We start from the raw sequence: 219,256 nt of genomic DNA on the forward strand, positions 1-219,256 counted from the left end.
AACTATTTGGCTCTACACCAACCGCCAGCGGCATTGCCGTTTCAGCGCAAGCCGCGCTCCGAGTCCCAGCCTTCCATTCTGCTGTACGCGTGATCGCTGAGACCAACGCGACTCTTCCGCTTCATCTTTACAAGCGCGTAGGCGATGTGAAGGCGAAAGACACCGGTAACCCGCTTTATCGTTTGCTTCACGATGAACCCAACGCGTGGTCATCTTCATATGACTTGCGCGTGCAGATGGGCATTGATGCCATGCTTCATGGCAATGCCTACGCATACGTGAATCGCATCGACGGTCAGGTTCGGGAAATCGTTCGGTTGCCGCCGACAAACGTCACCGTCAAGATGCCCGATGCAATTGGGCCGCCCACCTACGAAGTAACCGAGTCAGCCGGCGGCAGGCGGCTAGAACCGTTCACGGATGTAATTCACATCCGCGCGCTCTCGAGCGACGGTGTCAACGGCATTTCGCCGGTTCACCTTGGCCGTGAAGCACTGGCACTGGCGCTTGCCCTTGAGCAATCGCACGCCAGCCTACACGCGAACGGGGCACAACCGGGTGGCGTTCTGGCTGTTAAGGGCAAGCTGGATAAGGATGCGCGTGTGCGACTGAAAGAACAGTGGCAGGCATTCCAAGGCGGCACACACAACAAGTTTAAGACCGCCGTCCTGGATGTGGATGCCGAATGGAAGCCGCTGTCTATGACCGGCGTGGATAGTCAGCACCTTGAGACGCGGCGTTTTCAAATTGAAGAAATCAGCCGACTCACTCGCGTGCCGCCCCACCTTCTATCCGAACTCGGCCGCGCGACATGGGGCAATGCCGCTGAAATGGGACAGAGCTTCCTTGATTACTGCCTGTTGCCGTGGATTCGCCAGTGGGAAGGCGCGCTGACTCGCGCATTGCTCACGCCAGACGAACGCAAGACGCACTTCATTGAGTTCGACACGTCCGGTCTTGTTCGCGCCAACCTTCAAGCACGGTCCGAGTCGTATTGGCGTGCGATTGGTGGTCCGTATCTAACGCCCAACGAAGTGCGTGCCATAGAGAACCGACCGCCGATTGATGACGGCAACGTTCTGAACAAACCAACACGTCTTGGCGCTGCCAATGACAATAACGACAGCAGGAACGCCGCAGCGTGAAAGAACAAGGTCAATTCATCGAACTAGACACCAAATCCATCACAGAAGGCGGCGTGTTCTATGGCTACGCGTCCCGTTTCAACGAAATCGATTTAGGAAATGACAACATCCAGCCCGGCGCATTCGCCCAAAGCCTCAAGACGCGGCCCGCCAGCAAGGTCAAAATGCTTCTGGCGCATGACCCGACGACCCCCATTGGCGTTTGGACTTCACTGGTTGAAGACGAACGCGGGTTGAAGGCCACCGGCCAGCTTATCCTTGATACAGCAAAAGGCCGAGAGACCTATGCGTTGCTTCGTGCCGGTGCGCTGGATGGCTTGTCGATTGGGTTCAAAGCCAAGAAAGAGTCCTATGACAGGAACATCAGGTTACTTCACCAGGTAGACCTTTTCGAAATATCCGTGGTGACATTCCCGATGTTACCATCGGCCACAGTTTCGCAAATCAAGCAAGCCAACGAATTCTCGCGGCTTGTTGATGCGATTAACCGCGCCGCCAAGGCGCTGAACTAAACTAAGGATTATCATACTTTGACTAACATTGCTGCCCGCCTCGAACCGAAGGCGGAAAACGATAGTGTTGACTCTGCTTTTGCACCATTTGAAGCCAAGATCGACACGCTCACAGCGAAACTGAACGCGGCGAACGACAATGTGAAGGCGGTCACCGCGCGCGCCGATGCGCTTGAGCTTCGGCTTAATCGCCCCGGCATCGCGGCAAACGACAACGTCGCGCCTAGCCTCGACACGAAAGCGTTCGAACTCTTCGTCCGCAAAGGCAAGGAAGCGCTGAACGTTGATGAAGTTAAGTCGCTGCGCGTGTCTGATGACTCTACCGGTGGCTATATCAACTCGCCCGACGATTTCGTCGAGACTCTTGACCGAAACGTGAAGCTTTTCTCGCCTATTCGTCAGGTGGCGAGCGTGCGTCCCACTGGCTCTGGCGCGGTTGTGTGGCCAAAGCGGACCGGGGGGATGACGGCTTCATGGGTTGGCGAGGGTCCGTCCGCGCGGCCGGAAACAACGGTCACGTTCGGCTCTTCGCGCTATCCCGTGTGCGAGCTCGCGGCTTGGGTTGACGTTTCCAACGCGATGTTGGACGACTCCGCTCTGCCCATTCTTGATCTTCTCGCCTACGAATTCGGTGAAGAGTTCGGCTACCAAGAGGGCAAGGCGTTCGTTAGTGGCGCATCTGTCTTGTCGCCGAGCGGCTTCATGCAGGACGCTAACGTTTTCTACACTCCGGGTACGGATGCGAACCTCATCAAGGGCGACGGCCTGATTGACTTGTACCACGCTGTGAAGACGCCTTACCGGCAAAACGCCGTGTGGCTGATGAACTCGACCACATTAGGTGCGATCCGCAAGCTCAAGGACACGAACGGCAACTACATGGTTGCCATGGCTGGCCTGAACAACACGCCGGTCAGTACGCTTCTCGGCAGGCCAATCATTGAAACTCCCGATATGCCAGATGTGACCGCTAACGCCTATCCGGTCGCGTTTGGTGACTTCTCGCAGGGCTATCGAATCTTCGACCGCGTTTCGTTGAGCATCCTGCGCGATCCTTATTCGCAGGCGACCAACGGCATGACCCGCTTCCACGGTCGCCGCCGCGTTGCCGGTGGTGTGGGCAAGGCGGAAGCCATTCGGAAGCTCAAGATTGCTACGTCCTAACCGATGAAGCGTTGCGGGCCGCAGTACGGATGTATTGCGCTGCGGCCCGCATGCGCTCGAAACTTTTGAAAAATGGGGCTTCGACCGGCGGGTGGCCAACTTTATGCGGGTGCGTCCCGCGTTGAATCAGAAATGTGTGTGAGAATTCCAATGAAACAGGCGAACAGTTCGCCAAAGCATCTTAGCGCGGCATCAGCCGCGTTCTACAAGTCCATCATCAGCGATTACGATTTGGACGAACACCATAGAGTCCTTCTTGTCAAAGCGTGCGAGAGTCTAGACCGCGTCGAAGAGGCGCGCGCGCTGGTCGCCAAGGATGGCTTAACGTATCGCGACCGGTTCGGCGGGTTGAAGCCGAACCCGGCATGCGCAATCGAGCGCGACAACAAGATTATCGTGGCTCGCTTGTTCAGAGAATTGGGGCTTGATCTGGCCGGTGACGGCAAGACCGCGCCGCCATCGCTACCGGCAAATAGGCGGTGACCATGCCAGTACGCAAACGGTCATTGACGCGTCGCCAATCTCTCAGCGCGGAAGCGCAAGCGTGGCTTGATGGGGACCAGCGAGGATGCGGGTTCTTTATGTTCAAGCCGGACGAAGAGCTACAGGCGCTGTGGCACGAGTATGCCGATAAAGACAACATGTGCTGGCACCCAAAGCAAATGCTTCTGCCTCAACCGATAGACAATTAGCCATAAGTGAAACTGACAGATGTTTACTGAACGACATGACTGCCTCTACGCCTTAAAGAGCAACCTGCGCCGCACCGCGCATTGGCGCGAAATGACGCTTGGACCGCGCTTTAATGATCCGCGCAATTCCGAAGCTGCCGTTGTCTGCAAACGGCTCGCCGAGCAAGCCGAATTGACTGACGATGATTGGATGGCGTTGAAGCCCCATTTCAGTTGGACGTCGCAGAAGTGGGCCGACGTGCTTCGAGAAGCAAGCCGAATGGTTGGATTCCGCCCGAGTATCACTGATTTCCCAACCTACGTGCGGTGCGTGCGCGGCTTGCTGGCGGTTTGAATGAGTGAAATTGAAAAGCTGTATCAACAGAACGCATACGATTCGCTCTCCGTCGATGATTGGATTGAACGGCACGGCGGCGACCTTGCCGCAGTTCGCGCATTCGGCCCGATTGCGGAAATGCGCGGCAGGTTTATGCCGTACAAGCGCTCGCACATTTATCAATATCAGTTCGTGCCGGATGCGACGGGCACACAACGCGCCATCGTCATGCCTGTTGTCGAAGACGGCGCGATGGTGGACATTGTGGCGTGGCGCATAAGTCAGGCAAAGCTAGATGTTTGGGGATGTGTCACGCATAAAGGCAGATTTTTGAACCGCGCCGCTATCTTTGACCAGTCGCGTACCGGGCCGCTCGAAATCTGTGAAAGCTGGTGGCACTGGCTGCGCACCGGCTGCAAAGGCGTGATGGCGCTTCGGGTGGAAGCAATTCCCGAACTGCGCAACGCTGGCGACGTGCTGGTAGACAATTCTTCAATCGCGCTTCGCCTCTTATACGAGGCGTACCTGTGGCCATTGAACGTGGACCCCGACAGTGACGCTTGGAAAGCTGCCAAGATCGAAGGCAAGAAGCGCATCTGGATCGATGACGACAGGGCTGCGGCATGAGGAACATGAATGGCGAGACACGGAACGAAAAGTCAAACCATTGGGAGGAATTCACCAAACAATACTATTCGATTGATCCCCTGCCGCTAATTGATCCGCGCGACTGGCATGACCAGCCGGTCCCGGAACGCCAGTGGCTGGTAGAAGGCATCATCCCCCATCGTGCCGTGACACTGTATAGCGGTGATGGCGGAACGGGCAAAACAACCACGGCCATTCAGTTAATCGTTGCGGTGGCCCTTGGCTTGCAATGGTTCGGCAAGGATGTGACGCAGGGCCGCGCGCTGTTGTATACGGCGGAGGATGAGAGCGCCGAACTTCACAGGCGATTTGCGGCGGCTGTGACGAAAACAGGCCGCACGCTGGCCGATCTTGACGACGTTCGCGTGATCCCGATGGCCGGGCTTGATGCTACGCTGGCCGGTCAAAGCGGTGGCAAGGGCAACATCATCACGACCACGGCAGCGTTTGCGAAGCTGACAATCCAAATCGAAGAGTTCAAGCCACGGCTTGTTGTGCTGGACCCCTTGGCGGACTGCTACGGCGGCGACGAAATCAACCGAAGTCAGGTGCGGCAGTTCGTTCAAAAACTTGCTGGCTTGGCATTCAAGTACGATTGCACGGTGATGCTGTTAAGTCATCCATCGCTCACCGGCATGAACTCGGGCACCGGCCTGTCCGGCAGCACGGCGTGGAATGCGAGCGTGCGCGGGCGACTCTACCTCACACATGTCAAGGATGACCCCGACCGGCGAGTTATCAAGGTTGTGAAGACCAATTACGGGAAGGTTGGCGAAGAGATTCCGCTCATGTGGGATGACGGCGGCTTCGTGGTCGATGGCGGTAACGATCCTGCCGCCGCGAACATGGCTAATCGCGCGGCGGATGAAGTCTTCATGGATGTGTTCTGGAAGCTATCGACATTAGGATTTCGACTCAGCCCTAACGTCGGCTCTACGTACGCGCCTAAGAAGATCGCAGAACACCCGGACGCCAAGCGCTACAGCAAGCAAAAGATGGCGCAAGCCATGCAGCGGTTGCTTGAGGCTGGCACGTTGAAGATTGAAACTGTGGGACCACAGTCAAAGCGCCGCGATATTCTGGTGGCGACGGTGAACTGATTCAGCTTAAAAAGGGGCATGTCTATGTCCCCCCAACAATGCCGTGGCGCGCGAGCGTTCCTTGATTGGACTCAAGGGCAGCTTGCCAAGGCCGCCGACGTTGGCGACTCAACAGTGCGAAACTTCGAAGGCGAGTTACGCGAGACAAGTCCCGCAAACGTCGCCAAGATGAAGGCCGCTCTTGAGCGGGCTGGAATTGAATTTATCCCAGCCCGCAACGGTCACGGTGGTGGCGTCCGGTACGCTAAAGCGCGATAGACGCACGGCTTTTTGCCCGTCAACGTTTTTCGTTGACTCCCTTGATCAGACACGAAAGACTCCCATGCCAGATACGTTCGGGCCGCCGACGGCGTCCAATGATAACGAGCGGCTACTGACTCTTGATGAAGCCGCACAGGAATTGGGGATTTGTAAGCGAACGGTAGTTCGTCACGTCATGGCCGGTGAACTTCCCTACATCGTGACCGGCGCTGGCCGTCAGCGATTGCAACGGAAAATCCATCCCACCGATTTGCGGACTTTCATTGATAAGCGCAGGAGATTCGAGTGTCCGTCTATAAGCCAGCCAAGAGTCCTTACTACGCATACGATTTCCAAATCCGTGGCGTTCGGTTCACCGGCTCTACAGGCTGCACTGGCAAGCGAGACGCTGAGAAGTTTGAGAAGACCCGAAAGGAAGAAGGCCGCCTAGAGGTTAAGGCGCTGGCGACGCAAGAAAGCGCGCCGCTGAACTTCGCCACCGCCGCAGCGCGCTACTATCTTCAAATCGGGCAACACCTAAAGGGCGATGGGGCCAAGAACTGCCAGTGGTCGATCAACTGGCTTGAGCGCGAAATAGGCAGCGCTACCCTACTCTCTTCCATCAGTGACGAACTTGTCGCGAAGCTGGTTGGCATCCGGCGCGGTGAGGCGGTCAAGAACGCGACCGTAAATCGCAGCGTCACCGAACCACTGCGCAAGATACTGAACCGGGCACGCGACGTGTGGGGCCAAACGGTCAAGAAGATCGATTGGAAACTGCACATGCTCCAAGAGCCGAAAGAGCGTGTGCGCGAAATGTCGCAGTCGGAAGAATTCGCGCTCTTCGACCAATTGCGCGTCGATTACCATGCCGTGGTTCGATTCGCGCTTCTGTCCGGCTGCCGCCTGTGTGAGATTGTCCCCGGCAAGGAATTTCCCGGCCTGCGTTGGAAAGACGTGGATTGGGCGGGCCAAAAGATCAGCGTCATGGGTAAGGGCCGGGTACTGGCAACCATCCCGATATCGGCAGGTATCCGCGAATTGCTCTTCCCCCTGCAAGCCAACCACGACGAGTTTGTCTTTACTTACGTGGCGCAGCGGAGCAACGGCGGGCGCGTTCGCGGCAAGCACTACCCGATGACGCGTGAAGGACTAAAGAGCGAGTGGCGGCGCTCTAAGCTCGATGCCGGGCTGTTGGACTACCGATTCCATGACAACCGCCACACGGCTGCTACAGGCGTGCTCCGGGCCACCGGGAATCTAAAGGCTGTGCAGAAGCTCTTGCGGCATACGGATATCGCCACAACGGCGAAATACGCTCACGCCATGATCGATGACGTGCGGGATGCGATGGAAGCGAATGAAAAGAACCGGGAGTCCCGGAATAATCCCCGGACTGACACGGCGGCCGGTGCCAAGCCATTGAAGGCTGTAGACTAATCCGGGTTCGCCCCAACGCCTCCCAGACTAGTGCGCTAACCGGGCTGCGCCACGCTCCGATGCCGTTCCATTAGCTGCGATCCGCGCCCGGCGCAAGGCAGGAGAGCGGCCTCATTGCGGCCGGTTGACCGCCAGTTCCGACCGCCCGCTCAGCCGTCCTTCAGCGCGTTATCCAGCAATTGCTTGCAGGCGATCAGGTCCTGCAGCACCCGCTCCAGGCGCTCGCGGTCCGCGTCCGACGGGCCCGGCTTGGCCCTCGCAAACGGCAGCAAAATGCCGTCGTCGTCGGTGTCGACGAAGCGGTAGTCGATTTCCTTCTCTTCGGTCTCGTAGTCCTCATCGTCGGCTGCGACGGTCGGAATCTCGCCCTCATCGGGCTCCTGCAAGCTGAGGCCGATCGCTTCCTCGACTGCACCGAAGGTGACCGCCGAGGTCTGGTCGGCGAGGCCCTGCACCGATTTGATGCCGTGCTCTTTGAGGATGCGCTGCACGCCGCGGATCGTATAGCCCTCGCCGTACAGCAGACGGCGGATGCCCTTCAGCAAGTCGACGTCGTCGGGGCGGTAGTACCGCCGCCCGCCGCTTCGCTTCATCGGCTTGATCTGGGCGAACCGCGTCTCCCAGAACCGCAACACGTGCTGGGGAATGTCGAGCTCTTCAGCGACTTCGCTGATGGTGCGGAACGCATCCGGCGCCTTGTCCAAGTGCCAGCTCCTCTCAACTTATCTCGTTGGTGAAGACGCGGTACTCGCCTTGCTACGCAGCCGTGCTACTCGATCTCGCTAGTCGGTCTTGTTAGTCGGTCTTGCTTTCGCCGTTGCCGGGCGCGTGACCGTTGATCCGCTGCTTCAGAATAGCTGATGGTTTGAACACCATCACGCGACGCGGCGAGATCGGCACTTCAGTACCGGTCTTCGGATTACGTCCGATACGCTGACCCTTCTTGCGCACCATGAAGGAGCCGAACGACGACAGCTTCACTGTCTCGCCCTTCTCCAGGCAATCGGTAATTTCTTTCAGAACGAGTTCGACAAACGCTGAAGATTCCGTCCGTGACAGGCCCACCTTCTGGTAGACCGCCTCGCACAAATCGACACGTGTGACTGTTTTTCCGGTCCCGGTCATCGCCTGCCCCGCACTCTCGGCGAACAAAATTTATTCCCTGAAATTATGAGGTTAGCACGCAATGGTCAACAGCGACCATCATGCAGAAGCATGGAACCGCACTACAATTTTAGACAGTACTTTTGCGCTACGTCTACCAGCGCACCAGCGCGGAACCCCAGGTGAAGCCGCCGCCCATGGCTTCGAACAGCACCAGATCGCCTTTCTTCACCCGCCCGTCCTTGACGGCAACCGCGAGCGCCAGCGGGATCGACGCAGCCGACGTGTTGCCGTGCAAATCGACGGTCAGCACCACCTTCTGCGGCGCAATATGAAGCTTATGCGCCGAAGCATCGATGATTCGCTTGTTGGCCTGATGCGGGATGAACCAGTCGATGTCCTCGGCCGTCGTCCCGGTCGCATTGAAGGCGTCCACAATCACGTCCGTGATCATGCCGACCGCGTGCTTGAACACTTCGCGGCCCTCCATCCGGAGATGGCCGACGGTCTGCGTCGTGGACGGACCACCGTCCACGAACAGCTTCGACTGGTGCCGGCCGTCCGAGCGCAGATGGGTCGTGAGCACGCCGCGATCCGACGGCAAACTCGGCTGATCCTGCGCCTCCAATACGACCGCGCCGGCGCCGTCGCCGAACAGCACGCAGGTGCCGCGGTCGTTCCAGTCGAGAATGCGCGAGAACGTCTCCGCACCGATCACCAGCGCGCGCTTGTAGGCGCCGGAGCGCAGGAAATTGTCGGCGGTGGCGAGCGCAAAGACGAAGCCGGAACACACCGCCTGCAGATCGAAGGCGGCGCCATGAAGGATACCGAGCCCGTTCTGGACTGCAACCGCGGTGGCCGGAAAGGTGTTGTCCGGCGTCGAGGTCGCGAGCACGATCAGATCGATCGCCTGGGCGTCGAGACCGGCATGTTCCAGCGCCGCGCGCGCGGCGTTGATCGCCAGATGCGAGGTGAACTCGCCTTCGGCCGCGATGTGGCGCTCCCGAATGCCGGTACGCTGCACGATCCACTCGTCCGAAGTATCGATTCGGGCCGCCAGTTCGGCATTGGTCAGCACCTTCTGCGGCAGGTAAGAGCCGCAGCCCAGCACCACCGAACGTTTCGCAGTCACGAGACAGCCTCCTGCGCGGTCGGTGCCAGCGCACTGCCGTCGCTATTCATCATCTGATTGATCTTGGTGAGGAGATCGCAGCGGACCATCTCATAGCCAACATCGACTGCGTAGGCAAAGCCTTCGGCGCTGATTCCGCCGTGACTTTTGACGACCACGCCCTTCAAGCCGAGCAAAACACCGCCATTGGATTTATTCGGGTCGAGCTTGTCCCGCAGCGCCTTGAACGCGCTCCGGGCGAATAGGTAGCCGATCCGGGACAGCCAACTGCTCGTCATGGCCTGGCGCAGGAAGTCCGCCATCTGGCGCGCGGTTCCCTCCGCAGCCTTCAACGCGATGTTGCCGCTAAAGCCTTCCGACACGATCACATCGGCCGCGCCCTGGCCGATCCCGTCGCCCTCGACGAAGCCGATATAATTGAGCTGCGACGCGCGCAGCAGCTCGGCCGCCTCGCGGATCTCCTCATGGCCCTTGATCTCCTCGACCCCGATGTTGAGGAGGCCGACAGTCGGCCGTTCCCGGTTCAGCAGCACGCTCGCCATTGCGCTGCCCATCACCGCCAGCGCCACGAGATGGTGCGCGTCGCCGCCGATCGTGGCGCCGAGGTCGAGCACGACGGAATCGCCGCGCGCCGTCGGCCACACGCCGGCAATGGCCGGACGATCGATCCCTTGCATGGTGTGCAGGTGGAAACGCGCCATCGCCATCAGCGCGCCCGTATTGCCCGCGGAGACCGCGACGTCGGCCTCCTTTCTCTTCACCGCGTCGATCGCAAGCCACATCGACGACGTCTTGCGGCCGCGACGCAGCGCCTGGCTCGGCTTGTCATGCATGCTCACGGTGACGTCGGTGTGGATCACGCGCGACGCCTTTTGCAGCGCCGGGTACTTGGCGAGTTGTTCGTCGATCTGCTTGCTGTCGCCGTAGAGCAGGAATTCGCTGTCGGGATGCCGCTTCAAAGAAATTGCAGCGCCGGGAATGACGACCGATGCGCCGACATCGCCACCCATGGCGTCAAGCGCGATGCGAACCTTTTGCGGCATGAACGTCCCGGAAACCTGATCTCTTGCGGCCTTCGTAGAGCCCGGCCGCGCACTGGAATGGCACCGCTACGCGGCGCCTGGCGAAACGCAACCCGCGCCCCCGCCGGGCCGCGACAATAGCGTGTCCCCGCCCCGACACAACCTCTTGACCACGCTCTTTTGGCGAAAGGGAAGCTGTGTGGCCCGAAATCACGGATGGCAGATATTTCTATATAATTCAACACCTTACGGGATATTTTTGGCGTGATTTCAGAATTGCCTCACTCGACGGCAGCTTCGCCGGCCATTTTAACTCCCGCCTACTTGCCCTTGGGCTTCCTGGCCCGCGGCTTTTTCGGCGCTGCCTTCAGCGCCTTGAGCGCCGCGAACGGATGATCCTCGGGATCGGCGGCTTCAACCATCGGCTCGAATACGGCGCCGGGTTTGCGCGGATATCGATCGACCGCGAGATACAATGCATCGGTGGCAACCCTGCCGAGATCGATGATGCCGTTCTCGATCGGCTCGGGCGGATCGGGCGTTTCCTCGTCGCTCTCTTCGGCCTCATCGACCAGCGCGGCCATCTGCGGGATCTGCTCAGGCGGAGCGAACATCAGATCGATCGGCTCGTCGATGTCGTTCTCGATATCTTCCAGCGTCACCACGCAGGTCTGCCCGATCCGCGCCCGCACATGGCCGGCCACATGGAAGCGGCCGCCACTCTTCGGCGTCACGTCGAAGGAAGCCTCCGCCGATAGCACCTCGCGCAAGCCGCCCGTGTCGGCCACGGCTTTGCGGATGGCCTGATCGGCCTCGATATCGCGATGGAGGCCCGTCTCGGGGATCTGCGCCACCGCAACGGGAACACGCCACGGGTCGGGCTTCTCTGTGCCAGTCTTGCTCATTGCTGCGCGCCTGCTTTCTCCGGCGAGGGAAACCTGCCCCGGCCGCTCACCAGCGTCGCCTCGTCGAGGCTGTCGAGGCCCGCCATTGCCGCCTCGGCGTAGGCGGCAAGCAGTCGGGCCTTTTCGATGTTCCCGCCGTTCAGGATATTCTTGCACATCGCCTGCGCCAGTGCCTCTCGGCCCTCGGTCAGCGCAAGATCATAGGCCGCGGTCCGGCCATAGAAGGCTTCGCCGAAGGCCTGCATGCGCTTCGGCACCGTGAGGTCTCCGACCCCCATCTCGCGCAGATTATCGTCCATATCGTTGCAAAAATGGTCGAATAGCCCTTGTGATAGCGTCGTACCGCCCTCCACCGACTTCAGCCGTCGCAGGACCAGCCACAAGTGCAGGAGAAGCAGGTCAAAACGGCCGTTAACCGTGTCCGGAACCCCAAAGTCCCGATAAAACAACGGTTCTCGCGCCTGCGTCACGATCATGCCATAGATGGTCTCGATGGTGCCGCGCAGCGGCGTCCGGGGTTTCCTGAAGTGATTGAACGGCCAAAGCATTGTGGGTTCCGCAAGCGAGCCCTCCCGGGCCGCGCATGTTGCAATCAAGCGTGCTGCCCGGTACGTCAACGCACCGCGCGATGCAAGAGGACGGGCGAATTCCTGAGATGACCGAAATGAGCCACCTGAGCGCCCGCGTGTCCACGCCGCGCCGCCTGACCGCGCGCCGGTGCGGCTTTCGCGCCGCCGCAGCCATTGCACTGGTCTGCGCGGCGCTCGCCGGATGCACCGGCGAGCAGTTCCAGAAGGGCTACATCCTGCCGCCCAACGCGCTTGAGCAGATTCCGATCGGCGCCAGCCAGGACCAGGTGCTGATCGTGATGGGAACGCCATCGACGGTCGCGACCTTGAACGGCGAGGTGTTTTATTACATCTCGCAGCGCTCCGAGCGCAAAGTCGCGTTCATGAATCAGCAGGTCGTGGACCAGCGCGTGATCGCGATCTATTTCGACAAGAACCGCCAGGTGACGCGCCTCGCCAATTACGGATTGCAGGACGGCAAGATCTTCGACTTCATCAGCCGCACCACGCCAACGTCTGGCCAGGAACTCAGCTACCTGACGCCGCTGTTCAAGCTGCTCAGCTTTAACTAGCGCCAATTGGTTCTGATTGAATCAGAACCAAGCTCCGCACTTTGTCTTTGCGTTGTCGCGAACCGCATCCACTTCGCTCGAAAACGTCATGGCGACTTCGCCTGTTCCGCGAGGCGGAAAACCTGTGCCAAGTCGCCGGCTTGCCCTGCATGCGCGCGTTGCCTAGGCTCCCTGCCAATCAATAATGATTCAGCAGGGAGTTAACTTGTGACGATTAAAACTTTTTCTCGCCGCCGTGTGTTGACCGGAGCCGCGGGCATTTCCGCTGCGGCGATCTTGCCGCGCGCGAGTTATGGCACCGACTGGCGCCCGACCGAGACCGTCCGTCTCATTGTGCCAGCGGCAGCCGGCGGCAGCACCGACGTGATGGGACGACTGTTGGCCGCACATCTGCAGACCGCCTGGGGTCAGTCCGCGGTCGTGGAAAACCGCTCCGGCGGCGGCGGCACCATCGGCACCGCCGAAGTCGTGCGGGGCAAGGCGGACGGCCACGTCATCCTGGTCGGTAATCCCGGTCCGAATGCGATTGCCTACAGCATCTTCCGCAACATGACCTACAAGGCCGACCAGTTGCAGCCGGTCAGCAACATGATCCGGATTCCGAATATCGTGTCGGCGCATCCGTCGACCGGCATCAAATCGATCGGCGAATTGATCGCCTACATCAAGGCCAATCCGGACAAGCTCACCTATGCCTCCTCAGGCGTAGGCCAGAGCCCTCACCTCACCGGCGCCTGGTTCCTGCAGCTCACCGGATTGAAGATGGTGCACGTGCCGTTCCGCGGCGCAGGCCCCGCGCTGCAGGCGGCGCTGGCCGGCGATATCCAGATCCTGTTCGACAATCTCTACCCGACGCTGCCGCAGACCCAGGAAGGCAAACTCACCGCGCTCGCCGTCACCACGCCCGAGCGCAGCACACTCGCCCCGAACGTTCCGACCATGCGCGAAAGCGCGCCGGAGCTTTCGAAGTTCGACGTCTCCTCCTGGTTCGGCATCTTCCTGCCGAAGGCCACGCCCGCTCCCGCCGTTGAATCGCTCAACAAGGAGATCAAGGCGATGCTGGCGCGGGAGGACGTCCAGAAGACGATCGGGAAGATGGGCGCGACCGCCGACTGGGGAACGCCACAACAGTTCTCCGATTTCGTGCAGGCCGAGACGGCGAAGTTCGGCGAGATCATCAAGCGCGAAGGCCTGCAGATGGATGTGAATTAAAGTCCTGTCCCGGACGCGGTGCAGCGCGCTTCGCGCTGCTCCGCAGAGCCGGGACCCACGCTTTCTACCACAGCGATGGCCCCCGGATCAGCAGCACTCCGGGAAACCCCGGTTGAGCTATCCGAAAGACAAGAACCCCGCGGCTTTCACCGCGGGATTCTTTCGATCAGCTTGTCGCCGCTCAGTGCGTCAGGATCACTCACGGGACACGCGCATCCATCTCCGGCCGCATCACCACGCTCTCCTGGGCAGTCGCTTCGCTGCGCGATCCCACGAAGACCGACGGCGAGGCAGCGCGATTAACCGCAACGTGCAGGACGCCCGCCGGAATATAGATGTAGTCACCGGGGTGTACCTTTTCGCAGTGCTGAAGCTGGTCGCCGGTCCAGATCTCCAGCTCGTCCCCGCTCATCATGTAGAGCGCCGTCTCATGATGCTCGTGGAAATGGGCTTTGGTGCGTCGGCCGGCCGGCAGCGTAATGATGCCGAGCCAGATCATTTTCGAACCGACAGTCTCCGCACTGATCCCCGGCTGATAGTCGGAGCCCTGCTCGGCGCGGTAGCCTTTGCTCCCCTTCACGACAAAGCCCTTCCCGCCACCGCCCGATTCCACGCCGTGCCGTTCCCGTACGATCATGTTGCTCATTGCCGTCTCTCCGGTTCGGATTGTCTTACCCAACATGCGCAGGATCACTTGTCTGGAGGGCCGGAGTCTCAAAGATTGGTCCGAAAAATTCCAAATTCTTCCAAAGCTCGGTAAGCTCGCCGCATGCCCAGCGAGCCCTTCACCTTTGGCCCGTTCATGCTTGATATGGATCGCGGAATGCTGTCACGGGACGGCCGACCGGTCGTGGTCGGCCACAAGGGCCTCCTGCTGTTGCGCGCGTTCCTGGAGTCGCCCGGCAGAATCTTCGACAAAGCGAGCCTGATGGACGTTGCCTGGCCTGGCGTCGCCGTGGAGGAAAGCAACCTGTCAGTCCAGATCGCGGCGCTACGTAAGCTGCTCGGCACCGCCCATGACGGCTCCGAATGGATCACGACGGTCCCGCGTGTCGGCTACCGGTTTGCTGGGCCGGTCGCTTCTCGGGCGCAGAGCGCCACGCCGCAGCGCGCTGAGAGCAATGCCCAGTCGCGCCCGATTATCGCGGTTCTGCCTTTCGACATCATTGGCGAGGTCGACAAAGAATATCTCGCCGATGGGCTGACCGAAGATATCATCACGGCGCTATCCCGGTTTCGCTGGTTCCGGGGCATCGGGCGCGGTTCTGCCTTTATTTTCAAGGGCAAGCAGATCGATGTGCTGCAAGCCGCTCGCGAGCTTGGCGCGCGTTACGTGTTGCAGGGAAGCGTTCGCCAATCCGCCCTTCGACTGCGCATTACGGCTCAGTTCATCGACGCGAGCGACGGCAGCAATGTATGGGCGGAGCGCTACGATCTGGAGATGGCTGATGTCTTTGCGATCCAGGACGAGATCGCCGAGCGGGTCGCGGGTGCGATCGAGCCCGAGCTTCTCAAGACAGAATCCCATTTTGCAGCGTTGCGTCATACCGGCAATATGACCGCCTGGGACCTCGTGCGTCAGGGAATGTGGCATTTTCACAAGGTCACCCGCGAGGGCCATCTGGCTGCGCGGACGCTATTTCGTCGCGCATGCGCAATCGATCCGGATCTGCCGGAATCGCACATCTGGCTTGGGCGCGTCAGCGCCGGGATAATCGCCTACGGCTGGAGCGACACGCCCGCCGTGGACAGCAAGGAGGGCGTGGATGCCGCGGCGCATGCAATCACCCTCGATCCGAGAGACCCCTACGCGCACTATGCCTTCGCCATCGCGAACGCTTACAACAACGCACCGCTCGTAGCCGTATCGGCAGCCGAGAAGGCGATCGCATTGAGCTCAAGCTTCGCGTTAGGGCATCTGATTCTCGGCCTGGCCCGCTTGTTCGCGGGTCTGGCGCGAGAGGCAATCGAACCGCTTGAACATGGCCTGACGCTAAATCCGAACGATCCCCAGAACCTCGCTTGGTACAATTTGCTTGCCCATGCTCAGCTTCTCGCCGGAGACGCCGAGAGCGCACTTGCGACCGCCAACAAAGCGCTCGCTATTCGCCCGACATTCCGTCCGACGTTTGAAACGCTTACATGCTGCCATATCGCACTTGGCAACCTGGACGACGCACGCCAATGCGCAAGCCGTATGAACGAGTTGAGAGAGCCTCAGAGTCATTTCCTCGCACCGCTAAAGCGCTGCATCCAGAATGGGACAAACGGATATCGCAATTGCTAGATTAGGCTCGGGCATGAAAAAACCCCGCGGCTCGCACCGCGGGGTTTTCGTTTTGATCAGCCTCTCGGCCGGCTCAGTGCGCCAGGATCGCCAGCAGCAACAGCGCCACGATGTTGGTGATCTTGATCATCGGGTTGACCGCGGGACCGGCCGTATCCTTGTAGGGATCGCCGACGGTATCACCGGTCACGGCTGCCTTGTGGGCGTCCGATCCCTTGCCGCCGAAATGGCCGTCCTCAATGTACTTCTTGGCGTTGTCCCAGGCGCCGCCGCCTGAGGTCATCGAGATCGCAACGAACAAGCCGGTCACGATCACGCCGAGCAGCATGGCGCCGACCGCGGAGAACGCCGCCGACTTGCCGGCCGCGCCGCCGCCCGCGATCGCGTAGATCGCGAAGTAGACGAAGATCGGCGACAGCACCGGCAGCAGCGACGGAATGATCATTTCCTTGATCGCCGCCTTGGTCAGCAGGTCGACCGCCTTGCCATAGTCCGGCTTGTCAGTGCCCTGCATGATGCCGGGCTTCTCGCGGAACTGGCGCCGCACTTCCTCGACGATCGCGCCGGCCGCACGGCCGACCGCGGTCATGCCCATTGCGCCGAACAGATACGGCAGCAGACCGCCGAACAGGAGGCCGACCACGACGTAAGGGTTGTTGAGCGAGAAGTCGGGCAGCACACCCTGGAAGTACGGATGCTTCGCAGGATTGGCGATGAAGAACTTGAGGTCTTCATTGTAGGCCGCGAACAGCACCAGCGCGCCGAGACCGGCCGAGCCGATCGCATAGCCCTTGGTGACCGCCTTGGTGGTGTTGCCGACCGCATCGAGCGCGTCGGTCGACTTGCGGACCTCCTTCGGAAGGCCCGCCATTTCGGCAATGCCGCCGGCGTTGTCGGTAACCGGACCGAAAGCGTCGAGCGCGACGATCATGCCGGCCAGCGCCAGCATCGTCGTGGTCGCAATCGCGATGCCGAACAGGCCGGCAAGGCTGTAGGTGATGAGGATGCCGGCGATGATGACGATTGCGGGCATCGCAGTCGCTTCCATCGAGATCGCCAGACCCTGGATCACGTTGGTGCCGTGGCCCGTAACCGAGGACGAGGCGATCGACTTCACCGGGCGAAAATCGGTACCGGTATAGTATTCGGTGATCCAGATGATCAGGCCGGTGACGGCGAGACCGACGACGCCGCATTGGAACAGCGCCATGCCGGTGTACTTCACGCCCGCCAGCTCGCCGAAACCGATCAGCCAGTGGATGACGGCTGCGACGCCGAGCAGCGACAGCACGCCGGTCGCGATCAGGCCCTTGTACAAGGCCCCCATGATCGACTGGCTGGCGCCGAGCTTGACGAAGAAGGTGCCGATGATCGAGGTGATGATGCAGATGCCGCCGATGGCGAGCGGCAGGGTCATCATGTTCACCAGCAGCGGCGAGGTCGCGAAGAAGATCGCGGCGAGCACCATGGTGGCGACCGCGGTCACCGCATAGGTCTCGAACAGGTCGGCCGCCATGCCAGCGCAGTCGCCGACGTTGTCGCCGACGTTGTCGGCGATGGTCGCCGGGTTGCGCGGATCGTCTTCGGGAATACCGGCTTCGACCTTGCCGACGAGGTCGCCGCCGACGTCGGCGCCCTTGGTGAAGATGCCGCCGCCGAGACGGGCGAAGATCGAGATCAGCGACGCGCCGAAGCCGAGCGCTACCAGCGCGTCGACGACGACGCGATCGTTGGCCTTCAGCCCCATTATCTGGGTGAGATACGCGAAGTAGATGGTGACGCCGAGCAGCGCAAGACCGGCCACGAGGAGGCCGGTGATCGCACCCGCCTTGAAGGCCAGTTCGAGGCCGCCGGCCAGCGAAGTAGTCGCCGCCTGCGCGGTGCGCACGTTGGCGCGAACCGAGACGTTCATGCCGATGAAGCCGGCAGCGCCCGACAGCACCGCGCCGATCAGGAAGCCGATCGCAACCAGCATGCCGAGGAAGTAAGCCAGCAGCGCGAAGATCACGACGCCGACCATGGCGATCGTCATGTATTGGCGGCGTAGATAGGCCTGCGCGCCTTCAGCGACAGCCGCCGCGATTTCCTGCATGCGCGGATTGCCGGCGTCCGATTTCAGAACGGAAGACGTGGCCCAGATGGCGTAGACAATCGAAAGCGCTCCGCAGAGCACAATCACCCACAATGCTGTCATTGAATTTGCCTCAGTTTTTTGTTCGTTCCACCCCCGCGCCGTCACCGCGGGTAGCGGCGGACGCATAAAAAGGAGGCCTTCCCTGCCCAGAAGGGCGGCCTCAAATCGGGCGGGACCATGCCAAAATCGCCCCTCCGGCGCAATGTCACGAAGGGCGAAAACCGTCGATTTTTGAAAGGTGTCACCCGGAATACGTCCAGCCAACTGGCGCCCGGGGGCATCGGGTATTCGGCCCGGCCAAAATACAAGAGCCCGCTCAACCCCGGGAGGGATCGAGCGGGCTCACGAGCCATTCCAGTACATCCGTGAAACGACCGTTTCGAGGCCTTAGACCAGCGACAGGTTTTCCGCGCTTACCTTGCCCCGCATCTTGTCAGTCTTGAGTTCGAACTGAACCTTCTGACCTTCGGCCAGCCCGCCAAGGCCGGCGCGCTCGACGGCGGAGATGTGCACGAACACATCCTTGCTGCCATCGCTCGGCTCAATGAAACCGAAACCCTTTTGACCGTTGAACCACTTCACTGTTCCCGTAGCCATTTTCTCTTCTCCAAAGCACATAGGCTTTTCATTCCGCGCGGCGATCGCACGGATTCAAATCCAATCTCGACGATGTCTCTGGAAAGAAGCCCCGTGGGGCGCGTTCAAAAAGGCACGGCGGTAATCGAATGCGCTACAACCTATAGGTTTTCAGCGAAATTGCAATGGCTGGCACGAAATAAAGCCGACGGCATTATACGCCGCCTTCAAAAATGGCTGTAGGACAGCCGTTCCAGCGCGATTTCCTTGCCCTCTTTGTCGACGAACTTTGGAACTGAACTCCCCGCGACGATCGTTCCGATGGAACTAAGCGCAACCCCTGCGCGCTCCGCGGCAGCTTCGAAGGCTTCAACACGCTCTTCCGGAATCGTGCAGAGGATTTCGTAATCGTCGCCACCGGCGATCAATGTCTCCAGTCCGACAATGCCGCGCGACACCAAACCCCGCGCCGCGTCGGACAGCGGCACCTGCTCCAGATCGACCACGGCGGACACGCCGGACACGCCGCAGAGCTTTGTCAGATCGCCTGCCAACCCATCCGAGACATCCATCGAAGCACTGGCGTATTCGCGAACGATTTCGGCCATTGCCACGCGCGGCTGCGGGACGCGATAGCGCCCGACCAGCATCGCCCGCGCGGCCGTATCGGCGGCGGCATGCACCTTCCCCCCGCGGAGGATAGCCAGCCCCAGCCCGGCGTCTCCGATCGTGCCCGTGACCATCACGCGCTCGCCGGGTTTGGCGCCGCTGCGATGGACCATTCCGCCCGGCGGCACGTGGCCGAATGCAGTCACCGAAACCATCAGCGGCCCCGGCGTCGACACCGTATCGCCGCCGAGCAGCGGACATACGAACTGCCTGATGTCCTCGCCCAGCGCCGCCGCGAACGGTTTTAGCCAGGCCTCATCCGCGGTGCGGAGCGCCAACGTCAGCACAAACCCGGCCGGCGTTGCGCCCTTCGCGGCGAGATCGCTGAGGTTCACCCGCAGCGCCTTGCGTGCGACCGCATCGGGCGGATCATCGGGCAGGAAATGCACGCCCTCGACGAGCGCATCCGTCGTCACCACGAGGTCATCGCCGGACGGCTTCAGCGCCGCAGCGTCGTCGTCGAGACCGAAGGCACCGGGATCAGTCGCAAGCGGCCGGAAATAGCGCGCGATCAGCCAGTCTTCGCCGGACACTGGTTTGCCGCTAGCCACGCGTGAACTCGTCGGCGCGGAACTGGCGCGCGATCTGGTCGAGCACGGCATTGACCATGCCGGTCTCGTCCCTTTCGACAAAGGCATGCGCGACGTCGACATATTCGGATACGACCACGCGGCCCGGCACGTCCTTGCGATGCTCGAGCTCGTAGGAGCCGGCCCGCAGCACCGCGCGCAAAATCGCGTCGATCCGCTTCAAGGGCCAGCCCTTCTGCAGCGCGTCGTCGATCAGAGGATCGAGCCTCGCCTGGTCGCGGACCACGCCCGATACGACGTCGCGGAAGAATGCGGCTTCCGCCGGCAGGTATTTCTCGCCCTCGACCTCGTTGCCGAGCCAGTGGCTTTCAAACTCGGCGAAAATGTCGTTGATCCCGGCCCCCGCGATGTCCATCTGGTACAGCGCCTGCACGGCGGCGAGCCGCGCCGCGCCACGGCGGTTGGCTTTCTTGTCGGGAGTTTTGGCGGGCTTCTTCTCTGCCATCGCCTAAGCCTTTGCCAGCCGGCGTTTGATCCGCAGCATCGCCAGCGCCGCGCGCGCGGCGTCGCCGCCCTTGTTCAACTCGCTGGCGCGCGCCCTCGCCCAGGCCTGCGCCTCGGTATTGACGGTAATGATGCCGTTGCCGAGCGGCACCTTTCGCGCGACCGCAAGGTCCATCAGGGCGCGGGAGGATTCGATCGAGACGATCTCGAAATGGATGGTGTCGCCGCGCACCACACAGCCGAGCGCAATCGCCGCATCATACGGCTTGCCGTTCCGGTCGGCGGCATCGAGCGCGATGGCGATGGCAGCCGGAATCTCCAGCGCGCCGGGCACGGTGATGACGTCGTGCGTCACGCCGGCGGCCTTCAGTTCGGCGACGGCGCCTTCCAGCAGCGCGTCCTGGATGTCGTCATAAAACCGCGCCTCCACGATGAGCGCGCGCGCGCCTGTGATGTCGGTCTGGTCTTTCAGCGGTGCGCGCCGTGCGTCTGCCATCAACTATCTTCCGTCTTGCTAGGTCCTCATCCTGAGGAGCGGCCTCTTGGCCGCGTCTCGAAGGATGGGGTTACTTCCGGGCCTCATGGTTCGAGACGGCGCGGGTGCGCCTCCTCACCATGAGGGGTTGGGCCGGCGTTTTAAGCGCCGTATGTTACCCTGTCACTTCATTTCCGACAGCCGCGCCGCGTAGCGGGCCATCAGGTCGACCTCGATATTGACCTCGCTGCCTGCTGCCCAGCCGCCAAGCGTGGTGACGCTGAGCGTGTGCGGGATAATCAACACCGAAAATGTGACATCCTCGACCGTATTCACGGTCAGGGACACGCCATCCAGCGTCACCGAACCTTTGGCGGCGATGAAACGCGCCAGCTCTCGCGTCGTGCGCAGTTCGAACCGGGCCATATCGGGCAGATCGTCGCGCCCGGCGATGGTGGCCACGCCGTCGGCATGGCCTGCAACGATATGACCACCGAGTTCGTCGCCGATCTTCAGCGCACGCTCGAGATTGAGCTTTGTTCCCTTGGCCCAATGCTTGGCCGTGGTCATGCCGAGCGTTTCCGCGGCGGCATCGACGTCGAACCAGGTCTTGCCGCCTTCGACGCCGGAAGCGACTACCGTCAGGCAGACGCCGTTGCAGGCAATCGAGGCCCCGTCGGCGATGGTCGTCTGGTCGTAGCGGCAGGCGATCCGCATGCGATGCAACTGCCCCTGCGCCGTTGGCGTGAGGGCGACGATTTCGCCGATGTCGGTGACAATTCCGGTAAACATTTTTCCACCACGAATTTAGGCAGTGCGCTCGTAAATCGTAAGCGTGTCGTTATCCAGTATTTCGCTAGCACGTGCCTTGAACGCGGGCGACCCGGTGATTGCCGACAGCGGCAATGCGTCCAGCGCGGGAATGCCGTCAGCGCCGACTTTATCAGGACCGCGCAACAGCCAGATTTCATCGACCAAGCCGCTCGCGACGAAGGATGACGCCACCCGCGATCCGCCCTCGACCATCAGTCTTGTGATGCCCTTGTCGGACAGCGCGTGCAGCACCGCCGATAGATCCAGCCACGGCGGCTGCGCGGTAGCCGCAACGCGTATCACCGGCGCGCCTGCCGCACCGAGTTTCACGGCGGCCGGCGCCTCAGCAAAATCTGAGGTCATCACCCAGAGCGGCGTCTGCCGCGCGGATTGAACCAGCTTACTTGTGCCGGGAATGCGCAGCGCGCGATCCAGCACCACCCGTACCGGCGACCGTGCTTCCATGCCGGGCAGGCGGCAGGTCAGCAGCGGATCGTCCGCCAACACAGTGCCGATGCCAACCAGGATGGCGTCGCATTGCGCGCGCAAGAGATGTACCCGCGTTCTCGCAGCCTCGCCCGTAATCGCAACGGGCTTGTAGCCGGCGGCAGCGATCTTGTCGTCGGCGGAGACGGCGAGTTTCAGGATCACATGCGGGCGTTTGTCGCGGACGCGGCGGAAATGCCCGGCGTGATCGCGCGCGGCTTCCTGAGCACCGAGCCCGACATCGACTGATATTCCGGCCGCGCGGAGTTTTGCATGTCCCTGCCCGGCCACCTCCGGATTGGGATCCTCGATCGCCGACACCACGCGCACAATGCCGGAGGCGATCACGGCGTCGACGCAAGGCGGCGACTTGCCGAAATGCGAACAGGGCTCCAGCGTCACATACAGCGTCGCCCCCCGCGCCGCCTCGCCGGCACGCCTCAAGGCTTCCGGCTCGGCATGCGGTCGCCCGCCCGGTTGCGTCCAGCCGCGCCCGATGATGACGCCATCCTTTACGACGACTGCCCCGACGGCCGGGTTGGACCAAGTGCGCCCCAGCCCGCGCCGGCCGAGCGACAGCGCAAGCTGCATGAAGCGCTGGTCCGCCGCTTTGGACTCCCTGATCTTCTGCCCGCACTGGTCTTCCAGGATGCGGAAGATCATTTGCGCAACGTGGCGATCCGCGCTTCGTCCTCGCCTGAGAGCTCGCCGAGCACGGTCTCAAAATCCTTGGCCTCGCGGAAATTGCGATAGACGGAGGCGAAGCGCACATAGGCAACGTCGTCGAGCTGGCGCAGATGCTCCATCACGATCTCGCCGATCGCCTCCGAGGAGACCTCCGCCTCGCCGCCGCTCTCGAGTTCGCGCACGATCGCCGAAACCATCTTCTCGACCCGCTCAGGATCAACCGGCCGCTTGCGCAGACTGATCTGCAGCGAGCGGACCAGCTTGTCGCGGTCGAACGGCACCCGGCGCCCGTTGCGCTTGATGACCGTCAGTTCGCGCAACTGCACCCGCTCGAAGGTGGTGAAGCGGAAGTTGCAGGCGATGCATACCCGCCGCCGCCGGATCACGGCCGAGTCCTCGGTCGGACGCGAATCCTTCACCTGCGTATCGAGACTGTTGCAGCTAGGACAACGCATCCAACGGGACCTTCGACTTGCTAGACCTTACTGATAGATCGGGAAGCGGTCGGTGAGCGCCTTCACGCGTTCCTTGATCGCGGCTTCGACCAGCGGCGCCTTGCCGTCCTCCGACTGCGCCAGCGCGTTGAGCACCTCGGCGATCATGCCGCCGACTTGCTTGAACTCGGCGACGCCGAAGCCGCGCGTCGTCGCCGCCGGCGTGCCGAGACGCAGGCCCGAGGTGACGAACGGCTTTTCGGGGTCGAACGGAATGCCGTTCTTGTTGCAGGTGATGGCGGCGCGCACCAGCGCCTTCTCGGACACGTTGCCCTTCAGCCCCTTCGGCCGAAGGTCGACCAGCATCAGATGGTTGTCGGTGCCGCCGGAGACGATGTCGAGGCCATGGCCGCGCAGCGTTTCCGCCAGCGCCTTGGCGTTCTCGACGACGTTCTTCGCGTAGACCTTGAAGTCCGGACGCAGCGCCTCGGCGAACGCCACCGCCTTGGCGGCGATGACATGCATCAGCGGCCCGCCCTGCAGGCCAGGGAAGATCGCCGAATTCAGCTTCTTGGCGAGCGCCTCGTCGTTGCAGAGAATCAGGCCGCCGCGCGGGCCGCGCAGCGATTTGTGCGTCGTCGTCGTGGTGACGTGGGCGTGCGGCACTGGCGAGGCATGGACGCCGCCGGCAACGAGGCCGGCGAAATGCGCCATGTCGACCAGGAGGTAGGCGCCGACGCTATCGGCGATCTCGCGGAAGCGCTTGAAGTCCCAGGCGCGCGAATAGGCCGATCCGCCGGCGATGATCAGCTTCGGCTTCACCTGCTCGGCTTGCTTCGCCACCTCGTCCATGTCGATGATCTGGTCTTCACGCCGCACCGTGTAGTGCGCGGCCTTGAACCACTTGCCGGACATGTTGACCGGCGAGCCGTGGGTGAGATGGCCACCGGCCGCGAGGTCGAGGCCCATAAAGGTGTCGCCGGGCTGCAGCAGCGCCAGAAACGCCGCCTGGTTCATCTGGCTGCCGGAGTTCGGCTGCACGTTGGCAAACTGCGCACCGAACAGCTTTTTGGCGCGCTCGATCGCCAAGGTCTCGGCGACGTCGACCCATTCGCAGCCGCCATAGTAACGCGCGCCCGGATAACCTTCCGCGTATTTGTTGGTCATCACCGAACCCTGCGCTTCCAGCACGGCCCGGCTGACGATGTTTTCCGAGGCGATCAGCTCGATCTCATGCCGCTGGCGGCCGAGTTCGCCCTTGATCGCGGCAGCGATTTCCGGGTCGGCCTCGGCGAGCGTGGCCGTGAAGAACGAGTCGGGCGCGGAGGCGGTCTTGGCGCTGGTGGGCGAGGAGGTCATTGGGCGAAATATCTCCACCGCCGCAGGCCCTTAGGGGCGAAGCGGGCGGGTCTGGTGTGGCGGTCGAAAGAAGCGCCTGGGAGATACCACATCGGCCGGAATTGGCCAAGCACTTGCGGTACAGGGCTGGTATTTATGCAAGATATGGTGGGAATGAAGCCCCATCTGTCGTCGCCCCGGCCTTGAGCCGGGGCCCATAACCACCGGCGGTACCTGGAACAATAGGTGTCTGCCAGGGTGTCCCTTCCCGGGGCCCCGGCGTATGGGTCCCTGCGGTTCGCAGGGACGACATCGGGGCTACTACGTAAACCGGTATGGCCCGCCCTTGGCGACCGAGCGCTGGAACGCCGGACGGGCGTGCATGCGCTCCAGCCAGGCGGCCAGGTTCCGATATGGCCCGAGCTTGTCGAACACTTTTGCCAGCTCGCCGACAAAACTCATCTGGATGTCGGCGCCGGTCAGCGACGCCCCGACGAAGAACTCTCGCCCGTTCAGCGCGCGGTCGACATAGCCGAGGTGGTTCGCCAGTTCGCCGTCGATGCGCGGATGCAGCGGCGCACCGGCCTCCTTCAGCCGGCCGACATAGAGGTTCAGCATCAACGGCAACATCGCCGAGCCTTCGGAATAGTGCAGCCACTCGTTGTAGGCCTCGTAGTCCGCGCTACCGGGCGCCGGCATCATCGCGGGCTTGTCTTTTCCCTGGCCGTAGCGGCGGATGATGTAATCGACAATGGCGCCGGATTCGGCGATGGTCATCTCGCCGTCAGTGATGACGGGCGATTTGCCGAGCGGATGAACCTCTTTCAACTCCGGCGGCGCCAGCCGCGTCTCGGCGTTACGCTGATAACCCTTCAGCTCATAGGGCGTGTCGAGCTCCTCCAGCAGCCACAAAATTCGCTGCGAGCGGGAGTCGTTGAGATGATGGACGGTGAGCATGGGGCTTCCTCTTGTTAGAGCGTGGCGGTTCACTTGAGGCCGTCATTGCGAGCGAAGCGACGCAACTCTCGATCGTCATCCCCGCGAAGGCGGGGATCTACCGTGATGTTCGTCAAGAGGTCGATCATGGGCGAGAGTGCGGCATCGTGCTCGCCGGTCAAGGCGACCGCTGCGCGGCGGCGATGCCGGCCTTGACCGGCTGCGCTCGCTGCCGCGTTGGCTTGCCATGATCGAAGGCTCATGCCGCAGGCCTGGCTGCGTGTCTCCAATCTGATCGGTCACGGATCATGGCGTTGAGCGTCACCAGCATTTTGCGCATGACGGCGGTGAGCGCGACCTTGCCCAGGCGATGATTGTCATCGACCAGATGTCGGTAGAAGGCCTTCATGACCGGATTGTGCTGGATCGCGCTGCGGGCGCCGTTGAAGAGCACTTTGCGCACGCTGGAGCGGCCATGACCAATGGACGCATGCCCGTGCTGCTTGCCGCTGTCGCGCGTGTGCGGGGCAAGGCCGCAAAGGGCCGCGATTTTCTTGCCTGACAGATGTCCGAGTTCCGGCAGGTCCGCGATCAATGTTTCCGCGATGGCGGGGCCGACACCGCAGAAGGTTTGCAGCCGCCGGCTGGTCTCGGCATGCGCGGAGCTTGCGATGCGTTCGGCGATGGCCTTGTCGACCGTAGCGAGTGAACGCTCAAGGGCGGCAATGACCGCCCGCAGGCTCTTGCGCACAATGGCGCTGTCTGCCACGTCGCAGCGGCAGGTCTCGGCATGCAGCAGAGCCTGTAACTGCCGGCGCCGCGATGCGAGTTCACGTAAGACCTCATCGGCCTCTGGAACCGACTCGATGTCGCGGCGAGCGAGCTCCTCGGCGGCAAAGTCGGCCAACAATTTGGCGTCGATGCGGTCCGTCTTGGCCTTGATGCCACGCCGCCTGCGATAGGCGACGACTTCGTTCGGGTGCACCTGCTTGAAGGCGACCTTCGCGCGGCGGAGACACCGTCGCAGAAGCCGCTCATAGCCGCCCGTCGGCTCGAACGCGACCAGGCCGATCGAGCCGGCCCCGATCTGCATAAACCAAGCGTCAATCGCTCGCTCACTGTTCGCGATCCGCTTGACCCGACTGTCACCCGCGATCGCAATGTCGATCCACTCCTTGGCAACGTCCACCCCGATCACCATCTTGTCCATGTGGCTGTTCTCCGACAGAATATGCATCTGGTCGGCACGCCGGATTGCAATGCGGGCTCAGGCCCTCTCTACCGTGCGCGTGTCAGACCGTAACGCCGGCGGTCCTAAGATTCCCACGGTCTTGCAGGACCTGACCAGTACTCGAGGGGCCGCCGGCGCCCCATCCAACAGGATGGCGACGCCATCATGCAATCCAGTACGCTGCGGCCTATCGGTTCAATCATCGCGGTCTCTGGAAACTGGATCGTCCGCCTTCGCCTTCGCGGACGATGACAACTGGATATGTGGCGGCGATCTCGCGACGCATGGCGCCCGAGGCGGATAATTTTTGCGGGACCGGCTGGACACAACATCTAGCTGATTTGCCCCGTCGGGCGGCGCGAGACCTTTGCCGGCCGCTGCCGTGAACCAGATCACATGCCGCCGTTTCGACTGAGCTTATAACCGTCCGGGGCTGACAGATGGATTTCCCGACATGGAAAGCTCACTCCCACCGAAAGAGCGTCAGGCCAATTCGCGACGCTGGCTGATAACGGCCTTCGTGATCTACGGTACGATGGTCGGCGGTCTTCTGGGATTTTTCGTGATTTTCCCGAATGCCGCCTATGAAACAGAGGCCGAAAACGCACGCACTGCAACGGCAACGAAACCGATGCGATACGAAGGCGTGATCGCCAACTGGAACCGCTATCGCACAAAGGACGCGCGGGCGGACGCACGGTAACTCGAATTGGCTCAATCGAGAACCAGGCGGCCGGCGGGCTCAGTGCGTTCGCTTCCGCCTTTGACGACGACGATTTCGCCGCTGGCCGGCGAGACGCCGGTGAGCGCCAGAATGTTCGCGCCGTGCGTCACAATGAGGAGGTTTCCGCGCGACGTCCATTTGGCGATGCGCGCACGGGCGCCCGCCGTTAGCGTCTCTCGTTGATCGCGCAGCACCACGACATTACCGAATGTCGCAACGGTTTCGACCGGCCCCAAGTTCAGCAATTTGGCGGTGTCGATGCATCGGCACCAGGGCGAGCTCAGGATCGTTTCAAACGCAATCCCTTCCCGCTTGAGCCGCGCACCGATCTTCTCGGCGTCCGCTCGCCCCTTGGCGCTCAAGTTGCGCTGGGTGGCACAATCTTCAACGCGGAAACCGGGCGGATCGCCGAATCCCCCCGGCGCATCGGTATGCCGCATCAGCGCGACATGCTCCCCGGCGCGCAACGCCTTCCAGGCATTGGCGGCTTCGTCGGCAGTGGCGATCTCCGCCGAACTGAACAAACCGACGAGGAGTGCGAAGATGGCAAAGCGAATGCAGGACATGGCAAACCGGCCTTGTTAAAAATACGCAATCAGGCGCCCCGCGCAGATGACGCCGAGCCACAGCAGGATCGATAGCAGTGCAGTCACCTTGGCTGCGCCGGACGCCTTGTCGCCCCAGTGTTCAACATGACGCCATGGAACGGCGTGCGCGATCACGATGTTGATCAGGGCCGCACCGATCAGAAGCAGCTTGATCTGGAACGCGGGATTTTTCACGACATGCGAAGCATCGGCGCTGAACAGCAAAAAGCCCATGCTGATCGCGAGTAGAAAGCCTGCACGCGACACCGGCAACAGCAATTGCGCCATCGGTTGGATGGCAAGCGTGCGCCCGAGTCCCAGCAGCCTCAAGTCGAGCGCCAGGATCGATCCGACCAGGATGACGAAACCGATAATGTGCAGAATCTCGACCGTAGGATAAAGCGCCGGCGAAGAGCGCATCGCATGACCAAGCGCACTTTCCTGCAGTGCCAGGAATATAGATGCGGCCGGCTCGTGTTCCACTTGCGGCTTACCGCAACTCGATGCGCTTGCCGTCGAGCACGATATATTCGATCCGCGCCTCGTCCGGCTTGCTGCTGTGCGGATAGCCGAACACGGTGCAGGTCTTGCCGGGCGCGATCAGCTCGCGCGTTGCCCCACGCGCCTGCATGCGCGACGGCGGCGCCAGGACGAAGTGCCAGTGCTTGCCGTCGACCTCCATCTCGATCCCGCAATGCGGGTTCTCGAAGGTCGATTTCAGGATCTTGCCGGTCACGGTGAACGATTTCGACGTATCGTAGCCGCCCCAGCCGTGATGGGCGATGGCGGAAGCCGGCACAAGGCCAGCCGCCAGCGACAGAAACAAACGACGCGTGAGTGAGGTCATGGCGAGCCTCCGTCGATCAGAGACGCAAATCTATGGCGGGGCGCGCGAGGCAGCAAGACTTGCTTCGGAGGCGCCGGGTCTGCGCTCGCGTCAAGCCGCGGCTGCAAGGCGTCTTTTCGTTACAATCCCGTATACCCCGCCTTCACCGGATCGTTGCTGCCATCGAGCTGGCGTAGATAGGTGAGCCCGCACACCGTCAGCCGGTGCGGATCATTCTCGCCCGCCTCGACCAGCGTGGTGAGATAGGCCGTGACCTTGGCGCGGGCCTCGTCGCTGGCAGCGGCGCTGCAGTTCAGAAGCAGGTCATAGGTCTGCATGATCCGTTCGATCGCGGCTTCCATGGATTCTCCTGAGTTGCGTGAGCGGGTGATCGTCAGACCAATGCGCGTGCTTCGAACGTGGCGATCGCCTTGTTGGCGAGCCTGAGCGTGTTGAATTCGCCGCGCCGGAACAGCTTCACGATGATTGCGAGCAATCGCTCGTCGGTGACCAAGGTATCGGCAATGGCACCGCTCTTGCGAAGGTAGTTTGAGGCGATCGCGTAGGCATCGCCCACCACCTCAAAATTCATGACCTGAATTCCGCGCTCGACCAGCATGCCCTCACCTGTCTTGTGGCCGGGCCGATAATTCGCAGGTGCGAAGATGGTTCCACCGCGAGAAGAAGATGGTTCCAATGCGAGAAATCGCAATTTCTCTTTAGGAAACAACGATAGCTGCCCGGAAATGCGGAGGATTTTCCTTCAAAAAAAGCGCACCGGAGCCGGAAGACCGGCGCCGATGCGCGTTGAGCAGGGCTCACTGCCTTGCCAGTTTGTCAGCTTGTTGGCTACCGGTCTTCTAGGCGGCCGGCTTAGGAATTCTCAGAGCCGATACAGGATCTGGTCGGTCCAGAACCGCTCGAGGCGGTGCAGCGACTTGTTCAGCGTCGCGAACTCCTCATTCGAGATGCCGCCGACCTGCTCCACCGTCTTGACGTGCTTCTGGTAGAGCGCATCGACGATCTTGCGGATTTCCTGGCCCTGCGCGGTGAGGCGAATGCGGACCGAGCGACGATCGACGCGAGAGCGCTGATGATCGAGGAAGCCGAGCTCGACGAGCTTCTTGAGGTTATAGGAGACGTTGGAGCCGAGGTAATAACCGCGCGTGCGCAGTTCGCCCGCGGTCAGCTCTTTGTCGCCGATGTTATAGAGCAGCAATGCCTGCACTGAATTGATGTCGGCACGGCCGCGGCGATCGAATTCGTCCTTGATGACGTCGAGCAGCCGGCGATGCAGCCGTTCGACCAAAGTCAACGCTTCCAGATAGAGCGGCTGCACCGGAGTTTGACCGGCAGAGCGTTCAGCGGTTTCCACCGCCGTTGCAACGGCTTTGATCATGACACTTCCCCTGTCGTCGTTTTTCGACTTATTTCGACGAAACTTCTGTCCCGCCTGATAGCCTCAACTTAAGGGGGCGGATTGAAGATCCGCTTAAATAAGACAATAAAGAGATCATGAATTTAACAGAGTGAATTGTGGATTAAGCCCCATGGATCAAGGCTTTTTGCAACATTTCATTGACGCTGGAAGCGCCCTGTTCACGCTTCGTCTGCAAGCCTTGTCGCATTCGGAAACAGGTGCGTCTGAAATCGAAACGCTCGCGTAAGATCCCTTTACGGCCCTTAACGGTGACCAAATCGTTACAGAAAAACTTTTTGAAAATTGTATGGGATCGCGTCGCGGATTCTGCACGCGGATGGATTATGGCGGAAAACTGACAGAGTTGAAGGATGCTGCCACTCTGCTCCCTTTGGGACAGACGTCCTACGGCGGGCGCTCGCGCGCGGCCATCCAGGCGAGGGCGAGATAGGCGCCGAGCATCACAGCCTCCAGCGCCACCACCGTCAGGCTGCCGCCATAGATGCCTGGAAACATCAGCTCGATCACCGCCATCGACACCACCGTGGTGAGCCACACCACCGCGCCCCAAGGCGTCGCGAGCCACAGGCCAACGGCGCCGACGAGTTCGATGACAGCGAAATATACGGTCGCGGTCTGCCAGGCCATCGACTGGTTTTCGAACGCCTCCTCCTCGCCGCCGATGAAACCCGTGACCTGCGCCCAGTGGTACAGGCCCTTCATGATCGACACGACCGCCATGATGCGCAGGAACAGCACCAGCCGACGCGTCCACACATTGTCGTCGGGCTCGATCCGCTCCGACGACATCGCCGCCATGGACATCGCATTGTCCCTGGCATGGTCCCGCCCCTGATCGCGCGCCGAAAGGTCAGACATGGAAGCCGACCCGGAAGCTGATCTGGGGGCTGGCCTCGCAACCGGGTCGCAATGCGTGCTGGAATCTCCTCATGGCCTGATGTCTTGGCCCGGCGAGACGGTAAAATCAATTGCCGATGAGATAGATCAAGGCTCGGTGACGCGGCAGCGGCAAGGTGCTAGAATTGGAACAAATCAAAACCTTCCCGCCGCCTCAAGGAGTACCGTTGACATGGCGATCAAGTTCGGGCGTCCGATCGAAATGCGCGACGCACCGCGGCGGCAGACGGCGCTTGCCTCCACCCCGCTCGACCTGACCATCCGCCCCCGCCGCAACCGCAAGGCGGAATGGGCGCGGCGGCTGGTGCGCGAAAACGTGCTGACCACGGATGATTTGATCTGGCCGATGTTCGTGGCCGACGGCCACAATACGCGCACGCCGGTGGCCTCGATGCCCGGCGTCGACCGCCTCACCGTTGATCAGGCGGTGCGCGACGCCGAGCGCGCGGTAAAACTGAACATCCCCTGCATCGCGCTGTTTCCCTATACTGAGCCGTCGCTCCGCGACGAGCACGGCTCCGAGGCGCTGAACCCGAACAATCTGGTCTGCCAGTCGGTGCGCGCGATCAAGAAGGAATTCCCCGAGATCGGCGTGCTGTGCGACGTCGCGCTCGATCCCTTCACCAGCCACGGCCATGACGGGCTGATCGAGGACGGCAAAATCCTCAACGACGAGACGGTGGCGGTACTGGTGCAACAGGCGCTGGTGCAGGCGGAAGCCGGCTGCGACGTCATCGCGCCGTCCGACATGATGGACGGCCGCGTCGGCGCGATCCGCGAGGCGCTGGACGAGGCAGGTTTTCTCGACGTGCAGATCATGGCCTATGCGGCGAAATACGCCAGCGCCTTCTACGGCCCGTTCCGCGACGCCATCGGCTCCGCCAAAACGCTGACCGGCGAAAAGCGCACCTACCAGATGGACAGCGCCAATTCCGACGAAGCGCTGCGTGAGGTCGAGCTCGACATCGCCGAAGGCGCCGACATGGTGATGGTGAAGCCCGGCATGCCCTATCTCGACGTCGTGTGGCGCGTGAAAGACACGTTTGCGATGCCGACCTTCGTCTACCAGGTATCCGGCGAATACGCGATGATCGCCGGAGCCGCGGCCAATGGCTGGATCGACGGCGACCGCGCGATGATGGAAAGCCTGCTCGGCTTCAAGCGCGCCGGCGCGGACGGGATCTTGACCTATTTTGCGCCGAAGGCCGCGGAGAAGTTGAGAAAGGGCGAGTAGCGAGTAGCGAATGGGTGTTCCTGGTCGCTATTCGCCACTCACTATTCGCCATTCGCCGCTCAATATTGCTCGCTGTTAATGGTCGCAGGCCCTTGGCGAGCGCGCGGCCGGTTCCCATGTCACGGTCTGGAATATCGGCCTGGAGGACGGACTATGTCTTATAGCGGCTCTGGCAATACTGGCGGCAGTCCTCAAAGTGCTGGCGGCGGCTGGCGGAACGACGGAGGAGTGCCGCCGCATGCGTTCGATCCCTATTCGCAGCCGGAACTGTTTCGCGGCGTGCTGACGCGGCGGGTATTTGCGTTCCTGATCGACCTCGTCGTGCTGTCGGTGCCCGTCATCCTCGGCTACATCTTCATCGGCCTGTTCGGCATCATCACGCTCGGGCTCGGCTGGATGCTGTTCTGGCTGGCGTGGCCCGCCACCATCGTGTGGGCGATCGTCTATTACGGTACCTCGATCGGCGGCCCGCATTCGGCGACGCTCGGCATGCGCGCGATGGATCTGGAGCTGCGCACCTGGTACGGCGAGCCGGGCTATTTCGTGCTCGGTGCCTGCCATGCCGTGCTGTACTGGGTCTCGATCTCATTCCTGACGCCGCTGGTGCTGCTGGTCGGCCTGTTCAACAGCCGTCGCCGGCTGCTGCACGACTTCATCCTGGGAACCGTGGTCATCAACAGCTCGGTTCGTACCCAGGTAGTTCCTTCGCCACGCAGCAGCTATTGAGCGAGCAGCAAACTATTTGACCGCCCGCCTTTCGGGCGCGATGTTAGAGCCGGTCGGGCCCCAAGATGAAATCGGGGCCGGGCCGGCGCTTTTTTCGTTCCGATGCGTTTTCTTAACGCGAACCGGTGTCTACTGCGTTGGAAAGCGCTATGGTTGATTTGTTTCGGAGGCGTGACGACCCGACGTGACCCAACACTCGCGTGATACCCCGCAATTCTACCTGACGGCGCCCTCGCCCTGCCCCTATCTGCCGGGCCGGCACGAGCGCAAGGTGTTCACGCATCTGGTCGGCGACAAGGCCGGCGACCTCAACGACCTCCTGACCCATGGCGGTTTCCGCCGCAGCCAATCGATCGCTTACCGCCCGGCCTGCGACCAGTGCCGGGCCTGCGTCTCTGTGCGCGTCATCGCCAACGAATTCCGCCCCTCGCGCAACTTCAAGAAAGTTTTGGCACGCAACGCCGACATTGTCGGCGAGCAGCGCAGCGCGGTGCCGACGTCGGAGCAATACTCCGTGTTCCGCGCCTACCTCGACAGGCGCCACCGCCATGGCGGCATGGCCGACATGACCGTACTCGACTACGCGATGATGGTGGAAGACAGCCATGTCGAGACCCGCATCATCGAATACCGCAAGCGCGGCGTCGACACCGGCATCACCGGCCGCGGCGAGGAACTGGTCGCGGTGGCGCTGACGGATGTGCTCAGCGACGGGCTGTCGATGGTGTACTCGTTCTTCGAGCCGTCGCAGCACAGCCGCTCGCTCGGCACCTTCATGATCCTCGATCACATCACCCGCGCGCGCCGGCTCGGGCTGCCTTACGTCTATCTCGGCTACTGGATCGAGGGCTCCAAGAAGATGGACTACAAGGGCCGCTTCCTGCCGCAGCAGCGGCTGGCGCCGTCAGGCTGGCTGCGGGTGGATGCGACGGGCGAAATGCTGTCCGAGCCGCAGGATTGACCCTCTGCTGTCATCACCCGCGAAAGCCGAAAGCGGGTGATCCAGTATTCCAGAGACATCAGTGATTGAATCGAGAGGCCGCGGCGTACTAGGTCGCTCGGTCCGCACATCGAGCCGGGCGATGACAGCCGCGTGGCGCGGTTAGCCGAAAAACGCCTCGAACAACAGCTTCACGTTCAGCGCCACGATGATTCCGGCGACGATCCACGCCACGACGGCGACTGTGCGCGGGATGACGAACTTGCCCATCTTGCGGCGGTCGGAAACGAACTTCACTAGCGGGATCACCGCGAACGGCAATTGCATCGACAGCACGACCTGGCTGAATACCAATAATTGGCCGGTGCCGCGCTCGCCATAGAGCGCGGTGACGATCACGACCGGAACGATGGCGACGCCGCGGGTCAATAGCCGCCGCGCCCAGTTCGGCAGCCGCAGGTTCAAAAAGCCTTCCATCACGATCTGGCCGGCCAGCGTCGCCGTTACCGTCGAATTGAGGCCGGAGGCGAGCAGCGCCACCGCGAACAGCGTCGAGGCAATGCCTAGACCGAGCAGCGGCGACAGCAATTCATAGGCCTGACCGATCTCGGCGACCTCGGTCCGTCCGCTCGAATAGAAGGTGGAGGCGGCAACGATCAGAATCGCGGCGTTGATGAACAGCGCCAGCATCAAGGCGATGGTCGAATCCGTGGTCGCCCATCTGATCGCCTCGCGGCGGCCCTTGTCGTTGCGCTCATAGGCGCGGGTCTGCACGATCGAGGAATGCAGATAAAGGTTATGCGGCATCACGGTAGCGCCGATGATGCCGATTGCGATGTAGAGCATCTCCGGATTGGTGACGATCTCGGGCGACGGCACAAACCCCTTCAGGACGGCAGCGACCGGCGGCGCCGCAGCCACGATCTGAATCGAAAAGCAGATCGCGATCACAATTAGCAGCGAGATGACGAAGGCTTCGAGGAAGCGAAAACCCCTGTTCATTAGGAGGAGCAGCAGGAAGGCGTCGAGCGCAGTTATCAGCGCGCCCCAGATCAAGGGAATGCCGAACAGCAGGTTGAGAGCGATCGCTGTGCCGATCACCTCGGCAAGATCGCAGGCGATGATTGCCGCTTCGCAGACCACCCAGAGCAGGAAGTTCACCGGCCGCGAGAAGCTGGCGCGGCAGGCCTGCGCCAAATCGCGGTCGGTGACGATGCCAAGCCGCGCGGCGAGCGCCTGCAACAGGATCGCCATCAGGTTCGACAGCAGAATGACCGCGAGCAGCGTGTAGCCGAACTTCGAACCACCCGCGAGGTCAGTGGCCCAATTGCCGGGGTCCATGTAACCGACCGAAACCAGATAGCCGGGGCCGAGGAAGGCCAGCAGCCGGCGCGACCAATGCCCGCCAAAGGGCACCAGGATCGTGGAGTTGACCTCGGGCAGGCTCAGCCGGGCGTCGGCGGCGGCGTCAGCGCGCCAACCGGAGGCGGTCGTATCGGCCATCAGCAAACCCTTGGCTTCCGGGCCCAATTCGGGCGTGCGCGCATCCATTTCAGCAAGATGGCCGATCTTCGTCCTTATTGCAACTCATTTGCAACTGCATCTGGTGATCACGAAAATGATACCACTGATCCGGGCGTTGAAGGCGGAAGCGCGCAACAAGCTCTCTCAGGCGATGGTCGACTACGATCTCACCCTGGCGCGCATCAACATCATCCCGAACGCGCTGGCCGAAGCGGTCAAGCCGATCGAGAAGATTTCCGACATCCGGATCTTCGACACCGGCGGCCTGCTCGGCCGTGGCGGCGGCAATGGCGCGATGAACGGCCATAGCAACGGGCTTGGTCTGGGCGATGGCCTTGCCGCGCAGTTGCTGTCGGTTTCGGCGTTCAAGCCGATCATCGACAAGATCCTCGCCGAAGGCGGCTTCGCCGCTGGTCCGGACGCGCTGACCAGCCTGACCAACGCGCTGGCCGCGCCGCAGCTCGCCAGTCCGGCCGAATTGCCCTCCGCTGTAGATGATGATGAGCTGGCGACGCAGCCGGCGACCATCTCGGGAACGGGCAAGGCGACGCTCGGGCCCAAATCGTAGTCGAACAGAAGCAGCCAAAACGCCGTTCAGATCGAGGCCTGCCGCCCATTCGCGCGGCGGGCCTTTTTCCTGGAGTCGTTCTCTCCTGTCGGTCGTCGGGAAGCACGCGGGCTACGGGCTGTCCGCACTTCCTTATTGCAAATGCCTCTCATTCGTGACACCAATTGCAACTAATTCGCAATTGCAACTGAGGGAGCATCCGGATGCGTCAGTTCAAGCGGACTTGGGAGGCACACCAAGACGGAAACGACGATTTTCACTTCGGCGATTTTCTCGGCCACTTTCATGTGCCGCACCGACCGCACGGCTCGCATGGCCCGGGTGAGCACCAGGGCGGCCCTCACGGTTCGCCGTGCCAGCCGGATCCGCCGCCGGTAAAAATCGAGTACCGCAGCTTCGACGGTTCGCAGAACAATCAATCCGATTCCACCCTCAACGCTGCCGGCACTGAGTTCGGACGTATCGGCGAGGCGCATTTTGCCGACGGCATCTCCGTCCCGCTCGGTGGCAACAATCCGCGCACCATCAGCAATCTTGTGGTCGGCGCCGGCGACCCTGATGTGGCGAACCCGGAAGGTGTATCCGCCTTCATGTACGCCTGGGGCCAATTCATCGATCACGACATGACGCTGACCCGGACGGACGGCGTCAGCGATGTCAGCGTCGTGGTTCCCGCCGGCGATCCTGTGCTCCCCGCCGGCACCATCATTCCGATCACCCGCGCGATCGTCGATCCCACGACCGGCGCGGGCACGTCCAATCCAGCGATGGCGCTCAATTCCAATACCGCCTGGCTGGACGCTTCGATGGTCTATGGGTCCAGCGCCGCGACCGCCGCCAGCCTGCGCACCGCTGACGGCCACATGTTGACGTCGCAGGGCAACAACCTGCCGATCGTCGACGGCATGGTCGTGGCCGGAGACGTCCGCGCCGCAGAGAATCCGGCGCTCACCGCCCTGCACACGCTATTCGTGCGCGAACACAATTATTGGGTCGACAAACTGCACCTCGAGCACCCGAACTGGAGCGGCGACCAACTCTACAATCACGCCCGCGCTATCGTGACGGCGGAAATCGCCAACATCACCTATTCGGAGTTCCTGCCTAACCTCGTCGGCAAGAATGCGCTAACGCCCTACGACGGCTACGACCCCAGCGCCGATCCCCACCTGTCGCTGGAATTCGTCGCCGCGGCGTTCCGCTTCGGACATTCGATCGTGTCGGGCGAAACCGAAGGCCTTGCGGAAAACGGCGAAGTCATCGCCGGCTCCGAGGAAGACCTGAAGGATGTATTCTTCCAGCCGGCCGCAAACTTCAACGACAATGGCGGCGCCGATGGACAATTGCGCCACCTGGCCGCCGATCCATCACAAGCACTCGACGCGCGCATCGTCGACGACCTGCGCAATTTTCTTTTCGATCCACCGGTGTCGATGGATCTCGCCGCGATCAACATCCAGCGCGCGCGTGACCTCGGCCTCGGCACGCTCAACCAGACCCGTGAGGCACTCGGCCTCGAGCCCTACACGGATTTCAGCCAGATCACGAGCGACCCGGAGACGCTGGCCGGACTGAAAGCAGCTTACGGCAATGTCAACAACGTCGGCCTGTGGACCGGCGGCTTGTCTGAAAATCATGTCGCTGGCGCGCTCGCCGGCGAGACCTTCCAGGCCATCATCACGATGCAGTTCGAGGCGTTGCGCGATGGCGACCGGTTCTGGTTCGAAAATCAGGGATTTGATGCCAAGACGTTGGCCGAGATCAAAGGCACGACGCTGGCAGATATCATTCTGCGCAATACCGATACCGAGCATATCCAGGACGACGTCTTCGTCACCTATGCGCGGCATACCGGCCTTGCCGGCGGCGTAGAGTCCGAAGATCCCGAAGCCCGCCAGATCGTCATCGGCTCCGATGGCAGCGACACGCTGATCGGCGGTCCGCAGGGAGATTATCTGTTCGCCGGAACCGGCAAGCAGACGATGACGGGGAATGACGGCGCGGATCGCTTCGTGTTTGATTTCGGATCCACCAAGGCTGAGATCACCGACTTCGATCCGGGCGTCGACATGCTGGTGTTTGAGAATGCCGGCCGTTTGGACTTTCGCGACGTGAGGATCTGGGGCGACCACGGGAATACGGTGGTTCAGGTCGGCGACGACCGGATCGAACTGACCAGCGTGCGGCCGCATGAACTGACAAAGCACGATTTCCTGTTCGACGTTTGACACGAATTCACGAAACAACTTCTGCGGATTGGAGCGATCATTTTTGCCGGGCATCCGCGTTCTGGCAGCCCGGTCATGAAACCTCCACACGTTCGTGTGTGGAGGTTTTTGTTTTTGGAAGAGGTTGTCGGGAAACGGGTGGGTTTGATCGTCCTCGGGCCGGACAATGGATCAAATCGAATCTGTCAGGAAATTTTGCCATGTCACCCGCTCCGACACCGCGCTTGCCCGCGACCTTCAACCGTCTGGCCTGGTCGAACCTCGCCGCGCAATCGGCCGAACAGATTGCGCTGGCCGCAGCGCCCATCGTTGCGGTGCTGCTGCTTGGTGTTGGCGAAGGCCAGACCGGATTGTTGCAGACCGCGCTGACGCTGCCCTTCATCCTGTTTGCGATTCCCGCCGGTCTCCTTGCCGACCGCATCTCGCGGCGCTGGGTGATGGCGGCCTCCGAAGCGCTGCGGGCGGCCGCGCTTGCGGCGACGCTGCTGCTGATCTGGCTTGGCGCAATCACGCTGCCGCTGCTCTCGCTACTCGGCTTCGTCGCTGTCTGCGGCACCGTGGCCTACAGCGTCGCCGCGCCCGCGTTGGTGCCATCGCTGGTCAATTCGGAGCAATTGCCCGCGGCGAACGCACGGATCGAACTGGCGCGCACAGTGGCGTTTGCGAGCGGTCCGGCGCTCGGCGGCGTGCTGGTCGGATGGGTCGGGGCCGCGCCTGCCTTCGGCTTTGCCGCCGCATTGTCGGTGATGGCCGTCGTGTTGCTGTCAGGCATCTACGAACCGGCACGCGCCCCTGCCCCGCGCCGCCATCCTTTGCAGGAGATCAGGGAAGGCGCCGCGTTCGTGTTGCATCACGCGCTGCTGCGGCCCGTGTTCATCACGCAGTTCATCTTCAACACGGCGTCATTCCTGCTGCTTGCGGTGTTCGTGCCGTACGCCGTTCGCCATCTCGGCCTATCGGCCACCGGCGTCGGCGTAACGCTTGCGATGTACGGCGTCGGCATGGTGGCGGGCGCGCTCTCTGCCACGCGGGTGATGCAGCGGCTGGCCTTCGGCACCGTGATCGGGCTCGGCCCGGTGACGGGATTCGTCGCCGCCGCCATCATGGCGCTGACGACGATCGCGCCGGCGCCGTGGCTCGCGGCGCTGAGCTTCTTCCTGCTCGGCGCCGGCCCGATCCTGTGGGTGATCTCGACCACCACACTGCGCCAATCGGTGACCCCGCCGTCGCTGCTCGGGCGCGTATCCGCCATCAACATCATGAGTTACGGCGCCCGTCCGCTCGGCTCGGCGCTGGGCGCCATCGTCGGCGGGCTCTATGGCGCAGAAGCCTGCCTCTACATGGCAGCCGCCATCTTCGCGGCGCAGGCGCTGGTGATCCTGCTATCGCCCGCAGTCTCGCTGGCGCGACAGCCGGAGATGGTGGGCGAGCCGGCGCGGTGCTAGCCGTCTGGTCGAAAACCGTCATTGCGAGGAGCCACCGGGTCCGGCCTTCGGCCGGCCCGATGATAAACTCCGCGACGAAGCAATCCAGCCTCTCTTGCGGCCCTGGATTGCTTCCGCCTTCGCGCTAAAGCGCTGCGGCGAACTGAAGCCCTACGAAGCTTGCGCAGCAAGCATAGAAAGATCGCTTCACTCGCAATGACGGTTTTTAGGGCGTGTTCTCATTAAGCGACTGACTAATGTCCGCTCAAGGCACCGAGGCGTATTGTTTCCTTCAAGAAAGAACCTTGCGGAGGAAAGCAAGCATGACGCTGTTGAATTGCCTCGGCCTTTGCAGCGGCGCGAAATGGCTCACACCAGGCAGGATCTTCAATTCCGCTGTCGCGATACTTCGTGCAAGATATTCGGCATGTTCGGGCTTGATGAACTCGTCGTGCTCGCTCTGCACGATCGCAACAGGCACATGGATGTGGGCGAGCTCGCCTGCAGAATAATTCGGTTCGGTCTTCATCATCTGGCCGACAGCTTCAACCAATGCGTCGAACTGGTCCGGCGTGGCTGATAGCTGGGCATAGTCCTTGGCGTGCCGCCCGAAACACCGGTCGAGAACCGGGCTGGGCTCGATTTCTTTTGTGCCGCTGGGGTCCATGTTACAGCCGAAGAAAAACACGCCCGCAACGTGTTCGGCGGCCTTCATGGCGAGGATCAAAGCGGTACAGGCGCCATCGCTCCATCCGACGACGGCTGCCTTGTCCACTTGCAGCGCATTCATCACGGCCAGAACGTCGGACGCCATCAACTCATACGTGAAAGGCCGCGAATCGCGCGTGCTGTGGCCATGGCCGCGGCTATCGATCAGCACGGCGCGATAACCCGACGCGACCAGCGCCGGAACCTGATAGCCCCAGTTGCCGCTATGCCCAAGGCCGCCATGCAGCAAGATCACGGGAGCTCCCGACCCGTACGTCGCGTACCGGATTCGAGCACCGTCGTGTTCCACAAAGCCTTGATTGATCGCGGTGGGCAGGGGCGCAGCGCCATGCGCCTCGAAACATTTAAGGTCGTCGTCGTATGATTCCATTCGGATTTGACCCAAAGCTTGAGATAGGGAGACCTGCAACCGCCGCTGATATCACCCCGACAAACTGTTGACGGTCGATATAGCACCCCGCGACCTAACTGAATCAAATGTCCGCTTCTAGGCGCTTTCTGCTTACTTCCCATAAACATGATAAGCTCCCAGCATGGGAACGTTGACATACGAAGACCGTACCGTGAAATACCAATGGGCGAGCGATGTCGACTTCGACGGCATTCGCATGGAAGTCCTTTCGGACAGCGGGGATACACTCCTTGATCTCAGTGTGCCCGATGACGGTCCGATCACCGTTAACGCCTTCGGCAAAGAGGTTGCCGCAGCCCTAATCGAAGCAGCAATCGAGGTCGTGCGCCGTTCAAGATAGACATTGGTTGCGGTGCGGACAGGACCACAACGTCCGCTATGGGTTGGTCAAGAACGACCAAGCTCAGGGTGAGCATAATAGGTCCGCTTTCGGGTGCATAGCGTCCGACCCGCTCCTTGGCGGGCCACATTGAGCCGGACTGTCTTGCCGTGAGTCCACGCCCTCACTGCCCGGAGCCCATTGGTGCTTTCCGATGCCGCTTTATATGATATATGTCATCTCATGTAAAAGCGGGAACCCTCATGGTCGACCAGACTGCAGCAATCGACACTGGCCCTCGTTCGGAAGCTTCTTCCACTGTCCTGCAGATCGCGGTGCTGGCAGGCCTCGCCGCCACGGGAACGCTCGCCACCAACATCCTGCTGCCGTCGCTGCCGCAGATGGCGGCGTCGCTCAACGTCACGAGCGCGGCGGTCACCGCAGCGATCACGGTCTTCCTCGCGGTGTTCGCGATCGGCCAGCTCGTGGTCGGGCCGATCTCGGACCGCTATGGCCGCCGTTGGCCGGTCCTGATCGGGTTTACCGTCTTCTTCGCCGGCAGCCTCTGGTGCGGCCTCGCCAATGATTTGCCGAGCCTGCTGATTGGCCGTGTCATCCAGGCGGCCGGCGCCTGCGCCACCTCGGTGCTGTCCCGCGCCATTGCCCGCGACCTGTTTTCCGGCGCGGCACTCGCCCACGCGATGGCGCTGATCATGATCGCGATGGCGGCAGCACCCGGCTTCTCGCCGCTGCTCGGCGGTGCGCTCGACCACATTTTCGGCTGGCGCTCCGAATTCGCATTCCTCGCGGCTTTCGCCGGGCTCGGCGCCCTCGCCTACGGCATGGTGTTTGGCGAGACCCACCTCGCAACACGCACCCCGCTCGATCCGCAGGCGATCGCAAAAACCTACCTCGCCCTGCTCCGCGACCGCCGCTTCGTGGTGCCGGCGGCAACCGTCAGCCTGATCCTGGGCGCTCTGTTCTCGATTTTCTCGGCGGCGCCCCGCGTCCTGATCGAAGCGATGCACTTTACGCATATTCAACTCGGTCTGTTCTTTGCGGGCACGGTGCTGATCGTGTTCGCCGCCGGCATGCTCGCGACCCGGCTGGCGCCACGCTATGGGCTCGATCGTTCGATCCGGCGCGGGCTGTTCGCCGCCGCAGCCGGCAGTCTCGCGATGCTGCTGGTCTCGCTATACACCCCCTCCTTCCTGCCGTTTCTTGCGGCCATGAGCGTATTCCTGCTCGGCATGGGCATCGTCAGCCCGTTAGGCACGGCGCAGGCGCTGTCCCCGTTCGGCGACAAAGCGGGCGCGGCATCAGCGCTCATCGGCTTCTCGCAGATGACGACAGCCGCAATCGGCGTCTGGCTCGCGGCGACGATTTCCCCCGATGCGCTATTCGCGCTTGGCGTAGTTCTGATGGTGTTTTCGCTGGTGGCCGTGGCGCTTTACACACGGCGAGCGAGACCAAATTAGGACACCAGATATCGCTCGTACTTCCCGGCCACCACCTCGTCCGCCGCAATATCCGGATCGAGCGTGTAAAGATCCTGCGCTCGGCCGATGCCGCGCAGTGCGTAGCGGCCGGTGGAGACCAGGTAGTTTCGCCCCGCGGCATCGAGACCTCCGCGGAACGCCGACGACATCAGCAATTCGCGGTCGACCGAGCGGCACATCGAGGCGATGCGGCTGACCTCGTTGACGGCAGGCCCCACCACCGTGAAGTCGAGCCGGTCGTCGCTGCCGATATTGCCGTAAAAGACCTCCCCGACATGCAGGCCAACATGGGCTGATGTGACTGGCCGGTTCTCGGCCGTGCGGCGGGCGTTCAGCGTCCTCATGTTGCGGCGGAAGCGATGTTCGGCGCGCAGCGCGGCGCGGTTTGCCTTTGCTATGTTCTCATGGGTGAACATCGCCAGCACGCCGTCGCCGATCAGCTTCAGCACCTCGCCGCCAGCATCATGGATGGCGTCGATCGAGGCCTGCGCATAATCGTTGAGGAACGGGATGATCTCGCCGGGATCGATGCTCTCGCTGATCGCCGTCGAGCCGCGCAGGTCGGAGAACCACAGCACCGTGTTGATCCGCTCGGTGACGCCGCGCGTGATGCGGCCGCGCAGCACCTGCTCGGCGGTGTCGCGACCGAGATAGACCCGGCCCAGCGTCTTGGTGATGTCAGCCTGCGCCGCAGATTTGATCGCCAGCCCCAGCACCGGCACGAGATCGCGGAGCGCCGCGAGCCCCTGCGCGCCAAACCCCTCGTCGCGCCGTGTCACCCAATAGGAATAGACGCAGTCCATCTGTCCCATGGTGCCGGCCTCGCCGAACTGGTGCACATAGGCGACCAGATGCTTGTGACCTTTCTCGGCGAGTTCGCCCATGAATTTGAAGTTGTAGGAGGTGCGATTGGCGAGGTCGAGCGGCAGCTCTTCATGGCCATTCTGGAGCATGTAGTAGAAGATCGAACTGCGCCAGGCCTCCGCGGCTTCGCCCTCGTTGGTCGAGCCATATTCGAACGCGTCGCTTTCGTTGGTCTCGGCGTCGTTCCAGCGAAAGCCGCGGCCCTCGAAAATCGGGTGCAGCGTGTCGATGAAGACCATGCCGCGCGACAGGCCAAGCCCCTCGGCGCAGCAGCGTTCGCAGAAACCGCGGATCAGGTCGTTTTGAGGCAGGCCGGTGAGGCCCTGGCCGACCAGCCAGTTCATCAGGCGCAGACGGGGGGTGAGCTCCATGGGGCTATTATGCCGTGCAATGGTGACAGACGGAAGGCTCTGGCCGCCTGCGTTCCCCGGGACATCAAGCGCTTACTTCCGCGTCACCGCCTCGCCGTCTTCCTTGACGAAGGATTCGACCGGGTTGTCGAGCAGGTCGAGCACGAGCTCCGACGGCCGGCACAGCCGGACGCCCTTTGGCGTCACAACGATCGGCCGGTTGATCAGGATCGGATGTTTCAGCATGAGATCGATCAGCTCGTCGTCGCTCCATTTCGGGTCGGCCAGGCCAAGCTCGGCATAGGGCGTGCCTTTTTCGCGCAACAGCTCGCGCGGCGAGATGCCCAGCGCCTTGATCAGTTCGACCAACCGGGCGCGGCTCGGAGGCGTCTTCAGGTACTCGATCACCTCGGGCTCTTCGCCGCTCTGCCGGATCATCGCCAGCGTGTTGCGCGAGGTGCCGCAGGCGGGGTTGTGATAGATCGTGACGCTCATGGTTGCGCCTCCTTCAACACTGCGTGCGCCTTGTCGCTTTCACGAAGCAGCCAGCCCATGAAGATCAACGCGATGATGGCGCCGCAGGTTTCCGCCGCGATGAAACCCGGAAGATCTGTGGGGCGAATGCCCGAAAACGTATTGGTCAGCGAGCGCGCAATGGCAACGGCGGGATTGGCGAACGACGTCGACGCCGTGAACCAGTAAGCCGCCGTGATGTAGAGGCCGACCAGCCACGGCACGCCGGCGCGGTTGAACCGGATACCGGCCAGAATGGTCGCAACCAGGCCGAACGCCGCGACGGCTTCGGCGAGCCATTGCGCGCCGCCGGTTCGCATTTTCAGCGAGGCATCGAGCAGCGGCAGCGCGAACATCGCATGCGCCAGCATGGTTCCGGCAATCCCGCCCGCGATTTGCGCAGCGACGTAGAGCAGCGCCTCGCGCGGCGTCAGCTCGCGCCTGAGCGCAAAAACCAGCGATACCGCCGGATTGAAATGGGCCCCGGAAATGGGACCGAGAATGGTGATGAGGACGACCAGGATGGCACCGGTCGGCAGCGTATTGCCGAGCAACGCGAGTGCGACGTCCTTGGTCAAGGTCTCGGCCATGATCCCGGAGCCGACTACGGTAGCGACCAACAATGCGGTCCCGAGCGCTTCGGCAGCGAGCCGGCGCGGCAGATCGAATTCGGACATTAGCTGGCTTTCTCCTGGCCGGACGTCGCGCCGTCGTTGCGGCCGATGTCGCGCAATTTGGTCCCGAGCGACAGGCGGTCGATACTTTGCAGCGGCAGGCTCGTAAAGGCGGCAATTCTGTTTTTGAGATAGCGGAATGCCGCGACGAATGCCGCTTCCTTCTCGATATCGGTGCCCTCGACGGCGGCAGGGTCCTCGATGCCCCAATGTGCCGTCATCGGCTGCCCGGGCCAGATCGGGCAAGATTCGCCGGCGGCGTTGTCGCAGACCGTAAAGACGAAATCCATTACGGGTGCATCGGGCCGCGCGAACTCTTCCCAACTCTTCGAACGCAATTCGTCAGTGGGGTAATCGAGGCGGTTGAGAACCTTGATCGCAAACGGATTGACCGTCCCCTTCGGCTGGCTGCCGGCGGAGAAGGCGCGAAAATTGCGGCGACCGTCCTTGCGCAGGATCGATTCCGCCAGGATCGAACGGGCGGTGTTTCCGGTGCACAGGAAGAGTACATTGTAGATGCGTTCAGACATGCGCTTTCCTCCTCGGCTTCGGGGTGCGGCAAGGCGTGAGGTCTTCGATCAATGGACCGCAGATTTCGGGCCGCCCGTCGCAACAATCCCTGAGCATGAACAGCACGACGGACTGAAAGGCCTTCAGATCGGCGCGGTAGACAATCGAGCGGCTGAAGCGGCGCGCTGTAACCAGCCCCGCACGCGACAAGATCGCCAGATGCGACGACATGGTGTTTTGCGGCACGGCGAGCGCCTTGGCGATGTCACCGGCAGGCAATCCCTCCGGCTCGTGTTTCGCCAATAGCCGAAACACGTCGAGCCTGGTCGGTTGCGCCAGCGCCGCTAGCGCCAAAATGGCTTGTTCGGATTCCATATATCCAGACTTATCGATATATCGGGGCGTGTCAACTTTTACTGTTGCCGCTGTAGGCGTGCCCGCTATTTCGATAATTCTGGAAATACCGTTGACGAGTTGGCGATGTGCATGCCATGATGCCCGCATGAAACTCGATGACGCCGCCGCCCATCTGGAAGCGCTGGGCAATCCGACCCGGCTCAAGATCTATCGTGCGCTGATCCGCGCCGGCGGCGCCGGACTTGCCGTCGGCCGCCTGCAGGAGAAACTGAAAATCGCGCCCTCGACCCTCTCCCACCACATCAAGGCGCTGGTGGTGGTCGGCCTCGTCACCCAGGTGCGCGATGCGACCACGCTGATCTGCCACGCCAACTACGAGGTGATGCGGGAACTGGTGGGTTTCTTGGTCGCCGAATGCTGCACGGAAAGCGCCGAAACCGCCGATGCCAAGATCAAAGCCGAGACCAATGCCAAGACCGCGGCTTAGCGCGTTGCGCTTTTTCGAACTGTATTTTCGATATTTCTAGTTTTATAGGAGAATGCCATGAGTGGAACCAGGACTGTCGCGATCATCGGAGCCGGGCCGGTCGGCCTTGCCGCCGCCGCCCATGTGCTGGAGCGCGGGCTGCAGCCGATCGTGCTGGAAGCCGGCGACAAGGTCGGCCACGCCATGCGGCTATGGGGCCACGTCCAACTGTTCTCACCCTGGGAATACAATGTCGACAAGGCGGCGGCGCGGCTGCTGGCGGCAACCGGATGGAATTCTCCCGAACCGGATCAGTATCCGACCGGCATGGAGATGGTGGAGCGCTATCTCGAACCGCTCGCGACCCACTCGGCGCTCGGGCCCCACATCCGCACATCGAGCCGCGTCACCGCGATCAGCCGGGCCGGCTTCGACAGGATGAAATCGAAAGGCAGAGAAAAGGCGCCGTTCGAAATTCGCTACCAGAACGGACAAGGTCCGAAAGTCGTCAAGGCCGACGCGATCATCGACGCTTCCGGCACCTGGCATTCGCCGAACCCTGCAGGCGCCAACGGCCTTTCCGCCATTGGCGAGGCTGATACCGCCGACAAGATCGCCTATGGGATGCCCGACGTCCTCGGCAAGGAACGCGCGCGCTATGCCGGCAAGACCGTCGCGGTGCTGGGCGCGGGACATTCGGCGATCGGTACGCTGATCGATCTGGCGAAGCTTGCGGACCAGGTGCCGGGCACCCGGCCGATCTGGCTACTGCGCGGCAGCGATCCGGCAAAGGCTTTCGGCGGCGGCGCGAACGACAAACTGTTGGCTCGCGGTGAATTGGGCGCGGCCTTTGCCGCGTTGGTGACGGCAGGCAGCATCAAGGTCGAAAGCGAATTTCGCGTTTCGCATCTCGTAGCCGACGGCCCTCGCCTCGTCGTCGGCGCCCTGTCCGGCTGCCGCGCCCGGCAGGCCGTGGTCGATGAACTGATCGTCGCGACGGGTTTCCGCCCCGATCTCGACTTCGTGCGCGAGTTGCGCATCCGGCTCGATCCTGCGATCGAATGTCCGGTCGCGCTGGCGCCACTGATCGATCCGAACGAGCATAGCTGCGGCACGGTGCGTCCGCACGGCGCCCGCGAGCTGGCGCAGGACGAGCCCGGCTTCTATTTCGCCGGCATGAAAGCTTACGGCCGCGCACCGACCTTCCTGATGCTCGCCGGGTACGAACAGGTGCGCTCGATAGCGGCCGACATCGCCGGCGACCGAGCTGCCGCAGAGCGAGTCGAACTGGTGCTGCCCGAGACCGGCGTCTGCAGCCGCTCGCTCGCGCCAGATACCGGCAATTGCTGTGGCGGCCCCGCAATATCGGATGTTGACGCATGTTGCGTCGCGGATGAAAAAGCAAAGCAACAAGGCAAATCGGGATGTGGTTGCGCGTCCTCGACATGAGGAGTGAATAGAATTTCGCTGGAAGGCCGATCCGTCATCGTTGCGATGTGTGTAGGGCAGCTCGGCAGCCTGCTCCCGCACGTCGTCGTACCTTCCATCCTTGCCGCATTCTTGATTCCCGAATGGCACTTGAGCGGCGCGCAGGCAGGCCTGCTGGCAGGCTCGGGCGCCGCCGGCTATATGCTGACCGTGCCGGTGCTGGCGACGCTGACCGACCGCATCGACGCGCGCAAAATTCTGATCGCCGGCTCGGCGGTGAGCGCACTCGGCACGCTGCTGTTCGGCGCCTTTGCCACCGGCCTGTGGTCGGGCGCCCTCTTCAACGCGATCGCCGGCATCGGCTTCGCCGGCGCTTACATGCCCGGCCTCAAGGCGCTGACGGACCGTCTCGCGTCCGGCGACTCATCCCGCGCCATCACGCTCTATACGTCGAGCTTCTCGTTCGGCGTCGGCCTGTCATTCCTGGTTTCGCAGCTCGTCGCAGAAGCCTGGGGTTGGCGGAGTGCCTTTTTTGTCACCGCTACCGGGCCGCTGATGATGCTCACCGTCTGCTTTCTGCTGCGGCCTATCGAACCGAAACCGACATCGGGCCGGCTTCTGGATTTCGCCCCGGTGTTTCAGAATCGCAAAGCCATGGGCTTCGTGCTCGGCTACGGCGCGCATTGCTTCGAACTCTACGGCATCCGGACGTGGATCGTTGCGTTCTGGACGTTTGTCGCCGCGAGGCATTCGGATGCATCGATCCTGACGCCGGTGGTGGTGAGCGTGGCGTTCTCCCTGCTCGCCATGCCCGCGAGCATTTTGGGCAATGAATTCGCGCTCCGGTTCGGCCGCCACCGGGCCATCACGGCGGTCATGCTCGCTTCCGCTGCCGTGGCGCTTCTGATCGGCGTGCTCGCCGACAAGTCACCCTGGCTGCTGCTGCCCCTGATGCTGGTCTATGCCATCACGGTCCCAGCGGATTCCGGCGCGTTGACCTCGGGCATGTCGATGGCAGCAGACCCGAGCCATCGCGGCGCGACCATGGCGATGCATTCCACCGTCGGCTTCAGCCTGTCCGCCCTCGGCGCCTGGGCGGTGGGCGTCGCGCTGGATGCGACCGGCGGGCCGCAAAATGCATCGGCCTGGATGGCGGCGTTCGCGGTGCTGGCAGCGGGCACCCTGCTCGGGCCGCTGGCGCTGCTGTGGTCTAGAAGAGAAACGGTCCAGTGAACCAGCTTCCCATCATTCTCGCCCTCGGCACGACACAGACCCTGGCCTGGGCTTCGAGCTACTACCTGCCGGCGATCCTCGCTGACCCAATCGCGCGCGATCTCGGCATATCCTCGACCTGGATATTTACCGCTTTCTCCGCCTCGCTGGTGATTTCGGCCCTGATAGGCCCGCGTGTCGGACGGCAGATCGACCTGGTCGGCGGTCGCTCCGTGCTGTCGCTATCCAATCTGGTGCTGGGGGCCGGGCTGGCGCTGCTCGGCTTCACATCATCCATCCCCATGCTCGTCATCGCCTGGCTGCTGCTCGGCGTCGGCATGGGCGCCGGCCTCTATGACGCCGCCTTCGCCGCGCTCGGCCGCATCTACGGCGACGCCGCACGGCGCTCAATCACTGGCATCACGCTGCTCGCCGGCTTTGCCTCGACCGTGGGATGGCCGCTCTCCGCATGGGGGCTGGAGACCATCGGCTGGCGCAACACCTGCTTTGCCTGGGCGGCAGCGCACATCCTGATCGGCCTGCCGCTCAACCTCCTGATGCTGCCGGCTGTAAAGGGCGCGAAGGCGGCGGTGGCGGCAGCCGTCAAGCCGCATATCCCGATCGATCGCACCATGATCGTGCTCGCCTTCGTGTTCGCCGCGGCCTGGACCGTCACCGGCGCGATGGCGGCACATCTGCCGCGCATCATGGAAGCGGCCGGCGCGACCACGGCGCAGGCGGTGTTCGCCGGCGCGCTGATCGGCCCGGCGCAGGTGGCCGCGCGGATCTTCGAGGCGGGCTTTCTCAGCCGCTACCATCCGCTGGTCTCGACCAGGCTTGCCTGCATCACCCACCCGATCGGCGCCGCCATCCTCGGCCTGGCCGGCGGCGGCGCGGCCAGCGTGTTCGCGCTGTTCCACGGCTCCGGCAATGGCATCCTGACCATTGCGCGCGGCACGCTGCCGCTCGCGATTTTCGGCCCGGAGAATTACGGCTATCGCCTCGGCATCATCGGCGCACCGGCACGGATGGCGCAGGCCGCGGCCCCGCTGCTGTTCGGCCTATTGATCGAAGCCATGGGCGCGCGGGTGCTGATCGTATCCTCGGCACTCAGCATCTCGGCACTGCTGGCGCTGTTTCTGCTGCGAAAGGGATCGCCGAAGCTGCCAGTTGAGACGTGAGCCTACGGCTTCCTGATCTCCGACGTCGCGATCCATATCCCCGCAAACACGGCGATCAGCCCGACAATGAGGTTGAGCGTGATCGGCTCGCCGACGAGCTGGGTGGCAAGCAGGCCGGCGGCAACCGGGTTGACCGTCATGGTGTTGGCTACGCGCGTCGGCGACGCCTGCTCCAGCGCCAGCACCCACAGAATGAAGGCGAGCGCCCCGCCGGCGACGCCGAGATAAAGCCCCGCGATCCATTGCGGCGTTCCGAACTGACCGAGCGATGCGACGCTGCCGGTCAACGATCCGACCAGGATCAGGGCCGCCGCGCCGGTGCCCATGCCCACGGTGAGGAAACCGAGCGCGCTGGACCGCTGGATGAACGGCCGGGACCAGACATTGTAGAACGCCATGCACAGCACCGCGCCAGTCATGATCAACTCGCCGCGCCACGCGCCCGCCGGCGCGGCCGACAATCCCGTTGCGAGTGCGGCGGCGACACCCAGCACCGCGATGCAGACCCCGATCGACTTCCGTTTCGTCAGCGGCTCGATGCCGAGCAGAGCACCGACCACCATGGTGTGCAGCGGCAACGTCGCCAGCGCGAGCGAGGCGCGCGCCGCGGTCGTGAACGTCATGGCAATATTGTAGAGAACGAAAAACACGCCGAAGAAGCAGAAGCCGAGGGCGGCGACGGCCGGCCAGTCCGCGCGCTTCGGCCATCGCACCTTCATGAGCAGCGCCGCCGGCAGCACGCAGCAGAAGCCGATCCCCCATCGCAGGATCGCAAGTGTGATCGGATCGGTGTTGCCGGCGAGATAGCGCGTGATCGCCGCGGCGCTGCCGCCGAGGCTGCTCGAGACCAGCGCGATTGCGACCCCGATCCATTCACCCAACGCCGCCCCCTGTCGCCCGCGTCTCTCGCGCGATCATATGGTGCGGAAAATCGCGCACGCGAGGCTCGATGGCATCCGGATCGATCTTTCTGTCTTGGGCCGCGCGATCTGCACGCAAATGGCGGCAAATGTCAGCAGCAAATACCGATCTCTCGTCTTGCGGGCGAGCCATGACGGGCTTAGCCTGCTTGCGGGGGAAATCGCAGCCTCCCCGTCAAATGGCGATTCCATTCAAGCGCTGCTCGCTTTTGCGTGGAGCGGGCACATGGATGGAGCGACACTCGAACTGCCGCTGTTTCTTCTTGCGACCTTCGCCGGCGCGGTTGTCTCCGGTCTCTCCGGCTTCGCCTTCGGCCTCGTCGTCTCGGCGATCTGGCTCTACATCCTCACGCCGCTGCAAACGGCGACGCTGATCATTGCGTTCGGGCTGCTCGTGCAGGGCTATTCGGTCTGGAAGCTGCGCGGCGCGCTTGATTGGCGAAGGCTCTGGCCGTTCGTGGCCGGCGCCGCACTCGGCGTTCCGGTAGGCGTCGGCGTCCTGACCTGGGCGAACCCTGCCCATGTGCGCGCGGGCGTCGGCGCGTTCCTCGTGCTCTACAGCCTCTACGCGCTGCTGCGACCGGCCATCCCTGCGGTGAACGCGGGCGGCGCCGCGGCCGACGCCGCCGTCGGTTTCCTCAACGGCGTGTTTCAGCCGGTGGCCGTTGCGATCTTCGCCATGAGCGCCCTGTGGATCGGAGCCAGGGGCGCGATCACGCCTGACACGATCAAACTGTTTCTGATCGGACTGCCAGCCTTGTTCGCCGGCACCTGGGCCGGGCTCAAGCTGTACGGCCGGCTGGATGAGGCGGCGTTCCGGAAGGTGGTGCTGGTATTGCTGCTGGTCTCGGGTGCGGTGCTGATCATCTGATAGCAGCGGGAAGCGAAAAACGGCTCGATCGCGTCCGGTCAATTGAGCGTGAGTCTGCCGATGTCAGCGCGCGACCGCGTTGACACTCCGCGTCAGTGTGGCTGAATGCGGCCATGGGGGTAGTTGCGATCCCCCCACGAGGCGACATGCCCAAGTATCGCGTCCCGGTTTTCCGGAGGCGCATACGCATGCCCAAAATATTCTCTCATCCATACCCCGACACTCGGCCGCGCTGCATCACGCCTTGCGGGATGCCGCGCGCTATCCGGTCGATGTTTGGGGCTCGCGCAAGAAGGAGAACGCCATGAAACACAGGCTCACATTACTCGCGCTCGGCGCCGCACTGCTGCTGTCGCATGCTGCCCGCGCCGATGCTATCGACTGGAAGAAGGTGGATGCCGCCCTCGGCAAGGCTGCCACAGTGAGCGGTGAAGTGCATCGTTACGCGCTGCCGCGATCAGATCTGCACGTCACGCTGGACGGCGTCGCGATCAAGCCAGCATTGGCGCTCGGAGGCTGGGTCGCCTTCGCTCCCATGCACGGAGAGGCCATGCTGATGGGCGATCTGGTGTTGCTCGAGACCGAGATTACCCCGGTCATGACGAGGCTGCTGGACAGCGGATTGGATATCACTGCCATCCACAATCACGTTCTCCGCGCCTCTCCCGCGACCTTCTACATGCATGTGGCCGGGCACGGCGATCCCGAGAAAATGGCAACCGCGATCCGTACAGCGCTTTCATCGGCAAGCAAGACGCCGTTCGATCCACCGGCCACCACCTCCACCGCTGCGCCTGCGGTTGATCTCGACACGGCAAAGCTCGACGAGGCGATGGGCGCCAAGGGCACGGCGACTGGCGGTGTCTACCAGTACGGCATTCCGAGGCGTGATCCGGCCAAGGAAGGCGGAATGCAGGTCAACACGCCGCTCGGCGGCGCCAACGCCATCAACTTTCAGCCGACCGGTGGCGGCAAGGCCGCCATAACAGGCGACTTCCTCGTAACCGGCAACGAGGTCAATCCGCTGATCCGGGCGCTGCGTGCCGGCGATATCGAGGTCACCGCGATCCATAGCCACATGCTCGCAGAAGAGCCGCGGATGTTCTTCATTCATTTCTGGGCCAACGACGACGCCCTGAAGCTGGCACGCAACGTCCGCGCCGCGCTCGACAAGACAGCCGTCGCGCAGCACTGATCGCGCAGACGTCAAAGTCTTGTTCGGCGGCTTGATGCGGCGGGACGCGAATAAGGGCGGCGCCGCGGTCGGCGCCGGCAGGCGGCATTCGCGACCAATCTGGCTACGGATTAGAGGTGCACCCCGACCAGATCCGCGAATTATCGCTTCAATCCGTTCCTAAATTTCAATCAATTGCGTCGAACCAGCATAGCTTACCGTCAAGAAGTTTTTGTCATGAGAAGCTAACCGGAACCCCGGTTTCCGGTGGTTTCGAGGCTCCGGCAGGTTGGAGCCTGCAGGCTCTGGAAGTGGCTATGAAGGAAGCGATCCGCTTACGTGAATTGGAAGCCGAGTGCCGTCAACGCGCGCTGAGCGAACCCGACAAGAAATGGTATTGGTTGGCGCAAGCCGCCAAATACCAGGTGCAGGCAAGCCAGCAACTCGCCTTTGACTCGGAAGAGAGCAACACCCCCCACACGCCGGAGATCAAGCTGGCGCAATGGTCGCATGTGCGAGACGAGCGGCGCGTGATGGACCCCCTCCCCGACGGACGGCGATCGCCCTGGTAGTCCCGCGAACCGCGTTGACGCGCCGGTCTCCAATCGCGCGAGAACGTGCTAGCTAACGTCCCTGCTCCTCCGGTGGCTTGATATGGCGGAACGAGAACAGCAAAGCGAGGTCGTAGGCGATCTTGAGCGTGCCGCAAACCACCAGCGGCAACCCCGTAAACGACGTCATCAAGAGCGCGCCCGAGATCGCCGGGCTGACGGCAGATGCGAGGCTGCGCGGCACGGCGGTGACGCTGGCGGCCGCGGGCCGTTCGGCCGGCGTCACCACGGCCATGACGTAGGAGGTGCGGGTCGGCACGTCCATTTGAGACAGCGCCGAGCGCAACAGCAGCAGGCCGAGCGCGACGTAAAGGTTCGGCGCAAATGCCGCCAGGATCAGGACGATGCTGGATGGGATATGCGTGAACACCATGGTGTTGACCAGGCCGATGCGCTTCGCGATCCATGCCGCGACCGGATAGGAGAACGCGCTCAGCGTGCTCGACCAGAAGAAAAACAATCCGGCCGCGGACAATGACAGGTCGAAACGCTCGAACAGCCACAGCACCAGCAGCGACTGCGCGACAAAGCCGCCGGCAAAGGAATCGATGCTGAACAGCGCCGCGAGCTTGTAGACGGTGCCGCGCGAAGGCCCGAGTGGCGCCTGTGGCGCCCGCTCTTCGCCGCGCTGATGCGGCATGTAGCGATAAAGCACCGCGCAGGTGACGCCGAGCGCGGCGTAGGCATAGAACATCAGGCGGAACGCAGCGAGTTGCGTGCTGCCGCCGGCGACAAGGAAATCGGGCAGCGAGGCCGCAAGCGAACCCGCAGCGGTACAGAGCGCGCCGACCAGGCTGTAGCGCGCGAACACCTGGGTCCGGCGCTCATCGGTGACACTGTGAGCCAGCACCGCATGCTCAAGCGGCACCAGCACACCGAGATCGCCGCCGGAAGCGTTGATCGTGCCGATGAATGCGACCAGCGCGATCAGCACAAAATGCTCGACGGCGGGAAAGGCGCTGCCGGTTGCGGCCATCAGGCAGGCGCCCGATATCAGCAACGGCCGCAGGTCATGGCGCGGCGCGATCCAGCCGGTGATCAACGTCAGCAGCGCCGTTCCCAACAGCGACGCCGTCGCGACGATACCGACGGCGATAGCGTCGTATCCCAGCGCGGTCAGATAGGCCGGCAGGATGATGACGGCGAAGCCGTCGCCGAAACCGCGCAGGCCGCGTGCGACATAGAGCAGCCGGATCAGCGCGTTGGCGGTGGAGGGTTTTGGTTCGGTCGCGATATCGGTCATCCCAGCATCCGTGCGCCATCCTCGACGTAATCGAGTGTGCGCAGAGCTTGGACGGCGGACCGTCTGACGGGGAGCCTGCTTTGTCCCTGGTAGGGCAAGTTAGGACCGAAACCGGCATGGCGCAAGCGCCTCTCGTAGGATGGGTGGAGCGCAGCGGTACCCATCCTCGGCGGATTGCGGGAATGATTGATGGGTATCGCTTCGCTCCTCCATCCTACGCACCGCTGACAACCATTGACAGCCGAACAGGGCCGCGCTTAATTCCGCGCATGGGGATGTTGCGATCTCCCCACGAGGCGACATGCCCAAGTATCGCGTCCCGTTTCTTTTTGACGAGGGCGCTGCCATGTCATCCTACACCACGATATCTCCCGACAAGCTTTCAAAATTGATCGGCACGGCGAACATGCCGGCCCTGATCGATGTTCGTACTGACGAGGATTTCGCCGCCGACCAGCGGCTGATTCCGGGCGCCGTCAGGCGCAACCACGAGGAAGCTGCCGATTGGGGCGAGGAGTTCTCCGGCCGCTCGGCGATCGTCGTTTGCCTGCGCGGCCAGAAACTGGCACAGGGCACCGCGGCCTGGCTGCGCCATCTCCACGTCTCGGCCGAAGCGCTGGAAGGCGGTTTCGAGGGCTGGAAGGCCGCAAAACTGCCGCTGGTGCCGGCGGCAAAACTCCCGGCGCGCGACGCGCAGGGCCGCACCGTCTGGGTCACCCGCGCGCGGCCGAAGATCGACCGCATCGCCTGCCCGTGGCTGATCCGCAGGTTTGTCGATCCCAACGCGGTATTTCTTTTCGTCACGCCGCCGGAGGTGCTTGCAGTCGGCGAGCGCTTCAACGCCGCCCCCTTCGACGTCGAGAACGTATTCTGGAGTCATCGCGGCGAGCTCTGCACGTTCGACGTCATGATCGAGGAATTCGGTCTCGCGACGCCGCCCTTGCTGCGGCTGGCGGCAATGGTGCGTGGTGCCGACACCGGACGGCTCGACCTGTCGCCCGAAGCGCCCGGCCTGCTCGCGGCTTCGCTCGGGCTGTCGCGCATGTTCGATGATGATCTCGAGCAGCTGGAAGCCGGCATGACGCTGTACGACGCGTTCTACCGATGGTGCCGGGACGCGACTGCCGAGACCCACAACTGGCCAACCAACAAGGCGAAATCGTAATGGACGCGACGATGAACAAGGTGGCCGAAACGGATGCCGTCAGGGAAACTGGTCACGGCATCAGTTTCGGCGAGGCTTTCAGGGTCTGGCTGCGGGTCGCCATATTGAGTTTTGGCGGCCCAGCCGGGCAGATCGCGGTGATGCACCGCATCCTGGTCGAGGAAAAGAACTGGATCTCCGAAGGCCGGTTTTTGCATGCGCTGAACTACTGCATGCTGTTGCCGGGCCCGGAAGCGCAGCAGCTTGCGACTTATATCGGCTGGCTGCTGCACCGAACGGCCGGCGGCATCATGGCGGGCGGGCTGTTCATCCTGCCCGGCATCATCGCCATCATGGGCTTGAGTTACATCTATGCGGCCTATGGCAATGTCGGTTTCATCGAGGCGCTGTTCTTCGGGCTGAAGGCTGCAGTGCTGGCGATCGTGGTCCATGCAGTCGTCCGGGTCGGCAAGCGGTCCCTACGCAATCGCGTGATGATTGCGCTCGCGGCGATCGCATTTGTCGCGATCTTCTTTTTCAACGTTCCCTTCCCGGTCATCATCATCGCGGCCGGCGTGATCGGCTATTTCGGCGCGCGCAGCGGCCGGCCAGAGTTTGCCGCCATCGAACACGGTGGCGGCGGCAAGCAGTCCGCGGCGGTCGACAGCCTGCTCGGCGAGGACCTGCCCGACCATGTCCGCCCCGGCGTGGCGCGCGCGCTGCGCGTAAGCTCGATATGGTTGTTGCTGTGGGTGGTGCCGGTCGCGGCGCTGCTGATCGGGCTTGGACAGACCAATGTGTTCAGCCAGATCGCGCTGTTCTTTTCCAAGATGGCGATGGTGACGTTCGGCGGCGCCTATGCAGTGCTGGCCTACGTCGCCCAGCAGGCGGTCGAGCATTATCACTGGCTACAGCCACGCGAGATGCTGGATGGCCTCGGCATGGCCGAAACCACGCCGGGGCCCTTAATCATGGTGCTGCAGTTCGTCGGCTTCATGGCGGCCTATCGCGATCCCGGCACGTTGTCGCCAATGTGGGCCGCCACGCTCGGCGGATTGCTGGCGACCTGGGTCACCTTCATCCCCTGCTTCCTCTGGATCTTCCTCGGCGCGCCCTACATCGAGACGCTACGCGGCAACAAGGGGCTTGCGGGCGCCCTTTCCGCGATCACCGCCGCCGTGGTCGGCGTGATTCTCAATCTCTCGATCTGGTTCGGATTGCACACACTGTTTCGGCAGACCACGCCGGTCCGCTCGTTCGCCCTGTCGTTCGACATGCCGGTGTGGGGAAGCCTGGATATTGCTGCCTTCGTGCTTGCGGCGGCCGCGGCCACGGCGATCTTCCGTCTTAACGTCGGAATGCTCATCGTTCTTGCTGCTTCATGCATCACGGGCATCCTGCTGCGGTTGGTGGGCGTCATCTAGGGGGAACACTACGGACTAACCGAACTTCACCTGGGGCAGGATATAACCAGGAGAACGAACATGCGCACACGGACGATCTTTCGGGCAACCATCTGGCTGGCGATCGCGGCAGGATTATCACCCGTTTATGCCCTGACACAGGAGGAGCTCATCGCCAAGATTCAGGCGGCTGGCTACTCGCAGGTCAGCGACATCAAGTCGACGGCCGAAGGTACGACCGCGAAGGCGATGAAGAACGGTAAGGAAGTGCGGCTCGTCGTCGACAGCAGCGGCCAGATCAAAGAGCAAAAATGAGGCTTCCCGCAACGTGAACATGTAGAGTTGACGGCAACCTACCCTACGCTCCTTGCTACACCCGCTCCGCCGGCGCCAGCCTGCACGTCTCGCCGCCCGCCTCGATCTGCAGCGTGGAATGGTGGATGTTGAACCGCTGCGAAAGCTCCTCGCACACGCGATGAAGGAAGGCGTCGTCGGTGCCGGCGGGCCGCACCAGATGCGCGGTCAACGCGGTCTCATTGGTGCTCATGGCCCAGACGTGGAGGTCATGCACCTCGGAGACGCCTTCCAGCCTGCCGAGGTAATCCTTCACATCGGAGAGTTCGATGCCGCGCGGCACGCCGTCGAGCGCGAGATTGACGCTGTCGCGAGCCAGACCCCATCCGCTCCAGAACACCACAGCCGCAATCACAAGGCTGATCGCGGGATCAAGCCACAGCCAACCGGTCAGCATGATGATGCCGGCGGCAACCACCACGCCGAGTGAGACGCCGGCATCGGCCGCCATGTGCAGATAAGCGCCGCGAATGTTGAGATCGCCGTGGCGGCCGCGCATGAATAGAAGCGCGGTGCCACCGTTGATGGCGACGCCGAGCGCGGCGACCAGAACGACGGTCCAGCCTGCAACCGGGGCCGGCGCAAACAGCCGGTTGACCGCCTCGACGACGATGCCGCCGACAGCGACCAGCAGCAGGCCGGCATTGAACAGCGCCGCCAGGATCGAGGCGCGGCGATAGCCGTAAGTATGCCGCTGGGTCGGCTGCTTCTGCGCCAGCCACGCGGCGGCCCATGCCAGCAGCAGCGCGATCACGTCGGACAAATTGTGAACAGCGTCAGAGATCAGCGCCAGCGAATTGGCGGCGTAGCCGAAGATCAGTTCGGCAATGACGAACGCTGTATTGAGCGTAGCGCCGATGGCGAACGCCCAGCCAAAATTATCCGGCGCGTGGCTGTGGCCGGCGTGACTGCGTGCGTGAGAATGATCGTGATCGTCGTGATGGTGCGCCATGCCACGGTATATAGCGCGACAAAATCTAAATACTATCACAGTGAGAAGATACGATCGTGGTGAGAAGATACGATCGTGTGGGTTTCTCCGCCGTCGTCCCTGCGAACGCAGGGACCCATACGCCGCGGCTTACCGGTAAGGCGGACGGGGTAGTTACCTTCCGTGCCAACGAGCGACGGTGGTTATGGGTCCCTGCTTTCGCAGGGACGACAGCAATCACCTCACGTCACTCCACGCCGCGCAAAAACTTGTTCGACTTCGGCAGGCCGTGCGCGAGGCGGCCGGCGTCGGCGCGGTTGCCGCGCCAGTCGGACAATTCCTTGGCGCTCATGCTCTGCTCGCGGCCGGCCGAATCCTTCCAGGTCAGTCCGGCCTTGAACTCGAACACCGCGACGTCGGACAGCTTGGCGCTGGAATATTTCTGCAGGCGCACGCCGCGGCCGCGCGCCATCTCGGGCACCTGGTCGAGCGGAAACAGCACCATCTTGTGGTTGGTGCCGATCGCGGCCACGGTATCGCCTTGCACGGTCGCGATCGCGCAGGCCTCGTTCGGCATGGTGACGTTGAGCACCTGCTTGCCCTTGCGGGTATTGCTGACGCAATCCTCTTCCTTGACCACGAAGCCCTGCCCCTCGCTGCTCGCGATCAGGAACTTGCGCTCGCCCTTGTTGACGAACAGCGAGACGATCGCCGCGTCCTGCTCGAGGTCGATGAACATGCGGATCGGCTCGCCATGGCCGCGGCCGCCGGGCAGTTTTGCCACATCGAGCGAATAGAATTTGCCGTTGGTGGCGAAGAGCAGGAGCTTCGACGTGGTCTCGGCGAAGAAGGTGTGGTCGAGTTTGTCGTCGGTCTTGAAGGCAAGGCCCGAGATATCCTCGACATGGCCCTTCAGTGTACGCACCCAGCCCCTCTCGGAGATCACGACCGTCACCGGCTCGCGCTCGACAAAGGCTTCCTCGATCGCGGCGAGATCATGCTCGGGCGCGTCGGCGAATTGCGTGCGGCGCTTGCCTAGCGGCGTCTTCGGCCCAAAGATGTCGCGCACCTTCCGAACCTGTTCGCCGACCTTGGACCATTGCTCGGCTTCGGACCCGAGCAGCGACTTGATGCCCTTCAATTCATTGCGAAGGTTCTTGTCCTCGGTGCGGATTTCGAATTCCTCGAGCTTGCGCAAGGAGCGCAGCCGCATGTTGAGGATCGCATCGGCCTGGACTTCCGTCAGCTTGAACGCCTTGATCAGCGCCGGCTTCGGCTCGTCCTCGGTGCGGATGATCTTGATCACCTTGTCGATGTTCAAATAGGCAATCAGGTAGCCGCCGAGTATTTCGAGCCGGTTCTCGATCTGGGTCTTGCGATAGTTGGAGCGGCGCACCAGCACGTCGCGCAGATGGTCGAGCCATTCGCGCAGGCACTCGGCAAGCCCCACCACCTTGGGGATCTTGCCCTTGATCAGCACATTGAGGTTCAACGAAATCTTGCTCTCGAGCTCGGTGAGCCGGAACAGCGATTCCATCATCAGCGCCGGATCGACCGCGCGGGATTTCGGCTCGATCACGAGGCGAACGTCCTCGGCCGATTCATCCCTGACGTCGCCGACCAGCGGCAGCTTCTTCTCGTTGAGCAGTTCGGCGATCTTCTCGACCAGCCGGGATTTCTGCACCAGCCATGGAATCTCGGTGATGACCACGACCCAGGTGCCGCGCGCGCCCTCTTCCTGGGTCCATTTGGCGCGGGTGCGGAACGAGCCGCGCCCGGTCATGTAGGCTTCGGTAATACTTTCCTTGGAATCGACGATGATGCCGCCGGTCGGGAAGTCCGGGCCCTTGACCCATTTCATCAGCGACTTCGACTTCGCCTCAGGCTTGTCGATCAGGTGCAGCGCCGCGTCGCAGAGCTCGGCGACATTGTGCGGCGGGATCGAGGTGGCCATGCCGACCGCAATGCCCTGCGCGCCGTTGGCGAGCAGGTTCGGGAAGCCACCGGGCAGAACGACCGGTTCCTTGCTCTGGCCGTCGTAATTGGCGCGGAACTCGACGCCGTCCTCGTCGATGCCGTCCAGGAGCAGCCGCGCGACCTCGGTCATGCGCGCTTCGGTGTAGCGGTAGGCGGCCGGGTTATCGCCGTCGATGTTGCCGAAATTGCCCTGGCCGTCGACCAGCGGGTAGCGCGAGGCGAAATCCTGGGCGAGACGCACCATGGCGTCGTAGATCGCCTGGTCGCCATGCGGGTGGAACGAGCCCATCACGTCGCCGACGATTTTTGCCGATTTCTTGAAGGGCGTACCGGGGTCGAGCCTGAGCAGGCGCATGCCGTAGAGGATGCGCCGGTGCACCGGCTTCAGCCCGTCGCGGGCGTCCGGCAAGGCGCGATGCATGATGGTCGAGAGCGCGTAGGCGAGATAGCGCTCTTCCAGCGCATCGCGCAGCATGACCTCGTGGATTTCGGCCGGTTCTTCCGGCGGTAGCTGTCGTTTTCCCATGGGGAGGGGTTAGACTCTGCTGATAAATCCGGCAAGACGTATGCCGAATGCAATTTTCTGACGTCGCCCCTGCGAACGCAGGGGCCCATAACCACAGGTGTTTGTTGGAAAAATGACTCACAGCCCGGCACCAAACAACCGCTGCGGCGTATGGGTCCCTGCGTTCGCAGGGACGACGGGTTACGGCAGCGGGTTCAGGCCGACGAACTGATTCGCGCCCGATGCCGCGTTACCGCATTGATGAACCCATCCCGGGCGTCGGAATGGCCCTGCCCGCGCGGCTCCAGCACATGGCGGAGCAGGAACAGTCCGGTCAGGCGAAAACCGTCCTGCAGGTCCTGGTCCGACCAACTGTTCGCCCCGCCCTCGCCTTCGCGCAGGAAGGCCGGCAACCGCAGCAGGCGATCCCGATAGGGCTCGCCAGCCTCCCGCGAGACGGCGCCGCCGGATTTCGGCGAGACGTAGACCAGGTCGGAGGTCGCGCCGGTCGCGGCACAGTTTTCCAGATCGAGGCCGAAGCCGAGCTCGGCGAGCATCGCGAGCTCGAACCGGATCAGGTGCGCCGCCGCGCCGCCGGCGTCGTCGAAGTCGTCCAGCGTGCGGTCGAGCATCTCGTAAATGTCCTCATGCGGGTCACGTTCCGGCAATAACCGCGCCAGCGCGGCCAGATGGGTAACGCCATAGACCGCATGCGAGGACGCGAGCAGCGTTGCGGCGCGCAGCCGCGTGCCCTCGATGGCGTAGATACCGAGATGTTCGTCGAGCCGCGCCCGCCACACGGCGGTGACGCTGTTACCGGGCTGCAGCAGCGGCCGCATCCGCGAGGAGGCACCGCCGCGCACCAGGCCGAGATGCCGGCCATGGCCGCGCGTCAGCAACTCGACGATGGCGGAGGATTCGCCATGCCGCCGTACGCCCAGCACGATGCCTTCGTCGGTCCATTCCATGGGCGGGAGTTTACAGGATTTGGCTGGGGAGCGCAGCGGTCTCTCCGTTCGTCATTCCGGGATGGTCCGAAGGACCAGACCCGGAATCTCGAGATTCCGGGTTCGCATCTTCGATGCGTCCCGGAATGACCCTGCTAGGCGTTGAACCACCCCACCGCATCGCCGGTGAACGAAAAATACAGTCCGGCCGCAGTCAGTGCGCAGGAGATCACTTCGATGCCGCTGTCGAACTGAATGCCCTTTTCGCCGATCATTTGCGCGAGCGAAATCACCGACAGCACCAGTACCGCCGCCAGCACCCAGCGTGGCCAGTTCTTGCGGTGCTCGGCGGCCAGCCGGACGAGATAGACCAACAGCAGAATCAGGCCGGCCGCCATCAGCGTTCCGGTGCCGATCATCTGCTCCGTCATCTTCGGGGTCGGCGTGCGGTCCTGGAACGCCACCGACACCGCATCCAGCATCAGCGACAGATACAGCAAAACCTCAAACCACAGCACGTTTCTCGGTAGGGTCATCGGGCTCGTTCTTGGTAATTGGTGGGTCATGTTCTCGGCCCGTCATTGCCTGCGACAAACGCGAAGCGTTTGTGCAAGGGAGCAAAGCGACGAAGCAATCCATCTTTCTTGCTGCGGCTGGATGCTTCGCCCGCAAAGACATCCCTCGATCATTCCTTGGGGAATTCCAGCCCCATTTCCCTGTAGCGGTCGGGGTCGTCGCCCCAGTTCTCGCGCACCTTGACGAACAGGAACAGGTGCACGGGCACGCCGACAATTTCGGCGATCTCCTTCCGCGACTCCGCGCCGATCGACTTGATGGTTGCGCCGCCCTTGCCGAGCACGATCTTGCGCTGGCTCTCGCGCTCGACAAAGATCGTCTGTTCGATCCGGACCGACTTGTCCTTGCGCTCGGTCCAGCTATCGGTCTCAACGGTCGATTGGTACGGCAGTTCCTGGTGGAGCTGGCGGTAGATCTTTTCCCGGGTGATTTCCGCCGCCAGATGCCGCAGCGGAGCATCCGACATCTGGTCCTCGGGATAATGAAACGGACCCGGCGGCACACTCTTCGCGAGCGTCTTGCGCAGGTCGGCGACACCGTCGCCCGACAGTGCCGAGATCATGAAGGTGTGCTCGAACTTCATCCGCTCATTGGCGGCCTGCGCAAGCGCCAGTAGCTTCTCGCGCGGGATCAGGTCGATCTTGTTCAGCACCAGGATTTTCGGGTGCGCAACCGTCGCGAGCTTGCTCAGGATCGCATCGGCCTCCTCATCGATTCCGGCCTTGGCGTCGAGCAGCACGCAGACCAGGTCGGCATCGTGGGCCCCGCTCCAGGCGGTCGACACCATGGCCCGGTCCAGCCGCCGCTTCGGCAAGAAGATGCCAGGCGTGTCGACCAGAATGATCTGCGCATTGTCCTCGATCACGATGCCGCGGATCAGCGCGCGCGTCGTCTGCACCTTGCGCGAGACGATGGTGACCTTGGAGCCGACCAGCGCATTGACAAGTGTGGACTTGCCGACATTGGGGGCGCCGATCAGCGCGACAAAACCGCAGCGGGTCTCGCTGGACGAGCCGGGTGCGGGTTCAACTGTCATTGCTGCCGACGCCCTCGCGTTCGATCATCACGGAGGCTGCGACCTTCTCGGCTGCGCGCTTGGAGCCGCCGACGCCTTCGGCGGGCGCCAGTCCCGGCAAGTCGACAGCGACGCGGAATTGCGGGTCGTGGTGCGGCCCGGTGCGCTCGATCTCGCGATAGACCGGCGTCGGCAAGCCCTTGCTCTGGGCCCATTCCTGCAGCACCGTCTTGGGATCGCGCAGCGGCCGGCGCGGTTTGCGCATCCGCTCCAGCCAGTTGCGTTCAACGAATTGCGACGCCGCCGCATAGCCGCCGTCGAGATAGATCGCCCCGATCACCGCCTCGCAGATATCGCCGAGAACGGACTTGCGCAGGCGCGCGCCCGCCCCTGCGCCCACCGCGCCGAGCTTGATGTCGTCGAGCAGCCCCAGCGACTTGGCGACGTCGGCGCAGCTTTCCTTGCGCACGAGGTCAGCGAGACGTTTGGACAATTCGCCTTCGTCCGCCCTCGGATAGGCGCGATACAGCATGTCGGAGATAATCAGCCCGAGCACGTGGTCGCCGAGGAATTCCAGCCGCTGATAGCTGTCGGCGCGATGTCGGGTCGCGGGCTTCAGGGCCGAGACATGGGTAAAGGCGGTCGTCAGCAGCGCCGGATCGGAAAATTTGTAGCCGATGCGCCCCTCGATCGCGGCAGCCGCAGCCTTCGCGCCGGCCTTGCCGCGCTTCTTCTTCGGCGCAGCTTCGCGGGGCGCATCCGCCTGCTGGCCCGTCTCGCCGGAGGCCGATGTGTCAGGAATGATCGCTGTTTCGTCGTTCATCGCACAATTGTGAATAGGCGATTCCAGCGCACCGCAGTCGGCCAGCGCCAGAACATCCAGGCGTGTTCGCCCTCGGCAATGGAGAAGAAGATCATCTGCGCCCGGCCGACGATGTTTTCGAACGGCACGTAGCCCACCGCCGACAGCACGCGGCTATCGGTGGAGTTGTCGCGGTTGTCGCCCATCATGAAGAAATGGCCGGGGGGCACGGTATAGACGTTGGTGTTGTCGTAGAAACCGTTGTCGACGCAATCGAGCGATTCATAGCTGACGCCGTTCGGCAGCGTTTCCTTCCAGCGCTTGACGCGCGCGGTGGCGTCGGAGCCGCAGGGGTCCTCGCCGATGAAGTCGGAAAGCCGCTCGCGCTTGACCGGCTTGTCGTTGATGTGGAGCAGCCCTTCGCGCATCTGGATACGGTCGCCCGGCAAGCCGATCACGCGCTTGATGTAATCGGTAGAGTCGTCCTTCGGCAGGCGGAACACGACGATGTCGCCGCGGTTCGGCTCCGAGCCGAAGATGCGGCCCGAGAACAGTGGCGGCGACAATGGAATGGAATAGTGGCTGTAGCCGTAGGAATATTTCGAGACGAACAGGTAATCGCCGACCAGAAGCGTCGCCTTCATCGATCCCGAGGGGATGTTGAACGGCTGGAACAGGAAGGTGCGGATCACGAGCGCGATCAGGAGAGCATGGATGACGACGCGGATGGTTTCACCCAAGCCGCTTTCAGATTTTGTGCCGGATGTCACGCTCATCGCTTTCCCAATTCCCGCGGGCCCCAGCCCGCGCGGTGGCAGAACGTTTTCCGCACGCGAATCGCCAGATACGTTCGCGTCAGGAAAATGGTCTAGATAACTGATGTTGAGAGCCAATTCCGACGGTAACCGGAATCGGCCCTGGCTCGAACAGGTCGTTGGCGGCGTTTTTAGACGGTTGTTCGTGGGCGCGCAATCAAGCGCCTTGTCAAAACTTCATAATCCATTGATATCTCAATGGTTTTTAGTTTTTCCCGCTTCCCCGGCGCAAACGCCTGCGCGGTTCATGATTTGCCGGGTGTGACCGCCGAAATTATGACGAAGGCCTGCGCCAGCGGCCAGTCGTCGGTGATCGACAGATCGATTCGCGCCTCGAAGCCCTCCGGCGTCAACGCTTCGAGCCGGGCCAGCGCGCCGCCGGTGAGTTTCATGGTCGGCCGTCCCCCCGGCATGTTCACCACCCCCATGTCCCGCCACCAGACGCCACGCCGGATGCCGGTGCCGAGAGCCTTGGAACAGGCCTCCTTGGCCGCGAACCGCTTGGCATAGGTCGCGACCACCATTTTTTCGCTGTTGGCGCGGCGCGCCGCCTTGGCGCGCTCGGTGTCGGTAAAGATGCGGTCGAGGAAGCGGTCGCCATGGCGCTCGATCACCTTGGCAACCCGTGTGATGTCGATCAGGTCGGAACCGATGCCGATGATCATGGCCGGCCCGCGACTTTCTGGCGGCCACGGTCCATTGCGGAGCGCATCTGTCGCACTGTCTCGCCAAGGCCGACGAACAGGGCCTCCCCCATCATGAAATAGCCGATGTTGAGCTCGGCGATCTCAGGTAGCGCTGAAATCGTCTCGGCGGTCTGGTAGTCGAGGCCGTGGCCGGCATGAACCTCCAGCCCCGCCGCGCGCGCCAAGGCGGCGCCCTCGACGATTCGCCGCCATTCCGCCTCGGCCTTGTCAGCGTGGCCGTCGACCACGGCGTCGCACCAGCCGCCGGTGTGGATTTCGATCACGGGTGCGCGCAACTTTGCCGCCATCTCGATCTGCGGCGGGTCGGCGGCGATGAACAGCGACACCCGGATGCCGGCATCGTTGAGCCGCGCGATGAACGGGGCCAGCACGTTGTGCTGTCCGACCACGTCGAGCCCGCCCTCGGTGGTGAGTTCTTCGCGGCGCTCCGGCACCAGGCATACGGCGTGGGGTTTTGTCGCTAGCGAAATCCGCAGCATGTCTTCCGTTGCCGCCATCTCGAAATTCAGCGGCTTTGATATTTCGGCCTTCAGCCGCGCCATGTCGCTGTCGCCGATGTGGCGGCGGTCCTCACGCAGATGCGCGGTGATGCCGTCGGCGCCAGCCTCGATCGCCAATAGCGCGGCGCGCACCGGATCCGGCCGCTCGCCGCGCCGCGCGTTGCGCAAGGTGGCGACGTGGTCGACATTGACGCCGAGGCGGAGCGGGGGAACGGGCATGACCGGACTCACAGGCAAGCTTACGGGCGACTTCGATAGCACAGAACGTCATACGCGGGCGTGACCTGCGCATCCATCTACTTGAGAAGGATGGATTGCCGGGTCGCTTAGTGCAAGAGACGCGCTTCGCGCTTTTGCCCTGCAATGACGATATCGCCTACCCATTGACACGCTCGACCTTGGCGACGACGGCCTTGGCACGCAATTGAGCGATAATTGCACTGAGATGCTTGAGGTCATAGACCTCGAGATCGATGGTCAGCTCGGTGAAATCGGGCGAGCGGCGCGACATGCTGATATTGTCGATATTGCCGTCGTGCTCGGCGATCACGGTGGCGACCTGGGCGAGGCTGCCGGGCTCGTTGACGTTGTGCACCAGGATCCGCGCCGGGAAACGCTGCGGCATGGCTTCATCGATATCCCAGCGCACGTCGAGCCAGCGCTCCGGCTCCTCCTCGAAATCCTTCAGCGCCGGCGACTGGATCGGATAGATCGTGATCCCCTCGCCCGGCGTGACGATGCCGACGATGCGGTCGCCCGGAACCGCACCACCGTTCGGCGCAAACTTCACCGGCAAATCCGAATTGATGCCGCGCACCGGGATTACGGAGGTGCTGCGCGCCGGATGCGGCGGCGACTTCAGCTTCAATTTCACCGCGAGGCTCTTCTTGGCCGCCCCGTACTTCACCAACCGCTCTTCCTTGTAGTCCGGGTACATCGCGCGGGCGACGTCGGAGGCCTTCAGTTCACCACGTCCGACGGAGGCCATCACGTCCTCGATCGAGGCGCGCGCCAGGCGCGGCAATGCACCCTTCAGCTTGTCGTCGGCGTATTCGATCTTGGCGCGGGCAAACAGGCGGTCGACGATGCGGCGGCCAAGTCCCGCATATTGATCGCGCACCGCGGTACGGGTCGCGCGCCGGATCGCCGCGCGCGCCTTGCCGGTGATCGCGAGCGATTCCCAGGCCGAGGGCGGCGCCGACTGCGCCTGCGAGGTCAAAACCTCGACCTCGTCGCCGTTCTGCAATTCGGACGACAGCGGCGCGAATTTGCCGTTGATCTTGCAGCCGACTGCCGAGTTGCCGACATCGGTATGCACCGCATAGGCGAAGTCGATCACATTGGCTTGCCGCGGCAGCGCGATCAGTTTGCCCTTCGGGGTGAAGCAGAACACCTGGTCGTGGAACAATTCGAGCTTGGTGTGCTCCAGAAACTCTTCCGGATTGGCGCTGTCGGAGAGAATTCCGATAGTATGGCGCAGCCAGGCAAAGGCGTTGGATTCGTGCTTGAGCCGCTCGGTCGGCGAGCCCATGCCGTCCTTGTAGAAGGCGTGCGCGGCAATGCCGAACTCGGCGACCCGGTTCATTTCCTCGGTACGGATCTGCAATTCCACGCGCTGGTTGCCGGGGCCGATCACGGTGGTGTGCAGCGAGCGATAGTCGTTCTGCTTCGGTGTCGAAATGTAGTCCTTGAAGCGTCCGGGCACCACCGGCCAGGTGGTATGCACCACGCCGAGCGCGCGGTAGCAAGACTCGGCGTCGCTCAGAATGATGCGGAAACCGTAGATGTCGGACAATTGCTCGAAGCCGACCGACTTGCGCTCCATTTTGGTCCAGATCGAGAACGGTTGCTTGCGGCGGCCATAGACGCGCGCAGTGATCCCGTTCTTCTGCAGGTTCTTGGAGAGCTGGCTTTCGATCTCGCCGATCAGATTGCGGTTGCGGTCGGCAAGCGCGTCGAGCCGCTGCTTCACCACCGCATAGGCTTCGGGATCGAGCACGTGGAAGGACAGATCTTCCAGTTCCTCGCGCATCTCATGCATACCCATGCGACCAGCGAGCGGCGCATAGATGTCGAGCGTCTCCTCGGCAATGCGGCGGCGCGAGGCGTGCGGCACGAATTCCAGCGTGCGCATGTTATGCAGGCGATCGGCCAGCTTGATCAGGAGCACGCGGACGTCGTCGGCGATCGCCAGCAAGAGCTTGCGCAGGTTCTCGGCCTGCTTGGCTTCGCGCGAGACCAGCTCCAGCCGCTTCAGCTTGGTGAGTCCTTCGACCAGCGCGCCGATCTCGTGACCGAAGATATTGTCGATCTCGGCGCGCGTCGCCTCGGTATCCTCGATAGTGTCGTGCAGCAGCGCGGCGACGATGGTGGCGTCGTCGAGCTTGAGGTTGGTCAGGATCGCCGCGACCTCGAGCGGATGCGAGAAATAGGGATCGCCGGACGCGCGCGTCTGCGTGCCATGCGCCTTCATGGCGTAGACATAGGCGCGATTGAGCAGGTCTTCGTTGGTATCCGGATTGTACGAGCGGACGCGCTCGACCAGATCGTATTGCCGCATCATGCGCGAGCGCTTCGGCTTCTCCGCCACAGCCGACCCCGGCGCAACCGCGACCTGGCCGGTCGCGGCCTGCATTTGCCAGGAGCTGCGGCGCCAATACGCCATCACATCACTACCTTCTTCCACCAGACGCGGACGGGTCCCGCCGTTTACGTATCTCGTTTACGCATCTAATGCGTTTTCGAACGGCGATACACGCCGCGCGGGCCGCGATACGGTTCAATTTCGCTTGGGCCTGCGGCCATCCAACGCCCAACCCGATGGCCTGTCGGCCCGGCGAGTCAGCCGTTTTCGGCCGCGCCCGCCAAGGACGCATTGTAACCGCAAAAATGTCAACAAAAGCAAAGGCCCGGACTGGCGTCCGGGCCTTTGGCAGATCGGGAGTTCGGGACGGACCGGAAGGTTCCGGGTTACTCGTCCTCTTCGGGCTGCTCTTCCGGCGGCGCCAGGCCTTCCAGCCCCTTGAGGAGTTCTTCCTCGGTCATGCGCTCGACCGCAACCTCGGTGTCGTCGGCATCGACGCTGGCGCCGGCCGAGCCGATCAAAGGCACGGTATCGGGCTCAGGCTCGTCGACCTCGACGAATTTCTGCAGGGAATGAACCAGTTCCTCGCGGAGGTCTTCCGGGGAAATAGTGGAATCGGCGATTTCCCGCAGCGAAACGACCGGATTTTTGTCGTTATCGCGATCAACCGTGAGTTGCGATCCGGACGAAATCATACGGGCGCGATGCGCCGCCAGCAGCACCAGGTCGAACCGGTTGTCGACCTTGTCGATGCAATCTTCCACGGTGACGCGCGCCATAGACTGTCGCTCCGTTAAATGGGGCCAAATATGTCGGTTATGGGCGCTAGTTATAGTGGCAGGCGGCCTTTCGCAAGACCAAATTTGTGATTTGCCTTCCCAATGGGCTCTGATACGCCAACCCTTGGGGCCAGAAGGGCCGGAGCGTCCAGACGCGGCAGGGTTGCCGTACAGGACAAGTAAATCTCTTCATTGCATGTCAAAAGTATAGGTTTTTCGCCCTCGCCTCACCATAATTGCAGTGGTGACTGTCGTGGGGCACGATTCACCGAACTTTAGGCAACAGAACTGGAAAGTGCGCGCGGTCGTTGGCCGCTGCGCTAGAAAAGCTAACAACAACGTGAGAACCATTTGATGTCACCAGCTTCCAACAAGATTGCGCTCTTCATCGATGGCGCCAACCTCTACGCAACGGCCAAGACGCTCGGCTTCGACATCGATTACAAGCGCCTTCTCAAGGAATTTCAGAGCCGAGGAACGCTGTTGCGTGCGTTTTACTACACGGCAATCATCGAGGATCAGGAATACTCCTCGATCCGTCCATTGATCGACTGGCTCGACTACAACGGCTACACCGTCGTCACCAAGGCAACGAAGGAATTCATCGACGCATCCGGCCGCCGCAAGGTGAAGGGCAACATGGATATCGAACTCGCCGTCGATGCCATGGAACTCGCCGAGCATGTCGATCAGATCGTGTTGTTTTCGGGCGACGGCGATTTCCGCTCGCTGGTTGAAGCGGTGCAGCGCCGCGGCGTTCGCGTTACGGTCGTGTCGACCATTTCGAGCCAGCCGCCGATGATCGCCGACGAACTGCGCCGCCAGGCCGATGTCTTCACCGATCTTGTCGAGCTGCAATCAAAGCTGGGCCGCGATCCCTCCGAGCGCCCTGCCCCGCGCGAGCCGCGTCACCACTCGCCGCAATTCCTGCAGCGCGCGACCACCGTGGCGCCACGCGCCGGCGACGACGATTTCGACGATTGAGCATGAGCCAGTACACTGCTAGAGCCTCGGTTCTGATTGAAAACAGAACCGGGGCTTTTTGTTTTGGCGCGCGCATCTGAGGCGAACCGGTATCGACGCCGGATCAGGTCCGTGACTGGATTTCGCTCGAAAATGCTTTGGACTGATGGCTAATCTCCCCGCCCCTGCGGCCGCCGAACCCGACCGCGACTGCCCGCTCTGCCCGAGACTCGCCGAATTCCGCGCGCAGGCTCGTGCCCGCGAGCCAGGCTGGCACAACTCGCCGGTCGCTTCGTTCGGCGATGCCTCCGCGCAACTGTTGATTGTCGGGCTGGCGCCGGGCCTGCAGGGAGCCAACCGGACCGGACGCCCGTTCACCGGCGACTACGCCGGCGATCTCTTGTATGCGACCCTGCTGGAATACGGCTTTGCGAAGGGCGTCTACCAGGCGCGACCGGACGACGGACTGGAGCTCGTTGACTGCCGGATCAGCAACGCGGTGCGCTGCGTGCCGCCGCAAAACAAGCCGCTGCCGGTCGAGATCAGCACCTGCCGGCAATTTCTGGCGACGACAATTGCGACCATGCCCAAACTGCGCGCGATCGTGCTGCTCGGCCGCATTGCACATGACTCGACCCTGAAGGCGCTCGGCCTGCGCAATGGCGCGGCCCCCTTTGCGCACGGCGCTGTGCACAAGGCGGGCAATATCAAGCTCTACGACAGCTATCACTGCTCACGCTACAACACCAACACGCGGGTGCTGACACCGGAGATGTTTCGCGACGTCTTTGCGAAAGTGCGGAAGGACTTGGACACGTAGAGTCGTAAGGGTGGGCAAAGCGAACAGAACACCTTTACCGCGGATTTTCCCTCAGCCATGCCAGTACGTCGGCGGCGTTCCGGTCGGGCGGGAAAACCGGATAGAACACGTGGGCAATGCGCCCATCGTCCACGATCAGCGCCAGCCGCTTGATCAACGTCAGTCCCGCCACCTCCATCGTCGGCAAATTCAGGGCGCGGGTGAGCTTAAGCTTTTCATCCGACAGAACCGGAAACGGCAAATGCAGCCGTGACGCCATTTCGGTCTGGTAGACGTTGTCCTGGGTCGATAGGCCGAACACCTGCCTGGTGCCGGCCGCTTTCAACTCCGCAAACAGATCGCGGAACGAGCAGGTTTGCGGCGTGCAGCCGCGCGCGCCGGGAATCATGTCCCAGTCGTCGACCAAGCTGATCTTGCCCGGCGACCCGGTGCGGGGATAGGCGAACACCACGGTGCGGCCGGGAAGCGCCGAGAGCGTCACCGAACTATCATCGGTGGCCAGCAGCGTGATCGGCGGAATCGCCATGCCGACGAGATGCGCCGCCGCGCCGTCGTCGACCGGCGGGGGGATCTTGCTCCAGTCGACTTCATGCAGGTTTTTCTGGTTCATTTCAGGCTCCACTTCCGTCGTAGGATGGGTTGAGCGAAGCGATACCCATCAACATAGAGCTCCAATCAACGAGCGCTGTGATGGGTTTCGCTGCGCTCTACCCATCCTACGAACTATTCGCCCTCTATCCTCTCGCCCGCATCAGGCGGCCTTTTTCCCGGCCCCAGTCGCGCTTCTTTTCGCTCTCGCGCTTGTCGTGCAGCTTCTTGCCCTTGGCGATCGCCAGCAACAGCTTGGCGCGGCCGCGCTCGTTGAAATAGAGCTTTAGCGGAATCAGCGTCATGCCTTCGCGATCGACTGCGCCCATCAGCTTGTTGATCTGCTTTCGGTGCAACAGCAATTTGCGCGGCCGTTTCGGCTCGTGGTTGAAGCGGTTGGCCTGCAGATATTCCGGAATATTGGCGTTGATCAGCCAGATCTCGCCGTCCTTGGAATCCGCATAGGACTCCGCAATGGTGGTCTTGCCATTGCGGATCGACTTTACTTCGGTTCCGGTCAGCGCGATGCCAGCCTCGACCGTGTCCTCGATTGCATAATTGAATCGGGCCTTGCGGTTTTCGGCGACGACCTTGATTGGGCGTTCGTTCTTATCAGCCACGGCTAGTGCCCTATTCCGAAGTTCGTACAGTAATTGCGGAGCCCGTTATACGAACTTCGGAAGACAAAGGGCACCAGCAAACTTATGATTGCTAGGGCCGCTTTTCGATTTGAGGTCCCCACGCGGACTCGCGGCAAACACTGTGGTGACCTCAAATCGGCGGCACTAGCCCTTCTTGAGCAGATCGCGGATCTCGATCAGCAGTTCTTCCTGTCGGGTCAGCTTCGGTGGCGCGGGCGCAGCTTCGTCCTTGCGCTTCAGCTTGTTCATCGCGCGAATAACGACGAACAGCACAAAGGCGACGATGAGGAAGTTCAGTGTCAGCGTAAGGAAATTACCCCAAGCCAGTACGGCGCCTTGCTTTTTGGCGTCCGCCAGGTTGCTGGCGTTTACCGCCTTCGACAGTGGCGTGAAATAGTTGGAGAAATCAAGTCCGCCTGTGATCGCGCCGATAACCGGCATGATGACGTCGCCGACCAGCGAGGTCACGATGGCGCCGAAGGCCGCACCGATGATCACGCCAACCGCGAGGTCGACGACGTTACCCTTCATCGCGAATTCGCGGAATTCCTTCAGCATATTGGCTTCCCCTCTTCGTTCTTCAGGCGAAGCGGAACCGACCTAGTTGATCAGGCCGGCATGGACCATGGCGCTGCGCACGGCGAGGCGCGTCGGCTCGGTAACCGGCACCATCGGCAGCCGCAGCTTCTCGTCGATCTTGCCGAGCAGCGAGAGCGCGTATTTCACCGGCGCCGGATTGCTTTCGATGAAGAGGTTGTTGTGCAGCGGCATCAGCTTGTCGTGCAGCTTGAGCGCGGTGGCGTGATCTCCCTTCTGCCATGCCGCGTGGAATTCCGAGCACAGCCGCGGCGCGACGTTGGACGTGACCGAGATGCAGCCATGGCCGCCATGCGCCATGTAGCCGAGGATAGTGGCGTCCTCGCCCGACAATTGGTTGAAGTCTTCGCCCATCGCCGCGCGCTGCTGCGATACCCGCACCATGCTGGCGGTCGCATCCTTGACGCCGGCGATGTTCTTCAGCGCGAATAGCCGCGTCATGGTCTCGACCGACATGTCGATCACGGAACGGCCGGGAATGTTGTAGATGATGATCGGAATGCCAATGGCATCGTTGATTGCCTTGAAGTGCTGGTACATGCCTTCCTGGGTGGGCTTGTTGTAGTACGGCGTCACCACCAGCACCGCATCCGCTCCCGCCTTTTCCGCATGCTCGGCAAGCTCGACCGCTTCCTTGGTCGAGTTCGAGCCCGCGCCGGCAATCACCGGCACCTTGCCCTTCGCCTCGTCGATGCACCATTCGACCACGCGCTTGTGCTCGTCATGGCTCAGCGTCGGACTTTCACCGGTCGTGCCGACCGGGACCAGGCCGTGGGTGCCTTCGGCGATCTGCCAGTTCACCAAGCCGCGGAAAGCGGCCTCGTCGACCGAGCCGTTCTTGAATGGCGTGACCAAGGCGGTGAACGATCCCCGAAATTTTGTCTTGGCTGCCATGGACTTCCTCCAACGCTTAAGAAACGGCACGACTGAAACTGGATTTCAATTCATATCGGGTCTGGCGACCAGACGAAAGGGCCGTGCATCAGGCGCTTAGCGCCTTGTTCCAACACGCTTTCCTGCCGCGGGCCGACATTTGCCTTCCTCGAAGGCCGATAGCCGCGATTTTGCCGCGGTGATGGCGCAAACAGGTCCAGCGCGACGCTTTTAGCATTTTGTCCACATATTCAATCAAAATAGACCAAGGCTGGAGCGATTGAATGATTCGCCGCCGCAGAGGAAAGCCGTGATCCCTTCCGCCCGCGCCGCCGCGTTGCGATCGACCGCACTGGCCACAAGCCTGGCGCTGGCGGTCGGACTGACCTCCTTCCCTCTGGAAAGCTGGGCCAAGTCAAAAGTTCCCGTGCCGAAGCCGCGGCCGATTGCCCGCAACGTCGTTCCCAAGTCCGCGCCGACGGCGAACACCGGCACCCCGGCTGCATCGACTGCGCCGGCGCATGCAGCGCCGGCCCCGCCGCCGCCTGTTCTGGCGCCTGCGACCCGCCAGCATGCTGTCGCGCCGCCTCCGCGCAGACACGCCCCAGCCGCAGTGGCCGCGACCTCCTCGACCTCTCAGGCCGACAAGGACGCGCTGGAGAACGTCATCGAATTGGTGCGCAAGCAGAAGCCCGGCGATGCAACGCAGGTGCAAGCCGCGATCTCGGACCCTGTCGCTCGCAAGCTCGCGGAATGGCTGATCCTGCGCAGCGACAACAACAATGCCTCGGTCGAGCGCTACCGTGCGTTTGTTTCAGCCAATCCGAGTTGGCCGTCGCAGACTTTCATGCGCCGGCGCATCGAGGCCGCGCTGTGGGACGACCGCCGCGACGATTCGACCGTCTGGTCGTGGTTCGAGAACGAATCCCCGATCTCGGCCAAGGGCAAGTTCGCGCTGGCGAAGGCGATGCTCGCGCGCGGCGATCGCGCCAATGCCGAACGGCTGGTCCGCGAGGGCTGGCGTCACGACGGCATGTCGGAAGACACCGAGAACGCCGCGCTCGATATGTTCGGCGCGCTGCTGACGGCGGGCGACCACAAGGCACGGATGGAGTCGCTGCTTTACAGCACCGAGCAGGAAGCCGGCGGCATGCGGGCCGCGAAGCGGCTCGGCTCAGGCCACGTCGCGCTTGCGAAAGCGCGGATCGCGGCCAACAAGAAGTCTTCCAACCTCAGGGCGCTGCTTGAGGCGGTGCCGCACGAATTGCACGGCGAAACCGGCTACATCTTCGCGAAAATCCAGCTCCTACGCCGCGAAGAGAAGTTCAATGAGGCCGTGCAGCTCATGCTGAGCGCGCCGAAAGACCCGAATCGCCTGCACAATCTCAACGAATGGTGGATCGAGCGACGCTTGCTGGCGCGCAAGATGCTCGATGTCGGCGAGCATCGCACCGCGTATCTGATCGCGCGGGATGCGGCGCTGCCGACGCGCGACATCTACAAGACCGAACAGGAATTCACCGCTGGCTGGATTGCGCTGCGGTTCCTGAAAGATCCTGCGGTCGCAGCCCAGCACTTCGCGCGCATCGGCGTCGGCAGCGCAAACCCGACTGCATTGGCGCGCGCCGGCTATTGGCAAGGCCGCGCGGCGGAAGCGGCCGGTCGCGCGCAAGAGGCCCGCGCGGCCTATGGGCGCGCGGCCGAACAATCGACCAGTTATTATGGTCAGCTCGCCCGCGCCAAGCTCGGCCTGCCGCAGCTTCAGTTGAATGGCGTCCCGAGCGCCCGCGGCCGCGGCGTCGAGCGATTCGAGATCGTTCGCGCGGTGCAGTTGCTGTATGACCTCGACGAGCGCGAACTCGCGATCCCGATTTTCGCCGACATGGGTGAGAACGGCGATCCCGAAGCCCTGGTGGGTCTCGGTGAGCTCACCTCGCGCCACCACGACGCCCGCGGCATGCTGCTGCTCGGCAAGGCCGCGCTCAATCGCGGCCTGCCGTTCGACGTCTACGCCTATCCCGTCACCGGCATCCCGTCGTTCAAGCAGATCGGGCCCGAGGTCGAGCCCAGCGTCGTCTATTCGATCGCGCGGCAGGAAAGCGCCTTCAATCCGGCCGTGGTCTCACCGGCCCAGGCCTACGGGCTGATGCAGGTGACGCCGGACGCCGGTCGCTATGTCTGCAAGCGGGCCGGCGTCAGCTTTGACCTTCAGCGGATGAAGACGGACTCGGTCTACAACGCCATGCTCGGCGCGGCCGAGCTCGGCGGGCTGCTCGAGGACTATCGCGGCTCCTACATTCTGACCTTCGCGGGCTACAATGCCGGTCGCGGCAGCGTCAAGAAATGGATCGAGCGTTACGGTGATCCCCGCGATCCCAAGGTCGACGCGGTCGATTGGGTCGAGCAGATCCCGTTCTCCGAGACGCGCAACTATGTGCAGCGGATTATGGAGAACCTGCAGGTATATCGCGCGCGGTTCGGCGGCGGGACCAAGCTTCAAATTGAAGCCGACCTGCACCGCGGCGCCAGCGTCGAATAGCAGCAGTACAGATTTGATGTACGGCGCCAAGGGCGATGCGACTTCTGCCGCATCGCCCCAGGATCAATGTCAGAAGTTACGCTGGGCGCGGAACTGGAGTAGGACCGTGTCCTGATCCTTGAACTCGTAGAGCGCGTTCGGCTTCGGAGGGGTCGCCGTGAACACCGAGGAGCCCGACATCTTCTGGTCGAGATGGAACCACTGGACTTCGCCCGAGAACGTCAGGTTCTTGACCGGGGTCCAACGGGTAACGACGCCGAGCTGCGAGACGTTGAAGTCGGGGTTACAGGTATAGCTGCCCGCAGCATTCCCGACCAACGCCTGACCCGGGTGGCTAACGTTGAAAGCGGCGCAGTAAGCGCCCTTGGCCGTCGAGGTTCCTGCACCGAGCAGATTGTCGTTCGCGCCACCATCGTACCTGACGGCAGAGTAGCTGCCGAACAGGCTGGTCGACCAGTTCGGATTCCAGTTGTGGTTGAACGCGCCACGGACGCCCCAGGCCGTCGTCAAAGCGATACCGCCGGTACCGGCCGCGCCCGGGAAATAGACGCCGTCGGTGGTCGCGCCGAAGCCGACGCTCTGATAGCCGAAGCCGCTATCGCCGAACATCGCGAAGTTCGGCGAGGTGCCGCTGGTGGCGATAACGTACTTGGTGGCGCCCTTGGCGTAGGAAACGTCGAGCTTGATGTCGTCGCCTGCACCGGTCGGAATGTTCTTGATCTGCAACGCCGCCATCACCGCGCCGCCCCACTTGCTCTCGGGGTGGCCGCTGATTTCGGAAAGTGCGGTCGGGACAGCGCCCGCGCCCAGCGTGTTGTACGAACCGTTCACTTCATGCGCGGCTGCCGAAAGCTGGAACAGACCCCAGGCCTGATCCACCCGGATTCTGCCGACGATGTCGGGCGCGTGGACGCCGGCATAGGCGTTGGACGGAATCCCCACCGCGTTGACTGAACTGGTCGGATTGGTCGCGAGTGCAGTTGGAGTGGCAGCAGTGGCTGGGAAGAGCGCCAAATATCCGACACTGGTGCGATCCCACACCGTCGGGTCGTCGAGACCGATCGAGGCCGACACGCCGTTTCCGAACTCGGCGGTGTACTGGATGTTGTTGACGCCGGTATCGGTGTTGTGACCGCCGAGCAAGGAGGAGTTGATATTGCCCGGGAAACCCTGCCACGGCGTGGCATAGGCTGAGGCGGACTTACCGAAGGTGAAGCCGGCGAACTGGATGAAAACGAATTCGACCGCGACATAGCCGTTGCCCGCGGTGTCAAGAAGCTGCGGGTTGTTGCCGAGGTTAGTCGCGAGGGAGTTGGGGTTGAACGTGCTGCCGCCGAGCGTGGTGAACTGAATGTCAGCCTGGCCGAAGGTGCGGACGACGCCGTATTCGGTAGCGGTGCGGGTATCGACCGTCAGCGCCATACGGGAGCGGGCCACGAAGTAATTAGCGTAGCGGTTCTGCTGACCGATATCACCGTTCCAGGCGGGGGCGCCGTGCGCACCGCCGTTGAACGTGACGTCCGCGCGCAGGTAGCCGCCGAGCTTGATGCAGGTGTCGCTGCCCGGGATGTAGAAGAAGCCGGCGCCGTAAAGCGAACAGACCCTGACATATTCGACTGCCTTGGCTTTGACCGGAAGGTCGGCCGCTTGTGCGCCGCTCAGGGCGATCAAGCCTGCCGCCGAGCTTAAAATTAAAGTTCGCGCTGTTTTCATTGTTATATATCTCCTGTTCGCGATGCCCCGCGACTTATGCAAGTTGTGTCCCGCGATGCCCCGCGCTTCATGCAAATGCATGCTGCATACGTAATCCAAAAATTTTTGCGTGGAATGACAACGCCGTGAAGAGTTTCAGTTTAACGCGCCGGTGTGGCTGTTCTGCTACGGAGATTCGACTCACAACAAAAGATGTGGGCTGCAATGAAAAACCCCGGCAGTTGCCTGCCGGGGTTCTCCTAGTGTTTCAAGTCTTTCGGGATCAGAAGTTACGCTGAGCGCGAATGTTCAGGAACACAGTGCTCTGGTCCCGGAACTCGTAGGTGGCAACCGGCTTCGGGCTGGTAGCGCCCGGAGCTTGTGCCGTGATCGCACCCGTCATCTTCTGGTCGAGGAAGAACGCGCCGACTTCAGCCGAGAACGTCAGGTTCCTGACGGGGGTCCAGCGGGTGACCGCACCCACCATCGCAACATTGAAGTCCGGGTTGCAGGTGAAGTCGCCACTGAAAGAGCGACCCGTTACAGGGGCTGCGAAGGCCGCACAGTAGTTCGCGGTCGCTGTACCATTGTAGCGAACCTGGGCGTAGCTACCCCAGAGGCTGGTCGACCAGTAGGGATCCCAGTTGTGGTTGAACGCACCACGGACGCCCCAGGCATCCGTAAGCTCGATCTCGCCACCCGGGACGTATACGCCGTCACTGGTGTAGCCAAAGCCGTAGCTCTGATAGGCTCCCGCACGGCTAGTATCGCCGAACATCGCAAAGTTCGGCGAAGTGCCGCTGGTGGAGATCACTGACTTGGTGGAGCCCTTGGCGTAGGTGGCGTCGATCTTGAAGTCATCGCCCGCACCGGTCGGCAGATTCTTGATCTGCAAGGCCGCCATCACCGCGCCGCCCCACTTCGAGTCGGGGTGACCGGAGATTTCCGACAGAGGCGTCGGCAAGCCCGCCGAGGTCAGCACGTTGTACGAAGGGTTCACGAGATGCGCCAAACCGCCAATCTGGAACAGACCCCAGGCCTGGTCGACGCGGATGTTGCCGACAATATCCGGAGCATGGACGCCACCATAGGCGTTCGGCGCAACTCCGAGCGTCGAGACCGAACTGGACGGATTGGTTGCGAGTGCCGTGGGAGTAGCAGCGGTTGCCGGGAAAGTTGCCAGATATCCGATGGTCGTACGGTTGTACACGGTCGGTTCGTCCAGGCCGATGGTGGCCGACACGCCGTTGCCGAACTGCGCGGTGTACTGGATGTTGTTGACGCCGGTGACGTAGTCCGGACCGCCGATCAGGTTCGAGTTGTTGTTGCCCGGATAGCCGTTCCAGGGCGACGCAAAGGCCGAAACCGACTTACCGAAGGTGAAGCCTGCGAACTGCAGGAAGATCTGGTCGACCGCGACATAGCCGTTGCCTGCGGAGTCAAGCAGGTTCGTGTTGTTGCCGAGGTTGGTCGCCAGCGAGTTCGGATTGAAGGTGGTGTTGCCGAGCGTGCTGAACTGGATGTTGGCCTGACCGAAGGTGCGGACAACGCCGTATTCAGTGGCGGTGCGGGTATCAACCGTCAGCGCCAGACGAGAACGGGCCGCGAAGTAGTTGGCGTAGCGGTTGCCCTGACCGATATCGCCGTTCCATGCCGGCGAGCCGTAGATGCCGCCGTTGAACGTGGTGTCGACGCGCAGATAACCACCCAGCTTGATGCAGGTGTCGGTGCCCGGGATATAGAAGAAACCCGCACCATACAGGGAGCAGATCCTCACGTACTCGACCGCTTTGGCCTTGACGGGAAGATCGGCCGCCTGAGCTCCGCTCATGGCGATCAGACCCGCCGCTGAGCCGAGAATAAGGCTCTTAACCATCTTCATGTTAAACCTCCAAGTTGCTCTGTAGGGAAGGTTCCGGATCCGCTGGGTGAAACACCCTAAGGTTGGTTCCCTTGTCCCCTGAAACCCGCTTAGCCACTTCGCGCCTTCGGACACTCCCGCATGAACGCGAGGGACTTAAGCGAACCACCTAAAACGGGACGACCTCGGGATGCCCCCCTCCGTCGCCCGATCACAATTACCGAGGACTTCTGCACAAGCAACAAAGGAACCGCCTCGAACGGCCCGACTCCGCCCCTTTTCCGAAGGGTGTTGCACAAATAACACGTGTTTGTGATCGAAGTTTTTCTGCAAGGCTTTGTTTCTAATAGATATTTTTGATTAGTTCTATTTGACACGTGAATAGTTGCGTGGGCGGCGCAGCAAGCGGGTTCTGACCTCCGGGTGATCTCAATTGCGTCGAATCGAATGGTGGGATTCGCCGAATCCGCATCGAACAAACGCGCATAGAAAAGGCGACGCGCGGCAGCCGGTTTGGGCGCGAGTCACGACAAGTATTATTAAGACTAAGCCGGCGCCCCCGCCGTCATGGTCAGTTTCGGCCGGCGGCTCCCAGGGAACCAGCTCACGAGGAACTGCCAAAGCCCCGGGATCGAAATGCATTCGCTTCGGGCGAAGATGACGCCTTATATAAGCGCCTGCTCCCAAGCCCTTGGTCGGGGCTACATCCCCGGCGCCGAATCGAATGCGAAGCCTTGAAAAGAAGCGGTGTGAGCTGCTCCGCGGGATACGGGATCGACCGGAAGGAACGCCTGCGGCAGCACCGCCACCAAATAGCCCCGGCGTAACCTGAATCTGCCGCTTGCGGCTCGCCCTCGCGTCGGGCATATCCGCCCTCATGGAGCTGTGGCCGAGTGGCTGAAGGCGGCGGTTTGCTAAACCGTTATAGGGTTGTAAAGCCCTATCGAGGGTTCGAATCCCTCCGGCTCCGCCAACCCGCCTTGTCCAGCCCAAGACGTCGGTAGCAGGTCTTGCCTGACGTCGCGCACACCCCATCACCGCGCCATTTGCGATGATGCTGGATCGTCTCTTGCCGTTGCGAGCGCATCCGATCAGCATCGGCCCAGCACGCAGTGGAGCGCAGCATGAAAAAGGAAGAACTCGAAGCAATCCTCGGCGATGGCGAGAACACGCCTGATCTCGGCCCGATCGAAGACCACCTTCATGCCATCGCAACGGAAGCAGACCTTCCTGATTTCGCCATCGCGGTTTGTACGGCGAGGATCGAAGAAGCCGCGCCGAAATTGCGCGCCGTCCTCGAGAGCGCTGCGGATGGCGAGGCCTTGTCAGATGATGAAAGCCTGCTGCTGTTCCGCGGGCTTCATATCCTGGGCGGAGCTCGTAACCGCGAAGCGTGCCAGCCGCTGCTGCGTCTGCTGCGCCGGCCCTATGAAGATGTCGACTTCCTGCTGGGCGACACCGTCACCGAGAGCCTGGCCAAAATCGTCGCTGGCGTATTCGATGGCGATACCGACGGCTTGTTGGCCTTGATTGCCGACAGCTCGATCGACGGATTCATCCGTGAAGCATTGTTTGGCGCAGCGACCTTCCTGGCATGGGAGCGCCGCATCGAGCGCGATCGGCTAAAGGGATTTCTTGTCCGGTTCCATGAGGAACGGCCGGAAGACGGCGATCAGGCCTGGGTCGGCTGGCTGCGGGCGATCGCCCTGCTCGGCCTGCGCGACCTGGTGCCGCTGGTTGACAAGGCCTTCCACGAAGACCGCATTCCCGAGGAGTGGATCGGTCGCCCTGACTTTGATGAGTATCTTGCCGAAGCCGAACGCGCGCCCGACGACATCGACCGGTTCGCGCAAGCCAATCTCGGTTACATCGAGGATGTGCTCGAATCGCTGGCCTGGGTGCGCAGGTCCGAAGACGACGTGTTCGAAGGAGACGATGAGAAATCGCCCTGGGCCGATTTCGTGTATCCGAACGAGCCGGTCAGAAATCCCTGGCGCCACGTCGGACGTAACGATCCATGTCCCTGCGGGAGCGGCAAGAAAGCAAAGAAATGCTGCCTTGCCAACGGAGAGCCGCCGGCGTGACGCCGGCGACTTTCAATGCGCAGTCATCCACGCACGCGCCTCGCGTTGCGCGGTGGCGATTTCGGCATCTGACATCATGGCGGCCACCTCGCGGCGCATGGAGATTGCATCCGCGCGTCCCTTCAGCGCGGCGAGATTGAACCATTTGTGAGCCGCGACGAGATTAACCACGCCGGAACGGCCGCTCGCCCAGTAAAGGCCGCGCTCGAACAGCACATCCGGAATCGCGGTCGCCTCCACCGGAATTGCGTTGTCGAGATCGATCTGCCCCTGAAACATCTGTAGCCCCTTCTTATCGTTGCCGCCCTCCCCCGAGCGCGGCCCCTGTCCACTGTTGACATCCCCGGCGCGCGATCAGCAAAAGTGGAAACCGGTTTTGCGTCCGATCGCGCAGCCCTTATTTAGAAGAGCGCATGATCTGATCGCCAAACCGCTTACACTTTGGCGGATCATGCGCGTGCCGTTTTTCGGTCTGTTGTTGGGATGATCATGGCTGAACAAATTTGAAGGGCAGTTTAAGGTTCGCGATGAACGGGGTGTAAACGCGCACTTTGCGCCGTCGAACACGCAATCGCAGAAGTATCTGCGGCACAGGGAGAAGTGGCCAATCGTGAAAGTCGGTTTACCCTGCGGCTTCGCGGAACGATAACCATTGCGGCCAATGTCGGTGTCATCATTCACCCCGTCACCCGATCGGGGCGTTGACGGTTCCAGCAGATAACCCGGCGTTGCGCCGCGCTGCGGCCATGCGAGTTCAAGGCGTGCCGGATAACCGAAACGCGCCAGAACCGGAGCGACAGGCGGAACCGAACCGGCGGGGCCAACAAACAATGAAGGGAGTTTGGAAAACTTCAGCGCCGGACGCCTGATGCGCGGGCTGTCGGAGCGCTCCAGCGAAAGCGGGCGTTCCGGGGGCAAGTACGCCCCAGGGGAACGAGGGCGTCGGCGAACACGTCAGGACCAGATTTCAAGCCGGGCTTTTGGCCCCGATGAAATTGCGGGCAGTTAAGGATACCCGCACCGAACGAAGAAAACCTGTTTCTTCTGCCGGACCGGTTTGAAAGAGCAAGCTCTTCCGAAATACGATCCAGCCGTTTGACCTGATGTCTCGCCGACACCCTCTTTCGTCGACCAGAGCCTTCAGCGTTTCGTCTTGGGGCTCGGGTGACGTGCCGGCATCGAACCGCCGGCAATTTTCAAAGAAGCGAACTTACTTCTTCTTCTTGGCGACCTTGCGGGTCTTCTTCGCAGTCTTCTTCACTGCGCTCTTCGCTTTCTTCGCCTTCTTAGCCTTCTTAGCCATGTTGCCCTCCTAATGTAGTGAGATGGCTCGTTAGTCGCTGCGTGCACTCGGGAATCGAGATGCACTACATCCCGAATACACCAACACATTCAAAAAAACAGCGTCCCACTTAAGGAAGTGTTGACGCAGCGATTGGAGCGCGCGCGAAGCACTTCGTTCGATGGCACAACGATCGATGCGCATGTCGATGCAAAAAGTGCCGCAACGACCGACATCGGCGTTTGTCAAGATTGCAAGAAGCGCCTGTGCCGCAGCACTTTCTTGAATTCGCGCAAACCACGTTCGATGCACACTCGATGTCGTCGCGACTCACTGATGCCGCGGAAACGTCATGTGCGCGGACTCTGAGTCGCAAATTTTGGCAATAAAAAAATTTTCGTGGGTACAGGGTTGGCGTCTCATCGCCGCTCGCCAAAACCGAACTTTTTTGCGAATCGCGAAGACCGATTCGCAACTGCGCTATCGGGCGCGCGGGTGAATGTCAGATCGCGATGGACGATCGAAACACGCTCGCGCGCATCAATCAACGACGGAGTCGTCCCGTTACGGGACGCCTCAGATGCCGAGCTTCGTCTTCAGGAGATCGTTGACTGCTTGCGGATTGGCTTTGCCGCCGGACTGCTTCATCACCTGGCCGACGAACCAGCCCGCGAGCTGCGGCTTGGCTTTCGCCTGCGCGACCTTGTCCGGATTGGCGGCGATGATGTCGTCGACGACCTTCTCGATTGCGCCCAAGTCAGTGACCTGCTTCATGCCGCGCGCCTCGACCAGCTCGCGCGGGTCGCCGCCTTCGGTCCAGACGATCTCGAACAGGTCCTTTGCGATCTTGCCGGAGATCGTGCCCTCGCCGATCAGGCCGACGATCGCGGCCAACTGCGCCGCCGACACTGGCGACGCCGTAATGCCATGGCCTTCCTTGTTGAGGCGTCCGAACAGCTCGTTGATCACCCAATTGGCGGCGAGCTTGCCGTCGCGCGCCTTGTCCGCAAGTCCATCCAGCACGGTCTCATAGAAGACCGCGCTCTCACGCTCGGCCACCAGCACGCCGGCATCGTAGGGTGACAGGCCGAGGCTCTCGATGAAGCGCGCCTTCTTCTGGTCCGGCAATTCCGGCAGCTTCGCCTTGAGCTCATCGACATAGCTTTGCGTGAACTCGAGCGGCAGCAGGTCGGGATCGGGGAAATAGCGATAGTCGTGCGCCTCTTCCTTGGAGCGCATCGATCGCGTCTCGCCCTTGTTGGGGTCGAACAGGCGCGTCTCCTGGTCGATCGTGCCGCCATCCTCGATGATCTCGATCTGGCGCCGGGCCTCGTACTCGATCGCCTGGCCGATGAAGTTGATCGAGTTCATGTTCTTGATTTCGCAGCGGGTGCCGAGCGGTCCGCCGGGCTTTCGTACGGAAACGTTCACATCGGCGCGCAACGAGCCCTTCTCCATGTCGCCGTCGCAGGTACCGAGATAGCGCAGGATCGAGCGCAGCTTGGTCACATAGGCCTTGGCCTGCTCGGCGTCGCGGATATCGGGTTTTGACACGATCTCCATCAGCGCCACGCCGCAGCGGTTGAGGTCGACATAGGACATGGCCGGTGCCTGATCGTGCAGCAATTTGCCCGCATCCTGTTCCAGGTGCAGCCGCTCGATCCCGATGGTGGCGGTTCTGCCGCCGTCGAGTTCGACCACGATCTCGCCCTCGCCCACCACGGGCGACTTGTACTGGCTGATCTGGTAGCCCTGCGGCGAGTCCGGATAGAAATAGTTCTTGCGGTCGAACACCGAGCGCAGGTTGATCTTGGCGTTAAGGCCGAGCCCGGTTCGGACAGCCTGCTTGACGCATTCCTCGTTGATGACCGGCAGCATGCCCGGCATCGCGGCATCGACCAGCGACACATGGCTGTTCGGCTCGCCGCCGAATTCGGTCGAAGCGCCCGAGAACAGTTTTGACTTCGAGGTGACCTGGGCGTGCACCTCCATCCCGATCACGACTTCCCAGTCGCCGGTCTGGCCCTTGATCAATTTTCCCGGTTTGACTGACACGGTCATGCTTTTCCACCTCCGAGCAGCGCGGACACGATCCGCTCCCATTCGGCTTCCAGAGAATCCTTCGCCACCGGCTGGCCGGCCTGGCGATACCAATAGCCGGCATTGCCGAGATCGCCTTCGACCCGGTGCAGATAGGCGTGCACCCAGGCGGCGTTCGCATCGCTCTCGTCCTGAACGATCTTGTGCGCCCGGTCCCAGTCGCCCTTGGCAGCCCACCACAACGCGGCCAGCGGCGGCTCGAGGCCCGGCGCGGGCGCTGCATCCGTCAGGCTGGCGCGGAAATCCGGCATGTCACCACCAGCGCGGCGGCGTGAAGCGGCCGGCCGCCTGCTCCACGACTTCGCCGAGCGAGAATAGCGTCTCCTCATCGAACGGACGGCCGATCAACTGCAGTCCAAGCGGCAGTCCCTGCGCATCCTTGCCGGCCGGCACGGCGATGCCCGGCAGCCCCGCCATGTTCACCGTCACCGTAAAAATGTCGTTGAGATACATTTCGACCGGATCGGCGCCGCCTTTTTCGCCGACGCCGAACGCGGCCGAGGGCGTCGCGGGCGTCAGGATCGCGCTGATGCCCTTGGCGAAGCAATCTTCAAAATCCTTCTTGATCAGCGTGCGGACTTTTTGCGCGCGCAGATAATAGGCATCGTAATAGCCGGCCGAGAGCACATAAGTGCCGATCATGACGCGGCGACGCACTTCATCGCCAAATCCTTCCGCGCGGGTGTTCTCGTACAACTCGCCTATGCTGCGGCCCGGCACGCGCAGGCCGTACCGCACGCCATCGTAGCGCGCGAGGTTGGACGAGGCTTCCGCCGGCGCCACAATGTAATAGGCCGGCAGCGCGTATTTGGTGTGCGGCAGCGACACCTCGACCAGTTCGGCGCCGGCCGCTTTCAGCCATGCCGCGCCTTCGCTCCAGAGCTTTTCGATTTCCGCCGGCATGCCGTCGAGGCGATACTCTTTCGGGATACCGATCCTCATCCCTTTCACGGACTTGCCGACGGCGGCTTCGTAGTCGGGCACGCCGATGTCGACCGAGGTCGTGTCCTTTGGGTCGTGGCCGGCCATCGAGCGCATCAGGATCGCGGAATCGCGCACCGTGCGCGCGATCGGACCGGCCTGATCGAGCGAGGACGCGAACGCCACGATGCCCCAACGCGAGCAGCGGCCGTAGGTCGGCTTGACGCCGACGGTTGCGGTGAAGGCGGCGGGCTGGCGGATCGAACCGCCGGTATCGGTCGCAGTCGCGCCCATGCAGAGCAGCGCTGCCACCGCGGATGCTGATCCACCGGACGAGCCGCCCGGCACCAGCGTGGTGTTGGAACCCTCGCGCCGCCACGGATTGACCACCGGGCCGAAGCACGAGGTTTCGTTCGACGAGCCCATCGCGAATTCGTCATTGTTGAGCTTGCCGAGCATCACGGCGCCGTCGCGCCAGAGCTGCGAGGTCACGGTGGATTCATACGGCGGCACGAAGTTGCCGAGGATTTTCGAGCACGCGGTGGTGCGCACATCTTTCGTTGCGAACAGGTCCTTGATGCCGAGCGGAATGCCGGCAAGCGGCCCGCCCTCGCCCTTGGCAATCTTCGCATCGACGGTACGCGCCATGGCACGCGCCTGGTCGGGCGTTTCCAGCACGAAGGCATTGAGCGAACGCGCCGCTTCAATCGCGGCGAGATGCGCGTCCGTCAGTTCAAGCGAGGTGAAAGACTTGCTCGCGAGGCCCTCGCGGGCCTCCGCGATCGTCAGAGATGTCAGGTCGGTCATTTATTGATCGGGCTGCAGAAGAACGGAGAAAGCGTCTTGTCGTTGGCGGGGCTGTTCGATTCCTGGGCGCGCGCCTTGTCGGCTGCCTCGAGCTGATCGAGCACGGCATCCATCGCCTTGTCGGGATCGGCGGCCTTGCCCTGCCGCTCCATCGCGTCGAGATAGTTCATGTAGGCCTGATAGGCCTTTTCATCGTCGCAGAGCAGACACATCGGACTTCCGATCTAAAACAGAGTAGATGTTATTCGACCACCTTTGGCACCAGGAAGAAACGGTTTTGCGTCTCCGGCGCATTCCTGACGATGTCGTCGGGAATCTCGCCGTCATTGACCACATCCTGCCGCTTCTTCATTTCCATCGGGGTCACCGAGGTCATCGGCTCAACGCCGTCGATGTTCACTTCCGAAAGCTGCTCCACGAAGGCCAGCATGGTGTTCAGCTCGCCCTGCAGATGGGGAACCTCGGCCTCGGTGACCGCAATCCGCGCCAGATGCGCGATGCGGCGAACGGTGGCGGCATCAACGGACATAAATATAGGCCTCAAACGGGGAATTCGCACCCGCCGTATAGCAGAGGCTGCTTTTGCGCCGCAACCGCGGGAACAGGCGGCCGCAGGCCCTTTCGGTCGCCCTTGCCCTGATGGACAAGATTTCGTGTGCGAAGCGCAGATTTCTTGCGCAAAAGCGCCCCGACGAAACCATTTTTATCGATTGACGTAGTCATCCTGAAACAGTCGGGGGACGAAAGTCGCGGCCGGAACATCGGGAGGCCGTGTGATGTCGACCATCGAAAATGACCGCGCCGGATTGGAAAGCTGGGATCCGGCCCTCTGGTCCATCGGGACCGTTCTCGGCGTCGCGATCATCTACCTCGCCTGCTTAACCTGACCCAAACGGGAGGAGAGCCATGTCCCAGGCTAAAATCTCCCACGCTGAAATCCTGCGGGAAAAGGCGGAAATGTTCGAACGCCGCGCCGAAAATGCGACCGACCCCATCTCCAGGCAGCACTACAAGGAGATGGCCGCACATTACCGGTCGCTGGCCGCGGAGCATCTGGACGTCAGGCGCGACGAACCGGCGCACTGAGCGGCGAACAGGACTTATCCGCTTAGCGCACCGAACCGCGCCAGCGCAGCGCCTGCGAGCGAGCGGGTCAATTCCGCCGCCGGCATTTCGCGGCCCATCCGCACCGCCTGCCCGGCCCACAGACTGGTGAAATCGACCCTGCCGAGCTTTTCGGCCGCCGCCTTCAGCGGCCCGAGCGCGGTTGCGGCGTGCGGGAACGCCGGCGCGTCCGGCGAGATCGGTCCGACCTCGCGCATGACACGGTTGGCAACGCCACGCGCAGGACGGCCGGTCATGACATTGGTGATGACGGTGGAATCATCATGCGCCCGGGCCAGCGCCGTGCGCGCCGGTCCGATCACCCTGGATTCCGGGCAGCGCAGATAGGCGCTGCCGATCTGCACGCCGGATGCGCCGAGCGCGAACGCCGCCGCAATACCGCGCCCGTCGGCGATGCCGCCGGCCGCGATCACCGGCACTTTCACGGCGTCGGCCACCTGCGGCACCAGCGCAAACGTGCCGGGCTGCTGGGCGATATTGTCGGTCAGGAACATGCCGCGATGGCCGCCGGCTTCCGCGCCTTGCGCGATGATGACGTCGGCGCCGTTCTCCTCCAGCCAGATCGCTTCCTTTACGATGGTTGCCGAGGACATCACGAGGCAGCCCGCCGCCTTGACGCGCTTGACCAGCGCCGGATCCGGCAGGCCGAAGTGGAAGCTGACGATTTCCGGCTTCAGTTCTTCCACCACCGCACACATGGCTTCATCGAACGGCGCGCGGTTGGTGGCGTTGATGGGCGAGGCAGGATCGATACCCAATTCCTTGTAATAAGAGCCAAGCCGCGCCTTCCAACCGGCCTCGCGCGCTGGATCGGCATCGACCGGCTTGTGACAGAAGAAGTTCATGTTGACCGGCGCGGTGACGCGTTGGCGGACGATGTTGACCTGCTCACGCGCTTTCTCGGCCGAGATCATCGCGCAGGGCAGCGAGCCGAGCGCCCCGCCCTGCGCCGCCGCGATCACGAGCTCGGCGTCCACGACGCCGGCCATCGGCGCCACCACGATCGGAAATTCGGTCTTGAAGAGGTCGATGATCCGGCGGTCTGGCCACATGGTTCTGCTCGCTTGAATGTATTGTGTTGCGGGTCAGGCGGCGACGGAATTCCGTCGTCCACCCACTATCTGCTCTGCCTCGGTAACGATCCTGTCAACGATCTCGCTGGCCGGCGGGATATCATGAATCAGCCCGACGGCTTCGCCCGCGATGACGGCAGCGATATCGAAATTGCCCGCCGCTCTCGCCGCCGCATATTCGGCAGCGACCGCTTTGAGGTTCTGCATCAGTTCGACCTCGTGTCCCATCCAGCGCCGCGCATGATCGTTGATCAGGCAGCGGCCGGTAAACGGCGCCGGCCAGACATTGTTGCGCGAGAGATCGAAAATGATGCCGCGGACGCTGTTGCCGCTGGTTGCGGCACAGATGCGCCGCTTGGCTTCGTCCGCTCCATCGCATTCCTGGCTGGCATAAAAGCGGGTGCCGAGCAGCACGCCGGAAGCGCCCAGCATCATCATCGCCGCAAGCCCGCGGCCGTCGCCTATCCCGCCTGCTGCTGCGACTGGCACCCGGCCGGCCGCCAGATCAACAATCGCCGGCACGATGTCGATCGTGCTGCGCGAGGCGCCGTGGCCGCCGGCTTCCGTTCCCTGCGCGATCAGAATGTCGGCGCCTGCATCCAGCGCCTGTCGCGCCATGTCCTCGTCCTGAACCTGGCAGATCAACAACGCGCCCGATGATTTGACGCGCGGTGCGAAAGGTGTGGGATCGCCGAACGAGAGCATGATGGCGCGTGGACCGGCTTCAAACGCGACATCCAGGAGCGCCGGCTGCTTGGCAAGGCTCCAGGTGATGAAGCCGATGCCGAAGGGATCGGATAGATCGGCAAGCTTGGCCGTCTCCTGCTCGAGCCACGCCCGGTCGCCATAACCTCCGCCGAGGATGCCGAACCCTCCGGCAGCACTAACCGCGGATGTGAGACGCGCCCCCGCAATCACATCCATCGGCGCCGACAGGATTGGATGCGGGATGCCCAGACGGGCGGTCAACGGCGTGGAGATCGGCATGTCCATTCCCTGCAAACTGGACAGGCAATCTAGGCCGAACTATCATTCTCTAAAAATGAATACTATAGAACTCTGCCATCTCTAGAACAAAACGGAGCTTGCCATGGAGCTGAGCGATCTCGTCACCTTCTCGGCCGTAGCCCGGCTCGGCGGCATCACCCGCGCCGCCAACGAACTCAACACCGTGCAGTCCAACGTCACCCAGCGCGTGAAGGCGCTGGAAGCCGAGATCGGCACCGCGCTGTTCGAACGGCACAGCCGCGGCATGATGCTGACCGGCGCCGGCCGCCGCCTGCTTCCCTATGCCGACCGGATGGCGGCGCTGTCGCGCGAGGCGGTGCTGGCCGCGCGCGACGATGGCGAGCCGAAGGGGCCGCTGTCGATTGGCTCGATGGAAACGACGGCCGCAGTACGCCTGCCCTCTTTGCTCGCCGAATTCCATCGCCGCTTCCCCGCTGTTCAATTGAGCCTGCGGACCTCGACAACGGCTGACCTCGTGGCCGGCGTGCTCAACGGCAAAATTGATGGCGCATTCGTTGCCGGTCCGATCGAGCATGCCGAACTCGACGCGGCGCTCGCCTTCCGCGAAGAACTGGTGCTGGTCACGGCACGGCGCTGGCAGAGCCTCAGCGCTTTACGCGCAGGCACGCCCGGCTCGGGTCCGACCGCCCTGGTCTTCCGCACCGGCTGCACCTACCGGCAGCGGCTCGAACAGGTATTTTCGGAATTCGGCTGGCCGTCGGCCACGCGCTTTGAGCTCGGCACGCTCGACGGTATGATCGGCTGCGTCGCCGCCGACATGGGCGTGACGCTGCTGCCGCGCGCCGTGGTCGGGCGGAACGACACCGTCAACGTCCACACGCTGAACCCGGCGCAGGCACGCGTCGAGACGCTTTTCATCACCCGCCGCACGGCCCATCAATACAGCGCCCTGCAGGGCTTTGCCGCCTGCCTGGAAAATAACGGCGAGGTCATCGCCGCCTGATATGCCAGCGCCGCAGCGCGACGCCGGCCCAGATCGCTTCGACCAGCCCGAACGGCCAGGCGCCCTGCAGAAATCCGTACACCGAGCCGAGCGCGCATGCGCCTGCAAAGGCAAAGATGAACCACTGGCTGCGATCTTCCAGCGCGTAGGCCACCAGCATCGCGGTTACCGCGAACAAACCAAACAGGCTTAGCGCATCCACTGAACTGCCCCATGCGTTCCGTTGCGCGAAAATTCCGCTGCCTCAATTCTGCAACAAGTAGAATTGCGGCGCAGCACTCGCGGCCTTCCATCGCAACACACGCATCGGCTCGAAAAATTTCTAGCCGCCGCGCACCGCTACGTTAGTATGAGCCGCTAGTTACCAAAAACCATAACGTCAACATCTGGGAGGAACTGCGATGCGCAACGCATTCGTGTTGTGCTGTTCTATTGCCCTGTTGGGTACGGTCGGAACGGCAAGCGCTCAAGACTGGACGAAATCGAAATGGGGACCGAACGACGAGATCGGCGCCGCCAATTACATGAAGCCCGAACTCGTCGTGAAGGCAGCGGGTTTGGTCAAGACCGGCAAGACCTACGCACTCGGTATCCCCGTCGATTCCAAGACCCCCGCCTATCCACCGCGGGCCTTCAAGATCACCGTCGTGCAGCCCGGCCAGGCCGGCATTCCCGGACTTGGTCCCAACAAGACCACCTATAATGACGACATCATCGAAGGCTGGGTCGGCGTCGGCAGCCAACTCGACGGCCTCGGTCATCTCGGCATCGAGCACGTCTACTACAACGGCAACAAGCTCGCCGACTTCGCCGACCCCACCGGGTTGAAAAAGCTCGGCATCGAGAAAGTCCCGCCGATGGTGACACGGGGCGTACTGCTCGACATGGCGGCTCACTACGGCACCGAGGTGGTCAAGGAAGGCACCGCCTTCAACGTCAAGGAGATTGAGGAAGTCGCGAAGAAACAGGGCGTCGAAATCCGCCAGGGTGACGTCGTGATCTTCCACACCGGCTGGCTCAGCCTGATCGGCAAGGATGACAAGCGCTATGGTGCAGGCGAGCCGGGCCTGGGGGTCGAAGGCGCCAAGTATCTCACCGGCAAGGGCGTGGTCGCCGTCGGCGCCGATACCTGGGGACTCGAAGTCCTTCCCTTCGAGTCGAAAAACGTCTTCGAGGTGCATCAGATCCTGCTGGCGATGAACGGCACCTACATTCTCGAAAATCTCGACACGGCAGAACTCGCCAAGGACAAGGCCTATGAGTTCCTGTTCGTGCTCGGCCAGCCGCGCTTCAAGGGCGGCGTGCAGAGCATGATCAACCCGGTCGCGATCCGATAGCACCATATCGACGGTCGGCGTGGCGTTCTCGCATGGATGCCACGCCCTGATCGGCTTTGCCTGTACGGCGTACCGCGTGTTAAGCGGGGCGATGCCCGCCCCCATCCTCCCCTTGATCGATGCCGTGACGCACTGGCCCGAGCGTGGCGCCCTGATCGGCCTCGATCTTGGCACCAAGACTATCGGCGTCGCAGTGTCCGATCCCGATCGCCGGCTGGCGACCGGTGTCGAGACCATCCAGCGCAAGGCCTTCAAGGCCGACGCGGCGCGGCTGCTCGCGATATCGGGCGAGCGCAACGCGGTCGGCTTCGTGCTTGGGCTGCCCATCAACATGGACGGCAGCGAGGGGCCACGCGCGCAATCGACCCGCGCCTTTGCCCGGAATTTTTCCAATCTCACCGGGCTTGCCATTGCCTTGTGGGACGAGCGGCTCTCGACCGCGGCGGTCGAGCGTGAGCTGATCGGAATGGACGTTTCTCGCGCCCGCCGCGCCGAAGTGATCGACGAGCACGCCGCGATCTTCATCCTGCAGGGCGCGCTGGACCGGCTCGCAAAACTGCGCAGGGATCGCTGAAGATGGCGGTCGTCATCGCGGCGCTGCTGCCGGTGTTTTTGCTGATCGTGCTCGGCTTCATCCTGAAGCGGACCCTGATCCGGCCCGAGACGCAATGGCATGGACTGGAACGGCTGACCTATTATGTGCTGTTTCCGGTCCTCTTGGTACAGACGCTGGTCAAGGCCGACCTGAGCAAGGTGCCGGTGGCCGGCGTTGGCGGCGCGCTACTGCTCTCGGTGCTGCTGATGTCGCTGCTCTGTCTGGCGCTACGGCCCTTGCTCGCCCGCCTGTCGGTCGATGGCCCCGCCTTCACCTCGATCTTCCAGGGCGCCACCCGCTGGCAGACCTATGTGGCGCTCGCCGTCTCCGGCAATCTGTTCGGCGACCTCGGGCTGGCGCTGGCTTCCGTTGCGATGATCGCCATCATTCCGCTGGTCAACGTGTTCAGCGTTTCCGTGCTCGCTCACTACGCTTCGCCGGAAAAGCGCTCGGTTGGCACCATCGTCGCGACCGTGGCACTCAATCCGTTTATCTGGGCCTGCGTCATCGGGTTGGCGCTCAACGTCACCCACATCCCGCTTCCCAAACTCTGGCACGAGGTGGCCGACGCGCTCGGACGTTCCTCGCTCGCCATCGGCTTGCTGGTGACCGGCGCCGGTCTGCACCTCGAAGGCATGTTCCGGCCGAGCCTTGCCGCCTCGGTCGCGCTGGTGCTCAAGCTCGTGTTGATGCCCGTCATCGCGGTCACGCTGGCGCTCTGGTTCGGAGTTTCGGGTTCGAACCTTGCCATCGTCACGGCCTGCGCCGCGGTGCCCACCTCTTCCTCGGCCTATGTGCTGGCGCGACAAATGGGCGGCGACGCACCGTTGCTGGCCCAGATCATCACGCTGCAGACCATTTTGGCGGCCATCACGATGCCGATCGCGATCGCGCTGGTGGCCTCGCAATGACGGACGGAAGCATCCTACCCCTGCCCCGCCAGCCAGAACGTCTGAATCGTCGCGGCCAGATTATTGATGCCGTGCAGGACGATCGTCAGCCAGGTCGAGTTGGTGCGGTAGCGTAGATAGCCCAGCAGCAGGCCGATCGAAAACACCTCGCCGAAAAAGAACCAGTCGTATTGCAGATGCAGCGAGGTCCAGGCCAGCGACGACAGGAAGATGGCCCCGGCGACGCCGAGCCGCGACTCCGACCAGCCGCGATAGAGAAACCCGCGCGCGAAGATCTCCTCCCACATCGGCGCGGCGACGGCAAACGCGATCACCAATAGCCACAGCGCGCCGTCGGCTTGCGCTGTTTTGAGAACCTCGCCCATGAAGCCCGGCGTCACCTCGCGCCCGAGCGCCCGCGACAGCAGGTCCCAGCCGCCGACAAGGATGGCCAGCGCCGCGACGCCGACGAAGAAATCGCGCCATGAGATCCAGCGCAGCGCCAGATAATCAGCAAAGGGAATGCGCGTCGGACGGATCGCGACCCACGTCGCCAACAGCACGGCGGGCAATCCCAGGATCACCGAGAGCGAGATGGTCAGGCCGCCGCCGATGACACGGATCGCCTCGGCGATGTCGAACGATCCGCCCTGGCGCAGCACAAAATAGATGATGACCGTAACCTGGCCGAAGAACATCGCGGCGAAGATGAACAGGCCCCACAGCGTCGTGCCCCAGAATTTCCAGGCGCGTGGCGGCCGCTGATCTGGCATCGCGGGCGATACTGCAGTGGGACTTGCGGTGCTGAGGGAGTCCATCAAGTGACTTTCATAGCCGGAGGATTATCTTCGTCATGCCCGGGTTTGCCGCTGAAGCTTCGGCAAAGCCGACAAGCCCAGCCATGACGGCGAGACGCATTCATGGTCACGGCAGCGCGCGCTCCATAAGGCCGCGGACATCGCCACTATCCAGATCGACCGCGCCATACATGCCGACGTGGTTGCCGGCAAGGCGCGTGGCTGCGAACAACTCGGCATGCCGCGGCGAAACGGCATTGAGCGCGGCGGCAGCCGCCAGCAGCGCCAGCTTTTCGACCGCCAGCCGCGCCACGCGCTCGCTGTCCGGCCGGTGGAACGCCTTGCCGATGAACGCGGTTGCTTCACCCGCGCCGGGCAATCCGAGCGTCTCGCCGGTCAGTTCATGCACGATGCCGGAGGCTGCGTCGGGCTCGCGCGACAGGGCGCGCAGCACGTCGAGGCACATCACATTGCCGGAGCCTTCCCAGATCGCATTGACCGGCGACTCCCGAAAATGCCGCGCCAGAATGCCCTCCTCCACGTAGCCGTTGCCGCCGAGGCACTCCATCGCCTCATAGAGAAAGCCAGGGGCGCTCTTGCAGACCCAGTATTTGATGGCGGGCGTCAGCAGCCGCATATAGGCGGCTTCCTTGGCGTCAAGGAGAGCGCGATCGAAGGAACGGCATAGCCGCATCACCAGCGCGACGGTGGCCTCGACATGCAGCGCCATGTCCGACAGCACCGCCTGCATCAGCGGCTGGTCGGCGAGATGTTTCTGGAACACGCTGCGGTGCCGTGCATGATGCAACGCGTGTGCGAGGCCCGATCGCATCAGCCCGGCGGAAGCAATCGCGCAATCCTGCCGCGTCAACTGCACCATCTGGATGATCGTGCGGATGCCCTTGCCCTCGGCGCCGACGCGCTCGGCGTAGGCGCTGTGAAACTCAACTTCCGAGGAGGCGTTCGAGCGGTTGCCGAGCTTGTCTTTCAGCCGCTGGAACCGGATCGCGTTGACCGAGCCGTCCGGGGCAAAGCGCGGCATGAAGAAGCAGGTCAAGCCATCCTTGGCCTGCGCCAGCACCAGAAAGGCGTCGCACATCGGCGCCGACATGAACCATTTGTGTCCGGTGATGCGGTAGACGTCCCCGTCACGCTCCGCCCGTGTCATGTTGGAGCGGACGTCGGTGCCGCCTTGCTTCTCGGTCATGCCCATGCCGAGCGTCATGCCGCGTTTTGTCGGCCACGGTGCAAAGCTCGGGTCATAGGAACGCGTCGCGACGACCGGCATCACCTTCGCCAAGAGGTCAGGCTGTTCCGCAAGCGCCGCCACCGACGCGCGCGTCATGGTGATCGGGCAGAGATGCCCGGTCTCGACCTGTGCTGCCATGTAGAATTTTGCTGCGCGCACCACTTCGGAGGCACCGCCGGCCGGTTTGCCCTCAGCAGTCCAGGTCGAATTATGCACGCCGGCGTGCGCAGAATGCGCCATCAGCTCGTGATAAGCGGGATGAAACTCGACCTCGTCGCGGCGATTGCCCCTGGAATCGAAGGTGCGCAGTTTCGGCGTGTTCTCGTTGGCAACACGGCCGCGCTCCGCCATTGCCGCAGAACCCCAATGCTTGCCGAACTCCGATAACTCGCTCGCGGCCGACGCGCCGCCATTGGCAGCGACAGCATCGACCAGCGGCCGGTCGGCCACGTATAGATCGACATCCTCGAATGGCGGCGACTGGTTGAAGACCTCGTGGGTCGAAAATGTTGCCTGGCTCATGGCTGATCCTGAAACGGCTAAATTACTTCCACGGCGTGATCGGGAAATCATAGGCCCGCCCGCCCGCGCCCGGCAGCGAAAAGTGCCACCACTCCTTCGAATAGTTTACAAATCCTCGCCGCGCCATCACCTGAACCAGCTTCTCGCGCCAGCGGCGTTGCGCCGCGGTGATGGATTTCGCCGCCGCGTGCGACTTGGTGTCGGAACAATCGTAGCCGGTGCCCATGTCGACGCTGCCTTCCGGCGCGCGCAGGTTCACGTTGGCGATGCAGTCGGCATAATCCTTGGCGGGATCGAAGGTTGCCGAATTGTCGGCCTTCAGATCAACCAATGTGAGATCGAGCGCAGCTCCGGTCGAATGCCTGGAACGTTCGGCAATATAGCCCAGGCGAAACAGGTCGGCCTTGCTGAACGATGGATTGTAGCGCTTCTGCGCCGGTGTTTCGCGACCATCGCGCGACCACGCCACCAAGTCGGCCACCGCGCGCACCGGGCGGTAGCAATCGAACATCTTTAGCGCCAGGTTCTGCGGCGCGAGTTCTTCCTGAACGCTCTTCAAGCGCATGCCGACCTCGCGCTTCACCACGCATTCGGCAGCCTGATAGCCCCGCAGCGGACGGCCGACAAAATTGTTCGAGCCGGCGTAACGGATATCCTGGATGATGGTCGGATCGATATCGCGCAAATATACGAAACCGTCAGGCAGTTTTGGCGCCTGCGCGGCGGCGCTCGCGATGCAACCCGCCGCGAATATCGCCACGAGTGCCACCCGCCTTCCAGCAGCCCTGCCGACGGTCACGCCGGTGCCCACATAGTCCGAATGCATTGAGTGAATTGCCGCACGTTTTCCCCGATGTATCGCGTGCCAATCCCGGCCATTCTAGTAGAATCCCCCAGGCCCGGAACACTGGCGGCCCATTTACCCTGTCGCGGAAGCGCTAGTGGATAAGTCGGCACCTCGGATTTGAAGCTTGCCCTGCATGGCATCTCTGCCTATAGCTCTCGCTTTAATGACCCCTGCATCGAAATCGACCTTCGTCCTCGGGCACCGGCACTTGCTGGGAATCGAGGGGCTTTCCGCTGCCGACATTACCGGCCTGCTCGACCTTTCCGAGGAATATGTCGAGCTCAACCGCCAGGTGGACAAAAAGCGCACCTCCTTGCGCGGTCGCACCCAGGTGAACCTGTTTTTCGAGGCCTCGACCCGCACCCAATCCTCGTTCGAACTGGCGGGAAAACGGCTTGGCGCCGACGTCATGAACATGTCGGTGTCCTCGTCCTCGATCCGCAAGGGCGAGACGCTGATGGACACCGCGGTGACGCTCAACGCCATGCACCCGGATATCCTGGTGGTGCGGCACCACGCCTCCGGCGCGGTGGAACTTCTGGCGCGCAAGGTTGACGGTTCCGTGATCAATGCCGGCGATGGCGCGCACGAACATCCGACCCAGGCGCTGCTGGACGCGCTGACCATCCGCCGGAATAAAGGCCGGCTGGAAGGCCTCGTGATCGCGATCTGCGGCGACGTCATGCATTCCCGCGTAGCACGCTCCAATATCCTCCTGCTCAACACCATGGGCGCGCGTGTCCGCGTCGTCGCTCCCTCCACGCTGCTGCCACGCGGCATCGAGCGGATGGGCGTCGAGGTCGCGCGTGACATGCGCGAAGGCCTCAACGGCGCCGACATCGTGATGATGCTGCGGCTGCAGCGCGAGCGCATGAACGGCTCCTTCGTGCCGTCGTCGGGCGAATACTTCCACTATTTCGGCCTCGACCAGAAGAAGCTTGCTTACGCCAAGCCGGACGCGCTGGTGATGCATCCGGGCCCGATGAACCGCGGCGTCGAGATCGACTCGATCGTGGCCGACGGCGCGCAATCGCTGATCCGTGAACAGGTGGAAATGGGAGTGGCAGTGCGGATGGCGGTGCTTGAAGCACTCGCCCGCAACCTGCCGAACGCGTGAGATCATGCTGACCGACCGACGCCCGATCCTGCTCGCCAATGCCCGCGTCGTCGATCCCTCCCGGGATTTCGACGGCCTCGGGGACGTTCTGATTGCCGATGGCACGATCCGGGATTCAAGGCGCGGCATCGGCGCCGCCGGCGTGCCCGAAGGTACCGACATCGTCAATTGCGCCGGCAAGATCGTCGCCCCCGGGCTGATCGACATGCGCGCCTTTGTCGGCGAGCCCGGCGCCAGCCATCGCGAAACCTTTGCCTCTGCCAGCTTGGCCGCGGCCGCGGGCGGCATTACCTCCATCATCTGCCAGCCGGATACCTCGCCCGTCATCGACAATTCGGCGACGGTGGACTTCGTGCTGCGCCGCGCGCGCGACACCGCCATCGTCAACATCCACCCGATGGCCGCGCTGACAAAAGGCCTCGGCGGACAGGAGATGACGGAGATCGGGCTGTTGAAGGCCGCCGGCGCGGTCGCTTTTACCGATGGCGACAAGAGCGTCACCAATGCACAGGTGATGCGCCGGGCCCTGACCTATGCGCGCGATTTCGACGCGCTGATCGTGCACCACACCGAGGACCCTGATCTCGTCGGCGAAGGCGTGATGAACGAGGGCGAGTTCGCCGCCCGGCTTGGGCTCGCCGGCATTCCCAACGCCGCCGAGGCAGTAATGCTCGAGCGCGACATGCGTCTCGTGGCGTTGACCGGCGGGCGCTATCACGCGGCCTCGCTGTCGTCGATCGAGTCGCTGGAAATCCTCAAGCGTGCGCGCGACGCCGGCCTCGACGTCAGCGCCTCCGTATCGATCAACCACGTCACGCTGAACGAAAACGACATCGGCCCCTACCGCACCTTCCTGAAGCTTTCGCCGCCGCTACGCACCGAGGAGGACCGCCTCGCCCTCGTCGCAGCGGTCGCCTCCGGCCTGGTCGATGTCGTGATGTCCGATCACAATCCGCAGGACGTCGAGGTGAAGCGGCTGCCGTTCGCGGAAGCGGCTTCCGGCGCGGTCGGGCTGCAGACCATGCTGCCGGCGGCGCTCCGGCTGATCCACAACGGCGAGATGGACTTCAAGACGCTGATCCGGGCGATGTCGACCCGCCCTGCGGAGCTTCTCGGCCTGCCCGGCGGGTCGCTGCGGGCGGGTTCCCCGGCCGACGTGATCGTCATCGACCCCGATACGCCCTGGGTGCTCGATCCCGCCGACCTCAAATCGCAGTGCAAGAACACGCCGTTCGACGAAGCCCGCTTCTCGGGACGCGTCGTGCGTACTATCGTGGGCGGGCGGACAGTTTATGAACACGTCTGATTCGTCCGAACCAGCCCGCGTGGAGTAACGGCGATGTCACCTGAAATATGGCTGCCGTTGGCATTCGTTCTCGGCTATCTGCTGGGCTCGATTCCCTTCGGGGTGGTGCTAACCACAGTCGCGGGCACGCAGAACCTGCGCTCGATCGGCTCCGGCAACATCGGTGCCACCAACGTATTGCGCACGGGGCGCAAGGGCCTCGCCGCTGCGACGCTGATCGGCGATATGCTCAAGGGTACGGTTGCGGTGATGATCGCAGGCTATTTCGGCGGCGCCGATGCGGCGATGCTGGCTGCGCTCGGCGCATTCCTCGGTCACCTCTTTCCGGTCTGGCTCAAATTCAACGGCGGCAAAGGCGTCGCCACCTATATCGGCGTGCTGATCGGCCTGTTCTGGCCGGGGGCGGTGATGTTCTGCCTGATCTGGTTAGCCACCGCCTTAACCACGCGCTATTCGTCACTGTCGGCGCTGGTTGCCGCGTTCGTCACCCCGCTTTTCCTGTGGTGGTTCGGCCATCCCGCGCTGGCGTCACTGTTCGTCGTGCTGACGCTGCTGCTGTTCTGGAAGCACAGCGAGAATATCAAGCGGCTGCAGGCCGGAACTGAGGGGCGGATCGGCGCGAGGTAGCGGGGCAAGCCGCCGATCAGGCTGCCTCTTCCTTACGCGTCGGGCGGATCAGTATCTCGGCAGAAATTCCGAGTTGCTCATGCAGACGCCGGATCATATCGATTGACAGGCTACGCCTGCGATTCATTACCTCTGCGACCCGCGCGCGAGTGCCAATCAACGGCTCGAGATCCTTGCGGCTAAGGCCTTGCTGTTCCATCCGAAATTGGATCGCCTCGATCGGATCCGGCGGATCCATGGGATAGTGCTTCGCTTCATAGGCGTCGATCAGGGTCGCCAGCACATCGAGCCGGTCGCCCTTCGCTGTCCCGCTCTTTGCGCCCCAAAGCCGTTCAACCTCGGCAAGCGCGTTTTTGTAATCCGCCTTGGTGCGGATCGGTTTCAGTTCAGTCGCCATATCGCACCTCCGTCACGTCGATCTTGTCGTATGCTTTATGCGTGCCGATCCATTTGATCCAGACGATGCCCTTTTCGAAATCGACAGCCACTACAAGTCGATAGTCATTACCCTTGATGTTGAAGACGATCCGCTCCGCGCTGACGATACTTGCCGTGGCATAGCGACGCTTGACCTCCGCCGTGCTCTTCCACGAAGCCTTGCTCACTTCGTCGAACCATGCATCCAGCGCCGCTTTTACTGCCGGTTGGTCCTTCCTGCCGGAAAGCCTCTGCACGAATTCTCGCAACGTGCGGCGAGCAACAACTCTCATTCGTTATCACATATCATGGTCCCATTATGGGAGCAACAAGCCCATTGGCATTTATTTCCGGGCAAGCGCCCCCTCCACAAACCGCGCCGCCGCCAGTGCCTGGGCATCAGCGCCGTATCTCGCAATCACCTGCACTCCCACGGGCAAATTGACTTCCGCCACAATAGCCGGAACGTTGACGCAGGGTACGCCCATCAGCGTCCATAGCCGATTGTAACGGGCGTCGCCGGTCGAAGCCAAACCCCGCGGGGCAGCACCTGGTGCCGAGAAGGTCAGCAGCACATCGACATCATCGAACACTTTTTCCAGCGCTTGTCTGGCGCGGTCCGCTGTTCTAATCGCCGCGTCATAGGCCGCGGGCGTTGTGTCCCTGCTCCCGTCCAGCTTGGCCCGCAAGAGCGGCGCCATTTCCGCGTAATGTTCACGATACTCCCAGGCGAGCGCCCGATGCGCCTCAAACTCTTGCACGACCGGTTGCGCCAACCATGCCTCGGCAACAATTTTGGGCAAATCCAATGCGCGCACCGGGGCACCGGCTTTCTCCACCGCCCGCTTCGCAATCCGCAACGCCGCCTCGCCTGACGCTTCCGGCGCGCCGGCGAAATCCTGGATCACGACGCCGATGCGTGGTGTTGAAATCGTGAGCGGAAGAAGCAATTCGGGCCGGCCGGTCATTGCCGATAACCCGCGCGCGAGGTCATCGACGCTGGCCGCGAACAGCCCGACTGTATCGAGCGTCCACGAATAGCATTTCACCCCGACCGTCGGCAGCACGTGGTAGGACGGCTTGATCGCGGCGACGCCACAGAACGAGGCCGGCCGGATCACCGAACCGCCGGTCTGCGTCCCCAGCGCCAGCGGGATCATGCCGGCCGCAACCGCTGCCGCCGAACCCGATGACGATCCGCCGGGTGTATGACCCTTGTTGTGCGGATTGAGCGTCGGCGTCGGATCCAGCGAGGCGAATGCCGTCGTTGTGGTCTTGCCTATGATGCTTGCGCCCGCCTGCTTCAGCATCATCACGACGGCAGCGTCGCCGCGCGATCGATATCCCCGGTAGATCGGCGAGCCCATCTCGGTCGGAAACTCCGCCGTATCCATGATGTCCTTGATGCCCGCCGTGATGCCGCGCAGCGGTCCGGTGCTTGCCGCGCGCAGATTTTCGGCACGGCAGACGAAAGCGCCGATCGTCCTGTCCTGTGTGGCGATCGCTTCCATCGACTGCGCGACGGCGGCATCGGGTGAAAGCTCGCCAGCACCTATGCGGCGCTGGAGGCCGGCGAGCGAGATCATGGGGCGCGGTTCCCTGCGGCTTTTGATCGTGGCGGCTGGATGGAATATGATTGATCCGCCGCTGTCAAAGTTATCCGTGACTCCTGATGCAGCTTGAATCCATCCTGACCTGTCCGCGCTGCAGTCATCAAGCCTGCGAGCAAATGCCAACGGACGCCTGCCAGTTTTTGTATGTCTGTAAAGGCTGCGGCGAGAGGCTGAAACCGCTGGCGGGCGACTGCTGCGTGTTCTGCTCGTACGGCTCCGTGCCGTGTCCTCCCGTTCAGGAAAGCGGCAAAGCTGCCTGCTGCCGCTAACAAGGTCAGGACGTTTTTACGTCAAACAGGTTGATCGCAATCTCAGGTTGGGCAAAGCTGCGTCCGCATGCATGACCGGACGCCACAAACCCTTCACCTCACCGACGCCGAGCGGATCGACCGGCTGCGCCTGATCCGCAGCGACAATGTCGGCCCGCGCACCTTCAACTCGCTCATCAGTCATTTTGGCAATGCTCGCGCGGCGCTGGAGCGACTGCCCGATCTGGCGCGGCGTGGTGGCGCTGCGCGTTCGGGGCGCATCTGCAGCGAGGAGCAAGCTTGGGTCGAGATCGCGGCGGCAAGCAAGATCGGCGTTTCGCTGGTGGCGCCTGGCGAAGCCGCCTACCCGCCGCGGCTGGCGACGCTCGACGATCCGCCACCACTACTCGGCGTGCGCGGTGCGCCCGACGCGCTGATGCGGCCGATGATCGCGATCGTCGGCTCGCGCAACGCTTCCGGCGCCGGGTTGAAATTCGCCGGCCAATTGGCGCGCGATCTCGGCGACGCCGGCTTCGTTGTCATCTCCGGGCTAGCGCGCGGCATCGATCAGGCCGCGCATCGCGCAACGATCGAAAGCGGCACCGTCGCGGCGCTGGCCGGCGGCCACGACCGGATCTATCCGCCGGAGCATCAAGATTTGCTGGCGATCTTGCTGAAACAAGGCGGAGCGATTTCCGAAATGCCGCTCGGCCACGTGCCACGCGCCCGCGACTTTCCACGCCGCAACCGCCTGATCTCGGGCGCCTCGCTCGGCGTCGTCGTGATCGAGGCCGCGCATCGGTCGGGATCGCTGATCACGGCGCGGATGGCTGCCGAACAGGGCCGCGAAGTGTTCGCGGTGCCCGGCTCGCCGCTCGACCCGCGCGCCGCCGGCACCAACGATCTGATCAAGCAGGGCGCGGCGCTGGTCACCGAAGCGAACGACGTCATCAACGCCATTCAGCCGATCCTCGAACGGCCGATCACGCTCGCGGCGCGCGAGGACGACGAGCCGCTCGACTTCGACACCGATCCAGGCGGACGCGAGCGCATCGTTGCGCTGCTGGGACCGAGCCCGGTCAGCCTCGACGATCTGATCCGGATGTCGGGCCTCTCGCCCACCATCGTCCGCACGGTGCTGCTCGAACTCGAACTCGCCGGACGGCTTGAGCGTCACGGCGGCGGGCTGGTGTCGCTGATTTAGTCCTTCTCGCTGCGTGCGTCGAACTTCATCCGCGCGCGTTGGATCTCTGGCTGATGCTCGATCGCCCAGGTGCCGAGAGCTTTCACCGGCTTGGATAAGCCACGTCCCAGATCGGTCAATTCGTAGTCGACACGCGGCGGAATGGTCGGAAACACCGTTCGCGTCACAAGACCATCGCGTTCCAATCCGCGCAGCGTCAGCGTCAGCATGCGCTGCGAGATGCCGCCGATCATGCGCTTGATCTCGTTGAAGCGCTTCGGGCCATCGCCAAGCATCATGATCACGAACACGCTCCATTTATCGCCGACCCGCGCCAGCACGGATGCGGCGCCGCGGCAGTCACTGTCGAGGTGTGGACCGGCTGGCAGGGCAGGCACTTTTTTGTGCTCGGGTCTCATGGATGTGCGCGGGTGTAAAAAATGTGCGTTCTTGCGGGACCTTACGACAGTCACTCATATAGCGCCAGTTACAAACGTATACCAAGGGTGACCCCTCATGAAGCTTCTGCATCTCGATTCCAGCGTTCTCGGCCCCCACTCCGTCAGCCGCCAGGTTTCCGCCGCCATCGTCGACCGCCTGCGTCAATCCACCCCCGGCCTCGAAGTCAGCTACCGCGATCTCACGCTGACCCCGCTGGCGCATCTCACCGGCTCACACCTCGCTGCCGGCCAGGGAGCGGCCCCGGAAGCTGCATTGCGGGAGGATATCGCCGCCGGTCAGGCCGTCATGGAAGAGTTTCTGGCCGCCGACATCGTCGTGATCGGCGCGCCCATGTACAATTTCACGATCCCGAGCCAGCTCAAGGCCTGGATCGACCGTATCCTAGTCGCGGGGAAGACCTTCAAGTACGATGCCCAAGGTGTCCAGGGGCTGGCCGGCAACAAGCGCGTCATCGTCGCGATCTCGCGCGGCGGCTATTACGGCCCGGGCACGCCGGCCGCGCTCGGCGAACATCTCGAAACCTATTTGCGCTGGGTATTCGGCTTCATCGGCATCAGGAATCCCGAATTCATTTCCGCCGATGGCATTCAGGTCGGCCCGGAGGACCGCGAAAAAGCCGTCGCCGGCGCGCTGAGGGCAGCGAGCGATCTGCACGCGGCCTAGTCGAGCGAGGGCGGTTGCCGCTGCCAGGCGCGACGGCAGCCGCTCAATCAGAAGACGCCGTTGATGCGGAGGATAACGACGACCAGCGAGATCAGCAGACCGCCCCCGGAAAACAGGGCGACTGAAACAAGTTGAGCGGTATCCGAACTTTGCGACGCCGACGAGGAGATGCCAGCGGTTTTCGGCATGACGGCTCTCCGGTTCTTTGATTGGCAAGAACGGCTGCCTCAAAATGTCCTGCAGTTACACCCCGGGTTCAATGCGCGTTCTGGCTCCGCGCCAATCCGCCGCAGGGCGCCGGAGCCTGTCAGCGCGACGGAGATTAGACCGCTGACCGGCTTGGATCGTGCCGGGACATGCTTACCCCCGATAGATTGGCGCACCGCTCGGAGAGGCCGTGGCGCCACCGTCGACGAACAACTCCTGGCCCTGCACATGGGCGGAATCGTCGGAAGCGAGAAACAGGACCGTCTTGGAAATATGCTCGGGTTCGCCGATCCGGCCGAGCGGCGTCGACAACGCGATGCGCTTTTCAAACGCCTTTTCGGCTTCCGGCGTGGCGATCGCCGCCCCCCAGATCGGGGTGCGAATGGCGCCGGGCGCCACCACGTTGACGCGGATGCCACGAGGCGACAATTCCGACGCCATGATCCGCGCCATCGCGCGCACGCCGGCCTTGGCCGCGCCATAGGCCGAATAGCCGGGGATCCCGAGCACCGAGATCACCGAGCCGTTGAGAATGATCGAGGCGTTGTCGTTGAGATGCGGCAGCGCCGATTGCACGGTGAAGAACACGCCGGTCAGGTTGGTGCTGATGACCTTCTCGAACGCCTCAAGGGTTGAGTCACCAAGCGGCGTGCCACCGGCGATCCCGGCATTGGCGAACAGGATGTCATATTTGCCGAACTTTTCGGCGCCCTTCCCGATCGCGGCTTCGGTCGCCGCGATGTCGGTGGCGTCAGCCGCGAGCGCAAGCGCGCTTGGGCCCAATTCCTTCGCGGCGGTATCGAGCGTCGCCTGATTTCGTCCGGTTATGACGACCCGGGCACCTTCGGCCACGAACAGTTTTGCGGTCGCAAGCCCGATGCCGCTGTTGCCCCCTGTGATCAACGCCGTCTTGTTCGCGAGCCTCATGACCATCTCCGATGGTTGCATTATTAAACTAGATTGGTTAGCTAGAGCACCTAGTTTAATATTGCAACCACACAAAGCCGTGATCGGTCTCAAACCCGATCGGAGACTGAAATGGTGAAACGAACGAGCTTTGAGCATGACGATTGCCCGATCGCGCGCTCGCTGGATGCGATCGGCGACTGGTGGTCGATGCTGATCATTCGCGAGGCGCTGTTTGGCATCAGCCGCTTCAGCGAATTCCAGAAGAGATTGGGGCTTGCCAAGAACATCCTCACGGTGCGGCTGCGCGCGCTGGTCGACCAGGGCATTCTGAAAACCGCGCCCGCTTCCGACGGCAGCGCGTATCAGGAATATCTGCTTACGCAGAAAGGCCGTGGCGTCTTCCCTGTCCTGGTCGCCCTGCGGCAATGGAGCGAGGAATTCGACGAGCACCCGGAAGAGATCGCCACCATCCTGGTCGACAAGGAAGAGGGTAAGCCGGTTCGCAAACTCGAACTCTATTCGCAGGATGGGCGACTATTGAGTGCGGGGGATACCGCGCTGAAGCCACGGGCGGTGGTGAAGCAAGGCGGGCGGGTCACGGCGTAGCCGACCTTCTTCTTCCTCTGCCGTTCTTACGAGGAAAGGGAGAGTGCCCCGTGAGAGGCTGCCGTCGGTTCGAACTCTCACGACAGTTTGCGTTTGCTGCGGGTGCGCAGGCGCTCTTCCGCCTCGAGCTGCGCCATGCCCAGCAAATGGCTGAGCACCTCGAGCCGGTGGCGCTCCGCCAGTTTGACCAGTTCGGCAACGGTCTCCGCGATAAAGGCCACGGCCTCGTCGGGGCCGCCCTCCTCACCTCGTTCAGTGTTACGTTCGTCGGGTGGCGAGCCCTTCTTCTTGCCTGAAGCTTTCCGCTTCCGGCCGCCTGCAGCCTTGCTCAAAAAACTTGCATCCAATTGAATACAGTATTGCCCAGAAATAACCCCTTTGGGGGCGCAACTCTAGGGCGCATTTCGCAACTCCTCAGATATAAGTGGACAGCGAAAGGTTCCCTGGCGGCATTTGCCGATTTGACAGGGGCCGCCTCACCACCCATGTTCGGGTCCAATCGGTGGGCCGCGAGTCTCGCGGAACCCGCCTTTATCTTTTCCCGTAAGCCATTGGAATGACATGAATATCGTCATCGTGGAGTCGCCGGCGAAAGCCAAGACGATCAATAAGTATTTGGGCGCCTCCTACGAGGTTCTGGCCTCGTTCGGCCATGTCCGCGACCTGCCCGCCAAGAACGGTTCCGTCGATCCGGACGCCAATTTTCAGATGATCTGGGAGGTCGATCCCAAGGCGGCCGGCCGGCTCAACGACATCGCCAAGGCCTTGAAGGGCGCCAGCCGACTGATTCTCGCAACCGACCCTGATCGCGAGGGCGAAGCGATCTCCTGGCACGTGCTGGAGGTGATGAAAGAGAAGCGCGCGCTGAAGGATCAGAAGATCGAGCGCGTGGTGTTCAACGCAATCACCAAGCAAGCGGTGACCGATGCCATGAAGGCGCCGCGCCAAATCGACGGCGCGCTGGTCGACGCCTATATGGCGCGTCGCGCGCTGGACTATCTGGTCGGCTTCACGCTCTCCCCCGTGCTCTGGCGCAAACTGCCGGGCGCGCGCTCGGCCGGCCGCGTGCAGTCGGTCGCGCTGCGTCTGGTCTGCGACCGCGAACTCGAAATCGAAAAATTCGTCCCGCGCGAATACTGGTCGCTGGTCGCGACCCTGACCACGCCGCGCGGCGACAGCTTTGAGGCGCGCCTCGTCGGCGCCGACGGCAAGAAGATCCAGCGGCTCGACATCGGCTCGGGCGCCGAAGCCGAAGGCCTCAAGAAGGCCATTGAAGCGGCGAACTTCACGGTTTCGACCGTCGAAGCAAAACCCGCGCGCCGCAATCCGCAGGCCCCCTTCACGACCTCGACGCTGCAGCAGGAAGCCAGCCGCAAGCTCGGCTTTGCGCCGGCGCACACCATGCGGATCGCGCAGCGCCTCTATGAAGGCATCGACATCGGCGGCGAGACCACCGGCCTCATTACCTATATGCGAACCGACGGCGTGCAGATCGACGGCTCGGCGATCACCCAAGCCCGCAAGGTGATCGGCGAGGATTACGGCAACGCCTATGTCCCCGACGCGCCGCGGCAGTACCAGACCAAGGCCAAGAACGCGCAGGAGGCGCACGAAGCGATCCGCCCGACTGATCTGTCGCGCCGGCCCGCCGAGATGCGCCGCCGCCTCGATCCCGATCAGGCGAAACTCTATGAGCTGATCTGGATCCGCACCATTGCGAGCCAGATGGAATCGGCCGAACTCGAACGCACCACCGTGGATATCGCGGCGAAAGCCGGCTCCCGCGTGCTGGAGCTGCGCGCTTCGGGCCAGGTCATCAAGTTCGACGGCTTCCTCGCACTCTATCAGGAAGGCAAGGACGACGACGGTGACGACGAGGATTCCCGCCGCCTCCCCGCCATGAGCGAAGGCGAAGCCTTGAAGCGGCAGGCGCTTGCCGTCACCCAGCATTTCACGGAGCCGCCGCCGCGCTTCTCGGAGGCCTCGCTGGTCAAGCGGATGGAAGAGCTCGGTATCGGCCGTCCCTCGACCTACGCCTCGATCCTGCAGGTCCTGAAAGATCGCGGCTACGTCAAGCTGGAGAAGAAGCGGCTGCATGGCGAGGACAAGGGTCGCGTCGTGGTCGCGTTCCTCGAAAACTTTTTCTCGCGCTATGTGGAGTATGACTTCACCGCCGCGCTGGAAGAACAGCTCGACCGCATCTCCAACAACGAGATTTCCTGGCAGCAGGTGCTGCAGGATTTCTGGATCGGCTTCATCGGCGCGGTTAACGACATCAAGGATCTGCGCGTCGCCGAGGTGCTGGATGCGCTCGACGACATGCTGGGCCCGCACATCTATCCGCCACGCGCCGACGGCGGCGACATCAGGCAGTGCCCGACCTGCGGCACTGGCCGGCTCAATCTGAAGGCCGGCAAGTTCGGCGCATTCGTCGGCTGCTCGAACTATCCGGAGTGCCGCTATACCCGTCCGCTGGCCGCCGACTCCGAGGCGAGCGCCGACCGCGTTCTCGGCAAGGATCCCGAAACCGACTTCGACGTCACGGTAAAGGCCGGCCGCTTCGGCCCCTACATCCAACTCGGCGAGCAGAAGGACTATCCCGAGGGCGAAAAGCCCAAACGCGCCGGCATCCCGAAGAACATGTCGCCCGGCGACATGGAGCTCGATCTGGCGCTGAAGCTGCTGTCGCTGCCGCGTGAGATCGGCAAGCATCCGGAAACCGGCCACCCGATTACCGCCGGCATCGGCCGCTTCGGCCCGTTTGTGCGTCACGAGAAGACTTATGCGAGCCTGGAGGCCGGCGACGAGGTGTTCGACATCGGCCTCAACCGCGCGGTGACGCTGATCGCGGAAAAGATCGCAAAAGGCCCGAGCGGCCGCCGCTTCGGCGCCGATCCCGGCAAACCGCTCGGCGAGCATCCGAGCCTTGGCGGAGTAGCTGTCAAGAACGGCCGCTATGGCGCCTATGTCACCGCAGGCGGTGTCAACGCCACGATCCCGAGCGACAAGACGCCGGAGACGATCACGCTGGCCGAAGCCATCGCGCTGATCGACGAACGCGCCGCCAAAGGCGGCGGCAAGCCGAAACGCGGCGCCAAGAAGGCCGCACCGAAGAAGGCCGCTACCAAGACTGCCAGCAAGGCTGCCGATCCCGATGCGCCGAAGCCCGCCAAGAAGGCGCCGGCGAAGAAGCCGGCAGCGAAGCCGAAATCGGAGGCCGTGAGCAAGGCGCGCGCGCCGGTCGCCTCCGCCGCCAAGACATCGGCGGCGAAGCCCGCTGCACCCAAGACGCCCGCGAAAAAGCGCGCGGGCAAGGCGCGAGGATAAGTGAAGAGAAAACACGACCATGGCTTTCCGGCCCGGGACGCCATCGTCGCCTTTATTCGTGCCCATCCGGGCAAGGTCGGCACCCGCGAGATAGCCCGCGAGTTCGGCCTGAAGAATGCCGACCGCGCTGAACTGAAACGGATCCTTCGCGAGCTCGCCGACGAAGGTGCCATCGCCAAACGCGGTCGGAAGATTCACGAGACGGCCCTCCTGCCCCCAACCGTGATCGCCGACATCACCGGGCGCGACACCGACGGCGAACTGCTCGCCACTTCCCACCGAATGGGACACTGAACAGAGCGGGCCCGCGCCGAAGATCCGCATCCACGTCCCGCGCCGTCTGCAACCCGGCACCGCGGCGGGTGTCGGCGACCGGGCGCTGCTGCGGATCGAGAAGGCCGATGATAGCGAAGGCGCCCCCTATCGCGGCCGCGTCATCAAGATCATCGACCAGGCCCGCACGCGCGTGCTCGGCATCTTCCGCAAGCTGCCTGGCGGCGGCGGCCTGCTCGTTCCCGTCGACAAGAAGCAAGCCGGGCGCGAATTGAACATCGCGCCATCGGACACCGCGGGCGCCGAGGATGGTGACCTCATTAGCGTCGATCTGGTGCGCTCGCGCGGCTATGGCCTCGCCTCCGGCAAGGTGAAGGAGCGGCTCGGCTCGTTGTCGAGCGAAAAGGCGATCAGCCTGATCGCGATCCACGCCCACGAAATCCCGCAAGCGTTTTCACCATCCGCCTTGCGCGAGGCCGAGGCCGCGCAGCCTGCTGACTTGAAAGGTCGCGAGGACTGGCGCGATTTGCCGCTGGTGACCATCGATCCGCCTGATGCGAAGGACCATGACGACGCGGTGCACGCCGCGCCCGATTCCGATCCGAACAACAAGGGCGGCTATGTGGTCCATGTCGCGATTGCCGACGTCGCCTTCTACGTGCGGCCGGGCTCGGCGCTAGACCGCGAAGCGGTGACGCGCGGCAACTCGGTGTATTTTCCGGACCGCGTGGTGCCGATGCTGCCCGAGCGCATCTCCAACGATCTCTGCTCGCTGGTGCCGGGCGAAGCGCGCGGCGCGCTCGCGGTTCGGCTGGTCATCGGCCCCGACGGCCGCAAGCGCTCGCACAGCTTTCATCGCGTGCTGATGCGCTCGGCCGCGAAACTGCACTACGCGCAGGCGCAGGCCGCGATCGACGGGCGGCCCGACGATATCACCGGCCCGCTGCTGGAGCCGATCCTGACGCCGCTCTACGCGGCCTATGCGCTGGTGAAGCTCGCGCGCGACGAACGCGATCCGCTCGATCTCGATCTGCCCGAACGAAAAATCCTGCTCAAGCCCGACGGAACGGTCGATCGCGTCATCGTGCCCGAACGTCTCGACGCGCACCGTTTGATCGAGGAATTCATGATCCTCACCAACGTGGCCGCGGCCGAAATGCTTGAAAAAAAGGCGCTGCCACTTATCTATCGGGTGCATGATGAACCCACCTTGGAGAAGGTTCATAATCTCCAGGAATTCCTGAAAACGCTCGACCTGCCGTTTGCGAAGACCGGCGCGCTACGCCCCTCGCTGTTCAATCGGGTGCTGGGCCAGGTCCGCGGCGAGGATTATGAGCCGCTTGTCAACGAGGTGGTGCTGCGCTCGCAGGCGCAGGCGGAATACTCGGCAGAGAATTGCGGCCATTTCGGCCTCAACCTGCGCCGCTACGCCCATTTCACCTCGCCGATCAGGCGATACGCTGATCTGATCGTGCATCGCGCGCTGATCCGCGCGCTCGGTCTCGGTGAAGGCGCGTTGCCGGAGATCGAGACGCTGGAGACACTGAGCGAGATCGCGGCGCAGATTTCGCTGACCGAGCGCCGCGCGATGAAGGCGGAGCGCGAAACCGCCGACCGGTTGATCGCGCATTTCCTCGCCGACCGTATCGGCGCGACGTTTCAGGGCCGCATCTCGGGCGTTACCCGCGCCGGGCTGTTCGTGAAGTTATCGGATACCGGCGCCGACGGGCTGATCCCGATCCGCACGCTCGGCACCGAGTACTACAATTATGACGAGACGCGTCACGCGCTCGTCGGCTCACGCAGCGGTGCCATGCACCGGTTGGGGGACGTTGTCGACGTGCGTCTGGTAGAAGCTGCACCGGTAGCCGGCGCGTTGCGGTTCGAGCTGTTGTCGGAAGGCCAACTCATTCCGCGCGGCAGAAAACGCGATGGCTCGAAGGCATCGGCAAAGCCATCGAAATCGCATCCGGGCCGCAGCCCGCGTGACAAGGTTCGCAAGCCTCACAAGGGCAAGTCGGGCAAAGCCAAGCCCGGCAAATCGAAGAAAGGCAAGTCATGGAAACGGTGAACGCCGCGACGACATGGACCCGGGACACCGCGCAGACCGAGAAGCGCGACCTCTGGACCGCGATGAAGCGCGGCTTCCGTTGCCGCTGTCCGCGTTGCGGCGAGGGCAAGATGTTTCGCGCTTTCCTGAAGACTGCCGATAATTGCTCGAAGTGCGGGCTCGATTTTACCCCGCACCGCGCCGACGATCTGCCGGCCTACCTCGTTATCGTCATCGTCGGCCACATCGTGGTGCCGGCGGCGCTGTGGATCGAAACCAACTACTCGCCCGCGGTGTGGCTGCAACTGGCGATGTATCTGCCGGCGACGCTCGTCTCCTCGCTCGTTCTGCTGCAGCCCATCAAGGGCGCGGTGGTCGGCATTCAATGGGCGCTGCGCATGCACGGCTTTGACGAAAATGCCCCTAGCGACATCCCGCCGGTCTAGCTAAAGCACGAGCAACAAGAGCACTAAAATGGGGATGGGATGAACGACGCCGCGACCGCCGTAAAAGAAGAAAAAGAAGCCGATCACCATCCCTATTTCCGGCCCAAGGATGCAGCGACGCTGATCCTGATCGACCGCTCCGGCGACAAGCCGAAAGTTCTGGTCGGCAAGCGCCACGACAAGGTGGTGTTCATGCCCGGCAAATATGTTTTTCCCGGAGGCCGCGTCGACAAGTCGGACAACCGCATCCCCGTGGCTGCGCCGATTTCCCCGGAGCTCGAGGCCAACCTGCTCAAGGGCAGTCCGAAGATTGCACCATCGCGGGCGCGCGCGCTGGCGGTTGCTGCGATCCGCGAGGCCTGCGAGGAAACCGGGCTCTGCCTCGGATGCAAGGTCGACAAACCCGTGAAACTCGACGGAGCCTGGAAGCCGTTTGCGGAAGCAGGCCTCTTACCCGATCCGTCGGGCCTGTTCCTGATCGCACGCGCGATCACCCCGCCTGGCCGCGTCCGCCGTTTTGATACGCGCTTCTTCACGGCCGATGCGTCTGCCATCGCCCATCGCGTCGAAGGCGTTGTTCACGCCGATGCCGAACTGGTGGAGTTGGTGTGGGTCGAGATCGGCTCGCAGCCGCTCGCCGACGCGCACGCCATGACCAAGAACGTGCTCGCCGAACTCGACCGTCGGCTCGCGACCGGCCCCTTGCGCCACGACGCGCCGGTGCCGTTCTTTCACTTCTACGGCGGCAAGATGCAGAAGGACGTGCTGGGGGCGTAAGGGCTCCCGGGATGTAAGGGCTGCGCTCGCTCCCCGTCATTGCGAGCGAAGCGAAGCAATCCATCGCGCCGCGCGGGCAGAATGGATTGCTTCGCGGAGCCTGTCATCGGGCGCGCATACGCGCGACCCGTTGGCTCGCAATGACGGTATTGCCACCGTCGAATCGTTCTTCGCCTGTCCCTTAAATTGCAAAATTCTTCTGCGCGCCCCTAATGGCGCAGCACTTGCCCGTGCCTATCTCTTTAACAACAATAACAGCTACGGAAACGGGGCAATGGCACAACGGCAACTCAAGCTCGGCGCGTTCATGCGGCCGGTCTCCATCCACACCGGCGCGTGGCGCTATCCCGGCGCCTGGCCCGATGCCAATTTCAATTTCCCGCGTATCAAGCAACTGATCCAGAAGCTCGAAGCCGGCAAGTTCGACGCGTTCTTCATGGCCGATCATCTGGCCGTGCTGAACATGCCGATCAATGCGCTCAAGCGCAGCCACACGGTCACTTCGTTCGAGCCGTTCACGCTGTTGTCGGCGCTATCAGCCGTGACGGAACATATCGGCCTGATCGCGACGGGATCGACGACCTTCGACGAGCCCTATCATGTCGCCCGGCGCTTTGCCTCGCTCGATCACATCTCAGGTGGCCGCGCGGGCTGGAATATCGTCACCACTTCCAATCCGGATGCAGCGCTCAATTTCGGGCTCGACGATCACATGGAGCACGCCGAGCGCTACAAACGGGCGCGCGAGTTTTATGACGTGGTGACGGGTCTGTGGGATTCCTTTGCCGATGACGCCTTCGTGCGCGACGTCGAACAAGGCCTCTATTTCGATCCCGCCAAGATGCACGTGCTCAATCACAAGGGCAAATATCTCTCCGTGCGCGGGCCGCTCAACATCGCCCGCCCCGTGCAGGGCTGGCCGCTGATCGTGCAGGCCGGCGCGTCCGAGGACGGCAAGCAGCTCGCGGCGGAAACCGCGGAGGCCGTATTCACCGGCGGCGGCAGCCTCGCCGACGGGCAGAAGCTTTATGCCGACATCAAGGGCCGCATGGAGAAGATCGGCCGCGATCCGGAGCACCTGAAGATCCTGCCCGGTGCCTTCGTCATCGTCGGCGACAGCGTCGAGGAAGCCAAGGAGAAAAGGGCCAAGCTCGACAGCATGGTGCATTACGACAGCGCCATCGCTTCGCTCTCGGTGCAGCTCGGCACCGACGCCTCCGGCTTCGATCCTGACGGCCAGTTGCCGCCGATCCCCGAAACCAACGCCAGCAAGAGCGGCCGCCAGCGCCTGGTCGATGCCGCTGCGCGCGACAAGCTGACGGTGCGCCAGCTCGCCCAGCGCGTCGGCGGCTATGGCGGACTGTCATTCGTCGGCACGCCGCAAACCATCGCCGACCAGATGGAGGAATGGCTGATGAGCCGCGGCAGCGACGGTTTTAACATCATGTTCCCGTTCCTCCCGGCGGGATTGGACGATTTCGTCGACAAGGTGGTGCCGGAACTGCAGCGGCGCGGGATTTTCCGCAAAGAGTATGAGGGCAAGACGCTGCGGGAGAATTTGGGGCTGCCGAGGCCGAAAAACCGGTTCTTTGAAGGTTAACGCGCGTATTTTCGCGAAAGTGGGCACCGGTTTTGCGATCAGAGTGCGCGCAAAACATGGATTCCACCTCGAATCAGGCCGGTTTTTGCCCCGAAAACCTTGACTTTGGGCGATCAGAAGCTAGGTTGCGCGGCAAATGCAGGCCGGTTTGGCCGGCGCCTGACACCCCCATTTTTGAGGTTCTGAACATGGCCAAAGCGGTCACCATCAAGGTCAAGCTCGTTTCCTCGGCGGATACCGGCTTCTATTACGTCGCCAAGAAGAACTCGCGCACCATGACCGACAAGCTGGTCAAGAAGAAGTACGATCCGGTCGCGCGCAAGCACGTCGAGTTTCGCGAAGCGAAGATCAAGTAAGCGAGCCAATCGCTCACGGTTTTGAACGGGGCCTTGCGGCCCCGTTTTTGATTCCTGGCTATATCCGTGTCCCGGACGCGGTGCAGCGTTCTTCACGCTGCTCCGCAGAGCCGGGACCCACGATAGCCGCGGATGGACCCCGGATCAGCAGCGCACCACGCCGCAAGAGGGCGTGCTGCGCAGCATCCGGGGAAAGCGGCGCGCCCTACGCCGCTTGCACCTGCGGTGGCCCGCTCGGCCGGATCAGCGCGAACGCGACCTGGACAATGCCCGCCGGCCAGGCCAAGCGCGACGCCGATCCGCCACGCCATGGTGTAGGAGCCGAGCGCGTCGTACAGCACCCCGCCGCCGAACGCACCGAGGAAGCTGCCGACCTGGTGGCTCATGAAGGCGAGCCCCTGGATCATCGCCTGCCATTTCAGGCCGAACATTTCCGCCACTGCGCCAGCGACCAGCGGGCCGACGCCCATCCACAGAAAACCCATGATGGCGCCGAACAGCAGCGTGGTTGCCGGCGTCGGCGGCAGCGTGAAATACCAGGCGAGCGCGATCGAGCGGAAGATGTAGATGCCGCCGAGCAACGCCAGCTTATTCCAACGCTGGCCGGCCCAGCCGAAGAAGATGCTTCCAAGCACGTTGAAGCCGCCGATCATGCCGAGTGTCTGCGCACTCAGCATCGGGTCCATGCCGCAGATCGCCAGATACGACGGCAGGTGCGTGGTGAGAAAGACGAGCTGCATGCCGCAGACGAAATAGGCGCCGGTCATCACCACGAAAGAAGCATTGGAAAACGCCATCTTCGTTGCGGCGGTGGCTGACGCATCGTCGATCTCGTCTTCTGTCGGTTTGGGCAACGGAATCTTGTCTACCCTGCCCGCATACCAGGCCGCGGGAATCATCAACAGCGACAGCACCACGAAGCCGACGAGCCCCATTCGCCAGCCGTACCCTTCATTGAGCATCTGCCCGATCGGCGCCGACAATAGCGCGCCGAGGGAGCCGGCGCCCGACACCAGGCCGAGCACGGTGGAGCGCACCGACGCAGGAACGGCGCGGGCCGCAACCGACATCGCAATTGCCGCCGCGGTGCACGCCAGCGACGTGCCGATCAACACGCCCCCGCCGATCATGACGGCGAGAACGCCGTTCGCCCCCGCCATCAATGCAAGGCCGGCGACATAGAGCAGCGCGCCGACCACCATGATGGCGCGAAAGCCGTAGCGCACCGTCAACGCCCCGGCGAGCGGCTGCAAAAATCCCCAAGCGAGGTTCTGCACTGCGATTGCCAGCGTGAAATCGGAGATCGATATTTTGATATCCTGCGTCAGCGGCTGCATGAAAATGCCGAGCGACTGCCGCAGCCCCATGCTCAGCGTCAGCATGATGGATGCGCCGATCAGAATGGGTAGCGTCGGACGCAGGATTTGCAGCAGGGCCATTGTTTTTATTCTCCCTAAGGGGCGCGATTCGAATGCCGCGTCCTGCAGTTGGCATCTGAAATAGGTACACAGACCTGTGTACCTGGGCTATAAGGGGCGCTGCTGTCAAGCAAACGGTGACCCACGCATTCGCATGGCTACCCTGCCCGCCAAACCGGCGATGAAGGAACGGATTCTGGAAACCGCGGATAGGCTGTTCTATCTGCAGGGAATTCGCGCGGTCGGCGTCGACACTATCGCGGCCGAAATCGGCATCAGCAAACGCACGCTCTACAATCATTTCCCGTCCAAGGACGCGCTGATATCGGCCTATCTGGCGCGGCGCTTCGTGGCGCCGCGGCCATCCGACAAGTCGCCGGTCGAACAGATTCTCGGCACCTTCGATTCGCTGGAGCGGCGCTTTTCGGCGAAAGATTTTCGCGGCTGTCCCTTCGTCAACGCGGTGGCCGAACTCGGCGAGGATCAGTCGGTCCGAAAGGTTGCGGTCGAGTTCAAGGAAAGCCGCCGCCTCTGGTTTCGCGGCCTGCTGGTACAACTCGGCATCCGCCAAGCGGACGCGCTGGCGACGCAGCTCGCTCTGCTCGTCGACGGCTCGATCGCCCAGGATCTCGTCCGCAACGACCCCGCGATGGCGCGCGCGGCAAAGGAAGCCGCAACGGTGCTACTCAGGAATGCGGGGGTGAAGGTGGGTGCTAGCGGCGCCGCGGAGAAGCGTGCGAGAAGACGTCGGTCATGAGTCGGTTACTTGACGACGCCCTCTCCTTCGTCGTCGTCCCTGCGAACGCAGGGACCCATACGCCGTGGCTTTTCAGTGAGGCGATGTGGTAGTTACCCTTTTCACAACTAGCGCCGGTGGTTATGGGTCTCTGCGTTCGCAGGGACGACAAGCAGCGCGAAGCTGCGACAAAGGGAGCGAGCATGGAAGACCTGAAAGTGACCGCAAACGGTTACGACTTCGAACCGGCACGCGCGGCCATGCAGCGCTATATCGACAACAACCTGCTGTCAGGCATTTCCTGGGCGGTCATGGTCGGGCGCGACCTCGTCGACGTGAATTGCGTCGGCTGTGCCGACAAGGAAGCGCAGACGTCGCTCCGCACCGATCACATCTTCCGCGTCTTCTCCAACACCAAGCTGATCACCTCCTGCGCCGTGCTCTTGCTGTTCGAGGAAGGAAAACTCAGGCTCGACGACGCAATCGAAAAGTTCATTCCGCAGCTCGGAAATCGCAAGGTGCTGCGGCCCGGCGCCAGCTCGCTGGATGACACCGAGCCTGCGAAGAGCTCGATCACCATCCGTCAGTTGCTCAGCCACAGCTCCGGCCTGAGCTACGGCTTCTTCGATCCCGGTACCGCCATCTACAAGGCGCTCAACGAGCGCGGCGTTCACAATCCCATGACGACGCTCGCCGACATGGTGGACGTGCTGGCCGGCCTGCCGCTGATCTATCAGCCGGGCACGTCGTGGGAGTATTCGCTGGCCACCGACGTGCTGGGGCGACTGATCGAAGTCATCAGCGGCCAGAGTTTCGACAAGTTCATCCAAGCGCGCATTCTGGGTCCGCTCGGCATGGTCGATACCGGCTTCGTCGTGCCGGCAAAGGATCAGGGCCGGCTCGTCGCCTATTACGCCGGTGCGGACCTGATGGAGCCGATGAAGCCGGGATTGACCCGAACCGACAACTCGCCCTTCCCCGGCGCTTATCTGCGCCCGATCGCAAGGCTGAGCGGCGGCGGCGGCCTGGTTTCAACCTTGCCAGACATGGTCGCGCTGATCCGAAGCCTGCTGCCCGGCGGGCCGACCTGCTCAAGCCCGAGACGATCGCGCTGATGCTGTCCAACCAATTGCCCGAGGGCCAGTGGATCCGCTTTGCCACGATGGGAGAGCAGCCCGGCAAGGCGTTTAGCTTGGCCGGCGGATTGATCTTGAAGCCCTCGGCGTTCGATCACCCTGACGCCGCGGGCGAGCCCTATTGGGGCGGCGTCGCCGGCACCCAATGGTGGATCTCGCCGAAGCGCAACATGGCGGGCGTGATGATGGCACAGCGCCAGATGGCGTTCGTGCATCCGTTCTCGTTCGAGTTCAAGCGGCTGGCGTATGAGGCGGTGAAGCAGAATGCCAAGGTTGTTGCTTGACGCGACAACCTATCTGCCGCGGTCCCTGCGAACGCAGGGACGACAGCTCAGGCCGCCGCTGATACCACCCGGTTGCGTCCGTCGTGCTTGGCGCGATACAGCGCGGTGTCGGCGCGCTTGAGCACGTCGGCGACCGGCTCGCCCTTGTGGTCCAGCGTCGCCAGGCCGATCGAGATCGTGACGTCGATCCGCTTGGTGCCCTTGTTGACGGCAAAGGTTTCGCTGGCGATCGAGCGGCGCAGGCGCTCGGCGACCATGCCGGCGACGGTCAGGTCGGTTTCCGGCATCACGATGACGAATTCCTCGCCGCCATAGCGGCAGGCGAGATCGATGCCGCGGATCGACTTGCGGATGCGCACGGCGAACTCGCGCAGCACGTCGTCGCCGGCGTCGTGGCCGTAGGTGTCGTTGATGGATTTGAAGAAGTCGATGTCGAGGATCATCAGCGCGAGCGGCTTGCCGCGGCCCGAGGCCTGCTCGACGAGCGTCGAGAGATGGCTTTCCATGTAGCGGCGGTTGTGCAGCCCGGTCAGCGCGTCGGTGATCGCCATTTCGATCGAGTTCTGCACGTTGTCGCGCAGGTGGTCGGTATAGCGCCGCTTGCGGATCTGGGTGCGCGCCCGCGCCAGCAATTCGTTCTTGTCGACGGGGCGCAGGAGATAGTCGTTGACGCCGATTTCGAGCCCGCGCAGCAGCCGCGCGTTATTGTCGGCATCGGAGATGGCGAGAATGGGCAACTGGCGGGTGCGCTCCAGCGAGCGCGCCTGGCTGCACAGCCGCAGGCCGTCGTAATTTTCCAGGCTGAGAGAGACGATCAGCAAATCGTAGTTGCCGTCAGCGGCGTGAAACAGCGCTTCCGCTGGATTGATTTCGACGTCGACGGTGTGCTCGGCGGCAAGGATCGGCGCCAGCCGCTCGTAGGACGACGGCCGGTCGTCGACAAGCAGGATCCGCCCGCCGACGCCCTTGTCGGCAATCGCGCTGCGCTCGGGCGCTTCCATGCCGATCTCGAGCGAGGTGATGGCGCGCATGCGCAGCTCATCGGTCATCATCTTCAGCCGCGTCAGTGACCGAACGCGCGCGATCAGAACGATGTCGGACACCGGCTTGGTGAGAAAATCGTCGGCCCCGGCTTCCAGCCCGCGGACGCGATCGGACGGGCTGTCAAGCGCGGTGACGATCACGACAGGAATGAAATGGGTCGCCGGGTTGGATTTCAGCCGGCGACAGACCTCGAAGCCGTCCATGTCCGGCATCATGACGTCGAGCAGGATGATGTCGCATTCGGAGCGCGAGCAGAGGTCGAGCGCCTCGGCGCCGTTGGAAGCGGTCAGCACGTCGAAATACTCGGCCGACAGCCGGGCTTCCAGCAGCTTGACGTTCGCCGGAACGTCATCGACGACAAGGATACGCGCAGACATCGAAACTAACCCCTACCCGATAAAACGCCGTACGGTTTCAATAAACTTGCCGACGGAAATTGGTTTGGACAGATACGCCTCGCAGCCGCCTTCGCGGATGCGCTCTTCATCGCCCTTCATCGCAAACGCGGTGACGGCAACCACCGGAATGGCGCGCAACTCCGGATCGTCCTTGATCCAGCGCGTCACTTCGAGGCCCGACACCTGCGGAAGCTGGATATCCATCAGGATCAGATCAGGGCGCAGCTTGCGGACGAGATCGAGCGCCTCGAAACCATTGCTGGTGCCGGAGGTTTGATAGCCATGCGCTTCCAACAGATCGCGAAAGAGCTTCATATTGAGCTCGTTGTCCTCCACGATCAGGACGGTTTTCGCCATCCCGTCCCTCCCTCATCCCAGGAAACAAGTCCGGCCTTTCGGCACGTCTTGCACCGACGCCGCCCCCTGTCGAAAACTGAATTCAAACTAGCGCCAGATTCGCTCTAAGCCGTTAAATCGATGCGCCAACTTTTACGAAGCGGTTTCGATTGTTGAACACACTTCGCAGACTCGGGCATGATGGTTCCCAAATTAGAGACCATAAGTTAACGGAAAGGCAAACGATCTATTGAAAAAGCCTGTTCACAACCCCCGCGAAGTGGCTGAAATCGTTGCGGTTCAGGCGCTGAGTTTTATTGCCGGCGATCCTGAGAGGCTAGGCTTGTTCCTGGCTGAAACCGGCATCGGTCCGGAGACACTGCGCACTGCCGCGGCCGACCCGCAATTTCTGGCCTCGGTGCTGGATTTTGTGATGCGGGACGACGCAACGGTGAAGGCATTTGCGAGCGCCTCGCAACTACACCCGACCAACATCGCCGCCGCCCGTCAGGTGCTCGGCGATCCGCATTGGGAGCGCGACGTGCCGTGAGCGCGCAGGCGCCAACCTTCTTGGATGGTCCGCGCGCGTTCTGCCGGGATTGCCTCGGCGACCTCGATATCAATGCAAGACGATGCAATGAATGCGGTTCCCCGCGCCTGGTCCGCCACCACGCCCTGCCCTCGCTGACGCTGGCGCATATCGATTGCGACGCGTTCTACGCCACGGTCGAGAAACGCGACAATCCGGAACTTGCCGACAAGCCCGTGATCATCGGCGGCGGCAAGCGCGGCGTGGTATCGGCTGCCTGTTATGTCGCGCGGACCTATGGCGTGCGCTCGGCGATGCCGATGTTCAAGGCGCTGGCGCTCTGCCCCCAGGCGGCCGTGATCCCGCCAAACATGGCCAAATATGTCCGCGTCGGCCGCGAGGTGCGCCATGCCATGCAGACGCTGACGCCGCTGGTGGAACCGCTCTCGATCGACGAGGCGTTTCTCGATCTTTCCGGCACGCAGCGTGTTCACGGCATGATCCCCGCAAAAGTGCTGGCGCGCTTCGCCCGCGAGGTCGAGCGCGACATCGGCATCACGGTTTCCGTCGGCCTGTCCTGCAACAAGTTCTTGGCCAAGATCGCCTCCGATCTCGACAAGCCGCGCGGCTTTGCCGCCCTCGACCAGATTGAGGCCCGCGAGATGCTCGCCGAGAAGCCGGTCGGCTTCATCTACGGCGTCGGTCCCGCGACCCAGGAAAAGCTGCTGCAGCGGGGGTTTCGCATCATCGCGGACCTGCAGCGCGCCGACGAGATCGAGCTGATGAAGCAGTTCGGCGGCGAAGGCCGTCGGCTGTGGCGGCTGGCGCGCGGCATCGACGACCGCAGCGTGGTCCCCGACCGCGGCGCCAAGACGATATCGAGCGAAACCACGTTCGAAAACGACATCCGCGATTTCGCCACGCTGGAACGGCTGTTGTGGCGGCTGTCGGAAAAGGTGTCGTCCCGGCTGAAGAACGGCAACCTTGCAGGCCTCACCATCACGCTGAAGCTGAAGACCGCCGATTTCAGGCAGCGCACCCGCTCGCAATCGATTCAAGCGCCGACCCAGCTCGCCGCGAAGATCTTTGCGGTGTCGCGCGAAATGCTGGCCAGGGAGATCGACGGCACCGCCTTCCGCCTGATGGGCACGGGCGTCAGCGCGCTGCGCGAGGGGTCGCGGGCCGATGATATCGACATGCTCGACCGCCGCTCCGCCCACGCCGAGCGCGCGATGGATGACTTAAGGAAAAAGTTCGGCAATGCCGCCGTGATCCGGGGCATTGCGTATCAGGGGCCGGCGAAGGAAGAGGATGAGGAGGAGTAGACCGCTCTCACCCTCAGGTACACGCAGAGACGTCAATCGACGACGGCGACTGCCTCAATCTCGATCAACCATTCCGGGGCCGCGAGCGCCGTTACACCGACGAGTGTGCTCGCCGGCGGCTCCATGCCCTCAAAGAAAACCGAGCGCGCCTTGCCGATGATCGGACGGAGCTCAGGCTTGTAGCCGACGACGAAGGTGGTGATCTTCACGATGTCCGCGTAACTCGCACCGGCCGCTTTCAGCGCCAGGCCGATATTCTGCATCACCTGCGTCGTCTGCGCGGCGATGTCACCCTCGCCGACCACCCGCCCCTCCTCGTCGGTGGAGACCTGTCCCGCGATGTAGATCGTGCGCGCGCCCGAGGCGGCGACGACGTGGGAGTAAGCCGGATTGTGGTGAAGGCCGCTTGGCCGAAGTTTTTCGAGCTTGCTCATGTTTGCGCCTCCCTGGCGTGCATGGTTCGGCCGAAGCGTATCCGGGTCCAGCGCACTCGACCAGACTCGTTGTCGCAGGATGCGCAGCCCAAGGCCTGACCCGAGGACGAGCCCCCTTGATTGCAGGGCTTGGAATCCCTGACGCCGAATTTGCCCACCCTCAAGGAAAATACCAACTAAGCGGGCTTGAACCGGCAAGGAATGATCAGATTTCTATCAAGTCTCCAACTTGTAGGGGCCCGTAGGTCGGGATGCGTCCACGAAACCCTACGCGGAAGGAGCGGAACATGGCCTTTTTAAAGCGGGAGTTACATCGGCAGGTCAAAGGCCCGGAAACCACCGAACTGGATCTTTGGAACCTGGTCTTCGACACTGACACCAAGCGCTTGTACGTCGAACATGAGTGGACCTACATGGATCCGCGTATTCGCGGGGCGGCGGACTATCGAACGGACGTAATGGATATCGCGGAGTATCTGTCGCAAGGCGGTCAAACCGCGGGCCACCGTGAACTCTGGCGGTTGCTGCGAGCGATCTTCAAAGAACAGTTCGAACCTGAGGAGGATGACCGCCAAGCGGCGCTTTCGGAGCAGCCCCCTGCTCAGGAAGTCGAGCAGAAGTCGCCAAATCGCTGACGCAGATTGTGATGAGAGCCTCGCCATCGTCACCCGCGCGGCGTCTTTCCGACGCACAACAGGCGCCTATCCTCATGGCATGACGGCAAAGCCAGCGCTCGGCTTCAGAGACGGTCGACTTGCGCAGCGGCTGTCAGAGCATCTTGCCGACGACCTCGGTCATGTCCTCCACCGAGAAGGCTCGCAACGTCTCGGTGCGAACATTTCCCAAGGCGCCGAGGCTCAAGCTAAGCGTCATGGCGGAAAATTCATCCGGCGCATCGAGGATCGTCACAATGTCGAAGCGTCCCTGCGTCCAGAATAGTTCCTTTACCGTAATTCCGAAGGTCTCGGCCATTTTCTTGAAAGCCTCTGCCCGTTTCGGCGAGTCCTTTGCGCTCCGGCCTCCCTGATCGGTGAAGTTGGCAAGCATAACGTAAGTTACCATCCTGGCTCTCCCTAATTGTCGGGCCTAACCGAACCTCCTGGTCGACTGTTCGCGGCCATCCATAGATCAGCGCTCGTGGATGCCCTGCGCACGGCTGTCTCACGAAAACTGCTCAAGGTCCGCTTTGAGCGCTACCAGGAAGCGAGCGGCTTCGCCGCCTGTCACGACGCGATGGTCGAAGGTGAGCGACAACGGCAGGACGCGCCTCACCGCCGGCTGGCCTCGATAGGCGACCACCCCTTGGGTAATCCGGCCGGCGCCTATGATCGCCACTTGTGGCGGTACGACGATCAGGCCGGCGAAGCGGCCTCCGATCATTCCGAAATTCGACAGCGTAATCGTCGCTCCGCGCAACTCTCCCGGAGGTATCGAGCGCGCGACCGCGTCCGCCCGCATCCGGTCAAGGCCGGCTCGCAGGTCCGATATGTCCCGCTCGGCGACATTGCGCAACACGGGAACGATAAGACCACCCCCGGTATCGACGGCGATGCCGAGATCGATACGGTCGATCAGACGCCGTTCACCGGCGTTGGAATTGTACCAGGCATTGAGCGAAGGCTCCGTCTTGCAGGCGACAGCGATCGCGCGCACCAGTCGGATTGTCACGTCCTCGCCGGTTCGCCAATCATCGATATCGGCCTCGTCGGTGACGCTGGCAGGAACGATCTCGGCATGAGCCGCTGTCATGCGCTGAGCCATCGCGCGCCGCAAACCGCGCAACGGTTCGGCAGGTCCGGTATGGGACAAGCCCTTGGCAGCCCGTTCCACATCCGCACGCGTGATGGTGCCGCCGGGTCCTGTGGCTTCGATCAGATCGAGGTCGACATCGAGCTTGCGGGCGAGCGCGCGCACTGCCGGATACACCTGGGCTTTCTGTCCAGCCGCTGGCCCGGAAGGTGCCGCTGCCGCCGGCGGCGGCTCGCCTGCGCCAAGTTCGCCGACAATGGTGCCGGTGTCTTGCTCGGGGCCTTCGGCAAACTCGACAAGCGGTGCGCCTACCTTCACCACATCTCCCTTGGCGCCAAACAGGTGCAGGATGCGTCCGCTCGAGGGTGACGGCACCTCGACGACGGCTTTGTCGGTCTCGACCGAAACCAGTGGCTGATCGGTAACGACGTGATCGCCTTCGTTGACATACCAGTTCACGATCTCTGCCTCTTCGAGGCCCTCTCCCAGATCCGGCAATACGAACTGGCGCATGGGACAAACCCGCTGGCAATCAGCTGAACTGGCACGCCTTGCGCGCGGCCGTGACGATACGATCAACCGACGGCATCATGTGTTGCTCGAGCCGCGCCATCGGAATGACCGTGTCGTAGCCGGTGACGCGGGCCACGGGTGCGAGCAGAGAGGTCAGAGCGCGCTCGGCGATCAGCGCCGCGATCTCGGCTCCGAATCCGCCGGTGCGTGTCGCCTCGTGCACGATGACACACCGCCCTGTTTTTGCGATCGAACCGAGCACCGTGATTTCATCGTAGGGCTTGAGCGTGGCGAGATCGATGACCTCGGCGGCGATGCCGTCAGCAGCCAGCGTGTCGGCCGCCGCCATGGTTTCCTTCAGCATCGCACCCCAGCTTATCAGCGTGACGTCGCGGCCTTCCCGCAGGACAAAGGCGACATCCAGCGGCAAAGCCTCACCGTTATCTTCCACCTCGCCTTTCGCCGCGCGGTAGATGCGGGTCGGCTCCAGAAATACCACCGGATCGGGATCGCGGATCGCGGCGAGCAGCAGTCCGTAGGCGCGCTCGGGCGACGAAGGAATGACAACGCGCAGGCCGGGGATATGGGCGAGCATCGCCTCGGTGCTTTCGGAATGGTGTTCCGGCGCGCGAATGCCGGCGCCATGCGGCGTCCGCAGAACCATTGGGCAGGTGAGCCGCCCCTGGGTGCGGTTGCGGAATCGGGAGGCGTGGTTCACCAGTTGATCAATGCAGGGATACAGAAACCCCATAAACTGGATCTCGCCGACGGGCTTCATCCCCTGCGCCGCCATGCCGACGCAGAGCCCGCTGATCAGGAGTTCGGCAAGTGGCGTATCGAGGACCCGCTCCGGGCCGAAGCGCGTTTGCAGGCCGACGGTTGCGCGGAAGACGCCGCCATTGATGCCGACATCTTCGCCAAGCACGACGACATCAGGGTCATCCTCCATCGCGCGGGCGAGCGCCAGATTGACAGCCTCGACCAACGTCACCTCAGGCATCGCCCTCTCCCGCAAGTTGGCGGCGCTGCGCGGCGTACGTCTCGGGCAGCTCGGCATAGAGATGATCGAACATGGTTTCGGGTCGGCGTGGCTCCGTTGCCAGATAGCACTCAACCGCCGCCTCGACGCGCTCATGGCACTCTGCGGCGAGCTGTTCTTCCTCCGCCTTGCTCCACATTTTTTGGCTCACGAGATAGTTCCTGAGGCGCGCGATCGGCTCTTCTTTCCAACGGGCCTGGACTTCGTCAGCCGAACGATAGCGTAACGCGTCATCGGAGGTCGTATGATCGCCGAGCCGGTAGGTGACCGCCTCGATGAAGCGCGGGCCCCGGCCCTCACGGGCGGCGGCAATGGCGTCTTCGGCCGCGGCGCGCATCGCCACAACATCGCTGCCGTCCACTTGCTCGCCTATAAAGCCGGCGGCGACGGCTTTCTGCGCCAGCGTTTCGCAACCGGTCTGTAGTCGTAACGGGACGGAAATAGCCCATTGATTGTTGGTGGCGACGAACACGACAGGCAATTTGTGCACGCCGGCAAAATTCATCGCCTCGTAGACATCACCCTTCGAAGTGGCGCCATCGCCGAACATGCATACGGCGACACGCGGCTGCTTGCGAAGCTTGAAGGCATAGGCAACGCCGGCGGCATGCGGCGCCTGCGATCCCACGGGAACGCAAAACGGGAAATCCTCGACCGGTCCGGAGAAGCAATTGCCCCGCTCGTCCCCTCCCCAGAACAGCAGGATCTCCTCCAGCTTGACGCCACGCCAGATCAGCGCGCCATTGTCGCGATAGGAGGGCAACAGCACGTCCTCTTCGCGCATCGCACTGGCTACGCCAACCGATACCGCCTCCTGGCCAAGCGAAACGGCGTACGTCCCGAGCCGGCCGGTGCGCTGCAATGCGACAGCCTTTCGGTCAAAATTGCGCAGCAGCAGCATCGCTCGATAGAGCGCAGTGAGAAGGTTGGTATCGGAGGCGAATGCAGGGAGCGGCCGATTAATCGAGCCGTCTGGCGCGAGGTAATTGCGGTGACGCACCTCAAAGCGCGCGATGACGGGAAGTCCTCCGCCTGACAATTTTTTGCTGGCCACGTCCTCGCTCCCGGAGCGATTCTGCATCCCACAATTCGTAATTGGTGCTGGGCCGGAACAATACAAGATGGGCGCACCCATCTTGTATTGCTGCACCGCGCTCGCGAGGCGGCCTTTACCACCGTGGAAACGACACCGCGTCAGTGGTATATCAAGCCATGGCAAATGGTCAGGTTGTCCTCGTAACAACTGAACCGTTGGGAGGCGGTGCACCCGTTCGCTCGGTCTACTATGTGGCTGAACGGGATCCGGCAAAGGCCGAGGCAATCATCGCAGCAATGATGGCCCCGAATGAAAGGGTCGAGGCCTGGGGGCCGCTTCCGGCGCCGGCTGTCCAGGCGCTCGGATTGAAGCCCGGCGATTTCATGCGCGGGTGACATCAAGAAAAACTGTGAGACGCCCGCGCGATCTCCGGGCGCGACCGTTTTCAGGATGCCGTCACTTGCAGGGTTTGGAATCCCTGACGTCGAACCGGCCCATGGCGCCGGCAATCACGAAATCGTTGTAATCGAGTACCAGCGCGCGGGAGACGCCGTTTTCAAACAGCTCGAACGACATGGCGTAAACCGGCGTCTGCTCGCCGTCTTTCGCCTTGGCGTCGCGGTCGTAATAGCTCACGGTCACGGGCCAGCGGGTCAGCGCCTTCATCTGGTCGTTCACGGTCGAGGGATCGGGCGATGCAATGCTTTGGGTGCCCGGGATCGGCTTCCCGATCACCGACAGCGTGTTGTAGACCTTCTCGCCATTATCCGAGCCGTCATAGACCATCAGCTCCAGCACCGACTTGCCCGCGCGCGCGGCGGCGATGATGTGCTGGATCTGCTCGGTCGGGAACACGACCTTGCCGTCGAGCTCGAACGTCTTGGCAACCGGCTGTTTCAGCTTGACCGTGATGCGGTCGCCGACCCGTTCCGCCACGCCGTCGATCGGCGCGGAGTCGGCATCGTTCATGCGGGTGTCGATCTTGAAGCGATAGCTCTTGCCGGCGGCATCTTCCCAGGAACGCGAGCGAAGATCGCTCAGCGTCAGCCTGCCCTCGCCGCTGTCGAGTTCGGACACCTGGCGGAATTCGGAGGTGTAGCCCTCGCAGACGCTGCCTGAAAAATTGTAGAGAATGCGCCCGCGCGCACCCGATATCGCATTGGATCCGCGCGACTTGACCAGCTTCAATTCATACAGCGCCTGGTGGGCGAGAAATGGCCCGCTGGCGCCGGCCAGCGCCGGACCGTTTGGCAAGCCTGAGAGCAAACTGGCAGCAGCCGAAAATACCAAAGCACGAACCGGAATCGGGAACGAGCTAGCCATGTTCAATTTTTTCCTCGAGGGAGATTCGATTACATTAGTGACGGGTCCATTGCGCCGCAACTAGGGCGGTGCCACGAAAACGCAAGAATTCGAGGCCGAGGCGCGCCGTTTTTGGCTTTTCCAGGCACGATCCGCCGCGATCGCCATGCTGGACGGAAGCTCTGCCGTCGCTTGCAAGACGAGGCACGATGCGCGAAACAATGCCCGCCTGACCGCAGGTCAGGAACGGTCACATCAAGCGGGGATGCAAACATGGCGGGTACGGTCGAACAGAAGCTGGCGGCACAAGGTATCGTCCTGAACGAGCCGCGCACCCCCATGGCGAACTATGTCGGCTTCGTGCGCTCGGGAAACCTGCTGTTCGTCTCCGGCCAGGTCTGCGCCGACGCCGAAGGCAAGCTGATCGCCAAGGGCAAGCTCGGGGCCGGCGTCACGATCGAACAGGGATACGCTGCAGCGCAGGGCTGTGGCGTCAACCTGCTGGCCCAGGTCAAGGCGGCGCTCGGCGATCTCGACAAGGTCGTGCGCGTGGTCAGGCTCGGCGGCTTCATCAATTCCGCGCCTGATTTTCTCGACGGGCCCAAGGTGCTCAACGGCGCCTCCGACCTGATGGTCACGGCATTTGGCGACAAGGGCCGGCACGCCCGCACCACGGTCGGCGTCGCTTCGCTCCCCTCGGATGCCGCCGTCGAGGTCGACGCGATCTTCGAGGTATCCTGAAGCGGAGCGGCTCTCGTGCGCGCGCCGGACTGGCTGACGGCAAGGCCGGTCGCTCATCGCGGCCTGCATGATATTTCGCGCGGCATCGTCGAAAACATGCCGGCGGCCGCGCAGGCCGCCGTCGACGGCAATTTCGCCATTGAATGCGATATCCAGCTTTCGTCCGACGGCGAGGCGATGGTCCATCACGACGATGCGCTCGGCCGCCTCACCGACGGTTCGGGCGCGTTGCTCGGTATGACCGCGGCCGAACTCAAGGCCGTCAATTTCAAGGATACGCCGGAGCGGATGATGACGCTCGGCGATCTCTGTTCGCTTGTCGGAGGCCGCGTGCCGCTGGTGATCGAGGTGAAAAGCCATTTCGACGGCGATCGCCGGCTGGTGAAGCGGATGGCCAAGGTGCTCGCCTCTTATGACGGCCCGGCGGTCGGGATGTCCTTCGATCCGGATCAGGTGGTGGCGTTGCGCGAACTGATCCCTGGCCGCGCCCGCGGCATCGTAGCCGAACACGACTATACCGCCGAGGAGTGGCCGGAAGCGTCGGCGGAACAGCGCCGCGGCATGACGCATCTGCGCCACGCTTTTCGCACCCGGCCGCATTTCGTCGCCTATTGGGTGAATGAGCTGCCCGCAGCCGCGCCTTGGATCGCCCGCAACGTCTTAGGCCTTCCGTTGTTAGCCTGGACCGTGCGCACACCGGAGCAGCGTGCGCAGGCGGCACGCTACGCCGACCAGATGATCTTCGAGGGTTTCCTGCCGGGAACCTGATGCTGTCAGCGCCACCTTGAACTCGCCTGCCGGATGCACGATCTTTGCAGGGCGTTGGTCGCCATGCGCGATGGCTGATCGCATGATGGGACCGGTTTGAATTTCTAGATGGCATCATCCGAAATCACTCTCGAAGCCGTCCCCTCCGTCAGCGACATCAAAGCTGCGGATTGGGACGCCTGCGCAAATCCGGCGGGCGACCCGAACGGCCTCGATAGCCTGGACACGCTGGCTCCGCGGAACGGCTCCTGCGCCGCTGCAAAGCCGGCCTATAACCCCTTCGTTTCTCATGCCTTTTTTGTAGCCGCGGAAGCTTCTGGCTCGGCCTGCGCCCGCACGGGCTGGGGTCCTCGGCATCTGCTGGCACGGCTCAACGGCGAGATCGTCGGCGTCGTGCCCTGCTATCTGAAAGCCCATTCGCAAGGCGAATATGTCTTCGACCGCGGCTGGGCGGATGCTTATGAGCGCGCCGGCGGACGTTATTATCCCAAGCTGCAGGCCTCGGTGCCGTTCACGCCGGCCACCGGCCCCCGACTTCTGATCCGCGACGGCGTCGACCGCGAACAGATCGGCTCAGCGCTGGCGCGCGGGCTAATGGCGCTGTGCAACGCGACCCACGCCTCCTCCGTGCATGTGACCTTTGCCCGCGAGGCGGAAGCGAAGTTATTGGGTCAGCATGGCTTCCTGCAACGGAACGACCAGCAGTTTCACTGGCACAACGAGGGCTATGGTAGTTTTGACGATTTCCTGAACTCGCTGAATTCGCGTCACCGCAAAGCGATCAAGCGCGAGCGACGCGAAGCGGTGGCCGCCGGCGTCACGATCCACCGCTTGACCGGAGCCGATATCACCGAGGACGCGTGGGACGCATTCTTCACGTTCTATATGGAGACCGGCTCGCGCAAATGGGGCCGCCCCTATCTCACGCGAAAATTCTTCTCGCTGATCGGCGAGAGCATGAGCCGCGACGTGCTCCTGGTGATGGCCAAGCGAAACGGCCGCTGGATTGCGGGTGCCATCAATTTCATCGGATCGGACACGCTGTTCGGCCGCAATTGGGGCGCCATCGAGCATCACCCGTTCCTGCATTTCGAGGTCTGCTACTATCAGGCGATCGATTTTGCGATCGAGCGCGGCCTCAAGGTCGTCGAGGCCGGCGCGCAGGGCGAGCACAAGCTGGCCCGCGGTTACCTGCCGCAAACCACCTATTCCGCGCATTTCATCGCCGATCCCGATTTGCGCCGCGCGATCGCCGACTATCTGAAGCGCGAGCGCGCCTATGTGGCCGAGGTCGGACGGGAACTGACCGAGGCCGGCCCGTTCCGCAAGGCCGCCGACGAGACTTGACCGGTTGAGCTGCCGACGTGAGATTTGAGATCAAACCTTGAGGGAAGAAGCCCATGCCCGCCTACGACGCCAACAATCCCTTCGCAAAAATCCTGCGCGGCGAGTTTCCCTGCCACAAGGTTTATGAGGACGACCATGTGCTGGCCTTCCTGGACATCATGCCGCGTTCGCCGGGCCACACGCTGGTGATCCCAAAAGTCCCTGCCCGCAACATCCTCGACATCGCGCCCGACGATTACGCCCACGTCGCGCGCGCCGTCCACAAGATTGCCGCCGCCGCCATGAAGGCGTTCAAGGCCGACGGCATCACCGTGCAGCAATTCAACGAGCCCGCCGGCGGCCAGGTCGTGTTTCATTTGCACATGCATGTCATGCCGCGCCACGATGGCGTGGCGCTGCTGCCGCCCGCGAGCCGCAAGGAAGATGTGAAGGTGCTGGAGGACAACGCGACCAAGCTGATGGCGGCGCTGGGGTAGCTTTCAACCCCCACGACGTCATTGCGAGCGCGTGGAGAAGCCTAATCCCCCTCCACATCCCCGCTCTTCGCCTCCGCCAGCGGCGAGAACTCGCAGCGGTCCGGCTTGACGTCGAGCAGCGGCGTCTCGTCGAGGCAGTCGAGGCCGCGCACTAGGATCGTGTTACCTTCGACGCCGACGAACTTCACGATCGAGGTGCCGATCGGATTGGGCCGCACCGGCGAGCGCAGCGAGAAGGTGCCGCGGGTTTTCCGGTTGTTCCTCGGGCTCTGCAGCACGAGATCGCGGCGCGAGTGATGCAGCCAATAGATCACTTCGAGATTTTCATAGAAGTCGACGCCCTTGATGGCGGGCACCCAGGGCTCGAAAATCTCGAGCCGGCAAACCGGGCCGTCGTGGCGGCCCTGTCGCGGTGTGTCCAGCCGCGACTTCCAGGGCGTGCGGATGCGGCCGATGAAGACCAGCCCGGCATCGCGGGCCGGCGGCATGTCGACGGTAACTTCGCCCTCGCGGAGTTTGGTGTCCTGAACCATTGCCTAATCCAGTGAGATGGGCACCGATCGCGTGCAACTTTTCTTGTCGGGGCAGGACAGTACCGGATTATGGGCCATGCAATCAACCGAGCCACCATTTGCCGGCCAGAAGGATGATCTCGCCAGAGACCACGCCGGCAAAGATCGAGCGCCGCGTCAGCATGAACACCGCAAAGCCGGCCGCGACCGCGCCGTAGCGCAGCCAGTCCGGCACGCCGGCCAGCGCGCCCGGCGGCTGCACCAGGATTTGCGCGATGACCCCGGCGAGAATCGCGGTCGCCACCGCCCTCACCCACACCAGGACTTCCGAGCCCTCGTCGACGCCGGCGCCTAACCAAAGCCCGGCCATGCGCCAGATCTCGTTGGGCAGGAAACCTGCAAGCACCAGGACCAACAGCGCGTGCGGGCTGCCGAAAAATTCGCTCATGCGCGCGCCCTCTCCCGCCACCAGTGCACGCCGTAGGCAATGCTGCCGGCGGTGACGCCGCTGATCAGGATGTCGACGCCGGTATGCAGCATCGACACCAGCGGAAACAACGAAAGCCCCAGCACCAGCGCCAGCACATCCGATATCTGCTTGCAGTTGCGCGCCGTCGAAAGCAGGAACGCCAGCGGCGTCAGCAGCAGGATCGCCGCCGCAAACAGCGGCGGCAGCTTGGCAGCAAGTGCATAACCAAACGTAGTCGCGATCATGCAGACGGTGACCAGCCCACAGCCGAGGCCATGCGTGAACGCAATCCGCCGCTCGCGCGGCACCTTTGGCAGCAGCCGATAGCATTCGACCCAAAGCGTGACGGCAATGAAATGCGTCGCCAGCACGAGGTGGCGGCGCCTGGTCTTGGGTGTCTTCATCAGCGGCAACACCGATACCACCATCGGAAACAGCCGGATCGCGCTCACCGTCACCGCAATCGCCGCCTGCACCGCGGTCGCCCCGGAGCCGAGCGTCGAAATCAGGATGATCTGCGCCGGACCAGCCCATACCAGCAACGTGCTGCCGAGCACCCAGCCGAGGCTGAAATGGCTGTCATGGGCCAGCGCGCCGATGCCGAGATAGGTCGCAAACAGCACCAGCGTCAGCACGGTGGATGCGACCGAACTCATGCCCCATGCGAAGGCGCGAATGGGGCTTTTCCATTGGGGAGACTCGAGTGGAGGTAGCGCCACGGATGACCGGATGGAGGATTGAATCGTCGCGGGGCATAGGGCTGGCGAAAGCCCCTTGCGTCAAGGAATCTAGCTACAGAGCTGTTATGCGTCGGTAAGCCGTTTCCCCGTCATTGCGAGCCACCGGGTCGCGCGTATGCGCGCCCGATGACAGGCTCCGCGAAGCAATCCGTAGCGCGGCATACCTGATAGATGGATTGCTTCGTCGCTAGCGCTTCTCGCAATGACGGGATCAAGCCCCGTAATCTGGTCTCATCACCCCGGCACGCCCCTGTTCCTCAGCACAAAACACGCGCCTCCTGCTTTGCGAATGCGGTTGCAGAGGTCGTCTGCCTCGCCGCGCGTGTCGGCGCCGAAGCGCACCTGGTAGAACGTCGCCGGGCCGCGGCTGCGCAGGCGCGAGGCGAGAATGCTGGGGTCGCGATTGCCGATCGCGCTCGAAAGGCGCGAGACCGCGCGCCCATACATCGCAAGCGCCTTGTCGCGGGAAAAGCCGGCGGCGAGCTGCACGCCCCACACCTTCGCGGCGGCGAGCTTCACGCGCTGCTCCAGCCCGGCGATAAAGGGATTGGGCGCCTGTTTCAAAAGCGCCATCAATTCGCGGCAGCTCGATGTCGGGATTCGTTGGGGCTGCTTGCCGCCCTTTCCCGCCGCGGCCCACTCCTCGACCGTGGAGCCGGTGATGGCGATCACGTAGCTGCGGGTTTCCTGCGGCATCCCACCAGTGCCGGCCAGCCATTCCTGCACCCGCCGCGGGCCGGCATTGTACGCCGCGGCGGCGAGCCCGAGATTGCCGAACTGGTTGCGCAGCTCGTCGAGAAACTCGGCCGACTTCGGCAGCGCCTGCACGGGATTGAAGGGATCGAGCAGGCCGCGCTCGTTCGCCGTTCCCGGCATGAACTGCGCAATGCCCTGCGCCCGCGCGCCGCTGCGCGTCACCGGCCCGACCGCATCGGACTGAAAGCGGCTCTCCTGCCAGATCACGCGCGCGAAGAACTCCAGCGGCAGGTCCGAGGCCCTCGCCGCCGACTCGATCATCAGGCACATCGCCTCGCGCGCCTCGCTCTCGCGCGCGGTGGTCGGCTTTTGGCTAGCCGTCGCGCTCGACCGGGTAGCCTCACCCGCGTCCTCGGCGCGGACGTTCGCAATCGAGGACAAAAGCAACAGCGTGCACCATAGGGCGCGAAGAAGCCGACCTCTTTGCATGGCAGTTCGCAATCCGGGAATGCGTATTGCGGTGGAAACGTTGGTCAAACGATCATGGCTTGCAGGTGGATCCGCCGCCTTTCCGCTGCGCGCCGCCTTTTTTGCGTTGCAATTGCTCCGAAATCCCCGCCATCGGAACCGGCGTTAATTTACGTTAACGCCGCATTTTGCGGCGGCCGGACTTTTACGGGCAACAAAGCGGGGTAAAAGTCTCCTCACTTTTTTGGGAGAACTTTCAATGCAGGACCGGCGCGGGAGCGTGCGCGACAAGGTGATGTATGGCGGCGTCGCCGAGATCGGCGAACACGGCGCGACGCGCGAATGCATCGTCCGCAACATCTCCGATCACGGCGCGACCATCGAGTTCAGCAATGACATCCAGGTGCCGAAAGAGCAGCTCTCGCTGCGCATCGCGCGCAAGGGTCGCTCCTTCCTCGCCAGGGTCATCTGGTGGCGCGACAATTTCGTCGGTGTCGCATTCTATGGTCAAAGCCCGGCCGAGCCGGTCTCCGATCTCGAGGAGCGGCTGCGCCGAAGCGAGATCAAGAAGCGGCAACTCGAGCGGCGGATCGACGAACTGCTCGGCGAGCGCTGAGCGCCGACGGGTCTTGTACGCAACACCATTGACGACTTACGGTGCCGCGGCCCAACCACGGTATTGCTGGAGTTAGCATGTCTCCAAAACCGCCAGACGACCTGCCCGTCTATCGCCTGCTGACCGGCAAGGATGACGCTGCCTTCTGCCGGCGCGTTTCCGAGGCAATTGAGCTCGGATATGTGCTGTATGGCTCGCCTTCCGTGACGTTCAACGGTGAATATGTCGTGGCCGCCCAAGCGTTGGTTTGGCCGGGCAGTTAGGGCATCAAAAAGCCGGCGGTCTTGCGACGCGCCGGCCCTTCGTTTCGGATTGAGGCCGCTTATGCCTTGACCAGCGGTCCCTTGGACGCAGGCCCCTTGGAGCCGCCGCCCCCGTTGGGGCCGCCCGGCTTCGGCTTGCGCTTGCGCGCCCCCGGCAGCTTCTCGGGCTTCGGCGTGACCGGGCCCTCGACGAACTCGAAGCCGATCTTGTCTTTGCCCTCGGCGTCCTTGACCAGCACGACGCGGACATGGCCGCCGCCCTTGAGCTGACCGAACAGCACCTCGTCCGCGAGCGGCTTCTTGATGTACTCCTGGATCACGCGCGCCATCGGCCGCGCACCCATCTGCTCATCGTAGCCATGCTCGATCAGCCAGGCCTTGGCTGGTTCCGACAGCTCGATGGTGACGTCGCGGTCGGCGAGCTGCGCCTCGAGCTGCAGCACGAACTTCTCCACCACCATACCGATGACGTCGGCGTTGAGGTGAGCGAACGAAACGATCGCGTCCAGCCGGTTGCGGAATTCCGGCGCGAACTGGCGGTTGATCGCCTCATGGTCGTCGCCTTCCCGCTTGTTGCGCGTGAAGCCGAAGGCTTGGCGCGCGAGGTCGGCAGCGCCCGCATTCGTGGTCATGATCAGGATCACGTTGCGGAAGTTGACCTGCTTGCCGTTGTGATCGGTCAGCCGGCCGTGATCCATGATCTGCAGCAGCACGTTGTAGAGATCCGGATGCGCCTTCTCGATTTCGTCGAGCAGCACCACGCAGTGCGGATGCTGGTCCACGCCATCGGTCAACAGGCCGCCCTGGTCGAAGCCGACATAGCCAGGAGGCGCGCCGATCAGACGCGACACCGTGTGCCGCTCCATATATTCGGACATGTCGAAGCGAAGCAGCTCGACACCGAGCGAGGCCGCAAGCTGTTTTGCAACTTCGGTCTTGCCGACGCCGGTCGGACCGGAGAACAGGTAGGAGCCGATCGGCTTTTCCGGTTCGCGCAGGCCGGCGCGCGCCAGCTTGATCGCGGCGGATAGCGACTCGATCGCCTTGTCCTGGCCGAACACCACGCGCTTCAAGGTCTGCTCAAGGTGCTTCAGCACCTCGGCATCGTTCTTTGACACGCTCTTGGGCGGAATCCGCGCCATGGTCGCGATCGTAGTCTCGATTTCCTTGATGCCGATCGTCTTCTTGCGCCGGTTCTCGGCGACCAGCATCTGCGCCGCGCCGGACTCGTCGATCACGTCGATCGCCTTGTCGGGCAGCTTGCGGTCGTGGATGTAGCGCGAGGAGAGCTGCACGGCCGCCTCGATCGCCTCATTGGTGTATTTCAGCCGATGGTAATCCTCGAAATAAGGCTTGAGGCCCTTCAGGATCGCGATCGCGTCTTCCACCGTCGGCTCGTTGATGTCGATCTTCTGGAAACGGCGCACCAGCGCGCGGTCCTTCTCGAAATGCTGGCGATATTCCTTGTAGGTGGTTGAGCCCATGCAGCGGATGTTGCCCGCGGCGAGCGCCGGCTTGAGCAGGTTGGACGCGTCCATTGCGCCGCCGGAGGTGGCCCCTGCTCCGATCACGGTGTGGATCTCATCGATGAACAGGATGGCGTTCGGATGCGCCTCCAGCTCCTTCAACACCTGCTTCAACCGCTCCTCGAAATCGCCGCGATACCGCGTGCCCGCGAGCAGCGTGCCCATGTCGAGCGAGAATACGGTGGCCGCAGCCAGCACTTCCGGCACCTCGCTGTCGACGATGCGCTTGGCGAGCCCTTCCGCGATCGCAGTCTTGCCAACGCCGGCATCGCCGACGAACAGCGGGTTGTTCTTCTGGCGGCGGCACAGCACCTGGATCGCGCGGTTGATCTCGGCATTGCGCCCGATCACCGGATCGATCTTGCCGTCCCGCGCCTTCTTGTTCAGGTTGACGCAATAGGTCTCGAGCGCCTCGCCCTTCTTCTTGGCGTCCTCGTTGCCCTTGGTCTCGGTCTCCTCGTCGACGCCGCGCACCGGGCGCGCTTCGGAGACGCCCGGCCGCTTGGCGATGCCATGGCTGATGTAGTTGACCGCGTCGTACCGCGTCATGTCCTGCTCCTGCAGGAAATAGGCGGCGTGACTTTCGCGCTCCGCGAAAATCGCGATCAGCACGTTGGCGCCGGTGACTTCCTCGCGCCCCGATGACTGGACGTGTATCACCGCGCGCTGGATCACGCGCTGGAAACCGGCCGTCGGCTTGGCGTCATCGGCGCCGTCAGTCACCAGATTTTCGAATTCGGTCTCGAGATAATTGACGAGGCTGGTGCGCAGCTTGTCGAGATCGACGCTGCACGCGCGCATCACCGCAGCCGCATCCGAGTCATCGATCAGCGACAGCAGAAGATGTTCGAGCGTCGCATATTGATGATGGCGCTCGTTTGCAATCGCCAATGCACGATGCAGGGATTGTTCAAGGCTTTGGGAAAAAGTTGGCATTCGCGTCCTCTATGGCCCCCGGTCATCATGATCGCCATTACCCGGTGAGGCAACAACAACCTTCGTCATCCCCTGTCATATAGTTACACACGATCGTGGCGAAAGACCGGTTCCGCAAGCGTGGTTTTCCTCTAAATTCGCGGCACCACGGCGGCGGCACGCGACCTCTCCCCTGAAAAAACTGCCGGGAATACGGTCGGCGTCCATCAACACCGATCCATGCAATCCCGTTCCTTATTTCCGGCCGGATCGCGAGCCACGCGCGGCTATTTTTTTTCCATCACACATTGCAGTGGGTGCTGGTGCTTGCGCGCAAAGTCCATCACCTGCGTGACCTTGGTCTCGGCAATCTCGTAGGTGAAAACGCCGCACTCACCGATCCCGTGGTGATGGACATGGAGCATGATCTTGGTGGCCGCTTCGGCGTCCTTCTGGAAGAACTTCTCCAGCACATGAACGACGAACTCCATCGGCGTGTAGTCGTCGTTCAAAATAAGGACCCGATAGAGGTTCGGACGCTTGGTCTTCGGCTTGACCTTGGTGATGACCGATGTTGATGGTCCGCCGGTTCCGGCGTTGCGGTTCTCGTCATTGCTCATTCGGGGAGCAGAGGGTGACTTTGCCGGCACGGACGGACAAGCTTTGAAGGTTGGCTGCAACATGGCTCAGGCGTTCGAAATTCCAAAAGGGATGACCGGAGGGCGCATCCTGGCCCACACGCGATCGGCTCTGAGGTGAGCCACCGCCTGGTACCCAGTAACGCTTATTCCAGATCGCCGCTCCCGGTCCGACCCGTTGGCCGGATCGGCACCTGGAATATGGGTCCGCCGCCGGATCGCCGCAAGCGCACTGATGTTGCCCTGCCACGTCCCTTGACCGGCCCGATTCCCGGCTCGGCTATCCGGAGCAAGGTTAATCGTTTCTCACGGATTTGACAAAGGACGGCGACGGCCCGTTTAGCCGCCGTTGAGCATGCCGGGGTCTTTTGGCGACCGGTCTGGCGGTGCACCGGGTTTGACCCGTTTTTGGCGGAACCGGTTTACCGCCTGTTTAGCGGCCCGGGCGGAAATGCCCGCAAGAAATCACATTTGCGGTGAGGCCATGCTCGATACAGTCGCATTCCGTCGCTTTCGCACGGCTGCCAGCCGGTTTGCCGGCGCCAATGACGGCAACATCGCGATCCTGTTCGGGATCGCGGTAATCCCGATCATCGCTTTCGTCGGCGCAGCGGTTGATTACACCCGCGCCAACAGCGCCCGCTCCTCGATGCAGGCCGCCCTCGATTCCACCGCGCTGATGCTGGCGAAGGACCTGACCGAGGGCACAATCCAGGCCTCTGAAATCTCGGAGAAGGCAGACGCGTATTTCAAGGCCCTCTATACCACGGACGCCAAGTCGGTCACGATCAAGGCAAGCTATACCCCAACCTCCGGCAACGGCGCGACCATCCTGGTCAACGGCTCCGGCGCGGTGGATACCACTCTCATGCGGATCGCCGGCTTCCCGACCCTGGACTTCAATACCAGTTCCACTTCGGCCTGGGGCAGCAAGCGCATGCGCGTGGCGCTGGTGCTGGATAATACCGGGTCGATGGATGCGAATGGCAAGATGGGGGCCATGCAAAAAGCCGCCACGGACATGATCACGGACCTGTCCAAATACTGGAAGAAGACCGGCGACGTTTACATCTCCATCATCCCGTTCGCGAAAGACGTCAATGTCGGCACCGCGAATGTCGATGCGTCATGGATCAATTGGGCAGAGTGGGAGGCTGAGCCTCCGATTCTGAACGACAAATCCAAAAGCATTAATAATGCCTTCAGGACGGCCATAGCTGGTTCGGACTGTCCTTTCTCGAAAAGCACGCACGGCTTTGTTTGTATGGACAGGCCCGCAACACAAAGCGGAGCTCAGACGAGAAGCAAAATACCTTCGAACGGCTACATCTGCCCTGGCCTCGATAACGGCCAAAAGGTGTCCGGCAAAGCCAACATTTACTACAATGGGTGCTACACGACCACGACCGGCTCGAGCGCAAGTTGCGGAGCATTCGGCCCGAGCAGATGCACGTGCTTCGGGAGCGGCTCAAGCAAGGTCTGTCACTTTTGGCGTGGTGATGACACCGCGGCGACGGCGCCAGCAAGGCCCGCGCGCAGCACCTGGACCGGCTGCATCAACGATCGCGACCAGGCTTACGACACGACGAACATCGCACCGGGATCAAGTGGCGGCAGCCCATCAACGCAGTTCTATGCGGAACAGTGGTCTCAATGCCTTGACTCAACGGTGACACCGATGAGCGAGAATTTTCAAACTCTCAAGGATCAGATCAACGCCATGGTTGCCAGCGGCAATACCAACCAGGCGGTGGGTCTGGCATGGGGCTGGCAATCCGTCAGTACGGATAATGGCCCTATCAAGGCGCCACCGAAAGAAGCCAACTACGTCTACCAGGACTTCATCGTCCTGCTGTCCGACGGACTGAACACCCAAAACCGCTGGAGTTCATCCACGTCGAGCATTGACGCCCGTCAGAAGATCCTCTGCCAGAACATCAGGGATGATAAGTTGCACCCCGTCACGGTGTTCACGATTCAGGTCAACATCAATAGCGCCGATGCGGAGTCCCAGGTGCTGAAGGAGTGCGCGACTCCCGATGGCAGCTTCCAGATGATCACGAGCGCCACTCAGACTTCGGATGCATTCAAGAACATCCTCACGCAAATCTCCAGGCTCCGCGTCGCGAAATAAGCGCCGCAAAAAGCTCACGAAAAAAGCCCGGCCGTTACGGCCGGGCTTTTTGTTTTCGAAATAGGGAGCCGCGAATTAGTGCGCGGCCGGGGAGAACTTCGCGACCAGGCCTTCGTAGGGCTTGTAGGCCTGCTTGGCGAGGTCGGTGTAGAGGCCGGCAATCTTCTGCGATTCCGCGACGAAGGTTTCGTAGGAAGAACGCGCAAATTCGGTCTGGGCTTCGAGCGCCTTGTCCAGCGACTTCACGCCGGAGAGCTTTTCGACAAACGACTTGGTGTCTTCGAACGATTTCTTGGCGTAGTCGCCGTATGCGGTGGCGATCGCCTGAACGCCGCTCTGCACGTTGGTTGCGGAAGCGGCAACCGATTCGAGATGCTCTTTGCCGTAGTTCTGAATGTCTTCAATTTTGACCATCATGGAGTCCTTTCCCTGACTGAGCGTTCCTATTGCCGGGAGGTCCCGGCTCCCTGACCACAACGCCCCTATATGTGCACCGCACAATAAAGTCAAGGATTCTTGTGCGGCGCACAAATACGGTCGATTAACGAAAACCCCGGGGTCTTACGCAACGGTTAATTAATCTTTTGGAAACTCGCTCCGCCTAACCTGATTCCTGGACTTGTTCGTCTTCCGACAGACAGATCGAAAGCTGTTTGTGAACAGCATCTTAGCTGAACAGCGACCTGATCGGCCACTCCAGCCTCGCGTCATGGCCGGACCGGCGCTTCGAACGGGGAACCATCGGCGGCTGGTGGGCACAATTTTGCCTCACGAGCCGGTGATCAAGACAGAAATTGGGACGGGGAAGTAAATGCTTCGTACAACCTTGGCTTCCTCGCGCGCATTGCGAATGTGCGCCCTCGGACTGGTTACCTTCACGACAGCAATACTGATCTCGAGCGAGAGCGCCGAGGCGCGCCGCTCCAAGCACCGCCGCCACCATCACGTCGCGCGCGAAAGCTACAGCCCGCAATTCTCCTCCATCATCGTCGACGGCAATTCAGGCGCGGTGCTCGCCTCCAACAATCCCGACGGCATCCGGCGCCCGGCGTCGCTGACCAAGATCATGACGCTCTATCTGCTGTTCGAGCGCCTGGAATCCGGCAAGATGAAGCTCGACACCGAAATGGAAGTCTCCGAGCACGCCTCCGAGCAGGCGCCGACCAAGCTCGGCCTGCGCCCGGGCCAGACCCTGAAGGTCGAGGACGCCATCAAGGGCCTTGTGACGCGTTCCGCCAATGACGCCGCCGTCGTGGTCGCCGAAGCGATTGCCGGCGATGAAGCCGAATTCGCCAGGCTGATGACGCGCAAGGCGCGCGCGCTCGGCATGAGCAAAACCACCTATCGCAACGCCTCCGGCCTGCCCAACGACGAGCAACTGACCACCGCGCGCGATCAGGCGACCCTCGGCCGCGCCATCCAGGATCGCTTCCCGCGCTACTACCGCTACTTCGCGACCACGGTGTTCAATTATCGCGGACAGTCGATCCGCAATCACAATCGCCTGCTCGGCAATGTCGAAGGCGTCGATGGCATCAAGACCGGCTACACCCGCGCGTCCGGCTTCAACCTCGTAAGCTCGATGCGCCGTGGCAACCGCCACCTGATCGGCGTGGTTCTGGGCGGCCGCAGCGGCGGTTCGCGCGATGCCACCATGCGCAACCTGCTGGCCGAAAACCTCGAGAAGGGCGCGACCAAGCGCACCGTCGTTGCGATCACCGAGCGCAATCCCGCCGACGGCACCGTCGATGTCGCCGCAGCCGAGACCGTTGCGCGTCCGGCCGAAACGGCCCAGTCCGGCGGCGCCCTCGCCGCCGCCGAGCCGGGGCTCGCCGCCATGCCGGCCACCCGCTCGATCGCGCCGGCCAAGCCGTCGCTGATGGCGGCCGCAGCCGCTGCCCTGCCCCCGCCGCCCGCCAAGGTCGAACAGAGCAAGTTCGAGCAGCAAGCCAGGCCCGAACCCGCACCATTGACCAACGGCGTCATCCAGACCCAGCCGATATCAGCGATCCCCGGTTCGGCCGAGCCGATGAAGCCGGTCAGGGTCAAGACGGTTCAGGTCAAGGCTGGACCGATGAAGCTCGCTTCAGCCGGCCCCTCGCAGCCCGCGGCGCCGCCGATCACCAACACCATTCCGGCCCGCCCTGAAATCGCCGAGACCTCCAGCGCCGTCGTCGCAAAGGTCGCGGAGACCAAGGCCGAAGCCGCCAGGGTCGCGATGCCGCCGCAGCCGGCCAATCACGGTACCGGACAAGGCGTGCTCGGCGTGTTGCCCGCTTCCAGCCTGACACAGCCCCCCTCGCAAGCCCCGCACTCGCAGGCGCTGGCCTATGCCGATCCGGCACCCCACACCCAGCCACCCGCCGTCCAGCAGAACAGCGCCGTCAAGCCGGCCGCGCCGGCCGTGGTCCGCACCGGCTGGATCATTCAGGTTGGTGCGCTCGAAAGCGAAAGCGAGGCCAAGCAGCGGATCGATCTCGTCCGCACCAAGGCCAGCGCGCTGCTCAGCAAGGCCGATCCGTTCACCGAGCCGGTGGTCGCCAAGGACAACCGCACGCTCTATCGGGCCCGCTTCGCCGGTCTCGATCGCGATCAGGCTGAAGCGGTTTGCAAGACCCTCAAGCGCGCCGACATTTCCTGCATGACCGTTCGCAACTGATCTGGACGGTTCTTTGAATCTGGCAAAGCCGGCGCCGCAAGTGCCGGCTTTGTTGTTTTCCAAACACAGTCGCAACGGCTCTCGCGAGATCACGCCCTAGGCGGTCCGCGAAAACTTCTCGTCAAGAATTTCCGGTTAGGTTTCCCTGCAATGAACGATCGACCACGCCGGACAACGGCGGGCGATATGGGGCGTCAGTCAGAGAACGGCATGGAAGCAACTCGCGGTTTGTAGCGTCGGTGGCGTGAGCCGGAGTTAGCTAGAATGCGTGCGAAGAAGAGTATCCTTGGCCTCGTTTACGCGGGCAGCGAGGTACGTCGAGCCCCCCTGGTCGGGATGCAGTTTCTTCATCAGGGCGCGGTGCGCCCGGCTGATGTCGTCACGCCCCGCCCCCGGCTGCAAGCCAAGGATCTGATAGGCTTCCTCGTCCGTCATTTTTCCGCTCGCCGCCGTGCGGCGCTGCCCCCCTGCCGCATCGCCTTGCGCGTTCTGACGCCAAGCGGGAAACCGGCGGTCAAGATAGCTTTCAAGTAAGGCGACGCTCTCGGCGTCGAAGGCCGGTATCATCGCGATCAATTGCGGCAGATCGAACTCGCCGAGCGAACGCCCGGCATTCGGCCCGTCCACGATCCGCCCCGACAGTTCGCCGCTGTCGTGATCGAGACTCATGTCAAGAAACTGCGAGCGGACGCGCGAGGCCTGCCCCGACGAACGCTGCGCGCCGCCGCCGAAGATCCCGCCGATATTGCTGAAGCCGCCCGGCCCGAACGGCGACCAGCCGAGCAGGCCGGCGCCGAAGATGCCGAGCGGAATTGCCACCGCAAGCTCGCCGCGCAGCCCGGTGAAAGCTGCGACCGCCAGCGCCACCACGCCGCCCACGATCTTGATCACGCGCGCGAGCACGACCGGGTTGGCTGCACGAAACATCTGCAGCAGCAAGTACAGAACGACAACGGCGATAACGCCGGCAATCAGGGTTGCCATGGCTCCAATATAGCGGCACTGGCGCCGAAAAGCATGACGCTGGGCCTGGTCGCAACCAAAGTCGTAATCACTTCATCTGGCCGATCAGCGCGGCCGCGCCGCTTGTTGTCTTCGACAGCCGCAGCAGCGCTTCGCGCCCGCCGGCGGCGTAGGCTGCGGCGGCGCGCAGCAGTTCGCGCAACTGCGCCGCGGCGCCGGGGTCGAACCTGCACCATGCGCCGCCGGTGAGCCGCGCAATCTCCCGGAACGCCTGCTCGGCGGTCGGGTCGTGGCCTTCCTGGAACATGAACACGGGTACCTTGAGCAGGCCGAGTTCGCCGGCCTTGGCGCAGAGGTCGTCGACGGATTCCTCCATGGCATCGCCGACGAACACCACGGCGCGCACGCCGGACGCCACCGCCTCGCGGCGCGCCTCCGACAGCACCTTGCCGATTTGAGTGTTGCCGCCCTGGCAATCGATCTTGCTCATCAACCTTGCCAGTTGCGCGGAATCGGAGATCCAGCCCGTGGCGCGGCATTCGTTGAAGCCGCGGTAATAGACCAGCCTTATGTCGAGGCTGCCGAGCGAGGCCGCCTCGCGAAACATGTCGGCCTGCAGCGCGCAGGCCATGTCCCAGGTCGGCTGCCGGCTCATGGTGGCGTCGAGCGCAAACACCAGTTTTCCCCTGGCGCCCGGGCGGTGCGGCGACATCGCGCGCGCTTTCGCCACGAAGGCTGCGATGTCCTCCGACGCCGACGGCTTGGCCTCCGGCAATGGACCGCCTTTACGTGTCTCGGCCTTTGCCGAAGCAACATCGCCTGCCGATTTTGGCTTGATGGGTTCGCCGGCCATGAGCGCTCGCGAGTATGTAGCAAGCTCTATGTGGGACGGTGCACGGCGCCGGTCAATGCGCCGGACGGTGGCGCAGCCGCAAACGCACGATAGCGGTCAGTTGCCTAGTTCGTGACGGACTTGTTCTTCGGCGCTGGGTTGCTGGCCAACGGCACGGACAGCGGCACCGGTCCAGGGCTGCTGGTCAGAACGTCCGGTATCTTGGTCGGCACGGGCTTCAACGTGCCGCTCTTGTCGGATTCGTCTAGGAACTTGTCGAGCATCGACTGGATCGAGGATTTGGCTGCGTCAGGGCCGGTGTCCCGCATATCGTTGTGCTGGAAGCCAGTGTTCACGACGGTGATGCCGGCCTGCTCGCATTGCTCGTCGTCAGGCACGACGCCGGGGTCCGCTTTGAAATGCGTGTCCTGGGAGCGGAACGACAGGATCTTGAACTTGCCGTCGGTCAGGAACGGCACGCGCAAATTGTCCAGCGTCACGACTTTCTTGATCTCGTCGGGATACTGCTTGGCGAAATACATCGAGATGTCGCCGCCCATCGAATGGCCGACCATGGTCACCTTTTCATAGTCGGCATTAGGCTGGATCTTCTTCATTTCGTGGACAGCGAAATGGATGTTGGCGACGCCGCGCTGAATCTGCGGCAAACGGCCGACATAGGGTTCACCGATCTTGGTCACCATCGGCGGATCGGTCGGTAGATCGTGCTGCGGGCTGACCGCAAGATAGCCGCGCCAGGCGAACACGGTCGACAGGAATGAATACTCGGTGTTCTTGACGGTGTTGCCGTGATTGAGGATCGCAACCGGCAGCTTGATCAAGCCGGCATTGGCCTGCATTTCCTTGTCGCGGCGAACGGCGATGCTGACCGCCACCAGACGATTGTCGCGGACGGGATCATGAAACGCGATTGTCTCGTGCCGGATCGCCCACTTGTTCGCGGTGAAAAACGCGACTGCGACCAGCACGGAGAGTGAAAGCAGAACGAGAATTCCACGTTTCATATTTGTCTTCGTCCTCGCGCCCGCTAGGGGCTCAACCCTGTTTGAGACTCTTTCGGTCCCTTGTTGATGATATATGTCACGATGGCGTGACATAAAGGCCAAATGTTGTGTATTGACCGCCTGATCATTGTGCGGTGCATCCATCAATTATGCGGCCGCTCATTTCCACAAATTCGGCCTCCTTTTTACTTTATGACGTTTCCTTTCAAGCTTCGGTTCGAGCATCCGATAAAAGTCTAATGAAAATGGCGTAGTGACGCCCAAGTAACGGCGTAGTGCCGCCCAAGTTCCCGGGAACCCGCTGCGTCACGGTGCATCACGGTGCAGAAATACCAGTGACTTAGACCGTCATGTAGATGACAAGCTTCAAGGCCGGGTCGTCATTGGCCTGGAAACTCGCATACTCCAATTTCAGTCGGCCCTTCTTGGGATGGGTCAAGGATTTTCGTCCTGCCGCGACGCCGCTAACGTCGTGGGCTTCCCACCAGCCGATAAATTCCGGACAGCCTTCACGCAGTCGCGCTAGCAGATCGCGAAAGGCTGGATCGCCGGCCCACAGGTCATGCGTCGCCCTGAACTGGGCAACCATGCGCCGGGCCTCGTCCGCCCATGACGCACCGAACAGCCGCCTCGTCGCGGGATTGGTCAGTACCGAGAGCAGGCTGTTGCGGTCGGCTTCCGCAAGCCGGCTGAACGCAAAGATTTCGTCGGCGGCTGCATTCCAGGCGAGAATGTCCCAGCGCCGGCCGGTGACATAGGCCGGCAGGTTGAGTTGCTCGACGGTGCGGCGGACGGCGGGCGGAACGGTCTCGCGGACAAAGGCGCGCCGGTCGGCATTTTGCGTCAGCTCTCGCAGATGCCGGTGTTCGGCCCTGGTCAGCCGCAGCGCGCGCGCCAGCGCATCGATCGTTGCTGCCGAGGGGCTGACGGATCGTCCCTGCTCGAGACGGATGTACCAGTCGACGCCGATACCGGCGAGGTCGGCCACTTCCTCCCGCCGCAGGCCGGGCGTGCGCCGCCGACGGCCGCCGGGCAGCAGGCCGGCCGCCTTCGGAGTCAGCTTCTGCCGCCGTGAGCGCAGGAAGTCGCCGAGTTCGCTTTGCCTTGAATTCGTGCCTGGTTCTGCCATGCGCGCCGCGCCCCGAGGAAGGGTTCCTTAGTCCTAGGATAATACCAGGTCTTGTTGGGGCGATGAAGCCTGCGAGAATTCGGCTTCATCGAAACGAGGAGGCCCCATGAAGGCTGCCGTTCTGAACGCGTTCGGATCGCCGCTTGCGATCGAGACCCTTCCCGACCCGCTGCTCGGCACCGGCGAGGTTATCGTCGACGTCATGGCGAGCCGCGTGCTGGCCTATGCCAACGAAGTGCTCGGCGGGCAGCGGAAATACCTGATGGAACTACCCATGGTGCCCGGCCCCGGCGCGATCGGCCGTGTCCGGACCACCGGCCCCGACGCGACCCGCCTTCGCCCCGGCGATTGGGTCTATTGCGATCCGACCGTGCGCTCGCGCGACAACGCACTATCGCCCGACATCGCCCTGCAGGGCCTCACCGCCGGCAGCGAGAGCGGGCTGCACCTGCAACGGTATTTCCACAATGGCGCCTGGGCCGAGCAGATGCGCGTGCCGACCGAAAACGCGGTTCCGATCGGCGACATCGATGAGAAGGATGCAGGTCGTTGGTGTGCGCTCGGCACCTTGCTTGTACCCTTCGGCGGCTTCCTTGCCGCACAACTGCAAGCCGGAGAGATCGCGCTGGTCAACGGCGCCACCGGCAGCTTCGGCAGCGCGGCCGTCGCCGTCGCATTGGGGCTGGGCGCGCAATGCGTGGTCGCGACCGGGCGGAACGAGCAGGCATTGGCTGAGCTAACGCGGCGGTTCGGTGGGCGCGTCCGGACCGTGCCGATGCGTGGCCACGAGGCCGACGATCGCGCCCGCATCCTGCAGGCGGCGCCCGGCCCGATCGACTGCGTGCTCGACATCCTCCCGCCGGCGGCCAACGCCGCGCAGGTGCGAACCGCCATCATGGCGGTGCGGCCTTACGGCCGGGTGGTGCTGATGGGCGGCGTCGGCCTGCTCGGCGACGTCGGCCTCGATCTGCCCTACCCCTGGATGATGCGAAACTGCATCACCCTGCGGGGGCAATGGATGTACCCACCGCATGCGGCCGCGCTGATGACCGGCCTGATCTGCGCCGGCCTAGTCAATCTCGATCATTTTGAGATCACCGTGTTCGGTCTGGACCGCGCCAACGAGGCGGTCGCGCATGCCGCCGCACACGGTGGTCCGTTCAAAATGACGGTCATCCAGCCGCGATAGGCTGAGCCGGCTGCCGATGGAGATCAGGCGCTGATGATATCGCCAATGATGTCGTGGACTTCGAGCGGCTTGTCGACCTGGGTGAACCATTCAGCGCGGTTGGCGGCGCGGCGGCGGCCGCGCTCGTCGAGCGGCAGCTTGAGCTGGCGCAACAGGCTGGTCACTTCCTCGCGTGCCGTGACATGGCCCATGCTGGGCCGGGTGCCGAGGGTAGCCTCGTCGATGTTGTCCAGGGCCGTCAGTCCGCGCGGGAAGAATTCGCGGTAGACCACCCGCTCGGCGAATCCATCGATGGAACGGAAGCCGAGCCGCAGCGACAGGTCCTTCAGGCTGTCGGCGACGAGCTGCTTGTTGCGCGATCCGATCATCGACAAGCGGTTGCGCACCACGATCCAGTCGGTGGTGGCGCCGTCGAGCTGGCGGCGCTTGCGCCTGGTGTCGCGCACCATCTCCGCATAATGGCTCTCGCCGGTTACCGTGTAGGTTGCGGGATCGACCGTGCCGAGCACATCGAAATCGAGGAAGCTGTCGTTGATCGGGGTCACCAGCGTGTCGGCCATCGAATGCGCCAGCCGCATCAGGTAGGAGTCCGAACCGGGCGTATCGATGACGATGAAGTCGAAAGCGCGCTCGACCGTGCCGACCGCCGCCGCGAACTGCTGGAACTCGGAGTTTTCGTTGTCGGCGATCTGCATCGTCTCGCCGAGCTTAATGCAATAGTGCACGGGGATTTCGAGATCGAGACCGGTGCGGCGGGCCCACGCGCTCCGGTTGGCGATGTAGCGGGTAAAACTCTGCTGGCGGCAGTCGAGGTCTATGGTGGCGACGCGCTGCCCGGCCTTCAGCAGGGCAACTGCGATATGCAGGGCGGTGGTGGATTTTCCAGAACCGCCCTTCTCGTTGCCGAGCACGACGACATGCGCCGAACCAAATTGACCCTGACTCGCCTGAAGCAACATGATTCAACCCCCGCTCGATATCTTCAAATCACAGCGCGGCTGCGGTCAAGTGAAATGCGTGACGACGCATTCAATTCGCTCGCGGTGTGTCTTAATCATGAATCCGATGGTGCGGATTTCGTTCCGTTGCAGCGATCTGCTCGCAGCCTTTTCGATCAGCGCGGCGGACACATCTAGCTTTCGCGTTTGAGCTGCCGCAGGCTTGCCATTCCCGAGTAACCTTGGCGGCAAAGCTCTGGCCTTATAAGGTCGGCGCGCCCGCCGAAAGTATCGGGGCCACCGGCCCCCTCACCCCGTCACAAGCTGCAAGAGATCGAGGCCAGATGTCGCGAAGTCCCATGGTCGTCCGTACCGTTCCCGCATTGCGCCGCGCTGTCGAGGCCTTGCGCGCCCGCAAGGCCGCCGTCGCGCTGGTGCCGACCATGGGTGCGCTTCATGACGGACACATGTCGCTGGTCCGGCTCGCCAAGCGTCGCGCACAGAAAGTCGTCGTCTCGATCTTCGTTAACCCGACGCAGTTCGCGCCGACGGAGGATTTCGGCTCATACCCGCGCACCTGGAAGGCCGACCTCGCCAAACTCACCGCCGAGAAGGTCGACCTGGTCTGGAATCCGGACGTCAAGGCGATGTACCCGGACGGCTTCGCCACAAGGATCGTGCCCGAAGGTCCGGCCACCGCCGGGCTCGAGGATCGTTTCCGACCGCATTTCTTCGGCGGCGTCGCCACCGTGGTTGGCAAACTGTTCACGCAGGTCCGGCCGGACGTCGCGATCTTCGGCGAGAAGGACTTTCAGCAACTGCGGGTGGTGACGCAGATGGCCGCCGATCTCGACCTCGGCGTCAAGGTGATCGGCTCGCGCACGGTGCGGGAACGCGATGGGCTGGCGATGTCCTCGCGCAACGTCTACCTCTCGGCCGAGGAACGGCAGACGGCACCGACGCTCCATCGCGCCATGAAGGAAAGCGCAAAACGGCTGAAGGCAGGCGAGGATTTCGAGGCGGCGATGGCGGTCGGCCGCGAACTGATCACCGCCGCCGGCTTCGCGCTGGACTATTTCGAGGCCCGCCACGCCGGGACGCTGGCGCCGATCGCATCGATCAAGGACGGACCGGTGCGGATCCTCGTCGCCGCGAAGCTCGGCACGACCCGCTTGATCGATAACATCGGCGTCTAGGGCGTAGCCGCAGCCCCGGTCAGAGCAGCCCCAGATCGCGCAATTCGCGCCGCATCGGTTCCGGCATAGCGGCGACGCTTGCGGCGGAGGATTTGCTGAGGTCCGGGGGTGCTGCGTCCTCGGTCAAATAGCGCCAGCCCTGGAACGGGCGCATCGGCCGCGGTGAGACTGCAAACACTTTGGGCTGCATCACCAGGCGGCACCGCCCGATACCGTCCTTGTCGCGGAACGGTTCGATCGCGATGATCTTTTCGCGGGCGGCGATTTCACCCTTGATGACCCAGTAGAGCGAACCACCGGCGAGGATCTCGCCGTCGCGCTTCGGCGTCATCCGCGTGATGTGGACGTGACGAAGCGGCAGGCCCTTTTTCTTGGCGGTTGCCATCCGTTCGGCAACCCACCCTTTGAGTTCTTTGACCGACTCGCAGCCAACGGCGAGCTTGATGAGATGAAGCGGCATGATCCCGCCGATGTAGCGGCCCAAGCGCGCTTTGAAAAGATCACTCCTTGCGGAGATCACTGCTCGTTGTCGGCAGCCCCCGAAGCCGACGGCGCGAGCTGGACCGGCGCCGCAGTGGACGGGGACGGCCGCTTCGGCGCCGGCGGCGGCTTCTTGGCAGCCGCGAGTGCGGGCGAAGGCGCAGGCGACGGCGGTGTCGCCGCGGCCGGTCGCGGCGCGGCTGGCGATGCCGGCGCAGCAGTGGCCGATGGCGACGGCTTCGCCGGCGGCTCGGGCGTCATGATGCTAACCGCGCGGAGTAGAGGCCGAGGTCGGGAATTCGGCATTGGTCGGCTTCCCCGTCGGCTGGGACGGCGGTAGCGCCGCCATCATGCCGGCCGCAGTCTGCGGCGGCGCGTTCCACGACGCCGCGTGGCGCATGACCAGGCTTTCGTAGACACGGTCTTCCATGTTGGCCGCGACCTGGCGCGTGTCGGTCAGCGAGCTGAACGCGCGGCAGGCCGCTGGCGTACAGCGGTCGCGCGCGGTCAGCACATAGGCCATCAACCCGTAACGGTCGCGCTCGACGGCGCGGCGCAGCGCCAGCAAATCGGAGCCGGCCCCCTTGTTCGCGGTGGCGACATCGCCCAGCGAGGTCAACAGGGTGATCTGCGAGGCGGCGTAGGCGACCGCCGCCGCCACCGACTCGGCCGAACCGAACAGCGCCTTCTCGCACGCGGCCAGCACGGCATCACCGGCAAGCTCGTCGATACAGGAAAGCTGCGGCAATGCGGCGGTGGCCGTCAGAACCGGCCGAGCCTCCGCCGGCTGAACCGCGTTTGCCGTGCCGAACCCGCGGAAGGTCACGGCTCCCGCGACGCCGATCGCCAGCAGCGTGATGAGCGCCAGCACGCCGTTGGCCACGGATCTCTCCGAGCGCAGCAGCGTGATCAGAACCACAAGCCCGACAAAGCCGGCCGTGGCCAGCGTCAGGTACAGCGGAAGGTTCGCCGAGCGCCAGATCTGATCCAGCGAAGCAGCCCAAGCCCAGTTCATGCGCAGTGTCCCTCAACGCAGCATCAAACGCGATCGAAAGGCGAATGCGTCTTTATCGCATTCGCTTTTCGGCAGAATGGTTCTGCGAACGGGGCCTTTTGACGGCGCTTTGAACGGAACTCCGTCAGCCGGCTGCTTGCGCACAACTGTTTCAGGAAATCGCGAGCTGGCTTTCCTTGGCGACCCGTTCGAAAGCTTCGGTCGAGCTTTTGATGCGATACTGGCAGTCGTCGCCATCAGTCGGCAGCAGCCGGATCACCTCATAGGTGCCGCTGGCGGCCGGTCGGGCCACGTTGCTGGCAGTAAAATAGACAGTCTCTCCAACGGAGTACTTATGCTTCAACGCCCTCTCCATTACGCAAGAACGCCGGCCGCGCTCACGGTCCCGCTAGCTTTCGGCCGACTTGAGAACCCTGTGACAACCTAGCACAGGCCATCGCCCAAAAGCCAGCGGCATCGAGGCATGGCAAATGCGCAAATTCTGCATGTTTTTCAGGGCGATAAACGCCAATCCAGGGGGTTCCCGGTCATCCGCCTACCCGGCATCGAAGCCGTCTTTCCCAAAATCGGACAGTCCGGCGGCGGATTGATCGAGGGCCGCAAGCCGCGGGCGGAGCGCAGCACCCCGCCGGCTCGCTCCGTCGTCAGACCGTCTCGAACCGATCGATGACAAGCGTTTCGGCAAGGCCGGCGCGGGTCCATTCCTGGAATGCCGGCAACGACATCATCGCATCGGAATAGTGCCTCGCCTCGCCCTCCACTTCGATCGCATAGGTGCGGAAGCGATGCACCACCGGCGCAAACATCGCGTCTGCCCCGCCGAACGCGCCGAACAGGAACGGTCCATCCTTGCCGTAACGGCGATGACAATCGGACCAGATCTCCTGAATGCGCGCCACATTGGCGCGTGCATCGTCCGACAGATCGACGGCACCGATCGGGCGGTGCAGGTTCATGCCGCATTCGTTGCGCAGCGGCATGAATCCCGAATGCATTTCCGCCGAAATCGAACGCGCATGCGCCCGGCGGGCGCGGTCTTCCGGCCACAGCTTCGCCTGCGGGTATTTCTCGGCGAGATACTCGATGATTGCGAGCGAATCCCACACCGTGACATCGCCATCGATCAACGTCGGCACCTTGCCTGAATCCGAAAAGCTCAGGATCCGGTCCTTGTCCGCCTTGTCGTTGGTGTAGAGCGGGATGAACACCTCCTCAAAGGGGATGTCATTGGCGCGCAGCGCCAGCCATGGCCGCATCGACCATGACGAATAGTTCTTGTTGCCGATGACCAGTTTCAACATTAGCGGGGAAATCCTGTTGGGACGGGCATGTTGCCATAGTGCGCCGCACACGTCCAACCTGTACATCACGATCGCACAAGCCATCATCGGGGATGCCGCCACATGGGCGCCTATTGGGTCGATATCGCCGCCGTCGCCTTCTTCGTCGTCGAGTGGCTGGCCTATGGCTTCACGCTCGAACACACCGCTTACGGCCGCGACAGCCTGTCGGCGCGCATGAATACCTACCGCGAGGTCTGGGTGCGCAACATGCTCGATCGCGAGGCACGCATGGTCGACATGCAGATCATGGCCTCGCTGCAAAACGGCACCGCCTTCTTCGCCTCCACCAGCCTGATCGCGATCGGCGGCGCGCTGGCGCTGCTGCGGGCGACCAACGACGCCTTGGCCGTGCTTCGCGAGTTGCCGGTCGATCTCACCCCCTCGCCCGCGCTCTGGGAGATCAAATGCGTCGGGCTGATCCTCATCTTCATCTACGCCTTCTTCAAATTCGCCTGGTCGTATCGCCTGTTCAACTATGTCGCGATCCTGCTCGGCGCGATGCCGCCCTCGTCGCAGCGCGACACGGCGGAAGCAGAAGCCCATGTCATGCGCACGACGCGCCTGTTCGAGGCGGCGGGACGGCATTTCAACCGCGGCCAGCGCGCATTCTTCTTTGCGCTCGGCTATCTCGGCTGGTTCGTCAGCCCCTGGCTGTTGCTGATTACGACCGCACTCGTCGTGATCGTGACCTGGCGGCGGCAGTTCGCCTCGAACGCCTGGCGCGCGATGGGGAACTGACGGGCCGGCGGCTTTATTGATGCCTCAATCCACCTGTGTTATTCCTCCGGCCACCATGATGATGATCCGCATCTTCAATATCGCTTCGGCCTTTTTCCTCAGCCGCTAACGGCTTGCCCGCGCCGGCGGGCGGAAACGAGCGCGTCGGTGCCGCTTTCGGCGCCAGCGCGATTCAAAGGACCGAATGAGCCGCCCCATTCTCGCTGCGCGCGATGATGCTGGCTGGCCAAGCGATATGAGGATTTCATGCCTTCGAATACCAAGCGACACGTGCGCGCGCTCAGCGACGCACAACTGAACCAGTTTGTTCAAGACGGGTTTGTCCGACTGGACAACGCTTTCCCCGAGCAGCTTGCCGAGGAAGGCCGCGCCATTCTCTGGCGCGACACCGGATGCGATCCCTTCGACAAGAAGACCTGGACGCAGCCGGTGATCCGGCTCGGCTACTACGGACAGGAGCCGTTTCGGAAAGCAGTGAACACGCCGATGCTCCACGCAGCCTTCGATCAGCTCGTCGGAAGCGGCCGCTGGTGGCCGCGCGCGGACCTCGGCAGTTTTCCGGTGCGCTTCCCGCATGCCGAGGATCCCGGCGATACTGGCTGGCACGTCGACCTCAGCTTCCCCGGCCCGTCGGACGATCCAAACGAGCGCAACGATTTCGCCTCGTGGCGAGTCAACGTGACGTCGCGTGGCCGCGCGCTGCTGATGCTCTTCCTGTTTTCCGATATTGGTGAACTGGATGCGCCGACCCGTATCCGGGTGGGCTCGCACCTCGATATGGCGCGACTGCTCGAACCTGCGGGAGAAGCCGGCATGTCGCACCTGATGCTCGCCGACGTGGCGGCCGATCTGCCGGAAGCGCTGGCCGTCGGAAAGGCCGGCACGGTCTATCTATGTCATCCCTTCCTGATCCACGCCGCGCAACCGCATCGCGGTTCGAGGCCACGCTTCATGGCGCAGCCGCCCCTCCATCCGGCCGAACCTATCCGGCTTGAACGGGAGGATGGCGAATATTCGCCGATTGAAATGGCAATCCGGCGCGCGCTGCAGGAAAACCCGGACTGAGAAGCGAACGATGCCGTCCGGGTTGGGACCCCCGAACCGGGCGGCATTCGCGAAAGTTGCTAGCCGCTCGTAAAATCCTGCGGCGTAAAGCTGAGGTCGAGCACCTTCCATTCGCCGTAGCGGTCTACCGGCAGCATGGCATAGGGCTGGCAGGCCGAAAGGGCGCGGATGGCGCCCTGCATCAGCAATGGTCCCTTCATGGAGGCGCTGGCCTCGATCAGGATCGGTTCCGCGGCGAGCCTGCCGTCGGGCGTCATCAGGACACGCAGCTTGACCCTGACGTCGTCGGTGCCCGACAGCGAGGCCGGCAGTTTCGAGCAGGTCTTGAGGTGCCGCCGGAATTCCGCGATCAGCGTGCTCGAGATGTCGGCGGCTTCGGTCGCCGGCCCATCGAAATTGTCGTCGTCCTTGTTGCGGGCTTGCGCCGGAGCTTGCGGCTGCAGCGGGAGGTCGGGCGGTAAACCCAGCAGCACCTGATATTTGATCGAGATATCCGGCTCGGGCGGCGTGTACGCTGGCGCCGCCGGTTGCGATGGTGGCTGTGCCATCGGCTGCGGCGGGACGGGGCGCGGCGCAGCAAGCGCAGCCTGCTTCTGCGGGGACGGCTGTAGCTGCCCTGATGGCGGAGGTGGACTGGCCGCGGCAGGCGTTTCCAGCAGCGAGAAATCGGGCTGCGGGATTGGCGCCGGTTCCGACCTGGTCTCAGCGGCTTGCTGCTCGGCCGGATTGGGCTGTTCGGGAATTTCCTGCGGCGTAACGATTTCGACCGGGACCTGCTCGGCGGTCACCGAGCCGAACGGATGCACCTCCGAAAACAGCAGGAACAGCGTCAGCAGCGACACATGTGCGACTGCCGACGCCGTGATCTCAGTAGGTATGATCCGCCGCAGCTCCATCGTACCGAAATGAGGTTCGTCTCTTACGGTCGCCAGAATAGCGTTCGGCGACGCGGCTCCTCAATCCCATTTCGGCGCGAAGCCGAAATCCGTGAGCCGGCCGCTGGCGCTTCCCATGGCGGAGATCTCCTGCATGTCCTCGTCCGACAGCTCGAAATCGAAGATCTCGATGTTCTCCGAGAGCCGTTCGAGTTTCGAGGTACGTGGAATCGCCGCCACGCCCTGCTGCACCAGCCAGCGCAGGCAGATTTGCGCCGCCGTCTTGCGATAGCGGTCACCAATCCGCTGCATCGCGCGATCGCTTTTGATGCGCCCCTTGGCGACCGGGCTATAGGCCACCAGCGCCATGCCGTAACGTGCGCAAGCCTCCGTCACCTTGGTCTGGTCGAGATAGGGATGATACTCGACCTGGTCGCAGACCAGCGGTTCCGGGCATGCCGCCACCGCCTCCTCGATCAAGGCCACGGTGAAATTGGATATGCCGATGTGGCGGGCGAGGCCCTGCTGCCTGACCCGTGCCAGCGCGCCCAGCGTCTCCACCAGCGGCACCTGCGGGTTCGGCCAGTGCAGCAGCAACAGGTCGACCTCGGTCAGGCGCAGCCGCACCAGACTTTCCTTGGCGGAACGTTCCAGATCATGGGGCGCGAAATGCGAGGGCCAGACCTTGGTGGTGAGAAAAACCTGATCGCGCTTCACGCCCGCAGCCCGCAGCCCCTCGCCGACCTCGCGTTCATTGTCATACGCTTGGGCAGTGTCGATGTGCCGATAGCCGAGCCGCAATGCCTGCTCGACGATCCGCGCGCAGGTGCGTCCACGCAATTCCCAGGTACCCAGCCCGATCGCCGGGATTTTTGCGCCATTGGCTTCAACAAATAGCATTGGTTGCATCCGCGGACCGTTCCCATTATGGGCTGCGGAAACAGCCGTGCCAACAGATAGCGCTTCGAGCGGAGCGAATTCCGGTACGCGTGAAGAAACGCGCCAAATAAGCGCTAGGCGGGCTCCGGTTCCGTGGCCAGTGCAGCGAACACGGTTTCCGGCGAATGGGCGATCACCGCGAGCAGCGCCCGCGCCGGTCCGCGCGGCACGCGCTTGCCCTGCTCCCAATTCCGGATGGTTTCGACGGGCACGCCCAGCCGTGCCGCGAATTCGGTCTGGGTCAAGCAGGCGCGACGACGAAGGTCGCGCACGGCGGGCAGCGCGGCGGTTTCGCCCGGCGTTGCGTCAGGCATGACGGTCGCGGTTGAAGGCGGCGCCGGCGCGAGGACGGGCATCGTCGGCGCGAGCGGGAACTCCTGCCCGTCACGTAGTTCGACGATCCGCCCGTCCGCTTTCAGCCGCAACCGCTGCATGTTGACCTCGTGGGCCAACATCATCGGCGAAGCGCCTTAAGGTCCGATTAACGATAAATGAGACCTCGTTTTGTTACTTCAGCCCGAACCACAGCGTGGCGATGCCGAGAAACGAGAAGAAGCCGACCACGTCGGTGATCGTCGTGACGAACGTTCCCGACGCCACCGCCGGATCGGCGCGCACCCGGTCCAGCACCATCGGGATCAGGATGCCGCCGAGCGCGCCGGCCACCAGGTTGCAGATGATGGCGAGGCCGATCACGACGCCCAGACCGGGGATCTTGAACCATGCCACCGCCGCGACGCCCGTGATGACGGCAAAGGCGAGACCGTTGACGAGGCCGACCATCGCCTCGCGCATGACAACGCGGAGCGCGTTGTTGGAACCGAGTTCGCGGGTCGCCAGCGCCCGCACCGCCACCGTCATGGTCTGGGTCGCGGCATTGCCGCCCTGGCTCGCCACGATCGGCGCGAGCACCGCGAGCGCCACCATCTTCTCGAGCTGGCCCTCGAACAGGCCGAGCACGGAGGACGCCAGAAACGCCGTCGCCAGATTGACCAGGAGCCAATTGAATCGACCGCGCGCGATGGTCCAGACATTGTCGGACAATTCTTCGTCGCTGGTGACGCCGCCGAGCGCCTTCAGGTCTTCATCAGCCTCTTCCTCGATCACGTCGACGACGTCGTCGATGGTGATGACACCGACCAGCCGGTTGGTGGTGTCGACGACGGGGGCCGCAACCAGATTGTACTTGCCGAACATCCGCGCGACCTCTTCCTGGTCGTCGAGCACCGAGACGCGGCGGCGGTCTTCCTCGATCAGGTCGACAAGCGGCACCGGGCGGCGTGCCCGCAACAGCGTGTCGAGCGAAACCGCGCCCTGCCAGTGCTGTTCGGAATCGACCGCGTAGATCTCGTAGAAGCGGTCAGGCAGATCGGGGGTGTCGCGCATGTAGTCGATCGCCTGCCCGACCGTCCAATCCGGCGGCACCGAGATAAACGCGGTCTGCATCCGGCGGCCGGCGGAATTTTCCGGATAGAGCAGAACGCGCTCGATCGCGACGCGTTCGGGCGGCGGCAGCTTTTCGAGGATCTCCTCCTGGTCCTCCTCGTCGAGGCCCTGGAGCAACTGGACGGCGTCGTCGGACTCCAGTTCGCGAACGCCCTCCGCAACCGTTTCCGGCTCGAGCTCCTCAAGGATCTCCTCGCGGACGGCGTCATCGACCTCGTTGAGCGCCGAGAAGTCGAAATCGGTGCCCGTGATCTCGACCAGGGTGACGCGGTCCTCGGGCTCGAGGGCCGCGATCAAATCGCCGAGATCGGCCTCGTGTAGTTCCGCCACCACCTCGCACAACAACGGCCGGTCGGCAGCATGGATCGCGCGCGCAATCTCCTCGACAAACTCGCGGCGGAGCTGCCCTTCCTCGTCCCGCATCAAAAGATGGTCGAGCACCGATCCCTGGTCCGGTCGCGCTTCGGCGGCTTGGGCAACGTCGATATTCTCGGCCATGCCGCGCCTCGCCGGTTTGACAGAATGAGGGAACTCGTCTGAGCTACGCTTGACGCATTACCCAATCGGCTGCGCCATGCGCAATGCCAAATATCACCAACGGCAAATGACCCTGAAATTCGGTGCGGCGCTGTGCTCGGCGGTCGCGATATTGATGACCTCGGCTGTGGCAGCGACGGCTGCCGAATGTCCCCGCAAGGACGCGCTCGGCACCTCACGCGTTCTCGCGGTGGATGCCGCTACCTACCCGCGCGTGGGCCTCAAGAGCTTTCCACAGACGCTTCCGCTGGAAGACCGCGAAGTGGTGCTGACCTTCGACGACGGACCGTGGCCGCCGACGGACCAGAAGATACTGGCTGCACTGGCGCAGGAATGCGTGCGCGCCACCTTCTTCCTGCTCGGAAGGCGTGCCTCCGAACATCCCGAACTGGTGCGAAGAATGGCCGCCCAGGGGCATACCATCGCGCACCACACCTGGACCCACCACAATCTCAAATACATGAAGCCGGAGGCTGCCATCGGCGAGATCGACAAGGGCATCGCGGCGGTCGAAACGGCGCTGCACCGCGCGGCCACCACGACCCCGACCACGCCGTTCTTTCGCTTCCCTTATTTTGAAATGACGCCCGCCACGCTGGAGACCTTGCAAAGGCGCGGCATCGCCGTGTTCGGCGCCGATCTATGGGCCAGCGATTGGAATCATATGACGCCGGCGCAACAGTTGAAACTGCTCACCGACCGGCTGCAAATTGCCCGCAAGGGCATCATCCTGCTGCACGATCCGAAAGCGCAGACCGCGGCCATGCTGCCGGCCTTTCTGCGCTACCTCCGCGACAATCACTACCGCGTGGTCCACCTCGTCCCGGCAGATGCCAAAACCGTGTCCGGCAAGGCACATTAGGGCCAAAATCGGCATGAAGTTCAGTCGATTAAAGCACGATTCATCGCGTCTCGTGTAAGCATGGCCCGCCTGAAAGATTGAACCTTGGTGCTGGTCGTCGGAACCAAGGTTGGAATGAAGCCGGTGTTCAATGATTGTTAGCGTATTCGAAGGCCCCCGATCGCGGCCATGGGCTGCTTTGTGCATGGGAGCGCTGACCTGCCTCACCGTACAAACAGCTTCCGCCGCCGATTGCCCCGGTCATCCCGACGCCATCGGCACGTCACGCACCATCGTGGTCGATCCGCGCGCCCATCCCATCATCGGCACCATGCAATACCGCAAGACGCTGCCACTCGAAGACCGTGAGGTGGTGCTGACTTTCGACGACGGACCGCTGCCGAAATACAGCGACCAGATTCTCGCTATTCTCGCTGCCCATTGCGCGAAGGCGACCTTCTTCCTGGTCGGGAGCCAGGCCAACGCCAGTCCGGAAGGCGTGCGCAAGGTGCGCGATGCCGGCCACACGGTCGCCACCCACACCCAGAACCATCCAGGCGGCATGGATCGCCTGCCGTTCGACCGCTCCAAACAGGAGATCGAACAAGGCATCGCATCGGTGACCGCGGCGCTCGGCGACGGCACCGCGCCCGCGCCGTTCCTGCGCATTCCCGGACTGCGCCGCACCAACGAGATCGAGGAATTCGCCGCTTCCAAGGGACTTCAGCTCTGGAGCGCCGATTTCCCGGCCGACGACTGGCGCGATGTGTCCGCCAATCGCGTCTATGAGCTCGCGATGCAGCGGCTTGAGCGAAAGGGCAAGGGCATCCTGCTGCTGCACGACATTCAGCCGCGCACCGTCACGGCGCTGCCGAAGATCCTGAGCGAACTGAAGGCACGCGGCTATCGCATCGTCCATGTGGTGCCGGCGACGCCGGAGCGGCCGGCGACGCCGACCGAGCCGCAGCAATGGCAGTTGCGTCCGCCGTCGGAAGTGGTGGCGATTTCGCGCTGGCCGAAGGTCTCGAAATTCGCTGCTGCCGGCCCCGCTGCGCTGCCCGTCCCGGCCTTGTCCAATTTCGACTGGCACACGGCCGATCTTGGTGCGCACGCCCGGCGACGCGGGCGCGGTGTATCCCTGTCACTGGCAACGCCGTGGCCGCACCAGACGAGTTTGCCGCCAGTCGGCACGCTGGCCGCGCTGCCGATTCCGGCGGAGAGTATTTTCAATATCCCGGAATCGACGCGCGTAGCCATGCTGGCCTTGTCCGCGCGGCGGACGACGTCGGTTGCGCAAGTTCGGTCAACGGAAGTCTCCTCGGCAAGGCTCGCCGGGAAATCCCGTCGCCACGACCGCGCAGCGACCGCTCAGCCGCCGGTACCCGCCGGACAGACCGCGCAGGCCCCGGAGGGCGCCAGCGGGACCGCGCCGAAGCCCGCTGCACAAGCGAAGCGGAATGCGCGGTCGGTTCGCGTTGCGGGCTTGAAAAAGCGCTGATCGGCCGCGGTCCCGCCCGATCTATTTTCCTGACGCTGGCCGCCATCGCGACAAAGGCTCAACTGGCCACGATCTTGGCAATGCAGAGCAGGATGACGATGGCGAGAAACAGCAGGTCGATATAGGCCTTGATCTCACCGGCTTGGCGAAGCCCGCTGACTTCGGCGATCGCCTGCTTGCGCGTAGACGTCGAATTCGGCCCCTCGCCCAGCGCCGCCACCAAACGGCGGGCCTCCAGTTCCAGCCGTTCGATGCGCTGGAAGAAGTGAAACGACCGCAGCGCGGATGCCGCATGCATGCCGGCATAGACCAGCACGAGAACCGCGACGACCACGCGATGCTGGTACTTTTCTAGGAAATTCAGAGCAAAATAGACCAGCGCCAGGAACACGAAGTTGGAGAGGAATCGATAGGCGTAGCTCAGAAACAGCATGAAGATGCTCCGGGTGGTCTTGGTAGTCTCGAACGTCCTGGAAGCGCCGAACCGCGGCGAAGCCGGCGGGAATCAGCAGCCGGCAGGCTCATTCAGTTTACGCGAACGGTGCGACGGCAGGGGTATCACCCGCGCCCCGTCCCACAGGAATTGCTGCGGCGTGTCATTGCGGACACGCACCTGCCTCACCTGAACCGATTGTGCAGAAAAAATCTGCAACTTTTGGTCTGAGCGCAGACCGACCGATCAGGCGTGCGGCCATCGCAGCACTGACGCGGTGCGATCCCTATTGCAGGATACCGCAAAGGAGACCCGCCATTTGCGGCGGGTACAAGTTTAGGGAGGAGACTTCAAAATAAGCTGATTCGTGGCACCAGCCGTGTGCCGTAATTCACACACGCTATTCAAAAACAGGTCTTCCCGTCGGGACGACCAAGCTGATCGATGTTCCGGATGGCTCAACGCGGCTATGGCTTGCCTTCGACCATCTTGAGTTTGACGGTCTCGCAGGTCTTCCGCACCTGTTCTGTGAAGATCGAGCATTCCTCGATGCGCTTGAAGATCTTCTTGGCTTCCTCACGATACGAGGCCGCGGTGTCGCGCATGAAGGCAATGGCATTATGCACTTCGGCAGTCATTGCCTCGCATCTCTTCGCCGCGCTGATCAGCTCTGCTCCCATGGCTTCAATTTCCTTGGCGGCGGCTTCATAGTCACGCACCACGGCCTCGGCCGTGAGCGCACCGACGCGGGTGACGCCCTCTTCATGCTCGACGTAGTCCGGCATCGGCCCCGATGGAGCCGCCCTGATCGCAGGAAGGCTCCCTACGACATCTTCCTCAAGCTTGGCTAAATCCAGCGGCGCAGTTTTGTGAAGTCGTTCGATACTCGCCATCGGTCATTCTCCATCACTCGATGAAAAACCCCAGCGCATGAGCATGGCGACCGATTCGTGGCGAAATCCCGCATGGAAGAAAGCAACGAAAAGGCAGACGTGTGAATGCAAGCACCGTGGGATAGTGCCGGGTCGCTTCTGTTGATCCGAAGCGGCACTGGCTCACGCATTAACCATGCCGGCGCATCAGGCTGCGCGTGGCCTACGCTTAATGCGCATTTAACCGTTTTGCATCATTGATTGAGGATCAGCGCAAACTCCTTCAAGCCGCAAGAATTGCGGGCAGCACTCAACCTCTTCAGGAGGATCGATTGAGGACGCTCCTTATTTGCGCGCTGGCTGTCGCCTTGGTCGGTTGCAGCAGCCAACCACCAACACAGCCATCCTGCGTTGGCCTGAACCCGTTAGCCTGTCTGACCGCGGTTCATGTGCCGATCGAACCTGAGTCGTATGAGAGCGATTCTGCCGCAACGAAACCGGTGTCCGCCGTCGCCTTGCGTGGCGACAGGCCGCCCCGATCTCACGCGGACCACGCGGTCCGTCGAACACCCAAGCCAATCAAGGTCGCGGCGAAAGCTACCATTCCCGTTCCGGTTCCTTCTCCGCAAGCGAACCAGCAGACGACGGGCAATGCCGTTGCTTCCCAAGCGCCTCCAGCAAGCGCCACAGATCCGCATCCAACGACTGACGTTCCGCCAACCCGAACGACAGAGGAGCAAGTGGCGGCCGCATCTGCCGTCGCGGAGCGAATGTCGGTCCCGACATTGGATGCGTCGCTGAACGCTCTCGTGGCCGTCCTCGTGACAGGTCCCGACGTCAAGTCGGTCCCCGACCTGGCCGGCAAGACAATTGCGATCGACGATAGATATTCCGAGTTGTCGATCAGCCGCGTCAGGACCGCGATGGCGGCAGCGGGTGCGCCCGACGTCCAACTGACCAAAGGTCAAACCACGGCGATCAGCCGGCTGGTCGGCAAAGAAGTTCCGGCCGCGGTCGTCGGGTTAGTCTCTACCAGAGCCGCGGACAGCTTTCCTGAGATCGCGCGATACAAGACGTTCCAAATCCCGCTCAAACCTCGATCGAGCCGGGCCGAGCCGTGACGGGTTTGCCCCTTGCACCCAAACCGTAAGGTGCCCATCAAAGCCCACCCCGGGAGGAAAGCCTGGACGCAGCTTGATTTTTACGTCAAGGCTAATTATGACTACTGTAGTCACATCCGATCGAGGGTCGTCATGCGTGAAATTCAGCTTCGGGACGCGAAGTCCGGCCTGTCGGCACTGGTTGATAAAGCCGTGGGCGGCGAGCCAGCCGTCATCACGCGGCACGGCAAGCGAGAGGCCGTGATCTTGAGCTATCAGGAATGGCAGCGGCTGTCGCAAGTGCCCTCTTTCGGCCGCCTACTCATGGCGGCGCCACTCGCGCCGGACGATCTGCCGCCGCGCGACACCGAGCCGCTGCGTCAAACCGAGTTCTAGTCGTCTTGTATCTAGTGGACGCCAATGTGATTTCAGCGGGCGCGCCATCGAGATCGGCATCACCGGCGTTGATAACGTGGATGGATGACCATTCCGCTCATCTCTATGTATCGGTGGTGACCATCGCCGAGATCGAGGACGGCATCGCAAAGGCACGGCGCGAGGGCGCGACACACAAAGCGGCCGACCTCGACGCTTGGCTCGAGACGCTGCTGCATCTCTATGGCGAGCGTATTCTCGCCTTCGATACCGCGACCGCTCGACGTGCGGGAGTCCTGTTGGATCGCGCGCGCGGACAAGGGCAAGCGCCGGGTTTCGCCGACATCATCATCGCCGCGACCGCGCTCCAGCACGGACTGACGATCCTGTCGCGGAATCTGAAGCATTTCGCACCGCTCAGCGTGCGCGTGCTCGATCCTTTCGCCGCGCTGCCGCCGGCATCTTGTCCCTGATCAGACAGAGACTTTAGACGCTCTTGGCGATGACGATCCAACGCCAACTGCGCCACGAAGAAACGCCAGACGAAAGCCGCCGAAAATTGATGTACCGGCGGAATTCTCCGATCAGGCGATCGTACATTTTTGAGCATCGTGCGCTCGGAGGGCGGTCGCATGTCCATCGCGCCTTCCTCGGGCGTATTTCGATCGCGGAATCGCCTTGCGGTACTTCTCCGCGCAGCGTAATTTCAACTACACGTAGCTCGTTCGAAAGCAATCAATCGGGTTCGGCCTAGCGGGAGAGAGCGATGGCGGACGTCCCATGGCACCTTTCCGGTGACTACTTCGAGAACTGCAGTTGCAGCATCGTGTGTCCCTGCCTCGTGTCGGCGGCCCCTCCGTTGACCTCGCGACCGACCGAGGGCTTCTGTAACGTCCCGCTGATCTTCCACATCGAAAGCGGCCGCTATGGCGACATCACGCTCGATGGACTCAATGTCCTGATCATCCTCCACGCACCTGGGGTCATGGCAGACGGAGATTGGTCGCTGGCCGTCTATATCGATCAGCGCGCCGACGATCAGCAGACCGAGGCCCTAGCTGCGATCTTTACCGGCGCTGCCGGTGGTCCTATGGCCGCGTTCACACCGCTGATCAGCAAGAACCTGGGACTGCGCAAGGTCCCAATCACATTCAGGATCGACGGCAAGACGCGGTCCGCTGAGATCCCGGGCATTCTGCACATGTCCGTCGATCCGTTGCCGACCATGCATCCGAGCGGGGAAATGTGGGCGAACATCGGCCATCCCGTTAGCCCCGACAACATGGTGTTGGCAGCCGGCGCCTCCGGCAACACGTTCAGCGATCATGGCATGCGCTGGGATAATTCCGGCAAGAACGGCCTCTATGCGCCGATCCGCTGGTCGAACCAAGCGTGATGCAGTTCCTGGTACGGCCCTGTAACAAGGCCAGCAACATCAGTCGCAAATGACCGACAGCCCCCTGGAAATCGTGCTGCGGCGCGATCGCTGGGTCGTCGGCGGCGCGATCGGGATCATTGTCGCGCTGGCATGGGGCTATATGCTCTGGCTCGCCAATGACATGGACATGGGCGGCATGGACATGACCGGGTTCCGCATGATCCCGGCCGGAATCGGAATCATGTTGCCGGCCAACGAGCCATGGCGAGCGATCGAGTTCGCGTATGTGTTCCTGATGTGGGCGGTGATGATGGTCGGAATGATGGCACCCTCGGCAGCGCCCATGATCCTCATGTACGCCCGCGTGGGTCGACAGTGGAAAGCGCAGGGCAAGCCGTTCGCCGCGACCGGCTGGTTTGCGGCCGGTTATCTCCTCGTCTGGAGCGGCTTTTCGCTGGCAGCCACCTTTCTCCAATGGGTGATCGAACGGGCAGCCCTGCTGGATTCCCGGATGACGATCGCCAGCAACCTGCTCGGCGCAATCGTGCTGATCGCGGCGGGAGTCTATCAATGGACACCGCTCAAGGACGTCTGTCTCGCCCAATGCCAGTCGCCGTTTCAGTTCCTGATGCGCCACGGCGGCTTTCAGAACCACCTGCGAGGCTGCCTGCTGCTGGGGCTTCGGCACGGAGGCTATTGTGTCGGCTGCTGCTGGGTTTTGATGGCGCTTTTGTTCGTAGGCGGAGTGATGAACGTGCTTTGGATTGCGCTTTTGGCGCTGCTTGTCCTTTTGGAGAAACTTACGCCGGTTGGACGCTGGATCGCGCGTGCTGCCGGCATTGCATGTGTGGCCGCGGGCGCTTGGCTGCTAGTGTCGTAGCCGCCGTGATGAGAACCTGCTTGCTCAGTTCGAATTGCCATCAGCAACACCGCAAGTGCAACTCGACCTTACTGTCCCCCATTGCTTTCTGTCCGCGCCTACGAGGTGAGAGCATGGCAACGCCTTTCGGAGCGAACCCGCGGTTGCCAACGCAATCGAGATGAAACTCCAGGTCATTGTCATGCCTGTTGCGGACGTGGATCGCGCCAAGCCGCCGGCTAACCGCTGCGTGTACGAAATCGCGTGGCGCTCGTTGATGGTGGCGCTCGTTGATGAGAGTGCGAACCCGCCGATTTCTACGCTGGGCTACACCACTGCCCTCTCGTGACCAAACAACGGTTTTCCTTGGCGGGGCATTGGTACAAAGAAGGCTGCGACGACTACCAGAGCAAACGCTCGGCCAGGAGATCAAACATGGAAGGTTAGCGGAAGAGCACTCTAGAATTCGCTGCGGGTTACAACGTGGGAATAGAAAGATCACGAAAACATTTTTCGTATCAATGTCTTATTGCCTTGGTGCGCTCGGAGGGACTCGAACCCCCACGATGTTACTCACTGCCACCTCAAGGCAGCGCGTCTACCAATTCCGCCACGAGCGCTTGGGATACCGGCTGGAAGGATTGCAGCCCGCCGGATCAACGGCTGCGATGTAACAAATCAGGGATGGAGGGACAAGGAAGTTTTGCGCTCCGATAACTACCTGACATCAGGGGATTTCGGCAGCATTTGCTTGACTTCGACCGCGATGCGGTTGCGATCGACCAGAACCACGCCAGAGGCAATGGGCAAGTTATTGGCGAGGATCTTGACCTCGTCCGCCTCGGTGGCGTCCAGTTCGATAATGGCGCCGCGGGAAAGCCGCATCACCTGGTGGATGGGCATGGTGGTGGTGCCGAGCACCACCATGAGATCGACGCTGACTTTATCGAGGGTGGCCACTTCTGAACCGCCAAAGGGGACTAAATTGGTGTGGTTCCCACCTGAACACGTTATGGTTAGCCAATGGTTAATGACCGCCAAAGCCTTGATTTAACGACCTTCGCGCAAGCCCAAGGCGGCGGCGGGGTCGAATGGCGGATTTCGGCGGAACCGGTACCCTATCCCGAGGCCGTGGCTGCAATGGAGGCCCGCGCGGCCGAGATCGCCGAGCGGAAGGCGGCCGAACTGGTCTGGCTTCTGGAGCACCCCCCGCTCTATACCTCCGGCACCAGCGGCAGGCAGGACGACCTGCTCGAGCCGCGCTTCCCGTTGTTTACCACCGGCCGCGGCGGACAGCTCACCTATCACGGTCCCGGCCAGCGGGTGGCCTATGTGATGCTCGACCTCAAGCGGCGGCGGCCGGACGTGCGCGCCTATGTTGCCGGCCTCGAAGAGTGGATCATCCGCACGCTCGATGCCTTCAACGTGCGCGGCGAGCGCCGCGAGGATCGTGTCGGTGTCTGGGTCAGGCGGCCGGACAAGGGTGTCGGCCACGAAGACAAGATCGCCGCGATCGGCGTGCGGTTGCGGCGCTGGGTGTCGTTCCACGGCATCGCCATCAATGTCGAGCCGGAGCTTTCGCATTTTTCTGCCATCGTCCCCTGCGGCGTTGTCGATCCGCGTTACGGGGTGACCTCACTCGTGGACCTCGGCCTGCCCGTGACGATGGAAGACGTCGACATCGCGCTCCGGCGGGCGTTCCAGGAAGTGTTCGGAACGACCATGGCAGACCTGCCCGCGACAACGGCCTGAAACTGTCGATCGGTACCGCTTCCATCGCGGCTCTCTCTTGAGGTCTTCCGCCACGGCGAGTGCGGCCACATATCAGAGGCAGGCGGTGAACAGCGGAGGTCGCGGTGATGTCGCACAGGCTTCCCTTCGAGAACCGATGGACCAACAGCACGCACGCCTGGGAATGGAATTGCGCACTTGACCGACTGGGCGTGGCGAACGTGCGCGCCATGTTCGCGGATCACGAACTGCATCATCCGACCAGACTTAGCGTCACGATGAACATTCCCGCCGGATTCGTTCGCGACTGGCTGGCATTCCACGATCGCCGCGCGGCGCGTCAGCAACTGCTTTGGCGAGCCACCGTGATTGCGCTCGCACTTGTCGCAGCAACCGCGGCCGTGCTGGATGTGCTGATCGTGTGAAGCGGAGAGCCGCTCGGCGGACGAACCGCGATGCCGGCGTCGCGCTCGGGCGCATTCGAAGGTCTGTTCGGCGCCACGAGTCGCGCCTGCGCGTGGAAGCGGCTGTCCAACCGCCGTCAAATGCTCGCCTTCAGGAAATCAACGAAAGCCCGAACCCGCGGGATGGTTTGCCGCCCCGGCAGGATCAGGGCCGTGATCGGTTGCGGATCGGGATCATGGCAGTGCGACAGCACCGGAACCAGCCTGCCGTCCTTCACGGCCGCCTCCCCCAGAAAGTCGCCAAACCGCACGAGACCTGCGCCGGCGAGCGCAAGGTCGAGCAGGAAATCGGCGCTATCAGAGCGGATCGATCCTTTCACCGGCACGATGATCCGTTTGCCTTGCTCGAACATCGGCCATTGCGCGAGCCGCGAGAAGCCGCTGAGCTGCAGGCAATTGTGTCGGGCGAGATCGGCGGCTTGTTCGGGAATGCCATGGCGCTCCAGATATCGTGGGCTGCCGGCGATGACGCGCCTGACTTCGCCGAGGCGAACCGCGATCAGCTCGCTATCGCCAAGCGGCCCGACCCGGATCGTGACATCGACCTGGTCGGCGATCGGATCGATGCGGTGATCGCTCACCGAAAGATCGACTGCTATTTCTGGAAACCGGTCCATGAACGGCGGCAGCAGTCGCGCAAGCCGGTGCCTTGCGAACGCGGTGCCGCTGTTGATCCGCAGATGGCCGCGCGGACGTCCATGGACGGAGGCGACATCGGCTTCGGCGGCCTCGACCGCAGCCAGGATACTTCTCGCGTGAACCAGGAACGTTTCGCCCTCCTGCGTCAGCACCAGCCGCCGCGTCGTCCGATGCAGCAGTTTGGCCCCGATGCGGCGCTCCAGTCTCGTCACGATCCGGGAGACGCCCGAGGCGGTCAGTTCGATTTCGGCGCCCACGGCCGCAAAACTCCCCAGATCGACCGTTCGGACGAAAACCGCGAGGTCTGACATCGGGTGCATCAGCATATTCATGATTTTTCGGTATCAGTGTCTCGCAAAATCGAGAATTTATCTCTTTTCTTAGCACGAATAGGACGGAGCTCCCAACGATTTGGAGGTCTTCCCATGCCCCTCGCCCGCATCGCCGTTCCGGCCCATCTTGCACCGGCCAGAATTCGCGCCCTTGCCGACGCCGTGCACGAGGGTCTCGTCGAGACCTGCGGCGTGCCGCCCAAGGATCGGTTTCAGCTCGTTTCGACCTACGCGCGCGAAATGATGTTCATTGACCCGACATTCCCGGATGTCGCGCGCACATCGGATGCGTCGATCATCGAGATTTTGTTTCTCGCAGGGCGCACGGTCGATCAGAAGAAAAATCTGTTTCGGTGGATTGCGAATCGGGCCGTCGACGCCGGATTTTCAGCAGACGACATCATGATCGCGCTGACTGAAAATGCGCCGGTCGACTGGTCGCTTGGACGCGGACTTGCATTCGGCGACCACCACGCGCCGATGGCAACCAGCCCAGCGGCCGCCCGCTAACAGCAAGCCGTGCGGACGCGCTCGCGCCGTCCGCACGTCGATCTTCACGCCGCAGCCTTCCGCGGCGCGACTTCGAGCTGGCCGGCGATGTAGCGGCACTCCTGGGTGAGGCCACCGAAGCCGTAGGCATCGCCCTTCACTTCATCGACATGGGCGTAGCTCTCCTCGTGCAGCGGCCCGAGCAATTCGCCCATGCGCTGGAATAGCGCGGCGAGATAGGCTGCCTTCTCGTCCTTGGTGTTGGTGCCTTCGCTGATGTGGACGTCGAGCCAGAAACTAGCGAGGCTCTGCTCGGCGAGCGATTTGCCGCCGGCGAACCAGTCGGCGGCATCGACTGACTTCACGATGACGGCAGTAACCTTCGGATCCTTGCGCAGGATTCGCGCGGTGAGATCGCTGACAGCAGACGCAATCTCGGCCTGCAGCGACGGGGCCTTACGGACGCTGGAATAGGTGACGGTGATGAGCGGCATGGTCGTTCTCCTTGAGTTGGCGCGCTGGCATTGCGCTTCCCTCTAGCTAGACCCGCGGCCATCATTTTTGTATCTTATCTTTATTCATATCAATGATAAGTCATGTTGATGATGCCATGAGCACGCTGGATATCGATACGGTGCAGGCCTTCCTCCTGGTCGCCGAACTGCAAAGTTTCACGCGCGCCGCCGAAGCGCTTGGCACGACGCAGGCCGCCGTCAGCATGAAGCTGCAGCGGCTGGAGAGCGTCGTGGGCCGGCGGCTTGTCGAGCGCTCGCCGCGCACCGTCGCGCTGACCGCCGAGGGCGTTGCCTTCCTGCCCCACGCCCGTGCTTTGATCGAGGCGCATGACCGCGCGCTGTCGGGCGACAAGCCCACGCGTCCGCAATTGTCGCTCGGGATCTCCGATCACGCCGCGGGCCCCGAACTGGTGCCGTTGCTCGAACGGCTGCATGCGGTGTCGTCGCACTTGGCGCTTTCCGTGACCATCGGCTTCTCGCGCCAGATACTCGACGCCTATGATGCCGGCGAATTCGATGCCGTGGTGGTCCGCCAGGAAGGCAGCCGCCGCGGCGGCGAGAAGCTGACTGAAGACGGCTTCGGCTGGTTTGCCGCCAAAACTCTGGCCTGGCGCCGCGGCGAGACGCTGCCACTGGCGATGCTGGCGCCGCCCTGCGGCGTACGCGCGCTTGCCGTCCGTGCCCTCGACAAGGCCGGCATCGCCTGGAGCGAGAGCTTTGTCGGCGGCGGTGTCACTGCCGTGGCCGCCGCGGCATTGGCCGGCCTCACGGTAGCGCCACTGGCCCACCGGATCGCGCCACCGGGCCTGGTCGATATCGGGCCGGCCGAAGGACTGCCGCGGCTCGCTTCCTCGAAGGTGATGCTGCACTCGAAGGTCAGCGACCCAGCCAAGCTCGCGGCGCTGCGGACGCTGGCGGCGACATTCAGACGCGTGGCCGCAGCGCGGTAACCCACCATTTCGTTAAAAACCCAAACGGCCGTGGAACCAATCGGCAGGACATGCGTTTGCGCCAGTTAAATGGGCAGGTCGGATGTTCAAAAAGGATCAGCAGCAGCAAAGGGATCTATTCGAAAGCGAGCGCAATTTCCGACTCCTGGTTGAAGGCGTTTCCGACTACGCGCTCTACATGCTGGATCCGACCGGCGTGGTGACAAGCTGGAACATCGGCGGCCAGCGGATCAAGGGTTACGCCCCCGCCGAAATCATCGGACAGCATTTTTCCTGCTTTTATACCGACATCGACCGCGCGAATGGCAAGCCGCTTCGCGCCTTGCGCATTGCCCGGGAACAGGGCCGCTACGAGGAGGATGGCTGGCGCGTTCGCAAGGGCGGCACGTTCTTCTGGGCCAGCGTCGTCATCGACCCGATTTACGAGGACGGCAAGCTCGTCGGCTTCGCCAAGATCACCCGCGACATTACCGAACGCCGCGAAGCCCAGCTCAAACTCGAACGGATGCACCAGCAGCTCGCGGAATCGCAGAAGCTCGATGCGCTCGGCCAACTGACCGGCGGCGTGGCGCACGATTTCAATAATCTTCTCATGATCGTCAGCGGCAGCCTTCACACGTTGAAGAAAGCGGTGGGCAACGATCCCAGGTGCCTGCGGGCGCTGTCGGCGATCGAAGGAGCGACCAAACGCGGCGCCTCCCTCACCAGCCAGTTGCTGACATTCGCGCGGCGGCAGAGCGTCAATCCGCAGGCCGTCGACGTCGCCGAGCAGATCGATGCGATGCGCGAGGTGCTCGACAGCGGCGTCGGCAACGCGGTGAGCCTGCAGATCGCCGTCGACCCGGGCGTCTGGCCGGTGATGGTCGACGTCACCGAGTTCGAGACGGCGCTGGTCAACCTCGTCATCAACGCGCGCGACGCCATGACCGGCGGCGGCGTCATCACGATATCGGCGCACAACGACACGCCAGGTGAGGCCGAGACAGAACATGTCGCGATCTCGGTGGAAGATACCGGTACCGGCATCGCACCCGATGTGCTCGGCAAGGTCTTCGATCCCTTCTTCACCACCAAGCCGATCGGAAAGGGCACGGGTCTCGGACTATCGCAGGTTCACGGCTTCGCCCATCAGGCCGGCGGAACGGTCAAGGTGGCGAGCGAGCTCGGCAAGGGCACGAAGATCACAATCCTGCTGCCGCGAAAGGAGCCCGCTGATGCTGCCGGGGATGTCGACGCGGTTGAAACCGGCGGAAGCGGCACCGTGCTGCTGGTGGAGGACAATCCTGATGTCGCAGCCGTCAGCACTGGCCTGCTCGAACAGCTCGGCTACACCGTGCGCAGGGTAGCGAGCGCCGAGGCCGCGTTGCGCGAAATCGAACTCGACGGGATAGACCTCGTCTTCTCCGACATCGTGATGCCCGGCAAGATGGACGGCCTCGGCCTGGCGCACCATTTGAAGGCCGTCAGACCCGGGCTGCCGATCCTTCTAACCAGCGGCTATAGCGATTCCGCGCGGAATGTGCGCGGCGACTTTCCGATTCTGCGCAAGCCCTACGAAATCCACGAGCTCAGCCAGGCGATCGCGAAACTGCCGCGGTGATGGCTGGCTGGTGGATCACTGCCCTCCTCACAAGATCGCCTCGAAGGCGCTGCGCAGCGTTTCGTGCCGGAACACAAAACCGTTGCTGAGCGCCTTGTTCGGCAACACGCGCTGGCCGCCCAGCAGCAATTCATTGGCGAAATCGCCGCCGATACGACGCAACAGCCCGCCGGGGATGCGGAACACCGCAGGCCGGCGCAGGCGACGGCCAAGCTCTTCGGTGAATTTCAGATTGGTGACCGGGATCGGCGCCGTCGCGTTGACCGGTCCTGAGATCTCGGGGCGCGCGATCACATGGGCGATCAGGCGGATCAGGTCGTCGCGCTCGATCCACGACATCCACTGCCGGCCCGAACCGAGCGGCCCGCCGAGGCCGAACTCGAACGGCGTCAGCATTCGCGTGATGAAGCCGCCGTCGGTGCCGATCACGAGGCCGATCCGCAAGTAGACCACCCGCACGCCGTACTCTTCCGCCGGACGCGCTGCCTTTTCCCAGGCGTCGCAGAGTTCATGGCTGAAGCAGGCATGCGACTTGGCCGATTCCGTCAGCACTTGGTCCTGCCAGAGCCCGTACCAGCCGATCGCCGAGCCTGAGACCAGCACCGCCGGCTTGCGCTCGAGCCGCGCGATCAGACGGATGACATCGCCAGTCATGTTGATGCGGGAATCCAGGATTTTGCGGCGCTTGGCTTCGGTCCACAGCCCGTTGCCGATCGGCTCGCCCGCGAGATTGACGATCGCATCGATACGGGTGTCGGCCGGAAGCTGGTCGAGGCTCGTGATCAGCGTGACCGGCGGCGGCAGCATCTCGATCTTGGCGGGGTTGCGCACCAGCGCGATCACCTGATGCCCTGCCTCGCTCTGGCCTGCCACCAGGCGGCTGCCGATGAATCCGGTAGCGCCGGTGACCAGCACCGTCTGCCGGTCGGGCAGTTTTTCGACCAGGCTTGCCGCCGGCGCACTCGTCATTCGCGAAAGGCGCTTTGACGCGGTGAAATCGCGCAGCCCGCATAGGGCAGCGCCGACGGCCGCAGCCGCCGCGATCAGACTGAGCCATCCTGTGTAAGCCGATTTGACGCCGGTCGGCTGCCCCGCCCAACCGATGAGGACCGGCAGCAGCAGCACCAGAATGGCGCCGTAATTGATCGCGAGCAGCGTGTGATTGATGCGTTCGCTGGCCGGCAATTTCCGGCTCATGTCCTCCTCGACGAAATCCATCAGCGTGATGACGATTTCCGCAACGAGCACCACGATGATCAGCATGGCAAAGACGCCGTGCACTTCCAGCCAGCCCAGCACCAGGAACAAGAGGGCGTAGAGCATGTTGCGCAACGCATGAAGCTGCAGCTCATAGCGCTGCGATGGTCGCCATGCGAGCCGCTCGGTCAGCTCATGGTGGTAGAACGTGTCGAACACGCCCATCACGACCTGAACGGCGATCAGGATCCAAAGCAACGACGTCATGATGCGGCCTCCATGAACACGGCGGACTGACGAATGAGCCTGCCAAGGCGGGGGTGAACGATCTCGAGCGTGAAACGGAACGTGCCGCCGCCGAGGTCGGAATGGGTCACGGTGAGATCGCCGGGCGTAAGCCAGGGTGGAAGCAGCAACCGCAACGGCCCGATCTGCATGGAATAGCCGACGCTGCGAAACACCAGGGCTTCGTGCTCGACCGCTATGCGCAACGCCATGCTGACGCCGTAGCCGACATATTCTTCCAGCCCGGTCGGCCCGGCGAACCGTTTCGCCGAGTGAATGACCTGCGGAAAGCCGTTGCTGCGCGCGCAGATCCGGGTCCAGATCTGGCCGCCGCTCGCCGCATCTTCGGTCACCATCACGGCCATCGAGACGCCGGTCTCAGTGCATAGCGGAAACGGCCCGCCGATCACGCGCGCGAGCTGCGCCAGCCACCAGCCGGCGCGGCTAAAACTCGCCTCCTCCACCGTGCCGACATAGACGACAGTTTCGCCATCGGCGAAGCGCTTGGAAAATCGCCGCCAGATCGCCAACGGCAGTCGGCCCCACTCCTCGTCGGGCAACAGATCGTGGAAGCGGTGGTCGTCGAGCAGGATCGAGGCAGGGGTTGCGGGAAACCCGGGTACTCTCGTGGACACCATCACACGCTCCTGCTCTGCCCCTCTGCCCTATTTGGTTTTCCCCGCCGGCAAGAAGCTGACGATCTTCTCGCCAAGCTTGATCAGCGCGGCCAGCCTCGGCCGCGGCACGTTGAGCATCTGCGCGTACCAGCGGTCGACCAGTTCGGTGAAAGCCAGCATTTCCTTCAGCCGCTTGGCCGCGACTGGGCTGATGGTCGGATCGTCAGCGGCGTCGGAAACGCAGGCACGCAGCGCATCGATGGCCGGATCGATCTCGCGCTCCTTGCGGCGTGCGGCGATCCGCGCCGCCACTTCCCAGATGTCGGTTTCCGCCTCAAAATGATCGCGCCGGTCGCCGAGAATCGGCACCCGCCGGATCAAATTCCAGGCCAGCAGTTCTTTGATGGAATTGGACACGTTGGACCGCGCCATGCCGAGCGTCTCGGCGATATCCTCCGCGGTCATCGGCGCCTCGGCGAGATACAGCAGACCGTGGATCTGGCTGACCGAGCGGTTGACGCCCCACTCGTCCCCCATATCACCCCAGTGCAGGATGAACCGCTCGACCACGGCAGGAAGTTTCTTTTTGTCGGTCTTTTCTGTCATGACAGAAATATCTGACGTTACTGTGCGGCTGTCAAGGCCCCTTGCGGTTTGGAGGACCCTGATCCGCGCATCGAGCTTTCCAAGAGGGTCTTGGTTCCCGAAATGGAACTTGGGTTCGTAGTTCCGTGTTTTCCCGGTCAGCTCGTTAACCGCCCAGTACCGGTCGCGTCTTAGACTCCGCTGGCACGCTGCCAGCAACGAGGTCTGGCGCGGCATCAAGGCACGGAATGCCCCATCGAAATCCCCCAGACCCCGGCGGGCCGCTGCGGCGGGTGACATCGACGTCCCTGGTCATCGCCTTTGCGCTGGTCATGACCGCCTGCATCCTCGGCGTCATGGCCTGGAAGGTGCTCGACGCCAAGAAGGCGGCGCTGGCGAGCGGCCGCTCCGAGATCCAGAACCTCGCGCATTCGCTTTCCGAGCATGCCTCGCACACCATCCAGGCGGTCGATATCGCGATGGGCGGGATGGTCGACTTGCTGAAATACAGGGATCCCGATCCAGACCGGTTCAACAGATACCTCGCTGAAACGGCGAAAACGCTGCCCCAATTGCGGAGCATCGGCGTCACAGATGCCAAGGGCAACTGGACTTATTCGTCATTGGCGGAGACACCGCGCCAAACCGTCTCGGATCGCAGCTATTTCGCCTACCATCGTGACAAACCGGACAACACGCTTCGGATCAGCGAACTGATGCAATCCCGTGTGGACGAGCAACCCTCCATGATCGTTCTTTCGAAACGCATCACCAAGCTCGACGGCAGCTTTGGCGGGGTCGTCGCAGCAGCGATCGAAAAGGATTACCTCAATAGCTTTTACCGGACATTCCAGCTCGGCCCCGACGGCGGCATCAGCCTGATACGGAATGATGGTGCGCTCCTGATGCGCTGGCCGCAGTCGGACAAGAGCACGGATCTCTCCAAGACCGACCTATTCAGGAAGCATCTCAAGCAAAGTTCTGTCGGATACTACAAGATCATCTCGCCGTTCGACGGCATCGTGAAGCACCTTGGCTATGAGGAGACACCGCACTACCCGATGGTGGTCACCGTGGCCATATCGGAAGACTGGCTGCTTTCCGAATGGTGGAAGGGATTGCGGACCGACGCCATCGTCGCCGGCGTTCTGCTCTGCATGATCCTGATGCTGGCGGCGTTGGTTGCCCTGCAATTCCGCTTCCGCAGCAAGACGGAGCGCGCGCTGCGCGAGCGCGAGGCGCATTATCGCCTGCTGGCCAACAACATCGCCGATATCATCATCCTCATCGATGCCAACAGCCTGCTCCGCTATGTTTCCCGATCGGCCGAGCCGGTGCTGGGATTGCGTCCAAAAGATCTGGTCGGCAAGTCATGCTTCGACCTGGTCCATCCCGACGACAGGGACAGCGTCAAAGCGGCGACCATCCGGCTCGACGGCGCCGATAGCGTCAGTACGGTCGTGTTTCGGCACTATCGGGGCGACGGGACGCTGGCGTGGGTGGAAAGCAAGTTCAAGATGGCCTCCGCAACCAGCGACCCGGCGCGGACGGAATTCCTCTGCGTCATCCGCGATGTGACTGAACGGAAGCGGATGGAGGATGAGCTGACCCAGCTCAACCGCCGCCTCACCCAGCTCGCCGCGACTGACGGGCTGACCGGGCTCACCAACCGCCGCACCTTCGATGGCTTCCTGCGGCGCGAATACGGAGCCTGCGAAGAGATTTCGGTGCTGCTGTTGGATATCGACAATTTCAAGGGCTACAACGACACCTACGGGCACCAGGCCGGCGACCGTTGCCTGCAGGCGGTTGCAAAAGCCATCGGCAATGCGACCGACAACACGTCAGGCCTGTCCGCGCGCTATGGCGGCGAGGAATTCGCCGTCGTATTGCCGAACAGCTCGGGAGACGATGCCTTGAAGATTGCCGAATCCATCCGGCTGACGGTTCGGGCGCTCGGCATTCCGAACACGGCCTCGAGCCGAGGCCACATTACCATCAGTGCAGGCGTTGCCGCAAAAACCCGTTCGACGATCGACGAGGCCGCGCTGGTGGGAGAAGCCGACATCGCCCTCTACGAGGCAAAGCGCCTCGGCCGCAACCGCAGCATCGTGTATTCCTCAGTCGACTTGCAATATGTCGACAGCGCCTCCATCCAGCACGACGGCGAGTTCGCGCCGGGCGAACGGACGCATTAGCCAGGGCGCGGAGCTGTCATGTAGCTGTGCAAAAAGCAGCTCGCTCAATATCCGCCTGCTGGACGCGAAAAGCCAACACCGGCCCTACTCCACGATTTTCCAATAGGAGTCCTTGCGGATCACCTTCCCGTTGCGAAACGTGTAGAAGTCACAACCTCGGACCTCCTTTCTCGTGCCCTCGCGGGTGGTGCCTGTGAGTGTCCATTTTGAGATGCCGGTCTCGGCAGTCGAATCCACAAAATGCTCATCGTTGCCGTAGTGGACGTCAGGCAGACCTTCGAAGCGTGTTGCCAGCGCTTCCCGTACGTTCCGTTTGCCCTCGAAACGAGTCCCCCAAGGCTCGCTTCCCCGCGGCATCTCCAGGACGCAATCGTCAGAAAAGAACGCCATGATGCGATCAAGATCGTGCGCGTTGAAGGCATCACATAAACCCGTCAGCGTCGATCGAATGTCCATCGCCCGTCTCCGCCCAGTCGGATGGTTGATATTTGCTCTGTGCGTTCGATCTCCGAATAGGCCATTGGCGACTGGGTCGGTCAAGGTCGGAGGCCCCCCGCGAACGGGCCCTGGTTCAAACAGCCACCGACGTTATATCGTCGGGAGCACCGAGAACCGCTCCCCTGCCCGCCGCAGCTTCAGCATCTCGGGATTGCCGGCGTCGTCGTGTACCGCCTCGACCCGGGCCGATGACGGCCCTCGCCGGCAAGCCGAGATCATCGCGGTCACCGGCTCCGCGGGACCTGCGAACAACGCCTCGACACGGCCGTCCCTGCGGTTGCGCACCCAGCCTTCGAGATCGCGCGCCCGTGCCGTGTCGTCGACCCAAGCGCGATAGCCGACGCCCTGCACCCGGCCGCTTATCGTGACATGACGAATTGCATCGCTCATTTGTTCTTCAACCCGAGAAATGCGCCGGCGCGCGACTTTACTTCGGCATCGCGCATGGCCCGGCTGGTCAACTCGGCAGACGCAAGGCCGTTCAAATTTTTCGGCGAGGTTCCCTCACGCAACGCCTTCAGCGTCTGGTAGACGGCCTGCGTTGCGGCGGCGAATGGCGCGTGGCCCTGCAGCGCGATCCGCACGCGCTGACCGGCGAGATAATCCAGCGCCGTCATCTCCTCGGGCGCACCACCGAGCACGATCGGCAATCTCGTCGCGGCGGAAATCGCTTCCAGCTCGCCCCGGCTCTTGATGCCGGTGAAGAACAGCGCATCGACGCCGGTGGCCTCATACGCTTTCGCCCGCGCGATCGCGTCGTCGAGGCCGGTGACGGACACGGCGCCGGTGCGGCCGATGATGACCAGCGAGGAATCGCTGCGGCCGTCGAGCGCGGCCTTCATCTTGCCGACGCCCTCCTCCAGCGGAATCAATTGCGTTCCGGCCTGCCCGAACGCCTGCGGCAAGAGCGTATCCTCAATCGTGAGGCCAGCGGCGCCGGCAGCCTCGAGTTCATGCACGGTACGGCGAACATTGAGCGCATTGCCGTAGCCGTGGTCGGCGTCGACCAATACCGGCAGTGTCGAAGCACGCGACATCCGGCGCATCTGCTCGGCCAACTCCGTCAGTGTGATCAGCGCAATATCGGGATCGCCGAGAACGGCAAGCGAGGCCACCGACCCGCCGAACATGCCGAGCTCGAAGCCGAGGTCTTCGGCAATGCGGATCGAGGTCGCATCATAGACCGATCCCGGGCGGATGCAGGTGAAGCTGCCGAGGATGGAACGCAGAGCTTCGCGGCGTTTGCGGAAAGACATCAGGAGGCTCCTCATTCGTCATTGCGAGGAGCGCAGCGACGAAGCAATCCATACTTCCTTTGCCGCACGATGGATTGCTTCGCTGCGCTCGCAATGACGGGGGTTTCGTCTACGCAAACTCCAAAATTAACGCGTCCACCGCCAGTGTGGCGCCGGCCGCGGCATGGATCTTCTTCACGGTGCCGTCGCGTTCGGCGCGCAACACGTTCTGCATCTTCATCGCCTCGACCACGGCCAACGTCTCGCCGGACTTGACCTCCTGCCCTTCGGCGACCGCAATCGACACCACGAGCCCCGGCATCGGGCACAGCAGCTTCTTGCCGGTGTCGGCCGCCGAGTTCACCGGCATCAGTCGCGCGGCGGCAGCCTCGCTTTCGGTGAAGACGTTGACTGCAACTTCAAAGCCTTGGTGCGCGAGGCGGAAGCCGTTCGGGATTGCGCGTACCTGCATTGCGACCAAGTGGCCGTCGATGGTGCCGTGCCAGACCGGCTCGCCCGGCGTCCAGCTCGAGATCAGGTTGTGCGGATTGCCCGGCAGGCCATCGGCGCCGATGAAACGCACCGCGATGCCGTCGGCCTCGCGCGCCACGTCCAGCGCGATTTCGTCGCGGCCGAGCCACACCGCGCGGCGACGTTCACGCTGCACCAGGCGGCCGGTCAACTGACCGGAAATCTGGCGCTTGCGCTCGCCGAGCACGTGATCGATCGCGGCACCCACGGCGGCCAGCCGCCGCGCGATCTCGCCTTCCGGCGGATGCGCCGAAAACCCTTTTGGAAATTCCTCTGATATGAAGCCGGTGGAAAGCTTGCCTTCGCGCCAGCGCGGATGGTTCATCAGCGCCGACAGGAACGGAATGTTGTGACGGATGCCGTCGACGTAGAACGCGTCGAGCGCCGTGGCCTGTGCCTCGATCGCGGCGGCTCGTGACGGCGCGTGCGTCACGAGCTTGGCAATCATCGGATCGTAATGGATCGAGATCTCGCCGCCCTCCTGCACACCGGTGTCGTTGCGGATGGTAACGCCGTCCTGGCTCGCTTCCGCCGGCGGCCGGTATTTCACCAGCCGGCCGATCGACGGCAGGAAGTTGCGGAAGGGATCCTCGGCATAGACGCGCGATTCCACGGCCCAGCCGGTCAGCGTGACGTCCTTCTGAGTGATGGAAAGCTTCTCGCCGGCCGCGACCCTGATCATCTGCTCGACCAGGTCGATGCCCGTGACCAGTTCGGTGACGGGATGCTCGACCTGCAGACGGGTGTTCATCTCCAGGAAGTAAAAGCTCTTATCCTGGCCGGCGACGAATTCGACGGTGCCGGCCGAATCGTAATTCACCGCCTTCGCCAGTGCCACTGCCTGCTCACCCATCCTGCGGCGGGTGGTTTCGTCGAGCAGCGGCGACGGCGCTTCCTCGATGACCTTCTGGTTACGGCGCTGGATCGAGCATTCGCGCTCGCCAAGATGGATCACATTGCCATGCTTGTCGCCGAGCACCTGTATTTCGATGTGGCGGGGATCGACGATGAACTTTTCGATGAAGACGCGGTCGTCGCCGAACGAGGATTTCGCTTCCGCCTTGGCGAGATTGAAGCCCTCGACGACTTCCTTCTTCGAGTACGCGATCCGCATGCCCTTGCCGCCGCCGCCGGCGGAGGCCTTGATCATCACGGGGTAGCCGATCTCGTCGGCGATCTTCACCGCGTGCTTTTCGTCCTCGATCACACCGAGATGTCCCGGCACGGTCGAGACTTTTGCCTTCGCGGCGGCCTTCTTGGATTCGATCTTGTCGCCCATCGCGGCAATGGCGCCGGGATTGGGGCCGATGAAGACGATACCCGCCTTGGCGAGCTCGCGCGGAAACGCCTCGCGCTCGGAAAGAAAGCCATAACCGGGATGCACGGCCTCTGCGCCGGTCTTGCGGCAGGCATCGATAATCCGGTCGATCAACAGATAGCTCTCGGCGGCCGCCGGCGGGCCGATCAGCACGGCCTTATCCGCCATTTCGACGTGGAGCGCATCGCGGTCCGCTTCGGAATACACCGCGACCGTCTCGATCCCCATTCGGCGCGCAGTCTTGATGACCCGGCAGGCGATCTCGCCGCGATTTGCGATCAGAATTCTCTTGAACATGTTCTTCTTGCTTGAGCTTTGGGCGGGATCCTCCCCCGCAACGAGACATGCGGGACGCGGGTAACACACCCGTCGTACAGCAAAAATCGATGGAGGCAACGGTCTCGTACCGGCTTCGCGGCGCCGCCCGGCGCTAATTCAGCCGGAATAGGAGTTGAAGCGGCCCCGCGCATAGGCATGGGATACCGCTTTCATCAGCTCGCCGACCTCGGATTCCAGATAGTCGTTGGCCACGATCAACGCGCGGATCGTCGCCCTCATATCCCCACCACAGGCAGAAATCGCCTGATCTACAGCGGCTTCCAGCTCGTCGTTCTCTTCGGACTTCGGCTGTGAAGAGGACGACATGGCAATATTCCGTGTTGAGCGAGGGCCCCATGTTCTTATTTTGTTCTTGTTAAGTCAATGGTGCTCTCATCCCCTTTAGTAGGAGCTTCGATATCGAGAGGACGATCAAATGGATTTATCAGCGATCATCAGAAGAGCGATTGAAATTGGCGACCAATACGGGTTCATCACGTTTGACCAAATTGACGAGCTCGTGCCGTCATCTGCCGACAGGCTTGAGCCCGAAATCATCGAAGCTCTCTTCGAGGCCTTGAGCGTCCGAGGAATAAACGTCAGAGAGGCGTAAGGCCGCCGCGCTTGGTTCCTTGACGCCAGCATGTGCTAGAACGCATCGGTGCGAAATCTATTTAAAGTGAAACAGATGCGGTCACGAATTTTTCTGGTTGCGGCGTTGCTGTCGATCGCCCTTCCGGCCAGCCAGAGTTTGGCCGCAACGGCCACCATTCGAGATGGCAGCTCGCTTCAGCTCGGCAACATTACCTACCGGCTCGACGGCATCGATGCGCCCACCGTTGATCAACTCTGCATCGATCAGAATGCCGATAGCTGGACCTGCGGGATTGAGGCGCGCGATCAACTGACCAAGTTGATCGGCGGCAAACAGGTTCGCTGCGACGATCTGGGTCCCGATCCTACTTACAAGAAACGGCGCATCGGCGTGTGCAAGATCGAGGGCGACAGGACCAGTTTGAGCCAACTCCTTGTCCGCAACGGCTTTGCACTGAATGTCGAAGTCTCCGCCAGCGGTCGCTTCCAGGTGGACGAGGCCCGCGCCAAGGACGACCGCCAGGGACTCTGGAAAGGCTGCTTCGTCGCGCCGCGCGAGTTCCGCGCCGGGAAGAAAGACGCTCCCTTGCTCGGCGCCGCGTGCCGCGTCGATCGCGACCGCGAAATCCGCGAGGCGCTGTTCCCCGAGGATCTCGTGATGCCGGCGAATTGCAACATCAAGGGGAGGTACGCGGTGCGCGCGCGCGTCACCGGGAACCTTGGCATCTACCACCTGCAGGCATGCCGCTCCTATCCGGGACTGACCAAGCCGGATCGCTGGTTCTGTTCCGAGGAAGATGCGCAGGCCGCCGGGTTCCGCAGGGCCTATAACTGCCGGTCAACCACCAAGAGCAAATGAGGCTGGCTAACGCGCCGGCTCTTGTGTGAAAGTGCCGCCAGAGGTTGCCGGCACGCATGACACCTTCCGACACCACGAACCTCCTGCCTGAAGCGGCCGCCGCCGAGCGCTTGCGGCAATATCTGCAGGAAATCGCAAGCGAGCGCGACAGAGCCCATCGTGCTTTGCAGGAGCGCGAAGCGGAGCTGGCGCGGATCCAGCGCATCGCCGGCGTCGGTGGTCTCGAAATCGATTTCCGTGACGGCGTCAAGAACCGCCGCTCCCCCGAATATCTTCTCGTTCACGGGCTGCCGCCCGAGGCGGCCAACGAGACCTATGAGGAATGGGTCAGTCGAATCCATCCCGAGGATCGCGAGCGAACGGTCCAGCACCTGTTCGGCGTATTGAAGAGCCAGAGCGAGGACTATTCGGCCGAATACCGCATCGTGCGGCCGAACGACGGCGCGGTCCGCTGGATCCGCGTCGTCGGCAAGATAGAGCGCGAGGCCGACGGCCGCGCGCTGCGCCTCGTCGGCGCCGATTGCGACGTCACCGATCAGATGCTGGCGCAGGCAACCTTGCGCGAAAGCGAGGAGCGCTTCCGCCTGATCGCCAACAGCGCGCCGGTCCCGATCTGGGTCACCAAGCTCGACCGCACGCGTTCCTTCGCCAACCAGGCCTATGTCGATTTCCTTGGACTGCCGTTCGAGGAAGCCATCGTGTTCGACTGGCGCAAAAGGCTGCATCCGGACGACGCGGCGCGCGTCGTCCAGGAATCCGTCGCAGGCGAAGCATCGCTCAAGCCGTTCGTGCTGGAGGCCCGCTATCAGCGCGCCGACGGCGAATGGCGGTGGCTGCGCTCGGAATCCCAGCCGCGCTGGGATCCGACCGGCAAGCACATCGGCTTCATCGGCGTTGCCCACGACGTCACCTCGGCCAAGCAGGCCGAGCACGATCTGCGCCGGCTGAACGAAATTCTCGAGATGCGGATCACCGAGCGGACGGCGCAGCTCGAATCCAGCGAAGCCCAGATGCGGGCAATCTTCGAGACCAGCCATCAATATCAGGCGTTGCTCAACCAGCACGGCGAGGTGCTCTATGCCAACAGGACGGCGTTGGCCGGCATCCACGCCGACGCCGGCGCGGTGGTCGGCCAGCCGTTCTGGGAAACGCCATGGTTTGCCACGACCCCCGGCATGCGCGACGCCGTCCGCGACGCCTTCATCACGGTCATGCAGGGCGAAGAGGTCAAGATTGAAATGCTGCTGCACCTGCCGATCGGCGACCGCTATTTCGATTTCGCGATGCGCCCGCTGCACGACCGGCGCGGCACCGTCATCGGGGCAGTGCCGGAGGCCATCGACGTCACCGAGCGCCGCCAGGGCGAGGAAGCGCTTCGCCAGTCGCAGAAGATGGAAGCGGTCGGACAGTTGACCGGCGGCGTGGCGCACGATTTCAACAACCTGTTGACCATCATCCGCTCCGCAACCGATTTCCTGCGCCGCCGCGAGTTGCCGGAAGAGCGGCGCCGGCGCTATATCGACGCGATCGCCGAGACCGTGGAGCGCGCCTCCAAACTGACCGGACAATTGCTGGCGTTCGCCCGCAGGCAGCCGCTCAAGCCGCAGGTGTTCAACGTCGGCACCCAGGTCGAATCAGTCGCGCAATTGATCCGTCCCCTCGTCGGTGCCCGGATCAGGATCGACGTCGAAATCGCCGATCTCAATTGCTTCGCAATCGCCGACGTTGCGCAATTCGAAACCGCGCTGATGAATCTCGCCGTCAACAGCCGCGATGCCATGGACAGCGAGGGCCGGCTGACCATTCAGGTCCGCAAGGTGGATGCGATTCCGCCGCTGCGTACCCAGCCCGCCCGCCGCGGCGACTTCGTCGCCATCACCGTGACCGACACCGGCTGCGGCATTGCCCCTGCCCTGCTCGAGACGATCTTCGAGCCGTTCTTCACCACCAAGGAAGTCGGCAAGGGCACCGGCCTCGGGCTGAGCCAAGCGTTCGGTTTTGCCAAGCAATCCGACGGCGATATCGCAGTTGCAAGTGAGCCCGGCCAGGGTGCGACGTTCACGATCTACCTGCCGCAGGCCGCGGTGCCGGCCGATACGAGTGAAGCCGCCGCGACCGCCAGCGAGCCTGCTGCCCGCGGCCGCGGCTACCGCGTCCTCGTCGTCGAGGACAATGACGACGTCGGCCAGTTCTCCACCGAACTGTTGGAAGATCTCGGCTACACCGTGCGCCGCGTCGCCAGCGCGGACGCCGCGCTCGCAATCCTGGCCGAGGACGAGTTTTCCGCCGACCTGGTGTTTTCCGACGTCATCATGCCCGGGATGAACGGCGTCGAGCTCGCCGGCATCGTGCGCGAACGCTATCCCGGCCTGCCCGTGGTGCTGACCAGCGGCTACAGCAACGTGCTGGCGGAGAGCGCCCACCGCGGCTTCGAGCTGATCCAGAAACCCTATTCGGTGGAACTGCTGTCGCGAATTCTCAGGAAGGCGATTTCCGAGGCGCGCCGCTAGGGAAGCTCACGCCGCGGCGTCGACGCCGGCCTCCCCCGATGCCAGGAGCGCGCGGATTTCCTGCGCAGGGCGCGCGGCGCTGAACACATAGCCCTGCATCTGCGTGCATCCGAGACTCTGCACGGTCTCGCGCTGCTGCAACGTCTCGACGCCTTCGGCAGTCGTGATCATATTGCGGTCGGCGGCGATGCTGACCACCGCGCGGATGATCGAGGCCGACGAGGAATTGCGCGTCACTTCCTTGACGAAGGAGCGGTCGATCTTGATCTTGTCGAACGGGAAGCGCTGCAGATATTGCAGCGAAGAATAGCCGGTGCCGAAATCGTCGAGTGCGATGTGAATGCCGAGCGCGCGGAGCTGGTTCAGCGCCGCGAGCGCGGCGTCGTCGTCCGCCATCAGGACGGCTTCCGTGATCTCCAGCTCCAGCCGGCGCGGATCGAGTCCGGTCTCGGCAAGGACAGCCGCGACTTTCACCGACAGCGTTTCCGACCGGAACTGGATCGGCGAAACGTTGACGGCGATTCGGACATGGGCTGGCCAGGCGGCGGCTTCGGCACAGGCGGTGCGCAACACCCACTGCCCGATCTCCTCGATCAGGCCGGTCTCCTCGGCGACCGGCACGAAATCGGCGGGCGAGATCATGCCGCGCACCGGATGCCGCCAGCGCAATAGCGCCTCGCAGCCGGTGACGCAATCGCCGCGCAGATCGACCTGCGGCTGATAGTGCAGTTCGAACCCGCCCTGCACCAGCGCCTCGCGCAAGTCTGCCTCCAGTTCGCGGCGATGATTGGCCTGCTGCTCCATCTCCGGATCGAAGAAGCGATAGGTCCTGCGGCCGGCGGCCTTCGCCGCATACATCGCGAGATCGGCGTTCTTCAGGAGATCGAAAAGGTCCGAGCCGTCGCGCGGGGCAATCGCGATGCCGATGCTCGCATCGCTGGAAAGCTGATGGCCATGGCAGTCGAACGGGGTACGCAGCGCCTGATAGATCCGTACGCGACCAGCGCGTGAACGTCCTCGGCGCTCTCGATGCCGTGCTGAAGGATAGCGAATTCGTCCCCGCCCAGGCGGGCGATGAAATCCTCAGCGCCGACCGACTGGCGCAACCGCTCCGCCACGCCCTTCAGGAACTCGTCCCCGATCAGATGTCCCAGCGTGTCGTTGATGCGTTTGAACTCGTCGATGTCGATATAGAGGATCGCGAATTCCTGGCCCTCGGTTTCCAGCAGCAGTCCCTCCGCATGGCGCTGGAACAGGGTGCGGTTCGGCAGATTGGTCAGCGCGTCGTAATGGGCGAGATGTTCGATTCTGGCCTGGTCGCGCCGCCCTTCGGTGACGTCTTCCAGCGTCGCGGCCCAGCCGCCGTCCGCCGAGCGCTTGAAGATCAGCCGGATCGTCCGCCCATCCGGCGTCGAGGTCACGGTGTCCTGAACGAGACTGCCGTTGGGATCGAGGAAGCGGTCGCAATAGGCGTCGACGTCGCCGAGAAAGGAGCCGCGTTCCTGACGGTGCCGGATCAGGTCGCGCAGATGACAGCCGGGTTTGACGACTTCCGGCGAGAGCCCGAACATATCGATATAGCGCCGGTTGCAGATCACGAGACGGCCCGAGGAATCGAACAGCAACAGCCCTTGCGTCATGTTGTTGATGGCGGTGTCGAGATGCTGGCTCTTCTCCGAAAGCTTGCGCTGCGCGGCGGCATGCTGGCGGCGGAGCTGACGCACGATCAGGAAGACCATGCCGATCACGACGATGACCGCCAGCGCCGCCGCGAAAAATTGCAGCCTGGTCTGCGCCCGCCAGTCGGCCAACGCCGCCTCCGTTCGGGTGGTCGCCACGATCAGGATCGGGAAGTGCATGAGCGACTTGACCGCGCCGACCTTGTCTTCCGCCAGCCTCGCGCTGGTGAAGCGCCCGGATATGTTGCCATCCACGGCCAGCGCGCGTTGAAAGGCTTCGCTTCCGGCGACATTGAAGCCGATCACGCTGTCGTCCTTCGGATAGCGGGCAATGATGGTGCCGTTGCGGTGAATCATCGAGATCGCGGTATCGCTGTTGAGCTCCAGCGATCCGACAAAGGCCTCGAAATGCGACGGTTCGACGCCGCGGCTGGCAAATCCGATGATCTCGCCGTTGCGGCCGACAATCTTGCGCGCAAATAGCGTGGTCCAGTTCCTCGTCACCTTGCTGACGACCGGCTCGACGATCACATCGGTGGTCGGTTTTCCCGACGTGAACTCCTTGAAGTACTGACGGTCCGCGATGCTGAGATCGGGGACCGGCCACATCTCGGAGGAATTGATCAGCCATCCCTTGACGTTCCACAGGTTCAGCGCGCCGACATGGGGCAGCGCCGAAAGCTTGCCGCGCAGCATCTCGTGCGCGCTCAAGGTCGACATCCTCTGTTCGAATTCTTCCGACGTATCGACCCCGTCGGCCCGCATGCCGGATACGACGTCCTCATGCACATGCTGGAGATCGTTCAGTTGCTGGTCGAAATGCCGTGACAGCAAGAGCGCGCTGTTGTTGAGTTCGCGCTCGGCGACTTCCAGCGCCCGCTCGCGGTATTGCATGGCGAAATAGCCGGTGCCGAGCATGATCGCGATCACGATCCCCGCAGCACTCAGGATCAGCCACTGGATCGCGCCCAGCCTGATCCGCCACGGCATGCCGCGACCGAACAGCGGCTGGCTCTCCGCGATGACGTCGTCCGATGGATTATTCAGCATTTTCGCTGCCCCCACAGGCGCTCGTTGTAGGGACCACAAGCCAAGGGGGCGTTAGCAAAATGAGTTATCGGGAGGTTAAAGCGGCCGCGGAATCAGGCGGATTCCGCCATCTCGTCTTCCTTGAGACTGCACTCGATCAGCGCCCCGTCGATCGTGAATTTCGAAAACAGCGAGCCCGGCGTCGACGCCAGCAGCGCCGCAAAGAACTGCGAGTCTCCGGGACTGCGCAGGAAAAACCGGATGTGGCTCGCCGACATCGTATCCCTCGACAGCCATACGATGCCCGAGAACAGCGCCACCATCGTCTGGGCGTACTGACCGGCATCGGCGATGCCGAGTTCGTAAACCGGCGACACCACGATAAAGCGCGCGCGGAGGATGGGATCCGGAAATTTGCTCATCATCAGGCGGCTGACCTGGCAGGCCGCATGGATGCGCTCGCCATCGGACAAGCAGTACAGGCTGGGGTGATCGCCTTCCTTGGTCAACCCGTCATAGGCCGCATAGCTTCCCGTCGAAAAGGTCGAAAAGTCCTCGCCGACGCTTTCGGCGTCCTTCTTCCACTGGCCCTTGATCGACCGCCAGGACCTGTCCGGCTCTTTCATCGGCAGAAGGCGCATGACTAACCGGAGGTTAATGCACAAGTTGATGCCGGCATTTTACGGGCAGCGGCTAAACGTTTGCTTACGGTGGCGCCCCGCGCGCAAATAATTTGTGCGACCCGCGAAACGACTACCTCGGCGATCGTTTTGCTGCCGTGTTTCCCTACGGTATCGAACTCCGGCGGGAGCCATGAGGCTCTGGTCCGGAAGTCGAAACAGATTGCCAAGGTGCTCACCTGGACGCCGACGACCCCGTCTGCAGCCTACACCCTTCGAGACGCCCGCTCTGCGGGGCCTCAGGATGACGGTTTGAGCAGCTATGACGCGGTAGAACGAGTGGCCCTATGCCGCGGCCTCGTAATTGACCTCGGTCTCCGCGATCTTGGTCAGGGTTTCGTCTGTCTTTTTCTCTTCGGCGAGCGTCTGATCGATCAGCTTCACGGCTTGCGGATTGTTGAGCTTTTGTGCCCAGGCTTTCAGGGTGCCGTAACGAGAAATCTCGTAATGCTCGACCGATTGGGCGGCGGCCAACAGACCGGCATCGAGCGCGGGCGTGTCGGCATACTGCTCCATGATGTCTTTGCCTTCGTCGATGATGCCCTCGATCGCTTCGCACTTCTTGCCGCGCGCCGGCTTGCCGAGAAGCTCGAATATCTCTTCCAGCCTTTCGACATGCGCTTCGGTCTCTTCGTGGTGCTTTTCGAAGGCGGCCCGCAGATTGTCCGAGGTGGCAGCCTTCGCCATTTTCGGCAGCGCCCTCAGGATCTGCTTCTCGGCGTAGTATATGTCCTTCAGCGTATCCAGGAACAATTCATTTAGGTCCTTGTCAGGCATGGCTTCCTCCATTGATGGGTGCGCCAACAACATGAGACCGAATGAAATGGTTCCTAAAGCGCTCGTCGGATGCGCTACCCGTCCCCCGCCGCAAGATCGATGAGGGCAATTCCGAGGTCGGGCTTCTTCTTGCGTCGAAGCGCTGCCGGCGCTTCGGTCAAGATCACTTCGAGCGTCGGCCTGACGGTTGCTGCCAGCAGATGGCCGCCGCGCGTCGAGCCATCGGCAAGGCCGAGTACGACGTGAACGTGCAGGCTGGGCTTGCCGTCGTCGCCGGCGGCAACATCGCCGATCGCGCTGAGGACTTCGCACTGTTCGTCGACCGCGATCTTCCGGTAGTTCTTTGCGGCGACGTCGAACCAGCCGACCGTCGCCCGTTCGAAGGCGCCGATCGCGGTCAGCGAGGCCGCGAAGACCCCGGATTCGGCTGCGAACCGGGTGAGCGCGGCAAACGCCTCCTCGCCGGTGTCCAGAATGACGACGTGAACCTGCGCCTTGTCGTCGGCGCCGATACGCTTGCTCTTCATGGCGACCTCGCAAATGGCGGTCAGGCTGCGCTGCCGGCTTTTTTCAGCCGATCACGCGGCACTTCTAGTTCCGACTGTTCAAAGCCGTGCGTTACCAGAATTGCGATTTTCTTTCCGTCGAGATCCATCGGGTGCTCCCTGGGAGTGAGCCGTCCCGGTCAATCGGCACTACAGGGCATCGTTCCCGTCGATCCGAATCCGGCGCCTCTGGCCCGAGAGGCGAGCCGGCGCGGGAACTCGCTATTCCCCGAAAAGTTCGCTCGACTGGCGCTGATCCAATCAAGCCAGACGCCGAAGCTTTGACCGGAAGCGCGTCGCGATCGCCTGACTAGATTCTAGATTGACCGACGAACCATCTCGCAAACGGATTGTAATTTCAACTCTTCGGAGCTGCGTGATCAGGCTCGCTATTGCGGTTGTGCCCCAGCAATCGATCGTAATTGTTACGAACTGTCTCATAGCACTCGCAGGCGCTTTCCCGTAGCGCTTCGACGTTTGTGATCTCGATCTTGCCTCGCCGGTATCGGATCATTCCTGCAGCTTGCAGCGTATGCGCCACCGGGGAAACGGTGGTTCGCCGGACACCCAGCATCTCCGCGAGAAACTCCTGCGTGAAAGGGAGCGTATCGTTTCCTGAGAGGTCGCGCGCACGCAGCAGCCAACGGCACAGCCGCGCCGTCGAATCGTGGAGGATGTTGCAGGCGGCGGACTGCTGCGCCTGGCCATAAACCGTCTGCTCGTGACTGATGATCATCGAAAGCATGCCCGGGCGGTCGAGCGCCACGCGCTTGAATGCGTCGGGCTCACACACCACACCATGTCCGCCGATTTGAACGATCGCGCGATTGAGGGCCAGCTTGCCGTCCAAAGCCGCCGAAGCGCCGACGACACCATCGCGGCCAACCATGGCGGCTTCAACGGTTTCTCCGCCCTCAAGCAGCACCACGAGCGAAATCACCGCATCGAATGGAAAGTAGACCCCGCTAATCTTCTCCCCGGCTTCATGCAGGATCTTGGTGTGCTCCAGCACGACAGGCCTGAGGTGAGGCCGCAATGCCTCGACATCCGGCGGGGCGAAAGACGACAGCAGCAGATTACTCGAAAACGACTGCATGAGAACTCCCGGATTGGCGGGAGCACTTGCGTCTCTCAGTCACGCGGCCGCCGGAGGGTTACCGCTGATTTTAAACGCTATCCTTTTCTCGGGAACGGCGTCTGTCCGGCACCCGACATTGCAAGTCGCTCCATGCTGAACCGCAAGGGCCAATCCGATCGTTGCACGCTGGAGAAGGGCCCGACGCAGTCGGCGCGCGGGGGATCATTGAGGATTGTCGTCTCCGGGATCGCCCAGCTCATGACCGCGAGCATTGATGGATTCAGTGCGCGAAAAATGCCCGACTACCCGGCTGCGAAACTATGGTGCGTTTTGCTGATTGAGCGCCTTGGCAAAACTGGAACGGAAACCTCACATCCGTTTGAAGCGAACCGATCACGATATCGGAACGGTCATAGGCGCCCCCGGTTGGCCCACTGTTGGTACAACGGAGGCAACTCATGAACTTGAAGCTCCTCGCCGCAGCGGCGGTTCTTTCAAGTGCGGTCGCAGCGCCGGCACTGGCGCAGGATGCTCACGGACGGTCGGATGCCATCCGTAAACCGCAGACTCAGGACCGGATCTATCATCGTCACGGCGGATTCTGGCCAGGTGAAATAGCCGCCGGCGTGGTTGGCGGCGCGATCGGCACGGCCGGCGCGATTGCGACGGCGCCGTTCCGAAACGACGTCTACGCCTACAATTATGGCTACGGGCCGCGCTACTACAATAGCGGCTTCGTCTGTCAGCCCGGAACGACATTCATCGGTGCGGACGGCCGGCGCCATATCTGTCAGTAGCTGACAACGGGCATTGGAGAAGAGTCGGTCCAACACCGCCTCTTCTCTTGTTTAGCGATTGCCTGAAGGCTTCTTCCCAGGCGGATCGCCGCCGCGGCCGACCCGGCTCACGCGCTGGGCCCGCTCCTTGTCTTTGGGTTGCTCCTGTCCCCGTTGATCACGGACGATGCCCTGATCATCGCTGCCATCGGATGATCCAGGATCAGCCGGTTCGGGCGCTGTCGCCTGCCGATGTTGCTCCTTACCTTCCCGGACCAGCAGGTCGTCGCCGAGCATTTGCCCGATGATCTGTTTGGTCTGAGCCTCGACCTTCTCATGAAACTTGCTCATGGCGGGCCTCCTTCCATCGAAGAACGATGTCAGGCTGCAATGTTTCCATGTGTTTCCAGGCAGGATTTTGCCCCGCCCCGGGGCACTGAGGCCGGTTCCGCACAAATGTAAAATCGTGTCGCAGAGCAAAACTAAACGGGACCCCGCCGCATGTTTATCTGGCTACCCGATGAGCCAATGACCCTTGTGGATATCGAACTTCACCAGACCTTCGTCGCGCATCTTCAGAAGCAGCGATTGGCAGGCTTCCTCATTGGGGAGATTGGCACGCCGCATGAGTTGGTAGGCCTTGAGCGGCTTCTCGCGAAGCGCTTTCAGGATGTTCTCGCGATCTTTCAGCATGACTGGTCCTGTAGTAATCCAAAATTGACGTTGATCATGAACTGCTCAGGCAGCCATGACGAGTTTGATCTGGCCGTCTTCAAGATTTCCAGCCGCGAGCGCATCGCGCGCCATCTTTTCGATAACAGGCCAATTTGCGAGAAGAAATTTTTGCGCCAGCGCCTTCGTCGGCAACTCGGTTTGCAGAATGCAGCGCTGCCGCGCAGTTCCGTTCGCGATCTGAAAAGACACCGCTTGCGGCCCCTCGATGATCTCTTGTTCGGTGGGCTTGGCAGCTATCCGCATCCGTTATTCCTTTTTGAGCGTCCGATTAGGTCAGGCTATCGGGATCGATAGTAGCCACCGCGCCTAGTGTGTTTCTTGGCTATTGCGAATGAGCGGCTAGCTAGGACTGATCGTCCTCCGCCTCCGGGGCGCGTTTCGGCTTGTGATCCGCGATTGGCTGCGTATTGCGCACTGCCTCGGTCAGCATCAGGCGCAACTCATCCTTTGTCATCGGTGGTTGCCGCGTGGTTGACGATTTCCATTGTGCCATCGAGTTCATATGGGGTGCCCGAGCGAGAATTAAACCCTCGTGACTCGCTGAATCCGCGGACAATGCGGCCAGGACCGGGCGACCCAGTATTCCAGTGATTGAACCGATAGGCCGCGGCGTACTGGATTGCATGCGCAGAGGATGAGACCAGAGGACCGACGCCGGACTTCAAAACAAAAACGGCGGGTACTACCCCGCCGCCTTGAAACCGATGATCGCCAAATGAACCTACAGCAGCCCCATATCCAGCATGCCCGGCAGTTGCGCGAGCGGCAGCGCGGCGGCGCCGACCAGGGTAGCGACCAGCGCGGCAAGCCGATGGTTGCTGTGGCGCTTGCCGCGCATCTGGCTGGCGATCCATTCCAACACCTTGGTGTCGATGTTGGCGGCCTTCACCGGCGCCCAGCTCTCGATCGGCGTATCCGACGACAGCGCCACCGTGCGCGGCGGCACCGGCAGGCCGGACTCGGAAGCGGCATGGTGGGCGACCGCCTTGGCCAGCAAATCGTCGAAACGTCCGTCGTCGGTGCGTTCCGCAGCCGCATCGCTGATTTCGAACAACGCTTCGATTTCGGCGCGGCTCACCGGCTCATGCTCGACCGCGCTCACGGTGAGGATGCGTGCGCACCAGGCGGCGTCATCGGCATCGAGCGCGCGGGAGAAATGGATACGGCCCTTGGTCGTGGGACCTTCGCCGGTGATCACACCGTCGCGCACGATGGTAAGCGCATCAGCGGCGGTCTTGCGGCAGGATGGTTGGAGGGATATTTCAGTGGTCGGGGCAGACATAGTTGCACTTCTCAATTTCAATTCCAGTTCAGCATTTCCATACGGGCCATGAACGAGCGGTTAACAATTCGAAACCCGCATTCCCTGATTTTTACATGGTTGCCAATTGGTCGCTGTGAGGTCGGTCACGGTTCAGATCAATGCATTCCCGGGTGCAAAGCGGCCGGCGTGATGCGGGCCATAAAAGGCAATATCGGGGCAGCGACGGCAAAAAAGCGGAACGGTTGTGAAAACAAAAGGATGGCTCCCAAATCTGGCTTCCACCATCGAATGCAGGCCCGCCGGTTCTTTTCGTCGCAGAGGCGCGGACCAAGAGAAGATGCTAGGAGTTCCGGGCTCGCGGAGAAGGATCTCACCTTTTGCGCTAACCGGTTCACTTAACCGCTTCAGACTCCTATAATGTTAAAGGCAAATTTCCCTGTAACTTGAACAACATGAGGTAAAACCATGGCACTTCCGATAGGCGCTGTCGCCCCCGATTTCGAAGCCGAAACCACTGAGGGAAAAATTAAATTCCACGACTGGATCGGAAATAGCTGGGCGATGCTGTTCTCGCACCCCAAGGATTTCACCCCGGTCTGCACCACCGAGCTCGGCTTGCTCGCCAAGCTGAAACCGGAATTCGACAAGCGCGGCGTCAAGCTGATTGGCCTGAGCGTCGATCCTGTCGAGCGCCATTCCAAATGGTCGGAGGACATCAAGGAGACGCAGGGTGCTGCGCCGAACTATCCGATGATCGGCGATACCGACTACAACGTCTCCAAGCTTTACGAGATGCTGCCGGCTTCGACCTCGGGCGATCCACTCACCCGCACGCCTGCGGACAACCAGACCGTCCGCAACGCGATCGTGATCGGCCCCGACAAGAAGATCAAGCTGACGATCGTCTATCCGATGACCACCGGCCGCAACTTCCAGGAGATCCTGCGCGCGATCGACTCGCTGCAGCTGACCGCAAAGCATCGCGTCGCCACGCCGGCCGACTGGAAACAGGGCGAGGACGTCATCATCGCGGGCTCCGTCAGCGACGACGAGGCGAAGACGATCTATCCGGCCGGCTGGAAGGCGCCGAAGCCCTATATCCGGATCGTGCCGCAGCCGAAGTGACCGCGCAGCGGTCATCCCGGAATGGTCCGAAGGACCATATCCGGGATCTCGAGATTCTCTGGTGCGCAATTGCGCACCAGAGTCTGGTGCTAACGCACCATCCCGGAATGACAAACTAAGTTTTCGGCACCGGCTTCCGGTTTCGCGGGCGGCGTGATGCACCGCCGTGACTGCCTCGTCAGGCGGCGCGGACGCGGTCGAGGAATTTTTCGACCTCGGCCTTCAGGTGCAGGCTTTCGCTCGACAGATTCTGCGCAGAGGCAAACATCCGGCTCGAGGTCTCGCCGGTCTCGTCGGCGCCCTGCGCGGCGTTGCGGATGTTGGCGGCAACATCGGCCGTGCCGCTCGCCGCCGCGCGCACGCTCTGCGCGATGTTCTGGGTCGCGCCGCGCTGCTGCTCGACCGCCGCCGAGATCGAGGTGGCAATATCGCTGATGCGCTCGATGGTCTGACCGATCGCCTTGATCGCGCTGACCGACTCTTCGGTCGCAAGCTGCATGCTGCCGATCTGGCTGGAAATCTCTTCCGTCGCCTTCGCGGTCTGGCCGGCGAGGCTCTTGACCTCCTGCGCCACCACGGCAAAGCCGCGGCCGGCATCGCCTGCCCGCGCCGCCTCGATGGTGGCGTTGAGCGCCAGGAGGTTGGTCTGCTCGGCGATCGAGGTGATCAGCTTCACCACGTCGCCGATCCGGGCGCCGGCTTCCGACAATTCGTTGATGCGCTGGTCGGTGGCGGCGGCCTGCTTGACGGCGTCGGCCGCGATGCCGTTCGATTCCTGGACTCGGCGGGTGATTTCGGCGATCGAGCTGGAGAGCTCGTCGGAGGCGGCCGCCGCGGTGCGGACATGCTCGGAGGCGGTCTCAGAAGCGCCGGCCGACTTACCGGACAGGCTTGCGGTAGTCCGCGCGGTGTCGGTGAGCTGCCGCGCGACACGCTCGAACTCGCCGGAGGAGTTCAGCACCTTATCGAGGATGCCGCCGATGCTGGTCTTGAACTCGTCGACGAAGCCGCGCAATTCCGACTTGCGCTGCTCGGCAGCGGCCGCGGCAGCCGCGGTCTGCTCGTCGCGCAAGCGTCGGCGTTCGACCGAATTGTTCTTGAACACCGCAAGCGTACGCGCAATCTCGCCGATCTCATCCGTCCGGTCGTCGCAGTCGATTTCGACGTCGGCGTTGCCGTTGGCGATGGCGGTAAGCGAGGCCGTGACCGACGTCAGCGGCTTGGTCACCTGGCGCACGATCAGCATCGTCAGCATCATCACCAGAAGGGCGGCAATGCCGGCTGCGATCGCCATGTTCTGAATGGCATGCGACAGCATGCTCTCGTAGTGAGCCATGGGAATGCCGACATACAGCAGCCCGATCACCTTGCCGGCCGGATTCAGGATCGGGTAGTAGGCCGTCATGAATGTCTTTCCGAACAGCGTCGCCGGGCCCCGATAGGCCTCTCCGCGCCGCACCACCGCCTGTCCGGGGTGATCGGCCGCGAGCTGGGTGCCGACGGCGCGGTCGCCGTTCTCCTTCTTCACATTGGTGGTGCGGCGGACGTACTGGTTGCTGGCGTCGTCATAGACGAAAAGCGTCGCGTTGCCGCCGGCATAGCCCACCGCGCGATCGACGATCGCATGGTCCTTGAACTCGGGCATCTTCGGAATCTCGGCCCGGGCGACCGCCCCATCCTTGAGTGTGATCTTGGCGTCGCTGTAGGTCTCGGCAAATGCCAGACCCAGCGTGCGCAGGTTGACCTCGATGTCCCGCAGCGCCCGGTCGCCGAATTCGGAGGTCAGCGACCAATGGGCCGCCCCGACCACCAGCGCGGTATTCACCGCGATCAGGAGGATCGCACAGATGACAGCCTTGGTACCGAGGCGCAGCTTGAGCGCCGGCAGGAACTTTCCAGTGGATTGCGTGGTCATGACGAGAAATTCCCCCAAAATCGCACCCAATCTGACCCGTTTTGCTTACGATCGCCTTAATGGGCACAACCCAGGGAAAATACTGATATGCTTCATGAAATTTATGCGTGCAGGAAAGGCAAACGCTCTACTTCAAACTGAGCGGCGGTTGACCACCAGCACGGCCGCCGCGCAGGCGGCCATGCCGGCGATCGAGACCGCGTCCAGCCGCTCGCCGAACAGCACGTAGGCCATCAGCGACGTCACCGCGGGCACCAGATAGAACAGGCTCGCTACCGACGTCGCGGCCGAGCGCCGGATCAGCCAATAGAGCAGCCCGATCGATCCGATCGACAGCACGACCGCAAGCCAGGCCAGCGCCAGGATGAACTCGGTGGTCCAATGCACCACATTGGTCTCGAACAGCCATGCGCCGAGACCGAACAAGATCGTCACCGCGACGTATTGCACGAGATTGCCGGACCGCCAATCGATCGCGCTGCAGTAGCGGCGCTGGTAAAGTGTGCCGAGCGTGATGCTGATTAGCGAGACAGCCGAGGCGAGCCACCCCCAACCCGCCTCTCCGCTCATCGGCCTGTCGTGCAGGATCAGCACGACGCCGGCGAGCCCGAGCAGCAACCCGCTCCATTGCAGCGGCGTGACGCGCTCGCCGAGCCAGCGGCTCGCAAGCGTCGAGGTGAGGATCGGCTGCAAGCCCGGAATCAAAGCCGAGAGCCCCGCCGGGATCGAGTGCGCAATCGCGATCGCCGTGCCGCCGAGATAGATGCCGTGCACCAGAATGCCGGCGACGGCGCTGTGTGCGATGCCGATGCGATTCGGCCAGCGCGGCCGCGCGACTACGACGATGATCGCCATCAGTCCTACCACGAACGCCATTCGGATCGCGAGATAGGTCAGCGGCTCGGCACTGTTCAAGACATATTTGGTGCCGATGAAGCCCGTGCTCCAGAGCACGACGAAGATCGCGGGCGCCGCGCGCGCGGCAATTTTTTCGAAGTCGCCAGTCATTTGCCGCCCGTGTTGCCCGATCGCATGTTGTGCGGCAAGATTGGTCACGCGGGACCGCCGGCGCGATTTCAGATATCGAAGAAGGAATTGTAAAAGCGCAGCGACCTTATCGAGGCATAGTCACGTTCTAGGGGCTTGCGAAATTGGTAAGGGGGCGATCACCACTCTTCCGGACAGGGATCGACGATCCTCCAGAGCTCGCGGCCGTTCCTGATCTTCTTCATCTCGGTGGTGAGCCCGCCGTTGCGGCGGATCCAGTCCTTCACCGTTTCCGGATAATAGGACATCAAGTCCGACGTCCCTTCAGCACTCGTGACCTTGATGCCGAAAGTGAAGGCCTTGTCGTAATAGGCCTGGTGGAAACCAACGCTCGCCTTCGGCGTGACGCAGATCTTGTTCATCGGCACGATGCCGAATACCAGCGTGCAGGCCGAGTTGCAGATGCCGTCGATGATGACCCGCTCCTTGCGGTCGCGGATGCGCTTGTACTTGGCCTTGTACTCCTCGACATAACCGCCGTGGTCGCGCGTGATATGCAAGTCGGCGCGCGCCGGGCTCGCGACCAGGACCGAGAGGGACAGCAAGGCAAGAGACGTGATGCGCATGGGTCGATCGGGAACCGGATAGCCTTTACTAGACGCGGATTGGTCGGCCCTTGAAGTCGGACCGGACAGAACTCTGGCCGGACTGTGTTGGGAATTCGTTAAGCATCCCTTGAGGCCAAAAATGGGCGCGTTAGGATGGCTTTCCGCAGCATTTCTGCCCGATTCTCCTAGAATGGGACGTTGGATCCGCCAAAATGGGAGGGGTTACGGGCTTCGATCGAATCATAGCTTGGGCTTCTATCTTCTTGTTTTAACGCGCTTTCTTCGCACGAATTTCTGCCCGTTCAGATCGAATCACGACAGTTTCAGTGGGACCTCCGGAGAATCGAAATGACCAAAGCAAAGTTTATCGTTGCCGCCGCCCTCCTCGCCACCGCGGCCCTCGCCCCAAACTTGGCGGACGCCCGCCATAATCGGCACCTGCACAATTGGGGCCTGCCTTACGCCATCAGCTTCCTGCACAATTACGGGCCCGGCCCGCAGCCCGGCACCTTCGCCTATTATGACGGTCCCTCCACCATCCTCTGCCGCCAGGGCGCGGCCGCCTATATCGGCCAGGACCGCCGGCGGCATCCCTGCAACTAACCTCCGCTACTGGCTCTGTCAGGCCAAGTCTGATACGAGCCACCGCAGGCGCTCGTAGCTCAGCTGGATAGAGCATCGGATTTCGATTCCGAGGGTCGGGAGTTCGAATCTCTCCGAGCGCGCCATTTCGGTACAGAACTGGGCACACCAAAGCCAGCCGTTTTTGCGCTTGGGGCGGCGACGAGCGTACGCAGAAGTACGCTTTTCGATCCCATGATGCGCAGCTCCTTCTGATCGACTTCGACGCGCTGGGGCGAGCACGCGGAGATGATCACGACGATAGCCGCCGTTCTCGGTCCGCATGCGCTTGCGCGCTGTCCTGGCAAACGTCTTAAGGGTCTGCGGCGTGATGATGGGGCCCGCGCGATCAATCGCGTTCTCGGCCCGCACTGCGTCAAGGCGGGCCTGGTCGCGCGTGGCCTTGAGCTCGGCGACACGGTCTTTCAGTTGGGGATCAGAAAGATCGGCGACACCATTCTCGATGGCGTCATAAAGCCGCCTGAGTTTGGCATCTGCCTCGGCCGCCCGTTTGCGTAAGTCGGCGACATGCGACTTTCGGCGTTCGGCGCGCTCGGTGCGGCGATCGAGCACGTGTGACAAAAGTCGCTCAAGACGGCTCGGCTGTAACAGACGCTGTTCGATGTACTCCGCAACGAGATTGTCCAGCTTTTCCATGGGAACAGTGCGGCCTTTGCAGCCGGTCTCGCCCTGGCGGGCCTTGGTGCAACAGGTGTAGTAGCGATAACGGCCGCTCTTGCCCGTGCGCAGCGTCATCGCTCCACCGCAAGCAGCACAGAAGCAGATTGGGGCGCGCCGAAGATACGCGAGCGGCTGGCCCGGCTTTATCCGGATGTCCACACCCCGGCGACCCGATGCCGGCGCTCCTCAGCGGTCCAGGCCCGCGCCCGACGCCCACGCCAGCCTGCTGAAGCTGCCACCCCCTCAAATTATTTTTTGTGCCGCGACCCCGGCGCCGGGTTTGCGCCCTCTTGTCTGGGTGAATGCGCCATAGCGGCGCGTCACGAACCGGAGCACAGAACCATGTGGTATAGGAAGAACGTTGGCGGGTGGGAGCGCGCGGCCAGGCTGATCGGCGGGGGCTTGATGCTCATCTGCGGCGTGGTTGCGCTGCACGCTTCGCCGCTCGGGCTACTGCTCAGCGGCGCGGGTGTCGTGACGCTGGTCACCGGCGTGTTCGGCTATTGCCCTGCCTGCGCCATCGCCGGGCGCGAGCCACTAAAGGGGTGACTGCCTTGGCGCGCGTATCAGACGATCTCTTGCTCGCGGCACGGTCGGGTGACCGGCACGCGCTGACACAGCTATTGGTGGCGCTGCAGCCGGACATTCGACGCTACGCCCGGCGCCTTTGCTACCGCACCTCGGTTATCGAAGATGTGGTGCAAGAAGCACTCATCGTCGTGTACCGGCGCGTGGGCACGATCCGCAGTCCAGCCGCACTCGCCGGCTGGCTGCTGACCGTCATCGCGCGCCTTTGCATGCTGCCGGCGCTGATGCTGATGCGCGGAGTCGAGGAGCTGGCCAGCCTGGAAGAGTCACGCGAGCTCGCAAAGGTCCCGCCGGACGAGTTGCGCATAGACTTGGTCAATGCGATCGAGTCGCTTTCGCCGTCCCATCGCGAAGTGCTGCTGCTGCGAGATCTCGAAGATCTGACGATTTGGGAAATCGCCGGGCGGCTCGGCGTGACGCGCGAAGCGGCCAAAAGCCGCCTGCGCCGCGCCCGCGCACTGGTGCGCGAATACCTGCTCGGCACAAAGGACAGCGGACGAGAGAGCACATGAATTACTTTCGTGGAGTCGGCATGTTCGGGAGCGCCTTCCTGGGCGCACACCTGATGCGCGGCGCAGTTGCGGCGGCGCTACTCGCTTGGGCCATCGTCCACCAGACCGCGCACCCTTGGCTATCCTTGGGCGCGGGCGTTGCCGCCCTCGTCGCGCTACGCGGATGCCCGATGTGCTGGACAGTGGGTCTGGTCGAGACGCTTTCGCAAGGCCGTCGCGATTCAACCGCTGAACGCGCTGACCGGACATGGCTGCATTAACATTGCGACAGGACGGGAAGGAGGTGCCGTGCGGAAAACGATCGCGGTATTGGGCTCTGCCATCTTCTTTGCGGTTGCGCCCAGCTCGGTGGCGGGGCTCGTTCCCTGGTGGATTACGCGTTGGGAGTTTCGGCCGCCCTTCTTCGATCTCGACGCGACGCGCGCCGTCGGGATCCTGTTGATCGTCGCCGGTCTACCCGGGCTTGTCGACTCGTTTGCACGCTTTGCGCTGCAAGGATTGGGCACGCCGGCGCCGATCGCACCGACGCAGAACCTCGTGGTGACGGGTCTCTATCGCTATGTGCGCAATCCTATTTGCTAAGCTATTCTTGTCGGGTCGTGGGAGCACGCAATGTCGAAAGCAATTGCCGTCTTGGGCTCCGCTCTGTTCTTCGTCATTGCGCCGTTGGTGCTGGCAGGCTTCGTGCCCTGGTGGGTCACGCAGTGGGAATTTCGGCCAGCTTTTTTCGGCGTCGATCTAAGCCGCATCCTCGGCGGTATATTGATCATCGTCGGAGTGCCCGGACTTGTGGATTCATTTGCCCGTTTTGCGCTGGAGGGGCTCGGGACGCCCGCCCCGATCGCGCCGACACAAAAGCTCGTAGTGACTGGCCTTTATCGCTACGTGCGAAATCCGATCTACATCGCGGTCGTCGCAGTCATTTTTGGTCAGGCCCTTTTGTTTGGTGACTGGCGTCTCCTCTGGTACGGCGCGCTACTCTGGCTTTTTTTTCATGTCTTTGTGGTGATGTACGAAGAACCGACGCTCAAGCAAACATTCGGCACGGAGTACGAGAGCTTTCGGACTAATGTGCCGCGCTGGATTCCGCGGTTGACGCCATGGCGAGCCGCATAAAGGAATCGCTGCAAGCGGCTCGATGCCGGCTGCAACAAACAGTGCGAGACGCGAAGCGTAGCAAGCGCGCCTAGCGGCCTCGCCCCGGAGGGCCCACTACCTTAGCCGCCAGGTCGAAATAACGCATGGGCCGGGGCAACTGCTCCGCACGCCGTGTCTTTCCGATCCCGGCCGGCTTCGCCTGCGCATTATGAGGACCGAATCTGGCCCATAGGAGAAGAATCCTGATCGTGGCAAATAGGGCTGCTTATTGGGGTACTTCCGCCATCGCCGTGGGCGCGGGCCTGTGATCGCAGATGCGGCACACCGTGACTGCGTGTGGAGGCCGCAATCGCGGTGATGAAGCGTAGCGCTTAATCGTAGGCCTTCGCTTTTTCAGCTAGGGCGGCGTGTCGTAGGCTCCCACATCATAGCGCCACGGCGAAGCAATAGTGCCCATCTTCATCGACCGTGGCGCGCCACTCCGATACACGCTATCGCCGCCAACTTCGGCCGGGCCTTCGATTGACTTTGTCAAGTTGTCGAGTTGAGTGCACTGTCACCACCACCGACGCCGATCAACCGCTTGTCCCGCGCAGGACGATGCCGACAACGGCGCCGACGAACAGCAAGGCGCATGCGGTCGATTGGATGAAGAACCCGGGCAGACGCTTCTCCACAGCTTTGATGTAGCCAGTGAAGTACAATACACGTCCGCCAATCCAGACGAGTCCGAGCATCGCGGCCGCGATGTCGTTCAGATAAATCGCGCAAAGCCACAGCGGCAACAGGAAGGTCGGCATCCATTCGAGCGTGTTCATGTGCACGCGAAACACGCGCTCGAAGTCGGCATTACCGGTCGTTGCCGGAAGCTTCACGTTGAACTTTCCATGTGCCGCCGCGACGCGCGTGGCCAGGAAGAAATGGAACGCCACAGTGAGCAACGAGACGATCGCAGCGTAGTATGGCATAGCAAATCCTATGCTGAAGCTCCGCCCGGCGACCGCTCGCCGTCGTCGGGCCGATTCACGGTCCCAGCTCCGAGCCGGTTGACATGCGGCCGTCAGGCCTTGCGGGCCAACAGGTCGGCATACCGCTTGAGGTACAGCGGCCAACCCTGATCGCCGGCAACTCCGTCGCGCTCGCTTTCCCAGCCTTCGCCGTGGCGCTCCAGATTCCGGTGCTCGATCTCGACGCGGGTGCGGTCAGCCGTCTCGGCGGTGAAGCGCACTTCCCACTCGCTGGTCCTGTCCGGATCGGTCTCGATCTGCCATTGCGGGCTGATGTCCCAGCTCAGGAGCACCCGGTCGGGCGGCTCGTAGGCCAGCACGCGCGCCCAGCGGCACTCGCTGCCGTCGACGCCACGATCATAGAGGTAGCCGCCGACCCGAGGCTCGAACACCGTCTCGGCAATCGGGACAGCGAGCATGTTGTGCTCGGGCGGTTTGAAACTGCCGAAGTCCTCGGTGAAGACCTTGAATGCGCGCTCGATCGGCGCCTCGACCACGACGGACTGTTTCACGGACGCAACTGATATATGCGCGTTCATTGTGACTCCTCTGGTGGTTGCTCGACGGCGACCTTGTAGGCCGCCAGCGTTTTGCTCCAAAACCGGTCGAGCCAAGCACGCATCTGGCCAAGCCCGTGTGGATCGATGTGGTAGACGTTGCTCGCACCCTTCGGCTCGGAACGAACCAGGCGCGATTCGCGCAGTACCTTGAGGTGCTGGGAAACAGCCGACTGCGAGACCGAAACCTGCCGGGTAATCTCCGCGACTGAGCGTGGGTGCTCTGCGATTAGCTCGAATATCGCGCGGCGGGTCGGGTCGCCAAGGGAGGCTAACTGGGCATTATCAACAGTCATAGCTTATGATTAGTATAAACTGATGATATTGTCAATCGGAGCCGCTCGCAGTGTGCCGGGGCGCGACGCGCTGGAGCAAACCGCCTCTTGGCGCGGCGGCGTCGGCTAAGGACTGGTTTCGCAGCCGTGCATCGACTTGCGCTCGATCAGGTCCCAACGGTTGCCACAGAGATCCTCGAAAACCGCGACGACTCCGTAGGCATCATGCCGTGGCTCTTCAACGAACCGCACGCCGGCTGCGATCATGCGCGCATGATCGCGATCGAAATCATCCGTCTCCAGGAACAAGAAGACTCGCCCTCCGGTCTGGTCACCAATGCGCGCCACTTGAGCCGGACCGTCAGCCCGCGCCAATAGCAGGCCTGAGCCGGGACCGCCCGGTGGGCGCACGACCACCCAACGCTTGCCGCCGCCGAGCGGCGTGTCCTCACACAGCTCGAAATCCAGGGCGCCGGTGAAGAAAGCGATCGCCTCGTCATAGTCCGCGACCACGAGGCTGACGAGGGAAAGATGCCGATTCATCGCTCATACCAAGCGAGTTCATCGACCGTGGCGCGCCACTTCGAGCCTGACGGGGCACGCCAAGCCCCGCCTGGCCGAACCTCGAAGACAAGCGACATGCCGCGATCAGGAACAGATCCAGATGATCGCAACCGCGATCGGAATACCCAAGCCAAGTGCGCCGAAAATCGCCGGGACGAAATCGGACAGCAGGCGTACGCCAGATGATGACATGACGTTGCTCCTTGGAGCCCCGCGAGCCTCTGCTCGCCCCCAAGATGAACGGTCAATCGCGCCCTCGAACTACGGTCGGTGGCGACTCCTTATGGGCGGCAATGTTGGGGCGTTATAGTTAACAAGGGGTTAATTCGGATAAGCGCGCGCGAGTGCTGCACATCTCGTTCGATCGAAGTTCCGAAAAGCGCGTCGTGCCGTCATCATCAGCCTCGCGCCTCCCGGTTCGGCCCGCCCGCCTTCAGGAGTGGCGCCCATTCGACGCCACTCCCTTCAGCGGCGCAGGCGCCGATCAGAACGAGCAGCCGTAGGCCGTGAGCGATGCCTTCGTCGCGTCCAGGGTCTGCTTGCAGGTCGCTTCCATGGTCGCTTTCGTCGACGGATTCTTGGCCATGTCGACCCACGCCTTGCGCGTCTGGTCGATCTGCGTCTTGTACATCGCGCGCTGTGCCTCGGGGACCTTGGAGACGACGCAGGCGTCATACTTGGTCAGGAAGTCGTCGCAGGAGGCGATGCCCGTGCTCTGCGCATGAGCGGTAGTGACGCCCGCGAGCAAGGCGACGCCCGCCGCGAGTGATAGCACCTGTCGATGGTTCGCGCGCGAACCTGCCGCGGCCTTGGATGTTGCTTGACGCATGATTTTTATTCCTCTGTAACAACTGAACAATCTGGATCGCCGGCAAACGCCCGCCGTCGCCCAGATCTCCCCGATCGACTCGCAAAGCATCGCGCGCCGACAACCGGTCGGCGGTGCGGACGTTGAGCAATCAAGCGTTGAGCAGTTCGAGGCGAGACCGGGCACCACCGTGCCGGCCACGAATAATTGTTCCGTCAATTTGGCGAGATTATGGGTGACGACACCGTGACGTTGTGATGACCGCTTGTCGGCGATGGACGGGCGCCATCATGTTGCCGTGCGATGCCGTTGCGCCGAAGGCGAGCTCACGCGGCCGAGGTATCGATCGAGCGGCGTATCACCTTCCGTACCTCGGCATTGGATAGAAACAGATCGTGGTTGATGATGCCCCAGCCTGAATCGGACGCATCGATGACGCGCACGCCGAGCTGTTCGATAGTGGCCTTCTCGGCGGCGCCGACCCGCGTCATCCCGCCTGCCAATCGTCCCGACAACGCAAGTGCGCGATCATTCGTCGAGGCGACGACGGTGATCTTGCGGGTGAGCGGTCCGATATTCTGGGTCGCCGAAGAGAACACATCCATATCGATGTCCGGTGAGGCGAACACCACGGCCCCGATCTTGCCGGCAACGCTGTCGCCATATCGCGCATAGAGCTGGCGCAGCCCTTCGAGGGTCAGCATGGTGCCCATGCTGTGCGCGACGATGTGAACGCGGCCGACGCTCGGGGCAGTCGCGAGGGAATGCAGCACGCGCTCGAAGGCATCGCGGGAGTACATCGCACTGTCGCGGTCATAGGCGTAATCGAACAGTCCCGCCTTGGACGGCCAGGAGAACACCATCGTCTGGCCGCGGAATCTGATGCCGTCGGCGAGGTGCGCGGCATCGAGCGCCGCCGTCTCGAACGTCTGCTTGAAACCGTGCACGTAAATCAGCACGTCCGAGCCGCCGCTGGCTTGCCCGAGAAGATCACCGACCTCTCCCGATACTGGCTCGACCGTATCGAGACGCCAATCGCCAAGTCCGGCTGCGGCGAGCGAGAAACGATTCTCGTCGGGCGGCACCAGCTTCGCCCGTGCCACGATCATCTTCGAAGCCCGCTCCGGCCCGAACCACGGTTTCGCACGCCCGCCGCTCACCGGCTTGCGCGTGGTTGCGATGAGCAATGTCGGCTCCACCGAGAGCGACGAAGCGTCGTAACGCGCGCCCGTCGCGCCGAGGCTGGCGCATCCGCCGAGCGCAAGCGCGCTGGCCGAAGACACAATTCCGCGCAGGAACGCGCGGCGCGACCTAAAAGTCTCGTTTTGCTGCAAATGTGGGATGATCACGTAGGACCTTTGGGAACATTGCCCCGTAGCACCGCCCCGCACGTCTCCTGAATTAGGATGGCGAGAAAAGGGCGGGCCGATCGCTGACACGGTTTGTTTTAGATGGTTCCGGTTCCGTCGCAATTCTGTGATCGCGAGCCGGCGCGACGAAACCATTCTGCTCCGCCGCGAAGCGCTCCGGAAACAAAGTGCCGCTAGGGTCCCACAATCAAACCAGGGGTTAGATCATGTTGGTATCGGTCCTGAACCTCATCTACCGCGAATTTCTCAAGCGCGCCCTTCTCGGCATGGCAATACAGGGAGGAAGGCTATGACCGAGGTCGTGGCGGCATTCCTCATCTTCGTCAGCATCGGCATATTCCTGGCCCACGCATTTGACGCCTATCGCCTGCGTTAGATCTGCGCCTAACCCCCATTGATGCAATTGCTTGCGAGATCAGGCGACGTTCTCAAGGACGCAAAGGGCGCGCTCCTCCACGGGCCCATCCTTTGTGGCGATAACCACGTCGCGGTCGGGGGAATTTTCCGAATAGTTCCGCCGGCGGCCGAAATTCGTGGCGAGGACATCCTTGGGATTTGCCGCGATCCATTGCGACAGATGGTCTCGTGGATGCCGGATTGAATCCGATCAGGATGCGCGCCGGTCCGCTGCCGACATGCTTGATCGAATGGGCCCACAGCTTTGCGGAATGTAGCCGACGTCGCCCTTCTGCGATCGCTCGGTCCGGCAGCCTCGCCATGGACAGCGCCGCCAATGCAGCGTCCGCAGCGCGCGTGCAACACGGACGTCAGGGCCCGGCTGCCCCCTCCAGACCGTCGCAGGCTCAGTTGAATGGCTATTAAATCAACGGGTTAGACAGACGCTCGGGGATGATGCTAGAGAACACTGGCGCCCAGCGGGATTTTCGATTCCGAGGGTCGGGAGTTGTGGTTCTCGCAGCGGCGCTGGTTCAGCTTACGGCTATTCGGACATTTCATATGAGAAAGATCATCCTGACGCTGGCGATCCTGTATCCGGCGGCGGCGCTGGCTCAGGGAACGAGTACCCCGGCCGCCCCGGCCAATCCTCCCACCATCGGCGGCAAACCGCTGGTTGTGGTCGGGTCGAAGAATCCGACAGCGGGCAAGAAAGAAAAACCTTTGTCGGTCGCCCAAAAGTTGCAGGCCTGCCAGGACATCGACGATGCGACCAAGGAACGCCTGAATTGCTACGACGCCATTTATGCGCCACAGCCCAAACCAAAGGCGCCGGCGGCGAAGGGCGTCAATGACTGCCGCTTCGTCAAGGAGGAAGACGAACGGTTGACCTGCTATAATGGTTTTGCGGACAAGATTCCGAAGCTACCGCGCTAAATCAGGCGGGGCGCTTACCAGGTGTTCCAGCTCGGGCCACCGAAGAAGCCAAACTGTGACTGCTGCGCGACCCGCACTTGCGGCGGCTGCGCGAATTGCATCGGCGGCGCCTGACGGCTTCTTGCCACCTTGCGCTTGCGCTGGATCGGCGGCTCCGGCTTCTTCGCCTCCGCCGGGACGTATTGGGCAAACGCCTGAGCGGCGGTGTCGGCCGAGGCAGGGGCTGCGGCAGGCGCGGACGGCGCAACCGCTTGGGCGGTCACGGACGGCGGCGGAACAATGATCGGAAGGTTGGTGTCAAAGACCACCCGCTCCGGCAGCTTCTGGTCGGAACGAATGCGCACCACAGTTTTGTCGACCGAAGAAACGGCCTGGCTGGCCACGACCGCCTGTTCTGGGACAAACGCATCGATCGCCAACAACAGCGCGAGCAGCACTCCGCCGACAAACAGGAAATAACGCGCCACGGGCATTGGTCTTGCTCCCCCGCGCGAACGCGCGGTTTAATCGCCCAACGGGCCATATAGCGTTTAGTTCCTGCTCAACTTGCAAGGTTCAAAGGCGCAGGTCACATTTTGGAGATGAAACGTGAGTTCGGCCGCACAGGGTTAAACGCGGCTGGCTGTCACCAGTGAACATTTTGCCTTATTCGCGTTGACGTTGACGAACCCGACCAGCACGCGTGCGTATCGCTTCCGGCTCTTCATGTTCACGGTATCGGAAATGATCCGCCTGCGTGCGGTCAGATGGCTGCCGTCCCGGCGGATGAAATTGCAGGCGATCTCGATATCCCTCACTGCGTAGTCATTGGTATTGCGAAGCGTGAAGGTCACCAGCGCTTTCGAGCCGAGCCCGCCCCTTCGCCATGACTGCGAGACGATTTTCAGGCCGTCGAGCGGCGAATTGGCAGGGGCAATCGTCTCTGGCAGCACGATGTCGGAAGGTACCGCCTGATTGGGATCGGTAGAAACTGCTGACGGACCCGGACTCGGCGAGGTCGCCTGAGTCGCGACCGGATCATCCGTGCGGGATATGCCTTGCGTGAGGCCGGCAACTTCAGACGGCGTCGCTGCTGAATGGCTTTCGGCATCGCTCGCTTGCGGGAGCATCAACCATATGGCGCATCCAACGATAGCGATGGCCGGCAGCACGGCAAGCCGCGCTTCGAATTTTCCGAACGACCACCCGGCGATTCTCATACCCTCGCCCTCACCCGGCAGCGTCGGCAATTGCCGTGCCGCGCAAGAAAAAAGCCATACGGGCGTTTTCCCGTACGGCTTCTATCACGACCGCCGCTGTACGGATCCCGCCGCCGTCAACAATCATCCAGGGCAGCAATGGTTTCATGCCACCTCGACAATATTGCGGCGGCGGTGCAAGGCTTGCAGGATAAGGCTTGCAGGATAGAGTTGTGCATTGGCTGGCTTCATTACCGTCGCGGCGCAACCGACCTTCAGCGCCGCAACAACAATGCCGCAACAACAATGCCGCAACAACAATAATGGGAGACCGATCGAGATGCCGACCGTTACCTGGGACCATGTGCATTTGCGCAGCCCCGATCCCGAAGCGACTGCCGCCTGGCTGCAAGACATTCTGGGCGGCGAAATCGTCCGCGCCCCGGGGCGGATCGACGTCAAACTGGGCGGCGCCAACGTGTTCATCGCGCCGGTTGCCGTCGGCGACGGCGTCAGTGCGCCGCCCGTGACGCCTTATCAGGGGCTCGACCATTTCGGCCTGACGGTGAAAGACATCGACGCGGTCGCCGCCGAGATCAAGGCCAAGGGCGTCGAGTTCACGAAGGAACCGACCACCATACGTCCAGGCGTTCGCATCTGCTTCATCCGTGGCCCGCAGGGCATCTCAATCGAACTGCTCGAACGCGACAAGAAATATGCCTGACGCGCCGGTGAGCATGTCTTTCTGAAATTGTCGTCACCCGGCACCGGGTCTCGCCTTCGGCGAGCCCGATGACAGGCTCCAGCGGGTGACCCAGTATTCCAGGGGCACCAAACAAAACCGAGAGGCCGCAGCGTACTGGACACTCCGCCTTCGCGGAATATGACAGTCGTGGGTCGGGCCAGTGCTCGCGCGTTACGTCATCGATCCCGGCATGAAGCAGCGAATGCTCAATCCCTGATAGCCGCGGATCGGCCAGACCATGGCTCGCCCTACCCGGTTCGGCTCGGTGATGACGGCATCTTCAGGCACGTCGTGCCACTCGCCGTCGATGCGAACGCGGTAGTGCCCGCCTTTTGATTCCCAATCCACGTCGCTGACGGCGCTGCCGTCTGCGTCGGAACAACACGGTCCCTTTCCGCTCCTTAGACTGTCGAACCACTGCTTCAGCGGTGAGTTGGCATAACGGCCGTCAGGATCGCGGGCTTCGCCCGGAGCCGAGGCCAGCGGCAACATCAGCAACACGCTGCCGATGATCAGCGGCTCTCTCCAGCGGCCCACACGATGGCGGGCCGTAGTTTCACGGGAGTTTTTCTCTGTGCGTCGGCGCGCAACGTGGCCGCCGGAATTGATCCAGTTGGTCACCTGTTTCTCTGCTCCTGCACCCACCGGCCGGTGCCGGAGAGCACTATGCATTTCACGGGCCAACTTGATTCGGTTCACCGCCCGTCACCCTCACGTCACGCCGGGACGGTACGCTCCGTGTTTGCTTCCTGTACGGGAATCGGCAGGCAACCTGACGCGTTGACGCTATGGGCCACGCTTTGGCATAAATGATAACCAGCTTCCGTGGGCGCGGACGCCGGCATCTGGGACGCCATGAAGAACGGGCTCTATTCGATCCACGTCACCCTGCTGGATGGGCGCACCGGCAAGGGCAGCGGCGTTATTCTGTTCCGGGACGGCCAGATTCTCGGCGGCGACGCCTATCTGTTTTATACCGGCAGCTACACCGTGAAGGGCGACACCTTCAAGGGCGAGGTCCTGGTTCAGCGTCACACCACCCCGCGCGACAACGATAATCCGCTGTTCGGCGGCCCCGCCCCGGTCGGCATCGGCGTATCCGGAACCTTCACCGACACCCGCGGCAGCATGAATGGAACCGCGCTCGTCGGCAAAGCGAGCCAAATCTTCGGCGCCACATTGCACAAATTGGCTGATATCAACTAGCGGCCGGGCGCGCCCCTATTCCGCCGCCTGCTCCAGCGGCGCCGTGCGCGGCAGGATCATTTGAATGCGCGTGCCGCCGCCCGGCTCGGAATCAAGGTCGAGCCGGCCGCCGAGGCGGGTCGTCACGATGCTGTAGACGATGTGCAGGCCGAGCCCGGTGCCGCCCTGATCGCGCCGCGTGGTGAAGAACGGATCGAAGGCGCGGCGGCGGACATCGAGGCTCATGCCGATGCCGTTGTCTGAAAAGATGATCTCGACATTGTCCTTGCCGGACTCCCGCACCTGGATATCGACCGTGCCCGGCTTGCCGTCCGGGAAGGCATGCGCCACCGAATTGAGGAACAGGTTGGTAAGCACCTGTCCGTACGGCCCGGGATAGCTGTTCATCATCAGGTTGGGCTGGCACTCGACATTGAGCGTCAGATTGTGCTTGCGCAGGCCCGGCCGCAACGACATCACCACCTGCTCGGTGAGATCGCCGAGGTCGAAGGTGCGCTGGTCCGAGTAATTGCGATCAGCGGCGACCTGCTTGAACGACTGGATCAGCTCGGCGGCGCGGTTGAGATTGGCGACGAGCTGCGAAGACGCCGAGCGGCTTGTATCGAGAAAATCGTTCAGGCTGGAGCGGCGCAACTCGCCGCGGGCGACCTCCGCTGCAAAGTTCGACGTCTTTCGCTCCAACGCGGACGCCACCGTCAGGCTGATGCCGACGGGATTGTTGACCTCGTGGGCTACGCCGGCCACCAGCCGTCCCAACGCGGCGAGCTTTTCCGCCTCGATCAGCGAATTCTGCGTCTCGCGCAGGTTCCGTAGCGCTCCCTCCGCCGCATCCTTGGCCTTGCGCATCTCGGATTCGACGCGCTTGCGCTCCCCGATGTCGAGCGCAACCGTCACGATGTTCTCGATCTCGCCGGCCGCATCCAGGATCGGCAGCTTGTTGACCAGCCATTGCCGCATATGGCCGGACGCGTCCTTGTATTCTTCCTCGTAGAAGCCGAGTTCCTTGCCAACCGCCAGCACCCGCTTGTCGGGCTCGTCGGTCTTTTCCGCGCCGTAGCGCGACATCAACTCGGCGGTGGTGCGGCCGATCGCATACCCCGGCTCGACCCCGAAAATGCCGGCCATATAGCGGTTCATCAGGACGTAGCGGAGCTGCTTATCCTTGACGTTGATGACCGCAGGCACGGTGTCGATCACCATTTGCAGCAGGCGGCGGCCTTCGGCGATCGCATCCTCGGCCCGCTTCTGGTCGGTGATGTCGCGCACCGTTCCTTCGTAGCGGACGACAATGCCGGCCTCGTTGTGCACGGCGCTCGCGCTGTCGGACAGCCACAGCACCGAGCCGTTGCGCGTGCGAACCTGGTACTCGTATTCGCGCACCATGCCGTCGCGCTGCATGAGCCGCTCGTATTCCGCCCGCGCCTCGGGGTGGACGTAAACGGTATCCGCGATGTCGCCGATGCCGTTGATCAGACCCTGCGGCGTGGCATAGCCCATCATCCGCGCCAGCGCCGGGTTGGCGTTCAGCAGCGCGCCGCCGGGCGTCGTGACGTAAATTCCGTCGACCGAGGACTCGAACAGCTTACGGTAACTTTCCTCCGCAAGCCGCTGTTCGGCGAGCGCACGCACCGCCGCCTCGCGTGCGGTGTCGGCATCGACCAGCGTTTGCCGGAATACTTCGGCCGCGCGGGCGATGTCGCCGATCTCGTTGTCCACGTCAGTCGCCGGGATCGAGGCGTTCTTCTCGCCGCCGGCTACCGCGCGGATCGAGCCTGCGATCGCGGCAAGCGGACGCACGGTGCGCCGGACCACCAGCAGCGACGCAAACAGTCCGATCAGGACGCCGGCAGTGCCGAGAACGATGCTCTGCCATTTCGCCTCCGTCAGGGTCCTCGCAAATTCACGCGAGAGGACGCGCCCCCGCCGCTCGCTGACGTCGCGCAACAATTCGGTGACGCGCTGGATCAGGCGGCCCTCCGCACCGAGCACTTCCCTGTCTATGTCGGATATCTGCCGTTCGCGGATCGATATGTTGACAATCGCCAGCGCATAATCGTCGACGATCGCGCGCAGCTTTGAGTCCGCGATCGTCATCGAGCGCATGCTTTCCGCAGCCTGTTCGGCTGCCGAAGGGTTATGCGCAAGCAACGCCGAAGCGATCCGGCTCTGGGTCTGAGCCAGGGCCATCGCAAGCTTGGGATCGGATGCCTCGGCGATCGCCGTATCGAATTGCTCGCGCAAGGGCGGCAACGCGACGATCATCTCGGCGCGGCGGTTGATCAGCGCGGAAATCCGCTCGATGCCGGTGCGGTAGGTTGCCAGGCGCTCGGTGACGCCGTCAATCATGTCCTGCTGCTCCGGCGCGAGCTCAAGCCGCGTCTTCTTCAGGATCTCGCCGAGCGCGTTGGCGGCTTCGCCAACCTGAAGCGACTGGTTGCCGCGATCGGTGACGAAATCCCGCGCCGCCAGCCGCAATTCGTTCATGCGGCGATCGATATCCTCGGCCAGATCGCCGACGCTCTGCAGCCGCTGCAACTCGGCAAAGGTCGAATCGATGTGGCGGATGGCAATGACGCTGGCGGTCGAGGTGATGATGATCACCGCCAGCACCAGCATGAAACTGCCGAATGTCAGTTGGCCGATCGAAAGCGAGAACGATCGCGGCGGCGAATTCGGCGGCGTTTCAGCGGTCATGTGGGTCGGGGCCGGGCTCCAATCGGGCGCAATATACGATGTATTTCGGGCCGTAGGGAACATGCCGGAATCGGCCGGATTAGCCATCCGGACCCAAAAGAGGCGGGCCAGCCAAGGCGAATGGCTGTTAACCTTTCCCGATGGGGATGGCCGGCAGGACCGCCCGTGGATACCGAGGCGATTTGGGACCGTCAGCCGACCGAGCCGACCTCGAACACCTCGCCGTCATAGCCGGCCTCGGGGGGAATGCGGAGCTGCCGGCCGCCATTGTTCCGGGTCATCACGGGTGTCACGGTGACGACCGATTTGCCTCTGGAGTCGTCGAGCGCAGCCTTCACGCTGGCCTGCTTGCCGAGCTTGATCAGGTTGCGGGTGGTCGGGAACGGCAGCTTGAAGCGCCCGCTCTCACCGCCCTCCAGCGCCTCGCGCGGCGATACCCAGATCGAGTCGATGGATTCCCGGCCGTCATGGGCGCCGACCTGTTCCGGTGGCGCGGCGGCAAGGAAGAACCAGGTGTCGAAGCGCTTCGGCATGCCCTCCGGTGTGATCCAGTGCGCGTAAGGAACGAGTTTGTCGAGCGCCAGCACCATGCCGTTGTCGGACAGCACGTTAAGGAACGTGATCTTGCTGTCGCAGAGGTCGGCGCGATTGATAGCCTCGATCTCGCTGGCGCGTTTGGCATCGACCAACGCCGTCGCCCCCTTCGGCCGCGCCAGCAGGATGCCGCTTTCCTCAAACGTTTCGCGGATCGCGGCGATGCGGAAACTCAGCGTGGCTTCGTCGAGCCCCTCGCCTCCCGAATAGAGTTCGGGCCGCGCGATGATCTCCTTGTCACCCTTGTCGACACTGCCGCCGGGAAACACCAGCGCGCCGGAATTGAAATCGATCTCATAATGGCGAACCATCATGAAGACCTCGATTTCCTTGGCGTCTGCGCTGTCGCGCAGCAGCAGGATCGTGGATGCAGGACGCGGGGCGACGGCTTCGGCCATATGACTAGCCCGCCGCGCTGGACTGCGGTTGCAGATTGGCGCGGCGGTCGACGCGCGCCACCCGCGACAACAGATAATCGACTTCGGCCTTTGCCGTCGCCGTAATCGTCGCGCCGGGCTTGCGCTGCGCGCTGGAAGAGATGATGCCACGCTTCTGCAGCACGTATTTGCGCACCGACAGGCCCGCGCCTGGCTGCTGCTCGTAGCGGATCAGCGGCAGGTGCGCATCGAACAGATCGTGAGCGGCGTCGCGCTTGCCGGCTTTCGACAGCTTCACGACGTCGATCAACAGTTCCGGAAAAGCGTAGCCGGTCATGGCGCCGTCGGCGCCGCGCTCCATTTCGAAGTCGAGGAACAGACCGCCGTTGCCGACCAGGATCGACAGCGGCCGCAGCGAGCCGTCCTTCTGGAAATTACGCAGCGTCGTGATCTTCTCCAGGCCCGGCCAGTCCTCGTGCTTGAGCATCACGCAGGACGGCGAATCCATCACGATTTTGCGGATCACGGCGGACGTGAAGATGACGTTGAGCGTCAGCGGATAGTCCTGCAGCACCCAGGGGATCTCGTCGCCGATCGCTTCCTGCGCCTGCTTGAAATAGCCCGTGATCTGATCATCGGTGCGCAAATGCGGCGGCGGCGCGATCATCACGCCGGCAGCGCCAGCATCCATCGACGCTTTCGCCAGCGAGCGCATCGAGGCAAAACCGGGCGCCGAGACGCCGACGATGATCTGCATGTTTTTGGCGCGCTTGACGAAGCGGATCGCTACCTGCTCGGCCTCAGCAGCATCGAGCTTCGGTGCCTCGCCCAAGATGCCGAGCACGGTGACGCCGTCGCAGCTGACTTCGGCGTAGAAGTCGGTCAGGCGATCGATCGATTTCTCGTCGATGCGGCCGTCGTCGTGGAACGGCGTCGGCGCGATTGCGAACGTGCCTGCGGCCTGGGCGGTGAGCTTCATGATTACCTTCTTTGGCAGGGGCTGGACGGAATATTTCTGATCATGGATAGCACCACCGACCTGCCCCTCAAAGCGCCAGATTAAGCCTCGGAATGAGCCTGCCCGGGATCGAGCCCGATGGAACAAGCCCGTCATCGATCGCCCCCATGCAGCGGTAAAATTCGGCCGCATCGGGGTCGGCTTCGATGATGAGTGCGGTGGCGCCAGCCGCGCGGGCGATGGTTTTGGCCCAATCGAGCAGCTTTCGACCTGTTCCGGTCCGCAGCATGGTCGGCTCGATGAACAGCTTTTCGAGCTGCGCCGTATCGCCACTGCATTTCACTTCGGCAAGCCCTACGAGGCGGCCGTCGAGCTCGGCGACCTGCACCTGGGACGCCAGGATGCTCGTCGGCGTCAGCGTAAGCTCCTTGCGGCAGGCCGCCATGAAGGCGTCGTCATACCCCCAGACCGCCTTTGAGCGCAGGCACAGCTCGGTGAGAGCTGCACCTTCCTCCGGACGCGCGGGCCGCAACGCTAGCATGGCACCTCCATCACACCGAAATCAGAACCGTCGCGCGCCCATCTTGATCTGCTCTTCGGAGAAAAAGATCTCCTTGGCGTGGGTCACGATGTCCTCGGCCTTCCAGCCCGTGAACGGCGGCTTCCAGCCTTCCATTTCCATCATCCGCATCTCCCGCACCCCGCGCGGGCCGGAGACGCCGAGCACCTTGCCGGTCTGGTCGCCCGACAAATCGCTGACCATGTATAGCACGGCCGGCGCGATGCCGTCCGGGCCGAGCGCGGCGCCAGGGTTCTCTCTATAGCGCGGCAGATCTGCGGTCATGCGGGTCAACGCGCCCGGCGCCAGGGTCCAGAACCGGATGTTGTACTTGCGGCCCTCGATCGCCAGCACGTTTGACAGTCCCCAGATACCGCCCTTGGCGGCGCCATAGTTGGTCTGGCCGAAATTGCCGATCAGGCCCGAGGTTGAGGAGGTATTGACGATGACGCCGCCGCCATTCTCGCGCATCCATTTGAACACCGGCTGGGTGCAGCAGAAGGTGCCTTTGAGGTGCACCCTGATCACCTTGTCCCAATTGGCCTCCTTGGCCTTGGCGAAGGTTTCGTCGAGCAGGATGCCGGCATTGTTCACCAGGATATCGGCGCGGCCGAAATTCTTGATGGCGTCGTCGAACACCGATTGCCCGCCGGCCATGGTCGAGATGTCGGCGCCATTAGCGACGGCGCGGCCGCCCTCTTCCTTGATGGCGTTGACGACCTTCTGCGCCATGGAGACGTCGGCGCCGGAGCCGTCGCGGGGACCGCCGAGGTCGTTGACCACGACGGCCGCCCCCTCGCGCGCGAACAGTTTGGCATAGGCCTCACCGA

At 62.8% G+C, this 219,256-nt stretch carries 234 protein-coding genes, 3 tRNA genes and 7 pseudogenes (2 of these 244 running past the window's edge); 102 read left to right on the top strand and 142 right to left on the bottom strand.

The window, feature by feature from the left end; translation table 11 throughout:
• The 9 genes and pseudogenes from V1273_RS20185 to V1273_RS20220 form a co-directional block, all read left to right on the top strand.
• Window positions 1–1,145 carry the 3' portion of a phage portal protein gene (locus tag V1273_RS20185; RefSeq protein ID WP_334410658.1) on the top strand. The gene continues 79 nt to the left of window position 1, outside the view, so 1,145 of the gene's 1,224 nt are visible here — the last part of the coding sequence; its start codon lies beyond the left edge, outside the window; its stop codon occupies window positions 1,143–1,145.
• Entirely contained in the window at window positions 1,142–1,657 is a 516-nt protein-coding gene (locus V1273_RS20190; RefSeq protein ID WP_334410659.1) for an HK97 family phage prohead protease, read from the top strand. Before V1273_RS20185 ends, V1273_RS20190 begins: the two co-directional genes overlap by 4 nt.
• A gap of 18 nt (window positions 1,658–1,675) precedes the next feature.
• Window positions 1,676–2,821, top strand: a complete 1,146-nt coding sequence (locus V1273_RS20195; RefSeq protein WP_334410660.1) for a phage major capsid protein — start codon at window positions 1,676–1,678, stop codon at window positions 2,819–2,821.
• 150 nt (window positions 2,822–2,971) lie between these two features.
• On the top strand, window positions 2,972–3,304 hold the full coding sequence (locus V1273_RS20200) for a P27 family phage terminase small subunit (RefSeq protein ID WP_334410661.1): 333 nt from the start codon (window positions 2,972–2,974) through the stop codon (window positions 3,302–3,304).
• 228 nt (window positions 3,305–3,532) lie between these two features.
• A complete protein-coding gene (locus V1273_RS20205) occupies window positions 3,533–3,847 on the top strand; it encodes a hypothetical protein (protein ID WP_334410662.1) in 315 nt (104 codons plus the stop codon).
• Window positions 3,848–4,456: a hypothetical protein gene (locus tag V1273_RS20210; protein WP_334410664.1), complete on the top strand. Its 609-nt coding sequence runs from the start codon at window positions 3,848–3,850 to the stop codon at window positions 4,454–4,456.
• A 5-nt stretch (window positions 4,457–4,461) separates the two neighbouring features.
• Window positions 4,462–5,577 carry an AAA family ATPase gene (locus V1273_RS20215; RefSeq protein ID WP_334410665.1) on the top strand — a complete coding sequence of 372 codons (1,116 nt, stop codon included), beginning with the start codon at window positions 4,462–4,464 and terminating at the stop codon, window positions 5,575–5,577.
• A gap of 322 nt (window positions 5,578–5,899) precedes the next feature.
• Window positions 5,900–6,103: pseudogene (locus V1273_RS34080) on the top strand (helix-turn-helix domain-containing protein); the annotation flags it as partial.
• 20 nt (window positions 6,104–6,123) lie between these two features.
• Window positions 6,124–7,257 (top strand): tyrosine-type recombinase/integrase, encoded by a 1,134-nt coding sequence (locus tag V1273_RS20220; RefSeq protein ID WP_334410666.1) that lies wholly within the window; start codon window positions 6,124–6,126, stop codon window positions 7,255–7,257.
• A 149-nt stretch (window positions 7,258–7,406) separates the two neighbouring features.
• Here the strand turns inward: V1273_RS20220 and V1273_RS20225 are convergent, their stop codons facing one another.
• The 6 genes from V1273_RS20225 to V1273_RS20250 form a co-directional block, all read right to left on the bottom strand.
• Complete coding sequence (locus V1273_RS20225) at window positions 7,407–7,961, bottom strand: MerR family transcriptional regulator (protein WP_334382010.1); 555 nt, start codon at window positions 7,959–7,961, stop codon at window positions 7,407–7,409.
• A gap of 91 nt (window positions 7,962–8,052) precedes the next feature.
• Entirely contained in the window at window positions 8,053–8,382 is a 330-nt protein-coding gene (locus V1273_RS20230; RefSeq protein ID WP_057845762.1) for an integration host factor subunit alpha, read from the bottom strand.
• Between the two features lie 133 nt (window positions 8,383–8,515).
• Window positions 8,516–9,493, bottom strand: a complete 978-nt coding sequence (locus tag V1273_RS20235; protein ID WP_334410667.1) for a beta-ketoacyl-ACP synthase III — start codon at window positions 9,491–9,493, stop codon at window positions 8,516–8,518.
• The gene (gene plsX / locus V1273_RS20240) at window positions 9,490–10,536 is read right to left on the bottom strand and encodes a phosphate acyltransferase PlsX (RefSeq protein WP_334375001.1); all 1,047 of its coding nucleotides are present in this window, start codon (window positions 10,534–10,536) and stop codon (window positions 9,490–9,492) included. The genes V1273_RS20235 and plsX overlap by 4 nt, the downstream gene beginning before the upstream one ends.
• 299 nt (window positions 10,537–10,835) lie before the next feature.
• Complete coding sequence (locus V1273_RS20245) at window positions 10,836–11,420, bottom strand: YceD family protein (protein WP_334410668.1); 585 nt, start codon at window positions 11,418–11,420, stop codon at window positions 10,836–10,838.
• Window positions 11,417–11,968: a ubiquinol-cytochrome C chaperone family protein gene (locus tag V1273_RS20250; protein ID WP_334410669.1), complete on the bottom strand. Its 552-nt coding sequence runs from the start codon at window positions 11,966–11,968 to the stop codon at window positions 11,417–11,419. Before V1273_RS20250 ends, V1273_RS20245 begins: the two co-directional genes overlap by 4 nt.
• An 80-nt stretch (window positions 11,969–12,048) precedes the next feature.
• Here V1273_RS20250 and V1273_RS20255 point away from each other — a divergent pair, with 80 nt between their 5' ends.
• Both V1273_RS20255 and V1273_RS20260 read left to right on the top strand, forming a co-directional pair.
• Window positions 12,049–12,561 carry an outer membrane protein assembly factor BamE gene (locus V1273_RS20255; protein WP_334384219.1) on the top strand — a complete coding sequence of 171 codons (513 nt, stop codon included), beginning with the start codon at window positions 12,049–12,051 and terminating at the stop codon, window positions 12,559–12,561.
• A 207-nt stretch (window positions 12,562–12,768) separates the two neighbouring features.
• The gene (locus tag V1273_RS20260) at window positions 12,769–13,773 is read left to right on the top strand and encodes a Bug family tripartite tricarboxylate transporter substrate binding protein (protein WP_334363068.1); all 1,005 of its coding nucleotides are present in this window, start codon (window positions 12,769–12,771) and stop codon (window positions 13,771–13,773) included.
• A gap of 199 nt (window positions 13,774–13,972) precedes the next feature.
• On the opposite strand, the gene V1273_RS20265 is transcribed toward V1273_RS20260, so the two are convergent.
• The gene (locus V1273_RS20265; protein ID WP_334368923.1) at window positions 13,973–14,410 is read right to left on the bottom strand and encodes a cupin domain-containing protein; all 438 of its coding nucleotides are present in this window, start codon (window positions 14,408–14,410) and stop codon (window positions 13,973–13,975) included.
• 132 nt (window positions 14,411–14,542) lie between these two features.
• Here V1273_RS20265 and V1273_RS20270 point away from each other — a divergent pair, with 132 nt between their 5' ends.
• Entirely contained in the window at window positions 14,543–16,060 is a 1,518-nt protein-coding gene (locus V1273_RS20270) for a winged helix-turn-helix domain-containing tetratricopeptide repeat protein (RefSeq protein WP_334410670.1), read from the top strand.
• Window positions 16,061–16,133: 73 nt separating this feature from the next.
• On the opposite strand, the gene V1273_RS20275 is transcribed toward V1273_RS20270, so the two are convergent.
• The 11 genes from V1273_RS20275 to V1273_RS20325 form a co-directional block, all read right to left on the bottom strand.
• Window positions 16,134–18,254 carry a sodium-translocating pyrophosphatase gene (locus V1273_RS20275; protein ID WP_334382004.1) on the bottom strand — a complete coding sequence of 707 codons (2,121 nt, stop codon included), beginning with the start codon at window positions 18,252–18,254 and terminating at the stop codon, window positions 16,134–16,136.
• A gap of 327 nt (window positions 18,255–18,581) precedes the next feature.
• Window positions 18,582–18,791, bottom strand: coding sequence for a cold-shock protein (locus V1273_RS20280; RefSeq protein WP_028345703.1), 210 nt, complete (start codon window positions 18,789–18,791; stop codon window positions 18,582–18,584).
• A gap of 206 nt (window positions 18,792–18,997) precedes the next feature.
• Window positions 18,998–19,990: a thiamine-phosphate kinase gene (gene thiL, locus V1273_RS20285; protein ID WP_334363071.1), complete on the bottom strand. Its 993-nt coding sequence runs from the start codon at window positions 19,988–19,990 to the stop codon at window positions 18,998–19,000.
• Entirely contained in the window at window positions 19,983–20,474 is a 492-nt protein-coding gene (gene nusB, locus V1273_RS20290) for a transcription antitermination factor NusB (protein ID WP_334363072.1), read from the bottom strand. The genes thiL and nusB overlap by 8 nt, the downstream gene beginning before the upstream one ends.
• A 3-nt stretch (window positions 20,475–20,477) precedes the next feature.
• The gene (gene ribH / locus V1273_RS20295; protein ID WP_213255539.1) at window positions 20,478–20,969 is read right to left on the bottom strand and encodes a 6,7-dimethyl-8-ribityllumazine synthase; all 492 of its coding nucleotides are present in this window, start codon (window positions 20,967–20,969) and stop codon (window positions 20,478–20,480) included.
• 162 nt (window positions 20,970–21,131) lie between these two features.
• Window positions 21,132–21,740, bottom strand: a complete 609-nt coding sequence (locus tag V1273_RS20300; protein WP_334363073.1) for a riboflavin synthase — start codon at window positions 21,738–21,740, stop codon at window positions 21,132–21,134.
• Between the two features lie 15 nt (window positions 21,741–21,755).
• Entirely contained in the window at window positions 21,756–22,910 is a 1,155-nt protein-coding gene (gene ribD, locus V1273_RS20305; RefSeq protein WP_334410671.1) for a bifunctional diaminohydroxyphosphoribosylaminopyrimidine deaminase/5-amino-6-(5-phosphoribosylamino)uracil reductase RibD, read from the bottom strand.
• The gene (nrdR, locus tag V1273_RS20310; protein ID WP_028345697.1) at window positions 22,907–23,389 is read right to left on the bottom strand and encodes a transcriptional regulator NrdR; all 483 of its coding nucleotides are present in this window, start codon (window positions 23,387–23,389) and stop codon (window positions 22,907–22,909) included. Before nrdR ends, ribD begins: the two co-directional genes overlap by 4 nt.
• Window positions 23,390–23,416: 27 nt before the next feature.
• Entirely contained in the window at window positions 23,417–24,727 is a 1,311-nt protein-coding gene (glyA, locus tag V1273_RS20315; RefSeq protein ID WP_334410672.1) for a serine hydroxymethyltransferase, read from the bottom strand.
• 300 nt (window positions 24,728–25,027) lie between these two features.
• Window positions 25,028–25,663: a glutathione S-transferase family protein gene (locus V1273_RS20320; RefSeq protein ID WP_334410673.1), complete on the bottom strand. Its 636-nt coding sequence runs from the start codon at window positions 25,661–25,663 to the stop codon at window positions 25,028–25,030.
• Between the two features lie 238 nt (window positions 25,664–25,901).
• Window positions 25,902–26,879, bottom strand: coding sequence for an IS110 family transposase (locus V1273_RS20325; RefSeq protein WP_334408422.1), 978 nt, complete (start codon window positions 26,877–26,879; stop codon window positions 25,902–25,904).
• 448 nt (window positions 26,880–27,327) lie between these two features.
• Between V1273_RS20325 and V1273_RS20330 the strand changes: the two genes are divergently transcribed.
• Complete coding sequence (locus tag V1273_RS20330) at window positions 27,328–27,576, top strand: hypothetical protein (protein ID WP_334410674.1); 249 nt, start codon at window positions 27,328–27,330, stop codon at window positions 27,574–27,576.
• Between the two features lie 11 nt (window positions 27,577–27,587).
• Here V1273_RS20330 and V1273_RS20335 read toward each other — a convergent pair whose 3' ends face one another.
• The 7 genes from V1273_RS20335 to V1273_RS20365 all read right to left on the bottom strand — a co-directional run bounded on the left by V1273_RS20335 (window position 27,588) and on the right by V1273_RS20365 (window position 31,309).
• Window positions 27,588–28,163, bottom strand: coding sequence for a histidine phosphatase family protein (locus V1273_RS20335; protein WP_334410675.1), 576 nt, complete (start codon window positions 28,161–28,163; stop codon window positions 27,588–27,590).
• Between the two features lie 15 nt (window positions 28,164–28,178).
• Entirely contained in the window at window positions 28,179–28,667 is a 489-nt protein-coding gene (locus V1273_RS20340) for a hypothetical protein (protein ID WP_334363080.1), read from the bottom strand.
• 7 nt (window positions 28,668–28,674) lie between these two features.
• Window positions 28,675–29,031, bottom strand: coding sequence for a DUF6152 family protein (locus tag V1273_RS20345; protein ID WP_334363081.1), 357 nt, complete (start codon window positions 29,029–29,031; stop codon window positions 28,675–28,677).
• Between the two features lie 119 nt (window positions 29,032–29,150).
• Window positions 29,151–29,372: a hypothetical protein gene (locus V1273_RS20350; RefSeq protein ID WP_334363083.1), complete on the bottom strand. Its 222-nt coding sequence runs from the start codon at window positions 29,370–29,372 to the stop codon at window positions 29,151–29,153.
• Between the two features lie 32 nt (window positions 29,373–29,404).
• Window positions 29,405–29,629: a hypothetical protein gene (locus V1273_RS20355; protein ID WP_334381998.1), complete on the bottom strand. Its 225-nt coding sequence runs from the start codon at window positions 29,627–29,629 to the stop codon at window positions 29,405–29,407.
• A gap of 264 nt (window positions 29,630–29,893) precedes the next feature.
• Window positions 29,894–30,409, bottom strand: coding sequence for a transcriptional regulator LdtR (gene ldtR / locus V1273_RS20360; protein ID WP_028345688.1), 516 nt, complete (start codon window positions 30,407–30,409; stop codon window positions 29,894–29,896).
• 426 nt (window positions 30,410–30,835) lie between these two features.
• A complete protein-coding gene (locus tag V1273_RS20365) occupies window positions 30,836–31,309 on the bottom strand; it encodes a DUF6163 family protein (RefSeq protein ID WP_334363085.1) in 474 nt (157 codons plus the stop codon).
• 211 nt (window positions 31,310–31,520) lie between these two features.
• Here V1273_RS20365 and hemB point away from each other — a divergent pair, with 211 nt between their 5' ends.
• The 3 genes from hemB to V1273_RS20380 all read left to right on the top strand — a co-directional run bounded on the left by hemB (window position 31,521) and on the right by V1273_RS20380 (window position 34,269).
• Window positions 31,521–32,582 carry a porphobilinogen synthase gene (gene hemB / locus V1273_RS20370; RefSeq protein ID WP_334410676.1) on the top strand — a complete coding sequence of 354 codons (1,062 nt, stop codon included), beginning with the start codon at window positions 31,521–31,523 and terminating at the stop codon, window positions 32,580–32,582.
• Between the two features lie 153 nt (window positions 32,583–32,735).
• Window positions 32,736–33,308 carry an RDD family protein gene (locus V1273_RS20375; RefSeq protein ID WP_334410677.1) on the top strand — a complete coding sequence of 191 codons (573 nt, stop codon included), beginning with the start codon at window positions 32,736–32,738 and terminating at the stop codon, window positions 33,306–33,308.
• Window positions 33,309–33,492: 184 nt separating this feature from the next.
• Window positions 33,493–34,269 (top strand): arginyltransferase, encoded by a 777-nt coding sequence (locus V1273_RS20380; RefSeq protein WP_028345684.1) that lies wholly within the window; start codon window positions 33,493–33,495, stop codon window positions 34,267–34,269.
• A gap of 141 nt (window positions 34,270–34,410) precedes the next feature.
• On the opposite strand, the gene V1273_RS20385 is transcribed toward V1273_RS20380, so the two are convergent.
• A complete protein-coding gene (locus V1273_RS20385) occupies window positions 34,411–35,799 on the bottom strand; it encodes an Nramp family divalent metal transporter (RefSeq protein WP_334410678.1) in 1,389 nt (462 codons plus the stop codon).
• An 85-nt stretch (window positions 35,800–35,884) separates the two neighbouring features.
• Between V1273_RS20385 and V1273_RS20390 the strand changes: the two are divergent.
• The 3 genes and pseudogenes from V1273_RS20390 to V1273_RS20400 form a co-directional block, all read left to right on the top strand.
• Window positions 35,885–36,340: pseudogene (locus tag V1273_RS20390) on the top strand (flotillin domain-containing protein); the annotation flags it as partial.
• A 203-nt stretch (window positions 36,341–36,543) separates the two neighbouring features.
• Window positions 36,544–38,568: a peroxidase family protein gene (locus V1273_RS20395; RefSeq protein WP_334410679.1), complete on the top strand. Its 2,025-nt coding sequence runs from the start codon at window positions 36,544–36,546 to the stop codon at window positions 38,566–38,568.
• Window positions 38,569–38,768: 200 nt separating this feature from the next.
• The gene (locus V1273_RS20400) at window positions 38,769–40,013 is read left to right on the top strand and encodes an MFS transporter (protein ID WP_334410680.1); all 1,245 of its coding nucleotides are present in this window, start codon (window positions 38,769–38,771) and stop codon (window positions 40,011–40,013) included.
• A gap of 271 nt (window positions 40,014–40,284) precedes the next feature.
• On the opposite strand, the gene V1273_RS20405 is transcribed toward V1273_RS20400, so the two are convergent.
• A complete protein-coding gene (locus tag V1273_RS20405) occupies window positions 40,285–41,091 on the bottom strand; it encodes an alpha/beta fold hydrolase (RefSeq protein WP_334412246.1) in 807 nt (268 codons plus the stop codon).
• Window positions 41,092–41,254: 163 nt separating this feature from the next.
• On the opposite strand from V1273_RS20405, the gene V1273_RS20410 reads away from it, so the two are divergent.
• Together V1273_RS20410 and V1273_RS20415 are read left to right on the top strand one after the other, a co-directional pair.
• Window positions 41,255–41,473 carry a hypothetical protein gene (locus tag V1273_RS20410; protein WP_334410681.1) on the top strand — a complete coding sequence of 73 codons (219 nt, stop codon included), beginning with the start codon at window positions 41,255–41,257 and terminating at the stop codon, window positions 41,471–41,473.
• 242 nt (window positions 41,474–41,715) lie between these two features.
• Window positions 41,716–42,930, top strand: coding sequence for a multidrug effflux MFS transporter (locus V1273_RS20415; protein WP_334410682.1), 1,215 nt, complete (start codon window positions 41,716–41,718; stop codon window positions 42,928–42,930).
• Here V1273_RS20415 and V1273_RS20420 read toward each other — a convergent pair.
• The 5 genes from V1273_RS20420 to V1273_RS20440 form a co-directional block, all read right to left on the bottom strand.
• On the bottom strand, window positions 42,927–44,186 hold the full coding sequence (locus V1273_RS20420; RefSeq protein WP_334410683.1) for an adenylate/guanylate cyclase domain-containing protein: 1,260 nt from the start codon (window positions 44,184–44,186) through the stop codon (window positions 42,927–42,929). The two genes, V1273_RS20415 and V1273_RS20420, sit on opposite strands and share 4 nt — an antisense overlap.
• Before the next feature lie 72 nt (window positions 44,187–44,258).
• On the bottom strand, window positions 44,259–44,660 hold the full coding sequence (gene arsC / locus V1273_RS20425; RefSeq protein ID WP_334363095.1) for an arsenate reductase (glutaredoxin): 402 nt from the start codon (window positions 44,658–44,660) through the stop codon (window positions 44,259–44,261).
• A complete protein-coding gene (locus tag V1273_RS20430; protein WP_334410684.1) occupies window positions 44,657–45,355 on the bottom strand; it encodes an MIP/aquaporin family protein in 699 nt (232 codons plus the stop codon). The genes arsC and V1273_RS20430 overlap by 4 nt, the downstream gene beginning before the upstream one ends.
• Window positions 45,355–45,882: an arsenate reductase ArsC gene (locus tag V1273_RS20435; RefSeq protein ID WP_334363098.1), complete on the bottom strand. Its 528-nt coding sequence runs from the start codon at window positions 45,880–45,882 to the stop codon at window positions 45,355–45,357. Before V1273_RS20435 ends, V1273_RS20430 begins: the two co-directional genes overlap by 1 nt.
• Window positions 45,875–46,237 carry an ArsR/SmtB family transcription factor gene (locus V1273_RS20440; RefSeq protein ID WP_334363099.1) on the bottom strand — a complete coding sequence of 121 codons (363 nt, stop codon included), beginning with the start codon at window positions 46,235–46,237 and terminating at the stop codon, window positions 45,875–45,877. Before V1273_RS20440 ends, V1273_RS20435 begins: the two co-directional genes overlap by 8 nt.
• A gap of 127 nt (window positions 46,238–46,364) precedes the next feature.
• Between V1273_RS20440 and V1273_RS20445 the strand changes: the two genes are divergently transcribed.
• Genes V1273_RS20445 through V1273_RS20460 form a run of 4 tightly spaced genes read left to right on the top strand, consistent with a single transcriptional unit; the run spans window position 46,365 to window position 50,506 of the window.
• Window positions 46,365–46,706, top strand: coding sequence for an ArsR/SmtB family transcription factor (locus V1273_RS20445; protein WP_334410685.1), 342 nt, complete (start codon window positions 46,365–46,367; stop codon window positions 46,704–46,706).
• A 57-nt stretch (window positions 46,707–46,763) separates the two neighbouring features.
• Complete coding sequence (locus V1273_RS20450) at window positions 46,764–48,134, top strand: NAD(P)-binding domain-containing protein (protein ID WP_334410687.1); 1,371 nt, start codon at window positions 46,764–46,766, stop codon at window positions 48,132–48,134.
• A gap of 45 nt (window positions 48,135–48,179) precedes the next feature.
• The gene (locus V1273_RS20455; protein WP_334412247.1) at window positions 48,180–49,346 is read left to right on the top strand and encodes an MFS transporter; all 1,167 of its coding nucleotides are present in this window, start codon (window positions 48,180–48,182) and stop codon (window positions 49,344–49,346) included.
• Window positions 49,343–50,506: an MFS transporter gene (locus V1273_RS20460; RefSeq protein WP_334410688.1), complete on the top strand. Its 1,164-nt coding sequence runs from the start codon at window positions 49,343–49,345 to the stop codon at window positions 50,504–50,506. Before V1273_RS20455 ends, V1273_RS20460 begins: the two co-directional genes overlap by 4 nt.
• Before the next feature lie 2 nt (window positions 50,507–50,508).
• Here V1273_RS20460 and V1273_RS20465 read toward each other — a convergent pair whose 3' ends face one another.
• Window positions 50,509–51,387 carry a DMT family transporter gene (locus tag V1273_RS20465; RefSeq protein WP_334410689.1) on the bottom strand — a complete coding sequence of 293 codons (879 nt, stop codon included), beginning with the start codon at window positions 51,385–51,387 and terminating at the stop codon, window positions 50,509–50,511.
• A gap of 265 nt (window positions 51,388–51,652) precedes the next feature.
• Between V1273_RS20465 and V1273_RS20470 the strand changes: the two genes are divergently transcribed.
• The 3 genes from V1273_RS20470 to V1273_RS20480 all read left to right on the top strand — a co-directional run bounded on the left by V1273_RS20470 (window position 51,653) and on the right by V1273_RS20480 (window position 54,043).
• Window positions 51,653–52,297 (top strand): sulfite exporter TauE/SafE family protein, encoded by a 645-nt coding sequence (locus V1273_RS20470; protein ID WP_334410690.1) that lies wholly within the window; start codon window positions 51,653–51,655, stop codon window positions 52,295–52,297.
• Between the two features lie 304 nt (window positions 52,298–52,601).
• Window positions 52,602–53,492 carry a DUF1259 domain-containing protein gene (locus V1273_RS20475; protein WP_334410691.1) on the top strand — a complete coding sequence of 297 codons (891 nt, stop codon included), beginning with the start codon at window positions 52,602–52,604 and terminating at the stop codon, window positions 53,490–53,492.
• A 296-nt stretch (window positions 53,493–53,788) separates the two neighbouring features.
• A complete protein-coding gene (locus V1273_RS20480; RefSeq protein WP_334410692.1) occupies window positions 53,789–54,043 on the top strand; it encodes a hypothetical protein in 255 nt (84 codons plus the stop codon).
• A 52-nt stretch (window positions 54,044–54,095) separates the two neighbouring features.
• On the opposite strand, the gene V1273_RS20485 is transcribed toward V1273_RS20480, so the two are convergent.
• Window positions 54,096–55,325, bottom strand: a complete 1,230-nt coding sequence (locus V1273_RS20485) for an MFS transporter (RefSeq protein ID WP_334410693.1) — start codon at window positions 55,323–55,325, stop codon at window positions 54,096–54,098.
• Between the two features lie 346 nt (window positions 55,326–55,671).
• On the opposite strand from V1273_RS20485, the gene V1273_RS20490 reads away from it, so the two are divergent.
• From V1273_RS20490 to V1273_RS20500, 3 genes are read left to right on the top strand one after another with little or no spacing between them, the layout of a single operon-like run.
• Complete coding sequence (locus tag V1273_RS20490) at window positions 55,672–56,490, top strand: sulfurtransferase/chromate resistance protein (RefSeq protein ID WP_334412248.1); 819 nt, start codon at window positions 55,672–55,674, stop codon at window positions 56,488–56,490.
• 11 nt (window positions 56,491–56,501) lie between these two features.
• On the top strand, window positions 56,502–57,893 hold the full coding sequence (gene chrA, locus V1273_RS20495) for a chromate efflux transporter (RefSeq protein ID WP_442894162.1): 1,392 nt from the start codon (window positions 56,502–56,504) through the stop codon (window positions 57,891–57,893).
• Window positions 57,894–57,953: 60 nt separating this feature from the next.
• Window positions 57,954–58,187, top strand: coding sequence for a hypothetical protein (locus tag V1273_RS20500; RefSeq protein WP_334363110.1), 234 nt, complete (start codon window positions 57,954–57,956; stop codon window positions 58,185–58,187).
• Between the two features lie 55 nt (window positions 58,188–58,242).
• On the opposite strand, the gene V1273_RS20505 is transcribed toward V1273_RS20500, so the two are convergent.
• From V1273_RS20505 to rpoZ, 11 genes are all read right to left on the bottom strand, one after another.
• Entirely contained in the window at window positions 58,243–59,178 is a 936-nt protein-coding gene (locus V1273_RS20505) for a cation diffusion facilitator family transporter (protein ID WP_334410695.1), read from the bottom strand.
• Between the two features lie 226 nt (window positions 59,179–59,404).
• Complete coding sequence (parC, locus tag V1273_RS20510) at window positions 59,405–61,660, bottom strand: DNA topoisomerase IV subunit A (RefSeq protein WP_334363112.1); 2,256 nt, start codon at window positions 61,658–61,660, stop codon at window positions 59,405–59,407.
• Between the two features lie 194 nt (window positions 61,661–61,854).
• Window positions 61,855–62,607 (bottom strand): DNA repair protein RecO, encoded by a 753-nt coding sequence (gene recO, locus V1273_RS20515; protein ID WP_334410696.1) that lies wholly within the window; start codon window positions 62,605–62,607, stop codon window positions 61,855–61,857.
• Between the two features lie 134 nt (window positions 62,608–62,741).
• Window positions 62,742–63,122: a hypothetical protein gene (locus V1273_RS20520; protein WP_334363115.1), complete on the bottom strand. Its 381-nt coding sequence runs from the start codon at window positions 63,120–63,122 to the stop codon at window positions 62,742–62,744.
• 149 nt (window positions 63,123–63,271) lie between these two features.
• A complete protein-coding gene (gene era / locus V1273_RS20525; RefSeq protein WP_334410697.1) occupies window positions 63,272–64,198 on the bottom strand; it encodes a GTPase Era in 927 nt (308 codons plus the stop codon).
• Complete coding sequence (gene rnc, locus V1273_RS20530) at window positions 64,188–65,000, bottom strand: ribonuclease III (protein WP_334363117.1); 813 nt, start codon at window positions 64,998–65,000, stop codon at window positions 64,188–64,190. The genes era and rnc overlap by 11 nt, the downstream gene beginning before the upstream one ends.
• A complete protein-coding gene (lepB, locus tag V1273_RS20535) occupies window positions 64,997–65,755 on the bottom strand; it encodes a signal peptidase I (RefSeq protein WP_057845708.1) in 759 nt (252 codons plus the stop codon). Before lepB ends, rnc begins: the two co-directional genes overlap by 4 nt.
• A 284-nt stretch (window positions 65,756–66,039) precedes the next feature.
• Window positions 66,040–66,459: a holo-ACP synthase gene (gene acpS, locus V1273_RS20540; protein ID WP_334363119.1), complete on the bottom strand. Its 420-nt coding sequence runs from the start codon at window positions 66,457–66,459 to the stop codon at window positions 66,040–66,042.
• Window positions 66,456–67,220, bottom strand: a complete 765-nt coding sequence (locus V1273_RS20545) for a pyridoxine 5'-phosphate synthase (RefSeq protein WP_334410698.1) — start codon at window positions 67,218–67,220, stop codon at window positions 66,456–66,458. The genes acpS and V1273_RS20545 overlap by 4 nt, the downstream gene beginning before the upstream one ends.
• Window positions 67,221–67,377: 157 nt before the next feature.
• Entirely contained in the window at window positions 67,378–69,666 is a 2,289-nt protein-coding gene (locus V1273_RS20550) for a RelA/SpoT family protein (RefSeq protein WP_334363121.1), read from the bottom strand.
• A gap of 305 nt (window positions 69,667–69,971) precedes the next feature.
• A complete protein-coding gene (gene rpoZ / locus V1273_RS20555) occupies window positions 69,972–70,364 on the bottom strand; it encodes a DNA-directed RNA polymerase subunit omega (protein WP_024512695.1) in 393 nt (130 codons plus the stop codon).
• Between the two features lie 354 nt (window positions 70,365–70,718).
• On the opposite strand from rpoZ, the gene V1273_RS20560 reads away from it, so the two are divergent.
• Window positions 70,719–71,348, top strand: a complete 630-nt coding sequence (locus tag V1273_RS20560) for a LabA-like NYN domain-containing protein (protein ID WP_028345653.1) — start codon at window positions 70,719–70,721, stop codon at window positions 71,346–71,348.
• A 145-nt stretch (window positions 71,349–71,493) separates the two neighbouring features.
• Window positions 71,494–72,147: a uracil-DNA glycosylase gene (locus V1273_RS20565; RefSeq protein WP_334381973.1), complete on the top strand. Its 654-nt coding sequence runs from the start codon at window positions 71,494–71,496 to the stop codon at window positions 72,145–72,147.
• Between the two features lie 34 nt (window positions 72,148–72,181).
• Here the strand turns inward: V1273_RS20565 and V1273_RS20570 are convergent, their stop codons facing one another.
• The 4 genes from V1273_RS20570 to dapA form a co-directional block, all read right to left on the bottom strand.
• On the bottom strand, window positions 72,182–72,757 hold the full coding sequence (locus V1273_RS20570) for a peroxiredoxin (RefSeq protein WP_334410699.1): 576 nt from the start codon (window positions 72,755–72,757) through the stop codon (window positions 72,182–72,184).
• A gap of 124 nt (window positions 72,758–72,881) precedes the next feature.
• Complete coding sequence (smpB, locus tag V1273_RS20575; protein WP_057845702.1) at window positions 72,882–73,355, bottom strand: SsrA-binding protein SmpB; 474 nt, start codon at window positions 73,353–73,355, stop codon at window positions 72,882–72,884.
• A gap of 165 nt (window positions 73,356–73,520) precedes the next feature.
• Entirely contained in the window at window positions 73,521–73,934 is a 414-nt protein-coding gene (mscL, locus tag V1273_RS20580; RefSeq protein WP_334363126.1) for a large conductance mechanosensitive channel protein MscL, read from the bottom strand.
• A gap of 42 nt (window positions 73,935–73,976) precedes the next feature.
• Window positions 73,977–74,867 carry a 4-hydroxy-tetrahydrodipicolinate synthase gene (gene dapA / locus V1273_RS20585; protein ID WP_334410700.1) on the bottom strand — a complete coding sequence of 297 codons (891 nt, stop codon included), beginning with the start codon at window positions 74,865–74,867 and terminating at the stop codon, window positions 73,977–73,979.
• A gap of 289 nt (window positions 74,868–75,156) precedes the next feature.
• On the opposite strand from dapA, the gene V1273_RS20590 reads away from it, so the two are divergent.
• The gene (locus V1273_RS20590; protein WP_442893754.1) at window positions 75,157–77,385 is read left to right on the top strand and encodes a lytic transglycosylase domain-containing protein; all 2,229 of its coding nucleotides are present in this window, start codon (window positions 75,157–75,159) and stop codon (window positions 77,383–77,385) included.
• Between the two features lie 69 nt (window positions 77,386–77,454).
• Here the strand turns inward: V1273_RS20590 and V1273_RS20595 are convergent, their stop codons facing one another.
• Both V1273_RS20595 and V1273_RS20600 read right to left on the bottom strand, forming a co-directional pair.
• On the bottom strand, window positions 77,455–79,098 hold the full coding sequence (locus V1273_RS20595; RefSeq protein ID WP_334410702.1) for a porin: 1,644 nt from the start codon (window positions 79,096–79,098) through the stop codon (window positions 77,455–77,457).
• Between the two features lie 262 nt (window positions 79,099–79,360).
• Window positions 79,361–80,959, bottom strand: a complete 1,599-nt coding sequence (locus V1273_RS20600) for a porin (RefSeq protein ID WP_334363129.1) — start codon at window positions 80,957–80,959, stop codon at window positions 79,361–79,363.
• Window positions 80,960–81,817: 858 nt separating this feature from the next.
• Between V1273_RS20600 and V1273_RS20605 the strand changes: the two genes are divergently transcribed.
• Both V1273_RS20605 and V1273_RS20610 read left to right on the top strand, forming a co-directional pair.
• Window positions 81,818–81,911 (top strand) — tRNA-Ser (locus V1273_RS20605).
• A gap of 151 nt (window positions 81,912–82,062) precedes the next feature.
• Window positions 82,063–83,022, top strand: coding sequence for a DUF1186 domain-containing protein (locus V1273_RS20610; protein ID WP_334410703.1), 960 nt, complete (start codon window positions 82,063–82,065; stop codon window positions 83,020–83,022).
• Between the two features lie 12 nt (window positions 83,023–83,034).
• Here the strand turns inward: V1273_RS20610 and V1273_RS20615 are convergent, their stop codons facing one another.
• From V1273_RS20615 to gatC, 7 genes are all read right to left on the bottom strand, one after another.
• Window positions 83,035–83,301, bottom strand: coding sequence for a hypothetical protein (locus V1273_RS20615; RefSeq protein WP_028345640.1), 267 nt, complete (start codon window positions 83,299–83,301; stop codon window positions 83,035–83,037).
• A gap of 75 nt (window positions 83,302–83,376) precedes the next feature.
• Window positions 83,377–83,940 (bottom strand): hypothetical protein, encoded by a 564-nt coding sequence (locus V1273_RS20620; RefSeq protein WP_334410704.1) that lies wholly within the window; start codon window positions 83,938–83,940, stop codon window positions 83,377–83,379.
• Between the two features lie 940 nt (window positions 83,941–84,880).
• Window positions 84,881–86,365: an Asp-tRNA(Asn)/Glu-tRNA(Gln) amidotransferase subunit GatB gene (gatB, locus tag V1273_RS20625; RefSeq protein ID WP_334363132.1), complete on the bottom strand. Its 1,485-nt coding sequence runs from the start codon at window positions 86,363–86,365 to the stop codon at window positions 84,881–84,883.
• Window positions 86,362–86,655 carry a hypothetical protein gene (locus V1273_RS20630; protein WP_334363133.1) on the bottom strand — a complete coding sequence of 98 codons (294 nt, stop codon included), beginning with the start codon at window positions 86,653–86,655 and terminating at the stop codon, window positions 86,362–86,364. Before V1273_RS20630 ends, gatB begins: the two co-directional genes overlap by 4 nt.
• Window position 86,656: 1 nt before the next feature.
• Window positions 86,657–88,132 carry an Asp-tRNA(Asn)/Glu-tRNA(Gln) amidotransferase subunit GatA gene (gatA, locus tag V1273_RS20635; protein ID WP_334363134.1) on the bottom strand — a complete coding sequence of 492 codons (1,476 nt, stop codon included), beginning with the start codon at window positions 88,130–88,132 and terminating at the stop codon, window positions 86,657–86,659.
• A complete protein-coding gene (locus V1273_RS20640; protein WP_057850177.1) occupies window positions 88,129–88,344 on the bottom strand; it encodes a hypothetical protein in 216 nt (71 codons plus the stop codon). Before V1273_RS20640 ends, gatA begins: the two co-directional genes overlap by 4 nt.
• A gap of 29 nt (window positions 88,345–88,373) precedes the next feature.
• Window positions 88,374–88,661, bottom strand: a complete 288-nt coding sequence (gene gatC, locus V1273_RS20645) for an Asp-tRNA(Asn)/Glu-tRNA(Gln) amidotransferase subunit GatC (RefSeq protein ID WP_334410705.1) — start codon at window positions 88,659–88,661, stop codon at window positions 88,374–88,376.
• A 377-nt stretch (window positions 88,662–89,038) separates the two neighbouring features.
• Here gatC and V1273_RS20650 point away from each other — a divergent pair, with 377 nt between their 5' ends.
• On the top strand, window positions 89,039–89,218 hold the full coding sequence (locus V1273_RS20650) for a hypothetical protein (protein WP_334363137.1): 180 nt from the start codon (window positions 89,039–89,041) through the stop codon (window positions 89,216–89,218).
• 14 nt (window positions 89,219–89,232) lie between these two features.
• Here V1273_RS20650 and V1273_RS20655 read toward each other — a convergent pair whose 3' ends face one another.
• Both V1273_RS20655 and V1273_RS20660 read right to left on the bottom strand, forming a co-directional pair.
• A complete protein-coding gene (locus V1273_RS20655; protein ID WP_334363138.1) occupies window positions 89,233–90,309 on the bottom strand; it encodes an NAD(P)H-dependent flavin oxidoreductase in 1,077 nt (358 codons plus the stop codon).
• Window positions 90,310–90,342: 33 nt separating this feature from the next.
• On the bottom strand, window positions 90,343–91,317 hold the full coding sequence (locus V1273_RS20660; RefSeq protein ID WP_334363139.1) for an NAD(P)H-dependent flavin oxidoreductase: 975 nt from the start codon (window positions 91,315–91,317) through the stop codon (window positions 90,343–90,345).
• Window positions 91,318–91,420: 103 nt separating this feature from the next.
• Between V1273_RS20660 and V1273_RS20665 the strand changes: the two genes are divergently transcribed.
• A complete protein-coding gene (locus tag V1273_RS20665) occupies window positions 91,421–92,302 on the top strand; it encodes a LysR family transcriptional regulator (RefSeq protein WP_334363140.1) in 882 nt (293 codons plus the stop codon).
• Here the strand turns inward: V1273_RS20665 and V1273_RS20670 are convergent.
• On the bottom strand, window positions 92,289–92,504 hold the full coding sequence (locus tag V1273_RS20670; RefSeq protein WP_334410706.1) for a hypothetical protein: 216 nt from the start codon (window positions 92,502–92,504) through the stop codon (window positions 92,289–92,291). The two genes, V1273_RS20665 and V1273_RS20670, sit on opposite strands and share 14 nt — an antisense overlap.
• Window positions 92,505–92,703: 199 nt before the next feature.
• Between V1273_RS20670 and V1273_RS20675 the strand changes: the two genes are divergently transcribed.
• The 3 genes from V1273_RS20675 (at window position 92,704) to V1273_RS20685 (ending at window position 95,145) form a co-directional block, all read left to right on the top strand.
• Window positions 92,704–93,639: a cyclase family protein gene (locus tag V1273_RS20675; RefSeq protein WP_334363142.1), complete on the top strand. Its 936-nt coding sequence runs from the start codon at window positions 92,704–92,706 to the stop codon at window positions 93,637–93,639.
• Window positions 93,640–93,730: 91 nt separating this feature from the next.
• Complete coding sequence (ruvX, locus tag V1273_RS20680) at window positions 93,731–94,213, top strand: Holliday junction resolvase RuvX (RefSeq protein ID WP_057845848.1); 483 nt, start codon at window positions 93,731–93,733, stop codon at window positions 94,211–94,213.
• 2 nt (window positions 94,214–94,215) lie between these two features.
• Window positions 94,216–95,145, top strand: coding sequence for an AEC family transporter (locus tag V1273_RS20685; protein WP_334410707.1), 930 nt, complete (start codon window positions 94,216–94,218; stop codon window positions 95,143–95,145).
• Window positions 95,146–95,159: 14 nt separating this feature from the next.
• On the opposite strand, the gene V1273_RS20690 is transcribed toward V1273_RS20685, so the two are convergent.
• The 3 genes from V1273_RS20690 to V1273_RS20700 all read right to left on the bottom strand — a co-directional run bounded on the left by V1273_RS20690 (window position 95,160) and on the right by V1273_RS20700 (window position 98,518).
• Window positions 95,160–95,942, bottom strand: a complete 783-nt coding sequence (locus V1273_RS20690; protein WP_334410708.1) for a CPBP family intramembrane glutamic endopeptidase — start codon at window positions 95,940–95,942, stop codon at window positions 95,160–95,162.
• Between the two features lie 106 nt (window positions 95,943–96,048).
• The gene (locus V1273_RS20695; protein ID WP_334410709.1) at window positions 96,049–97,692 is read right to left on the bottom strand and encodes an acyl-CoA dehydrogenase family protein; all 1,644 of its coding nucleotides are present in this window, start codon (window positions 97,690–97,692) and stop codon (window positions 96,049–96,051) included.
• A gap of 22 nt (window positions 97,693–97,714) precedes the next feature.
• On the bottom strand, window positions 97,715–98,518 hold the full coding sequence (locus tag V1273_RS20700; protein ID WP_334410711.1) for a M15 family metallopeptidase: 804 nt from the start codon (window positions 98,516–98,518) through the stop codon (window positions 97,715–97,717).
• Window positions 98,519–98,702: 184 nt separating this feature from the next.
• Here V1273_RS20700 and V1273_RS20705 point away from each other — a divergent pair, with 184 nt between their 5' ends.
• The 3 genes from V1273_RS20705 to plsY are packed head-to-tail and all read left to right on the top strand — an operon-like array spanning window position 98,703 to window position 101,589.
• Window positions 98,703–99,656 (top strand): aspartate carbamoyltransferase catalytic subunit, encoded by a 954-nt coding sequence (locus tag V1273_RS20705; RefSeq protein ID WP_028345624.1) that lies wholly within the window; start codon window positions 98,703–98,705, stop codon window positions 99,654–99,656.
• Window positions 99,657–99,660: 4 nt separating this feature from the next.
• Window positions 99,661–100,962, top strand: coding sequence for a dihydroorotase (locus tag V1273_RS20710; protein WP_334363149.1), 1,302 nt, complete (start codon window positions 99,661–99,663; stop codon window positions 100,960–100,962).
• 33 nt (window positions 100,963–100,995) lie between these two features.
• Entirely contained in the window at window positions 100,996–101,589 is a 594-nt protein-coding gene (gene plsY, locus V1273_RS20715) for a glycerol-3-phosphate 1-O-acyltransferase PlsY (RefSeq protein ID WP_334410712.1), read from the top strand.
• 16 nt (window positions 101,590–101,605) lie between these two features.
• Here the strand turns inward: plsY and V1273_RS20720 are convergent, their stop codons facing one another.
• The 3 genes from V1273_RS20720 to V1273_RS20730 form a co-directional block, all read right to left on the bottom strand.
• Window positions 101,606–101,986, bottom strand: a complete 381-nt coding sequence (locus tag V1273_RS20720; RefSeq protein WP_334363152.1) for a helix-turn-helix domain-containing protein — start codon at window positions 101,984–101,986, stop codon at window positions 101,606–101,608.
• Window positions 101,976–102,263, bottom strand: a complete 288-nt coding sequence (locus V1273_RS20725) for a type II toxin-antitoxin system HigB family toxin (protein ID WP_334363153.1) — start codon at window positions 102,261–102,263, stop codon at window positions 101,976–101,978. The genes V1273_RS20720 and V1273_RS20725 overlap by 11 nt, the downstream gene beginning before the upstream one ends.
• Before the next feature lie 87 nt (window positions 102,264–102,350).
• Entirely contained in the window at window positions 102,351–103,592 is a 1,242-nt protein-coding gene (locus V1273_RS20730) for an amidase (RefSeq protein ID WP_334410714.1), read from the bottom strand.
• Window positions 103,593–103,678: 86 nt separating this feature from the next.
• On the opposite strand from V1273_RS20730, the gene V1273_RS20735 reads away from it, so the two are divergent.
• Window positions 103,679–103,888: a GDCCVxC domain-containing (seleno)protein gene (locus tag V1273_RS20735; RefSeq protein ID WP_334410715.1), complete on the top strand. Its 210-nt coding sequence runs from the start codon at window positions 103,679–103,681 to the stop codon at window positions 103,886–103,888.
• A gap of 67 nt (window positions 103,889–103,955) precedes the next feature.
• Window positions 103,956–105,071, top strand: coding sequence for a DNA-processing protein DprA (gene dprA, locus V1273_RS20740; protein ID WP_334363157.1), 1,116 nt, complete (start codon window positions 103,956–103,958; stop codon window positions 105,069–105,071).
• Here dprA and V1273_RS20745 read toward each other — a convergent pair.
• Window positions 105,068–105,469, bottom strand: coding sequence for a winged helix-turn-helix transcriptional regulator (locus V1273_RS20745; RefSeq protein WP_334363158.1), 402 nt, complete (start codon window positions 105,467–105,469; stop codon window positions 105,068–105,070). The two genes, dprA and V1273_RS20745, sit on opposite strands and share 4 nt — an antisense overlap.
• A gap of 97 nt (window positions 105,470–105,566) precedes the next feature.
• Here V1273_RS20745 and V1273_RS20750 point away from each other — a divergent pair, with 97 nt between their 5' ends.
• Entirely contained in the window at window positions 105,567–106,175 is a 609-nt protein-coding gene (locus tag V1273_RS20750; protein ID WP_334410718.1) for an FMN-dependent NADH-azoreductase, read from the top strand.
• 47 nt (window positions 106,176–106,222) lie between these two features.
• Here V1273_RS20750 and V1273_RS20755 read toward each other — a convergent pair whose 3' ends face one another.
• Both V1273_RS20755 and V1273_RS20760 read right to left on the bottom strand, forming a co-directional pair.
• Entirely contained in the window at window positions 106,223–106,363 is a 141-nt protein-coding gene (locus V1273_RS20755; RefSeq protein WP_334410719.1) for a hypothetical protein, read from the bottom strand.
• Window positions 106,364–106,535: 172 nt separating this feature from the next.
• The gene (locus V1273_RS20760) at window positions 106,536–107,309 is read right to left on the bottom strand and encodes an SDR family oxidoreductase (protein ID WP_334381962.1); all 774 of its coding nucleotides are present in this window, start codon (window positions 107,307–107,309) and stop codon (window positions 106,536–106,538) included.
• Between the two features lie 111 nt (window positions 107,310–107,420).
• On the opposite strand from V1273_RS20760, the gene V1273_RS20765 reads away from it, so the two are divergent.
• Window positions 107,421–107,897: a winged helix-turn-helix transcriptional regulator gene (locus V1273_RS20765; protein WP_334363164.1), complete on the top strand. Its 477-nt coding sequence runs from the start codon at window positions 107,421–107,423 to the stop codon at window positions 107,895–107,897.
• A 77-nt stretch (window positions 107,898–107,974) separates the two neighbouring features.
• Here V1273_RS20765 and V1273_RS20770 read toward each other — a convergent pair whose 3' ends face one another.
• Window positions 107,975–108,229, bottom strand: coding sequence for a hypothetical protein (locus V1273_RS20770; protein ID WP_334381960.1), 255 nt, complete (start codon window positions 108,227–108,229; stop codon window positions 107,975–107,977).
• Between the two features lie 229 nt (window positions 108,230–108,458).
• On the opposite strand from V1273_RS20770, the gene topA reads away from it, so the two are divergent.
• The 6 genes and pseudogenes from topA (at window position 108,459) to rpmG (ending at window position 116,726) form a co-directional block, all read left to right on the top strand.
• Entirely contained in the window at window positions 108,459–111,224 is a 2,766-nt protein-coding gene (gene topA, locus V1273_RS20775) for a type I DNA topoisomerase (RefSeq protein ID WP_334410720.1), read from the top strand.
• A pseudogene (gene rnr / locus V1273_RS20780) lies at window positions 111,225–113,568 on the top strand (ribonuclease R). It abuts the gene before it with no gap.
• The gene (locus V1273_RS20785) at window positions 113,556–113,993 is read left to right on the top strand and encodes a DUF983 domain-containing protein (RefSeq protein ID WP_334363169.1); all 438 of its coding nucleotides are present in this window, start codon (window positions 113,556–113,558) and stop codon (window positions 113,991–113,993) included. Before rnr ends, V1273_RS20785 begins: the two are co-directional and overlap by 13 nt.
• A 39-nt stretch (window positions 113,994–114,032) precedes the next feature.
• Window positions 114,033–114,770, top strand: coding sequence for an NUDIX hydrolase (locus V1273_RS20790; RefSeq protein WP_334363170.1), 738 nt, complete (start codon window positions 114,033–114,035; stop codon window positions 114,768–114,770).
• Window positions 114,771–115,044: 274 nt separating this feature from the next.
• Complete coding sequence (locus V1273_RS20795) at window positions 115,045–116,370, top strand: LLM class flavin-dependent oxidoreductase (protein ID WP_334410722.1); 1,326 nt, start codon at window positions 115,045–115,047, stop codon at window positions 116,368–116,370.
• A 188-nt stretch (window positions 116,371–116,558) separates the two neighbouring features.
• Entirely contained in the window at window positions 116,559–116,726 is a 168-nt protein-coding gene (rpmG, locus tag V1273_RS20800) for a 50S ribosomal protein L33 (protein WP_007603295.1), read from the top strand.
• A gap of 205 nt (window positions 116,727–116,931) precedes the next feature.
• Here rpmG and V1273_RS20805 read toward each other — a convergent pair.
• Window positions 116,932–118,165, bottom strand: a pseudogene (locus V1273_RS20805) (MFS transporter).
• 133 nt (window positions 118,166–118,298) lie between these two features.
• Between V1273_RS20805 and V1273_RS20810 the strand changes: the two are divergent.
• The 3 genes from V1273_RS20810 (at window position 118,299) to V1273_RS20820 (ending at window position 120,300) form a co-directional block, all read left to right on the top strand.
• Entirely contained in the window at window positions 118,299–118,901 is a 603-nt protein-coding gene (locus tag V1273_RS20810) for a TetR/AcrR family transcriptional regulator (RefSeq protein ID WP_442894098.1), read from the top strand.
• A gap of 182 nt (window positions 118,902–119,083) precedes the next feature.
• Complete coding sequence (locus V1273_RS20815) at window positions 119,084–119,995, top strand: serine hydrolase domain-containing protein (RefSeq protein WP_334410724.1); 912 nt, start codon at window positions 119,084–119,086, stop codon at window positions 119,993–119,995.
• Window positions 119,995–120,300, top strand: a complete 306-nt coding sequence (locus V1273_RS20820; RefSeq protein ID WP_334410725.1) for a hypothetical protein — start codon at window positions 119,995–119,997, stop codon at window positions 120,298–120,300. Before V1273_RS20815 ends, V1273_RS20820 begins: the two co-directional genes overlap by 1 nt.
• Window positions 120,301–120,347: 47 nt before the next feature.
• Here V1273_RS20820 and V1273_RS20825 read toward each other — a convergent pair whose 3' ends face one another.
• Together V1273_RS20825 and V1273_RS20830 are read right to left on the bottom strand one after the other, a co-directional pair.
• A complete protein-coding gene (locus tag V1273_RS20825) occupies window positions 120,348–121,721 on the bottom strand; it encodes a PleD family two-component system response regulator (RefSeq protein ID WP_334381950.1) in 1,374 nt (457 codons plus the stop codon).
• A 12-nt stretch (window positions 121,722–121,733) separates the two neighbouring features.
• Window positions 121,734–122,099 (bottom strand): response regulator, encoded by a 366-nt coding sequence (locus V1273_RS20830; protein ID WP_027538546.1) that lies wholly within the window; start codon window positions 122,097–122,099, stop codon window positions 121,734–121,736.
• A gap of 229 nt (window positions 122,100–122,328) precedes the next feature.
• Here V1273_RS20830 and V1273_RS20835 point away from each other — a divergent pair, with 229 nt between their 5' ends.
• Entirely contained in the window at window positions 122,329–122,628 is a 300-nt protein-coding gene (locus V1273_RS20835) for a DUF3572 domain-containing protein (protein ID WP_028345605.1), read from the top strand.
• On the top strand, window positions 122,625–123,932 hold the full coding sequence (locus V1273_RS20840; RefSeq protein ID WP_334410726.1) for a DNA polymerase IV: 1,308 nt from the start codon (window positions 122,625–122,627) through the stop codon (window positions 123,930–123,932). The genes V1273_RS20835 and V1273_RS20840 overlap by 4 nt, the downstream gene beginning before the upstream one ends.
• A gap of 32 nt (window positions 123,933–123,964) precedes the next feature.
• Here V1273_RS20840 and V1273_RS20845 read toward each other — a convergent pair whose 3' ends face one another.
• Window positions 123,965–124,366, bottom strand: a complete 402-nt coding sequence (locus tag V1273_RS20845) for a RidA family protein (RefSeq protein ID WP_334381946.1) — start codon at window positions 124,364–124,366, stop codon at window positions 123,965–123,967.
• A gap of 287 nt (window positions 124,367–124,653) precedes the next feature.
• Between V1273_RS20845 and V1273_RS20850 the strand changes: the two genes are divergently transcribed.
• Window positions 124,654–125,001, top strand: a complete 348-nt coding sequence (locus V1273_RS20850; RefSeq protein WP_334410727.1) for a hypothetical protein — start codon at window positions 124,654–124,656, stop codon at window positions 124,999–125,001.
• Between the two features lie 133 nt (window positions 125,002–125,134).
• Here the strand turns inward: V1273_RS20850 and V1273_RS20855 are convergent, their stop codons facing one another.
• From V1273_RS20855 to V1273_RS20875, 5 genes are all read right to left on the bottom strand, one after another.
• Entirely contained in the window at window positions 125,135–125,428 is a 294-nt protein-coding gene (locus V1273_RS20855) for a GYD domain-containing protein (protein ID WP_334410728.1), read from the bottom strand.
• A gap of 99 nt (window positions 125,429–125,527) precedes the next feature.
• A complete protein-coding gene (locus V1273_RS20860; RefSeq protein ID WP_334363181.1) occupies window positions 125,528–126,628 on the bottom strand; it encodes a dihydrolipoamide acetyltransferase family protein in 1,101 nt (366 codons plus the stop codon).
• Between the two features lie 19 nt (window positions 126,629–126,647).
• Complete coding sequence (locus tag V1273_RS20865; RefSeq protein WP_334363182.1) at window positions 126,648–127,628, bottom strand: alpha-ketoacid dehydrogenase subunit beta; 981 nt, start codon at window positions 127,626–127,628, stop codon at window positions 126,648–126,650.
• Complete coding sequence (pdhA, locus tag V1273_RS20870) at window positions 127,621–128,721, bottom strand: pyruvate dehydrogenase (acetyl-transferring) E1 component subunit alpha (RefSeq protein WP_334363184.1); 1,101 nt, start codon at window positions 128,719–128,721, stop codon at window positions 127,621–127,623. The genes V1273_RS20865 and pdhA overlap by 8 nt, the downstream gene beginning before the upstream one ends.
• A 438-nt stretch (window positions 128,722–129,159) precedes the next feature.
• Window positions 129,160–130,026 carry a cell envelope integrity EipB family protein gene (locus V1273_RS20875; RefSeq protein WP_334363185.1) on the bottom strand — a complete coding sequence of 289 codons (867 nt, stop codon included), beginning with the start codon at window positions 130,024–130,026 and terminating at the stop codon, window positions 129,160–129,162.
• Window positions 130,027–130,278: 252 nt separating this feature from the next.
• Here V1273_RS20875 and V1273_RS20880 point away from each other — a divergent pair, with 252 nt between their 5' ends.
• From V1273_RS20880 to V1273_RS20895, 4 genes are all read left to right on the top strand, one after another.
• Complete coding sequence (locus V1273_RS20880) at window positions 130,279–130,746, top strand: RidA family protein (RefSeq protein WP_334363186.1); 468 nt, start codon at window positions 130,279–130,281, stop codon at window positions 130,744–130,746.
• Between the two features lie 15 nt (window positions 130,747–130,761).
• Complete coding sequence (locus V1273_RS20885; protein WP_334363187.1) at window positions 130,762–131,514, top strand: glycerophosphodiester phosphodiesterase; 753 nt, start codon at window positions 130,762–130,764, stop codon at window positions 131,512–131,514.
• 108 nt (window positions 131,515–131,622) lie between these two features.
• Window positions 131,623–132,861, top strand: a complete 1,239-nt coding sequence (locus V1273_RS20890) for a GNAT family N-acetyltransferase (RefSeq protein WP_334410729.1) — start codon at window positions 131,623–131,625, stop codon at window positions 132,859–132,861.
• A gap of 53 nt (window positions 132,862–132,914) precedes the next feature.
• A complete protein-coding gene (locus V1273_RS20895) occupies window positions 132,915–133,337 on the top strand; it encodes an HIT family protein (RefSeq protein ID WP_334363190.1) in 423 nt (140 codons plus the stop codon).
• A gap of 41 nt (window positions 133,338–133,378) precedes the next feature.
• Here the strand turns inward: V1273_RS20895 and tsaA are convergent, their stop codons facing one another.
• The 4 genes from tsaA to V1273_RS20915 form a co-directional block, all read right to left on the bottom strand.
• Window positions 133,379–133,870 (bottom strand): tRNA (N6-threonylcarbamoyladenosine(37)-N6)-methyltransferase TrmO, encoded by a 492-nt coding sequence (gene tsaA, locus V1273_RS20900; protein WP_334363192.1) that lies wholly within the window; start codon window positions 133,868–133,870, stop codon window positions 133,379–133,381.
• Between the two features lie 82 nt (window positions 133,871–133,952).
• Window positions 133,953–134,297: an AzlD domain-containing protein gene (locus tag V1273_RS20905; protein WP_334363194.1), complete on the bottom strand. Its 345-nt coding sequence runs from the start codon at window positions 134,295–134,297 to the stop codon at window positions 133,953–133,955.
• On the bottom strand, window positions 134,294–135,037 hold the full coding sequence (locus tag V1273_RS20910) for an AzlC family ABC transporter permease (RefSeq protein ID WP_334363196.1): 744 nt from the start codon (window positions 135,035–135,037) through the stop codon (window positions 134,294–134,296). The genes V1273_RS20905 and V1273_RS20910 overlap by 4 nt, the downstream gene beginning before the upstream one ends.
• 255 nt (window positions 135,038–135,292) lie before the next feature.
• Window positions 135,293–136,195 carry a transglycosylase SLT domain-containing protein gene (locus V1273_RS20915; protein ID WP_442894163.1) on the bottom strand — a complete coding sequence of 301 codons (903 nt, stop codon included), beginning with the start codon at window positions 136,193–136,195 and terminating at the stop codon, window positions 135,293–135,295.
• A 286-nt stretch (window positions 136,196–136,481) separates the two neighbouring features.
• On the opposite strand from V1273_RS20915, the gene V1273_RS20920 reads away from it, so the two are divergent.
• Window positions 136,482–136,838: a PilZ domain-containing protein gene (locus V1273_RS20920; RefSeq protein ID WP_334363198.1), complete on the top strand. Its 357-nt coding sequence runs from the start codon at window positions 136,482–136,484 to the stop codon at window positions 136,836–136,838.
• Window positions 136,839–136,915: 77 nt separating this feature from the next.
• Window positions 136,916–137,101, top strand: a complete 186-nt coding sequence (locus V1273_RS20925) for a DUF1737 domain-containing protein (RefSeq protein ID WP_028345587.1) — start codon at window positions 136,916–136,918, stop codon at window positions 137,099–137,101.
• A gap of 59 nt (window positions 137,102–137,160) precedes the next feature.
• On the opposite strand, the gene clpA is transcribed toward V1273_RS20925, so the two are convergent.
• On the bottom strand, window positions 137,161–139,563 hold the full coding sequence (clpA, locus tag V1273_RS20930; protein ID WP_334363199.1) for an ATP-dependent Clp protease ATP-binding subunit ClpA: 2,403 nt from the start codon (window positions 139,561–139,563) through the stop codon (window positions 137,161–137,163).
• A gap of 266 nt (window positions 139,564–139,829) precedes the next feature.
• Window positions 139,830–140,162 carry an ATP-dependent Clp protease adapter ClpS gene (clpS, locus tag V1273_RS20935; RefSeq protein WP_028345585.1) on the bottom strand — a complete coding sequence of 111 codons (333 nt, stop codon included), beginning with the start codon at window positions 140,160–140,162 and terminating at the stop codon, window positions 139,830–139,832.
• Between the two features lie 502 nt (window positions 140,163–140,664).
• Here clpS and V1273_RS20940 point away from each other — a divergent pair.
• Window positions 140,665–142,314: a TadE/TadG family type IV pilus assembly protein gene (locus V1273_RS20940; protein WP_334410731.1), complete on the top strand. Its 1,650-nt coding sequence runs from the start codon at window positions 140,665–140,667 to the stop codon at window positions 142,312–142,314.
• A 75-nt stretch (window positions 142,315–142,389) separates the two neighbouring features.
• On the opposite strand, the gene V1273_RS20945 is transcribed toward V1273_RS20940, so the two are convergent.
• Window positions 142,390–142,728, bottom strand: a complete 339-nt coding sequence (locus tag V1273_RS20945; protein WP_334368930.1) for a phasin family protein — start codon at window positions 142,726–142,728, stop codon at window positions 142,390–142,392.
• Window positions 142,729–143,125: 397 nt separating this feature from the next.
• On the opposite strand from V1273_RS20945, the gene V1273_RS20950 reads away from it, so the two are divergent.
• Window positions 143,126–144,973 (top strand): serine hydrolase, encoded by a 1,848-nt coding sequence (locus tag V1273_RS20950; protein WP_334410732.1) that lies wholly within the window; start codon window positions 143,126–143,128, stop codon window positions 144,971–144,973.
• 255 nt (window positions 144,974–145,228) lie between these two features.
• On the opposite strand, the gene V1273_RS20955 is transcribed toward V1273_RS20950, so the two are convergent.
• The 4 genes from V1273_RS20955 to V1273_RS20970 form a co-directional block, all read right to left on the bottom strand.
• On the bottom strand, window positions 145,229–145,957 hold the full coding sequence (locus tag V1273_RS20955; protein WP_334363203.1) for a DnaJ domain-containing protein: 729 nt from the start codon (window positions 145,955–145,957) through the stop codon (window positions 145,229–145,231).
• 67 nt (window positions 145,958–146,024) lie between these two features.
• Window positions 146,025–146,789: a VWA domain-containing protein gene (locus V1273_RS20960; protein ID WP_334410733.1), complete on the bottom strand. Its 765-nt coding sequence runs from the start codon at window positions 146,787–146,789 to the stop codon at window positions 146,025–146,027.
• A 104-nt stretch (window positions 146,790–146,893) separates the two neighbouring features.
• Window positions 146,894–147,793: an alpha/beta hydrolase gene (locus V1273_RS20965; protein ID WP_334363206.1), complete on the bottom strand. Its 900-nt coding sequence runs from the start codon at window positions 147,791–147,793 to the stop codon at window positions 146,894–146,896.
• 340 nt (window positions 147,794–148,133) lie between these two features.
• A complete protein-coding gene (locus V1273_RS20970) occupies window positions 148,134–148,922 on the bottom strand; it encodes a helix-turn-helix transcriptional regulator (protein WP_334410734.1) in 789 nt (262 codons plus the stop codon).
• A 106-nt stretch (window positions 148,923–149,028) separates the two neighbouring features.
• Between V1273_RS20970 and V1273_RS20975 the strand changes: the two genes are divergently transcribed.
• A complete protein-coding gene (locus tag V1273_RS20975; protein WP_334410736.1) occupies window positions 149,029–150,111 on the top strand; it encodes a zinc-binding alcohol dehydrogenase family protein in 1,083 nt (360 codons plus the stop codon).
• 23 nt (window positions 150,112–150,134) lie between these two features.
• On the opposite strand, the gene V1273_RS20980 is transcribed toward V1273_RS20975, so the two are convergent.
• Window positions 150,135–151,070, bottom strand: a complete 936-nt coding sequence (locus V1273_RS20980; protein ID WP_213286404.1) for a division plane positioning ATPase MipZ — start codon at window positions 151,068–151,070, stop codon at window positions 150,135–150,137.
• Window positions 151,071–151,393: 323 nt separating this feature from the next.
• Here V1273_RS20980 and panC point away from each other — a divergent pair, with 323 nt between their 5' ends.
• Entirely contained in the window at window positions 151,394–152,245 is an 852-nt protein-coding gene (gene panC, locus V1273_RS20985) for a pantoate--beta-alanine ligase (protein WP_334363211.1), read from the top strand.
• A 19-nt stretch (window positions 152,246–152,264) separates the two neighbouring features.
• On the opposite strand, the gene V1273_RS20990 is transcribed toward panC, so the two are convergent.
• The 5 genes from V1273_RS20990 to V1273_RS21010 all read right to left on the bottom strand — a co-directional run bounded on the left by V1273_RS20990 (window position 152,265) and on the right by V1273_RS21010 (window position 155,041).
• Window positions 152,265–152,705, bottom strand: coding sequence for a DUF1489 family protein (locus V1273_RS20990; protein ID WP_334410737.1), 441 nt, complete (start codon window positions 152,703–152,705; stop codon window positions 152,265–152,267).
• Window positions 152,706–152,761: 56 nt separating this feature from the next.
• Entirely contained in the window at window positions 152,762–152,986 is a 225-nt protein-coding gene (locus tag V1273_RS20995) for a hypothetical protein (RefSeq protein WP_334410738.1), read from the bottom strand.
• A 4-nt stretch (window positions 152,987–152,990) separates the two neighbouring features.
• The gene (locus tag V1273_RS21000) at window positions 152,991–153,740 is read right to left on the bottom strand and encodes a hypothetical protein (protein WP_334410739.1); all 750 of its coding nucleotides are present in this window, start codon (window positions 153,738–153,740) and stop codon (window positions 152,991–152,993) included.
• Between the two features lie 151 nt (window positions 153,741–153,891).
• Window positions 153,892–154,095: a hypothetical protein gene (locus tag V1273_RS21005; RefSeq protein WP_108517906.1), complete on the bottom strand. Its 204-nt coding sequence runs from the start codon at window positions 154,093–154,095 to the stop codon at window positions 153,892–153,894.
• Between the two features lie 289 nt (window positions 154,096–154,384).
• Window positions 154,385–155,041 (bottom strand): glutathione S-transferase family protein, encoded by a 657-nt coding sequence (locus V1273_RS21010; RefSeq protein ID WP_334410740.1) that lies wholly within the window; start codon window positions 155,039–155,041, stop codon window positions 154,385–154,387.
• Between the two features lie 102 nt (window positions 155,042–155,143).
• On the opposite strand from V1273_RS21010, the gene V1273_RS21015 reads away from it, so the two are divergent.
• A complete protein-coding gene (locus tag V1273_RS21015) occupies window positions 155,144–155,821 on the top strand; it encodes a DUF599 domain-containing protein (protein ID WP_334381925.1) in 678 nt (225 codons plus the stop codon).
• Between the two features lie 270 nt (window positions 155,822–156,091).
• Window positions 156,092–156,886 (top strand): phytanoyl-CoA dioxygenase family protein, encoded by a 795-nt coding sequence (locus V1273_RS21020; RefSeq protein ID WP_442894099.1) that lies wholly within the window; start codon window positions 156,092–156,094, stop codon window positions 156,884–156,886.
• Between the two features lie 59 nt (window positions 156,887–156,945).
• Here V1273_RS21020 and V1273_RS21025 read toward each other — a convergent pair whose 3' ends face one another.
• The 4 genes from V1273_RS21025 to mgtE all read right to left on the bottom strand — a co-directional run bounded on the left by V1273_RS21025 (window position 156,946) and on the right by mgtE (window position 160,644).
• On the bottom strand, window positions 156,946–157,728 hold the full coding sequence (locus V1273_RS21025; RefSeq protein ID WP_334410743.1) for a hypothetical protein: 783 nt from the start codon (window positions 157,726–157,728) through the stop codon (window positions 156,946–156,948).
• Between the two features lie 114 nt (window positions 157,729–157,842).
• Entirely contained in the window at window positions 157,843–158,661 is an 819-nt protein-coding gene (locus tag V1273_RS21030; protein WP_334363220.1) for an aldo/keto reductase, read from the bottom strand.
• Window positions 158,662–158,774: 113 nt separating this feature from the next.
• Complete coding sequence (locus V1273_RS21035) at window positions 158,775–159,134, bottom strand: helix-turn-helix domain-containing protein (RefSeq protein ID WP_334412249.1); 360 nt, start codon at window positions 159,132–159,134, stop codon at window positions 158,775–158,777.
• Window positions 159,135–159,207: 73 nt separating this feature from the next.
• The gene (gene mgtE / locus V1273_RS21040; RefSeq protein WP_334381923.1) at window positions 159,208–160,644 is read right to left on the bottom strand and encodes a magnesium transporter; all 1,437 of its coding nucleotides are present in this window, start codon (window positions 160,642–160,644) and stop codon (window positions 159,208–159,210) included.
• Window positions 160,645–160,750: 106 nt separating this feature from the next.
• Between mgtE and V1273_RS21045 the strand changes: the two genes are divergently transcribed.
• Together V1273_RS21045 and V1273_RS21050 are read left to right on the top strand one after the other, a co-directional pair.
• Window positions 160,751–161,545 carry a polysaccharide deacetylase family protein gene (locus V1273_RS21045; RefSeq protein WP_442893756.1) on the top strand — a complete coding sequence of 265 codons (795 nt, stop codon included), beginning with the start codon at window positions 160,751–160,753 and terminating at the stop codon, window positions 161,543–161,545.
• A gap of 184 nt (window positions 161,546–161,729) precedes the next feature.
• On the top strand, window positions 161,730–163,022 hold the full coding sequence (locus V1273_RS21050) for a polysaccharide deacetylase family protein (protein ID WP_334410744.1): 1,293 nt from the start codon (window positions 161,730–161,732) through the stop codon (window positions 163,020–163,022).
• A 58-nt stretch (window positions 163,023–163,080) separates the two neighbouring features.
• Here the strand turns inward: V1273_RS21050 and V1273_RS21055 are convergent, their stop codons facing one another.
• Both V1273_RS21055 and V1273_RS21060 read right to left on the bottom strand, forming a co-directional pair.
• Window positions 163,081–163,455 carry a hypothetical protein gene (locus V1273_RS21055; protein WP_334410745.1) on the bottom strand — a complete coding sequence of 125 codons (375 nt, stop codon included), beginning with the start codon at window positions 163,453–163,455 and terminating at the stop codon, window positions 163,081–163,083.
• Between the two features lie 467 nt (window positions 163,456–163,922).
• Complete coding sequence (locus V1273_RS21060; RefSeq protein ID WP_156908435.1) at window positions 163,923–164,348, bottom strand: hypothetical protein; 426 nt, start codon at window positions 164,346–164,348, stop codon at window positions 163,923–163,925.
• A 719-nt stretch (window positions 164,349–165,067) separates the two neighbouring features.
• Here V1273_RS21060 and V1273_RS21065 point away from each other — a divergent pair.
• The 6 genes from V1273_RS21065 (at window position 165,068) to V1273_RS21090 (ending at window position 168,388) form a co-directional block, all read left to right on the top strand.
• Entirely contained in the window at window positions 165,068–165,448 is a 381-nt protein-coding gene (locus V1273_RS21065; RefSeq protein ID WP_334410746.1) for a hypothetical protein, read from the top strand.
• Between the two features lie 132 nt (window positions 165,449–165,580).
• A complete protein-coding gene (locus V1273_RS21070; RefSeq protein WP_334363227.1) occupies window positions 165,581–165,823 on the top strand; it encodes a type II toxin-antitoxin system Phd/YefM family antitoxin in 243 nt (80 codons plus the stop codon).
• Window positions 165,824–165,828: 5 nt separating this feature from the next.
• Window positions 165,829–166,275: a type II toxin-antitoxin system VapC family toxin gene (locus tag V1273_RS21075; protein WP_334363229.1), complete on the top strand. Its 447-nt coding sequence runs from the start codon at window positions 165,829–165,831 to the stop codon at window positions 166,273–166,275.
• Between the two features lie 293 nt (window positions 166,276–166,568).
• Window positions 166,569–167,198, top strand: a complete 630-nt coding sequence (locus V1273_RS21080) for a DUF1326 domain-containing protein (RefSeq protein ID WP_334410747.1) — start codon at window positions 166,569–166,571, stop codon at window positions 167,196–167,198.
• A gap of 49 nt (window positions 167,199–167,247) precedes the next feature.
• A complete protein-coding gene (locus V1273_RS21085) occupies window positions 167,248–168,060 on the top strand; it encodes a DUF2182 domain-containing protein (protein ID WP_334410748.1) in 813 nt (270 codons plus the stop codon).
• Between the two features lie 160 nt (window positions 168,061–168,220).
• On the top strand, window positions 168,221–168,388 hold the full coding sequence (locus tag V1273_RS21090) for a hypothetical protein (RefSeq protein WP_334410749.1): 168 nt from the start codon (window positions 168,221–168,223) through the stop codon (window positions 168,386–168,388).
• Window positions 168,389–168,574: 186 nt separating this feature from the next.
• On the opposite strand, the gene V1273_RS21095 is transcribed toward V1273_RS21090, so the two are convergent.
• Window positions 168,575–168,659 (bottom strand) — tRNA-Leu (locus tag V1273_RS21095).
• A gap of 97 nt (window positions 168,660–168,756) precedes the next feature.
• The gene (locus tag V1273_RS21100; protein ID WP_027583831.1) at window positions 168,757–168,999 is read right to left on the bottom strand and encodes a FliM/FliN family flagellar motor switch protein; all 243 of its coding nucleotides are present in this window, start codon (window positions 168,997–168,999) and stop codon (window positions 168,757–168,759) included.
• Window positions 169,000–169,062: 63 nt separating this feature from the next.
• Between V1273_RS21100 and lipB the strand changes: the two genes are divergently transcribed.
• A complete protein-coding gene (gene lipB, locus V1273_RS21105; protein WP_334363234.1) occupies window positions 169,063–169,791 on the top strand; it encodes a lipoyl(octanoyl) transferase LipB in 729 nt (242 codons plus the stop codon).
• 107 nt (window positions 169,792–169,898) lie between these two features.
• On the top strand, window positions 169,899–170,195 hold the full coding sequence (locus V1273_RS21110; RefSeq protein ID WP_334363235.1) for a hypothetical protein: 297 nt from the start codon (window positions 169,899–169,901) through the stop codon (window positions 170,193–170,195).
• A gap of 116 nt (window positions 170,196–170,311) precedes the next feature.
• Here V1273_RS21110 and V1273_RS21115 read toward each other — a convergent pair whose 3' ends face one another.
• Window positions 170,312–171,205 (bottom strand): LysR family transcriptional regulator, encoded by an 894-nt coding sequence (locus tag V1273_RS21115; protein ID WP_334410750.1) that lies wholly within the window; start codon window positions 171,203–171,205, stop codon window positions 170,312–170,314.
• Window positions 171,206–171,298: 93 nt separating this feature from the next.
• On the opposite strand from V1273_RS21115, the gene V1273_RS21120 reads away from it, so the two are divergent.
• Window positions 171,299–171,715 (top strand): tautomerase family protein, encoded by a 417-nt coding sequence (locus V1273_RS21120; RefSeq protein WP_334381915.1) that lies wholly within the window; start codon window positions 171,299–171,301, stop codon window positions 171,713–171,715.
• Window positions 171,716–171,759: 44 nt separating this feature from the next.
• Here V1273_RS21120 and V1273_RS21125 read toward each other — a convergent pair whose 3' ends face one another.
• Entirely contained in the window at window positions 171,760–172,188 is a 429-nt protein-coding gene (locus V1273_RS21125) for a tautomerase family protein (RefSeq protein ID WP_334410751.1), read from the bottom strand.
• 116 nt (window positions 172,189–172,304) lie between these two features.
• On the opposite strand from V1273_RS21125, the gene V1273_RS21130 reads away from it, so the two are divergent.
• Together V1273_RS21130 and V1273_RS21135 are read left to right on the top strand one after the other, a co-directional pair.
• Complete coding sequence (locus V1273_RS21130; protein WP_334410752.1) at window positions 172,305–173,159, top strand: LysR family transcriptional regulator; 855 nt, start codon at window positions 172,305–172,307, stop codon at window positions 173,157–173,159.
• Window positions 173,160–173,241: 82 nt separating this feature from the next.
• Window positions 173,242–174,759 (top strand): ATP-binding protein, encoded by a 1,518-nt coding sequence (locus tag V1273_RS21135; RefSeq protein WP_334410753.1) that lies wholly within the window; start codon window positions 173,242–173,244, stop codon window positions 174,757–174,759.
• A gap of 27 nt (window positions 174,760–174,786) precedes the next feature.
• Here the strand turns inward: V1273_RS21135 and V1273_RS21140 are convergent, their stop codons facing one another.
• From V1273_RS21140 to V1273_RS21150, 3 genes are read right to left on the bottom strand one after another with little or no spacing between them, the layout of a single operon-like run.
• Window positions 174,787–176,223: a TIGR01777 family oxidoreductase gene (locus V1273_RS21140; protein ID WP_334410754.1), complete on the bottom strand. Its 1,437-nt coding sequence runs from the start codon at window positions 176,221–176,223 to the stop codon at window positions 174,787–174,789.
• Window positions 176,220–176,879: a DUF4166 domain-containing protein gene (locus tag V1273_RS21145; protein WP_334410755.1), complete on the bottom strand. Its 660-nt coding sequence runs from the start codon at window positions 176,877–176,879 to the stop codon at window positions 176,220–176,222. Before V1273_RS21145 ends, V1273_RS21140 begins: the two co-directional genes overlap by 4 nt.
• Before the next feature lie 27 nt (window positions 176,880–176,906).
• The gene (locus V1273_RS21150) at window positions 176,907–177,464 is read right to left on the bottom strand and encodes a GbsR/MarR family transcriptional regulator (protein ID WP_334368934.1); all 558 of its coding nucleotides are present in this window, start codon (window positions 177,462–177,464) and stop codon (window positions 176,907–176,909) included.
• A gap of 272 nt (window positions 177,465–177,736) precedes the next feature.
• On the opposite strand from V1273_RS21150, the gene V1273_RS21155 reads away from it, so the two are divergent.
• Window positions 177,737–179,641 carry a diguanylate cyclase gene (locus V1273_RS21155; protein ID WP_334410756.1) on the top strand — a complete coding sequence of 635 codons (1,905 nt, stop codon included), beginning with the start codon at window positions 177,737–177,739 and terminating at the stop codon, window positions 179,639–179,641.
• An 84-nt stretch (window positions 179,642–179,725) separates the two neighbouring features.
• On the opposite strand, the gene V1273_RS21160 is transcribed toward V1273_RS21155, so the two are convergent.
• The 5 genes from V1273_RS21160 to V1273_RS21180 form a co-directional block, all read right to left on the bottom strand.
• Window positions 179,726–180,097 (bottom strand): nuclear transport factor 2 family protein, encoded by a 372-nt coding sequence (locus V1273_RS21160; protein WP_334410757.1) that lies wholly within the window; start codon window positions 180,095–180,097, stop codon window positions 179,726–179,728.
• 132 nt (window positions 180,098–180,229) lie between these two features.
• Window positions 180,230–180,529, bottom strand: a complete 300-nt coding sequence (locus V1273_RS21165) for an acylphosphatase (RefSeq protein WP_334363244.1) — start codon at window positions 180,527–180,529, stop codon at window positions 180,230–180,232.
• A complete protein-coding gene (locus tag V1273_RS21170) occupies window positions 180,526–181,395 on the bottom strand; it encodes an isocitrate lyase/PEP mutase family protein (RefSeq protein ID WP_334410758.1) in 870 nt (289 codons plus the stop codon). The genes V1273_RS21165 and V1273_RS21170 overlap by 4 nt, the downstream gene beginning before the upstream one ends.
• A 109-nt stretch (window positions 181,396–181,504) precedes the next feature.
• Window positions 181,505–183,520, bottom strand: a complete 2,016-nt coding sequence (locus V1273_RS21175) for an acetyl/propionyl/methylcrotonyl-CoA carboxylase subunit alpha (RefSeq protein WP_334410760.1) — start codon at window positions 183,518–183,520, stop codon at window positions 181,505–181,507.
• A 138-nt stretch (window positions 183,521–183,658) separates the two neighbouring features.
• Window positions 183,659–183,868, bottom strand: coding sequence for a hypothetical protein (locus tag V1273_RS21180; RefSeq protein ID WP_334363247.1), 210 nt, complete (start codon window positions 183,866–183,868; stop codon window positions 183,659–183,661).
• 109 nt (window positions 183,869–183,977) lie between these two features.
• Here V1273_RS21180 and V1273_RS21185 point away from each other — a divergent pair, with 109 nt between their 5' ends.
• The 3 genes from V1273_RS21185 to V1273_RS21195 all read left to right on the top strand — a co-directional run bounded on the left by V1273_RS21185 (window position 183,978) and on the right by V1273_RS21195 (window position 187,504).
• A complete protein-coding gene (locus V1273_RS21185) occupies window positions 183,978–184,154 on the top strand; it encodes an RNA polymerase sigma factor region1.1 domain-containing protein (protein ID WP_334363249.1) in 177 nt (58 codons plus the stop codon).
• Between the two features lie 75 nt (window positions 184,155–184,229).
• The gene (locus tag V1273_RS21190; protein ID WP_334410762.1) at window positions 184,230–184,994 is read left to right on the top strand and encodes a thermonuclease family protein; all 765 of its coding nucleotides are present in this window, start codon (window positions 184,230–184,232) and stop codon (window positions 184,992–184,994) included.
• A 56-nt stretch (window positions 184,995–185,050) separates the two neighbouring features.
• Window positions 185,051–187,504, top strand: coding sequence for a PAS domain S-box protein (locus V1273_RS21195; protein ID WP_442894100.1), 2,454 nt, complete (start codon window positions 185,051–185,053; stop codon window positions 187,502–187,504).
• A gap of 6 nt (window positions 187,505–187,510) precedes the next feature.
• Here the strand turns inward: V1273_RS21195 and V1273_RS34085 are convergent.
• The 6 genes and pseudogenes from V1273_RS34085 to V1273_RS21230 form a co-directional block, all read right to left on the bottom strand.
• Window positions 187,511–190,173 (bottom strand): annotated as a pseudogene (locus V1273_RS34085) (bifunctional diguanylate cyclase/phosphodiesterase).
• 152 nt (window positions 190,174–190,325) lie between these two features.
• On the bottom strand, window positions 190,326–190,853 hold the full coding sequence (locus tag V1273_RS21210) for a hypothetical protein (protein WP_334363254.1): 528 nt from the start codon (window positions 190,851–190,853) through the stop codon (window positions 190,326–190,328).
• Between the two features lie 324 nt (window positions 190,854–191,177).
• On the bottom strand, window positions 191,178–191,669 hold the full coding sequence (locus V1273_RS21215; protein ID WP_334363256.1) for a YciE/YciF ferroxidase family protein: 492 nt from the start codon (window positions 191,667–191,669) through the stop codon (window positions 191,178–191,180).
• A 74-nt stretch (window positions 191,670–191,743) separates the two neighbouring features.
• The gene (locus V1273_RS21220; protein WP_334410766.1) at window positions 191,744–192,196 is read right to left on the bottom strand and encodes a PPC domain-containing DNA-binding protein; all 453 of its coding nucleotides are present in this window, start codon (window positions 192,194–192,196) and stop codon (window positions 191,744–191,746) included.
• Between the two features lie 29 nt (window positions 192,197–192,225).
• Window positions 192,226–192,324 (bottom strand): annotated as a pseudogene (locus tag V1273_RS21225) (protease); the annotation flags it as partial.
• A 248-nt stretch (window positions 192,325–192,572) separates the two neighbouring features.
• Window positions 192,573–193,310 (bottom strand): Crp/Fnr family transcriptional regulator, encoded by a 738-nt coding sequence (locus tag V1273_RS21230; RefSeq protein WP_334381900.1) that lies wholly within the window; start codon window positions 193,308–193,310, stop codon window positions 192,573–192,575.
• A 440-nt stretch (window positions 193,311–193,750) separates the two neighbouring features.
• On the opposite strand from V1273_RS21230, the gene V1273_RS21235 reads away from it, so the two are divergent.
• Window positions 193,751–194,089 (top strand): hypothetical protein, encoded by a 339-nt coding sequence (locus V1273_RS21235; protein ID WP_334363260.1) that lies wholly within the window; start codon window positions 193,751–193,753, stop codon window positions 194,087–194,089.
• 51 nt (window positions 194,090–194,140) lie between these two features.
• Here V1273_RS21235 and V1273_RS21240 read toward each other — a convergent pair whose 3' ends face one another.
• Window positions 194,141–194,419, bottom strand: a complete 279-nt coding sequence (locus V1273_RS21240) for a hypothetical protein (RefSeq protein WP_334410767.1) — start codon at window positions 194,417–194,419, stop codon at window positions 194,141–194,143.
• A 150-nt stretch (window positions 194,420–194,569) separates the two neighbouring features.
• On the opposite strand from V1273_RS21240, the gene V1273_RS21245 reads away from it, so the two are divergent.
• Complete coding sequence (locus tag V1273_RS21245; protein ID WP_334410768.1) at window positions 194,570–195,097, top strand: hypothetical protein; 528 nt, start codon at window positions 194,570–194,572, stop codon at window positions 195,095–195,097.
• A 427-nt stretch (window positions 195,098–195,524) separates the two neighbouring features.
• Here the strand turns inward: V1273_RS21245 and V1273_RS21250 are convergent, their stop codons facing one another.
• A complete protein-coding gene (locus tag V1273_RS21250) occupies window positions 195,525–196,085 on the bottom strand; it encodes a hypothetical protein (protein ID WP_334410769.1) in 561 nt (186 codons plus the stop codon).
• A gap of 447 nt (window positions 196,086–196,532) precedes the next feature.
• Here V1273_RS21250 and V1273_RS21255 point away from each other — a divergent pair, with 447 nt between their 5' ends.
• The gene (locus V1273_RS21255; protein WP_334363265.1) at window positions 196,533–197,192 is read left to right on the top strand and encodes a peroxiredoxin; all 660 of its coding nucleotides are present in this window, start codon (window positions 196,533–196,535) and stop codon (window positions 197,190–197,192) included.
• 178 nt (window positions 197,193–197,370) lie between these two features.
• Here V1273_RS21255 and V1273_RS21260 read toward each other — a convergent pair whose 3' ends face one another.
• The 3 genes from V1273_RS21260 to V1273_RS21270 all read right to left on the bottom strand — a co-directional run bounded on the left by V1273_RS21260 (window position 197,371) and on the right by V1273_RS21270 (window position 200,720).
• A complete protein-coding gene (locus tag V1273_RS21260) occupies window positions 197,371–199,107 on the bottom strand; it encodes a methyl-accepting chemotaxis protein (protein ID WP_334363266.1) in 1,737 nt (578 codons plus the stop codon).
• 132 nt (window positions 199,108–199,239) lie between these two features.
• On the bottom strand, window positions 199,240–200,115 hold the full coding sequence (locus V1273_RS21265) for a DMT family transporter (protein ID WP_334410770.1): 876 nt from the start codon (window positions 200,113–200,115) through the stop codon (window positions 199,240–199,242).
• A 158-nt stretch (window positions 200,116–200,273) separates the two neighbouring features.
• Window positions 200,274–200,720 (bottom strand): hypothetical protein, encoded by a 447-nt coding sequence (locus tag V1273_RS21270; protein ID WP_334363268.1) that lies wholly within the window; start codon window positions 200,718–200,720, stop codon window positions 200,274–200,276.
• A 330-nt stretch (window positions 200,721–201,050) separates the two neighbouring features.
• Between V1273_RS21270 and V1273_RS21275 the strand changes: the two genes are divergently transcribed.
• The 3 genes from V1273_RS21275 to V1273_RS21285 all read left to right on the top strand — a co-directional run bounded on the left by V1273_RS21275 (window position 201,051) and on the right by V1273_RS21285 (window position 201,842).
• Window positions 201,051–201,305 (top strand): hypothetical protein, encoded by a 255-nt coding sequence (locus V1273_RS21275; protein ID WP_334381896.1) that lies wholly within the window; start codon window positions 201,051–201,053, stop codon window positions 201,303–201,305.
• A 48-nt stretch (window positions 201,306–201,353) separates the two neighbouring features.
• Window positions 201,354–201,430, top strand: a tRNA-Arg gene (locus tag V1273_RS21280).
• Between the two features lie 142 nt (window positions 201,431–201,572).
• Window positions 201,573–201,842, top strand: a complete 270-nt coding sequence (locus V1273_RS21285) for a hypothetical protein (protein WP_334381895.1) — start codon at window positions 201,573–201,575, stop codon at window positions 201,840–201,842.
• 162 nt (window positions 201,843–202,004) lie between these two features.
• On the opposite strand, the pseudogene V1273_RS21290 reads toward V1273_RS21285, so the two are convergent.
• Window positions 202,005–202,079: pseudogene (locus V1273_RS21290) on the bottom strand (hypothetical protein); the annotation flags it as partial.
• Window positions 202,080–202,346: 267 nt separating this feature from the next.
• On the opposite strand from V1273_RS21290, the gene V1273_RS21295 reads away from it, so the two are divergent.
• The 4 genes from V1273_RS21295 (at window position 202,347) to V1273_RS21310 (ending at window position 204,220) form a co-directional block, all read left to right on the top strand.
• Window positions 202,347–202,553 carry a YgaP family membrane protein gene (locus V1273_RS21295; RefSeq protein WP_092512150.1) on the top strand — a complete coding sequence of 69 codons (207 nt, stop codon included), beginning with the start codon at window positions 202,347–202,349 and terminating at the stop codon, window positions 202,551–202,553.
• 5 nt (window positions 202,554–202,558) lie between these two features.
• Window positions 202,559–203,104 (top strand): RNA polymerase sigma factor, encoded by a 546-nt coding sequence (locus V1273_RS21300; protein ID WP_334381894.1) that lies wholly within the window; start codon window positions 202,559–202,561, stop codon window positions 203,102–203,104.
• 288 nt (window positions 203,105–203,392) lie between these two features.
• The gene (locus V1273_RS21305; RefSeq protein WP_334381893.1) at window positions 203,393–203,686 is read left to right on the top strand and encodes a hypothetical protein; all 294 of its coding nucleotides are present in this window, start codon (window positions 203,393–203,395) and stop codon (window positions 203,684–203,686) included.
• Between the two features lie 30 nt (window positions 203,687–203,716).
• Entirely contained in the window at window positions 203,717–204,220 is a 504-nt protein-coding gene (locus V1273_RS21310) for a methyltransferase family protein (RefSeq protein WP_334410771.1), read from the top strand.
• 557 nt (window positions 204,221–204,777) lie between these two features.
• On the opposite strand, the gene V1273_RS21315 is transcribed toward V1273_RS21310, so the two are convergent.
• The 6 genes from V1273_RS21315 to V1273_RS21340 all read right to left on the bottom strand — a co-directional run bounded on the left by V1273_RS21315 (window position 204,778) and on the right by V1273_RS21340 (window position 208,696).
• Window positions 204,778–205,143 (bottom strand): MAPEG family protein, encoded by a 366-nt coding sequence (locus V1273_RS21315; RefSeq protein ID WP_334410772.1) that lies wholly within the window; start codon window positions 205,141–205,143, stop codon window positions 204,778–204,780.
• A gap of 119 nt (window positions 205,144–205,262) precedes the next feature.
• Window positions 205,263–205,748, bottom strand: coding sequence for an SRPBCC family protein (locus tag V1273_RS21320; RefSeq protein ID WP_334363277.1), 486 nt, complete (start codon window positions 205,746–205,748; stop codon window positions 205,263–205,265).
• Complete coding sequence (locus tag V1273_RS21325; protein WP_065746034.1) at window positions 205,745–206,062, bottom strand: ArsR/SmtB family transcription factor; 318 nt, start codon at window positions 206,060–206,062, stop codon at window positions 205,745–205,747. Before V1273_RS21325 ends, V1273_RS21320 begins: the two co-directional genes overlap by 4 nt.
• Window positions 206,063–206,167: 105 nt before the next feature.
• Window positions 206,168–206,584, bottom strand: a complete 417-nt coding sequence (locus V1273_RS21330; RefSeq protein ID WP_334410773.1) for a VOC family protein — start codon at window positions 206,582–206,584, stop codon at window positions 206,168–206,170.
• A gap of 505 nt (window positions 206,585–207,089) precedes the next feature.
• Entirely contained in the window at window positions 207,090–207,434 is a 345-nt protein-coding gene (locus V1273_RS21335) for a hypothetical protein (protein WP_028345464.1), read from the bottom strand.
• A 305-nt stretch (window positions 207,435–207,739) separates the two neighbouring features.
• Window positions 207,740–208,696 (bottom strand): alpha/beta hydrolase, encoded by a 957-nt coding sequence (locus tag V1273_RS21340; RefSeq protein ID WP_334381889.1) that lies wholly within the window; start codon window positions 208,694–208,696, stop codon window positions 207,740–207,742.
• A 1,044-nt stretch (window positions 208,697–209,740) separates the two neighbouring features.
• On the opposite strand from V1273_RS21340, the gene V1273_RS21345 reads away from it, so the two are divergent.
• A complete protein-coding gene (locus V1273_RS21345; protein WP_057843655.1) occupies window positions 209,741–210,115 on the top strand; it encodes a hypothetical protein in 375 nt (124 codons plus the stop codon).
• Between the two features lie 14 nt (window positions 210,116–210,129).
• Here V1273_RS21345 and V1273_RS21350 read toward each other — a convergent pair whose 3' ends face one another.
• The 3 genes from V1273_RS21350 to V1273_RS21360 form a co-directional block, all read right to left on the bottom strand.
• Complete coding sequence (locus V1273_RS21350; RefSeq protein ID WP_334363281.1) at window positions 210,130–210,588, bottom strand: hypothetical protein; 459 nt, start codon at window positions 210,586–210,588, stop codon at window positions 210,130–210,132.
• Window positions 210,589–210,723: 135 nt separating this feature from the next.
• Window positions 210,724–211,314, bottom strand: coding sequence for a hypothetical protein (locus V1273_RS21355; protein ID WP_334410775.1), 591 nt, complete (start codon window positions 211,312–211,314; stop codon window positions 210,724–210,726).
• A gap of 10 nt (window positions 211,315–211,324) precedes the next feature.
• The gene (locus V1273_RS21360) at window positions 211,325–211,462 is read right to left on the bottom strand and encodes a hypothetical protein (protein ID WP_334381887.1); all 138 of its coding nucleotides are present in this window, start codon (window positions 211,460–211,462) and stop codon (window positions 211,325–211,327) included.
• Window positions 211,463–211,633: 171 nt separating this feature from the next.
• Between V1273_RS21360 and V1273_RS21365 the strand changes: the two genes are divergently transcribed.
• Complete coding sequence (locus V1273_RS21365) at window positions 211,634–212,017, top strand: VOC family protein (protein WP_334410776.1); 384 nt, start codon at window positions 211,634–211,636, stop codon at window positions 212,015–212,017.
• A gap of 192 nt (window positions 212,018–212,209) precedes the next feature.
• Here V1273_RS21365 and V1273_RS21370 read toward each other — a convergent pair whose 3' ends face one another.
• On the bottom strand, window positions 212,210–212,659 hold the full coding sequence (locus V1273_RS21370) for a hypothetical protein (protein ID WP_334410777.1): 450 nt from the start codon (window positions 212,657–212,659) through the stop codon (window positions 212,210–212,212).
• Window positions 212,660–212,893: 234 nt separating this feature from the next.
• Between V1273_RS21370 and V1273_RS21375 the strand changes: the two genes are divergently transcribed.
• The gene (locus V1273_RS21375) at window positions 212,894–213,244 is read left to right on the top strand and encodes a GrlR family regulatory protein (RefSeq protein ID WP_057843675.1); all 351 of its coding nucleotides are present in this window, start codon (window positions 212,894–212,896) and stop codon (window positions 213,242–213,244) included.
• A gap of 15 nt (window positions 213,245–213,259) precedes the next feature.
• On the opposite strand, the gene V1273_RS21380 is transcribed toward V1273_RS21375, so the two are convergent.
• The 5 genes from V1273_RS21380 to V1273_RS21400 form a co-directional block, all read right to left on the bottom strand.
• Window positions 213,260–215,938, bottom strand: coding sequence for a PAS domain S-box protein (locus tag V1273_RS21380; protein ID WP_334410778.1), 2,679 nt, complete (start codon window positions 215,936–215,938; stop codon window positions 213,260–213,262).
• A gap of 191 nt (window positions 215,939–216,129) precedes the next feature.
• Window positions 216,130–216,930 carry an NUDIX hydrolase gene (locus tag V1273_RS21385; protein WP_334381885.1) on the bottom strand — a complete coding sequence of 267 codons (801 nt, stop codon included), beginning with the start codon at window positions 216,928–216,930 and terminating at the stop codon, window positions 216,130–216,132.
• Window positions 216,931–216,934: 4 nt separating this feature from the next.
• On the bottom strand, window positions 216,935–217,888 hold the full coding sequence (locus V1273_RS21390; RefSeq protein WP_334410779.1) for a dihydrodipicolinate synthase family protein: 954 nt from the start codon (window positions 217,886–217,888) through the stop codon (window positions 216,935–216,937).
• A 67-nt stretch (window positions 217,889–217,955) separates the two neighbouring features.
• Entirely contained in the window at window positions 217,956–218,408 is a 453-nt protein-coding gene (locus V1273_RS21395; protein WP_334363292.1) for a GNAT family N-acetyltransferase, read from the bottom strand.
• A 21-nt stretch (window positions 218,409–218,429) separates the two neighbouring features.
• Window positions 218,430–219,256, bottom strand: the 3' portion of a protein-coding gene (locus V1273_RS21400) for an SDR family oxidoreductase (RefSeq protein ID WP_334410780.1). The gene runs 52 nt beyond the window's last position; 827 of the gene's 879 nt are visible here — the last part of the coding sequence; the start codon falls outside the window, past its right edge — the gene reads right to left on this strand; its stop codon occupies window positions 218,430–218,432.

Origin of the sequence: Bradyrhizobium sp. AZCC 1721 (genome assembly GCF_036924715.1) — a bacterium.
Classification (GTDB): domain Bacteria; phylum Pseudomonadota; class Alphaproteobacteria; order Rhizobiales; family Xanthobacteraceae; genus Bradyrhizobium.

What these genes read in the sequence shown, in the direction of transcription:
- V1273_RS20200 (WP_334410661.1), top strand. Translation starts at nt 2,972, where the DNA reads ATGAAACAGGCGAACAGTTCGCCAAAGCATCTTAGCGCGGCATCAGCC.
- V1273_RS20205 (WP_334410662.1), top strand. Translation starts at nt 3,533, where the DNA reads ATGTTTACTGAACGACATGACTGCCTCTACGCCTTAAAGAGCAACCTG.
- V1273_RS20210 (WP_334410664.1), top strand. Translation starts at nt 3,848, where the DNA reads ATGAGTGAAATTGAAAAGCTGTATCAACAGAACGCATACGATTCGCTC.
- V1273_RS20215 (WP_334410665.1), top strand. Translation starts at nt 4,462, where the DNA reads ATGAATGGCGAGACACGGAACGAAAAGTCAAACCATTGGGAGGAATTC.
- V1273_RS20230 (WP_057845762.1), bottom strand. Translation starts at nt 8,382, where the DNA reads ATGACCGGGACCGGAAAAACAGTCACACGTGTCGATTTGTGCGAGGCG.
- plsX (WP_334375001.1), bottom strand. Translation starts at nt 10,536, where the DNA reads ATGCCGCAAAAGGTTCGCATCGCGCTTGACGCCATGGGTGGCGATGTC.
- V1273_RS20245 (WP_334410668.1), bottom strand. Translation starts at nt 11,420, where the DNA reads ATGAGCAAGACTGGCACAGAGAAGCCCGACCCGTGGCGTGTTCCCGTT.
- V1273_RS20250 (WP_334410669.1), bottom strand. Translation starts at nt 11,968, where the DNA reads ATGCTTTGGCCGTTCAATCACTTCAGGAAACCCCGGACGCCGCTGCGC.
- V1273_RS20255 (WP_334384219.1), top strand. Translation starts at nt 12,049, where the DNA reads ATGCAAGAGGACGGGCGAATTCCTGAGATGACCGAAATGAGCCACCTG.
- V1273_RS20265 (WP_334368923.1), bottom strand. Translation starts at nt 14,410, where the DNA reads ATGATCGTACGGGAACGGCACGGCGTGGAATCGGGCGGTGGCGGGAAG.
- V1273_RS20270 (WP_334410670.1), top strand. Translation starts at nt 14,543, where the DNA reads ATGCCCAGCGAGCCCTTCACCTTTGGCCCGTTCATGCTTGATATGGAT.
- V1273_RS20275 (WP_334382004.1), bottom strand. Translation starts at nt 18,254, where the DNA reads ATGACAGCATTGTGGGTGATTGTGCTCTGCGGAGCGCTTTCGATTGTC.
- V1273_RS20280 (WP_028345703.1), bottom strand. Translation starts at nt 18,791, where the DNA reads ATGGCTACGGGAACAGTGAAGTGGTTCAACGGTCAAAAGGGTTTCGGT.
- nusB (WP_334363072.1), bottom strand. Translation starts at nt 20,474, where the DNA reads ATGGCAGAGAAGAAGCCCGCCAAAACTCCCGACAAGAAAGCCAACCGC.
- ribH (WP_213255539.1), bottom strand. Translation starts at nt 20,969, where the DNA reads ATGGCAGACGCACGGCGCGCACCGCTGAAAGACCAGACCGACATCACA.
- V1273_RS20300 (WP_334363073.1), bottom strand. Translation starts at nt 21,740, where the DNA reads ATGTTTACCGGAATTGTCACCGACATCGGCGAAATCGTCGCCCTCACG.
- ribD (WP_334410671.1), bottom strand. Translation starts at nt 22,910, where the DNA reads ATGATCTTCCGCATCCTGGAAGACCAGTGCGGGCAGAAGATCAGGGAG.
- nrdR (WP_028345697.1), bottom strand. Translation starts at nt 23,389, where the DNA reads ATGCGTTGTCCTAGCTGCAACAGTCTCGATACGCAGGTGAAGGATTCG.
- glyA (WP_334410672.1), bottom strand. Translation starts at nt 24,727, where the DNA reads ATGACCTCCTCGCCCACCAGCGCCAAGACCGCCTCCGCGCCCGACTCG.
- V1273_RS20320 (WP_334410673.1), bottom strand. Translation starts at nt 25,663, where the DNA reads ATGCTCACCGTCCATCATCTCAACGACTCCCGCTCGCAGCGAATTTTG.
- V1273_RS20325 (WP_334408422.1), bottom strand. Translation starts at nt 26,879, where the DNA reads ATGCATATTCTGTCGGAGAACAGCCACATGGACAAGATGGTGATCGGG.
- V1273_RS20330 (WP_334410674.1), top strand. Translation starts at nt 27,328, where the DNA reads ATGGAAAGCTCACTCCCACCGAAAGAGCGTCAGGCCAATTCGCGACGC.
- V1273_RS20335 (WP_334410675.1), bottom strand. Translation starts at nt 28,163, where the DNA reads ATGTCCTGCATTCGCTTTGCCATCTTCGCACTCCTCGTCGGTTTGTTC.
- V1273_RS20345 (WP_334363081.1), bottom strand. Translation starts at nt 29,031, where the DNA reads ATGACCTCACTCACGCGTCGTTTGTTTCTGTCGCTGGCGGCTGGCCTT.
- V1273_RS20350 (WP_334363083.1), bottom strand. Translation starts at nt 29,372, where the DNA reads ATGGAAGCCGCGATCGAACGGATCATGCAGACCTATGACCTGCTTCTG.
- V1273_RS20355 (WP_334381998.1), bottom strand. Translation starts at nt 29,629, where the DNA reads ATGCTGGTCGAGCGCGGAATTCAGGTCATGAATTTTGAGGTGGTGGGC.
- ldtR (WP_028345688.1), bottom strand. Translation starts at nt 30,409, where the DNA reads ATGATCAAAGCCGTTGCAACGGCGGTGGAAACCGCTGAACGCTCTGCC.
- V1273_RS20365 (WP_334363085.1), bottom strand. Translation starts at nt 31,309, where the DNA reads ATGTCTGACCTTTCGGCGCGCGATCAGGGGCGGGACCATGCCAGGGAC.
- hemB (WP_334410676.1), top strand. Translation starts at nt 31,521, where the DNA reads ATGGCGATCAAGTTCGGGCGTCCGATCGAAATGCGCGACGCACCGCGG.
- V1273_RS20375 (WP_334410677.1), top strand. Translation starts at nt 32,736, where the DNA reads ATGTCTTATAGCGGCTCTGGCAATACTGGCGGCAGTCCTCAAAGTGCT.
- V1273_RS20385 (WP_334410678.1), bottom strand. Translation starts at nt 35,799, where the DNA reads ATGGATGCGCGCACGCCCGAATTGGGCCCGGAAGCCAAGGGTTTGCTG.
- V1273_RS20395 (WP_334410679.1), top strand. Translation starts at nt 36,544, where the DNA reads ATGCGTCAGTTCAAGCGGACTTGGGAGGCACACCAAGACGGAAACGAC.
- V1273_RS20400 (WP_334410680.1), top strand. Translation starts at nt 38,769, where the DNA reads ATGTCACCCGCTCCGACACCGCGCTTGCCCGCGACCTTCAACCGTCTG.
- V1273_RS20405 (WP_334412246.1), bottom strand. Translation starts at nt 41,091, where the DNA reads ATGGAATCATACGACGACGACCTTAAATGTTTCGAGGCGCATGGCGCT.
- V1273_RS20410 (WP_334410681.1), top strand. Translation starts at nt 41,255, where the DNA reads ATGGGAACGTTGACATACGAAGACCGTACCGTGAAATACCAATGGGCG.
- V1273_RS20415 (WP_334410682.1), top strand. Translation starts at nt 41,716, where the DNA reads ATGGTCGACCAGACTGCAGCAATCGACACTGGCCCTCGTTCGGAAGCT.
- V1273_RS20420 (WP_334410683.1), bottom strand. Translation starts at nt 44,186, where the DNA reads ATGGAGCTCACCCCCCGTCTGCGCCTGATGAACTGGCTGGTCGGCCAG.
- arsC (WP_334363095.1), bottom strand. Translation starts at nt 44,660, where the DNA reads ATGAGCGTCACGATCTATCACAACCCCGCCTGCGGCACCTCGCGCAAC.
- V1273_RS20430 (WP_334410684.1), bottom strand. Translation starts at nt 45,355, where the DNA reads ATGTCCGAATTCGATCTGCCGCGCCGGCTCGCTGCCGAAGCGCTCGGG.
- V1273_RS20435 (WP_334363098.1), bottom strand. Translation starts at nt 45,882, where the DNA reads ATGTCTGAACGCATCTACAATGTACTCTTCCTGTGCACCGGAAACACC.
- V1273_RS20440 (WP_334363099.1), bottom strand. Translation starts at nt 46,237, where the DNA reads ATGGAATCCGAACAAGCCATTTTGGCGCTAGCGGCGCTGGCGCAACCG.
- V1273_RS20445 (WP_334410685.1), top strand. Translation starts at nt 46,365, where the DNA reads ATGAAACTCGATGACGCCGCCGCCCATCTGGAAGCGCTGGGCAATCCG.
- V1273_RS20450 (WP_334410687.1), top strand. Translation starts at nt 46,764, where the DNA reads ATGAGTGGAACCAGGACTGTCGCGATCATCGGAGCCGGGCCGGTCGGC.
- V1273_RS20455 (WP_334412247.1), top strand. Translation starts at nt 48,180, where the DNA reads ATGTGTGTAGGGCAGCTCGGCAGCCTGCTCCCGCACGTCGTCGTACCT.
- V1273_RS20470 (WP_334410690.1), top strand. Translation starts at nt 51,653, where the DNA reads ATGGATGGAGCGACACTCGAACTGCCGCTGTTTCTTCTTGCGACCTTC.
- V1273_RS20475 (WP_334410691.1), top strand. Translation starts at nt 52,602, where the DNA reads ATGAAACACAGGCTCACATTACTCGCGCTCGGCGCCGCACTGCTGCTG.
- V1273_RS20480 (WP_334410692.1), top strand. Translation starts at nt 53,789, where the DNA reads ATGAAGGAAGCGATCCGCTTACGTGAATTGGAAGCCGAGTGCCGTCAA.
- V1273_RS20485 (WP_334410693.1), bottom strand. Translation starts at nt 55,325, where the DNA reads ATGACCGATATCGCGACCGAACCAAAACCCTCCACCGCCAACGCGCTG.
- V1273_RS20490 (WP_334412248.1), top strand. Translation starts at nt 55,672, where the DNA reads ATGTCATCCTACACCACGATATCTCCCGACAAGCTTTCAAAATTGATC.
- chrA (WP_442894162.1), top strand. Translation starts at nt 56,502, where the DNA reads ATGAACAAGGTGGCCGAAACGGATGCCGTCAGGGAAACTGGTCACGGC.
- V1273_RS20500 (WP_334363110.1), top strand. Translation starts at nt 57,954, where the DNA reads ATGCGCACACGGACGATCTTTCGGGCAACCATCTGGCTGGCGATCGCG.
- V1273_RS20505 (WP_334410695.1), bottom strand. Translation starts at nt 59,178, where the DNA reads ATGGCGCACCATCACGACGATCACGATCATTCTCACGCACGCAGTCAC.
- parC (WP_334363112.1), bottom strand. Translation starts at nt 61,660, where the DNA reads ATGGGAAAACGACAGCTACCGCCGGAAGAACCGGCCGAAATCCACGAG.
- recO (WP_334410696.1), bottom strand. Translation starts at nt 62,607, where the DNA reads ATGGAATGGACCGACGAAGGCATCGTGCTGGGCGTACGGCGGCATGGC.
- V1273_RS20520 (WP_334363115.1), bottom strand. Translation starts at nt 63,122, where the DNA reads ATGACCCTACCGAGAAACGTGCTGTGGTTTGAGGTTTTGCTGTATCTG.
- era (WP_334410697.1), bottom strand. Translation starts at nt 64,198, where the DNA reads ATGACAGTTGAACCCGCACCCGGCTCGTCCAGCGAGACCCGCTGCGGT.
- rnc (WP_334363117.1), bottom strand. Translation starts at nt 65,000, where the DNA reads ATGAACGACGAAACAGCGATCATTCCTGACACATCGGCCTCCGGCGAG.
- lepB (WP_057845708.1), bottom strand. Translation starts at nt 65,755, where the DNA reads ATGAGCGTGACATCCGGCACAAAATCTGAAAGCGGCTTGGGTGAAACC.
- acpS (WP_334363119.1), bottom strand. Translation starts at nt 66,459, where the DNA reads ATGATCATCGGCATCGGTTCCGACCTGATCGACATCACACGGGTTGCC.
- V1273_RS20545 (WP_334410698.1), bottom strand. Translation starts at nt 67,220, where the DNA reads ATGCCCGTTCCCCCGCTCCGCCTCGGCGTCAATGTCGACCACGTCGCC.
- V1273_RS20550 (WP_334363121.1), bottom strand. Translation starts at nt 69,666, where the DNA reads ATGGCGTATTGGCGCCGCAGCTCCTGGCAAATGCAGGCCGCGACCGGC.
- rpoZ (WP_024512695.1), bottom strand. Translation starts at nt 70,364, where the DNA reads ATGGCGCGCGTCACCGTGGAAGATTGCATCGACAAGGTCGACAACCGG.
- V1273_RS20560 (WP_028345653.1), top strand. Translation starts at nt 70,719, where the DNA reads ATGTCACCAGCTTCCAACAAGATTGCGCTCTTCATCGATGGCGCCAAC.
- V1273_RS20565 (WP_334381973.1), top strand. Translation starts at nt 71,494, where the DNA reads ATGGCTAATCTCCCCGCCCCTGCGGCCGCCGAACCCGACCGCGACTGC.
- V1273_RS20570 (WP_334410699.1), bottom strand. Translation starts at nt 72,757, where the DNA reads ATGAACCAGAAAAACCTGCATGAAGTCGACTGGAGCAAGATCCCCCCG.
- mscL (WP_334363126.1), bottom strand. Translation starts at nt 73,934, where the DNA reads ATGCTGAAGGAATTCCGCGAATTCGCGATGAAGGGTAACGTCGTCGAC.
- dapA (WP_334410700.1), bottom strand. Translation starts at nt 74,867, where the DNA reads ATGGCAGCCAAGACAAAATTTCGGGGATCGTTCACCGCCTTGGTCACG.
- V1273_RS20595 (WP_334410702.1), bottom strand. Translation starts at nt 79,098, where the DNA reads ATGAAAACAGCGCGAACTTTAATTTTAAGCTCGGCGGCAGGCTTGATC.
- V1273_RS20600 (WP_334363129.1), bottom strand. Translation starts at nt 80,959, where the DNA reads ATGAAGATGGTTAAGAGCCTTATTCTCGGCTCAGCGGCGGGTCTGATC.
- V1273_RS20610 (WP_334410703.1), top strand. Translation starts at nt 82,063, where the DNA reads ATGAAAAAGGAAGAACTCGAAGCAATCCTCGGCGATGGCGAGAACACG.
- V1273_RS20615 (WP_028345640.1), bottom strand. Translation starts at nt 83,301, where the DNA reads ATGTTTCAGGGGCAGATCGATCTCGACAACGCAATTCCGGTGGAGGCG.
- gatB (WP_334363132.1), bottom strand. Translation starts at nt 86,365, where the DNA reads ATGACCGTGTCAGTCAAACCGGGAAAATTGATCAAGGGCCAGACCGGC.
- V1273_RS20630 (WP_334363133.1), bottom strand. Translation starts at nt 86,655, where the DNA reads ATGCCGGATTTCCGCGCCAGCCTGACGGATGCAGCGCCCGCGCCGGGC.
- gatA (WP_334363134.1), bottom strand. Translation starts at nt 88,132, where the DNA reads ATGACCGACCTGACATCTCTGACGATCGCGGAGGCCCGCGAGGGCCTC.
- V1273_RS20640 (WP_057850177.1), bottom strand. Translation starts at nt 88,344, where the DNA reads ATGTGTCTGCTCTGCGACGATGAAAAGGCCTATCAGGCCTACATGAAC.
- gatC (WP_334410705.1), bottom strand. Translation starts at nt 88,661, where the DNA reads ATGTCCGTTGATGCCGCCACCGTTCGCCGCATCGCGCATCTGGCGCGG.
- V1273_RS20650 (WP_334363137.1), top strand. Translation starts at nt 89,039, where the DNA reads ATGTCCCAGGCTAAAATCTCCCACGCTGAAATCCTGCGGGAAAAGGCG.
- V1273_RS20655 (WP_334363138.1), bottom strand. Translation starts at nt 90,309, where the DNA reads ATGTGGCCAGACCGCCGGATCATCGACCTCTTCAAGACCGAATTTCCG.
- V1273_RS20660 (WP_334363139.1), bottom strand. Translation starts at nt 91,317, where the DNA reads ATGCCGATCTCCACGCCGTTGACCGCCCGTCTGGGCATCCCGCATCCA.
- V1273_RS20665 (WP_334363140.1), top strand. Translation starts at nt 91,421, where the DNA reads ATGGAGCTGAGCGATCTCGTCACCTTCTCGGCCGTAGCCCGGCTCGGC.
- V1273_RS20675 (WP_334363142.1), top strand. Translation starts at nt 92,704, where the DNA reads ATGCGCAACGCATTCGTGTTGTGCTGTTCTATTGCCCTGTTGGGTACG.
- ruvX (WP_057845848.1), top strand. Translation starts at nt 93,731, where the DNA reads ATGCCCGCCCCCATCCTCCCCTTGATCGATGCCGTGACGCACTGGCCC.
- V1273_RS20685 (WP_334410707.1), top strand. Translation starts at nt 94,216, where the DNA reads ATGGCGGTCGTCATCGCGGCGCTGCTGCCGGTGTTTTTGCTGATCGTG.
- V1273_RS20690 (WP_334410708.1), bottom strand. Translation starts at nt 95,942, where the DNA reads ATGGACTCCCTCAGCACCGCAAGTCCCACTGCAGTATCGCCCGCGATG.
- V1273_RS20695 (WP_334410709.1), bottom strand. Translation starts at nt 97,692, where the DNA reads ATGAGCCAGGCAACATTTTCGACCCACGAGGTCTTCAACCAGTCGCCG.
- V1273_RS20700 (WP_334410711.1), bottom strand. Translation starts at nt 98,518, where the DNA reads ATGCATTCGGACTATGTGGGCACCGGCGTGACCGTCGGCAGGGCTGCT.
- V1273_RS20705 (WP_028345624.1), top strand. Translation starts at nt 98,703, where the DNA reads ATGACCCCTGCATCGAAATCGACCTTCGTCCTCGGGCACCGGCACTTG.
- V1273_RS20710 (WP_334363149.1), top strand. Translation starts at nt 99,661, where the DNA reads ATGCTGACCGACCGACGCCCGATCCTGCTCGCCAATGCCCGCGTCGTC.
- plsY (WP_334410712.1), top strand. Translation starts at nt 100,996, where the DNA reads ATGTCACCTGAAATATGGCTGCCGTTGGCATTCGTTCTCGGCTATCTG.
- V1273_RS20720 (WP_334363152.1), bottom strand. Translation starts at nt 101,986, where the DNA reads ATGGCGACTGAACTGAAACCGATCCGCACCAAGGCGGATTACAAAAAC.
- V1273_RS20730 (WP_334410714.1), bottom strand. Translation starts at nt 103,592, where the DNA reads ATGATCTCGCTCGCCGGCCTCCAGCGCCGCATAGGTGCTGGCGAGCTT.
- V1273_RS20735 (WP_334410715.1), top strand. Translation starts at nt 103,679, where the DNA reads ATGCAGCTTGAATCCATCCTGACCTGTCCGCGCTGCAGTCATCAAGCC.
- dprA (WP_334363157.1), top strand. Translation starts at nt 103,956, where the DNA reads ATGCATGACCGGACGCCACAAACCCTTCACCTCACCGACGCCGAGCGG.
- V1273_RS20745 (WP_334363158.1), bottom strand. Translation starts at nt 105,469, where the DNA reads ATGAGACCCGAGCACAAAAAAGTGCCTGCCCTGCCAGCCGGTCCACAC.
- V1273_RS20750 (WP_334410718.1), top strand. Translation starts at nt 105,567, where the DNA reads ATGAAGCTTCTGCATCTCGATTCCAGCGTTCTCGGCCCCCACTCCGTC.
- V1273_RS20755 (WP_334410719.1), bottom strand. Translation starts at nt 106,363, where the DNA reads ATGCCGAAAACCGCTGGCATCTCCTCGTCGGCGTCGCAAAGTTCGGAT.
- V1273_RS20760 (WP_334381962.1), bottom strand. Translation starts at nt 107,309, where the DNA reads ATGAGGCTCGCGAACAAGACGGCGTTGATCACAGGGGGCAACAGCGGC.
- V1273_RS20765 (WP_334363164.1), top strand. Translation starts at nt 107,421, where the DNA reads ATGGTGAAACGAACGAGCTTTGAGCATGACGATTGCCCGATCGCGCGC.
- topA (WP_334410720.1), top strand. Translation starts at nt 108,459, where the DNA reads ATGAATATCGTCATCGTGGAGTCGCCGGCGAAAGCCAAGACGATCAAT.
- V1273_RS20785 (WP_334363169.1), top strand. Translation starts at nt 113,556, where the DNA reads ATGGAAACGGTGAACGCCGCGACGACATGGACCCGGGACACCGCGCAG.
- V1273_RS20790 (WP_334363170.1), top strand. Translation starts at nt 114,033, where the DNA reads ATGAACGACGCCGCGACCGCCGTAAAAGAAGAAAAAGAAGCCGATCAC.
- V1273_RS20795 (WP_334410722.1), top strand. Translation starts at nt 115,045, where the DNA reads ATGGCACAACGGCAACTCAAGCTCGGCGCGTTCATGCGGCCGGTCTCC.
- rpmG (WP_007603295.1), top strand. Translation starts at nt 116,559, where the DNA reads ATGGCCAAAGCGGTCACCATCAAGGTCAAGCTCGTTTCCTCGGCGGAT.
- V1273_RS20810 (WP_442894098.1), top strand. Translation starts at nt 118,299, where the DNA reads ATGGCTACCCTGCCCGCCAAACCGGCGATGAAGGAACGGATTCTGGAA.
- V1273_RS20815 (WP_334410724.1), top strand. Translation starts at nt 119,084, where the DNA reads ATGGAAGACCTGAAAGTGACCGCAAACGGTTACGACTTCGAACCGGCA.
- V1273_RS20820 (WP_334410725.1), top strand. Translation starts at nt 119,995, where the DNA reads ATGCTGTCCAACCAATTGCCCGAGGGCCAGTGGATCCGCTTTGCCACG.
- V1273_RS20825 (WP_334381950.1), bottom strand. Translation starts at nt 121,721, where the DNA reads ATGTCTGCGCGTATCCTTGTCGTCGATGACGTTCCGGCGAACGTCAAG.
- V1273_RS20830 (WP_027538546.1), bottom strand. Translation starts at nt 122,099, where the DNA reads ATGGCGAAAACCGTCCTGATCGTGGAGGACAACGAGCTCAATATGAAG.
- V1273_RS20845 (WP_334381946.1), bottom strand. Translation starts at nt 124,366, where the DNA reads ATGAGCAAGCTCGAAAAACTTCGGCCAAGCGGCCTTCACCACAATCCG.
- V1273_RS20850 (WP_334410727.1), top strand. Translation starts at nt 124,654, where the DNA reads ATGGCCTTTTTAAAGCGGGAGTTACATCGGCAGGTCAAAGGCCCGGAA.
- V1273_RS20855 (WP_334410728.1), bottom strand. Translation starts at nt 125,428, where the DNA reads ATGGTAACTTACGTTATGCTTGCCAACTTCACCGATCAGGGAGGCCGG.
- V1273_RS20860 (WP_334363181.1), bottom strand. Translation starts at nt 126,628, where the DNA reads ATGCGCCAGTTCGTATTGCCGGATCTGGGAGAGGGCCTCGAAGAGGCA.
- V1273_RS20865 (WP_334363182.1), bottom strand. Translation starts at nt 127,628, where the DNA reads ATGCCTGAGGTGACGTTGGTCGAGGCTGTCAATCTGGCGCTCGCCCGC.
- V1273_RS20875 (WP_334363185.1), bottom strand. Translation starts at nt 130,026, where the DNA reads ATGGCTAGCTCGTTCCCGATTCCGGTTCGTGCTTTGGTATTTTCGGCT.
- V1273_RS20880 (WP_334363186.1), top strand. Translation starts at nt 130,279, where the DNA reads ATGGCGGGTACGGTCGAACAGAAGCTGGCGGCACAAGGTATCGTCCTG.
- V1273_RS20890 (WP_334410729.1), top strand. Translation starts at nt 131,623, where the DNA reads ATGGCATCATCCGAAATCACTCTCGAAGCCGTCCCCTCCGTCAGCGAC.
- V1273_RS20895 (WP_334363190.1), top strand. Translation starts at nt 132,915, where the DNA reads ATGCCCGCCTACGACGCCAACAATCCCTTCGCAAAAATCCTGCGCGGC.
- tsaA (WP_334363192.1), bottom strand. Translation starts at nt 133,870, where the DNA reads ATGGTTCAGGACACCAAACTCCGCGAGGGCGAAGTTACCGTCGACATG.
- V1273_RS20905 (WP_334363194.1), bottom strand. Translation starts at nt 134,297, where the DNA reads ATGAGCGAATTTTTCGGCAGCCCGCACGCGCTGTTGGTCCTGGTGCTT.
- V1273_RS20920 (WP_334363198.1), top strand. Translation starts at nt 136,482, where the DNA reads ATGCAGGACCGGCGCGGGAGCGTGCGCGACAAGGTGATGTATGGCGGC.
- V1273_RS20925 (WP_028345587.1), top strand. Translation starts at nt 136,916, where the DNA reads ATGTCTCCAAAACCGCCAGACGACCTGCCCGTCTATCGCCTGCTGACC.
- clpA (WP_334363199.1), bottom strand. Translation starts at nt 139,563, where the DNA reads ATGCCAACTTTTTCCCAAAGCCTTGAACAATCCCTGCATCGTGCATTG.
- clpS (WP_028345585.1), bottom strand. Translation starts at nt 140,162, where the DNA reads ATGAGCAATGACGAGAACCGCAACGCCGGAACCGGCGGACCATCAACA.
- V1273_RS20940 (WP_334410731.1), top strand. Translation starts at nt 140,665, where the DNA reads ATGCTCGATACAGTCGCATTCCGTCGCTTTCGCACGGCTGCCAGCCGG.
- V1273_RS20945 (WP_334368930.1), bottom strand. Translation starts at nt 142,728, where the DNA reads ATGGTCAAAATTGAAGACATTCAGAACTACGGCAAAGAGCATCTCGAA.
- V1273_RS20950 (WP_334410732.1), top strand. Translation starts at nt 143,126, where the DNA reads ATGCTTCGTACAACCTTGGCTTCCTCGCGCGCATTGCGAATGTGCGCC.
- V1273_RS20955 (WP_334363203.1), bottom strand. Translation starts at nt 145,957, where the DNA reads ATGGCAACCCTGATTGCCGGCGTTATCGCCGTTGTCGTTCTGTACTTG.
- V1273_RS20960 (WP_334410733.1), bottom strand. Translation starts at nt 146,789, where the DNA reads ATGGCCGGCGAACCCATCAAGCCAAAATCGGCAGGCGATGTTGCTTCG.
- V1273_RS20965 (WP_334363206.1), bottom strand. Translation starts at nt 147,793, where the DNA reads ATGAAACGTGGAATTCTCGTTCTGCTTTCACTCTCCGTGCTGGTCGCA.
- V1273_RS20970 (WP_334410734.1), bottom strand. Translation starts at nt 148,922, where the DNA reads ATGGCAGAACCAGGCACGAATTCAAGGCAAAGCGAACTCGGCGACTTC.
- V1273_RS20975 (WP_334410736.1), top strand. Translation starts at nt 149,029, where the DNA reads ATGAAGGCTGCCGTTCTGAACGCGTTCGGATCGCCGCTTGCGATCGAG.
- V1273_RS20980 (WP_213286404.1), bottom strand. Translation starts at nt 151,070, where the DNA reads ATGTTGCTTCAGGCGAGTCAGGGTCAATTTGGTTCGGCGCATGTCGTC.
- panC (WP_334363211.1), top strand. Translation starts at nt 151,394, where the DNA reads ATGTCGCGAAGTCCCATGGTCGTCCGTACCGTTCCCGCATTGCGCCGC.
- V1273_RS20990 (WP_334410737.1), bottom strand. Translation starts at nt 152,705, where the DNA reads ATGCCGCTTCATCTCATCAAGCTCGCCGTTGGCTGCGAGTCGGTCAAA.
- V1273_RS20995 (WP_334410738.1), bottom strand. Translation starts at nt 152,986, where the DNA reads ATGACGCCCGAGCCGCCGGCGAAGCCGTCGCCATCGGCCACTGCTGCG.
- V1273_RS21000 (WP_334410739.1), bottom strand. Translation starts at nt 153,740, where the DNA reads ATGAACTGGGCTTGGGCTGCTTCGCTGGATCAGATCTGGCGCTCGGCG.
- V1273_RS21005 (WP_108517906.1), bottom strand. Translation starts at nt 154,095, where the DNA reads ATGGAGAGGGCGTTGAAGCATAAGTACTCCGTTGGAGAGACTGTCTAT.
- V1273_RS21010 (WP_334410740.1), bottom strand. Translation starts at nt 155,041, where the DNA reads ATGTTGAAACTGGTCATCGGCAACAAGAACTATTCGTCATGGTCGATG.
- V1273_RS21015 (WP_334381925.1), top strand. Translation starts at nt 155,144, where the DNA reads ATGGGCGCCTATTGGGTCGATATCGCCGCCGTCGCCTTCTTCGTCGTC.
- V1273_RS21030 (WP_334363220.1), bottom strand. Translation starts at nt 158,661, where the DNA reads ATGCTATTTGTTGAAGCCAATGGCGCAAAAATCCCGGCGATCGGGCTG.
- V1273_RS21035 (WP_334412249.1), bottom strand. Translation starts at nt 159,134, where the DNA reads ATGCAGCGGTTGCGGCTGAAAGCGGACGGGCGGATCGTCGAACTACGT.
- mgtE (WP_334381923.1), bottom strand. Translation starts at nt 160,644, where the DNA reads ATGGCCGAGAATATCGACGTTGCCCAAGCCGCCGAAGCGCGACCGGAC.
- V1273_RS21045 (WP_442893756.1), top strand. Translation starts at nt 160,751, where the DNA reads ATGACCCTGAAATTCGGTGCGGCGCTGTGCTCGGCGGTCGCGATATTG.
- V1273_RS21050 (WP_334410744.1), top strand. Translation starts at nt 161,730, where the DNA reads ATGGGAGCGCTGACCTGCCTCACCGTACAAACAGCTTCCGCCGCCGAT.
- V1273_RS21055 (WP_334410745.1), bottom strand. Translation starts at nt 163,455, where the DNA reads ATGCTGTTTCTGAGCTACGCCTATCGATTCCTCTCCAACTTCGTGTTC.
- V1273_RS21060 (WP_156908435.1), bottom strand. Translation starts at nt 164,348, where the DNA reads ATGGCGAGTATCGAACGACTTCACAAAACTGCGCCGCTGGATTTAGCC.
- V1273_RS21070 (WP_334363227.1), top strand. Translation starts at nt 165,581, where the DNA reads ATGCGTGAAATTCAGCTTCGGGACGCGAAGTCCGGCCTGTCGGCACTG.
- V1273_RS21080 (WP_334410747.1), top strand. Translation starts at nt 166,569, where the DNA reads ATGGCGGACGTCCCATGGCACCTTTCCGGTGACTACTTCGAGAACTGC.
- V1273_RS21085 (WP_334410748.1), top strand. Translation starts at nt 167,248, where the DNA reads ATGACCGACAGCCCCCTGGAAATCGTGCTGCGGCGCGATCGCTGGGTC.
- V1273_RS21090 (WP_334410749.1), top strand. Translation starts at nt 168,221, where the DNA reads ATGAAACTCCAGGTCATTGTCATGCCTGTTGCGGACGTGGATCGCGCC.
- lipB (WP_334363234.1), top strand. Translation starts at nt 169,063, where the DNA reads ATGGTTAATGACCGCCAAAGCCTTGATTTAACGACCTTCGCGCAAGCC.
- V1273_RS21110 (WP_334363235.1), top strand. Translation starts at nt 169,899, where the DNA reads ATGTCGCACAGGCTTCCCTTCGAGAACCGATGGACCAACAGCACGCAC.
- V1273_RS21115 (WP_334410750.1), bottom strand. Translation starts at nt 171,205, where the DNA reads ATGAATATGCTGATGCACCCGATGTCAGACCTCGCGGTTTTCGTCCGA.
- V1273_RS21120 (WP_334381915.1), top strand. Translation starts at nt 171,299, where the DNA reads ATGCCCCTCGCCCGCATCGCCGTTCCGGCCCATCTTGCACCGGCCAGA.
- V1273_RS21125 (WP_334410751.1), bottom strand. Translation starts at nt 172,188, where the DNA reads ATGCCGCTCATCACCGTCACCTATTCCAGCGTCCGTAAGGCCCCGTCG.
- V1273_RS21130 (WP_334410752.1), top strand. Translation starts at nt 172,305, where the DNA reads ATGAGCACGCTGGATATCGATACGGTGCAGGCCTTCCTCCTGGTCGCC.
- V1273_RS21135 (WP_334410753.1), top strand. Translation starts at nt 173,242, where the DNA reads ATGTTCAAAAAGGATCAGCAGCAGCAAAGGGATCTATTCGAAAGCGAG.
- V1273_RS21140 (WP_334410754.1), bottom strand. Translation starts at nt 176,223, where the DNA reads ATGACGTCGTTGCTTTGGATCCTGATCGCCGTTCAGGTCGTGATGGGC.
- V1273_RS21145 (WP_334410755.1), bottom strand. Translation starts at nt 176,879, where the DNA reads ATGGTGTCCACGAGAGTACCCGGGTTTCCCGCAACCCCTGCCTCGATC.
- V1273_RS21150 (WP_334368934.1), bottom strand. Translation starts at nt 177,464, where the DNA reads ATGACAGAAAAGACCGACAAAAAGAAACTTCCTGCCGTGGTCGAGCGG.
- V1273_RS21160 (WP_334410757.1), bottom strand. Translation starts at nt 180,097, where the DNA reads ATGGACATTCGATCGACGCTGACGGGTTTATGTGATGCCTTCAACGCG.
- V1273_RS21165 (WP_334363244.1), bottom strand. Translation starts at nt 180,529, where the DNA reads ATGAGCGATGCAATTCGTCATGTCACGATAAGCGGCCGGGTGCAGGGC.
- V1273_RS21170 (WP_334410758.1), bottom strand. Translation starts at nt 181,395, where the DNA reads ATGTCTTTCCGCAAACGCCGCGAAGCTCTGCGTTCCATCCTCGGCAGC.
- V1273_RS21175 (WP_334410760.1), bottom strand. Translation starts at nt 183,520, where the DNA reads ATGTTCAAGAGAATTCTGATCGCAAATCGCGGCGAGATCGCCTGCCGG.
- V1273_RS21180 (WP_334363247.1), bottom strand. Translation starts at nt 183,868, where the DNA reads ATGTCGTCCTCTTCACAGCCGAAGTCCGAAGAGAACGACGAGCTGGAA.
- V1273_RS21185 (WP_334363249.1), top strand. Translation starts at nt 183,978, where the DNA reads ATGGATTTATCAGCGATCATCAGAAGAGCGATTGAAATTGGCGACCAA.
- V1273_RS21190 (WP_334410762.1), top strand. Translation starts at nt 184,230, where the DNA reads ATGCGGTCACGAATTTTTCTGGTTGCGGCGTTGCTGTCGATCGCCCTT.
- V1273_RS21195 (WP_442894100.1), top strand. Translation starts at nt 185,051, where the DNA reads ATGACACCTTCCGACACCACGAACCTCCTGCCTGAAGCGGCCGCCGCC.
- V1273_RS21210 (WP_334363254.1), bottom strand. Translation starts at nt 190,853, where the DNA reads ATGCGCCTTCTGCCGATGAAAGAGCCGGACAGGTCCTGGCGGTCGATC.
- V1273_RS21215 (WP_334363256.1), bottom strand. Translation starts at nt 191,669, where the DNA reads ATGCCTGACAAGGACCTAAATGAATTGTTCCTGGATACGCTGAAGGAC.
- V1273_RS21220 (WP_334410766.1), bottom strand. Translation starts at nt 192,196, where the DNA reads ATGAAGAGCAAGCGTATCGGCGCCGACGACAAGGCGCAGGTTCACGTC.
- V1273_RS21230 (WP_334381900.1), bottom strand. Translation starts at nt 193,310, where the DNA reads ATGCAGTCGTTTTCGAGTAATCTGCTGCTGTCGTCTTTCGCCCCGCCG.
- V1273_RS21235 (WP_334363260.1), top strand. Translation starts at nt 193,751, where the DNA reads ATGAACTTGAAGCTCCTCGCCGCAGCGGCGGTTCTTTCAAGTGCGGTC.
- V1273_RS21240 (WP_334410767.1), bottom strand. Translation starts at nt 194,419, where the DNA reads ATGAGCAAGTTTCATGAGAAGGTCGAGGCTCAGACCAAACAGATCATC.
- V1273_RS21245 (WP_334410768.1), top strand. Translation starts at nt 194,570, where the DNA reads ATGTTTATCTGGCTACCCGATGAGCCAATGACCCTTGTGGATATCGAA.
- V1273_RS21250 (WP_334410769.1), bottom strand. Translation starts at nt 196,085, where the DNA reads ATGTCTGCCCCGACCACTGAAATATCCCTCCAACCATCCTGCCGCAAG.
- V1273_RS21255 (WP_334363265.1), top strand. Translation starts at nt 196,533, where the DNA reads ATGGCACTTCCGATAGGCGCTGTCGCCCCCGATTTCGAAGCCGAAACC.
- V1273_RS21260 (WP_334363266.1), bottom strand. Translation starts at nt 199,107, where the DNA reads ATGACCACGCAATCCACTGGAAAGTTCCTGCCGGCGCTCAAGCTGCGC.
- V1273_RS21265 (WP_334410770.1), bottom strand. Translation starts at nt 200,115, where the DNA reads ATGACTGGCGACTTCGAAAAAATTGCCGCGCGCGCGGCGCCCGCGATC.
- V1273_RS21270 (WP_334363268.1), bottom strand. Translation starts at nt 200,720, where the DNA reads ATGCGCATCACGTCTCTTGCCTTGCTGTCCCTCTCGGTCCTGGTCGCG.
- V1273_RS21275 (WP_334381896.1), top strand. Translation starts at nt 201,051, where the DNA reads ATGACCAAAGCAAAGTTTATCGTTGCCGCCGCCCTCCTCGCCACCGCG.
- V1273_RS21285 (WP_334381895.1), top strand. Translation starts at nt 201,573, where the DNA reads ATGATCACGACGATAGCCGCCGTTCTCGGTCCGCATGCGCTTGCGCGC.
- V1273_RS21295 (WP_092512150.1), top strand. Translation starts at nt 202,347, where the DNA reads ATGTGGTATAGGAAGAACGTTGGCGGGTGGGAGCGCGCGGCCAGGCTG.
- V1273_RS21310 (WP_334410771.1), top strand. Translation starts at nt 203,717, where the DNA reads ATGTCGAAAGCAATTGCCGTCTTGGGCTCCGCTCTGTTCTTCGTCATT.
- V1273_RS21320 (WP_334363277.1), bottom strand. Translation starts at nt 205,748, where the DNA reads ATGAACGCGCATATATCAGTTGCGTCCGTGAAACAGTCCGTCGTGGTC.
- V1273_RS21325 (WP_065746034.1), bottom strand. Translation starts at nt 206,062, where the DNA reads ATGACTGTTGATAATGCCCAGTTAGCCTCCCTTGGCGACCCGACCCGC.
- V1273_RS21330 (WP_334410773.1), bottom strand. Translation starts at nt 206,584, where the DNA reads ATGAATCGGCATCTTTCCCTCGTCAGCCTCGTGGTCGCGGACTATGAC.
- V1273_RS21335 (WP_028345464.1), bottom strand. Translation starts at nt 207,434, where the DNA reads ATGCGTCAAGCAACATCCAAGGCCGCGGCAGGTTCGCGCGCGAACCAT.
- V1273_RS21345 (WP_057843655.1), top strand. Translation starts at nt 209,741, where the DNA reads ATGAGAAAGATCATCCTGACGCTGGCGATCCTGTATCCGGCGGCGGCG.
- V1273_RS21350 (WP_334363281.1), bottom strand. Translation starts at nt 210,588, where the DNA reads ATGCCCGTGGCGCGTTATTTCCTGTTTGTCGGCGGAGTGCTGCTCGCG.
- V1273_RS21355 (WP_334410775.1), bottom strand. Translation starts at nt 211,314, where the DNA reads ATGAGAATCGCCGGGTGGTCGTTCGGAAAATTCGAAGCGCGGCTTGCC.
- V1273_RS21360 (WP_334381887.1), bottom strand. Translation starts at nt 211,462, where the DNA reads ATGAAACCATTGCTGCCCTGGATGATTGTTGACGGCGGCGGGATCCGT.
- V1273_RS21365 (WP_334410776.1), top strand. Translation starts at nt 211,634, where the DNA reads ATGCCGACCGTTACCTGGGACCATGTGCATTTGCGCAGCCCCGATCCC.
- V1273_RS21375 (WP_057843675.1), top strand. Translation starts at nt 212,894, where the DNA reads ATGAAGAACGGGCTCTATTCGATCCACGTCACCCTGCTGGATGGGCGC.
- V1273_RS21380 (WP_334410778.1), bottom strand. Translation starts at nt 215,938, where the DNA reads ATGACCGCTGAAACGCCGCCGAATTCGCCGCCGCGATCGTTCTCGCTT.
- V1273_RS21385 (WP_334381885.1), bottom strand. Translation starts at nt 216,930, where the DNA reads ATGGCCGAAGCCGTCGCCCCGCGTCCTGCATCCACGATCCTGCTGCTG.
- V1273_RS21390 (WP_334410779.1), bottom strand. Translation starts at nt 217,888, where the DNA reads ATGAAGCTCACCGCCCAGGCCGCAGGCACGTTCGCAATCGCGCCGACG.
- V1273_RS21395 (WP_334363292.1), bottom strand. Translation starts at nt 218,408, where the DNA reads ATGCTAGCGTTGCGGCCCGCGCGTCCGGAGGAAGGTGCAGCTCTCACC.